The organism is Shewanella sp. MEBiC00475 (assembly GCF_005234075.1).
GTDB lineage: Bacteria > Pseudomonadota > Gammaproteobacteria > Enterobacterales > Shewanellaceae > Shewanella > Shewanella polaris.
The window spans coordinates 807,400-1,038,085 of sequence record NZ_CP039928.1 but is presented as its reverse complement, the minus strand read 5'-3'; the positions used below and the strand labels follow the sequence as shown (position 1 = coordinate 1,038,085).

The following is a 230,686-nucleotide window of genomic DNA, read 5'->3' as shown; positions in this document are numbered from 1 at the left end:
CTAAAAGTACGCATGGCACTGCCATCTAAACCATCTGAAATCGCATCATAAAGTCCCAATAGTGAACGGTTTAAGGCTCTCTCTTGGTCAGTAAAATTAGTCGGTTCAGGTGATAATGATTTAGCTAATGGCCCATTGCCTTGGCCTGAATCACCATGACAGGTCGAACAATTTTCTATAAACAGTTGCTTTACATGCTTTTTAGCCAGTAATTGTGATGGCAGTATTAAGGCGGGAGATTGACTTAATAGCTGTTCACGAATTTTTTGGCTAAAGCCTTGAATTACATTCAGTGATGCTTTATCTGCAATGGCTTGTTGTAATTGCAATGCATCTGCCATTAACGAATTTGGCTTATCGTTAGCGAGGAGGTTGGTTTTCTCTATGATGATGCCAGCGAATTGCTGCATTTCAGCAAATTCATCAGGATTCGATATGCTGCCTGCGGTAACGGCTTCTGAGTAATCCACACCAATATATTCAGCTAATTGGAGAATTTGTCGTGTTTGTTTGAGTTGCTCTTGCGATGTCTCTGGTGACGCGACTGTCGGGCTCTGTGCCCATAAAGAAGTTGAAAATACTGAGGTGATGACAATTAATAGGAATCTATTGAAGACCGAAGATGTGAGCTGTTGTCGCCATAACGTGAAGCTGCTTAAGAAAGTATTCAAGGTATTGCCTTAATAGAAATGAAGGAATTATTCTTTAAACTAAACAAATAAATGATAATGGTTATCATTCTACTTTCTTGCGTAAGGCTAATCAATCACTCTGAAGGCTTGTTAGATAATGCTATCAGTATCATAAACGGTTTAAGGTGCGATACCTGGCCATGTAGAATTTTTATGTAGTGTGCTAAAGTCGATATTTTATTTCTATAACAGTGAGTTATATTTATTTTTGGTGCTAAAGTAATGAGGTTTGTGTCATATTGATATATAATAGTCAGTATTAATTATCGCTGTTTGGTATAAGTAATCTGAACTCGAGATAACAAACGTCTCTCAAACAGCCCTTAGTACTGTTATCAGCGTTGTATGGAATTACAGTAGGTTCGCTATTGATGTGCTAATACGTGTTGTTAATAAAATACATGTTAAATTTACAATTACAGTTCGAAATGAGCTGGCTGCTAACGATTTTTCCATCGATTATTCAGGGTGAGGATAGATAGGATTAACACTACGCTAGTTACTCTCAAACCAAATCTGATATGTTAATATTATTGAGTGTTATTGGAGTTGATAGATTGATAGAAAAGAGGTCCATTATGATGAGTAACACGATGGCAAATAAACAATGACAACGCCAGCAAGTGCTTCGTTGTATGCTGACCTTCGCCTAATTGACATTGGTATGGAATTATTTGTTGAAATCAATTTTGCCAATGGTAAAACAGTTCAGTCACGTTCGAGTTTGATTGGTTATCAAGTTGGACGATTTATCTTGATTGAGTATCCCAATAAAGGTTTTTCTGAGGCATATCAACATATGCTAGCGAACGCTGAAATTGTGGTAAGGGCGATGACGAATAGTGGTTTTAAAGACATTATCGCCTTTAAATCGACCATATTTTCTGTAGTTAATCAACCGATTAGAATGCTGTGCCTTAGTGTGCCTAAAACCATCATCAAGAAAAAGATCAGAGAGCAGTTGCGGGTTAATATTGAGCAAGAAGTGTTTATTATGCACAATGACAATAAAATCAGTGCAAAAATGCTCGATTTTTCTTCTACTGGCTGTTTACTGACGGTAGATGGCAAAACGGCGAGTATAGAACAAGGTGAAGAAATACATGTTGCTATCTCGATTAACACTGATCTTTCTGGGATCTTAACGGGTAGCACGGTTAATGTTCAAAGCATTGATGGTGTATTGAATATTGGGGTGAAATTTTCAGATGAGCACCCACAATTAAAAGATAATATTTTCAGCTACTTTTTAGTGAGTTCAACCAAAAAATAGTAACTCAAGGTGAATTCTATTTGTGGACTATCATTGGCAATCATCGTTCATAAAAAGATACAAAAAGCGCATCCGAAGATGCGCTAATTCACAAGTAAAACTGTTTTGATACAACTGTTAATCAAGCGTACCGATTAATCAAAGTAGTTCAAAATGCCTAACGCTGCGTCTCGACCTTCTGCTATTGCAGTCACAACTAGGTCAGATCCTCGCACCATGTCACCACCGGCAAACACTTTTGGATTAGTGGTTTGGAAAGGGTTGTCAGCAGCTTTATTAGCCTTAACTAATCCCCATTCATTGGTTTCGATGCCAAAATCACTAAACCAAGCAGCAGGGCTAGCTTGGAAACCAAAGGCTATAATTAGCGCATCGGTTGCTAATACTTGCTCACTACCAGGAATGATTTCGGCACGTTGACGTCCACTGGCATCAGCTTCTCCCATTTGGGTTTCAACGCATTCAATACCGACCACTTGGCCATTTTCAGATTTAATCGCTACAGGTTGACGATTAAATAAGAAATTAACGCCTTCTTCTTTGGCATTTTGTACTTCACGACGCGAACCTGGCATGTTGGCTTCATCACGACGATAAGCACATGTCACGCTTTTAGCACCTTGACGTACCGCAGTGCGTAAACAATCCATCGCGGTATCTCCGCCGCCTAATACCACCACATCTTTACCTTCAAGGCTTAAATACGGTGTTGCATCGTCATGAGTGCCCATAATGTGATGAGTATTACCAATAAGATACGGCAACGCTTGAATAACGCCTTGAGCTTCTTCATTGGGTAGTTTTGCTTTCATGGCAGTGTAAGTGCCCATGCCAAGGAATACCGAATCATATTCATCTAACAGGCTCTGAAAACTAATATCTTTACCGACAGTGACACCCATTTTAAATTGAATGCCCATACCTTCAAGCACTGAGCGTCGGGTGGCCATGACCTCTTTATCCAGCTTAAATGAAGGAATACCATATGTAAGCAAACCACCAATCTGAGGATATTTATCAAACACGACTGCTTGAACGCCATTGCGAGCCAGAATATCAGCACAACCAAGACCCGCAGGTCCCGCGCCAATAATGGCTACACGTTCTTTACGCGGCGTCACTTGAGTCATGTTTGGGCGCCAACCTTGCGAAATAGCTGTGTCGGTAATGTATTTTTCAACATTACCAATGGTAACAGCACCAAAATCGTCGTTTAAGGTACAAGCGCCTTCGCATAAACGATCTTGTGGACACACTCGACCACAAATTTCTGGCAGAGTATTGGTTTCGTGTACCAAGTCTGCGGCTTCCATAATGCGGCCCTGCTCAGCCAACTTTAACCAGTTTGGAATATAGTTATGCAGTGGGCATTTCCATTCGCAATACGGGTTTCCACAGTCAAGGCAGCGGTCGGCTTGCTCTTTGACTTCAGGTTGTGTAAACAGCTGATAAATTTCAATAAATTGTGTGGCACGTTTTTTTGCTTTAAGTTTTATAGGGTCTACTCGACCGACTTCGATAAACTGAAAGTCATTGCTCATAATGATTACCCTGCCTTTACAACTAATTCCGGACTCTTCTGCTCAATTTTAAGCAGGTCAGCAACGGCAATATTCTTTGGTTTAATTAATACAAAACAATCCAACCAGTTTTCAAAATCACTTAAAATCATGTGGGCATGTTCACTGCCAGTTTCAGCATGATGCGTTTCAATTAATTCTTTTAAGTGTTGTTGGTGGATTTTTGATTCTACTTTATGAGTATCAACCATTTCGGTATTAACTCGACGATTAAAGCGACCAAATTGGTCAAACACATAAGCAAATCCGCCTGTCATGCCTGCACCGAAGTTGACTCCTGTTTTACCTAGGATTACCACGATACCGCTTGTCATGTATTCACAGCAATTATCGCCACTGCCTTCTACAACCGCGATGGCACCAGAGTTACGCACGGCGAAACGCTCGCCAGCTTGACCCGCTGCAAACAACTTGCCGCCAGTTGCACCGTATAAACAGGTGTTACCCATAATGGCACTGCGTTCACTTTGGAACGGGCTGCCAATAGGTGGGTGAATAACGATTTTACCGCCAGACATGCCTTTACCTACATAGTCATTGGCATCACCACATAGCTTAAGCTCAAGGCCCGGGCTGTTCCACACGCCAAAACTCTGACCTGCACTACCACTAAAGCCAAGGGTTAACGGCTGTTTTGCACCAGTCACACCCACTGTTGTGGCAATAAAACCTGACAATGTCGCGCCAACCGAACGATCGGTATTATTGATGTGATATTGATAGGAAAACGGTTCACCTGTTTCAACTGCTTCACGACAATCAGCTAATAGGGTTTGGTTTAACTGACCAACATCAGAGGGTGGATTAGTTTCTTTCCAAGTTAGTGACGAGTTTGGCTGAACTTTAGGTTGGTATAAAATTGGCGCTAAATCTAAACCACGTTGCTTGTCAGTTTTACCCTCAATAGCATATAGCCAATCACTTCGTCCGACTAAATCTTCAAACTGAGTTACGCCTAAGGCTGCCATCCATTCACGCACTTCTTGAGCAACAAACTCAAAGTAAGTCATTACTCGTTCAGGTAAGCCATGATAATGATTGTCACGTAAATTTTTGTCTTGGGTTGCGATACCAGTAGCACAGTTGTTTAGGTGGCAAATACGTAAGTATTTACATCCTAATGCAATCATTGGCACAGTACCAAAACCAAAACTTTCGGCGCCAAGCAGTGCTGCTTTAATGACATCAGTACCGGTTTTTAAGCCACCGTCCACTTGCAGACGAATTTTATGACGTAAGCCATTTTCTACTAGCGACTGATGCACTTCTGCTAAGCCAAGTTCCCATGGAGAACCTGCGTATTTTACTGAGGTTATCGGGCTAGCACCGGTGCCACCATCGTAACCAGAAATAGTGATCATATCGGCATAAGCTTTAGCCACACCCGTTGCAATGGTGCCGACTCCGGGTTCGGATACCAGTTTGACTGATACTAATGCTTTTGGATTGATTTGTTTTAAATCAAAAATAAGCTGAGCTAAATCTTCAATTGAATAAATATCATGGTGCGGTGGTGGTGAAATTAACGTAACACCAGGACGAGAATGGCGTAAACCGGCAATCTCAACACTGACTTTATGACCAGGTAATTGACCACCTTCGCCTGGTTTAGCACCTTGAGCCACTTTAATTTGTAGTACATCGGCGTTAACTAAATAGTGTGCTGTTACACCAAATCGGCCGGATGCAATTTGTTTAATAGCAGAATTACGCTCGCTATTGAAACGATTGGCATCTTCACCGCCTTCACCAGAGTTTGAGCGACCACCAAGACGATTCATTGCAACCGCTAAGGCTTCATGTGCTTCAGGGCTTAATGCGCCAATACTCATGGCTGCGCTGTCAAAGCGAGAGTAGAGCTTTTCAGCGGCTTCGACTGTGTCTAACTCAACTGCATCAAGATGACCTTTGACGCCAATTAAATCGCGTAACGTGGCCACTGGGCGATCATCTACTAAGTGAGTAAACTTTTTATACTCAACGTAGTTTTTATCTTTGAGTGATGCTTGAAGTGTGTTGACTACATCTGGATTAAAGGCGTGATATTCACCACCTTCAACATATTTCAATAATCCACCTTGAGGTAAGGGTAAATGAGCGCGATACGCAGCAGTATGAAGTGTTTTCTGATCTTCAGCGATATGCGTAAAGCTGGCGCCTTCAATACGACTTATCACGCCCTTAAAGCATAATTCAATCACATCACTGGCTAATCCTACCGCTTCAAATTGTTGGCTACAACGGTATGAACCGACAGTACTAATACCCATTTTTGACATGATTTTACGTAGACCTTTTTCAATGCCATAACGGAAGTTAAGCAATAATGAAGTCACATCTTCAACATGATGCAGTTTTGCCATCGCAGAAATAGATTCATAGGCAAGGTAAGGGTAGATAGCTGTCGCACCAAATCCGATTAACACCGCAAAATGATGGGGATCGCGTGCCGATGCAGTTTCAACAATAATGTTGGTGTCGCAGCGTAAGCTTTTATCCACTAAACGAGTTTGTACTGAGCCTACCGCCATCGCTGCGGGGATAACTTGAGCATTCTTCGCTACGGCTCGGTCTGACAATACTAACAATGTCGTGCCACTTCGCGCTAAGCGTTCCGCTTCATCGGTAATACGACGGATAGCCTGCTCTAAAGTTTCGTTGGCATCATAGTTTAAATCTACTGTGTTGGCGCGATAGTTAGTACTATCTAATCCTAGTAATTGGTTAAAATCACTGAATAATAAAATTGGCGAATTAAACATTACACGATAAGCGTTACCTGTGGTTTCGCTAAACAGATTTTGTTCGCGACCGACACAAGTGGCCAATGACATTACGTGTTTTTCACGTAATGGGTCAATTGGCGGGTTGGTCACCTGAGCAAATTTTTGACGGAAGTAGTCATACAATGAACGGGACTTTTTCGACAATACCGCCATAGGCGTGTCATCACCCATTGAACCGATAGCTTCTTCACCTTTGCTGGCCAGCACCCAAATAACTTGCTCTAACTCTTCTCGAGTAAACCCAAATTGTTTTTGATATTGCAGCAGTGTTTTGCTATCAAAGCCACTTGAACCCAGTTTAGCGGGGGCCATTTGCTCTGCAGGGATTAAGGTTTGGCTGTTTTTAGCCATCCATTCTTTATAAGGATGACGACGCTTTAAGTCGTTATCAATTTCAAATGAATGATACAAACGACCGTTTAGGGTGTCTAAGACTAATAGTTCGCCTGGGCCAACACGACCTTTTTCAATCACTTCATCGGCGGCGTAATCCCAAATACCAACCTCAGACGCTAAGGTGAGGATACGATCCTTGGTTATAACGTAACGAGAAGGGCGTAGGCCGTTGCGATCAACCGCACAGGCAGCGTGGCGACCATTAGTCATTACAATGCCAGCAGGGCCGTCCCACGGCTCCATGTGCATGGAGTTAAAGTCATAGAAGGCTTTTAACTCATCATCCATTTCTGGATTTGATTGCCAAGCTGGTGGAATAAGCAAACGCATCGCGCGATATAAATCCATTCCGCCAGATAACAGCATTTCGAGCATATTATCTAAAGAAGAGGAGTCTGAACCTGTTTCATTAACAAAAGGTGCCGCTTGTTGTAAATCCGGTAACAAAGGCGAATTAAACTTATAGGCACGCGCTCTTGCCCATTGACGGTTACCCGTTATGGTATTGATTTCACCGTTATGAGCGAGATAACGAAACGGTTGTGCTAATGGCCATTTTGGCGATGTGTTAGTTGAAAAGCGCTGATGAAATAAACAAATGGCACTTTTTAAACGTATGTCTGCTAAGTCGGTATAAAATGACGGCAGATCTGCTGGCATCATTAAGCCTTTATAGACAATGACTTGACCAGAAAGGCTGGCTACGTAAAAATCCTTGTCATCCGTTATTTGTTGCTCAAGACGTCGACGTGCCATATATAGGCGACGTTCAAGATCTTTTTCACGCCATCCCACTGGCGCGTTGATCAATACTTGATAAATTTGTGGCAAACTTTTTCGGCCAACCTCACCCAATACATCAGGATTAATTGGCACTTTACGCCAGCCAGCAACACTCAGTGTTTCTCGTTGTAGTTCTTTTTCTAAAATAAACTTCGCTTCATCTGCGCGTTGTTCATCTTGACTGAGAAACAGCATACCAACAGCAAATTTTCGGCTTAAATGCCAATCATTCTCTGCGGCAATAGCTTCAAAAAAATCTGTAGGCATTTGCATTAATAGACCACAGCCATCACCTGTGCGTCCGTCAGCTGCAATACCACCACGATGCTTCATTCGATCGAGACCATGAATCGCGGTACGCACGATGCGGTGACTAGCGTCACCATCCATTTGTGCAATTAAACCAAACCCGCAATTGTCACGCTCAAAACTGGGATGATACAAGCTCATACAAAAAACCCCCTAAACCTCTACTAGATACGACTCGGGGTAAATTTGAAGAATATCTATAGATATGCACCCGAACCATTCAAATTAAACCGAGAATGAACAAAGGTCAAACCAAAAAAATGCAACAAACTGAAATGTTAGTACTATTAAAACATAATAACCTAGTAGGTTTACGTTAACGTAAACTGCATAATTTAACCTATAACGTTATGAATAAAAAGAATTTTAGAAAACACGTAAGCGCTGGGTTACTTTTTTTTAACAACAATACGAAATTGTTGTTGAAATAAAAATAATGAATTTTTTTACAAATACAGTGTTTGGGTAAAAAATTATTCTAAGTGACTAAGTATTCATTTTAACCATATGACCGTTAGCCAAATTGTGTATAAGAATTTTTTGAGTTACTGCACAAGTTTATAGCCAAGTTGAATCGTTAGACTGTTTTATTGATTTAGCACCAAGACAGGTGCTTATCTGCTCATTACACTGGCAAACTTTTTTGTGATAATGGGAATAAATTTTGGGTTTAGACGATTACGTTAATACGTTTGGTGCGCATTGCAAACGTTTATATGGTCAACGGATTAAAAAATTAACCATAGATGCCCAATTTACCTGCCCTAATCGCGATGGCACGTTAGGAGTAGGCGGTTGTACTTTTTGTAATGTGGCCTCTTTTAGTGGACAACAAGACAGTATTCAACCTATTGCAAAGCAATTAGCCGAAGGAAAAGTTCGTGCGAATTCAGCTAAAAAACAAACCATACCCATAAGCGTGGTACCCACTCCAGTTGCAAAGTATATTGCTTATTTTCAAGCATATACCAGTACTTATGACGAATATAAAGTCCTTAAGCAAAAGTACGACCAAGCACTCGAAGATGCTGATATTGTTGGACTTCATATAGGCACTCGTCCTGACTGTGTGCCTAATGAAGTACTTGATTTACTGGTTGAATATCAACAAAGAGGCATTGAAGTGTGGCTAGAGCTTGGTTTGCAAACGGCCAATGATCACACGTTAAAGCGGATTAATCGTGGACACCAACTAGCAGAATATCGTCAGACAGTTAAAAATGCCCGTACGCGAGGAATTAAAGTGTGTACTCATTTGATATTAGGCCTTCCAGGTGAGACTTCTGTTGACTACTTTAATAGTTTACAAACGGTATTGGGCATAGGGGTAGATGGATTGAAACTACATCCTTTACATATTGTTGATGGCAGTATTATGGCAAAGCAATGGCGATATAACCCTATGCAATTGATGAGTCTAGAAGAGTATGCATCAGAGGCCGCTAAACTCATTCGCCATACCCCAAAAGAGATTATCTTTCATCGTGTGACCGCTTATGCCAAAAAGCCAATGTTACTTGCGCCTGATTGGTGTGCTTTTCGTTGGGATGGTCTTGTTGCTATTGTTAATGAGTTACGTGATTTTGGTGGCCAAGGCAGTGCGTTGGCATTAAGGCAAAGCAAAATTGCTTAATGCAGATTGAATCAAGTTATCGATAATTATTTTTCTGAGTATGTGTAAGGCTCAATTTTTATTGAGCACAACAATTGATAACACTAAATGAGCGTGATCATTATTGCCACTAATTGAGTAAAAGATTACCAGTTTGAAGTGTTTTTAAACATTGGTGATACCATTTGAGTAGCTATGTTAATCAAATGTAACTTTTTATCATTAAATCGCGCTTATATATTAGCAAGTCTTGCATAGGGGATTTTACTCGGTATTATATTCGCAATTTTATAGAGTTAGATATTTTATAGAGGCGCTATTATGGTCACATCGCAGTTAGACTCAATATTGGATCTCAATACGCTTGAGCAATATATCAGTGCCATAGGTGCTGGGACGTTATTAAAAAGCGTAGTGTTATTCGAGCAGCTAATGCCTGAATATATCAGTAGCTTAGTCAAAGCTGGTGATGCGAATGATAAAGAAACCTTATGTGCAGAAGCTCATAAATTTAAAGGTGCTGCAGGATCTGTGGGCCTAAAACGCATTCAGCAATTTTCACAGTTATTACAACACGGTGAAGAAGCTCGATGGGAAAACGAGCATAAAGTATGGCTTGCAGAAATTGTTGAGTATGCTGCACAGGATTTACAACAACTGAAAGTATACTTAGAAGCGAGAGTTTGAGCTTAAGTTGTGTGGATAGCACAATTGATATTTATTATTGTCTGTTAGTGTGTTGCGCTAGTAACTAAGACTATTTTTTGAAATGCCTCTGACTAAAGAGGCATTTTTTATGGGTGAAAGTTGTGCTTTATACATTAGCATCTTGTTATTTCGCCAAATTTAATTCATTATTTGGATTAACATAGATAAGGGCAATCGTTTATATGAAAAACCTTCCAAGCCTCAAAAACCTATATTATTTGGTTAACTTACATCAGGAGCAAAATTTCAATCGCGCCGCTAAGGTGTGCTTTGTTAGCCAATCAACACTTTCGAGCGGAATCCAAAATCTTGAAGAGCAATTAGGTTATCAGTTAATTGAACGTGATCATAAATCTTTTATGTTTACGGCAATTGGTGAAGAAGTTGTTGAGCGCGCTCGTAATATTCTGACGAACGTTGATGATTTAGTTGAATTGGTGAAAAACCAAGGCGAGCCGATGACAGGTGAAATTCGTTTAGGCTGTATTCCAACGATTGCGCCTTTTTTGCTTAGCCGTGTGGTCAAGTTATGCCAACAAGATTATCCCAAACTGAGTTTGTTATTAAAAGAAGATACGACTGAGCGGCTGTTGGATGCATTAGCGAAAGGTGAGTTAGACCTGTTGATCTTAGCATTACCGGTTGATACAAGCGGTTTTCACAGTATGAAAGTGGGTATTGATCCATTTAAAATGGTGATGCATAAAGAGTTATCAGAGAGTATTGTTCAACCCATTGATTATCAGAAAATGCCTGATGAAAGTATTTTTTTACTTCAAGCTGAACACTGTATTACTGGTCATGCAATTACTGCGTGTCAATTAGGTGATAGTGCCAAAGTGAACCCGTTTGCGGCTACAAGCTTACATACCTTAGTACAAATGGTAAACAGTAAACTGGGTACTACGTTTTTACCACAAATGGCAATTGACACGGGTATTTTACATGACACCGATTTGGTTGCGATAAATCCACCAGGCGAAGCGCCTTACCGCGATATTGGTTTAGTATGGCGACAAACTACCAGTCGTATTTCGACATTTAGAACGTTAGGAACAGCAATTCAGAAAAAGCTATTAACTCAAGAATTGCCTAAGTAGAAAGAATACATTAAAGAAAATCAGTGAGCTGGTTTGATTGGAGCAACACCATACACTTCCGTAGGGTGTTGCTTACCTTTAAGGATAATGGGGCCTAAATCTGTCAGCTCGTATTGACTGTTTTGCTGTTCTAATCGATGAACAACATCACCAGATAACAGCATTCTTTGTCCGAGGGGATTACATTGGTCTTGGAGCCTTGCCAACGTATTGATGACATCACTAAAGAAACTAATTTCTTGTTTATGAACTCCCACTACCGCAGCTACCACTCGACCACAATGTGCAGCCGCTTTAAATTTTGGCACAAAACCATATTGTTGTTCAAAATACTGTCTTTGCCACTGCAGTTGCTGACAAAACTCAAAATAAATATTTAAGCAACGATCGTGTTTAATACCTTGTTCTAATGGCCAGTGGATTAATACCGCATCGCCCATATACCGATAAATTTCAGCTTCGTTATCTGTCACCGTGTCCGCCAGCATACTAAAGCTATCTTGGATTAAACGGCTAAAGCGATAATCGCCTAAGGTTTCAGCATGTGCTGTTGATGACACCATATCAATAAACAAAAATAACTGTTGCTCGTAACGTGGTTTATGGTATTTACCAAGACCAATGTTGAGTAATACTTTAGGCCCTACTAATAGCGACATTTGTTCAATAAATGCCAAACTGACTCGAACCACAACGAGGTAAACCACTAATGCTTGGAATGATGGACTGTAAATAATTTCAACAGTGAGCATTTGTCGTAATGTGACCATGTGGTTATCAATGGCCCACATGTTTAAAAATTGCGTCACGTACGCCAATGTTGTTGCCCCGAGTAACAAGAACAACCCTTTAAACACTACGGAAAAAAGGTAGGGTAAGCGGCTGATGGCACTAAAATCAGCAATCAGATTTGACATCCAATGCAAGCTACCAAAAATGACTCCCATAAATACGGCTAGCATGGCTAAATCGCCATTACCAATTGCCCATTCTGGTAGTTGTGATGATTGTGAGTAGCGAAAAAAAACGAAAGAAGCCATTGCTACACACCAAGCAAAAATAGCGAACAATAATTTTTGTGTTTGACGGCGTGCTTTCACGGAGAAGGTGGTTGCCCAAATGATGGAGTGTATAAGGAGGGTAGTGTATAGAAGAATTGTTCAAATGTGATAGTTTATTTGTGATTTAGATCCATAGTAGAGTGTAAAAATGTGCACAAACGCAAATTTTTAATCTTGTTAACGTTGCGTGAACCCATAATTTCACCCTATTATGAAAATTCATTGGTTAAAATTTGCTGAGTAAAGTCAATTTTTAGGTAAAAACCACGTGGATTAGATAACTGTATGCTGCCATCTTCTGCAACACTTTCGGTTAGCACTTTACTATTTGCCGCCTTAGGACGTAATTGCAATACCTCACCTTGACGAGCGGTAATTTTATCAACCTGACCGAGGACAATAAGTTCCATTATTTCTTCCCAATCTTGTTGTAATTGCTTGGCTTGTTGCGCCGTGGGTTGCCATAAAATAGGGGTGCCAACGCGACGTTCTCCCACTGGTATACTCCGTTCTCCTTCAACTGGCACCCATAGTACACGCTGTAGTTTGTGGTAAACCACACTGTTTTCCCACGTCATACCTTGAATGTTTATCAGTGGTGCGACTGTGACATAAGTTGTTTCGAGTGGCTTGCCTTTGTGGTTAATAGGAATTGTTTTGAGCTCAACACCCAAATGTAGAAAGTCTTGCTCAGGTTTTGATCCTGCAAGTGCTCCTAATTCAGATTCGATCAATTGCCCGATCCAACCTTTATCACGCCGTAAGTCAGTAGGGACCATGATGTTATTATCGGAAGCAATGTCAGCTAAACGAATACCTGCCATATTGTGGGCTCGTTCCATTAACTCGTTGAGACTTAAGGGCGATGATTTTGCCATGAATGTGTATTTGCCTTTAAAAAAGATATGAGTGGTCGATCAAACTCGTCAAGCTATGCTATCAAGTAATATTCATCGATAACAAGTTTCGTTATTCATTTGGCGTTGGTTGAAAAAACACCGCATCCCTGCCGTTTAAAATTGCTTGATTGAATTTTTGTTTAATTACATGTTTTTAAATGGATTTTTACATTACTCCTGTTTTGTTTATATAGTTGTCCCAAGTTACACTCACTTTCCCCTACATTTTGCACATAGTTATCCACAGTTTTAATGGATAACTATAATAAAATTTGTCTTTAACTGATTAAAAACACCAAGTCAACGCAATAAAATGGCTTTTTGGTGGGTTTAATTTAAAAAAAGTCTTGTTATTTGTGTATAACTTAAATTGCTTAATCAATGATTTGTTATCTAAAATCGTATTGGTTGATTTTCAATCAATTCGATCGATCCGTTATTCATTATGTTTAAGTTCTCATTTAAATTATTGTTTATTATGGTTTATTTTAATTTTATTATTGCTTGTAGAAAAAAGTATCTTGTTAATTTTTGCCTTGTAATCAAGCTTTACCAAAGTTTCGAACAGAGATATCCACAGATTTTGTGGATAATCTATGATACAAAATTATTCACTTGTTGATAATTTTGATTTATTAACATTGTTATTCAATTATTCGTAGTAAATAGAGGTTTGCTGATAGGCATGCTTTGTGAAACAATCAGACGATATAAAATTTAGTAATTTTTGGAGTCCATGTGATTGATAGCGACGGCTTTCGCGCAAATGTGGGCATCATTATCTGTAATAAATTTGGGCAGGTTATGTGGGCCAGACGTTTTGGTCAACATTCATGGCAGTTTCCACAAGGTGGGTTAGATGATGGCGAATCTGCGGAAGAAGCTATGTATCGAGAACTCTACGAAGAAGTGGGGCTTAGACCTGAGCATGTTCAAATTTTAACGTCCACACGTTCTTGGTTACGTTATCGTTTACCTAAGCGTTTGGTTCGCCAAGAAAGCAAACCTGTTTGCATTGGCCAAAAACAGAAATGGTTTTTACTACAATTAAAAGGTCACGAAAATAGCATTAACCTCAATTCGTCCGGACATCCCGAGTTTGATGATTGGCGTTGGGTTAGTTATTGGTATCCTGTTCGTCAGGTAGTGTCTTTTAAACGCGATGTATATAGAAAGGTAATGAAAGAGTTCGCATCGACGACATTAGCGCTGCAAACGCGCGAGTTTAGTAAGAAACGAGGCAAACAACGGAGTTAACTGATTTCAAAGAGGATTGAAACAGTGTTAAATATGCTCAGGGATATCACTCAAGCTGTTGCGAGATCCAACAGCCTCGAGAGCGCATTAAATATTTTAGTCTCACAAACTCGATTAGCGATGGCTACCCATTGCTGTTCTATTTATATCCTTGAGCAGCAACATTTAGTATTGTCGGCCACAGAAGGGCTTAAAAAGTCTGCAGTTGGTCGTGTCAGTATGCCATTATCTCAAGGTTTGGTGGGCTTAGTGGCAGAACGGGAAGAAGCCATTAACCTTGCCGATGCTCGTCTTCATCCTCGTTTTAAATTATTCCCCGAAGCTGCAGAAGAAGAATATCGTGCATTTTTAGCTGTGCCGATCATTTTTCAAAAACAAGTCGTTGGTGTCATTGTTGTTCAACAGCCTGAATCCCGACAGTTCAGTGAAAATGAAGAAGCCTTCCTAATGACTCTAGCCGCTCAACTCGCAGTGGTTGTGCGCAGCTTGAAACACAAAGCGGCCGTTACAAATGTGCAACAGCAAGTGGTTTTCAGTGGTGTGAAAGCCTCCAGTGGTATTGCTATTGCTCATGGCCTGGTTTTAGGTGGTGTTATTTCACTGGAGCAAGCTGAGGTAATCTGTACTGATATAGATGTTGAAACTCAGCGCTTAAAATTGGCTGTGAATCGTTGTAAAGACATGTTGTCTTCAATCTCACAACGTTTTGAACGTGAAAAATCTGCAGATGTTGCCTCTATTTTTATCGCATTTCAATTATTGTTGGATGATTCTAGCCTTGGTGGTGAATACATCAGAGAAGTGGCTTTAGGTTGGCAGGCTGAGTCCGCGGTAAGCCGGGTGTCATTACGTTATATCGAACAGTTTTTGGCAATGGAAGACCCTTATCTAAAGGAGCGAGCTAGTGATATTCGCGAATTGGGGCAAAAGCTACTTCGCCAACTGATAGAACCTGGCCGGTTAGAGTTAGAGCCTGAAAAACCCATTATTTTAGTCGCAAAAGAAGTGGATGCCACTTTATTGGCTGAGTTTCCTCGGCAAAAGTTGGCTGGTATTGTCACTGAACGTGGAGGGGTTAATGCCCATGCGGCTATTTTAGCGCGCGCTTTGGGTGTGCCTGCAATTATTGGTGTTGATAATGTTCTATCAATAGACATCGATCAAAAACTTTTGGTGTTGAATGCGAATCGTGGCCAGTTGCTGGTGTCACCATCGCCAGCAGTAATTGAAGAATATCAATTATTGATTGATGCTGATGTTGAAAAACAAAAGCAATTTTCTGCAGAGTTGAGTTTACCCTCTATAACCACAGATGGTAAGCGGATACATTTATACCTTAATGCTGGACTGCTTAGTGGTATAGCCTCTGAAATTGCTGAAGGTGCTGATGGTATAGGTTTATATCGAACCGAAATTCCTTTTATGTTGCACCAACGTTTTCCGAGTGAAAGTGAGCAAATTGATGTATATCGACAAGTATTAAGTGCGGCAGGTGATAGGCCTGTTGTGATGCGTACTTTGGATGTAGGCGGTGATAAACCGCTGCCGTATTTTCCGATTAAAGAAGACAATCCGTTTTTAGGTTGGCGCGGCATACGTTTATCCCTGGACCATCCCGAATTATTTCTAGTGCAATTACGCGCGATGTTACAAGCTGCTGGTAATGGTAATCAATTGCAAATTTTACTGCCAATGGTGAGTAATCTTGATGAAATAGATCAAACATTAAAATATTTAGAACAAGCATTTTCAGAACTAAAAAAAGAATTAAATGTTATTTTGGTTAGGCCTAAAATTGGAGTAATGCTCGAAGTGCCGGCATTATTGTATCAGTTGCAAGATGTGGCTAAACGAGTCGATTTTGTATCGGTGGGGAGTAATGATTTAACCCAATATTTATTGGCTGTCGATCGAAATAACCCTAGTGTGAGTTCATTATTTGATAGCTATCACCCAGGTATTTTACGAGCGCTTAAACGAGCCGTTGACGAATGTAAACTGTATGACTTAGATGTCAGTGTTTGTGGTGAACTTGCTGGTGAGCCTTATGGTGCGTTACTACTTGTGGCAATGGGCTATAACAAACTCAGCATGAACCAAGGTAGTTTAGCTAGAATCAATTTTTTACTTAGACGAGTATCGAAGCAACAATTGACTGAGTTGTTGAGCTCTATTTTACAGCAGTCAAACGGTGACCAAGTTCGAGGATTATTAGCACACTTTTTACGGTCACATAATTTGTTAGAGTTAATTAATGTAGATTAACAATACAATTGAATCTTTGGTGATAACTCTTGGCGCTGTTTCACTATGGTTTATTTCAGTCAAATGCCATATAAGGATGTTATCGTGGATAGTTTGATACAAGTCTTTGTCATTTGTCTTTTATTAGGTTCAGTGGTGGGTTTTTTAGCTGGATTGTTGGGTATTGGCGGCGGTTTAATTATTGTACCGGCATTATTATACATTTTACCTTCAGTGGGCATTGGCTCGTCACAAATCACTCAGGTTGCAATTGCTACATCATTGGCGTCAATTATTTTAACTTCTATGTCTTCGGCAAGTGCTCATCATAAACGCGGCAATATTCCTTGGAAGTTGTTTAAGCCTATTTTCCCCGGGATTGTTATCGGTTCATTGGCATCGGCATTTGTGTCTGAACAAATCGCATCAGATGATTTACAACAGGCGTTTGCGATTTTTGTAGTGTTGATGGCTTTCCAAATGGCGTTTCCGTTTAAGGTTAAAACGGGTGGCAGCATGCCCAGTTTTGGCGTCTTGTTTCTCGTCTCTTCAGCCATAGCGTTAATAGCTGGCTTAATGGGGATTGGTGGTGGTGTATTACTGGTGCCATTCCTGTGCTATTGCGGATTACAAATGCGCCAAGCAGTGGGGTTTTCATCGGCAACGGGGATGCTTATCGCGGTCTCTGGTACGGTAGGCTATATTATTGCTGGTTATGATGTGCCGAATTTACCGGAGGGATCGGTTGGGTTTATTTACTTACCGGCCTTAATTGGAATTATTATTAGTTCAATGTTGTGCGCGCCAATCGGTGTAAAAGCTGCCAGTACTTGGCCTACACCGATATTGAAAAAAATCTTTGCAGGTTTACTTGTCGTAGTCGGGGTCAAATTACTATTGAGTTAATCCTTATCCGCTATAAAAACGCCTTTATCAATGTAAACAAAGGCGTTTTGGTTAATGAATTAAACAGCGAAAGGGTATTTGATCGCGTCGTGATGTTGATAATCTTCAACACTAAAATCTTCCAACGTTACCCAGGTTTCAATGTCTTTTAATGTTTTAATCTTGGGGTTAATAATCAACTTGGGGGATGCAAAGGGTTCCCGTTTTAGTTGAATATCGCGCATTGGTGCAAGTTGATCTTCATATATATGGCCATTAACAATTTTATGGTATGCCTTACCGGGTTTATGACCAGTAATTTGAGCCATTAGCGCGAGTAAGACATACACTTGTACCATGTTGAAATTTAATCCTAATGGAACATCACAACTGCGTTGTGTACTGTTTAGGTACAAGGTATCTCCAAGCAACGAAAAATGGTGTTCGTACATACAAGGACGTAAGCAACCTAGGTCAAATGCACCTGGGTGATAAAATGTTAAAATCTCACCGCGGTTATCAATACCGTTGCTGAGGTCATCTACAATTTGTTGCAGTAAATCGACATGGCCACCATCGGGTTTTGGAAATGCACGTCCTAATGCGCCATAAATAAGCCCCATATCGTCCGGCCCTTTGCGGTTTGGGTTATCTAGCCAGGCTTGGTTTTCATTGGCATTGGCATCCCACGTTTTAGTGCCTAATGCCCTAAAATCAGCAGCATTTTGATAGCCACGTAAATAACCCAGCACTTCTGCAATGGCAGATTTCCAAAAGCTTTTACGCGTGGTGACGAGTGGAAATCGATTATTGGCAACGTCATAAACTAAATCGGCATTAATGACAGTTAGGCACTTTTTGTTTGTTCGTGCATTATTAACCCATTCGCCTTCATCGACAATACGCTGGCACAAATCTAGATATTGTTTCATCTGTTTAATCCTTTTTACTTTTATAGATTATACCCAAACGATGATTAATTTACACCGACTAATCTGTAGGTTATGGCTTAATCTACGCTATGTTTAACAATGTCAGCATGACTGGAATAAAAATATAAAGAAGTCTTGTAGAAATTTGATACCTCGGAAATACCGAGTTAATATCAAGAAACAATCGATTATTATTGTTTCAATGATTCAGATAGACTTAGGTTACTGTTTTTTAGGAGTGTTATATGGAACGTGCAATTAAAAACTTCTTAAGCCAAGAGTCTGCGGGCGGTATTTTATTAATCGTTGCTGTCGCATTGGCGATGATTTTAGCCAATTCACCGTTAGCGGGTGTATATCAAGATTTCTTAAGCACAGAAGTGCAGGTTAGAGTAGGTGATCTTGATATCGATAAACCGCTTTTACTGTGGATCAATGATGGCTTGATGGCATTATTCTTTTTATTAATCGGTTTAGAAGTAAAGCGCGAATTACTTGAAGGTGCTCTGTCGAGCGTAGCTAAGGCATCATTGCCCAGTTTTGCTGCAATTGGTGGTATGGTATTTCCGGCATTATTCTACTTAGCATTTAATTACTCAAACCCAGAAACTCAGATCGGCTGGGCCATCCCTGCAGCTACTGATATCGCCTTTGCGCTAGGTATTATGGCACTGCTCGGTAGTCGTGTGCCCGTTGCGTTAAAAGTGTTTTTGTTAGCTCTGGCGATTATTGACGATCTAGGAGTCATTGTCATTATTGCTCTGTTTTACAGCACTGATTTATCTATGCTTAGTTTGGTTATTGCCGCGGTATCAATCGTGCTGATGGTCGCACTGAACAGGAAAGGAGTCAGTTCAATCTTGCCTTACGGTTTACTCGGTTTTGTTTTGTGGGTTGCAGTATTGAAGTCTGGAGTACATGCGACATTGGCCGGAGTGATTATCGCATTTTGTATTCCACTTAGAGCAAAAGATGGTTCTTCACCGTCGGAGCACTTAGAACATAAGCTACACCCGTGGAGTGCTTTTATGATCCTGCCGGTATTTGCGTTTGCGAATGCAGGTTTGTCATTAACCAATATGTCATTTGATACATTTGCTGAACCTATCACCCTGGGTATTATCATGGGTCTGTTGTTAGGTAAGCCTATTGGAGTGCTGCTATTTAGTTATTTAGCGGTAAAACTGAAGCTAGCTGAATTACCACCAGGCATTGGCTGGAGGCATATCATACCGGTTGCTGTTATGTGTGGTATTGGCTTTACCATGTCGGTGTTTATTGCTTCGTTAGCATTTGAAAACTCACCCGCTGCATTTGGTGATTATGCAAGACTAGGTATTTTAACAGGATCGTTATTTGCGGCTGTGATTGGTTACTTTTGGTTAGCCAAGGTACTGCCTGAAAATGGAGTAAAATCATGAAATTGAATAAATTAACCTTTGGAATACTACTGAGCAGTTTTGTTATTCCTGTATCGGCTGAATCATTTAATGTTTGTCTCGAATCATCTGATTCCCCGACTTGCCAAAGTTATCTAGAAGGTGTGGTAGATGGTGCATTAATGTATCGGGATGATTTGGCAAAGAAAAGAATTGATCCTAACGATTACGAGTCAAGAGCACTAAAATACCGAGCTGGAAAACGTTATCAAACGGCGAATTTGAATTATTGTTCTAGTCATATACCGGTGAAATCTGAAATTGTATCAGCACTCACAGAGCAGGTATCGTTAAACAATGTCAAGAACAGTGATGAGCTTGAGTCAGTGATCACTAGTTTAATGGATTGCCGCTTGAGTAGATAATCAGGTTATTTATTAACGCAGCCGTTTGGCTGCGTTTTTTATGGTTAATCTTGGCTAATCAATATAGTGAACTAACTATGCTGAGCTAATATTGTCGTTGATTGGTATAGATTAATGAGTAATAGAAGTAGCGGTTTATTTGCTATAGTAGTGTGAGTGAATTTTGTTAGGTTTATGATTGATATGCAGCATTTAAATTATAACCATTTATATTATTTTTGGATGGTACAAAAAAAAGGCTCAGTGACTAAAGCCTCTGAAGTATTATGCCTTGCTCCTCAGACTATTACTGGTCAGATTCGCTCATTGGAACAAAGATTGAAAGGAGCTGTTTTTAAGCGTGTCGGGCGTAACTTGGAAGCAACTGAACTAGGCGAATTAGTCTTTCGTTATGCCGATAAGATGTTCAGTCTTAGCTATGAAATGCTCGATTTACTCAATTATCAGAAAGAAAATTCGTTGTTATTTGAAGTTGGTATTGCTGACGCTTTGTCTAAGGCACTGGTTAGCCGGGTCTTATTAACTGTAATACCCGATGATGGTTCGGTGCACTTAGCGTGTTATGAATCAACTCATGAAAGTCTAATTGAACGTTTACGAGAGCATAAGCTCGATATGATTTTATCTGATTGTGCGGGTGGTTCGTTGAAGTATCCCGAGATATTATCGAAAAAGCTTGGCGAATGCGGTGTCAGTTTTTTCTCGGCAGAAACTATTCCACTTCCATTTCCCGCCTGTCTTGAGCAGCGTAAATTACTAATACCGGGTAAGCGGACGTCATTAGGACAGCAATTGCATGGTTGGTTTGCTGAAAAAAACCTTAATGTTAGTATTTTGGGAGAGTTTGACGATGCTGAAATGATGAAGGCATTCGGTTATTTTAATAGAGGTATTTTTGTGGCACCGTCTATTTATCGTCATGATATACTGTCGCAAGGGATGGTATTACTTGGTGAAACTACCGATATTAAAGAAGAATATCATGTAATGTTCGCCGAGCGAATGATCCAACATCCGGCGGTAAAATCTTTATTAGCGACTGATTTTGGAGATTTATTTGCTGGACGAGATCAGCAAGTACAAGATTTTGAAAACCGTATAAGTTAGCTTGTGATATAGACATCAGGAGATTTGTGTTGGAATTAATGAATATAGCTCGTGTACGTTGGGCATGCCGACGTGGAATGTTAGAACTCGATGTGTTGTTGCAACCTTTTATTGAAACTCAATACGAAGTCATGACAGATAATGATAAAAACACTTTTATTCGTTTATTAGAGTGTGAAGACCCTGAATTATTTGCTTGGTTTATGGGGCATGAGCAATGCCAAGATCAACTGTTAGCTGACATGATAGTTAAAATTCGTGGAAGAGCAGCTCCTTAGTCCTTCGATTGACTCTCTGCTCAATACCAGCACTCATATGCGACAATTTGCATTGAGTGCTTCGTTATTACAACGTGGTGCTTGGTTAATGTCACTGGCCATAGTATCAAGTAGTTTCTTGGCTTGGCCTCACTATCCTTCTTTTATATTCTACATTGTTCAAACAATATTATTTATTACCATGATCATCATATTTGTATTGGGATGGCGCAGGTTGTCTCATTGGCATTGTGTGTTTTCATTGGGTAATAACGGTGCTGGTACATTAGTATTGACGGGCAACAGTGAGCCTAATAAATTCAGATTAACTAAAAAGCCATTTATTAGCCCATTATTGTGTTTACTTTATTTGCAGTTGCAAACGGGTGAGAAACAGTTGTTGTTGGTATGGCGTGATATGTTAGACGACACAGCATATCGTAATCTGTGTCGTCTTTTATTAAGCCATTAATGGCATGGATTATTGTCCATGTGCTGGATAATGGTTAATTACTTGGCTGCAAAATGGTTGGTTTAGGATTGTCGATTTGTTCAGGATAATCAAGATTGTAATGCAAACCTCTACTTTCCTTACGTTTCATGGCACAGCGAATAATAAGTTCTGCTACTTGGACCAAATTTCGCAGTTCTAATAAATTATTACTGACCCGGAAGTTTGAATAATACTCTTCAATCTCTTGTTGTAGCATCAAGCATCGTCTCAATGCACGCTCTAGACGTTTGTCTGTGCGAACGATACCAACGTAATCCCACATAAATAGACGTAGTTCATGCCAATTATGGGCAATAACAACCTCTTCATCTGAATTGGTTACTTGGCTTTCATCCCATACCGGCAATGGATCTGGCATAGCGATTTTGTTCAGTTGGCTTTCGATATCATGTGATGCTGCACGGGCAAAGACTAAGCACTCTAATAGTGAATTACTCGCTAATCTATTTGCACCATGTAAACCAGTATAAGCCACTTCACCAATGGCATATAAGCCATTAATATCAGTTTGACCATGAAGATCTGCCATCACGCCGCCACAAGTGTAGTGAGCTGCTGGAACAGAAGGTATTGGCTCTTTAGTAATATCAATACCAAATTCTAGACAACGATGATAAATGGTCGGGAAGTGTTTAATGATAAAGTCTGCGGGTTTATGGCTAATGTCTAAATAGACACAGTCTACCCCTAAACGTTTCATTTCATAATCAATTGCGCGGGCGACAATATCCCGTGGAGCAAGTTCTGCACGTTCATCAAAATCAAGCATAAAACGACTACCGTCAGGGCGACGTAAATAAGCCCCTTCACCACGAAGTGCTTCAGAGAGTAAGAAATTTCGGGCATTAGGATGAAATAAGCACGTTGGATGAAATTGATTGAACTCCATATTGGCAACTCGACAACCTGCACGCCACGCCATAGCGATACCATCACCGCTGGCAATATCTGGATTTGAAGTATATTGGTATACTTTTGAACTTCCGCCAGTGGCAAGTGCAACAAATTTTGCTCTAATGGTTTCAACATGTTCTGCATCGCGATTCCATACATAAGCACCAATGACACGGTTACCCGGTCGATGCAATTTGCGCGTCGTAATTAAATCAATTGCGTTATAACGTTCTAATACTTGTATATTGGGGTGGGCGAGTGCACGTTCTTGTAATGTGGTTTGAACGGCTTTGCCCGTTGCATCTGCAGAGTGTAAAATGCGTCGGTGGCTGTGGCCTCCTTCACGAGTAAGGTGATAAGGTGCCTTGTTGTTATCATCTCCAGTTAATGTTTCTTCTTTATCAAATGCGACGCCGCAATTAATTAACCATTGCATTGCACTTTTGGCGTTTTCTGCGGTGTATGTCACAACAGATTTATCGCATAATCCAGCGCCAGCTATTAAGGTATCGTTGACATGTGACTCTATAGTGTCGCCTTCATCGAATACAGAGGCTATTCCACCTTGAGCATATAATGTCGACCCTTCGGATAATGGGCCTTTGGAAAGAAGAATTACTTTTGATTTTTCAGCAAGATGTAGTGCTAAAGTTAGTCCAGCAGCACCGCTGCCGATGACCAAAATGTCAGATTGGTGTTCAACTGCTTGTTTCATCAGGTATCATGGTGTGGCTTTGTGGTTTGATTATAGTAGATCAAATTACTTTGGTAGGATACTTTTACAACGATTTTTATTGTGATTTTGCTTAGATGGTTTGTATGTAGGTAAAATTAATTAACTTTTTTTAATTAAATATCGAACTTTTTTCATATCAGTAGGTCTACTTATATGAACAGGATTCGAGCGACTGAGAAATCAGTATTACAGATTTAGGAGTAGTCGGCTCGGATGAGTGGACAATATAGTGATCAACAATTAGTTGAGCGAGTACAGCAAGGCGATAAAAACGCATTTAACCTGTTAGTGCTGAAGTATCAAAATAAAGTGATGAGTTTGATTTCTCGATATGTGCGCAATCAAGCGGATGTGGCGGATGTTACACAAGAAGCCTTTATTAAAGCATATAGAGCGTTAGCTAATTTTCGTGGTGAAAGTGCATTTTATACTTGGTTGTACCGTATTGCAGTAAACACTGCAAAAAACCATCTTACATCACAAGGACGCAGGGCTCCTGCAAACGACGTTGATGTAGAAGATGCAGAATATTACGACGGCAGTGATGCACTAAAAGAGTTTGCATCACCAGAGCGGTTATTAATGAAAGATCAAATGAGTAAGGTGATCTTTGATACGCTCGATACTCTGCCTGAAGAGTTAAAAATGGCAATATCGCTCAGAGAGTTAGAAGGAATGAGTTATGAAGATATTGCCAATATAATGGATTGCCCAGTCGGCACAGTCAGATCGCGTATCTTTCGTGCTCGTGAAGCAATCGACAAACAGCTCCAGCCTTTGCTGGAAAAGTAACAGCCTTAACGTTAGACAGGTGAATAATGCTTAAATCAAGTCAAGAGTGGGTATCTGGTGCAGTTGATGGCGAAGTCGATGATAAAACATTGGCACAACTTTCTGCTGACGTTGATTCACATGATGAATGGCAACGCTATCATATGATAGGCGATGCAATGCGCGGTGAGTTGCCGGCAACCATTGACTTAGACCTTTTTGCAAGTATCTCAGCAGCGATTGAGCTTGAACCGACAATCATTGCACCTCAATCTAAGTCGAATCAAGTTGTAGAACAAGCGAGTCCACGTTCAAATGTGGTCCCATTTTTCAAGCAGTTAGGTCAATATGCTATTGCTGCAACTGTTGCTATGGTAGCCATTGTGGGAGTGCAAAACGTTAACCAAACCAATGATGCAGAATCTCCTTTACCTGTATTAATGACGCGTCCTTTGGTGGGCAGTGTGTCTCCGGTAAGTTATCAAACTGGTGCAGTGCAAAATCAGCAAAGCTATTCTAATGAACAAGTGATAGAGCAGCGTCGTCGTATTAATGCTTATATTCAAGATCATATGTTGCAACAACGCTTAAATCCAGGTGTTGCAGTTGATGGAAATAGTGTGCAAGATGCTGCGGTAAATCCATAATCCGTTGACAGAAATCTTGTCTTATCATGTTAGGAGTTAGCTTGCGTCTTATCCTGCTAGCAATGTTAGTGTTATCTTTTTCGACATACGCTGAAGATGATTTATCAGCAAAAGCTTGGCTTAACAATATGAGCCAAGCAATGCACGATAAACAATTTAAAACCTCCATTATTCAATTACAAGCCGATCATATTCGTCCGCTTGTTTATATTCATGGCATTGTCGACAATAAAGAAGTTGCTTTACTTGAATACCTTAATGGCCCTCCCAAAAATGCGGTACGAGTTGGAAATACTGTTACGTTTATAGAACATGACCAGCAGCCGTATAGTGTCATTGCACCTCGTATTCAAGGTGTTTGGCCTGCAGCTTTATCTGGTGATTTAAGTCAGCTTGAAAAAGGTTATCAATTTGTTATAGGTGGTCGAGCTCGTATTGCTGGACGTCCAGGCCAAATGATCCGTTTAATGGCAAATGATGACAATCGTTATGATGCTCAAGTGTGGATTGATATGGACACTTATTTGCCATTACGGTTTGATAGCCTCAACAAAGACAAACAATTACTTGAACAGACCATGGTCATCGAACTGATTGAATTAACTGAGCCCGCTTCTATTTTAGTTGAAGCTGCGAAGCAAGAATGGCCAGCCGTGATGAACCAAGCCGAACGTACAGATGGTAAAAACTGGCAATTTACTTGGTTGCCACAAGGTTTTGATGTTGTCGTTCGCGATCATCACCGTTTGATTGGAATTCATGAGCCTGTTGAATATGTGGCATTAACAGATGGATTAGCGAATATTTCTGTTTATGTTGGTCGGTCAGGTGAAAATCCAATGCCAAATGAATTACTGATCCGTAATGGTTTGTCTATGGTGGTAGTGCAAGTGGGTGCTCTTGAGGTGGTAGCCATTGGCAAGGTACCTTCTGAAACCTTGGATAAAATTGCCAATAATTTAGTCTTAAAATAAACAATCGCTGATTGATAGGTAAGCCGTGACGCAATGTGATTGTGCCACGGCTTACGTGTTTCTGGTGAAAGATATGAAGGTTAAGTGATATACCTTAGCGGTAAACTTACTTAGCCAATGTGGCGAATTATGCTAAAATAAGTCATTATTTATAGGTTGAGTTTATTAAATGAATAACCACATTCACGAGTCTTCTACTTCTTCAATGATGGAAGAAATTGCCCGAGTGGTTGATTATCAACAAGGCTGGGTAACTGTTGAAGTTGAATTGAAAAGTGCTTGTAATCACTGCGCCAGCAGTGAAAACTGTGGTACTTCAACTATTGCTAAAGCCTTTTCTGTTCATACTCAGCGTTTTTCATTACCGAGCGATAAACCTTGCCTTTCTGGTGACATGCTTAAGATAGGCTTACCAGAAAGTGTGATTATTAAAGCCGCGGCGTTAGTGTATCTGTTACCCTTGATAGGCTTGTTTTTATTTGCAATGGTTGGGCAAATGTTGGCAGCTGGATTAGGTTTTAATACCAATGGTTTTGCAATGTTTTTTGGTGCATTTGGGACATTGTTTGCGTGGTTTATTGGTAAACACTTTGCCACTCAACTTGAAGCAGATGCTACACCTGTGATCATTGCCCATCTAGGTCAAGAAATTGATATTATTCAAGCAAGAAATTAGTTATTGTTTTTAGTGCGGTCAGTGAGACACTCTTTTAAGCATTTCTATGATACTCATTGACGCAAAATAGTCCCTTGCATCAACCAAAAACTGCTGTAAACCTATTAAAATAGACTCAAAAATACCTCGTTAAGACCAATAATTGTAGCAAAATTGATACTATTGGTTAATCTGATTGGTATTACCCCCCTAATCAGGTACAATTTGCCACCTTAATTTTCATCAAATTTAGTAGTAGTCATTGCAGCATAATGAAACACATTAGAAACTTCTCGATTATTGCCCATATCGACCATGGTAAATCAACTTTATCCGATCGCCTGATTCAGGTATGTGGCGGCTTAACTGACCGTGAAATGGCTGCACAGGTTTTAGATTCAATGGATCTAGAACGTGAGCGTGGCATTACGATTAAAGCCCAAAGTGTCACCTTAGATTACCATGCAAAAGATGGTAATACTTATCTACTCAACTTCATTGATACACCAGGACACGTTGACTTCTCTTATGAAGTATCACGTTCTTTGGCTGCTTGTGAAGGTGCATTGTTAGTAGTTGATGCTGGTCAAGGCGTAGAAGCTCAGACATTAGCTAACTGCTATACCGCACTAGAAATGAATTTGGATGTCGTTCCTGTATTAAATAAAATTGACTTACCTCAGGCAGAGCCAGATCGTGTAGCAGCAGAGATTGAAGATATCGTTGGCATTGATGCCATGGATGCTGTGCGTTGTTCTGCAAAGACTGGAGTCGGTGTTGATTTAGTATTAGAAGAAATTATCGCAAAAATCCCTCCTCCAGTGGGTGATGAATCTGCGCCACTACAAGCATTAATTATCGACTCATGGTTTGATGCCTATCTTGGTGTGGTATCTTTGGTTCGCATTAAAAATGGTGTACTTAAGAAAGGTGAAAAATTTAAAGTGATGTCCACAGGACAAAACTATAACGCCGATCGAGTGGGTATTTTTACACCAAAAGAAAAAGACAAAGCAGAACTTCGTGCTGGCGAAGTGGGTTATGTAATTTCTGGTATTAAAGAAATTCATGGTGCGCCTGTAGGCGATACCTTGACCCATGCAAAAAATGGCGCAGACAAACCTCTTCCAGGTTTTAAACGCGTCAAGCCGCAGGTTTATGCCGGTGTATTCCCTATTTCTACCGATGAGTATGAAAGCTTCCGTGATGCATTGAATAAGTTAAGCTTGAATGATGCCTCTCTGTTTTTTGAACCTGAAACATCATCTGCGTTAGGTTTTGGTTTCCGTATTGGTTATCTCGGTCTACTCCACATGGAGATTGTTCAGGAGCGTTTAGAGCGCGAATACAATCTGGATTTGATCACCACGGCACCCACAGTGGTGTACGAAGTTATCATGAACAATGGTGATACTATTTATGTTGATAATCCATCTGGTTTACCTGCACTAAATAACATTGAAGAAATTCGTGAACCGATTGTTGAAGCCAATATATTAGTGCCTAAAGAATACTTAGGTAACGTGATTACGTTATGTATTGAAAAGCGTGGCACGCAAACCAATATGGTTTATCACGGTAATCAAGTGGCCTTAACTTATCACTTGCCGATGGCAGAAGTGGTAATGGATTTCTTTGATCGCCTTAAGTCAACGAGCCGTGGTTATGCATCATTAGAGTATAACTTTATTCGCTTCGACGCTGCAGATATGGTTCGGTTAGACATTTTAATTAATGGTGATCGTGTTGACGCTTTAGCGATGATTATTCACCGCAGTAATATTCGTCATCGTGGTTTGGCTTTAGTTGAAAAAATGAAAGAGCTAATTCCTCGTCAAATGTTTGATATTGCAATTCAGGCTGCCGTAGGCAGTCAGATTATTGCCCGTTCAAGTATTAAAGCGTTACGTAAAGATGTAACCGCTAAGTGTTATGGTGGTGACGTTTCGCGTAAGAAGAAACTGCTTAATAAGCAGAAAGAAGGTAAAAAGCGCATGAAGCAAGTCGGTAACGTTGAAGTGCCACAAGAGGCATTCTTAGCGGTATTGAAGTTAAACGATTAATAATAATTAATTGAATTAATGTGCTAAATAACGCCGCGTATTGCGGCGTTATCGTTATTTTTACTATATATTTTGTAACACTCAACTGGGTGAATGTTTATTCGTTAATCACCATACTGGATTGAGTTTTTTGAGCCTTTGCTCAAGCCATATGGATCCAACACACTCAGCAGGAGATAAATCAGTAATGGCAGCCTATTTTTCACTTATTTTAGTGCTCGTAACCGTTGTTAGCGGAATTATTTGGTTAATTGATGTGGTCTTTTTTGCGCCGAAACGCCGTGAAAATTTATTAGCCGCAGAAGCTAATTCAGCTCAATTGAGCGCAGATGCGATAGACAAAATAATCCGTGAGCCTGTATTAGTTGAAACTGCGCATGCCATTTTTCCGGTGATTGCGTTTGTAATGATTTTACGCTCGTTTATTTATGAACCATTTCAAATCCCTTCGGGTTCAATGATGCCGACCCTCTTAGTGGGTGACTTTATATTGGTTGAGAAGTTTAGTTACGGATTACGCGACCCTGTATGGCGTAGCAAACTGGTTGAAACTGGTGAGCCCGAGCGCGGAGATGTATTTGTATTCAAATATCCTGAAAATCCAAAGCTAGATTATATCAAGCGTGTAGTGGGTTTGCCTGGGGACAAAATTTTTTACCGTAATAAACAACTTATGATCCAAGAGGCATGTGATAGCCAAACAGATTGCCCTGGCGCTCATGTTATTGAGCATACCGAGATTAGCCGTGGCGAGTTTAGCCAAAATGGCACGCCATTAATTCGTTTAAGTGAGCAACTCGGCGATGTTCAGCATGATATTTTGCTTAATCCGTCGCGACCTGATTTCAGACAGCACTTTTATCCTCAAGCAGGCCTTCCTGCTGGTGAGTTCGTTGTCCCTCAGGGGATGTATTTTGCGATGGGTGATAACCGTGATAATAGTACCGATAGTCGTTTCTGGGGCTTTGTACCGGAAGAGAATCTTGTCGGTAAAGCGGTAGCCATATGGATTAGTTTTGAATTTGATCGTAAGCCGAGTGATATGTTACCAACATGGATACCAACAGGCGTACGTTTTGACAGAGTAGGTGGAATACATTGATGGAACCCATTAAAAATTTGCCGCGTTTGTGCCGTACTTTAGGTTATGAGTTTAATAATATTGAATTACTTATTCAGGCATTAACACATCGTAGCGCAGCAAATAAACATAATGAGCGTTTAGAGTTTTTAGGTGATTCGATTTTATCGATCATTATATCTGATGCCTTATATCATCAGTTTCCAAAAGCGACAGAAGGTGATTTAAGCCGAATGCGTGCCACCTTGGTTAAAGGTGATACCCTGACTTTAATCGCTATAGAGTTCAAATTAGGCGACTATTTATACTTAGGTCCTGGCGAGCTCAAAAGCGGTGGTTTTAGACGCGAATCTATTTTAGCCGATGCCGTGGAAGCCATTATTGGTGCTGTCTACCTTGATGCCGATCTTGAAGTTTGCCGCAAGTTATTATTATCATGGTATCAAGCACGCTTAGCTGAAATAAAACCAGGCATTAATCAAAAAGATCCAAAGACAATTTTACAAGAACATCTACAAGGGTTTAAGAAACCATTGCCTGATTATCAAGTTGTCGCTGTAGAGGGTGAAGCGCATGAGCAAACCTTTACTGTAGAATGCCGAATTAGTGAATTAGATAAAGTTGTCACCGGTGTGGCAAGTTCAAGAAGAAAAGCTGAACAGCTTGCTGCTGCTCAGGTATTGGAGCTACTGAATAAATGACCAAAAAAACAGACTTGCCAGCAGGTGATAGCCAAGAACCTAGCTTAGATGAACTGCTGGCAAGGATGAACCAAGCAGCACCAAACGCCAATGCAAAGTTTGATGTAACCTATTGTGGCATGGTGGCAATTGTCGGTCGCCCTAATGTGGGCAAGTCGACACTTTTGAACAAGCTACTTGGGCAAAAAGTCAGTATTACGTCAAAAAAACCACAAACAACGCGTCATCGAATTATGGGTATCCATACCGATGGCCCAAGCCAAATTGTATTTATTGATACACCAGGTCTGCACATCGAAGAAAAACGTGCCATTAATCGCTTAATGAATCGTGCTGCTGCCAGTTCGTTAGCTGATGTGGCAATGGTTATTTTTGTTGTTGATGGTATGACGTGGACTGCTGATGACGAGATGGTGTTGCAAAAGCTTCAGCATCGTAATGATGACCGCAAAATTATCTTAGCCATTAATAAAGTCGACAATATTAAAGATAAAGAATCGTTATTTCCTTATTTAACTGAATTGGCTCAAAAATTTGATTTCGACGAAATTTTGCCAATATCAGCGACTAAAGGCACTAACATACAACGTATTTTAGATATGGCCCGTGAATCGTTACCTGAAGCACCATTTTATTTTCCTGAAGACTATGTGACAGATCGCTCACAACGTTTTATGGCATCTGAAATTGTTCGTGAAAAATTAATGCGTTTTCTTGGGGATGAACTTCCCTATGACGCCACTGTAGAAATTGAACAGTTTAAAATGATGGATAATGGTGTTTACCAGATTAATGCGTTGATTTTGGTTGAACGTGAAGGCCAAAAACGCATGGTTATTGGCAATAAAGGTGAACGTATTCGCACGATTGCAACTCAAGCCCGTTTAGATATGGAAACATTATTTGATAACAAAGTGTTTCTTGAAGTGTGGGTAAAAGTGAAATCTGGTTGGGCTGATGATGAACGTGCATTAAGAAGTCTGGGCTATGGCGAAGACTAAATATTTTTTTGTATTATTGATTATTTGTGTTTAAGCATGGCCACTATGCAACGTGGCTATGTGCTTCATCATCGTCAATTTCGTGAATCGAGCGTAATTGTCAATTTGCTGATAGAAGGCGTTGGACGGGTCGATGCAATTACCCGAGTGGGCTCAGGTAAACGGTCTATAAAAAGCATCTTGCAACCATTTCAGCCTCTAATTATCCAATTCAGTGCTAAATCAGAAGCAAAAAATCTGGGTTTAAAAAACATTACTCATATTGAAGCCGCTGCGCCTGCTATGCCGTTAGGTGGTAATAGTCTCTATTCTGGTTTTTACCTTAATGAGTTATTGGTTCGCCTTTTATCAGTGGAACATCAAGCTGAAGGGTTGTTTTTAGACTATCACCGAGCGTTACTCGCACTAGCTAAGCAGTTTTGCTCAAGTCACCTTCGCTATTTTGAAATGGCACTGTTATTAGAGTTAGGTGCTTTGCCGTCTCTTGCCTATGATACCCAAGGTGATTTGCTTGATAAGCATTGTCAGTATCGATTTATTACCGAGAGTGGTTTCCTCCCAGTTGTAACCACTCAAGAATCAGATTTTTCTCATGGGAAAGGCTGTTTATCTGGGGCAATGTTGCTAGCATTAGCCGCGCAAGATCTACAACCCGACCAGTTCAATCAAGCCAAAGGGTTAATGCGTTATTTACTGACCCCATTACTAGGTAACAAGCCATTATTAAGTAGGCAATTATTCAGTAAGAAAGCGGATTAGCATATAATATTTATTCAACCAAACACATGAACCCAATACGATACTGTTTTATATCATCGTTGGTTTTGTGTGTTTTCTCAGTGTTATTTATTACGTTAAGGAGCTCGATGTGAGCGGAATATTATTAGGTATAAACATCGATCATATCGCGACACTTCGTCAAGCACGCGGTACTCTGTATCCTGATCCTGTCCATGCTGCAGCAGTAGCGGAACATGCAGGGGCTGATGGTATTACTATTCATTTACGTGAAGATCGCCGCCATATTCAAGACCGTGATGTATATCTATTGGCTAAGACCTTAAAAACAAGAATGAATTTTGAGTTCGCAGTGACTGAGGAAATGATTTCGATTGCCTGTGAAGTTAAACCTGCTTATGCGTGTTTAGTCCCCGAGAAGCGTGAGGAGCTGACTACAGAAGGCGGTCTTGATGTCGCTGGTCAATTAGACAAGATAAGTTCTGCAGTGACTCGTTTAGCTGCAAAAGGCATTAAAGTGTCATTATTTATCGATGCTAATAAAGCCCAAATAGATGCTTCTGTGGCTTGTGGTGCACCTTATATCGAAATCCACACAGGCTGTTATGCTGATGCTAGCACCGATGATGAACAGGCTATCGAGTTAGCTAGGATCACTGAAATGGCGCAATATGCCCATAGCAAAGGGTTAGTGGTTAACGCTGGTCACGGGTTGCATTATCACAATGTTAAAGCTATAGCGGCTATTCCCGAGATTTACGAGCTTAATATCGGTCATGCAGTCATTGCTAGAGCCGCTATTGATGGCTTAGATACTGCAGTCAGAGATATGAAAAAGCTTATGCTTGAAGGTCGTAGAGGCGAGTAATGGCAATTATAGGGATAGGTACCGATATTGTTGAGATAGCCCGAATAGCTGAGCAGCGAGAACGCCTAGGTGACAGATTAGCTAAACGGGTACTGACAGAGTCAGAACTAACAACTTACTTGCAATCAAAACAACCTGAGCGATTTTTGGCGAAACGGTTCGCCGCCAAAGAAGCGGCAGCAAAAGCCTTGGGTACCGGGATTGGCAGAGGGGTATCGTTCCAACATATTCATATCGATAATGATGACAATGGTGCACCGCTGATTAGTTTTACAGATGGCGCATTGGCAAGGCTTGAACTATTAACGGGCAATCGATGTTTTATCAGTATTGCCGATGAAAAATATTATGCTGTAGCCACCGTTGTGTTAGAAAGTTGATGTGAATAACATTAGGCTATTTATTAAAGGCGCATTAGCGCCTTTTTTGTAGGCTTTTAAAATCCACTGAAGTGGGGTAAGTTAACAAAATAATAACTATAACTAGAGAGACTCAAAATGAAATCTGCAGTTGAACAACTTTCAACCTATAAAAGCGTACACTTAAACCCGAAAAATATTAACACTCACTTTATTGGTGTGCCTATGATTATTTGGTCGGCATTTTTAATGCTGGGGACACTTCGATTTGTATGGCTGGACTATCAAGTTAGTGCCGCGATGATATTAACTGTTGTGGTATTAGGCTATTACATGGCACTTCACTTGCGCTTGGCACTTGGTTTAGTATTATTTATTTTGCCAGTTTTATATACCAGTGAACTAGTTGTTCATATCTCTCATCCATTTTATATCGCGATTAGCATTTTTATTATTGGTTGGGTGATACAGTTTGTTGGCCATCAATATGAAAAGGCTAAACCTGCTTTTATGGATGATTTGAATCAATTATTGATTGGACCATTTTTTTTGATGGCGGAATTGTATTTTATCTTCGGTTGGGAGAAAGAGTTAGCCGCTGAAATAACACCCATCGCAAGAGAGAAGCGCCGCGCATTGGAAAATAAACGTCGTAGTGCTGAATGATGATTCACCAGTAATAAAAAAGGCGCTATTAGCGCCTTTTTTATTAGCCTTAAGCTACTTATTCAGTATCATCGATTAGTTGTAAATTATCAGGCAAAACCCTAACGGTTTTAATTCTATTATCTGCAACATCAATAACTTCAATTCGGTAATCTGCAATACGCAAACTGGTACCCGCAGCCGGAATGTCTTCGATAAACTCAATGATTAAACCATTTAATGTTTTCGGCCCGTCAATTGGCAGATCCCATTTCATTTCTTTATTAAGGTCGCGAATGTTAATGGTAGCATCAATTAGAAAACTACCATCTTGCTGAACATTAATCTCTTCACTGGCAGTGGGGAGCATTGAAGTAGTAAAATCTCCGACAATTTCTTCAAGAATATCTGCTAGGGTTACTAAGCCCTGAATATCACCATATTCATCAACAACGAGTCCGATGCGTTCTTTATTTTGCTGGAAATTACTTAACTGAACGTTCAGCGGGGTACCTTCAGGAATAAAGTATAATTCTTTGACTGCACGGAGCAAAGACGACTTACTGAACTGCTCTTTTGATTGTAAACGCAATGCATCACGTAAATGAATAAACCCTACGGCATCATCAATATTATCTCTATAAACCAATACTCTAGTATGTGGACTGTGAGTCACTTGTTTATTAATCAATTTAAAATCGTCATTGACGTTTATGGCATAAATATCTGAGCGTGAAATCATTATGTCTTCAACGGTGACTTTTTCTAAATCTAAAATCGACAACAACATTTCTTGGTGACGTTGTGGAATGAGCGCTCCAGCTTCATGTACAACTGTGCGGAGTTCTTCTTGGCTTAAAGCATCATTTGTTTTGACGGTTTTGATACCCATCATACGAAGAAATACCGTGGTAATTAAGTTGATTGCCTTCACTAATGGCGAAAGCAAAATTAATAACCAGCCTAATAAAATGCTCGATGGAAATGCAATACGTTCAGGGTACAAAGCCGCAAACGTTTTGGGTGTGACTTCAGCAAACACTAACACCACTATGGTCAAAACACCTGTAGCAATAGCAACACCCATGTCACCAAACAAGCGCATACCGATAATCGTCGCAATGGCCGAGGCTAGAATATTAACCAGATTATTACCAATGAGTATTAACCCAATAAGTCTATCTGGGCGATCGAGTAACTTTAAGGCTCGAAGGGCACCTTTATGCTCATTGGAAGCGAGATGTCGTAAGCGGTAGCGGTTGAGGCTCATCATGGCGGTTTCTGAGCCAGAGAAATAAGCAGAAATCACAATTAAAACCAAAAGAAAAATAAGAAGTGCGCTGGTAGATATAGCGTCCAAAAAAGGGGCCCCATGAGGTGGTGTGAAATTGACCTAAAGGTCAAATAGTCATTAATTTAACGGCCATTATTTATTATTGGCCGTTAGAGTCAAGTTATCTTGTTTATTTTTAAATGAGGCAAAATGTTTTTTGAGTGAAACCGATATTAAAACTAGTTTAATATCAACTCTTTAACTATTCTAGCGCCAAAGTAAGCTAAAGACAGTAAGCCAGCGCCAGATAAACTGTAAATCACTGCCGTACGAATTCTACAGCCAACAGTATACTGTTGCCACAACATAACGGCATACACAATCCAAGCAATTATTGATAATACCGCTTTATGCCCTTGACCATCAGAAAACATATTCTCTAAAAAAACAAATCCGGTCACTAGTGACAAACTTAATAAAATAAAACCAATAATAATGAGATGGTATAGTTGTTTCTCTACCGTCATTAATGGCGGCATTGCTGGACTCATCATCATCTGTTTTTTCTTAAGCTTATTTTGAATAAACCATAGTTGAACAGCGTACATAGCAGCAATCAATAAAGCACTGTAGGCCATTAGTGATAACACGACATGTGCGAGAAGTTCTGGGTGCATGTCGAAGTGAGTAATATATTGTGGCGGCAGTAACCATAAAAGTGCCACAGATATTATTGCACAGGCATATACCACAGGAACAACAATGATCACTTTAAGTCGCGGCATTGTAATGGTAAAGGCTAATGCCATCATCCAGCTAACCAAGGAAATTACGTTGGTTAAACTAAAATTTTGTCCATCAGCTGTAAAAATAGCATCTGAAAGCGCAAATCCATGCATGATCACAGCAAGACCTGAAGCCACCATGACCGCTTTGCGATTTGGTCCTTCGATGTGAAAAAGTCGGCTTGTGACTAAAACCAACGCTAAGCAATAAAATAGCATGGCTGCCGCTGAAAAAATAACCATTAAAAATCAACCTATCAAAGTAGTTTATGCTGAAAAAATGCGTAGTGAGTGTTGAACAATACTATCAAAACATCACATTTTCATTATTTGTCTTAGATTAACATGATCAGGACCCAATAGGGCAGTGACCTAAGACTCAAAATTTAACAGTTTCCTGCCTTAAGCGGTAATTAATTTACGTTAAAGTGAGTTTGTGTTTGAGTTCTTCGTGTTGCAAGTATCGTAATTTGGAGTGGCTTGGGTATAATAGGTTCAATTATCGATATGCTTAAAAGAGCCGTTCAATGTTTGAAAATTTATCTGACAGACTGTCACGCACATTAAAAAACATTAGTGGCCGTGGTCGCTTAACAGAAGACAACGTTAAAGAAACCCTTCGTGAAGTGCGTATGGCACTGCTTGAAGCGGATGTCGCTTTACCTGTTGTTAGAGACTTCGTTAACAGCGTAAAAGAACGCGCTGTGGGTCAAGAAGTGTCAAAAAGCTTAAGCCCAGGGCAAGCTTTTATTAAAATTGTTCAAAGCGAACTTGAAAGAGCCATGGGTGAGGCGAATGAAGCCCTCGACTTAGCGGCTATTCCTCCTGCCGTTATTATGATGGCGGGTCTTCAAGGTGCGGGTAAAACAACCTCAGTAGCAAAATTAGGTAAATTTTTACGTACACGTCATAAAAAATCCGTTCTGGTGGTCAGCGCTGACGTTTATCGCCCTGCAGCGATTAAACAGCTTGAAACACTAGCAGAAGAAGTCGAAGTCGAGTTCTTTCCATCTGACGTGAGCCAAAAGCCGGTAGATATTGCTAAAGCAGCAATAAGCTATGCAAAATTAAAATTCATTGATGTGGTCATTGTTGATACAGCAGGTCGTCTGCATGTTGATGAAGCCATGATGGATGAAATCAAACAGCTGCATGCCACTGTTAATCCTGTTGAGACCTTGTTTGTTGTTGATGCGATGACAGGTCAAGATGCCGCTAATACAGCTAAAGCATTTAATGAAGCGTTACCATTAACGGGTGTTATTTTAACAAAAGTCGATGGTGATGCTCGTGGTGGTGCGGCGTTATCTATTCGTAGTATTACGGGTAAACCAATTAAATTCTTAGGTGTTGGTGAAAAAACCGATGCATTAGAACCGTTCCATCCAGACCGTATTGCGTCACGCATTTTAGGTATGGGTGACGTGTTATCATTAATTGAAGAAGTTGAACGTGGCGTCGATAAAGACAAAGCGATGAAACTGGCTTCAAAAGTTAAGTCAGGTGGCAGTTTCGACCTTGAAGATTTTCGTGAGCAATTACAGCAAATGAAAAACATGGGCGGGATGATGAACATGATTGAGAAACTTCCGGGTGTAGGACAATTACCACCAGAAGCATTAGCTCAAGTTCAAGATGGTAAAATGACTGGTCAGATGGAAGCCATTATTAATTCGATGACATCTAAAGAACGCAAAAATCCAGATGTCATTAAAGGTTCTCGTAAACGTCGAATCGCTGTCGGTTCTGGCACTCAAATTCAAGATGTTAACCGCTTATTGAAGCAATTCACCCAAATGCAGAAAATGATGAAAAAGATGTCTGGTAAGGGTGGAATGAAGAAAATGATGCGTGGAATGGGCGGAATGTTACCTCCAGGGATGAAGTTTCCTGGTAGATAATAACAACATCTTTCAAGTATTAAATCAGTTTACTTACATTCAATCAGTTGGTTAGGTTAAATGCTTGGCTTTATTACAACAAAACCGATGAGCTAAAAATCATCGGTTTAGGTTGCAATAGTTCAAAAGTCAGGTAAAATCTTCCGGCTTTCTTTCTGGGACTCTTTGCGAACACGGAGTTCCAGTTTTTATTTTTGCTTCTAGCAAATCATTAGAGGAATAAAACGCATGGTTACCATTCGTTTAGCTCGTGGCGGCGCAAAAAAGCGTCCATTTTACAATATCGTTGTTGCTGATAGCCGCAATGCTCGTGACGGTCGTTTCATCGAACGTGTTGGTTTTTTCAATCCATTGGCTCGTGGCCAAGAAGAAACTTTACGTTTAGATCTTGATCGTGTTGAGCATTGGGTTGCTACTGGCGCTGCAACATCTGAGCGTGTTGCAAAACTGATCAAAGACGCGCGTAAAGCTGTTGCTTAATTGCGTATAAGGTATAGATAGATGAGTAGTGACCAAGAACTAGTTGTACTGGGTAAGTTAGGCTCCAGTCATGGTATTAAAGGTTGGCTAAAAATCACTTCCTATACCGATTCTGTTGAAGGTATTTTCGATTATTCGCCTTGGCTTATAAAAGAACAAGGCGTTTGGCGTGAAGTTAAGGTTGCTCAGTGGCGTTTTCAAGGTAAAGCTGTTGTGGCTGAACTAGAAGGTGTTGCTACCAGAGAAGATGCGCAAATGCTCACAAATTGTGAAATTGCCATTAAGTCTGAGCAAATGAAAGAATTGGATGACAGTGAATTCTATCATCGTGATCTTATCGGCTGCGAAGTGACCAATATAAACGGCTATAACATGGGTACAGTCGATCAGATCGTGGCAACAGGATCGAACGACGTATTATTGATTAAAGCTAATGCCAAAGATGCCTTCGGCAAAGCGGAACGTATGATCCCCTTTGTCCCTGAGCAGTTCATCAAACAGGTGGATTTGCAAGGGAAACAGATTTTAGTGGATTGGGATCCTGACTTCTAAGTCGAGGTGCAACATATGTGGTTAGGGGTAATAACCCTGTTTCCAGAGATGTTTCGTGCTGTTACAGACTTTGGGGTTACGGGTCGAGCCGTGAAAAACGGCCTGCTAAAGGTGCAAACGTGGAATCCTCGGGATTTCACCCATGATAGACATAATACTGTGGACGACCGACCTTATGGTGGTGGACCTGGTATGTTGATGATGGTGCAACCTTTGCGTGATGCTATCCATGCAGCTAAAGCAGCTGCAGGTGATAGGGCAAAAGTGATTTATCTGTCTCCTCAGGGACGTAAGCTGGATCAGCAAGGCGTAACTGAGTTGGCTAAATCACATAGTTTGATTTTAGTGTGTGGTCGATACGAAGGTGTTGATGAACGCATTATTCAAACAGAAGTTGATGAAGAATGGTCTATCGGTGATTACGTACTTTCGGGTGGCGAATTACCAGCAATGACATTAATCGATTCAGTGGCTCGCTTAGTACCTGGTGTATTAGGTAAGCAAGCGTCAGCAGAGCAAGATTCTTTCTCTGATGGATTACTGGATTGTCCTCATTATACTCGCCCTGAACAATTGGATGGTCTTGACGTACCCGCAGTGCTGCTAAGCGGTGACCACGAAAAAATTAGACTCTGGCGTTTACAACAAAGTATCGGAAGAACTTTTTTGAGACGACCAGAATTATTTGAAAATCTAGCTCTGACTGACGAACAAACGACTTTATTAGCGCAGTTCGTGAATGAAACGGACAAGTCCGCATAGTCAACGCTCAGTTATTACTAGGATGGAGTAATTATGAACAACATCATTAAAATGCTCAACGATGAGCAAATGAAAACAGATGTGCCTGATTTTGGTGCTGGTGATACAGTAGTAGTTCAAGTGCGTGTTAAAGAAGGTGAAAAAGAGCGTCTTCAGGCTTTTGAAGGTGTGGTAATCGCTAAGCGTAACCGTGGTCTGCATTCAGCATTCACAGTACGTAAAATATCTAATGGTGAAGGTGTTGAGCGTGCTTTCCAGACGCATAGCCCATTAATTGCTAGCATCGAAGTTAAGCGTCGCGGTCGTGTTCGTCGCGCTAAACTGTACTATTTACGTGAGCGTTCAGGTAAGTCTGCACGTATCCGTGAAAAATTGGCAACTAAGTAATAGTTACCGATACAGAATAAAGATGCAGTGTTCGCACAACAACCCGCCGAAAGGCGGGTTTTTGTTTGTGGGGCTTTTAAAAATTGTGAGGCTTTTAATCACAACGAGAAAAGCGTTCACAGCGTGCAAACACAGAGCGTATGGTTGGCGTTGTTCTTGTGCACGAAATATCATCGATTAAGTAATTTTTTATGCTTTGTGTAAATAAGCCTTGCTCTCGGACCTTGGTACAGGCATAGTTGCTCTAATGTGTAATGGTGTAGCGTTACAAAAATACAGATTAGCTATCCAATACCAATAAAACAAACCTATTAGTGACCGCAGGTCAGTTGTCAAAAGAGAGTGTTAAGTATGCAACAAGATACCATTAATAATGTGTACATCAGTTCAGAGCAAGTGCTAGTGACTCCAGCAGAGTTAAAGCAAGAACTTCCATTATCAACTCATGCTTATCAATATATTCTTAATGCACGTAAACAAGTATCCGATATTGTCCACAAACGCGATAATCGCGTGCTTGTAGTGACGGGGCCTTGCTCCATCCATGATATTGCAGCGGCAAAAGAGTATGCATTAAAACTTAAAAAGTTACATGATGAGCTCAGTGACGACTTCTACATTTTAATGCGAGTGTACTTCGAGAAACCTCGCACAACCGTCGGTTGGAAAGGCTTGATTAATGATCCTGATATGGACGAATCATTTGATGTTGAAAAAGGACTAAGAATGGCTCGTGAACTCATGATTTGGCTTGCAGAGCTTGAATTACCTATCGCTACGGAAGCGCTGGATCCGATCAGCCCACAGTATATGTCTGAGTTAGTTACTTGGTCTGCAATTGGCGCAAGAACCACCGAGTCGCAAACTCATCGTGAAATGGCTTCAGGTCTATCTATGCCGGTAGGTTTTAAAAATGGTACCGATGGCAAGTTAGAGGTAGCAATCAATGCATTAAAGTCCGCTGCTAATAGTCATCGTTTTATGGGAATTAATCAAGAAGGCCAAGTTGCGTTGCTTAAAACGGCTGGGAATCCAGATGGGCACATTATTTTACGCGGAGGCATAGCGCCTAATTATGATGCGGCTAGTGTTGCAGAAAGTGAGGTACAGATCCATAAGGCAAAACTCAGTGCGCGTTTAGTCGTAGATTGCAGCCATGGTAATTCCTCAAAAGATCACCAGCGCCAAAAACAGGTTTGTGAAGATGTATTTAACCAAATTGAAGCAGGCAATAAATCTATCATTGGTGTTATGCTTGAAAGTAACCTCAATGAAGGTAATCAGAGTTCAGATAAACCCTTAGCAGAGCTAAAATATGGTGTATCTGTTACTGACGCATGCATTGATTGGGACGTCACTGAAACTATTTTAAGACAAGGCGCTAACCAGTTGTCTGCAGTATTACCGACTCGGTTCGATACACTACAGGTTGCCAACGGTTGATGAATAAACACATGAACGAAAAGACTACTGCTGATCTAGAAAATCTGCGAGATTTAATTGATGGCGTTGACCAACAATTGTTACATTTACTGCGGAAACGTCTTGATTTAGTTGCTCAAGTTGGCGCGGTTAAACATTCTGCAGGGGTGCCAATTTATGCACCTCAGCGTGAAGCATCAATGTTAGCCAAACGTAGAGCTGAAGCGCAAAAAATGAATATTTCACCTCAGTTGATTGAGGATATTTTACGTCGCTTAATGCGCGAGTCTTATCTGAATGAAAAAGATGTGGGCTTTAAGCAAGTTAAGCAAGATTTAGGTCATGTTGTGGTGGTTGGTGGCGAAGGTAAACTTGGACAATTATTTACCCAAATGCTCACTTTATCGGGTTATCAGGTAAAAAGTATTGATAAAAATGATTGGCAGGATGCTGAAGCAATATTTGATGGTGCTGGCTTAGTAATTGTTACAGTGCCGATTAATGTTACTTGTGATGTGATTGTAGAAAAGTTAACTCAATTACCAGAAACCTGTATTTTAGCCGATTTAACGTCGATTAAAGAAAAACCACTAGCAGCAATGCTTGAAGCCCATAAAGGCCCTGTAGTGGGTTTACACCCAATGTTTGGACCAGATGTAGGCAGCCTTGCAAAACAGGTTGTGGTGGTATGTCATGGTCGCCAAGCCGAAACTTACCAGTGGTTATTACAACAAATTGAAATTTGGGGCGCTCGCATCGTTGAAGCAGAAGCTGAACGGCATGATAAAGCAATGCAGTTAGTACAGGCTATGCGTCACTTTTCGACTTTCGTTTATGGTCTAAACCTGTGTAAAGAAGAAGCTGATATTGATAACTTGTTGCAGTTTAGCTCACCCATTTATCGTTTAGAGTTGGCAATGGTTGGGCGATTATTTGCTCAAGATCCCGAATTATATGCCGATATTATTTTTGCACAGCAAGGAAGTCAGCATGCCATTAGCGACTACCTCGATAACTACCGTGATGCTTTAGCCATGTTGAAATCGGGTAACCGCCAAGAATTTATTACGCAATTTCAACGAGTCGCCAAATGGTTTGGCGATTTTGCTCCGCAGTTCCAACAGGAAAGTCGAGCAATGTTGCAATCCGTTAACGATATGAAAGGGAGTTAACTTTAGTTAGCGTTAAATGAATGATTATTAATTGATGTTAACATTGCGAAATAATCATACAAGGCTTATGGTTAATTATACGCTAATTTAAATTCCGTGTTGATTTTGTAAGTGCGGTTGCTTTTGGAGGAACCCCATGTCGATGATGCCATCGCATATGTTACCCGTTCAACAGGTTGAAGATAATTCTTTAGGGCATTTCCTTTATGGTTTAATGAGTGCCTTTCCATTATTTTTTATACCGGTTTTGTTGAGTCTTTGGCTTAATCTTATCCAAAAAAATGTTAATCCCCATTCCGTATTAGGCAGTCACTTACGTTGGCAACGGATGAGCATTATTGGTTTATGTCCTTTTTTTATTGCTGGATATTTTCTCAGTCCACTTTGGTTAAGTTTACCTGTGTATATTCTTGGTATTAGTTGGTTTACTTATCGTATTTTTAAAGGTTGGATAAGCCTCAATGATGGTATTGCGGTGTAGAGTAAACACGATATAAATAAAAATGCCGAGATAATATCTCGGCATTTTTATTGGTTAATTAATCTAGCTATAGGGTTAATGTGCTTGGTATAAATCATGGATCAGTTCAGCATGAGATATCTGGTCTTGATGTAAAATGATAATACCATCACCTTTTAATTGGTTAACTGCGATAGCATGAGTATTAACAAGTGAAACGTTACCGCTAAAACTAGTATTAACAATAATGGGTAAATGACTGCGTGATTTCACCTCAACCAATCCGGCTAAATCGAGACTTAATTGCTCTGGGTGGGTAAAACTTCGCACACCAGATTCACATAATCCGAGTTGTTGATTACCGTAACTGAGCACTGTGTCGGCGGCATGTAACCAGTCATCGATACTGGCCATAGTGTTACGTTCTAATATTACGGGTAAATTAACTGAGCCAATTAACGTTAGCATGTCAGGGTTATACATTTGTTTGCCACTTAAAATCAACATGTCTGCTAATTGACTCGCAACAGCAAATTCTTGTTCTTGCTCTATTTGCATTACACATAATAATCCAGCTTGCTCTATGACTTGTGCATGTTGCTTTAATTGTTGTTCATTAAGTTGTTGTTTCAAATCATTTAGCACTATGGCTTGAAAGCCCGACTCTTTGATAATCTTAGCTTGGGCGGCTAGGTCTGTATTGTCTATCGGTAAGTTAACTTGTTGCAATGCGCTAAATTGTCCTGCACCTATTTGTAAGTGTTTACAGAATAATTGGGTATCTTGTGAATTGTAATCGCGCGAATGTTTAGCATGACTGATGGGTAATGGCTTGATTGGCTGTTGTTTCGAACTGTCAGGTTCAATCAATAACTGAGCTTGCGATAGTTGTGTTGGTTTCACTGTTTCACAAGGATAGCAGCCTAGGACTTTAATAAAACGGGTAAGTCGTTCGAGTTCTTTGATAGCTTGCTGGACTTCCGTGGTTGCTAAATTACCATCAATATCGAGATAAAACATCTCTTCCCATGGTGTACCAGGAATAGGGCGAGATTCTAGCTTACTCATATTTAAATTATGAGCTTTAAGAACCAATAGTGCTTCAACCAATGCGCCTGGTTTTTGTCCGGTCGCCATAATTAAAGTTGTTTTAGCCGGAAGCTGTGAAGGAACTGCAGAGGCTTTTCTGGCGACTACAATAAAGCGACTTTGGTTGATTTTTTGGTTTGCTAAACCTTGTTCAATTGCAATCAGATGATATAACGATCCGCCTTCAGCACTGCCAATTGCACCGACAGAGTTACAGTCAGCTTCAACGACTTTGGCCATAGCCTCTGCGCTACTGGAGCAATACTCGAGTTTAACATCAGGGTGCTGGCTTAAATAACGGCTACATTGACTGATTGGTTGTGGGTGAGCATAAATTGTTTTAATGTCTGCAAGTTTACTATCCGGTTTAGTCAGTAAACAATGTCCTACTTCAATAGTCGTTTCACCGACAATCGATAGCGTTGTATGTTGCAGCACATCATACACTTCGTTGATAGATCCTGATGAGGTATTCTCAATCGGCAAAAAGCCATAATCGGCATGACCTGATTCAACGGCATTAACGATGTCATCGAAACTTTTACAACCAAAATCCAGCATTTCGACTTGGCGACGTGAACAGTAACGGCTGGCTGCTAAATATGAGTAAGATCCTCTAGCACCTAAATATGCAACAGTATACTGCTGCTTTTGTGTGTCAGGGTTTGCTCTGCCATGCAAATAAGTTTGTTGAAATAAAACTGAATCTTCAATAATACTTTGATATAGAGAAATAACAAAGTGAGCATCGAGTCCTTGCTCACGCCCTTGTTGTACGAGTCTCTCTAGCAGTTCTTTTTCTCGTTGGGTGTCTCTAATCGGTCTAACATCAATTTCTTTACTACGTGCTACATTTAAGCTCAATTGGCGGCGTTTGGATAATAACGCTAACAAAGATTTATCCAGAGCAGTTATCTGTTCGCGAGTTTGATTTAACTCAGGTGGTTTTTGCATATTGACCTCAATGTAACGCTACATACTGTCTTACTGATATACAGCAGTGTTTATATGACAAAAAAGCCTCCCAGTTGGGAGGCTTTTGAATTTTCAGTTTCGTTTTTACACAGAAAATCCGCCTCCGAGGGTGGGCTGAATAAAAAAGAAAATAAAAAGGTTAAATAGTTTTTTGTTCATGACTTAAAACTAAAGCTCTGGCTGACGGCTGTCAATGTAATTTTACTCATCAAGGTGTTGTTTAGCTTATTATAGCTAAAAGAAAGCGCACCCTGAGGTGCGCTGGTTAGATATCAATAATTTCAAGCTGCTTTTTCCTCCTTATGCATACTCAAACTCGCTTTCCGAATCATCTGTTAATGATTCTCGGCGTTGAGCCTGGGGTTTATGGGTCAGGCGATTTAGCTGTTTCTCCAGCTTTTGTCCCATTGCAGTGATTGCTGCATATAGGTTTTCACTTTTTGCCTGGGCGAATAGCTCTCCACTAGGTAATCCAACTGAGGCCTCTATTTTAAACAACTGCTTTTCTTGAGTAATAATGATATGTGGGTTAATTAACTGTATATCATGTCGAGATAATTTTTCTAATCGTCCTTCAATACGTTCGCGAATAAGGGCAGTGACTTCAAGTTGTTTGCTAGTGATTTTCAGCATATTTGGAACCTTCTTGTTGTTTGCTTAAGTTCAGATTACCAAGGTTAACCATAAAAAGTGTGATCTAGATCATATTTTTTGTGGCTGTTGTTATCGAGTGCGGCTTATTTGATCGCTTAGACATTTTTCATCAAAAAGTGCCAAAATGTACTTGTATTACGGTTCAGATAGGCTCATATTTAGTTGGATAAGTCATTCCTAAATTAACTTTTTTACTGCTTGAATCCCCCATTTTACTACCCTTAAGTCCTGCTCTATAGGTGCAGCCTATTGAATATCTTCCTATGTCTATTAAATATTGCCTAAATTACCCACAAACTGATACTAGTGTGATTTAATTCATTTTTGTTTAGCTTATAATCTAACCATAGATAAAAAGATATGGGCTGATATTAATGAGTATAGATCAACAAAAAATAAAGGTGTGGGATATTCCTACCCGTTTATTTCATTGGGTAATGGTATGTCTGTTTGGTGGATTATGGTGGACTGCTGACATTGGAGAAATGCAATGGCATCAAGTATTGGCGTATCTATTAATGACGCTGATTGCTTTTAGATTAATTTGGGGTTTTGTTGGTAGTGAAACCGCCAAGTTTAGTGACTTTTTTGTTTCACCTAAAAAAGTGATTGCTTACGTAAAAGCTCAACCAAAACCAGTATCACTAGGCCATAATCCATTAGGTGGGTATATGGTGATAGCGTTGTTAAGCCTACTCGTGTTGCAGTTAATCACAGGGCTATTTGCCACTGATGATATTTTTACTGAAGGTCCATTAATGTATCTTGTATCGTCAGATACTGCAGGGTGGTTAACATGGCTGCATAAAACCAATTTTAACCTTATTCTCGGTTTGGCAGTGATCCATATTATTGCTGTAATAGCCTATGTCATAAAGGGCGACAATATCCTTAAGGCCATGTTTACTGGTTATAAATATGTTAGTGAGCAAGTGTCTTCTCCCAAGTTACGTTCACCTTGGATCGCGTTAGCAATAGGACTGGTCATTTTTGCGTTTATTTGGTGGTTGTTACTCGAACCTGTTGTCAGTTATTTATAATGTAAAGCTAATAAAAAAGCCCACATTTGTGGGCTTTAATCATTTTGCCACAGAACAGAGTAACCTCGAAATAGCCTGAAGCGGAAAACCAAACTAATTACTGCCCTATTCAAAAGCTTACCAAATTAGTCTTTTTTGTAAACGTCGTGACAACCTTTACAGCTTTTGCCCGTATTACCGAAAGCTTGTTTGATTTGGTTTTTATCGTTCGTTTTAGCTGCAACAACTAACGCAGCAGCATTAGTTTGAAATGTTGTCATTTTGCTATCAAAATCAGCTTTGTCTTGCCAAATTTTTGCTAAGGCTTCTGTGTCGCCTTTATCAGAACCGACAATAAAACCTTCATGTGGTATTTTTGATAATGCTGCAACATTTTCTGCACGAGTGCTGAATACTGCTGCATCAAAAGGTTTTTTACCTTTCATCATCGCAGCCATATCACCAAAGTTATAACCAATTAAGCTGAATGCAGCTTGGCGATATTCAATCGCATCAGCAGGTTCTTTAAAATTATTTGCAAACACAGCAGGGATAATCATTGTTGTTGCCGCAATGGCTAATAATATTTTTTTCATCGTCATCCTTCACTCTTTGTTGATGATACTGGTTCCATAAGCATTTTTAATCATGACACACATACTGTTATGAGAATAAATGTGTAATCAATCACACTTTATTCTACACAATTTTATTGCATATTTGCGATATGTTTTATCAGTTGCTTTCAATTTTACGGTTATATAATTCATTACAGCTTAAGTTAGGAGCATTTTTGCAAGTCGGGACAGTTCCTTGGTACACTTGTAATGTCTCGGCATTACTAAAAAGAGAAAAACAATGCGTGCCAACTGGAATCTAGTTGTAGAAAAAATATTAACTCATGCAAATGAAGATGATTTGTCTGTGTTGTTTCAATTGTTGCTGACAGAAGAAGAACGCAGTTCAGTTTCTGGGCGTTTACAGGTGTTTCAAACGTTATTGGCTGGGGAATTAAGTCAAAGACAAATTGCTGCAGATCATCAAGTCAGTATTGCAACTATTACACGATGTTCAAATTATTTAAAAAATATGCCTACCAATCAAAGAGAATTAGTTAAAAAATTAATCTTAGACTAGATAAGCGGTCATTGACATTGATCATGTCGATACAGAATGCTTTGATGTGCTTCCGAAAGTATGCTGAGTTTGCGTGTAGCAAGCCACAGTATTAGCTAATGCCCCGCGGTAGTCGGTGATGACGATAACTTAAACGCCTTAAGAACAGATATAAACCATAAGAGGTTAAACATAAAGCAAAGAGTGTGCTGGAATCTTTGGGGTAAAAACGATAAATACCCACAGCGGTTAAAACGTAAATAAAAGGTAATAAACCATAAAGCGTTTCAGGTATTAAACCTGACTTTCGTTTACGTTTTAGATCTGTTCGGCGGTTCCTAGATCGTAAGTTATAAATATGTGCACCATATAAGTACACCACAACAGAAGCAATAAGAGCATAATTGGGTTCTAGTAAAAAAATACTCACGCTGCCAACAATCATGTAAGTGAAAGGCAATAATTCGTATAGCGGTTTAATCAACATATGCACTCCGTCGCTATGTATTATTTATTCAATTGAAGGTCAATTAATGAGGATTATCACCCTTAGATCATCCTTAACTGTGATGACAATAAATCTGACTAATTGATGGAATTGGTATGATTAGCTTATGAACTATAACCTAAACAAAAAGGCACTGCCTAGTAACTAGACAGTGCCTTAAGATGTTTCAACCTTTTTACTGACAAACAGACATTTAAGAAATAACGAGTAACAGGTCTATTTATCGAATAAATAATGCGTTAACGCATTAACGGCAGCCACAACCGCCATTACCATCACAGCCAGGTTTTTCTGTGCCACATGATTCGTGATCATGGCCGTGTTCATGGCTACCACAACCGCCTTCGGCATGAATGTGACCATGAGACAGTTCTTCTGCTGTAGCTTCTCTTACCGCGATAACTTCAACACTGAAATGCAGTGTTTGACCTGCAAGAGGGTGGTTGCCATCAACAACAATGACATCGTCTTTCACTTCAGTTACTTGAACTGGGCGTTGACCCATTTCAGTTTCAGCAATAAAACGCATACCAGGAACGATGTCTTCTATATCGCCAAAGGCACTTACAGGCACTTCTTGCTTTAAATCAGGGTGATATTCGCCATAAGCCTGTTCAGCCGCGATCTTCGCCTCAATTTTTTCACCAGCAGTTTTACCTTCTAAAACTGATTCAAGTCCAGGAATTAAATTTTCAGTACCATGTAAGTAAACCATCGGTTCACTTTCAAATGAATTTTCAATAAGTACGCCTTGCTCATCAGATAAGCGGTAATGAATAGTGACCGCCGCATGTTTTGTAATTTTCATATCGCCTCCAATTGTGATGAAGATATGATAGCGTATTTTGCTATTGGACTGCGATGATAAACATCAGTTTTTGCTTATTCAATCACAGCTTTTTTTATTTTGTCTTATGCTGCAGGTTTTATCTAATCTCATGTTGAAAATAAATCATCAAAATGGTGGAGTAAATTGATAAAGCATTTATACCTTATCGATAAATTATTTATCGATAAGGTATTCATTATAATATTTTGCTTAATTTGTGACATCTACATGTATTTATTAATTTTTGTCGTTAGTTTTTATTAGGGTTACGTTAGCGTTAAAGTTAAATTCGGCTGTCAGTCTTGGCTGTTACAACATATTTTATGTTTTAATTATATTGAATATTTAAAAAATCAACTCAACATCTAAAATAACTAGAGAATAAACTGTAATGAGGGGTTGACAACCTTAGGTAAAAAAAGCAATTCTGTTAGCCAACGTGGAGTCAGCTATTTAATCTGATTAAATATTATCAGCAGTCAACATTTAATAAAACGAAGAGAATCATCAAATGTTTACCCTCTTGCTTGTTGTAATTACAACCATTACAACCACCACTATTACCATAGTGGGGGCGGGCTGATTACACCCTAAAAGATTTGCAAAAAAAGCCCGCTTCTAACAACTGAAGCGGGCTTTTTTGTTTTAATTCTGGTATTTGATTTTAATTTAATGTTGTCACTATATGAGTGGCAAGGAGAGCAACATGAAAGTAATGAAATTTGGTGGAACATCGTTGGCGAACTGGTCTCGTTTTTCGATGGCGGCAGACATTATTGCTGATACAGCTTCGACAGAATCTGTTGCTACGGTACTTTCTGCTCCTGCAACAGTAACCAATGCGCTGTTAGAGATGGTTGATATTGCTGTGAATCAACAGGACTATCAGCCAGTGTTAGACCACATCAATGGTGTATTTAATGGTTTATTTTCTGATGCTGCAACATCACTTATTACAGTCGCTCAACATACATTACTGGTTGATAAATTAGCTGCGCAAATGCAGGTTTGGAAAGATAAGCTTTATGGCATAAAGTTATTGGGCGAATGTCCTGATAGTGTTCGTGCTGAATTAGTGGTGACTGGCGAACGCTTATCAGCAGCATTAATGGAACAAGTTATGCTAGCAAAAGGCATAACATCAGCACAATTAGATCCAGTGGCCTTATTCTTAGCTCATGGACAGCCATTAGAGTCGGTAGTTGATATTGCCGTGAGCAAACCAAGGTTCGCTTTGTTGCCACTTGATCAGTTCCGAGTTTGGGTGATGCCTGGATTTACCGCTGCAGATGCGCATGGCAAAGTAGTGACATTAGGCCGTAACGGTTCTGACTATTCCGCTGCTGTTTTAGCGGCTTGTTTAGACGCTTCAAGTTGTGAAATTTGGACTGATGTTGATGGGGTTTACAATACCGATCCTCGTGTAGTAGCTGATGCTAAATTATTGTCGCAATTAAGCTATCAAGAAGCGATGGAGCTCTCTTACTTTGGCGCCAAAGTGTTGCACCCTAAAACGATTGCACCCATTGCCCAATATCAAATTCCTTGTTATATCAAAAACAGTTTTAATCCATCAGCTCCCGGCACATTGGTGTCTAATGATGATGATAAAACGGGTTTACAAGTTAAAGCAATTTCAAATCTAGACAATCAAACCATGTTTAACGTCTCTGGCCCAGGAATGAAAGGCATGGTCGGTATGGCAAGTCGGACTTTGGCGGTTATCTCTCGCAGTGGTATCTCGGTGTCGCTTATTACCCAAAGCTCATCTGAATACAGCATCAGTTTTTGTGTCTCAACCTCTCAAGCGAACAAAGCAAAATGGGCACTAGAGCAAGAATTTGAACTTGAGCTTAAAAGTGAATTACTTGAACCGATTGAATTGCGTCAAGATTTGGCGATCGTGTCTTTGATTGGCGATGGTATGAAAACTCACAAGGGAGTAGCGGCTAAATTTTTTACCGCACTAGCTAAGGCCAGCGTTAATATCATTGCTATTGCACAGGGATCATCAGAAAGATCAATTTCTACCGTTATTCAACAGAAAAAAACCAAGCATGCCATTGGTGCATGTCATCAAGCATTTTTCGATGTACAGCAATATCTAGATGTGTTTTTAGTCGGCAGTGGTAATGTCGGTGCTGGATTATTAGAGCAAATTAAACAACAAAGTGCGATGTTAAAAGAACAGCACATTAGTATTCGTGTATGTGGGATCGCTAATTCGAGTCAAATGTTATTAAACAGCGAAGGACTTGAACTGAATGAGTGGCAATCGTTATTGGCTGAAAAAGGTCAACCGTATGATTTAGCTCATTTACTGGAGTGGGGTCAAGAGCAACAATTGCTTAACCCTGTGTTAGTTGATTGTACTTCAAGTGAGTTGGTGTCAGATCGTTATCTTGATGTGATGAATGCCGGTTTCCATGTTGTCACACCTAACAAAAAATCAAACACTCGTGATTACGCTTACTATCAGGCATTGCGTCATACAGCATTAACTCAACGTCGCCAATTTTTGTATGAAACTACTGTTGGAGCGGGTTTGCCGGTTATCGACAACTTGAAAAAACTGATGTATGCCGGTGATAAACTCCATAAATTCAATGGTATTTTATCAGGTTCGCTATCGTATATTTTTGGAATGTTAGATGAAGGCATGAGCTTGTCGCAGGCGACGGCCATTGCTCGCGACAAGTGTTTTACCGAACCCGATCCTCGTGATGATCTTAGTGGTATGGATGTCGCACGTAAAGTCCTCATTTTAGCTCGTGAAGTTGGCCTGCCATTAGAGCTTGAAGACATTAATATTGAATCAGTATTGCCTGCTGACTTTGATGACTCTGGCGATGTAAACCAATTTATGGCAAATCTTCCTTCATTGGATGCTGAAATCTCAGCCCGAGTCGCAGCGGCCAAAGCCGAAGGCAAGGTATTGCGTTATGTAGGTCAAATTGAAGAGGGGCAATGTCATGTCAGAATTATTGAAGTGGATGCCTCCGACCCGTTATACAGTGTAAAAGGTGGCGAGAATGCCTTGGCATTTTATAGTCGTTATTATCAACCAATCCCTTTTGTGTTAAGAGGGTATGGTGCAGGTACTGATGTCACTGCTGCTGGAGCATTTGCTGACGTGTTAAGAACCCTAAACTGGACTCGTGAGGTTGGGTTATGAATCAAACATTAAAGATCAGTCAAGACATGCTTACAGTTTATGCCCCGGCATCGATGGGGAACGTTGGTGTTGGTTTTGACTTGTTGGGTGCTGCACTGGCGCCCGTTGATGGGTCTCTGTTGGGTGATAGAGTCATGATCGGCGCTGCGGCTAGCGGCATTGAATATAGTCAGACTGGCCCATGGGCACATAAATTACCGTCTGACGGAAAAGACAATATTGTCTATCAATGTGCAGAGTTCTTTTTAGATAAATTAAATAGACAAGATGGCGTAACAGTTTGTCTTGAAAAAAATCTTCCCGTAGGCAGTGGTTTAGGCTCAAGTGCTAGCTCGGTTGTTGCAGCGTTATATGCGTTGAATGAACATTTTGGTCAGCCATTTGACCAGCAAGCTTTATTAGCTTTAATGGGCGAGTTTGAAGGTAAAATATCGGGTAGTGTCCATTATGACAATGTGGCACCATGTTATCTAGGTGGCATGCAGTTAATGCTTAATGCCAGTAACAAAGCGTGTGCAACGATTCCTAGTTTTGATAATTGGTATTGGGTTATCGCTTATCCAGGTATTTCATTATCAACGGCTAAAATGCGTCAATTATTACCTGAACAGTATGACAAATCTGTTGCGATTGATTTTGGTCGTTATTTAAGTGCATTTGTACACGCGAGTTATCAGCAAGATGCTGCATTGGCAATTGAAATGCTGAAAGATGTTTTGGCCGAACCTTATCGGGCCTCTGCAATTCCGGGTTATACCGAAGCACGAACAGCATTAGCTGAATTAGGCATGTTGACTACCGGTATTTCTGGCAGTGGGCCAACATTGTTTAGTGTAACTGATGATTTAGCCACCGCAGAAAAAGCTAAAAACTGGCTAATGCAGCATTATATTTCTGAGCAAGGTGGTTTTTCCCATGTTTGTAAATTAGATAAACTTGGCACGCGCTGCGTGTAACGCTCATTTTTCGCATTATTTATATTGAAATTTAAAGGCAGTCGCAATGGAATTATATAATTTAAAACACCCATCGCAGGTGGTGAACTTCAGTCAAGCGGTTCAGCTTGGTTTAGGCAAAGACAGAGGATTGTTTTTTCCAAAATCCATTCCTGTAATAACTGATATTGATGCATTATTGGCATTGCCCTTTGCTGAGCGAAGTAAAAAAGTCCTAGGGGCTTGGTTAGCTGATGAATTAGGTCAGGAGAGTGTTGATAAGTTAGTTGATAAGGCGTTTACCTTTGATGTGCCGTTAGTTAAGGTTGATGACAAGCGTGCTTGCTTAGAACTTTTCCACGGACCGACTTTAGCGTTTAAAGATTTTGGTGCTCGGTTTATGGCGCAGTGTGTCAATTTACTTGCTGGCGATAGACAACTGACCATTTTGACCGCGACATCGGGTGACACTGGTGCTGCAGTCGCGGATGCATTTTATGGTTTGGATAACGTTAACGTGATGGTGTTATACCCAAAAGGTAAAATCAGCGAACTGCAAGAAAAGATGTTTACCACATTAGGTAAAAATATCCATACCGTAGCCGTTACATCTGACTTCGATGCTTGCCAGGAGCTAGTTAAACACGCTTTTGATGACAGTGATGTTCGCGATGGTTTAGCATTAAATTCAGCTAATTCAATTAATATAAGTCGTTTGTTAGCTCAGATTTGTTATTACTTTGAAGCGGTGGCGCAAGCTAAGCAAGCCGGACAAGATGAGATTGTTATGTCTGTACCCAGTGGTAATTTTGGTAACTTAACGGCGGGACTATTTGCTAAAGCGATGGGATTACCCATTAAACGCTTTATTGCAGCAACCAACAGTAATGATACCGTGCCGCGATATTTAATGGGGGGAGAATGGCAACCGCATAAAACAGTGGCAACCATGTCAAATGCCATGGATGTATCAGAGCCAAGTAATTGGCCTCGTGTTGAAGCCATTTGTACCCAAATGGGATGGCCTCTATCATTGGTGACAGGTGTTGCACTGTCTGAAGAAGATACTGCTAGATCATTAGCTTCACTTTATCAACAGGGCTACTTGTCAGAGCCTCATGCAGCGATTGCGGCTCATGCATTAACGCTTGGTCTAGTTGGTAATGAAACCGGAGTGTTTCTTGGTACAGCGCATCCTGCTAAGTTTAAGGATGTGGTTGACCGTGAGTTGGCGATTAATTTGCCATTGCCGCCTGAATTAGCTGCTGTTGAGCAAAAACAGATTTTGTCGGCACAGTTGCCAGCCGATTTTGAACAACTGAAAGCCCATATGTTTGCTGTATTAACATAATTAAGGCTACTAAACTACCTAACACCTTATGTCGCTTATCTTGATATAAGGTGTTTTTTTTAAATTCCAATATTATGATCTGGGTCATACCTCAAATTGTTTATACCAGTGTAGATTAGTAAATGGCATATTATTGGCTATTATTTAGACATAAATTCATTGGTAATGGGAGACGATTATGTTGCAACGTTTAATGCGCGATCATAAAAATATTGCCACTTTGTTAAATATTCTTTCAAATAAGTTGACTCGATTGGCTGAGGGGCAAGGAGTTGATTTCCATTTGGTTAGAGATATTGTTGAGTATATGCAGAGCTATGCTGAACATAGTCATCATCCATTAGAAGATATCATTTTTGATTACTACAGTAATAAAACGGGTCAGGCAAATTGTGGTCAATTGTATAACGAACATCATCGTTTAGCTGAAGCATCTGGCGCTTTAGTGTATAGCTTGAATATGATTCTATCTGATGTGGTGATTTCACGGGAAAAATTGATTAACGATCTGCAAGATTATATTAAACTACAGCTATCGCATATGCAGTATGAAGAGCGAGATGTTTTTCCAAATTTTGTTAAGGTATTCGATGATAGTGACTGGCAAAAAATCACTGTTTTATGCAAAAAACGGTTAATTGATGATCCGTTATTTAATGATAATGACAAAACGATTTTTGAAGATTTACGTGTTTATATTGAAAATGCGGACAAGAAATAATCCCATTGTTGTTTATGTTAATGGTTGTTGATTTTATTGCTAAGACTCAATAGTCTTGAACAAACAAAAAGAGCGCACTATGCGCTCTTTTACTGGATTTTATCGCTAAATGTTAACTGCGATGGAATTCAATTAAAGTATCAATGTATTGACGTCAAAATTGAATGAATCGTCAATATCTTGTAATTCCTTGAGTAAACGCTGCTTATCTTTGATGGCTTCAATTTCACGCCATTTGCGTTTTTTTGATGAGCTTTTTGAGCGGCTTGGTCTTTCAACAACTTCGTCTAGCGCACCACCATAGTCTAATCGATCCATGGTAACCTCCCTTGTTATTATGATGTCTCTGCATAAATAAGTATCATATTTCAACTATAGGTTGCAATACTTTAGTTTCATTTATGTTACTAATCGGTAACAGTTTGATGAATTTCTGCAGCGGTTTTAATATTCTATGATGCGTTTTTAAATGAATATTGAACATAAAAAAGCACCTTCAACAATTAATGCTAAAGGTGCTTTATCAACGGTTTTTCTCAAATGTGTTAACAGACCGCAGTTCGGGAGGGTAACAGTAATAAATTATCTGTTTATTCTGTATTGAGGTTAAGTATTAAAGCTGTCCCTTACGGTACAAATTGATCAGCGCATTACTTGATGAGTCTAACTGACTAGCCTCTTCTGGTGCCCCAATACGGTCTAATACGTCATTACCCAGCTGTTTACCTAGTTCAACGCCCCATTGATCAAATGAGTTAATTTGCCATATTGCACCTTGAACGAAGGTCCTATGTTCATATAACGCGATTAACGCACCTAATGTGCTCGGTGTCAGTTTGTCCATCAGTAGAGTATTACTCGGTTTATTACCTGGCATCGCTTTATGCTTGGCAATAAGTGCTATTTGAGCGGGTTCCAATGAACTATTATTTAGTTCAGCAAGTGCTTCATCATAAGTTCGACCCTGCATTAACGCTTGAGTTTGCCCAAAGCAGTTAGACGCAAGTTGATCATGATGTTTGCCCAGCGGATTATGGCTTTGCAATGGCATGATAAAATCAGCAGGAATCAGTGCTGTACCTTGATGTAATAATTGATGATAAGCATGTTGGCCATTGGTGCCTTCACCGCCCCAAATTACTGGGCCCGTGCTGTAATCAACGTCAGTACCATCTAAAGTCACTGACTTACCATTACTCTCCATGTCTAATTGCTGGAAATAAGCTGGTAGACCCCGCAAATAATGATCATAAGCTAAAATGACGTGTGCTTGAGAACCATGGAAATTGCTATATAACACCGATAGCATTGCCATGATCACGGGCATGTTTTGTTCAATAGGCGTGTTAGTAAAATGCTCATCCATTTGATGTGCACCATCTAACAAGTCTTTAAAGTTATCCATGCCAATAAGTAGCGCTATTGGTAGACCAATGGCTGACCACAACGAATAACGTCCACCAACCCAATCCCACATTGGGAATATGTTGTTAGCGTCCATACCAAACTCTGTTGCCTTAGCCACATTTGACGTTACTGCCACAAAATGTTTAGCAACATCTTGTTGGCTTGCTCCTTGGGCTAAAAACCAGTCTTTGGCACTGAGTGTATTTGTGAGCGTCTCTTGAGTGTTGAAGGATTTTGACGACATAATAAACAATGTTGTTTCAGCATTGAGATTTTTTAACTTTTCACAAAGAGAGGTTGCATCAACGTTAGCGACAAAATGGCAGTTAAGCCCACCTTGCCAATAGGGTTTTAGTGCTTGTGAAACAATTTTTGGTCCAAGAAACGAACCACCAATTCCAATACTCACTATGTCTGTGATCGCTTTACCGGTATAACCTTTCCAATTGCCAGATTGTACTGAATCAACAAATTTAGCCATTTTAGCCAATGTTTGTTGTATTTCAGGAACGATATTCACGCCTTCAGCAATAATTGTTTGAGTGGCTTTACTGCGTAATGCAGTATGCAATACAGCTCGCTGTTCAGTGTTGTTTATCATATCACCATTGAACATCGCGGTGATTTTTTCACTTAATTTGGCTTCTTTAGCCAGCGAAAATAGTAGCTTAAGTGTTTCATCGTTCACACGGTTTTTAGAATAATCTAAAAACAGACCACAAGCCGTAACACTCATTTGTTCAAAACGTTGTGGGTTTTGAGAAAATAATTCACGCATGTGAGGTAATTGACTTGTATGGGTTTGAAGCGCTTTCCAAGTCGTACTTTGAGTCAGTGTCGTCACGAGTAAAACCTCCAACTAGCTTAATTTTGCTGTTAACATTACTTCTAGTTTGCCTTGGTCGATGGCAAAATTACGAATACCTTCGGCTAATTTATCAACTGCCATTGGGTCTTCATTAAACGCCCAACGAAATTGTGATTCAGTCATTGGTGTTGGCGCACTATGTGTTGCTGTAGTAGCAATCAATTTCTGACTGATTTTGACATCAGTGTTAGCCAATTCTTCTAACAATGCAGGGCCAATGGTTAGACGATCACAACCCGCTAGCTCAATAATCTCTCCAATACTTCTGAAACTTGCGCCCATTACTACAGTGCTATAGCCATGCTGCTTATAATAGTTGTAGATTTCAGTAACTGATACCACCCCTGGATCGTTTTCTGCAGTATATTCTTGACCAGTATCTTTTTTATACCAATCTAAGATACGACCAACAAAAGGTGAAATCAGGTATACCCCCGCTTCAGCACAAGCTCTTGCTTGAGCGAAACTAAACAGTAAAGTTAGGTTACAGTTGATACCAGCTTGTTCAAGTTCTTTAGCCGCGCAAATACCTTCCCAAGTTGAAGCCAATTTAATCAGTATCCGTGATTTATCAATTCCAGCTTCTTGGTACAATTTGATTAGCTTGTGGGCCTTATCAATTGAGCGTTGTTTATCAAATGATAAGCGAGCATCGACTTCAGTTGAAATTCTGCCCGGTACGAGCTTTAAAATTTCTGCACCAATATTCACAGCAAGTTTGTCACCCGCATCTTCAATTTGTTGCTCAATATTGTTGCTTTGAGTTTTGGCCCATTCAACTGCATTCTCAATAAGGAAAGCATACTCAGGGATCTGAGAGGCTTTTAGAATAAGTGATGGATTAGTTGTAGCATCTTCTGGCTGGTAACGTTTAATCGCTTCTATGTCGCCAGTATCAGCAACTATGGTTGTGAATGATTTGAGTTGCGCGAGTGTGTTGGCCATGGGGATTTCCTCTCGATAAGCAGTGAATATAGATCAATATCTTTATTAGAAGCGATTTTAGGGATTATTCCAACTTTATTTGTAAAAAAATTACGAAAAAAGCGGTTATTTTTACTTATTTAACGCCATTATTGTTGCTAAAAAGACAGAATAGATTAATGAAGTAGAAAGTGACTTGCAATATTATGTCCGCAAGGTCAATGACAGTCGCATTTAGATTCAGTTTAGGTTGTTCTGAAAATAAAAAAGCCGCTGCAAGCAGCGACTTTTAAAGTGTAGCGTATTATTGTGACAATTAACGCATTACAGGACGTTTTTCAGTACCAGTAACAACTGCTTCAATACGACGGTTCACACGGTTAGCTTCAGCTGAGCTACCTTGCATAACTGGTTTAGTTATACCGTAACCAACAGAATTGATACGGCTCATGCTAATGCCATACTTTTTGTTTAGTGCATTTGCAACCGCTACCGCACGACGCTCAGAAAGCTTCATGTTGTATGCCGCTTTACCTACGTTAGACGCATGGCCTTGAATAGATACAGTGTGTTGCGGGTATTTATTTAAATGATCAGCAAGTTTTTCTAAATCAGCAAATGAACCAGAACGAATATCAGCTGAATCATTAGCAAATAAAATACCACCTAAGTCATACTTAGTTGTAACGTTTTCATAAACAGTACAACCAGTCGCATCAACTTTATGAGTTGATGGAGTGTCTAGACATTTGTCGATGTTGTTTGTTACGCCATCTTTATCATCATCACCAAGAGCAACAACAACTGGTGCAACAACTGGAGCGGCAACAGGAGCTGGAGTACTAGCACCAAAACGGTAGCTTAGTTCAAGACCCCAATAGTTGCTTTCCATTGAAAGTGTGTTCCACTTTTCTTCGTCAAGATTTTCATAACGACGATATTTAGCTTGTAACTTTAAATTGTCAGTAAAGTTATAGCCAACACCTGCACCAAGGTATGGTGCAATACCGCTATCACTGTAATATTCAGTGTTGTATTCTTTTTTGTTCGAGATTAGGTAGTTAAATGCACCAGCTTCAGCTGATAAACTCCACTTGTCTGCAAGAGGATAAAACCCTACAAAACCTAATGACATACCGCGAGCGCCAACATCATTGCGTTTGTCTGAATAATCAGTCCATTCAGCACGGCCAAGGTCACGATAACCTAATTCAATACCAACATATTCGTTAAATAAATAACCACCAAATACGTCCCAAGCATATGGATCATCTTCACCACATACTTTCATGGTTTTTTGGTCACAATTTGGTTCATAGTTATTGACGCCTAAACCTGCACCAACATACCAAGGCGTTAGTTCTTCTGCAGCAGAAGCAGCAAAAGGCAACATAGATGTGAGTAATACTACTTTTAATGTGTTCTTCATCATATTTAAGTCCATTGTTATTTTACTCCACCATTTATGCATGTAACGGAGTTGTTATAGTCATGCATTGCTGACACTTAATGTGGTGTTCCTTTGTATTTTAGCCAGCGGCGCAATTATGGTCGGTAATTAGATGTTTTTCCATAGTAAAAAGATTAATTTTTAGTAATGGTCAATAAAATGTCATCGTTAAAAAGTTGGCGTTAATTCAGAAAATCTAATTAAAACATGGCGTAAACATTTTTTTTTGAATTTAAAATAAATGGTCGGAAATTGCTAATATAATCGTTATATTTAACAAGTTAGTGAAATATAGACTAAATATGCAACATTTTGAGTGAATTAAAACAAAAAAATACGCCCTAAAGGCGTATTTTTGTTAACGGAAAGTATCTAATTAACGAGTCCATATCCAGTTTTCGATTTCTTCTGGATCCACACCGTGTGCTTTGATGTAGTTTTTATGGTCAACCAAGCGTTGCAGCATGTCGGTGGTGATAGTCACATGTTGTGATTCATCAATAACGCCTTGCTGGAATAACTTGTATGCCATATCGATAACGAGATGGTAGCGAGAAGTACCATTACGTACACCCATATCAAATGGTGTAGTCGTTGAACCTTCTTCTTCATAACCTTTAATACGGAAGCGACGGTTACCTTTATAATCAAATACCAGTTTTTTGATAGTATTTGGGTAACCATGGTAGTTAAATACAACACCTTTATCTTCAGTGAAGACTTCATCCATCATCCAAGGCTTGCTTTGGAATTTAATACTACCTAAGCCGTCACTATGAAGTTCTGATACGCTCACAAAACGAATACGTACTCTAGGTAAAATTTCACGAATAAGTACTAGTGAAGCCATACATTCTTGAGTGGCGTAATCACCACAACCTGCAAGTACAACATCTGGATTTTCGTCAGAAGCAAAATCCCATATCATTACACCATCTTTACTTTGCTTACGGGCTTCATCTAATGATAACCATTGTGGCAATGATTTTTTACCGGCAACGATGATATTAAGTTTATCTCGGTCAGCATAAGCTCGTTCAGTATAAACCAAGGTGCTGTTAGCATCTGCAGGTAAATAAGCTGAAATAATGTCTGGATGTTTTTCTAACATTGCGCCTAAGAAAGACGGATTCTGGTGAGAATAACCGTTGTGATCTTGACGCTCTAATAGTGATGACAACACAATGTTACATGCAGGAATTGGCTTACGGAAATGAATCCCTTGACTTGCATGAACGTATTTACAGTATTGATCAGCCATTGAGGACACTACCTGTGAGAACGATTCGTAGGTAGGGAACATGCCATGTCGGCCTGTTACTGTGTAGCCGTGTAACATACCAAATAACAAGTTTTCAGATAACAGTTCAATAACACGGCCATCACGAGACATATCTTGGTCCCAGCTTTCGATTGGCCATTGCCATGCGCGGTCAGTTTCTTCAAACACTGCTTGTAGCTGGTTAGAATAAGTTTCATCAGGGCTGAAAATACGTAGATTACGTTGATCACGGTTTAGTTTGAATGCATCACGCATCCATTCACCCATTTTCAACATCGAGAAACCACGTTGGCCGCGATGTATTTCAGAACCATAACCTAATTTACTTAAGTCAGGGTTTGCTAAAGCACGAACCACTTCTCCGCCGTAGCTTAGGCGTTGACGACCACAACATAAATCTTTTGGTGGCATTAATGATAAAATGTCTTTATCAAATACAAGTTCGCCACTTTCAGTTGTTTGTACTAGTTCATCGAATTTATAGCTTGCTAACCATTTATCAAGCGCTTCAAGGTGGCCCTTATCTTTAGCACAATTGCTCACTATAACCTGGTGAGACTCACAGTTACCGGCTAGTTTTTTTCCATCATATTCAGCGGTACCAGTCCAACCTTTGGCTGTTCTCATTAAGATAACTGGCCAGCGAGGCTTGACGACATCTTCGCCAGAACGAGCACGGCGTTGAATATCGTTAATCATGTCATATGACAAGTCCATTGCAGCGGTCATTTGTTCAAAAATATCGGTTTCCATTTCATCATCAACGATGATTGGGTGATAACCAAGACCACGGAACTCTAAATCCAGTTCTTCATGACTCATACGTCCCATACGGGTAGGGCCAGAAATTTTGTAACCGTTAATATGTACTATTGGTAACACAGCACCGTTGTTATTCGGTGAGACTAAACGGTTTGCATACCAAGATGCAGCTAATGGACCTGTTTCTGCTTCGCCGTCACCGATTAAGCAGGCAGCAATAAGATTTGGATTATCAAGTACAGAACCCCATGCTACAGACAGTGAATAACCAAGTTCACCACCTTCTAAGATTTGACCTGGCGCTTCTGGGTTTGCATGTGATGGATAACCATAAGCCGCTGAGAATTTTTTACAGATATCTTCGATACCAGTTTCTGTATAAGGAATCGTTTCTGGGTAAAAATGGCTTAACGAACCTTCAACAAATAAGTTAGCTTGCACGGCAGGGAAACCATGACCAGGGCCTACAAGGTAAATAAATTCACGCTTATGTTTAACGATTAGACGGTTAATGTTTGCGTAGACAAAGTTAATTCCAGGACAAGTCCCCCAATGACCTAGTAGGCGAGGCTTGATATCAGTATGTTGTAAAGGGCGCTTGTAAAGTACGTTTTGCTTGAGATAAATCTGCGATGTCGCAAGGAAATTCGTAGCTCTTACGTATTTTTTTAGCGCGATTATTTCATTTGAATTAGTCATTATGACCTCGGTTTAAAGTAAAAATAATAATTAATTAACTTTCTTTGAGAACACAGTATCTGTAATTTTGTTACAATAATGTGGCCTTTATCTAATTTTGATCAATGCTTTTTCATTGAAATAGCATTTCTGGTCCATTAATCAGTAATTGATTGAAACTTAATAACGATTTACAATGATTTAAAAATAGATTGTCAACATCAAATTGGTAAAGCGTGATTTGTGTCGCTTATGGTTTTCTGTTTAATTTGTGTTACTTCAAAGTATTATTTACTTTGATAATGTCTATCGTTGTTAATGTAACTTACGTATTCACTGTTATTACCCATCAATACCTATTAATCCACGGCCATTACCTTTTATAATGGCGACTTTACGCAAATACCTTTGTATTCGTATTACAGTTTGAAATATAGCAGCTTGCACATGAAGTGCTTGGTCTGTTACTTATGTGATTTATATTCAGCGCAATGGCTTAATAGCAGTGGCTTGATAAAAAATAATAACCTATTAATAGGGAAGATTAGTCAATATGGCGATGTTAGAAACGATTATTAATTTTATGAATAGCTTGCTTTGGGGCAAGTTATTAGTTTATGGGCTGGTAGGAGCAGGATTGTTTTTTACCATTCGTCTCGGCTTCATTCAAATCACCCATTTTGTTCATGGCATTAAAGTATTGGCAATTAGCCGTCGGCCAGGTAAACATGGGTTATCATCCTTTCAAGTTTTTTGTACCAGTATGGCAGCGCGTGTAGGTGCGGGTAACATGGCCGGTGTCGCTGTTGCTATTGGTGCAGCAGGACCTGGTGCAGTGTTTTGGATGTGGGCGATTGCGGTGCTTGGTATGGCTACCGCAATGATTGAGTCAACACTTGCCCAGGTTTATAAAGTCAAAGATGGTGATGGTCAGTATCGTGGTGGACCTGCATATTATATGGAGAAAGGCCTTGGTCAGCGTTGGATGGGGGTGGTTTTTTCCTTATTGTTAATTTTAGCATTTGGCCTAGTATTTAATGCTGTCCAAGCTAACACCATTACAGGTGCAATGACTCAAGTGTTTGGTTTTGAGCCTGTTTACGTTGGGATTGGTATTGTTATTTGCAGTGCATTTGTGATTGTTGGAGGCCTTAAGAAGGTTGCGAAAGTATCTGAGCTTATCGTGCCTATTATGGCAATTGCTTATATTGCTATTGCCTTTGTTGTAGTGGCAATGAATATTGAAAAATTACCCGATATCTTTATGTTGGTTATTAATAGTGCATTTGGCTGGCAAGAAGCTGCTGCTGGTGGTGTGGCCTATAGTGTTGCTCAAGCAATGCAAGCTGGTATTGCTAGAGGATTGTTTTCAAATGAAGCGGGCATGGGCAGTGCCGCTAACGTAGCCGCAAGTGCATCACCAAACCCTAATCATCCAGCCTCTCAAGGGTTTGTGCAGATGATGGGGGTGTTTGTTGATACTATTGTTATTTGTACTGCAACGGCAGCCATTATTTTATTATCTGGTGATGCGGCATCTAGCTCTGATGGTATTGCTAAAACCATTAGTGCACTGACTAGCCATGTTGGCGATTGGGGCGGGGCATTTATTGCTTTTGCTATTTTACTTTTCTGTTTTACTTCTATTATTGCCAATTATTCTTATGCAGAAACAAATGTAATGTTCTTAACGGGTAATAGTAAAAAAGCCCTACCGATATTTCGTGTGGTAGTTTTAGGTATGGTGATGTTTGGCTCTCTGGCTAAAATTAGTTTGGTATGGGATTTAGCCGATGTATCAATGGGGTTAATGGCCATCGTTAATATTGTTGCACTGTTGCTGTTGTCTAGTCTCGCGATTCGAGTCATTAATGACTATCGTGAACAAATTGATGCGGGGATCGATCCCGTTTTTGATACCAGTAAGTTTCCTGAACTAGCAGAACAATTAGAAGAAAAAATTTGGCCTAATTCTGAAGAGGTGGCCGAAAAATAATATTTACCTATTAAGGTAATCGAAAAAACCATGCTACTACAGCATGGTTTTTTTATATCAGTTCAGTATGATGACATTATGATTTTATCCGGAGCGTACTTATGCTGGTTTTAGTTTCACCTGCGAAAACATTAGATTTCGAAAATCCACCTATCACTAATACCCATACTCAACCGTGTTTACTTAAACAAAGCCAAACATTGATTGATGTATGCCGTGAATTAACACCAATGGATATTGCCAGTTTAATGAAAGTAAGCGATAAAATTGCCGGACTAAATGCTGCGCGTTTTGCTGACTGGCAACCACCGTTTACCCTTGATAATGCCAAACAGGCTATTTTCGCGTTTCGAGGCGATGTGTACACAGGATTTGATGCCGATCATTTATCTGAATCGCAAATGGCTTCTAGTCAAAAGCATCTGCGGATTTTATCTGGTTTGTACGGATTACTTAAACCGTTAGATTTGATTCAACCGTATCGGTTAGAAATGGGCACTAAGCTAGCAAACCCACAGGGAAGCAACTTATATGCTTTTTGGGGCGATACTATCACTGCTGAAGTGAATAAGGCATTGAAAGAGCAGGGCGACGATATTATTGTTAATTTAGCATCGAATGAATACTTTAAATCAGTCAAGGTTAAGCAGCTTGAAGGGCAGTTGATTACGCCAGTGTTTAAAGATTGTAAAAATGGCCAATTTAAAGTGATTAGCTTTTACGCTAAAAAAGCACGTGGATTGATGGCTCGTTATATCGTTGACACTAAACCTATGACAGTAGAACAATTAACTAAATTTGATCTCGACGGTTATTATTACAGCGAAGTGCAATCGACGCCTGCAGACCCCGTGTTTTTACGTGATGAACAAAAATAGCTTATTTTCAATCTAAACGAAAAAATAATGAGTTATCTCTGACCAATAAAAAAGCCCTTAAATAAGGGCTTTTTTAGTTTTTAAGTTTGAAATTTAATGAGTTAACACTGGTTAGTGTTGATCTTTTTTCTTAGTGACGGGTCTTAACTCAATTTCAGATTGCGCCATCATATAAGCAAATTGAACATAAGCAGCAGCACTTTGTGCCAACTTTTTAGGGTCAATTTTATCCAAAGTATCATTTGGGGTGTGGTGATAATCAAAGTAATCTGTACCATCTTGATTTAACGATGCAACAGGTACGCCCAATGCTGGCAGTATCGACACATCAGGTCCACCTGAGGCTTGATTGTTGCCTAATTCAACCCCGTTTAATGTCATAGCAGAGTGTTGTTGCTTAACTTGCTCAAAAGTGTCGGGATTAACATTAAAGTCAATTTTATAAACAGGTCCTGCGCCAAAGTCAGATTCCGCTGCAATATAATGTTTATCTAACTCATCAGCATGTTGTGCCGCGTAGGCTTTTCCACCCACTAATCCAACTTCTTCAGCCGCGTATAATACGACTCTGATGGTGCGTGCAGGCTTTTGTGGTAAATCTTGAATAAGTTTAGCTGCGGTGGTCACAATGGCGACACCTGCACCGTCGTCAATCGCACCAGTGCCTTCATCCCATGAATCAAGGTGAGCGCCTATAAGGACTACTTCATCAGGTTTGCTGCTTCCCGTGACTTCAGCAATAACATTATAAGAGGTGGCAATACCAAGGCTTTCTGAGGTCATATTTAATGATAAGGTAATATTGGGATCGCGTTTTAGCATTGCATTAATTAAATCGGCATCCGGATTTGACATAGCCGCCGCAGGAATTTTAGGCGTGCCTTCTTCATAACGCATCATGCCTGTGTGAGCCATTCGGTCATGATCGGTACCAATAGAACGGATAACAATAGCAACAGCACCTTTTTTAGCTGCGGCTATAGCGCCTCGAGAGCGGCCACTAACGGCTTCTCCATAACCTTTACCCGTAATGTGTCTCTCGGTCTTATGGTCGATAAAGACTATTTTTCCTTCAATACGGCCTGGGGATGCATTGGACAACTCTTCTAAACTATCAAAGCGAACAATAGGCGCTTGAATACCCTTAGCCGGTGTGCCAATGCTGCCACCTAGTGCGGTAATGACAAGTGGTTGTTCATAAGGTGACACGATACTTGCGTGAGCATGTCCTCTAGACCAAGCTGGAACTTGAACCGACTCTTTGTAGACTTTATCAAAACCGAGCAACCACAGTTTTTCCATGGCCCATTCAACGGCGATAATATCTTTATCTGTACCGGTTAAACGCGGACCGACTTCAACCGTAAGTGACTCAACAATGTCATAACTCAAACTTGATGATAAAGCCTGCTTGGCTAATTGTTGGCTAATTTTGGCATCATCTGAATGATTGATCTCTAAATTGGTTGTATTCGATTGGGTGGAACCTGTGGTTTGACAACCCATTAATGCGGCAAATATCGCTCCTACCAGCGTTACTCTTTGATATTTTTTCATGAGTTTCCTTTGATTATTTTAGCTATGTCTCATTTTTCACAACAATCTACCAAAAAGTGTGCTTTATGTCCCGACTCAATTTGTAAGGGAACGCTATATTAGGGCGGGGTTAGATGAGGAGAAAGAGCGCGTGATGAATATAGAAAAAATGCAACATCAAGCTGATCATGCGGTCGTGTTGCTAAAAGCCTTAGCAAATGAGCGTAGACTGTTTATTTTGTGTCACCTACTTAATGAAGGTGAAATGTGTGTTGGTGAAATGAATAAGAAGCTGGGATTAAGTCAATCTGCTTTATCTCAACACTTGGCGTGGCTTCGTAAAGACAATTTAGTCTGTACTAGGAAAGAAGCCCAAACTGTGTTTTATTCATTAAAAAGTCATGAGGTAAAAGAGTTAATCCAAGTATTAAATAATATGTATTGTTATTAACTTAACTCCGTAAACGTCTTAACTAATGCATCTGATTTATGATGTATTAAGTTAAGACGTTTAGTTTTAACTGATACATGGTGTGTGTCGTAGTAAACGCTAATCAATTACATATGTATGAAAGCATAATCATTCTGCACACTCAGTACTGTTAACCATCATTTAAGTGTTCAACTCATTATCGAAATAAATCCATTTCCATTCTGTACGAAATCCCACAATTTATTCATTAGTCTTATTGAACCTAAATCCCAATAGCTGTTTTATTTATTTTTTCATTGTTCTTCGTAATGCTTGACGGCCGTTTTCGGATAACTTCCAGTATGTTTTTCTTAGATGATTTATGTTCGGCAACATTGCGGCTGTGACTAATTATACCATTTACATTAAATATGTGATCTAATTGGTCGTCATTTCCTTATTTCAGTATCGATGAATAATCTCAATCTTGCAGCATTAGTTAAATCTGAGAAAAGCGCACGTAAACGTATGCGTTATCTCGCCTTACTTCATTTTACCGAAGGTCATTCTCGTACTGCTATAGCCAATATGTTGAAGGTCAGTAGAACCAGTGTAAATGCTTGGGTTACTCATTATTTAACTCATGGCATTAGCGGCCTAGATGATAAACATAATCCAGGTAGACCCGCTCAATTATCGGCGAAACAACGGGTAAATCTGAAAGAATTTGTACAACGTCAAAGCTTGTCTGAGAGTGGCGGAAGATTGATGGCAAGAGATGTCAGTCTTTTTATTCAGTCTGAATTTGGCGTGACCTTTAAACAGGCAAATATCTACAGATTACTGCATCAATTAGGATTGTCATGGATAACGACCCGTTCTCGTCACCCAAAACAATCTCAAGATATTCAGGACGCTTTTAAAAAACTTCCAGCTGTCAACGATCCTTAACACCCCTGGTCATGTGGCGTTAGATCGCATTGATGTTTGGTTTCAAGATGAAGCCAGATTTGGTCAGCAAAATACCACGACCCGCATTTGGGCGACGAAAGGAACCCGACCACGAGCGGTAAGGCAACAACAGTTCGAATCAGCGTATTTATATGGCGCGGTGTGTCCGGCAACGGGCGCGACAGAGGCTATTATTGCCCCGCATGCCAACAGTGAATATATGTGGGAGCATTTAAAATTAATTTCAGAGGCTACCGAATCGGGTCGCCATGCTTTGGTCATCATGGATGGCGCAGGTTGGCATCAACAAGATCTGACTGAGGACTTTGATAACCTTAGTATCCTTAAGCTTCCGCCCTATTCGCCAGAACTCAACCCTATAGAACAAGTGTGGCAATGGCTTCGTCAGAATGAACTCGCCAATCGTTGCTTTAGTGGATATGACGATATTGTTGAGCAGTGTTCCATTGCATGGAATCGATTTATTGCAGAGCCGGAAAGGGTGATTCAACTATGTTCTAGACGGTGGACAAAACTGACCAATTAATTAATGTAAATGGTATTAGTACAGAATTGATGACGTCAAAGGACGTAGATTTGAATGGTATTGTTTTTTAGCGGTGCAACATTGTGGCAGAGAAGTTATATTGCTAAGCGACAAGATGATTACATTTCTAGATGAATTATTGGTTGTTGGATGGGGTGGCTAAGGGGAGGCATAAGATAAGCTGGTAAAAAACAGGTATAAAAAAACCGGCCTAAGCCGGTTTTTTAAATCTTAAACAAAAAACTTAAGCTGCAATAGCTTTAATTTTTGCGTTTAAGCGAGCCTTCTGACGAGCGGCTTTATTCTTATGAATAAGACCTTTAGTCGCCATACGGTCAACAATTGGTTGTGCAGTAGCGAACGCTTCTGTAGCCGCTTTATGATCACCGCTTTTGATAGCCGCGATGACTCTTTTAACGTATGTACGTAACATAGAGCGACGACTAGCGTTATGCTGGCGACGCTTTTCAGACTGAAGCGCGCGCTTCTTTGCAGACTTGCTATTAGCCAAGGTGCAACTCCTAAAAACTGGATTTGATACTTTTAAGGCCGAGGAATATGCCTGCTTTTTATCGTTTTGTCAACGACTGCAATTAAATATTTATCATAAAGATAAATTAATCCAATCTAGCGTGCCTTTCTTCAACCCAACTCGTGTAATATGTGGCGCATTCTACCAGCTCTTGAGTCTGTGTGACAGAGTTATAATCGAATATTTGTTATAAAACCCATTAATTTTCTTACAAGTGATTGAGTGTCCGGGGGCTGTTTGAGCAAAAAATTATTTAAATCAGGTTTAGTCGTAAGTGTTATGACGCTGATTTCGCGAGTATTAGGTTTGGTTCGTGATGTGGTCATTGCCAATTTAATGGGCGCAGGTAGTAGTGCAGATGTATTTTTCTTTGCCAATAAAATTCCCAATTTTTTAAGGCGACTATTTGCCGAAGGTGCTTTTGCTCAAGCGTTTGTTCCCGTATTAACTGAATATCAAGAGAAAATGACGCCAGAAGATACCCGTGAACTGATTAGTAAAGTGGCAGGAACGTTAGGCGTGCTGGTGACGATAGTGACTTTAGTCGGTGTTGTTTGTTCACCCGTGCTGGCAGCTCTTTTTGGTGGTGGCTGGTTTGTGGACTGGTTAAATGATGGACCTAACGCCGAAAAGTTTGAACTTGCTTCCGTTATGTTAAAAATAACCTTTCCTTATTTATGGTTTATTACCTTCACGGCCTTAGCGGGTTCGATACTAAATACTCGTGGCCGCTTTGCTGTATCAGCCTTCACTCCGGTATTTTTAAATGTTTCTATTATTGTAGTAGCTATGTGGTATGCGCACACATTAGAAAATCCTGAAATCGGTTTGGCGTGGGGTGTTTTTGTTGGTGGTTTAATCCAGTTTTTATTCCAAATTCCATTTTTAATCCGTGAGAAAGCTCTGGTTAGGCCTTCTTGGGGATGGAATCATCCTGGTGTGGTAAAAATTAGAACATTAATGATCCCCGCTTTATTTGGGGTATCGGTTTCACAAATCAATTTATTGTTCGATACATTTATAGCAAGCTTTTTAATGACGGGGTCTATTAGCTGGCTTTATTACTCCGATCGTTTACTTGAGTTTCCTTTGGGCTTATTTGGCATTGCTATTGCGACAGTTATTTTGCCAGCATTATCGCAAAAACATGTTAATGCCCAAGGCAGTGGTTTTAATCAAACCATGGATTGGGGAGTTAAAGCCATTTTGTTATTAGGCACTCCGGCAATGTTAGGGCTAATCATTCTCGCAAAGCCAATGCTGATGGTGTTGTTTATGCGCGGTGCATTTAGCCTAAATGACGTTGAAATGGCATCATACAGCTTGGTTGCTTATGGCTGTGGTTTATTGAGCTTTATGATGATTAAAGTCTTAGCTCCGGGATACTATTCACGCCAAGACACTAAAACGCCAGTTAAATATGGCATCATTGCCATGGTCTGCAATATGGTGTTCAATCTTATTTTTGCGATTCCATTTGGCTATGTAGGTTTAGCTATTGCAACATCAATGTCTGCGCTTTTAAATGCGAGTTTGTTATATCGAGGTTTACATAAAGCGGGCGTTTATCAAATGAGCCGTCAAACGTTGTTTTTCTTATTTAAAGTGATCATTTCAACCGCCTTGATGAGCATTGCTATTTTGTATTTTATGCCACAGCTTACCGTATGGTTAGAATTGCATACTTTTGAGCGTATGCTTATGTTGATCGAGCTTATTGTCGGTGGGGCGGTTATTTATTTATTGAGTTTACTTCTCTTAGGTGTCCGCCCTTGGAAAATTAAGCATCAAGGTTAATTTATCCTATTTGAATGGCTGAGCGAATATCGGCGGATTATCCTAAATCCGGTGTAATAATCTGAGCTTGAAACTCGCATCTGACATCTGTTTGGGTATATAATCTGCCGATTTGCTATAGGCAGTATTGAGCGTAATGGAATTAATCCGCGGTATACACAATATTTTACCTTCCCATCATGGTTGCGTTTTGACCATCGGGAATTTTGATGGTGTTCATCGTGGCCATGCGCAGGTGATAAGCAGCTTGGTTAATAAAGCGCATCATTTTCAACTGCCTGCAAGGTTAATGACCTTTGAGCCTCAACCACAAGAACGTTTTCGTGGTACTGATGCGCCAGCTCGCCTCAGTCTTCTACGTGATAAAATTAGATTGTTAGATGAGCTTAAAGTTGATCAGTTACTTTGTATCAATTTTACAGCTGCTTTTGCCAGTCAACCTGCGGAAGCGTTTATTGAAGAGTTACTGGTTAAAAAGCTTGGGGTTAAATATCTTGTTGTGGGTGATGATTTTTGCTTTGGTAAAGGTCGTTTAGGTAATTTTGATATGCTGGTTGAAGCCGGCAAGAAGTTTGGCTTTACGGTTGTTAGTACCCAGAGCTTTGTTGTTGGGTCATCACGGGTAAGCTCTACTGCAGTGAGAGAGCAACTAGCATTAGGGCACTTAGAACAAGCAAGACGTTTATTGGGTCATCCTTTCATTTTAAGTGGTAAGGTTGCTCACGGACAAAAATTAGGCCGTACAATCGGTTTTCCAACCGCCAATATTGCACTAAAGCGACACGTTGTGCCTGTTCGAGGGGTGTTTGCTGTTCGTTTGTATTGGGATGGCAGTGATATTTACGAAGGTGTCGCCAATGTGGGCTTTAGGCCCACTGTTAATGGTCAAACCTGCAGATTAGAAGTCCATTTGTTTGATTTTGATAGTGATTTATATGGCAAACGAGTGGAAGTAGAATTAGTTGCAAAGATCCGTGATGAACACCCTTTTGATTCATTGGACGCGCTAAAAAAACAGATTTTAAATGATGCAAATGAAGCTCGCGCTTTATTTAGTAACGATGCTAGCTGAAACGAATCAGCGTTAAATAACGGTATGGGATCAATGAGCGACTATAAATTTACTTTGAATTTACCGGAAACAGAGTTTCCGATGCGCGGTAATTTGGCCAATCGCGAGCCAGAAATGTTAAATCGTTGGACGCAAGATGGACTGTATCAACAGATCCGTGAAAGTCGTGCTGGACGTAAATCTTTTATTCTGCATGATGGCCCTCCATACGCCAATGGCAGTATTCATATTGGTCATTCCGTAAACAAAATTCTTAAAGACATTATTATAAAGTCAAAAACCATGTCTGGTTTTGACGCACCTTATATTCCTGGTTGGGATTGTCATGGATTACCGATTGAGCTGAAAGTTGAGCAAAAAGTCGGCAAGCCAGGTGTTAAGATTTCTGCTGCTGAATTTCGTGAAGAATGTCGCAAATATGCCGCTATCCAAGTTAACGGTCAACGCGAAGACTTTATTCGTTTAGGTGTATTAGGTGATTGGCAAAATCCGTATTTGACCATGGATTTTTCAACTGAAGCGAATATTGTTCGTTCACTCGCAAAAGTGATTGAAAGCGGTCATTTGCACAAAGGTGTTAAACCTGTGCATTGGTGTACAGACTGTGGTTCAGCATTAGCAGAAGCCGAAGTTGAATATGAAGATAAAACATCACCAGCAATCGATGTGGCTTTTTTTGCCGTTGATAGTTCAGCTGTTGCCGCTAAGTTTGGCGTTGAGAATTATACTAAACCGCTCGCGATGGCTATTTGGACTACCACGCCGTGGACCATGCCTGCTAACCGCGCACTGTCACTGAGTCCTGAGCTAGATTATAGCTTGGTTGAATTTGTGAAAGAGGGTAAAACCACTACTTTGATTTTGGCTCAAGTACTGGTTGAGTCATGTCTTGAGCGTTATGGCGCGGAGTCGCACACTATTTTAGGTGAAGTGAAAGGCGCTGAGCTTGAGTTAATGCGCTTTAATCATCCATTTTATGCTTTTGATGTGCCAGCTATTTTAGGTGACCATGTTACGACTGATGCGGGTACCGGTATTGTACATACTGCACCAGGTCACGGTCAGGACGATTTTATTGTCGGTCAAAAATACGGTTTAGAAGTCGCTAACCCTGTTGGCGATAACGGCGTGTTTAAAGCTGACACTGAATTTTTTGCCGGTCAGCATGTCTTTAAAGCCAACGCTAATGTGATTGCGCTGTTAGAAGAAAAGGGGGCACTACTTCAGCATGTAGCTATCCGCCATAGCTATCCGCATTGCTGGCGCCACAAAACACCAATTATCTTCCGTGCGACACCACAGTGGTTTATTTCAATGGATAACCATGGCTTGCGTACACAAGCACTGGAAGAGATAAAGAAAACCAAGTGGATCCCTGATTGGGGCCAAAGCCGTATTGAAAAGATGGTCGAAAACCGTCCTGATTGGTGTATTTCACGTCAGCGTACATGGGGCGTGCCTATTACTTTGTTTGTAAATCGCGAAACGGAAGAATTGCACCCAGACAGCATTTCATTAATGGAACGTGTAGCGCATCGCATTGAACAACAAGGCATTCAAGCTTGGTGGGATTTAGATGCCAGTGAATTGTTAGGTGATGAAGCAGATCATTACCGTAAAGTCACAGACACATTAGACGTTTGGTTTGACTCAGGTTCATCATTCTCATCAGTTGTTGCTGCTCGTCCAGAGTTTCATGGACATGAAATTGATTTGTATTTAGAAGGTAGCGACCAGCATCGTGGTTGGTTTATGTCATCATTGATGATTTCAACCGCGATGAATGGTAAAGCACCTTACAAACAAGTCTTGACCCATGGTTTTACCGTTGATGGTAAAGGCCGCAAAATGTCAAAATCTGTTGGTAACGTTATTGCACCTTTACAAGTGATCAATAAACTCGGTGCCGATATTTTACGCTTATGGGTTGCTGCAACTGATTACAGCGGTGAAATGACCGTTTCTGATGAGATTTTAAATCGTAGTGCAGATGCGTATCGTCGTATCCGTAACACGGCCCGTTTCTTGTTGGCAAACTTGAATGGCTTTAACCCAGAAACCGATATGATTGCAACTGAAGACATGGTTGCGTTAGACCGTTGGGTGGTGCGTCGTGCTGCTGCATTACAACAAGAAATTATCGAAGCGTATGACCAATACAACTTCCATTTAGTCACTCAAAAACTGATGCAGTTCTGTTCTGTAGAGTTAGGCAGTTTCTATCTTGATATTATTAAAGATCGCCAATATACCGCTAAGCAGGAAGGTCATGCTCGTCGTAGCTGTCAATCTGCGCTTTATCTTATTGCTGAGGCTATGGTGCGCTGGATGGCGCCAATATTAAGCTTCACAGCCGATGAAGTATGGCAATTATTGCCAGGTAAGCGTGAAAAGTACGTCTTTACTCAAGAATGGTATCAAGGCTTAGAATCCATCACACTTGAGAGTGACTTGAGCGATGAATATTGGGCGAAACTGTTAACTGTCCGTAATGAAGTTAACAAAGTACTCGAACAAGCGCGTCGTGATAAACGTATTGGTGGTTCATTAGAAGCCGAAGTGACATTGTACGCTGATGCTGATTTAGCTGCCGAGTTAGCAAAAGTAGGTGATGAGTTACGTTTTATTCTTATTACCTCTAAAGCGGCTGTTGCGGATATATCTGAAGCTGGTGATGATGCCATTGAAACTGAGTTGAGTTCACTCAAATTAGTGGTTACCAAAAGTGCAGCAGAAAAATGTGAACGTTGCTGGCACTACCGCGAAGAAGTCGGCACTATCGAAGCTCACCCAACATTGTGTCAACGCTGTGTGACCAATATTGAAGGTGAAGGCGAACAACGCGAATTCGCTTAAGGAAGCATTGATAATGAGTACTGCGCCATTAACATGGAAAGACAGTGGCTTGCGTTGGTATTGGGTAGCTGCATTGGTGTTTTTAGCCGATCAGCTATCTAAACAATGGGTCCTGGCAAATTTCGATCTGTATGAATCGGTAAAGCTTCTGCCATTTTTTAATTTCACCTACGTGAGAAATTATGGCGCAGCCTTTAGCTTTTTAAGTGAAGCGGGTGGCTGGCAGCGATGGTTATTTACTATCATAGCGGTTGGTTTTAGTACTTTATTGACTATTTGGTTGCGTAAACAATCACACACACTGTGGCGTAGTAATTTAGCGTTTACCTTAGTTATTGGTGGCGCATTAGGTAATTTAGTTGATCGTTTAATGCATGGTTTTGTAATTGATTTTGTCGACTTTTACTGGAATACCAGCCATTATCCGGCATTTAATATTGCTGATGCAGGCATCTTTATTGGTGCGGTACTGATCATTTGGGAATCATTTAGACCCGATGCAAAATCATCGAAGGAGCAAGAGAAACTGTGACAGATTTAACTCAACAAGACACTCGTTCATTATTATGTCATATGAATATTGTACTGGAAGATGGTTCAACAGCAGACAGTACTAAAGCTTCTGGAAAACCAGCTCGTTTGAATATTGGTGACGGTAGTCTAAGCCCAGCATTTGAAGATGAGCTTAACGATCTGAATGAAGGTGATAAGCACACATTTACCCTAGCGGCACAAGATGCTTTTGGTGAATCAAATCCTGATGCGATTCATTATATGGACAGAAGCCGTTTTCCTGCTGATATGAAGCTTGAAGAAGGCGTTATTGTGAGTTTTGCAGGCCCAGGTGGCAGCGAAATACCGGGTATTGTTCGCGATACTGCTGGTGATTCTATTACCGTCGACTTAAACCACCCACTAGCAGGTCGCGTGATTACATTTGAACTTGAAGTGATCAGTGTCATAACTGAGTAAAAGGTATCACATGCTAAAAGTAGATCCGACGTCTCCTGAATTGAGTATTTTACTGGCTAACCCTCGCGGATTTTGCGCTGGAGTTGATCGTGCTATCAGTATTGTTGAGCGTGCTTTAGAGTTATTTGAACCGCCAATTTATGTACGTCATGAAGTAGTACATAATCGGTATGTGGTTGAAAATCTAAAACAGCGTGGTGCTCTTTTTATTGATGAACTTGATCAGGTACCAGACAACAGCATCGTTATCTTTAGCGCTCATGGTGTCTCACAAGCGGTAAGAAAAGAAGCTAAAGTGCGTGGTCTAAAAGTGTTTGATGCGACGTGTCCACTGGTGACAAAAGTGCATTTACAAGTGACTCGTGCAAGTCGTAAAGGTATCGAATGTATTTTGATTGGTCATGAAGGTCATCCAGAAGTGGAAGGCACCATGGGACAATATGATAACCCTAACGGTGGTGTTTATCTTATTGAATCACCTGAAGACGTAAATAATCTTCAGGTCAATAACCCAGAGAACTTATGTTTTGTTACCCAAACCACGCTTTCTGTTGATGACACCTTAGATATCATTAGTGCACTACAACAACGTTTTCCTTCAATTGAAGGACCGCGTAAAGATGATATTTGCTATGCGACACAAAATCGTCAAGATGCCGTGAGAAGTATGTCTGCTGAAGTCGATTTATTGATTGTTGTCGGCTCTAAAAATAGTTCTAATTCAAATCGTTTACGTGAACTAGCGGAAAAAACCGGTACCCAATCTTATTTAGTTGATACTGCCGCCGATGTTGAAGCGGTATGGTTTAATGATGTGAAAAAAGTGGCAGTAACAGCAGGAGCGTCGGCGCCAGAAGTGCTAGTGCAACAAGTTGTTAACGCTATAGCGACGCTTGCACCAAGTGTGATTACTGAAATAGAAGGGCGTAAAGAAGATACTGTTTTTGCCGTACCTGCCGAATTACGCTAATTAATTAAACTAAATGCGCTAAATTTGAACCCGCAACCGGCTTTAGGATGCGGGTTTTTTTGTACTTAAAAATAAACAGAGTATTATACTCATTAATCAATGCACCAATAATTAATGGTCAGTATACAATATTGATACTATCTGATTACATTTAAGTCGGCTATGATACGTTTATTATATAACCACGATAGTGTTGTTAATATTTACCTTTTCAGATGCTAATCTCAAAGGTAGAGATTATTTTGCGTTTATTTTTCTGGAGGTTTGACGCTCATGCTACCAAAAAGGAATGGATTTTCCTTAATTGAAGTAATGGTATCACTGGTTATTCTGGTGGTAGGACTTATTGGCATTTTCAATTTGCATTTAGTCGCCAAGAAAGGCAGTTTCGAATCTTTTCAACAAACTCAAGCCTCGTATTATGCTAACGACATCATTAATAGGATGCGTATAAACAGTAGTCAACTAGCGACTTATGCAGGCTCTTATACTGGCACAACCATTACATCCGCTAAAGCTTGTGACGTTGCTGTTGGCGCAAATGTTACCTGTACCAACATTGAAACCAGAAATTGGGATTTGTACCAATGGGAACGAGCATTTTTAGGTGAAAATGAAAAATCTTCTGATAATAAAAATGTCGGTGGATTAGATTCTCCGACGGCGTGTATTGATATTAATACTACAAATGTAACTGTTGTTATAACTTGGAAAGGTGTACGAGCTTCATCAGACGGAACTGCAGATAAAAGTGATTTTATTAAAGGGTGCGGTTCTAGTAGTGATAGGCGACGTGCACTTGTTGTTAATACGGCGATAATAAGATGATGAAAAAATTTATAAGCCAACGAGGAATGTCGTTAGTTGAATTGATGGTTGCCATGTTGATCAGTCTGTTTTTAACTGCCGGTCTTTTTACCATGTTTAATATGTCTTCCAGTAATGTAACAACAACGAGCCAATTCAATCAATTGCAGGAAAATGGTCGTATAGCATTGGCGATTATGGAACGGGATTTAAGTCAACTAGGCTTTATGGGAGATATTACAGGTACTGACTTTATTATAGGCACTAACACTACTATCTCATCTACCGCTGTTGCGGCAGATTGTGTGGGTGCGGGTCTTAATAACGCCAGCTTTCCTAATGCACAACCATCACATTTTCGTCGATTATGGGGTTATGAGCAGGGCGTCAGTGCAGAATCACTAGCGTGTGTGTCACCTAATAGCGCCACAGATGTTATTCAAATTAAACGTTTAATTGGCCCTCCCAGTACAGTATTAACAGCAACTCGCTATTATGCTGCATCTACATCAAGTGAAATCGTTTTTTTTAATGGCAGTGCTGCTGCTCCGGGGCTTGTTAATAGTAGATTGTGGGAGTATCAACACCATGTTTATTTTATTGGAGACGATGGCACGACTCCAGTTTTAAGGCGTCGGACGCTATCAATAAATAACGGCATGAATAATGAAGAACAGCTCGTTGAAGGCATAGAAAATATGCGTATTCTTTACGGCTTTGATAGCAATGGTGATGGTACTGCAAACAGTTATATGCCTGTTCAAAACGTGACGACCTTAATGTGGGACAATGCAGTATTTCAACGAGTCGTATCTTTAAAGGTATTTTTATTAGTGCGTTCTAGTGAAGAAGACAGAACCTATAAAAATGATAATACCTATAAGTTAGGTGATAAAACTATTGGACCACTCAATGATAAATATCGACGCAAAGTAGTTTCTAGTACGATAGTTTTAGAAAATCCAATACTAATAAATCTTTAAGTTTTTCGTCCGAATTTTGAGCTGTTTATGCATTAATTATAATAAGTATATTAGAAAAGGTGAGAGCATGATTAAATCGTATAACAAACAACGAGGAATAGTGTTGTTTTTCTCATTGATTATATTAGTCATTATGACATTGATAGGTGTCGCATTAGCGGTTAATTCAACTCAATCCCTTAGAATGTCGGGGGCTGGTGCTGAACGTATAGAGGCGATGGCATCCGCGCACGGTGCTCAAGACAAAACAATTTCTGCTAACTCGGGGACGACCATGTCGATGATGACCGCTGTCTCAACAACAGTAGATAATGATTTGGGTGTCACCAACACCATTACACCAATGAATGTTGTTGATGTGGATTGCCAACGAAGTCCAAAAGCGAACTCGGGAACGGCAATCAAGTGTCGTCGTTTTGAAGTTTCCAGTGTAGCAACATTTGGACGCAGCGATATGGGACGAGTTACTGTCGTCGTCGGTATTGAACAACAAGTGACAGCAGGGAGTTAGTCATGTTTGTAAAAAAATTATTATATACGTTACTTTTTGCCATATTGGCATACTCATCAATTAGCTTCGCCGATGACACCGAATTATACGTGCTTGAGTCAACAGCGAGAACTGGCTCTAAACCGCAAGTGCTAATTATTTTTGATACATCAGGGAGTATGGATACTAATTTTTATACAGATGTACCTTACGAGCGTGGTAATGAGAATGTCAATAATAGTGGACGTTTAAAGAAGAATACTAAATTATTTTTTACACGTAGCACTAGCAGTATACCATTGGCATCCAGTGAACAATATTTTTTGAATGAAAAAAATGGATGTGATGTAGGAGAAAAATATTTAGAAGATTATGGTATGTTTACTGGCTATATACGGGAACATAAATATATAGGTGACAACGGTGAGTGGTCCGAATTACCATTAACCGATGGAACTAGCATTCAATATACAGATTGTTATGAAGACATTGCAGAAAGAGATTATATTAACCGTGCTGTAGGCAACGGTTTTCCTGTTGACGGTTTAGGCACTTCAGCTGACCCTATAAGATATACATCTATAAATTCATCTTCAACCACGGAACAGATTGACGAGGCAATCGCTACAGCAAAGCTAACCAATTTTGGTATCGGCCAGCCCATTACACTGTTCACTGAGAAATATGTAAATTGGTATCATAGCACTAAAGAGCAGCATTCTTATTCGCGAACAGAAGTAGCAAAACGTGTTATAGAAGATACTATTGTTACAACTCCTGGTGTTGATTTTGGTTTGTCAGTGTTTAACTTTGATGATGGCGGCCGTATTGTTTATGGTATTACGCCCAATAATGAGACTAACAAGCCCAGTTTACTTTCAACAATTGGTTCACTTCCCGCTAACACTTGGACGCCATTATGTGAAAGTCTTTATGAGGCTTATCATTACTTTGCAGGGGGAAGTGTTTTTTATGGCAATGATGACCCCTCTAGAACGCCTTATAGAGATACCTCAGTAGAGGATAGTGGAAGTTATATCTCTCCATTTGTGGGTAAACAATGTCAAGACAAAGCTTATGTTATTTACATTACTGATGGGGCGCCCACGAGAGATAATGGCGCAGATAATTTAGTTAAAAATCTTTCTGGTATTTCTGATTCAGATAAATACTCTGGTAGTTTCTTGCCCGCGCTTGCTGGTTGGATAAATAACAATGATGTCAATACCAGCCTTGATGGCACTCAAACAGTATCTACCTACACCATCGGTTTTGGGTCTGATGCAAGTTCAGTCGCGGCTATTTTGCAAGAAACAGCGACTCGTGGTGGTGGGGCTACATACTCTGCTGCTAATGCTCAAAAATTACAAGAAGCATTACAATCCATTTTCTCAAATATATTAGAAACAAATTCTAGTTTTACTTCCCCTTCCATTGCGAGTAATAATTTTGATAGAACGCAGACACTCGAGTCCGTGTACTATGCTATGTTTTTACCCAATGAAGGCCCTCGCTGGGTGGGGAACCTTAAAAAGTTTACTGTTACAGGTTCTGGTGATGTTGTCGATAAGAATGGTGATAATGCCATAGATGATGATGGAAACTTAGCCTCTTCGGCATGTTCATATTGGACTGATAATTCAGTCTGTAGCGCAACTAGTGGCGGAGGTGATGGTAATAATGTCGAAATTGGTGGCACCTTAACCAAGCTTCAAAATACCCCCAATAGGACTCTATACGGTAACTTTGGTAGTGATGGTTCCTTAACAGCATTTACTAAATCAAATGCAGCAAGCAGTCCCGGCATTACTAGTGAAGCGTCATTGGCAACCTTTATGGGGGTAGATACAACCGAATTGACCAAATTATTCGATTGGGCTAAGGGCATCGATGTTGATGATGAGGACAAAGACGGTTCAACAACAGATAAACGCTTAGATATTATGGGGGACCCATTACATTCAAAACCCCTTGCCATTAATTATGGTACAGAAGGATCACCTGATGTAAGAGTTCTGCTTGGCACCAATGCTGGCTTTTTGCATATGTTTAAAGATAACGGCAGCACTGTTGAAGAGTCTTGGGCCTTTATGCCACAAGACTTGTTACCAAACTTACGAGAGCTTAGAGCCAACGTTCCTACTGGTGTTCATTCGGTTTATGGTATAGACAGTTCGCCAGTATCTTATATCAAGAGAAGTGCATCTGGAGCCGTGGAGAAAGCGTGGTTGTTTTTTGGGATGCGTCGAGGGGGGAAATCTTATTATGCACTCAATATTACTAATCCAGATTCTCCCTCGTTTATGTGGAAAGTTGATCCTGGTTCATCTGGAATGGCAGACATGGGACAATCTTGGGCTGAACCTGTCGTTGCGCTTATTCCAGGTGTGCCTGCTGGGAATACATCAGCAGATACTGCCTCACCAGTGATCATCATCGGAGGGGGTTATAATCCTTCCACTAAAGATGGTTCTAGCGTTGGTACAGATGATACGACTGGTCGAAGTGTTTATGTGTTAAATGCTGAAACAGGTGCTTTAGTGCATCAATTTGGAACATCCACTGGAAGCAACAAAACCACACTACCTAGTATTGTTGATAGTATCCCTAATAGTGTTGCAATTTTAGACAGTAATAATGATGGTCTAACCGATAGAATATATGCTACGGATACAGGCGCGAATATTTGGCGTATGGATATGCCCGGTGCTTCGCCTAGTGATTCCACTAATCCTTGGACAGCATTTAAATTTGCTAGCTTAGGTGGAACTTCACAGTCAACTGACCGACGTTTTTTTGCTGAACCAGCCGTGGCGCAAACTGTTTTTACCAATATTACACAAGTAAGTGTCACCGACTCGTCTGATAATACGACTACAAGTTTAACGTATCAGAACGTTCCCTATGATGCCGTGACGGTAGGTAGCGGGAATCGACCACATCCATTAGATACTTCTCGATCTGATAAGTTTTTTGTGCTTCAAGATCGTAATGTGACGACTAAGTCATTCACAGGTGGTACAGGGAAAGAAATCCCTACTGCGTTAGAACTAGCAAATTTATATAATGTATCTTCTACACCACCGACATCAGAAGATGACAATATTGAATTTGGTACTAAACGTGGTTGGTATTATAACTTTGCTTCATCAGGTGAAAAAAGTTTATCTGCCTCAACAATTATTCAAGGTAAGGTGTATTTTACTTCCTATGTTCCAGGAGATAACTCCTCAGCTAATCAATGCCTAGTAACTGGTCAAGGCCGCCTATATGGTTTTGATTTACATACTGGGACTCGTTCTTACACCCAAGAATATTTAGAAATGGGTGCTCGTGTACCAGATACGCCGCAATTGGTTATCCCGCCAAATGATGTTACGGATGACGACGATGACGACGATGATGACAATGATGACGGTAATTCCGGCAAGAGTTACATGTATTTAATTGGTATTGGTGCCGCTGGCGATGAAATGGAAAAAGTTGACGATACTGGTAGTGATGGGTGTGCCGAAGGTGATAATAAATGTATTGGTAGTGGACCTGGTGCCAATAAAATTTATTTTCATATTGATGAATAAAAAATGGATATTATGACTAAAATGGATGTTGCTAATAAAAAAAATATGAATAATCAAAATGGATTTACATTAATTGAAGTGATGATAACGGTTGTTATCGTTGGGATTTTAGCTTCAATTGCGTATCCAAGTTATACTCAATTTGTTGCCAAAGGTGCTCGTGGTGATGGTTTAGCTGGTGTTATGCGTGTTGCAAACTTGCAAGAACAATACTATCTAGATCATCGTAACTTTACTGCTGATATGACTAAACTTGGTTTAGCTACAGATCCTTGGATTGTTGAAAATACCTATTATAAGGTTGATACAACCTTGAGTGGAGATGATTACACCGTGACAGCTACTGCGGTTGGAGTACAAGCGACTCGTGATACGGCTTGTGCAACGATATCGTTAACCTCAACGGGTGCTAAGTCACCTACGGAGTGTTGGAAATGAAAATAACAATAATGTTAATTAGTGCTCTCTCCCTTTGCATTAGTTTAAGCGCTTTAGCAGTCGAAGAGGGTACTGTACTCACGCCTTACAAGTGCCATATTGAAACGGCTAATGGTTCAAATATTGCGTTATTTGTTTGGGATGCCACATTAAAAGTTGAGGAGCAAAGTTCATTGCTATCTAAGTATGTATCGACGATAACGGACGAACACCTCAAGGTTAGACGAGTTGTTGAATGTATTACTGAAGATGAAGAATTTAAAGATGTGACTATGCGTGAGTTGGATGAGCAACGAACTTATTAATGTTGCCCATTTATCGACGAAAAAAGGCTTACCTATGTAAGCCTTTTTACTAACTGCAAGTAACGGTGGTGTTAACTTTAGACATTCTACCTGACGAATTTATATTTATGGCCTCAGATGAACTACTGTCTGCGCTGCCAGGGCAATATCGAAAAGTACCACTGTCACCATTTGCCATCATGCCATCAGGGGTATAACTGTATCTTGATAAGTCAGATTTAATAATATCGTTACTATTAAATGCATCGACTTTTCGTAAGACCACATCAGCAATTCCATTCGTTGTATCCATTGTCCCGGTAACGCCATTATCGATAAAAATACTAAAACCTTGGGCCCAATTACTGCCACAAGTTGTAGATGTCATAGGGCAAATAGAAACTCTGCTACCGTAACTAACCGCTTGGCTCCTAGCAAATGTAAATGATGATTCGATGGTGCTAATTGTACTTCTTGATCTCATTCCCTCATAAAGAGAATTCATAGATGGTGCCGCAACAGCAATGAGTATCCCTGCTACTACAACTGTGACCATCAACTCTACTAAGGTAAAACCCGATTGTATTATTTTCATGCGCAAATCCTCTGCTATATAAAGCAGAGTAGCACTAAGCACAGCATAAATTACAGTATTTTATTAGCCATTTCTTAATAGTCCAGATGACTTACTCTATTTCAGATGTAGTTATATCATTCGCGTCTAATTACAGCTTACATTTTATATTTTTCTTTTTTGACATTCTTGCTCGTCCAGCTTGATTAACAATAACGGCTTTCGAATATTGGCTATCCACTTTCCCAGGGCAGTAAGTTAATGTTCCATTAGTACCAGATGCTAATCCGTCAGGTTGAAACCTAATGGCGGGGCGATTGTAATTAATGTGGTCATCTTCATGAAAAGAATCTGTCTGTTGAAGCAAATGGTCATTGCCATCAAGTTGGTTTTTCTGTCCATGGTCAATAAATACACTTAATCCAATGCTCCAGTCTGATGAACACAAATTGTTGGCTAATGGGCAAACGGTCACTCTTGAGCCGTAACTTATTGCCATATTTCTACCCAAGAGGATGGTTTGTTGAATAACTTTAATATTACTATTGGCCCTGATTTGTTCGTTTAAGTCCTTAAATGATGGTATTGCGATAAGATAAAGCAATGCGGCAATCATTGTGGTGATAATGACTTCGATAAGATTGAAGCCTTTGATATGAGTATAATGAGGCATACATGTTCATCCTTAAACGTGGTGGGCTGCGTCCTGCAGTAACATTAAAGGTAGTACAAAAAAACACCAAAAGCTTAGTTGAGAAATATCTTTTCATAAATAAGTAAAATAGCAGCGACAATTGTCTTCGCTTTCAAGTAAGATATTTGTACAAAATTTGATAGCAATAAACGTCAACGCCGACATATGTTTAACCAACAATTTAGCCGATGACAGGAGTATATAATGAAAAAAGTCGAAGCCATTATTAAACCGTTTAAACTTGATGATGTGCGTGAATCACTTGCTGAAATTGGTATTACGGGTATGACAGTATCTGAAGTAAAAGGTTTTGGACGTCAAAAAGGCCATACTGAACTGTATCGTGGTGCTGAATACATGGTTGATTTTTTACCTAAGGTAAAAATTGAGTTGGTTATTCAAGATGAACTTCTTGAACGTGCGATAGATGTGATAGTGGACATTGCCAGAACAGGAAAGATAGGTGACGGTAAAATTTTTGTTACCAATATTGAACGTGTTATTCGTATTCGTACCGGCGAAGAAAACGAAGAAGCAGTATAAGATTCATAAGGGCCCATAAGGGCCTTTTTTTATATTTGTACGTTCTGTTTTATTGACTTAGTTGTGGATGTTAGTTTGCTTCGAGGAATATATGGTGCAACGAATTGTTATCGTGGGTGGTGGGGCTGCTGGGTTAGCGTTGGCTTCTAAATTGGGACGAAAGTTTGGTAAAAATCCGTTAATCGATATTAGTTTGATTGATAAAAATACCGTTCACATTTGGAAACCTAAATTGCATGAGGTTGCCGTTGGTGTAATTGACCAATCAATTGAAGGTTTGCAATATCGAGACCATGGATTAAAGAATGGTTATCGCTATATTCGCGGTGCAATTGAACAGTGTGATCCGAGTACTAAACAAATTCAACTTGCTCCTGTGTATAACGATGAAGGTGAGATGATCATTGCTGCGCGTAATATTGAATACGATACTCTGGTTCTCGCTTTAGGAGGAGTATCAAATAGCTTTAATACACCCGGTGCAGAAAAACATTGTATTTTCTTAGACAGCCTAGACAGTGCCAATCTTTTTCATCATAAGCTTATGGATGCTCTGTTACAGCTTAATGAAACTCAAGACCAGTTAAGTATCGGTATTGTCGGTGCTGGTGCAACAGGCGTAGAGCTTTCCGCTGAGCTCCATCACGTTATTGAGTCAGTGAGAGAGTATGGCTATCAAAATATTTCTAAAGATCATTTAGACATAAACTTGATTGAAGCATCAAGCAAAATCTTGCCACAATTACCCGATCAAGTTAGCTCCAGAGCGCAAACTGTATTGTCAAAGTTAGGCGTAAAATTACATTTGGGTGTGCAAGTTAAAGAAGTGACCAAAGAAGGCTTTGTTACTGCCACGGGTGACACGATTAAAGCCAACATCAAAGTCTGGGCAGCAGGTGTTAAAGGTCCAAAAGTCTTTGAGAGCTTCACTCAACTTCCGATTACGCCACGTAATCAAATCGATGTTGATGAATGTATGCATGTTAAAGGTATAAATGATATTTATGCCTTAGGTGACTGTGCACAATTAATATTACCCTCAGGGAAACCAGTACCGCCACGAGCTCAAGCAGCAGCTCAAATGGCCGATCGCCTTTATGCGAATATCTGTTTAAAAATGAAGCAACAATCTGAAAAGCCTTTTGTTTATAAAGACTATGGTTCATTAGTATCATTGAGTCGTTTTTCTGCCGTTGGTAATCTAATGGGTAACCTCCGCTCGGGAGATTTTTTTGTTGAAGGGCATGTTGCTCGTTTGATGTACATTTCGCTCTATCAGCGTCATTTAGCCAGTTTATATGGCTGGTTTTCCGCCTCTGTATATCGTATTGCGCAAAAATTACTACGCTGGCAACGTCCTAAGCTTAAATTACATTAAATTATAAATTTTATTAGCTCGTTAATTAATAATCCGTACCGTTAATATAAAGTCCTTTTTGAGCAAGAAATCGCCATTTGGGGCTAATTGATGCAATTTAACTTAAATGTACTTGAATTTAAGATTTAACTTGGTAGTTTCAGTTATTAATTATTTGTTAACGTAGCGTATGACAATGATGTTGTACTTATATAATAGAAGATAATCAGTGCTTCAAGGAGCCAAGATGCCTAACCAAATTACATTATTAGAACAAACCAAACATGGTGATTTAAAACTGATCCCAAGTGATTACTCACACATAGCAGAACAACACATTGTGCCAGTAACATTACATGAAATTAATCGTGCTGCTACTGAGTATCCTATCGTATTTGTAAAAAACAGTGACACTAATGAGTTCCAATCAGTGGCTATGTTAGGCTTGAAGCCTGGTCAGAATCTAAGTGTAAAAGACGGTAAATGGCTAGGTTTGTACATTCCTGCTGTTGTTCGTGATTATCCTCTTGGTTTAATTGTAAACCCCGATGTTAAAGACAAAGTATGGATTGGTATTCGTGAGAAAGCTAAAGAAGTGAATAAAACTGAAGGGCAGGCATTGTTTGAAGACGGTAAAGAAACGCCATTTTTAGAAGCGCGTAAGAAAGCCTTAATTAGTCACTATGAACAAGATCAAGCTACACGCGGTATTTTAGGGTATTTAGCTGAAAAAGGATTATTAATAAATCAAACATTAACTGTCGATGTGGCGGGTGAGAAGCGCAATATTAATGGCTTATATCTAATAGATGAAGCTAAATTAAATGAGCTAAGCGATGAAGAATTCATTGAACTGAAAAAGCGTGGTTTACTCGGCCCTATTTATGGTCATTTAGGATCGTTAAACCAAGTTAATCGATTAGCACGTATCGAAGTTCTTGGTAGATAACCCAAATTTTAAATAAAACGGGCACTCATTGAGTGCCCGTTTTATTTTTAGCTTATTAAATTAAATATGTGTCTAATAAATTTTGGATACAAAAAAACCACTCATTGAGTGGTTTTTTTGTTTTTATGGTGCCGGCACCAAGAGTCGAACTCGGGACCTACTGATTACAAGTCAGTTGCTCTACCAACTGAGCTATGCCGGCTAAATTATGGTGCCCGAACCCGGAATCGAACCAGGGACACGAGGATTTTCAATCCTCTGCTCTACCGACTGAGCTATTCGGGCAACTAACTAAGCGTTAGTTATCTACTTCAGACTAGGTATTAACTTGGTAATCAATGCCTGTCTCGTCTGGAGTGCGCACATAATATAGTGATGGTTTTTATCGTGCAAGTGGTTTTTCAAATGTTTTTACTCATTCGCTTAGTTAATGCACAAATAGGTACTTTTTTATCGGTTTATGGTGTTTTTAACACCAAAAGCAACTTTTAGTCACTAATTGTAATTTAGTGAAATCATCGAAGTTAGGTAACCGATTGAATAAAATAGCAGAATAGTCACTAGATAGTTGATAATATTGTTTGTTTTTTGCTCGTAGCATCAATGGCTTTCATTATTGCTTGTGGTCTAGAAGTTCTATTTTTGATAATCAATTAGAGTTGTTGTGCTGATTAATGGTGAGGGTAAAGGATTATGCAGAAATTAGCGTACAAAAATGACTGGTAAACCACGTTAGCCTTAAAATATTTACTGTCTAAATTGATTTTGGTTTGGCTTTTGTTAGCGTTTAATTCAGATAAGTAAAGATAGGTGTTAAGTCATTATAACAATGAACGAACAAACCTTAGATAACACCAAGCCGCTTAGTTAAGCGGCTTGGTTTATAAGTTTAGTCATTAATTATATCAATGCATTATTCATCTTCAGCTGGTGGTACATAGCCTTCGATTTGAACATCTTTACCTTCAAATAAAAAGTGAGTCATTTGCTCTTCAAGAAACTTGCGATCATCAACATTCATCATATTGAGTTTTTTTTCATTAATGAGCATGGTTTGTTTCTTTTGCCATAAGCCCCAAGCTTCTTTACTAATATTATCAAAAATACGCTTACCCAATTCTCCTGGGTATAGCTGAAAATCTAAGCCGTCAGCTGATTTGTTAAGATGTAGACACTGAACTGTGCGAGCCATGATGATTCCTTACTAACGTTAATAACTAATGTGTGACGAAAAGTACGGCTAAATTAGCCAAAATACGTTCTGTGGCGGCTGCCAACCCGACTTTCGCTGGTTGTTCTATGTTATACCAGAGAGCTGAGGTTTGTTCCATGATGCCGCTAGTGAGATCTGGAGATAGTTCAACTAACACAGGTTTAATATCAAGATGAAAGTGACTAAATGTATGTCTAAACCCTGCAAGCCCTTGCTCAGACTCTGTTAAATTATGCAGTGTTAAATAATCATCTAATTCTACTTGTTGTTCAAATTGAGGAAAACACCATAATCCTCCCCATATACCTGCTGGTGGACGTTGAATAAGTTGAACTTTTACTGACTCTTCGCTGTTATCGACTAAAACTAACATAAAAGCCGATTTTTCTGGCGTGACTTTTTTAGGTTTTTTGCCGGGATACAGGCTTTGATTCCCTGTTCTCTGAGCCTCGCAATCAATCGCTACAGGGCAATCTGAACAGTTGGGTTTACTGCGGGTGCAAACACTTGAGCCAATATCCATCATCGCTTGGTTAAACTTTTCAATGTTTTTGCTTGGTGTTAACGAATCGGTTAATTGCCACAATTGTTGTTCAACGTTTTTTTGTCCTGGCCAACCTTCAATAGCACCATGTCGGGCTAATACTCGTTTAACATTACCGTCTAAAATAGGGTGGTGTTGCCCCAGTGATAACGATAATACTGCGCCAGCAGTAGATTTACCTATTCCAGATAAGGCGACGACATCATCAAAATGAGTAGGAAACTCGCCGTTAAAGGTATCGCGAATATGTTGGGCTGCTTTGTGTAAGTTGCGTGCTCTGGCGTAATAACCTAAGCCTGTCCACAAATGCAGCACCTCATCTTGATGAGCATTAGCAAGATCGACAACGCTAGGGAAACGAGCCATAAATTTTTCATAGTATGGAATAACCGTCGCAACTTGAGTTTGTTGGAGCATGATCTCCGATACCCAAACACGATATGGTGTTTTATTGATCTGCCAAGGCAGGGATTTACGACCATGTAGGTCATACCAAGCGATAATGCGCTCAGAAAATGGAGTCATATTTTTCATGGTCGCAGTGTATCCATAGCCATTTTATTACACAAGTAACCGCACTACTTTAAATTTATGTTTTGGCTAAATTAGCGTAAACATGTGCAATGAGTTTAGGTATAATGCGCCACTGAACTTTAATAAATGATCTATTACAGATAGCAATTGCGTATTGTGCTGATAAAGCTAGGTATCCTAGCGCTTAGATACATAAATATTTAGATTTAGTACCACAGCACAAGCAAATACGCAGACAATGAGGCAATAATGAGCGACGTTACCACAGCTGAATTTAACGAAGACGGTAAGTACATTCGTAAAATCAGAAGTTTTGTTCTACGCGAAGGTCGATTAACTAAAGGGCAATCTCAGGCTATTGAAGCTTATTGGCCAACAATGGGCCTTGATTACACTCCACAACCGTTGGATTTAGTCCAAGTGTTTGGTCGCGATGCTGATACCGTTTTGGAAATTGGTTTTGGTATGGGCGCATCATTAGTACAAATGGCCCAAGCAGCTCCAGAGCAAAACTTTATTGGCATCGAAGTTCATAAGCCTGGTATTGGTTCGTGTCTTGCGGATGCTGGTGAAGCTAACGTTACTAATCTACGAATATATCATCATGATGCAATGGAAGTGTTAGAACACAGTATTGCTGATGGCTCTCTTGCGCGAGTGCAATTGTTTTTCCCTGATCCATGGCACAAAAAACGTCATCATAAACGCCGGATTGTACAAGTTGAGTTTGTACAACTCATCCGTCGTAAGCTTAAGATCGGTGGCGTGTTTCACATGGCGACTGATTGGGAAAATTACAGTGAGCATATGTTAGACATAATGAATGCTGCAGAAGGTTATAAAAATCAATCTACAACTGGTACAGTTGTCGAACGTCCAGAGCATCGTCCGCTAACAAAGTTTGAAGCTAGAGGCCACCGACTTGGTCATGGCGTATGGGATATCATGTTTGAGCGTATCGCTTAATCACAACTACACTTTCAACAATTGGAGAATACACCATGGCGCAAAATCGCAGCCGTCGTTTACGTAAAAAATTACGAGTAGATGAGTTTCAAGAACTCGGTTTTGAAATAAACTGGACTTTTGATGAGTCAGTTTCTGAGCAAGATATTGATAATTTGGTTGATCAGTTCCTTATTGAAGTCATCGAACCTCGTGACTTAGGTTTCCACGGTGGTGGACATAAGCAATGGGAAGGCATTATTGCGACCCAAACTATTGGTAAATGTACTGAAGAAGATACAGCTGCAGTTAATGCATTCTGGAAAGACAAGCCAGTATCCGACCTAGAAGTCAGCGAGTTGTTTGATATTTGGTGGGGTTAAGCCAAATTGCCTGAGCAATTATTACTTCAACAAGCGGTCGATAAAGTAAGATCGTTATTGGGTAAAGGCAAGGTTGCAGGATATATTCCTGCTCTTGCCTGTGTTGACCCCAATAAAATTGGCATTGCAGTTACCACCATCGACGGAAACACAATTGGTGCTGGCGATTACCTAGAACCCTTTTCTATTCAAAGTATCTCTAAAGTTTTTAGCCTGACTCAGGCACTTAATTTATATACAGAAGATGAAATTTGGAGTCGTGTGGGTAAAGAACCCTCAGGGCATTCATTTAACTCGCTTGTACAGGTTGAATTAGAACGTGGTAAACCTCGTAACCCTTTTATTAATGCTGGCGCGCTGGTCATTGCCGACTTGTTGCAAGCCCGTTTAGGGGCTCCTAAGCATCGTATGCTTGAGGTGGTACGTCAATTGAGCCAGAACGCGACATTATCCTACGATAAAGTGGTGGCTGATTCTGAGTTCCAGTTCAGCGCACGCAATGCATCTATTGCCTATTTAATGAAATCATTTGGTAATTTTGACGGCGACGTTAATACCGTGCTTAAAAGTTACTTTCATTATTGTGCCTTAAGAATGAATTGCGCTGATTTGTCCCGTGCGATGTTCTATTTGGCCAATAGGGGTAAAACGCTGGATGGCGACAGCTTAGTTTCTCCGGTACAAACTAGGCAACTCAATGCATTACTAGCGACATCCGGTTTATATGATGGCGCCGGCGAGTTTGCATATCGAGTCGGTATGCCGGGTAAAAGTGGTGTTGGAGGCGGTATTATTGCCGTTATCCCTGGCGATATGTCTATTTGCGTCTGGTCTCCTGAACTCGATATTAATGGTAATTCATTGGCGGGCACAGCAATGCTAGAACACTTAAGCCAACAGTTAGGCCGTTCAATTTTTTGATTTCAACCCGCTAAATTAATTATTATTGAGATTCGTAAAATAGACTACTTTTTGGTTTGTTTTACGAATACACTTCCGCAATTGTCCATTCATCAGCTTAATAATCAACTTCATATTAACTTTATTTCATATAAATCATAATCTTACCATTGTTGGCATAACTTGTGCTTTATAACTTTCATATCTGACTTACTTAATTATTGATATTCGTATAGCAAAAGGATTTTTATCATGACCAAGCAAAAATTGATTTGTGGTTTAGCATTAACCAGCATGCTGTTTACCGCGGGAACGCTGACCCCAGCCATGGCAAAAATGTCAATTAATGATGAAAAGTGCAATGTTACATTGAACTATGACGTTACCGTTGAACCAACAAACTTACAGATTAGCGATAACGGAACTGAGAAATATCGCGTTGAATTGGGTCAGTTGTATGTCGATGGTAAAAAGGTCACATTAAATGATAAACAACAGTTGTTATTAACTCAGTATTCTGACGAACTGTCTCGCCAATTACCTGACGTAATTGATTTGGTGGCAGATGTGGTTTCTATGGCATCTCAAGCCGTTAATATGGCGTTAACACCCATATTTGGTGATGCTACAGGTAGCCAAATTGATAAGTTAACCAGCGGCATTCAAAAACGCATCGATACTATGGCTTATCAGCAAGGTGATAAATTTTATTTAGGTTCAACAGATTCTTCAATTGAACATGCATTTAATGAAGAGTTTGAGCAAGAGATAGAACAAATGGTGACGAGCTCAATGGGTTCATTAATGATGACATTAGGCAGCCAGATCATGTCTTCTGAAGGAGGTTCATTTGAAGAGAAAATGAATGCGTTTTCAGTAAAAATGGACAATGTCGGTAAAGATATCGAGCAACAACTAGAGTCACAATCACAAGGGCTGGAGCTACGTGCTAATAAGATTTGTGATAATTTTGAAGGATTATTAGTGTTAGAGAACCAAGTGCGTCAAGCCATCCCTGAACTTGCTCCTTACACTTTAGCTAAGCTAGGCGATTTAAAAGAGTAAGTGTATTTGTTGTGTAAAACAGTCCTTCCTGGACACCCACCTTTCCCCAGTGCTTTTTTAAAGACACTGGGGCTTTTTTTTAGACTTAATTTAGCCATTTTGCCGCTATAGCTAGTGTAGCTTTGTTCTGATAAAAAAATTGTCTATCATAAATATAGAACCATATAGGCTTTATTTGTTATACTCATAAAAACTATAACAATATTACTCCCTACTTTAGATGTGGTTATATTTCGGAATAGTCATTTGTTTGCACTAGTTTGTAAGATTGGTTGGTTTTGGTGTTTATTTCGCTTCAATCATCACAATCACTGAATGCTGATATTGATACTGATGTTTAGCAAGGTATAGTTATTAGCAGTGACAAACAGATATCTGAAATTTTTATTAATGTCGTAACCAGCTTAAGGCGACTTTCATGTTAGAACTGTTAGAACCTATCGCAATTTTTACCCATGTTGCTCGTGCCGGAAGTTTTAGTGCTGCTGCCAGACGTCTTGGCATTTCTAAATCTAAAGTGAGTACTCAAGTTGCAGATCTTGAACATAAACTTGGTGTTCAGCTTATTCAACGTACTACTCGGAGTTTAAGTCTTACTGAAGCCGGTAATTTATTGTACTTGCAAGGTGAAGAATTACTTCGAGATGCAGAACAAGCAGTATCGAGTGTTCACAACTTAAATGATGCTACCCGTGGTGTGTTAAAAGTCGGGATCTCGCAATCCTTTGGCACTATGCATATCATTCCCGCTTTACCGGCGTTTATGGCAAGACATCCAGATCTTGAACTACAAGTCAGTTTGCTTGATCACAAAGTCGATGTTGTTAGCGAAGGCTTAGATTTGTTGTTAACCATGTCAGAGCAATTGCCGCTTGGTATGGTGGCAAGACCGTTAATGAAATGCAATTTCTTACTAGTGGCATCGCCGGGTTATATTGCCCAACATGGTAACATTAGCCGCCCAGAGCAATTAGTTGAACACAATTGTTTGGTGTATCAAGGCGAGTGGCATGAGCACAGTATGTGGCAATTTAAGAAGGGTGAAGACTATTGCGAAATTGGTGTTTCAGGTAATTTCCGTGTCGATAATGCACCAGCGTTAAAATCGGCTGCTGTGAGCGGTTTAGGCATTGTATATTTAGCCAGTTATTTACTGGAAGATGAAATTGCCCAAGGGACATTGGTGCCAATGTTGCCCGATTGGCAGTTGACTCATAATCTTCCATTACAAGCCGTGTATCCTCGCCGCAAACATTTGGCTCCCAAAGTCAGTGCGTTTATTGATTTCATTAAAACGCATATTGGTAGCCCACCATATTGGGATGCAAAGTTCGAGCATTTGTATAAGCTTCGTAAGTAAAAGTGGAAACATTGTTCTTATTTTGAGATAAAGCCACAACCTAGGTTGTGGCTTTATTTTTAATTAATTTAAATCAAAGTCTTACCCTGATTGGGTATCGGTTAGGTGTGACGGTATTAATCAAGCAGTTAGTGATTTATATTTGTTAAATAGTTGAAGTTTGTTCTGATATCAATACAATAGTTAGGAGTTGATTCAAAATGATTTGACCATACGTTTGTTTGAGAAATGACCCCTTTTCAGACAAGCGTACAAATCTGCAAGGTAGCAATTTTTGGATCCGAGTTGGCTATGGTTTTCGAACTAAAATAATGCCAACCTTAAAACCATCACCCTAGTTTATTTGGTTTACCCCAGACTTTGTTCTGGGGTTATTTTTTTTGTGGGAGTTGATAACGTAAAACGGCAACCTAAGGTTGCCGTTTTACGTTAATGCAGATGCTAGTTTAGATCGACTGAACTTGTTTAATCCACTTGTTTACTTGTTCTTCAAGAACATCTAATGGCAATGGACCATTTTTAAGGATTATGGTGTGAAACTCGCGAATATCAAACTTGGCTCCTAGTGTCTTCTTAGCCTGTTCACGTAGCTGAAGTATTTTAATCATTCCTACTTTATACGCTGTTGCTTGTGATGGCATAACAATATGACGTTCGACCATTTTTATCGCATCAGACTCAGCGTTTGGAGTATTCTCAACGTAATAAGTGATTGCTTGTTCTCGTGTCCACTTTTTAGCATGTATCCCAGTATCAACAACTAAACGGCATGCGCGCCATAGTTCCATTGATAAACGGCCAAAGTCAGAGTAAGGATCGGCATACATGCCCATTTCCTTAGGGAAATATTCTGAGTAAAGTCCCCAACCTTCAATATACGCAGTATAACCGCCAAATTTACGGAATTTAGGGATGCCTTGTAGCTCTTGCGCAATGGCAATTTGCATGTGATGCCCAGGGATCCCCTCATGGTAAGCCAGCGCTTCCATTTGATACTTTGGCATTGCGTCCATTTTATACAAATTAGCATAATAGGTTCCCGGACGAGAGCCATCTGGTGCTGGTTGGTCGTAAAATGCTTTACCTGCTGACTTTTCTCTAAAAGCTTCTACTTTTCGTACCACTAATGCTGCTTTAGGCTTAATAGTAAACACTTCGTCTAAACGCGACTCCATGGTATCAATCAGCGACTTGGCTTGAGCTAGATATGCCGTTTTCCCTTCAATGGTGTCTGGATAGTAAAACTGTTTGTCATCACGCATGAAGACAAAAAACTCTTGTAAGGTGCCAGTAAAATGTACCTTTTTCATAATGACCCGCATTTCATCATGAATACGGTTAACTTCAGATAGGCCCAGTTTATGGATAGTCTCTGCGGTCATGTCTGTGGTGGTGGTGCGGGCGAGGGCATTATTGTAAAACGCTTCCCCGTCAGGTAGTTTCCATGCACCATCTTTCTTATCTGCACGCGCTTCAAGTGATTTTGCATAGGTGATTAATTGCTCATAAGCTGGCTTTACCTTAGTAAGCAGAGCTTGCTTCACTTCAGCTAATAAGGCTTGTTTGTTGTCATCACTTATATCAAGTTTTGTTATTTTACGTGTGGCATCAGCCCATAACGCGCTGTCTTTACCCGTATCTGAAAATGGCGCTCCGGAGATAATGTTTTGACTGTCAGAAATCACATAGGCAAATACAAATTTGGGCGCGATGATATGTTTTTTAGCACGAATTTCTAACGAAGTTTCTAATTGCGACATTAGTGTCGGTATTGCATTTAAGCGGCTGATATAAGCTTTTGCATCACTTTCATCGGTAACTTGATGTTGATTAATCAGAAATGAGGCCACTCTTGAATGGACACCGTACATTTGGTTAATCGGATAAGTATGATAACGCCATTTATCATCGCTAATACTGTGCTCCAATCCAGCCTTTAATAATTCAAAACTGAGGGCGGCTTGTTCATTCAACTTGGTGACATCAAGGAGAGTGAGTCTTGTTAGTTGATCTTTACTGCGGGCTAAATCGGCATCGGCAGCGGCATCGGATAAATCATTCCATTTGCCATAGTCTTGTTTGATACCAAGATAAGTTTGGTTAACTGGATTAACCATCACATTTTCCATAAAAATGGCTTCAAACAATGCATTGGCTTTTTCTGACTCAGTTTGTTGGCTGACAGCTGTTGTACTTTCTTGTGGGTTCAACTGCGGTAAATTATTCAAATTTGCAGTGGCTGACGTGCTTAATAAGCTTGATAACGCCAAAGCAACGAGAGTTGTTTTTGTATTTATAGACATTAATTTTTCCCAAAGTACTTAGGGCCTGCAGACCTTTCGATTGTGAAAGATAAACCCTCAGCTGATTATATGGGTATATCCTAATCAAGCTTTGCCTAAAAGTGTGAATATAAATGTTAGAAAGTGTGTTTTAAAAGTTACTTGGATGTGGGGTTTTTGAGATTTTTTATGAAGTTAATTCGCAGATATCTGTTTATCAAAATACCTGCGGATCATATTGTGCTATTCAATCAGTTAATCTCAATTTGGGCATGATGAGGGAGGCTAAAATCTGAATGTTTGAGCTACTTATCCCTTATCCCCTATTCTAAGCAACAACGAGTACTTAAATAAATTGAGACAAGAGATCATTTACAAACATGTGGCCTTTAGGTGTTAATTGCCAATGTGTTGTAGTTTCTGTTAATAACCCCCGTTCAATTGATTTTTGCATTCCCAATTTTACGACCTCTGCAGATTGGCCTGTACGTTGCTCAAATTCTGTTTTAGGGATTGGCGTCATTAATCTAAGACGGTTCATTAAATATTCTAATGGGCGATCTTCTTCAATGACATCAGTTGTTTCAAAAGTATATTTATCTGCAGCGAGATAGCCCTTAGGGTGCTTTATTTTTACGGTACGGACAATTTGATTTGAGTCGGGCAGGGTGATTTTTCCGTGCGCACCGCAACCTATGCCGAGGTAATCGCCAAATTGCCAATAATTTAAATTATGACGACATTGGTACCCTGGTTTGGCATAGGCCGATATTTCGTATTGCTCGTAACCTAATGCTGCTAAGCGCTGCTGACCTTGCTCGTAAATTTGCCACAGATTCTCATCGTCTGGTAATTGTGGCGGCTTTGAATGGAACAAGGTATTGGGTTCAATGGTGAGTTGATACCAAGAAAGGTGCGGCGGAGCTAAGGCTGTTGCTGTATCGATATCATGCATTGCCTCGTCAAAACTTTGGTTGGGTAAACCGTGCATTAAATCGAGATTAAAACTTAAATAATCAGCTTGCTTGGCTTTTTGAGCGGCTATTTTAGCTTCATCCTCGTTGTGGATACGCCCAAGCAGATTAAGTTTTTCTTTGGAAAAGCTTTGCACTCCAATCGATAACCGAGTGACACCTGCACCACGGTAAGCGCTAAAGTCGTCATGTTCTAATGTACCAGGATTGGCTTCCATGGTGATTTCAATATTATCTTCAAAAGGGATTAAGGCTTGCGCGCCTTCAAGCAGACGCTGAATTTGGCTGGCATCAAATAACGATGGCGTACCACCGCCGATAAAGATGGTATGCACCTTTCGGCCTTGAACATAAGCTAAGTCTTGTTTTAAATCGTCCAATAGCGCATCAACATATTGTTGTTGAGGTAACTCACCATTTTGACCGTGGGAGTTAAAATCACAATAAGGACATTTTTGTACGCACCAAGGAATATGGATATACAAGCTAAGCGGTGGTAATTGCAATGTCATTTATTGATGATCATCCGTTGTGTTATTTGGTGTATTAGTCGATGAGATAATCCCTTGTGCTTTCATTGCACTCACTAGCAATTCAAGTGCTTTACCTCTATGACTATGGGCATTTTTTTGATCACGCGTTAATTCTGCTGCAGTGCAATCAAAACCTTGCGGAATAAATACTGGATCATAGCCATGGCCTTGCTCACCTTGTGGAGCATGATTTATTGTTCCTTCCCATGATGCTTGGCAAATGATTGGCGTAGGATCTTTTGCATGACGCATGTACACAAGTACACATTGGAAACGGGCAGTGCGCAGCGTTTCACCTTGTAATGCCTCGAGTAACTTGAGGTAATTGCTGGTTTCAGTCGCATTTTCACCAGAGTAACGGGCAGAATATATCCCTGGTTGACCTTGTAGCGCATCAACTTCAATACCTGAGTCATCCGCAATAGCCGCTTTACCGGTTGTTTCAGCTGCGTGACGTGCCTTAATGATGGCATTTTCAACAAACGTCGTGCCTGTCTCTGCAACCTCTGTCACGTTAAATTGATTCTGTGGTAATACTTCAATATTAAATGCTGTCAGCATTTGATCAAATTCGGCAAGTTTGCCTTTGTTGCCACTGGCAAGAACAATTTGTTGTTTGACGAGAGTCTGCATAAGTCTTATTGAAATGAGGATAAATTTGCCGTCATTATACCCTAACTACCCCGCGATAGGCTACGGGGGGAGCTAGGCCGCTACGCGGAGAGTATGCTTCGCTTCTAGGACGGACTGCGTCCTGCTAGGGACTGCTTTGCTACTAAGATTGAGCCGTTGTGCGTAGGCTGTTGACTTTATAGCTTCTAGCCGCGCTCTAGGCTTTTTATCGCTTGTCATCGAGATTTTAGGCCTTAATCTACATAAAACTTATGCTTGAATTTCAAAGATGTATTTAATTGATTACCGTTTTTAATGGCAATCGTAAAGTTAACGTCTTGATCATCACGATAAGGTATTTCTGCAATGTAATAGATGGATTTTCCTTCACGGATCTCTTTAAAATCTAGGTTTATACGGGCATCAAGTAAGTTATTGGCGATACCCGAAATTTCAACGGGAACAGCAGGGTGTCCTTCTAGATTGGTATTTAACACCGTGATATTAACTAATCCCTTGTAACTGCTTCGCACTATCCCATATTTTTTTGCAATTTCGGGGGTAATAAAAGTGCTATTAAGTGCCATATAGTGAATATCAAAATTACCGACTTGGTGCTTTTGCTCTGCATTAGCGAAACCAATATTGGTTACTGTGATAAGGCATAACAACAGTATTTGTAGAACTGAGCGAGATAAACGCAATGATTGAAACATAATCTGGTCCTTAGCGGGCATGAGCAAAAATGCTGGTGTAAATTAATCGCTTGTAGTTGAGTCGGCTATGGTTGTAGTTAAGTCAGTTATAAAAGTGCGGCTATTTCCGCAGGGATTATTTTTGGATGACATATTTTAATTTGCTTATGTCGACCTTGTTCACCTTTGAGTATATGCACCTGACTTTTAGGGACTTTACAGGCTTTTGCAAGGTACTTAGATAAATAAGCATTTGCCTTGCCGTCAATAGGTGGCGCTGTGATGGCTATTTTTAATTCGTCACCGTGCAAGCCAATAATTTGATCCCGGCTTGCTTTAGGTTGCACATAGACAAAAAGCAGCAAGTCACCTTGCTGCTCATCGTTGATATAGCTTACCGCACTCATTATTTAATGACGTCCGTTAACTAAATAAATGACCAGAATGGAATGTATTGTGCGCACAGCATATTAATGAAGTTCATCGCAATAAATACCACTAATACTGATAAATCTAACCCACCTATTGCAGGTATTATTCTGCGTACAGGGGCTAAAATAGGTTCAGTTAATTGGGTCATTACCATGACTATTGGGTTATAACCTTGGTTGAACCAACTTAATACCGCGCGAATAAGTAGCATCCAAAAAAGTAATACACCAGCTTGTTTTACCACCGAGACAAGCGAGAATAATAACAAGGTAACAATATCAACTGCGGCACCTGCCATGAAAGTAAGCACTAACATTTTGACTAATACTACCAGTAATGCCAGTAATATTGATGAAGTATCAATACGTCCTACAGAGGGTAATATTCGACGCATTGGTGCGATAATCGGTTGTGTCGCTTTAACAACAAATTGACTAAATGGATTGTAAAAATCCGCTCTTGCAAGTTGTAACCAAAAACGAATAATGACGATCATTAGATATAAGTCAAACAGGGTGCTAACTAAAAAACTCATTGCATTCATGTATATTGCCTTACTGTAGGTAATTTAGGGCCTAAAATTAGTGCTCAAATTAGCTGAGTTCATATTTAACAGAGCTGCTCAATGAGCAGCCAGCATTACAACGATAACTCATATTTTTTTGTTCAAGCTTTAGCTAAGCTATTTTACACCAAAGACGTTAATCTTAAGTTAAATAATCATTCATCAGATAATGTTAAAAAGTTTTAGCCATTTCTTGGGCTCTAGCTACGCAGTTTGTCATCGCTTTATCTACCAATTCAACTAAACCGCCTTGTTGGAATGTTTCAACCGCTCTAGCGGTGGTACCGCCTTTTGACATTACATTCTGACGTAATTCTGTTACCGATAATTGCTGGTTTTGGATCACCATCTGTGAGGCGCCCAAAGCGGCTTGTTCTGCCAGCAGTCTTGCTTTGTCTTCTGGCATACCCATTTTGACCCCAGAAGCGATCATTGACTCGATAAACAAGAAGAAATATGCAGGAGAACTACCAGCAAGTGCAATAACTTGATCTAATTCAGATTCTTTATCAACCCAAACCACCTTGCCACCACTTTGCATTAATGTTTCGCAAATGGCTTTATGTTCGGCAGAAATACTGTCATCGGCATAAATGCCTGTCATACCATAACCAATTTGGGTCGGGGTATTAGGCATAGTGCGAATAAGTTTAATAGGCTGTTTAAAATAAACTTGATAACGAGATGCCGGAATACCTGCAGCGATAGTGATGATTAACTTATTGGTAAGATCCAGTGAGCTTAAGTCTTCACAAACGGATGCCATTAATTGAGGTTTTACGCTTAATACGATCACATCTGCAGCTTGCGCTGCTGCGTGGTTATCATTAGACACTTGAATAGCAAAATCTTGCTGCAACGCATCCAATTTACCTTGGCTTGGATTAGTTGCATGAATAAGCTCACTAGGATAGCCATGTTTAACTAAGCCACTAATAATGCTACGAGTCATATTACCCGCACCGATAAAACATACTTTTGCTTGAGTCATTAAGTCTGTATCCAATAAATAAGTGAATTTATGTTCAATTAATGTGTATGTTACCTAATTCAACCCTAGGACGCCATGCTTCTAGGTTCAAGGAACTCTCAAGCTCGCCAGATGGCGGACTAGGTCCTGCTAGGCCGCTACGTTGCTAAGGTTGAACCGCTGGTCGACTAGGCTGTTGATTTTATAGCATCTATTCGCGAAGCGTCCTAACAGCGCAGCGCTCTAGGCTCTTGCTATGGATTTTATCTTTGGCCAAAAATAGCACTGCCGATGCGTACCATGGTTGAACCGTTGGCAATGGCGATGTCCATGTCGCCGCTCATCCCCATAGAGAGTGTATCGACACTTGGATATTGCTGTTTGAGCTGGTCAAATAATTGCTTTAATTGACTAAATTCCTGCTGCTGAATATGAACGTCATTTGTAGCAGTTGGAATCGCCATTAATCCGCGCAACGTAAGATGAGGCAAGGAAGTGATAGTAAGTGCTAACGGAGCAACATCTGCAGCCTTAACCCCCGATTTAGATTCTTCTTGGCTGATATTAACCTGAATACACACGTTTAATGGTGGTTTGCTAATCGGACGTTGTTCATTCAAGCGTTGAGCAATTTTATCTCGGCTAAGGGTATGCATCCAATCAAAATGTTCAGCGATAATTTTGGTTTTATTGGATTGTAATGGGCCGATGAAATGCCATTCAATATCGGGATAATCTGCCTGCAAGGCATTAATCTTAGTTTCACCTTCTTGGACATAGTTTTCACCAAATTGACGTTGTCCAGCTTGATAAGCGGCAATGATGTCACTGATGGGTTTGGTTTTACTCACAGCGAGTAAGATGATCTCGTTCGGTGAACGTGAACAATTTTGCGCCGCTTGATTAATTCTACTCTGGGCGATTGATATTCTGTCTGCTATTGTTGTCATAATGTTGGCTAAATGGATGTCTCTACAATGGAAATCACTGAATTACTCGCCTTTAGTGTAAAACACAAAGCATCAGATCTACATCTTTCAGCGGGCGTGTCCCCGATGATCCGTGTTGATGGTGAGGTGAGAAAAATTAACTTACCTGCATTAGATCATCAAGGCGTTCATAGTCTTGTATATGACATCATGAATGATAAACAACGTAAAGACTATGAAGAACATCTTGAAATCGATTTTTCATTTGAAGTGCCTAACCTAGCACGTTTTCGTGTTAACGCATTCAATCAGTCTCGTGGTGCTGGCGCAGTATTTCGTACTATTCCGTCAGATATTTTGTCGCTTGAGCAGCTTGGCGCGCCAGACATTTTCAAGAAAATATCCAGTTTCCCTCGTGGCTTAGTCTTAGTTACAGGGCCGACGGGTTCAGGTAAGTCAACCACCTTAGCTGCAATGGTAGATTACGTTAATGAAAATCGACATGATCATATTTTAACCATTGAAGATCCAATCGAATTCGTTCATCAGAACAAACAATGCTTAATCAACCAGCGCGAAGTTCATAAGCATACCCATAGCTTTAACGCTGCACTGAGAAGTGCATTACGTGAAGACCCGGATGTTATTCTTGTGGGTGAAATGCGTGACCTTGAAACCATTCGTTTAGCTATGACAGCCGCTGAAACGGGCCATTTAGTGTTTGGTACCTTGCATACCACATCAGCCGCAAAAACCATTGACCGTGTGGTCGATGTATTTCCCGAAGGTGAAAAGAGTATGGTTCGCACCATGCTGTCTGAATCACTTCAAGCAGTTATTTCGCAAACACTGATCAAAAAAATTGGTGGTGGTCGAGTTGCCGCTCACGAAATTATGATGGGTACTCCAGCGATACGAAATCTGATCCGCGAAGATAAAGTCGCGCAAATGTATTCTGCCATTCAAACAGGTATGTCACACGGTATGCAAACCCTCGACCAATGCCTGCAAAACTTAGTCAATCGTGGTTTAATTACACGCGAAGATGCAATGCAAAAAAGTTCGAATAAACAAACTAATTTCTAAGGAACTGGGTCATGGATGTTCGTCCATTTTTAAATATCATGGTTGAGAAAAAGGCGTCTGATTTATTTGTCACGGCAGGTTTTCCACCCAGTGCTAAAATTGATGGTGAGTTACGTCAACTTTCTGAAAATCGATTAACACCAGAGCAATCGTTGGTGTTTGTTGAGTCCTTGATGAGCGATGTGCAAAAAAAAGAGTTTCACGAAACCAGTGAATGTAACTTTGCTTTTGCGGCAAAAGATTTAGGGCGCTTTCGTGTCAGTGCATTTTGGCAACGTGAATCAGCCGGCTGCGTGATGCGTCGTATTGAAACTCAAATTCCAGAAGTCGATGACTTAAAACTGCCTGCTATTCTAAAAGACCTGGTCATGAGTAAACGTGGTCTTATCATTATGGTTGGCGGAACGGGTACCGGTAAGTCAACATCGTTAGCTGCATTAGTGGGTTACCGAAACGCGCATGCCCGTGGACATATCCTCACCATCGAAGACCCAGTTGAATTTGTTCATAACCATCGTAAAAGTATTATTACTCAACGAGAAGTGGGTATTGATACTGAATCATTTGATGCCGCACTGAAAAGCTCGTTACGCCAGGCGCCAGATGTGATTCTGATTGGTGAAATCCGCACGCAAGAAACCATGGAGTTTGCATTGTCATTTGCTGAAACGGGTCATTTATGCATGGCGACCTTGCATGCTAACAATGCTAACCAAGCACTTGATCGCATTATGCATTTAGTGCCAGAAAGTAAGCATAATCAACTCTTATTCGATTTGTCATTGAACTTACGCGGCATTGTCGCGCAACAGCTTATACCTAAATCAGACGGAACCGGCCGTCGTGCAGCCATTGAAGTGTTAATTAATACTCCTCGCGTGGCCAGTTTGATTGCTAAAAATGAGTTGCATTTACTCAAAGAAACCATGGGCAAGTCACGCGAACAAGGCATGCAAACGTTCGACCAAGCTTTGCTAGATTTATATGTAGAGGGGGAAATTAGTTACGCCGATGCATTACATCATGCCGACTCACCTAATGATTTACGTTTAATGATTAAATTACAGAGTAACGAAACAACCTCTTCGGGGATAATGGAAGGCATTACTTTCGATAAGGATTAATGTGATTTAAATCAAGAAAAAATCACATTGTTAATCGAACAGCGTTTTATTAACGGCCGCAAGTCACATCTTGTGGCCTTTTTTTGTTAGTATGACTAATATTATTGTTAATAGTGTTGCCGTTGTTGTGGATGTTACGCTGATGGGAATACATTAAAATCTTTAGTTAGTAACTCTATACGTATAATTTCATTATACGTTACTCATTTTTATCACGCTTTATAACATTGTTCTTTCAAGGATGTTTCATGCAGTTATGGCAAAAAATCACCGTCTTTTCTTCGTTAATCTTACTTCCGCTTTCGGCATCGGCTGTACCAGTCACCGATGAAGTTGATATTGGTGGTGCAGTTCGGGTGAACTACGGCTGGAAAGACTACGACGACAACTCAAAGCTTGAGTTTGAATTGTTCCGCGCCGACGTCAACTACAAGAGCAAAGATGGCTTATTTGCCTCAGCTCAGTATCGTTGGTATGAAAACATGGACGTAGTACACCATGCCTACATGGGATATCAATTTGATGAAGCTCAATCAGTGCAAGTGGGTGTAACCCAAGTCCCATTTGGTTTATTGCCTTATGCTGCTCATTCATTTTGGTTCGGCGCAACCTATTATCTTGGTTTTGAAGATGATTACGATGCAGGTATCCATTACAAAAATGAACAAGATGGTTGGCGCTATGACTTAGCATATTTTGCTAATGACGAAATTGGCGACGGTTCTAATTATGATCGTTACTCATTTGACGTAGCGACTACAGGGACATCGCCATATGAAGAAGCGGGTCAAATCAACGCTCGAGTTGAGCGAGAATTTACTTCTGGTGAAGTCACTCATAAGTTAGGTGGTTCATTACAATACAGCCAATTAGATTTTATGGCTGATGCAGCTACCGTAGTGGGTGAAGACACCAATGGTCTTGCCGCTGCAGCGCATTGGCAACTTGACTGGAAACAATGGCAATTACAATTACAATATATTCATTATGACTATGATATAGATAACAGTGAACGTGTTGCGCTAAGTGCATTCCAATATCCATTTGAAATTGCTGCTGAAGCCGATGTTGCTACCGTTAACATTGCTAAAGCGTTTGACGTTGATTGGGGACCAATCACTAATGTCAATTTTTACAACGATTACAGCCAAGTAATGGCGTCTGGTCAAGGGCTTGATGACTCTATCCAGAATGTGACTGGTGTTGCCATAACTGCTGGTAAATTTTATTCTTATATAGATTGGATTGCCGGTAAAAATATGTGGTTTGTTGATGGTCCAGGCGTTGGTATCAACAATGGTGATACTGCATGGCATTCTCGCTTAAATATCAATATTGGTTTCTATTTCTAACCATTTTTGATCTGAATTAAAGTTACTTGCGTATAGGCATCGATGAATTAATTTATCGATGCCTATTTTTTATCGATAGCTATAAATGTTGATAAAAGGAAACATACAAATGATTAAATACCTCACGGCAATTAGCTTATTCACCTTCAGTGTTGGCGCCTTAGCGGCAAACTGTCCTGACTATCTCAATGTTGAAGCGCGCAAATTACACTCCAAAGAAAACATCAATTTATGTGAGCTCACCCAAGGCAAAGCCGTATTAATCGTTAATACTGCATCACATTGTGGCTTTACACCTCAATTTGAAGCGCTTGAAGCATTGCATAAGCAATATGCCGACAAAGGGTTAGTAGTGATTGGTTTTCCGTCAGATGATTTTTTCCAAGAAGAAAAAGACGAAGCCAAAACCGCTGATGTGTGTTTTATTAATTATGGTGTCACGTTTACCATGGTCGCAACATCACCCGTTAAAGGCCGTGAGGCTAACTCAGTCTTTAAATACTTAGCGGACAAAAGTGCTGCACCAAAATGGAACTTCTATAAGTATCTTGTCTCTGGTGATGGACAAACTGTCCAGCAATTTAACTCGCGGGTTAAACCTGATAGTGATGAGCTGAAAAAAGCGATTGAATCTATTTTATAATTGTTCAATAGAGCCGTTACTTTCTAAGTGACGTAACTGAAAGACTTAATTGAGCGACTTAACTTAGCAAATTATCAGCACTAGTTTTAATGAGTATTTACCGAGTGCGGGTTAAGTTAATCTGATTTGATGATAAAATCGATACCTAGCACTCTTTTTGTTTTAAATGAATGCGATACAATTTTCATTTAATCTCACAAGTGGCTTATAGTGAGTTTATTTTATGAATCCATACCAATAACGGAGAAGATACTTTGGCTAGATTTTCAGGGCTAGATAAAGAAACCGGCCACAAAGCTCGTGGCAAGACTGGCGTATTATTATTAAATCTAGGTACACCAGATGCGCCAACCACATCTGCTGTTCGCACCTATTTAGCTGAGTTTTTGGCAGATCCTCGAGTGGTAGAAATTCCAAAATTAGTGTGGATGATTATTCTTCACGGTATTATTTTACGTACTCGCCCTGCTAAATCAGCAGCGCTGTATAAAGAAGTATGGACCGACGAAGGTTCTCCTTTACTGGCTATCAGCAAACGTCAACAAACAAACCTCGCTATGCTGCTGCAAGCACAAGGGCAAGATGCCAGTGTACATTTAGCGATGCGCTATGGTTCACCATCAGTGTCTAGCACGTTGCAAGATATGCATAAACAAGGCATAGACAACTTAGTCGTTTTACCTTTGTATCCGCAGTATGCTGCGCCTACTACAGCGTCTGCATTTGATGCATTGGCCAAAGAACTAATGAAATGGCGTTATATTCCGGCTCTGCATTTTATCAATACTTATCATGACAACATTGACTATATTGATGCGCTTGTCGCGTCAATTCAAAAAGATTTTGACCAGCATGGTAAGCCACAAAAATTAGTGATCTCTTTTCATGGTATGCCAGAACGTAATTTACATTTAGGCGATCCTTATTACTGTTTCTGCATGAAAACGACTCGTTTAGTGGTAGAGAAATTAGGCTTTAATGAAGACGACTACGTAGCAACATTCCAGTCTCGCTTTGGTAAGGCCAAATGGTTACAACCCTATACTGACGTCACAATAGGCAGCTTGCCAGAAAAGGGCATTACCGACATTGCCGTTATCTGCCCAGCGTTTAGTGCAGATTGTCTCGAAACCTTAGAAGAAATTAAAGGAGAGAACCGCCTAGTGTTTGAACAAGCTGGTGGCAAAAACTTTAGATATATCGAATGTCTAAACGACAATGACGACCACATCAACATGATGGCGAATCTCGTCAAACCGTATCTTTAAGTAATCTAGGTCGCTTCGCTGCTAGGCCGCTTCGCTTCTAGAGCGGACTTTGTCCTGCTAGGGACAGCTTCGCTGATAAGATCCTAGGCTTCTACGCGGCTGGGCTGTTGATTTTATAGAGTCTAGCAGCGCTGCGTCCTCGAGGCCGCAGGCCGTTCTAGCCGCGTAGCGTTCTAGTCTCTGGGCTTTTAGCTTTATCCTCGCCTCTGCTTTTATGATTTGTTAAACTCAAACAATGTTTTATTGCTAAAGAAATAATATGAGAATAGATCCCAATATCGCATTAGTTTACAGCACTGATAAAGGCCGTATTGATCAACCTAAACCACAAACCGAAATACCCACTGGTGACGGAATCGTGCGGATCCACAAAGATAGTAAAGGTCGAAAAGGCAAGGGCGTGAGCGTCATTAAAGGCTTAGCATTAGATGAAAAAGCCTTAAAAGAACTCGCGCAGAAATTAAAGAAACAATGTGGTTGTGGTGGTACAGTGAAAGACTTCTGTATTGAAGTACAAACCGACAATCGCGAACAAATAAAATCCATATTAGAAAAGTTGAATTTCACAGTGAAATTAGCGGGTGGATAATACAAAACGCTAAAGCACTCTTGAGGAGAGCATATGGATAATTTCAAAGACCACTTTTTAATTGCGATGCCATCATTAGATGACACATTTTTTGAACGTGCAGTGATATATATTTGTGAGCATGATAAAAAAGGTGCCATGGGATTAATGGTTAACCGTCCAATCGGCGTAGAGGTTGAAGATCTGCTTGAACAAATGGAGCTATATTTATCGCCAGAATTTTTGTTCTCCTTAGATAGCCAAGTACTCATCGGTGGCCCAGTGGCACCCGAACGAGGCTTTGTGTTGCACACTCCACAACCGCATTGGCTCAATAGCACCGAAATTAGTGAACACACTATGCTAACGTCTTCACGAGATATATTGGCGGCTATAGGTTCGAAAAAATCCCCTGAACATTTTATTGTAGCGCTTGGTTACGCAGGATGGGGTAAAGATCAACTTGAGCAAGAAATTGCAGACAATACTTGGTTAACCATTAAAGCCACACCAGAGTTACTTTTCAGCGCTGATCACGAACAAATGTGGCAAGTGGCAACCCAACAACTCGGTTTTGATATATGGCAAATGTCCAGCCAAGTCGGTCATGCTTAAAAATAGGTTGTTTCGCTTCTAGGGCGGACTGCGTCCTGCTAAGATTTTATAGTATCTAGCCGCGAAGCGTCCTAGCAGCGCAGCGCTCTAGGCCGTTGCTTTTAAAGCGTCCTCTAAAGTTTAAACAAAGAGATAAACATGCAACACCAAACCGTTTTAGGATTCGACTACGGCACCAAAAGTATTGGCGTCGCGATAGGTCAAGCCATTACTGCTAGTGCGACACCATTATTATCAATTAAAGCGGTTGATGGGATCCCTAATTGGGATGATATCGATAAATTATTAAAAGAATGGCAGCCAGATCTTGTGGTGGTGGGCTTACCGTTAAATATGGACGGAACCGAACAAGAAATGACTCAACGAGCTCGTAAATTTGCTAATCGAATTAATGGCCGTTTTGGTATCAAAATTGCCACTCAAGACGAACGATTAACAACAGCAGACGCCAAAGCTCGCTTATTTGAATTGGGAGGTTTTAAAGCCTTAACTAAAGGTCAAATTGATGCAGTGTCTGCGGTATTAATTATCGAAAGTTATTTTGAAAATCAATTTTAACACTCTTCTCTGTCGTTACGAGGTTCCGTTTAGCTGCTCACTTGTTCTGCAGGTAAAAGGCTGAGTTTCTAAGATTAGCATTGTCATAAGCTTTTATATAATCTCGTCAAGTCGCTTTCTAGTATCAAGTTTTTGCTACTTCATCACTCTTTACTGTTTTTGTTTGTTTATCGCACCAATATGGTGCGATTATTTGTTATCGTTGCACAACCTTCCACCTTTCGTACTGAAGAACTTTTTACTTGACGACTCAACGCCATTAAAATACTTTATACATATCAGTGTCTAAAGACTATTTGTACCATTAAGGTGCAAAGATTTTATGCTTGGCACATATCCTGAATCTATAATTACAAATTTAAAGCGCATAATAAGTGTGAAGTGTTGATTTTACGCACTAACTGTAAGCGAAGCGTTTGTTCTTTCGCATTGTACGCTTTTACTCCGGGTTGATTAAAAGGGCCATGATATGACAACACGACCACTTATCTTCACTGACATAGATGGAACCTTACTTGATCATTTTGACTATAGCTTTAGTCATGCAATTGAAGTGATTGAAGCACTTAATGAGCGCCAGATACCGATTATTGCCAATACCAGTAAAACCTTTGCAGAAATGACAAAGTTACAACAGACCGTTGGCTTTAACTCACCGTTTATTTCAGAAAATGGCGCCGTAATTTATATTCCGATTGGCTACTTTGCGCAACAGCCAGAAGATACATTTACCCAAGGGTATTATTGGGTCAAAGAATTTAGCAAACCACGAGAATATTGGCTTGAACTGTTAAATGAACAAGCCCAATCATTCAAGAATGATTTTGTAGGTTTCTCATCTTTGTCGGTTGAAGAGTTATGTGAACTCACCGATTTATCCCCCGACAATGCCAAGCTTGCACTTGTTAGACATTATGCAGAACCATTGCTCTGGAAAGGAGATGAAACCAGTAAACAAGCTTTTATAAAGTTGATGACCAGTGTTGGTGCACATACTTTGCAGGGCGGACGTTTTTTACATGTCGGCGGTGATACAGACAAAGGCAAAGCGATGAAATGGCTAGCCGATGTGTATACCAAACAATATGGCGCTCCCGTAACCACTGTTGCTCTTGGAGACAGTGGTAATGATAATGCCATGCTCGAAGCCGCTGACATTGCCATACAAATTAAATCACCGACTCATGAATTCCCTACATTAACGACCAACAAAGAAACCATCAAAAGTACTGAATATGGCCCTAAAGGCTGGGCAGAATGTATTAGTAAAACGTTACTGTCGTCATCCGTAGAATCACAGAACAACCCACTATCATCAGAAGGGGCGTAACATGGCCGATTTTTATCAAAATGGCATTGTCACTACAATGCATAATTTAACCAGACGTACCCACGAAGAGCTTGAACAAGATTTAGTTAAGTTTTCAAAAACGCGGCCTTTAGGGTTAATCTTACCCTCGTTGTATTCCGAGTTAGAAGGCGACGCACTTAAAGATATAGTCAGCAAATTGAAAGAAGTGCCTTATTTAGACGAAATTGTCATCGGATTAGATAGAGCAGATCTTGAACAGTACAAACATGCGCTCAGTTTCTTTGGCGAATTACCGCAACATCATCGAATTTTGTGGAACGATGGCCCACGTTTACAAGCGTTGGATGCAAAACTCCAAGCGTTAGGCTTAGCCCCCAAAGAACTGGGTAAGGGACGAAACGTTTGGTATTGCATGGGTTATATATTGGCTTCTGGTAAAACTGAATCAGTAGCACTGCATGACTGCGATATCGTAACCTATGAAAAATCATTACTCGCCCGTTTACTGTATCCGGTAGCTAATCCACAGTTTAATTATGAATTCAGTAAAGGCTTTTACGCACGAATTTCTAATGGCAAAATTAATGGTCGAGTGTCACGTCTGTTAGTGACCCCCTTAATTAAAGCGCTTAAAAAAGTCGTTGGTTATAACGAATACTTAGAGTATATGGACAGTTTTCGTTATCCATTAGCAGGTGAGTTTTCATTCAGACGAGATGTTCTTAACGACTTACGTATCCCAAGTGACTGGGGATTAGAAATCGGTGTATTGTCAGAAATGCAGCGTAACTATGCCCATAATCGTATCTGTCAGGTGGATATTGCCGACAATTATGACCATAAACATCAAGACTTATCTTTAGATAACGAAGATGCTGGTTTATCTAAAATGTCGATTGATATTACTAAAGCATTCTTTCGCAAATTAGCGACTCAAGGTAATACCTTTAGTACCGAATCGTTCCGAACCCTCAAGGCGACTTATTACCGTATTGCCTTAGATTATGTTGAAACCTATCATAACGATGCATTAATGAACGGATTAACCACTGACATTCATTTAGAAGAAAAAGCGGTCGAAATGTTTGCACAAAATATAGTCACAGCAGGGCAACGCTTTTTAGATAATCCAATGGAAACCCCATTTATGCCAACTTGGAGCCGTGTGGTAAGCGCTATGCCTGACGTACTTGAACAACTAAAAGCTGCAGTTGAAGCTGATAATGCCGAGTTTAGTTAGCCTCAAAATCGATCTAAAGGACACCTTATGTCAGTAATGGACGGCTTGCAGCAAAAGCTGCAGCAACAACTTAGCAGTATTTACAATGATGTCGATCCTGACATAAGCACGACAGCATTAGCTGATCAACTCATCGAAATCATGCGGATCACTGAGTATTGCCAAGTACCAGAACCTTTTGCAAATCATTGGTCTGAGAAAGACATTGTTATGATCACTTATGGTGATAGCGTGATCCAACAAGGTGAGCGACCCCTTACCACGCTGGCACAATTTATCGACAGCTATTTAAGTTGCATCAATGCAGTGCATATTTTGCCCTTCTTCCCTTATAGTTCAGATGACGGATTTGCCGTGATCGACTACTCAAGCGTTAACGAAGGGCTTGGTTCATGGGCAGACATCAGTGCAATAGCGAGTAAAAAACGATTAATGTCCGATTTAGTGATTAATCATTGTTCCAGCCGGAGTTTATGGTTTCAGAATTTCTGTAAAGGTGAAGGGCTCGGTCATGACTACTTCTTTACGGCGGATCCTAATGATGACTTAAGTGCGGTTGTACGCCCCAGAACCTCAACACTTCTGCGGCCTACAGAAACACCTACCGGAACTCAATATGTATGGTGCACCTTTAGTCATGATCAAGTCGATTTTGATTTTCGTAATCCGCAGGTATTAATCGAAATTGTCCGCATTATTCGTCAATATTTAGATGCCGGCGTGAGTATTTTTCGTCTCGATGCAGTGGCTTTTTTATGGAAAATAGTGGGCACTAAGTCAATTAATTTACCACAAACCCATAGTGTCATTCGCTTGTTGCGCACACTCATCGAACATAGCCAGCAAGATGCCATTATCATTACCGAAACCAATATCCCCAATACCCAAAATTTAACCTATTTTGGTAATGCTAACGAAGCACACTGTATCTATAACTTTTCGCTGCCACCACTGTTGATTAACAGTCTCATTACCGGCAGTTGTTTGTATTTAAAGCGTTGGCTCATGAGTATGCCGCCTGCACAAGATGGCACCACCTACTTTAATTTTATTGCATCTCACGATGGCGTTGGCTTAAGACCAGTCGAAGGCTTATTAGACGAAGAGGAAATCATCACCCTAGTCGACACGATGAAACAATTTGGCGGTCAAATATCATCAAGAACCACAGAAGAGGGTGAACAAAAACCTTACGAAATGAACATCGCTTTATTTGATGCACTTCAAGGCACCACTAAAGGCAAAGACCAATGGGGTATGCAACGTTTTGTATGCGCACATACCATTATGTTAGCGCTTGAGGGCATCCCAGGTATTTATATTCATAGCTTACTGGGCACTCGCAACGACTATGAAAAGTTGGCAAACACATCACATAACCGTGCGATTAACCGCCATCGTTGGGAGTTAGAAGAATTAGCACTACAACTTAATGATACCAGCAGTGATCATCACCAAGTGTTAACCGCGCTCACTGGTTTAATTAATATTCGAACTCAGCAAATTGCGTTTCACCCCAATGCAACCCAGTTCACCTTACATTTAGGTTTACAGTTATTTGGCTTTTGGCGCCAAAGTCGCAACCGTAAACAAAGTATCTTTTGTATTAGTAACATATCAGATCATGTTACCGACTTACCCATTAACGAGCTTAACCTTATTATTGCAGAAAACTGGGTCGATCTATTAACTGGAGAACCCATTGAAGACACCACCCAAACCATGCAACTACAACCCTATCAAACTGTTTGGATTAGCAACGTAAAAGCGTGATGACAGGCGATGATAAAAAGATAACAAGCGATGACAAGTGGCTCTGGGTGTTTACTTGCCATCGCTATTGAAGCCTATTCCGTTCGTTATCGTTTTTTCATTTCACAGCGCGTTATCGATATTTCCATTTGTTATCGCTTTTATAAAATCTTGTTAACTTGACAATGTCTTTGCTCTCTATAAGCTAATAAATATTAATATATTGCTTTTGGGACCAATATGAAAAAATTATTTATTATCGCGACAGTATTATTCTTGAGCGCATGCAGTACCTTAAAATCATCTTCAGACTTCGATCCATCGGTATCATTTGACCAATATAAAACCTATTCATGGGTAGCGAACAAAAATGACGTTGCAGGCTATCATTTAGACGGACTGATGGACCAACGTGTACGCGCCGCAATTGAAAGTCAATTGAGTCAAAAAGGATTCACTAAAACAGATAAGAAAGATGCAGACTTATTGGTTAATTACATCACCAAAGTCGATAAAAAAATCAATATCGATACCTTTAACAGTCATTACGGCTATAACCCATATTACGGCCCACGCTGGGGATGGGGTGGTAGTCTTCAAACCGAAACCACGGTACGTGAATACGATGTCGGCACGTTAATGGTTGATCTCGTTGACAACAAAACCAGTAAGTTAGTCTGGCGTGGTACTGTGGCAGACACAGTGCGTGAACAAAATACTCCAGAAGAACGCATTCAAATAATCAATAATGCAATTAGCACCGTCATGATGGATTACCCACCAAAGCCAACTAAGTAGCCTTTAATGCAAATAAAAGCCTCGATTATCGAGGCTTTCTGATATCTGTTAGATTACCTAGGTGTCAAAATAAACTTTTCAGTTCTCATGTTTAATTGAGTGATCTATTTATTAAATCTAAAGAGCATTGCTCAATACAATCAGGTATCGCTAAGGTTGAAATATAGCTGAGCGCATAAAGGTATTAATGTCGGTAAGATGATAAATCAAATGAGTGACTAAATAAGTACTCGTTTATCGACTTTATATTGTGGCTGAGAATAGGTTGAACGCTGTATTTATGGGCATCCAGAGCTAAAAAGTCATTCAAATTAGTTGGTATTTTTGTTAATATCCCTAGCCGTGAATGGGATGTCACTTGCTCAGGCTGATGAGCAAATATAAACAAGCGAGTCATAATGAAATCTTGGTATTTACTGTATTGCAAACCACGTCATGAAGTTCGTGCCCAGCAAAACTTGGCTTTGCAAGACGTCGAGAGTTATTTACCGATGATCACCCAGCTAAAAACCGTGCGTAATAAAAAGCAAATGGTGACTTCACCTCTGTTTCCTAGTTACCTGTTTATCTATTTCGATCCTCAAATTATTAGCGTAAGCAAAATCCACAATACCCGTGGAGCGAACCGTATAGTGGGTTGTAGAGAAGAAATGACTCCCATCGATGACAGAATTATTTCAGCGCTTAAAATTCGTATCCAAGATTATGTGCCACAAGAAGAAAAATCGTTAACAAAAGGCGATAAAGTTAAATTTGTCGATGGTCCGTTTAAAGACCTAGAAGCCATATTCGATGAGAACAACCCAGACAAACGCTGCCATGTATTATTTAACATTATGGGGCAACAGAAACGGATTTTAGTCGATTTTACTAATTTACAAGCGATATCTAAAAATGACCAAGTAGTGTAAATAGCTAATGAAGCAGAGAATAGCGATATTCTTTGTAGGATATTGTCTGTTTATAAAATTAAAAGTGCTGATTTAATGAGCTATTTAAAAGTAAAAAGATTGAATATTAATCGTTTTAAGGATGTTTACGCTCTTTTACAATAACTTAAAAATGTTCCGGAATTATACTCAAACATCCAAGGTGTATTTTGAGTATAATTCTGCGCTTGATTGGCGATTGTTACAGTTTTAAGTTAATAAAAAAATTAAAAATTCGTACAGCGAAGGGCATATTGGAAGCCGTAATCTATGGGCGGTAGCGTGCCTGAAAATAATTGTCAGGAACAATTATTAACAGCTTTAGCTTGCCCGAAGGGGAAAATACAGGACGTATTTTATAAAGGCTTCGAATAAAAAGTTTTATTCGTTAAGTGAACGCCGAAAATAATTGTCAGGAACAATCACTAACAGCTTTAGCTGGCTCGAAGAGAGAAGTACAGGATGTACTGAATCAGGGCGACGCCACGCGGATCGGTAGCGTGCCTGAATGAAATAGGGCGCTTCGCTTCTAGAACCCTAAAACCTAGAAGGACGTAGTCCGCCCTCTGGCGAGCCTGCGAGTTCCTAGAATCTATAACCTTCTTATAAAAAAATAATATTGGAGATACCTGGTGCTACATAAAACCAAAAATACATTAATAGCGGGCTTATCTGCCTTTATTATTTTAACCACACAAGTGCACGCAATTACCCCAACCCCGCAAATGATAGAGCAGTTTAAACAATTGCCTCAAGCAGAACAGGAAAGACTTGCGCGTCAGTATGGTATAGACCCTTCAATGTTATCAGGCAGTGCCAATAGCTCTGTTAACGTAACAAACCCGAATCTTGTTGAACCTCGTCAAAATCAATTAAATGAACAATCAGAAACAGTTAAAAAGAACGAATTTGATTTTAAAGAAGACAGCGATAAAGACGAACTAAAACGTTTCGGATACGAAATGTTCGAAGGTGAGCCTACTACGTTTGCTCCAGTAACCGACGTTCCTGTACCAAGTGATTATATGGTTGGCCCTGGAGATGTGATTAAAGTTCAGTTATATGGCAAAGAAAGCAACGAATACAGTTTAACCATTAATCGTGATGGCACTATCCAAATACCCGATTTAGGTCCTGTTTCGGTTGTAGGATTAAGTTTTTCTGACTTACGTCAAGAATTGACTAAGCGTATAAAGCAGCAAATGATTGGTATTGAATCAAATATCAGTATGGGCGAATTACGTTCTATACGCATTTTTATCGCTGGAGATGCTTATAAGCCAGGGTCATATACTGTTTCAAGTTTATCTACCATCACTCAAGCACTCTTCGTGGCTGGAGGCGTCAATGAAATCGGTAGTTTACGAAATGTGCAAGTTAAGCGTAAGGGTAAGTTAGTTGGCTCATTTGATCTATACGACTTATTACTTCGAGGTGACGCCTCTGGCGACATTAACCTTCGTTCAGGTGATGTAGTATTCATCCCCTCTATCGGTGGGTTAGTCAGTGTGGCGGGTGAAGTTAGACGCCCAGCTATTTATGAATTGAAAAAAAATGAAACCATTGCCAACGTTATCAACATGGCAGCAGGCCTTAAACAAGGTGCTTATCCAAAAAATAGCAGTATCGAACGCTATAATGATAACGGTTTAAAAACCATTGTTAATGTCGATTTGACCACTAAAAATGGTAATAACACGTTAGCAAAAGCTGGGGATTATATTCGGGTTAAAAGTGCATCAAATCAATATGAAGATGCAATTACCGTCCTTGGTGCAGTTGTACGCCCAGGGAAATATCAATGGAAGCAACAACGAATTAGCGATTTATTACCGTCTATTTGGGGTGATTTATTACTTTCCGCGGATTTAGATTATGGTTTGATTATTCGTGAAATTAATAATCACGGTGACATTGAAACGTTACAGTTTGCGCCGGGTGAAGCCATTACGTCACCAAGTTCAATCCAGAATTTAGCATTGCAACCTCGTGATAAGGTAGTGATATTTAATTATAATGACGATACACAAAATCGTTTTGAGTTGAATGCATTAGTTAAAAAACGTGTTAGCAAAGTTGAATCACTTAAAGGTGACTCACTACTGGATGCCGATCTTTTTAAAGCGGGATTTGAAACCTTAGATAATACCGTCACTAAAAAATATACTAACCAAATTGCTGGCGTAGCTCTAGCGGGTGCTGCATTGAATAAAGACCAATTAGCAGAAGAAACTTTAGTCGGTGATGAAGTTGCTAAGATGTTGTCTAATTTGTTTGAAGACCGCGACTTAATCAAACTCAGTTATGTTATGTCGCGAAAAGAATTACTGTACCCAATTGTTTCAAAATTAACTCAACAAGGTAGTGCACAACAAGGCATTAAAATTGTCGCCATTGCAGGTAAAGTTCGTCACCCAGGTATCTACCCATTAACGAATTTTGCAAAAGTTACTGATTTGCTCAAAGCGGCTGGTGGGCTTTTAGAAGGTGCTTATACAGAGCGCGCTGAACTAACTCGCACACATACTACATCTGCAATATCCGATATCATCCATAAGCAAATTAATCTCCATGCTGTTATTAATGGCAATGAACAAGATGATATTGAATTAGAAGGTCGCGATATGGTGACGATTCTTACTACGCCAGAATGGCAGGAAAGAAAAGTCATCGAAATTAAAGGTGAAGTTAAATTCCCTGGCACCTATAACATCAGACGTGGTGAAAAATTATCTGATGTTGTTGCCAGAGCGGGTGGCTTTACTGAATTCGCTTATCCTTCGGCAGCTGTTTTTGTACGTGAATCAGTACGAATGCAAGAAGAGCTAGAAATTAAAAAGTTAGCAGACCAACTACGCCGAGACCTTGCTACACGGGGAGTGTCTAAAGATGGTGCAACCATTAATTATACTGAAGCACAGTTGATGCTTGCTGATTTAGAAAATATCAAAGCGGTTGGACGATTAGTGGTGGATCTTAATGCAATCAAATTAGGTATTGCAGAGGCAGATCTTCAGCTTGAAGACAATGATGTGCTCTATGTACCCACTATTAAACAAACTGTAGCGGTAATGGGCGAAGTTCAACATCCTTCAACGCAACGATTTAAGCAAGGATTAACATTAGACGAGTATTTAATAATGTCTGGTGGCCCGAGAGAGCGTGGTGATGAAGATAGAATGTATGTCATTAAGGCCAATGGTTCTGTCATGATGCCAACAACAAATCTTTGGTTCAGTTCAGACGCTCAAATAACGGCCGGTGACACAATCGTTATCCCTCTCGACACAGAGTACAAAGATAACTTAACCCTTTGGTCGCAAGTTACTCAGATTATTTATAACTCTGCCGTAGCATTCGCAGCAATATCTGGCATTTAATGGATTTGTTTAGCTTAAGCAAATGCTTAAGCTAAACAACAAATATTAGTTAAATAATTTAGTTAGAATGAATAATAAGACAAAAAATGAATAATCAAATACAGCCAAATTATCCAGATGTACAGTTCCCTAATCAAGCTAATGATGACGAAATTGACCTTCGAGAGTTATTTTCGGTGATCTGGCAAGGCAAATGGTTAATTGTTTCAATCACGCTTATTTTCGCTGTCGCTTCTGTTGTGTTTGCGATTAATCAGCCAAATATCTATAAATCAGAAGCTCTGTTAGCGCCTGCTGATACAGAGCAAGGTGGTGGCGGTTTAGCGGCACTTGCTGGACAATTTGGTGGTTTAGCAAGCATGGCTGGCATCAACTTAGGTGGCGGTGGTGGTGTAGATAAAACACAAATGGCAATAGAGGTGATGAAGTCACGTAAATTTACCAGTGACTTTATCCAAAAGCATGATGTTTTGCCTGACTTAATGGCTGCCAAAAAATGGAACATGGCTGATAACACAATTATCTACGATGAAGAGTTATATAACCAAGTGGACCAAAAATGGCTTCGAATAGTCGATGCCCCGTTTAAACCAAAACCCTCAATGCAAGAAGCGTATAAAGAATTCAGTGAAATTATTGCCATTAACGCAGCAAAAGATACTGGCATGGTAACCGTTTCTGTTGAACATCTTTCTCCAGTAATCGCTCATCAATGGGTTAATTGGCTCGTTGCTGACATCAATAAAGAAATGAAAGACCGAGATGTTGCAGAAGCAACTCGCAGTACAAAATTTTTGAAATCTCAAATTCAACAAACAAATGTCGCTGACATACGCTCCATTTTATACAAACTCATCGAAGAGCAAGCTAAAACAATTATGTTTGCCGAAGTTCGCGATGAATACGTTTTTAAAACAATCGATCCAGCGTTCATTCCAGAAGAAAAATCAAAACCAAAGCGAGCATTAATCTGTGTATTAGGCACAATGCTCGGTGGCATATTCGGTGTCATGTTTGTATTAATTAGATTTTTTATTAAAAAATAAAATCAAATATTCTATTTTGTTAATGTATTTTTTGCATCTTACATTTGTATGCTTATCTAATACATAGTCTCAAAATAGGTAAAGCTCGTACTGAGTGTTATTAAGTGAACTAGAGCATTACTTTTAAAGTAATGCTTATATTTTATCGTGAGATTAATTTATATTTATAAATTGAATTCGGTTTTAAGTAGTAGCTGGTTTTTGCAATTTAGTTAAATGGATTTTTGAAGCATTTTAAATAAATTTGTTCATGAGAGATTAAATGTTCTATAAAAATGATAAGTTAAAAACGATCAAAGTTAATCGACGTTTTAAATCAAGAAGTGAAGCATTAAAACAAAAAATTATTTATGTATATTGTCCCAGTGGAATGGAAAATCATATTGGTAATATTATAGATGATTACTCCTTTGATATGGTAGTTAATGATTATTCAATTACAGATTTGAATAAAAAAGTGATTTGTCATTACAATGCTAATGACCTAACCTATGAACAACGTCAATATTTAGTTGTAGCCACAGAACTTGGCGCATGGGTAGAACCATTAGTCAGTTATATCGATTCAAGATTGGGCTATACCGAAGTCAATTTATTGCAAAGTAGTTATTTTTTACATCAAAAAGCATTTTCAATTCTATCGACAAAACGTACACAGGTAACAAAACGGCTAGTAGATATTTTTTCTGCATTATTGTTATCAGTTGTTGCTTTACCTATTGGAATATTAACCGCTTTAGCCATTAAACTAGAATCACCTGGAAAAGTATTTTACAAACAAAAACGTACTGGTCAATATAACGAAGAATTTGAAGTCATAAAATTTAGATCAATGCGAAGCGATGCTGAAAAATCCGGTGCTCAGTGGGCCAGTAAAAATGATACTCGCGTAACAAAGGTGGGGAATTTTATTCGTAAAACACGAATAGATGAGCTACCACAAATAATCAATATTTTTAAAGGTGAAATGTCAATCGTTGGGCCAAGGCCTGAACGTGAGATATTTATTGTACAACTTGAAACAAAAATCCCCTACTATCGCTTTAGACACGCTGTTAAACCCGGCGTAACAGGCCTTGCTCAAGTGTCTTATCCATATGGTGCCTCTGTTGAAGATGCAACTTGGAAACACAAATATGATATCTATTACATAAAACACCATAGCACTTACTTAGATATAAAAATTCTATTTAAAACAGTTAAAGTCGTTTTGTTTGGTATGGGTCGTTAAATGGAGCCTTTAGTCTCTATAATCATGCCTAGCTATAATTCTGCAAGAACGATAGCTCAGAGTATAGATTCCGTTTTAGCGCAAAGCTATAGTAACTGGGAGCTGCTAATAACAGATGATAAGTCCAACGATGATACAGTAAGTCTTATTAATCAATATGTTGCTAAAGATGCACGTATTCATTTATTTCAAAATACTGAAAATCTTGGTGCAGGAGGCTCTCGAAATCGATCGATTGAAGAAGCTAACGGTAAGTATATAGCCTTTTTAGACTCAGATGACTTATGGCTTGCCAACAAGTTAGCTGTGCAAATCAATTACATGCTCCAACATCAAATTACACTGTCATATGCCTGGTATCAAAAATTTAGTGATGAAGGAGATGGTGGTTGCGTCGAGTCTAAATTAACCGTAACTTACCAGCAATTATTATATGGCAATGTTATTGGATGCTTAACCGCAGTATACGATGCAGAAATTCTTGGTAAACGCTATATGCCTTTAATCAGAAAGCGTCAAGATATGGGGTTATGGCTAGATATTTTAAAAGACATCGATATGGCTCATGCCATTCCAAAAGTACTTGCAAAATATCGAGTTGATTCGGGTATGACACAGAATAAATTAATGGTTTTGAAATGGCAGTGGCTGTTTTACAGACAAGTTCTGAACTTCGGAATAATAAAAAGCACAGTATGCTTTTTTGTGTATGCTATAAAAGGATTTGTGAAATATTTCACTTAGTCTATTAGTGAATTATCATGTGCAATTTTTAATTGATGTTCGCGAAATAAATTGTTGAATATACCCTTAAACATATTTTGAGAGAATACTTTGTATTTAATAGTTTTAATTTTTTCTACATTTTATCTTTATCTTTTAGATAAAAATAAGTTTACTAATTATTTAGCATTTAATGTTGCAATATTTCCAATGTGTGTTGTTTTTTTCTTTGTACCAGCAATGCAATATGATGTTGGGACTGATTATTTTTCATATGTTGAAATGTATAAGTATGGTTATAACGTAGACCTATATTACAAAAAAGGCGAATTTGTTTTTCATTATCTGCTGGTTTTTTTGAGAAGTTTTTCTTTAGGTGAACAATCAATATTTGTTACAGTCTCAATTGTTAATACATTTTCTTTTAGTGCAATATTATATTTATTAAAAAAGAATGGTTTTAAAATATGGTTAGTGTTTTTTTTGTTTTTTTGTGTGACAGGGATTTATCATAATCAAATGAATGGTCTTCGTCAATATATTGCTATATATTTGTTGCCATTATCAATACTTCTTTTTTATTCACATAAATATATTTTAGCAGTTTCAACTTCTTTATTTGCGGTTTTTTCTCACTTTTCATATGCAATTACATTTATCATTTATTTTTTAAAGGTGTTATTGCCAAAACCTGTAGTTATATTGGCTTTATTTATATTGTCGTTTGTTTTTTATTTGTTTGTCCTACCTATGTTTCTGCCAATGGTTGTAGGTAAATTGTTTCCTGTATATATTCCATATTTTGAAAGTGTACACGCGGCACAGGCAAATTTTGTGTCTGTAGCAACTAAGGTTTACTATATTCCTATATATATTATGTTTTTCTATTATTATTTTAAAGATACCAAAAACAATATATTATATACATTTTCAGGAAAGTCGTTCGGTTTTTTTATATTGATATGGAGTGCGACTTTTTGGATTTTTCTATCTGCAATTAAGTTTGGGTTTTTAGGTAGGGTAAATCAATATTTTATTTTTTTCTATATATTCCCCATGTATTATGTCTTGCACAGGGAAATGTTGAAACATAAATTTTATAATGTTTTTTTTCTGATTTGCTATATTGCAATACCTTATGTTTTAAAGGTGACTGTATTTTCGACAGCAGAATACAATTATAAAAGCATATTTTTTAATTATTAATAGAGGACCATTTTTTGAATGTAAGTGTGATTGTACCTATTTATGGCGTAGATAAATATTTGGAAAAATTTCTTGATTGTTTGTTGTCTCAAAACATCCAAAGTGCAGAGTTTATACTAATCAATGACGCTTCCGAAGATAATTGTTCTATTATAATTGAGCGGTATTTACATGATAAAAGAATCGTTTATTTGAATAAAAAAGTTAATGAGGGACTTTATAAAGCAAGGCAGGATGGATATGATATTTCAACTGGTGATTATGTAATAAATGTTGACCCTGATGATATTTTGAGTCCTAATTTTTTAGATGATTTATATCAAATGGCAAAACAAAACTCTTTAGATATAGTTGTGTCAAACATTCTGTTAATTGATGATAATGGTAATGATATACATTCTAAAAAATCAAACTATCATAAAGAAAATATCATTTTTGACGACAAAAATATTGCTGAAATTCTAGGTCTGCCTTATGCAACATGGTGTCGAATGTTCAAAAGAGAGCTTATAGATAAGTTCGGTTATAAGTATCGACAGGGAGAACTCTTCCTGTCTTCATTTCATTTTGTGAAAAATGTAAAAAGTGGTTTGAACTCAAAGGCTACCTATTACTATAGACAACGTACAGATTCTATGTCAGCAGTAAATAATTCATCAAAAAGGTTGAGTAACAGTATTAGTGAAGAGAGTTTGTTAACTACTTTAGAAAATGATTTAGCTTTTGAAGCGTTCATTGCTGACAAGGATGCTTTTAAACTTTACAAGTTTATTAACGTTGCAAAGTTAATCTTTGTATCCTGCATCAGTAATGGTGATTTAACTACTTATAAAAAACATATTTCAATAATAAAAAAAGGATATTCGATAAATAAGGTTAACCTTTTTTGTAAGATTAAGTATTTAAATTTCGAAACTAAAATTTTCACAGGTTTGATTATTTGCGGCCTTTCTAGTCTTTTTCTGGCAATAAGATATAGGATGTCAAAATGAAAGTGTGTATTGTTGCACCTGTACATGATTGGGATGACGTTAGAGTCTTTAAAAAACAAGCAATAAGTATTTCTGAGTTCGGGCATGCCGTAACTTTAATTGCGAATAAACCATCTGATATACAAGAGTATGTGCAAGGTATTAAAATTATTCGTTCGTTAAATGTTAGTAATTTCAGAGTGTTTAGGTTTTTATTACTTCCACTTGTTGCATGTCAGGCTATTATTCAGAATGCAGATGTTTATCATCTGCACAATCCAGATACTATACCAATTGCAATTATTTTAAAGCTATTAGGTAAATATGTAATTTATGATACCCATGAAGATTTCTCTAAAAGAATACTTGCGCGAGATTGGGTGCCTAGTTACTTAAGACCTATGTTAGCTAAATTTGTTTCTAAGTTAGAAAGTATTATTGGAAGTTTAGCAAACATATCTATTGGTACACAAGAAAGTGTTGTCTCAAGGTTGGGCGATAAAGCTGTCTTGATTGGAAATGCTCCTAGAGTGAGTGAAGATCTTATCAGTAAAGTAGAGGCTATTGAGATAGAAAAATCAAGTATTGAATGTACCAGATTGATATATGTGGGTAGTATCAGTGAAAATCGTGGAGTATTTTATATGATTGATGCATTGAATATTCTCAACAAATCCAAACCTTTTCGGCTATGGCTAATTGGACCTATTAGTGGAAAGTTGCTTAACATAATATCTAAAAGAAGCGGGTGGGAATATGTTGATTACCATCCAAAAATGGAACAGGAAACTGCATTTTCTTATATAAACAACTCTGACATTGGATTAATTTATATTAAGGATGTTGGTGACCATAAAAACTCAGATCCGAATAAGATATATGAATATATGACATTTGGTGTTCCTTTTATCGCTTCAAAATTCGATTCGTGGGTAGATAAACTTGAGTGTTTAGAGGCTGGATGGTTTATTGAAAATGATAATGTTCAACTGTTTGCTAAAACTATTATTAACTACTCTGCCAATGCCTCTGAATTAGAACGTAGAGGGGCAAATGGGAGGCGTTATGTCAGCAAATATAATTGGAATCAAGAAGTAAAGAAACTTCATGATATTTACAATAATTTATATTGAGGTTTAAGTGATTATTTCAGCGTTTAAAATTTTATCTACTTACATTGGAACCGTCTCTGGTTATATTGTCAAATCCATCGTATTTAAGCTAACTTTTCAGCCATACATAAGAGTGAACTATTTTAAAGGTAAGCCCAATTGGGGGGATGACCTTAATGAGTACTTAATCGAAAAGGTTTCAGGTCATAAAGTGGTTAGATACCCATTCAATAATAAAGACCACGTTTTAGGTATTGGAAGTATAATTGCTAGGTCAAAAACAAATAGTCATGTTTGGGGAGCTGGATTTATTAGTGAAAAGCAAGTAATGAAAGTAAACCCCAAGAATATTTATATTGTTCGAGGCCCATTGACTGCAGCAAAATTACATTTGGAAAATGTTGAATTTGGTGATCCTGGTTTATGTATCCGCAGGTACTATTTACCGAAAAATGTTAAGAAAAAGTATAAGCTTGGTATTGTTCCACATCACATTGATAAAAATAATAAACATGTCAAAAGATTAGCGAATGTTCAAGGTGTCAAGATAATCGATATACAAGATGATATAGAACCCTTTATAGATGATTTACTTACTTGCGAATACATCTTATCTTCCTCATTGCATGGGCTAATTGCCGCCGATTCGTATAGTATACCCAATTGTCATTTGAAATTTTCCGACGGTTTAATTGGTGGCGATTTTAAATTTAGAGATTATTATCTCGGAATAGGTGTTCAGCAATACAATTACTTGGAAGTAAATGATATTGAAAATCTTAATTTTAACATCGATTTATTATCCGAAAAGTGTATGGTAAATACCATATCTGACAAAAAAATAGACCGATTAATCAGTCTGTTCCCTCGGCTATAAATTTATGAGATTTTATTTTGGATAACTTTAATAAATGCAAGGGTAAAGCAAAAGATAGCAGACTGCTAAAAAATAGTATCATTGCATTTGTGATCAAAATTTTTTCTTCTATTATAGGCTTCGCTACTACAATAATCATTGCTAAAAGTTTTTCGGCTGTTGAATCTGGTTTTTATTTTGTCTCAATATCTATTATTTCTGTTTGTTTAGCTTTTTCTTCACTAGGACTAAATGATCTTGTTCTTAAGTTGATTGCAAATTTTTATAAAAATGATGAGCTTGAAAAGGCTAACGGTATATTTTACAAGAGTTCAGTTTGGGTATTAATTGCATCTTTAATTTTTACCTTAATACTGTATTTTTGTTCAAACTCTATTGCTTCTAAGATGTTTCACGATGAAACCTTGACCCCAACCTTGAAAGTTTTTTCTTTTGCTATACCCTTCATGGCTTTGTTAATTATTCAAAGCAATGCAATCCAAGGTTTAGGACGGGTTTGGCAATCAATGTGTCTCACTGGCCCAATTCAAAACATTTTTATAATTTTATGCTTAACTGTGTTCGGGGTTACAACATCGATTGGCGGCGCAATGGCCTATATAGCTGGTGCAATAGTTTCTTTTTTATTTGGTTTATTTGTATGGAGAAAACATCTAGGTGTAAGTCAACATATTAACCATGGAAACGATATCTTTCTTGTAAGTTGTTTTCCAATGCTAGCCGTTCAAGTTCTGATACAGGTTAATACACATGCAAGTTCCTTTCTTTTGGGCTTGTTTGGTTCAATAAATGAAGTAGGCTACTTTGCCGTAGGATTACGAGTTGCTACTCTTGTTGGTTTTGTATTATTGGCTGTTAATCGTGTGGTTGCGCCTCAATTTGCACAAATGTTCAATGTTAATAAGATAGATGAGCTTCAACGACTGGTCAGTAAAGCATCTCGGTTAATGATCGTTAGTTGTTTGCCTGGTGTGTGTCTAATGTTCTTCTTTCCTGTTTTTATTATGAGTTTGTTTGGAGAAGAATTTAAAGCGTTTAGTAATGTGCTCAGAATTTTAGCGTTTGGACAATTTGTTAATGTTTTAACTGGGAATGTAGGATTACTGTTATCAATGACTGGTCATGAAAAAATACAGCGAAATTGTATGTTCTTTACCGTAATTGGATCCCTCATTTTGGGGGTGTTACTAATACCTAGTTATAATGCCATAGGTGCTGCGATTATGGTTAGTTTCGGCGTGATAACTAATAATTTATTTGCTTGGTATTTTGTCTACAAAAAAGTTGGGGTAAATACGTTAAAGTTATTTTAATGACTTAATTGTTGTCCATCATTGTATTTAGTTTTATCTTGACCTACATACAATTCGATGTTGGTTTTTTATATAGGAACTTGTTACACCCTAGGTTTTCGTTTAAACATGAGGGTTGATTTTGCGTTGTGTTGACGGGGTACCGATTCTTTTTTGTATATTCCATTTGATACGAACATGAACTTATATAGTTTTTTGGTGGTGTTTTTTTTAACATTTCTTATCATCCGTAATCTTTAATTTTTTTGAAGGTCTTGAAATGAAAATTGCAATTGCAGGAACTGGCTACGTAGGTTTATCTAATGCAGTATTACTTGCACAACATAATACAGTTGTTGCTGTAGATATACTACCTCATAAAATTGAACTGATTAATAATAAATTATCACCTATTTCGGATCTAGAAATAGAGGATTATTTAAAAAATCAAGTGTTGAGTTTAACTGCCACATTAGATAAGAATCTAGCTTATAAAAATGCTGACTATGTCATTATTGCAACACCTACAGATTATGACCCCAATACTAACTATTTTAATACGCAATCTGTTGAAGCTGTCATTAGTGACGTATTAGCCGTCAATCCTAATGCCGTTATGGTGATTAAGTCTACTGTGCCAGTTGGGTTCACCAAAAGTGTAAAAGAAAAATTTGCTACTGATAATATTATTTTTTCGCCTGAATTTTTGCGAGAAGGCAAAGCACTGTATGATAATTTACATCCTTCGCGGATTATTGTCGGTGAATGCAGCGAACGCGCAAAAGTGTTTGCCAACTTGTTGGTCCAAGGCGCAATAAAACAAGATATTGAAGTGTTATTTACCGATTCAACCGAAGCTGAAGCGGTTAAGTTATTTTCAAATACTTACCTTGCCCTTCGTGTTGCTTATTTTAATGAGCTTGATACCTATGCGGAGTCTTTAGGCCTAGATGCTAGGCAGATTATCCAAGGCGTTAGCTTAGATCCTAGAATAGGTAATCACTATAACAATCCTTCATTTGGTTATGGTGGTTATTGTTTACCTAAAGATACTAAGCAGTTACGTGCAAACTATGCAAACGTACCAAACAGTATAATTGGTGCCATTGTTGATGCTAATTCTACGCGTAAAGACTTTATTGCTGATTCAATATTAAAGCGTAATCCTACACGTGTTGGCATATACCGACTGATTATGAAGGCCGGTTCTGATAATTTTAGAGCATCTAGCATTCAAGGCATTATGAAGCGAATTAAGGCCAAAGGTGTTGAAGTGGTTGTCTACGAACCCGTATTAGAAGATGACGACTTTTTCCATTCAAAAGTAATCAAAGATCTTGATCAGTTTAAAGCTATCTGTGATGTGATTGTGTCTAACCGCATGGTTGATGATATTAAAGACGTTGCTGATAAAGTGTATACCCGTGACCTATTTGGCTCAGATTAAGTATTTTGGGATAAATTATGAAATATTTGGTTACAGGTGCCGCTGGGTTTATTGGTAGCGCAGTAGTACAAAAACTCACTGGCGCAGGTCATCAGGTTGTTGCTATCGATAATATTAGTGATTACTATGATGTGAGTCCAAAACATGCTCGTTTAAGGCAAATTGAGCATGACAATTTTAAATTACAAATACTTTGATATTAGCGATCGCGAAGCGGTGAAAAGCCTATTCGCTCAAGAGCATTTTGAACGGGTGATTTATTTAGCGGCACAACCTGGGGTGCGTTATTCAATCGAAAATCCTCATGCACATGCCGACTCTAATTTGGTGGGCCATCTTAATATTTTAGAAGGTTGTCGTAACACTAAGGTTAAGCACCTTGTTTATGCGTCATCTAGTTCTGTATATGGACTAAATGCTAAAACACCATTTTCGACTAGCGATAGTGTTGATCATCCAGTGTCTTTGTATGCGGCAACGAAAAAGTCAAACGAGTTGATGGCACATAGCTATTCTCATCTTTATGATATTCCAACTACTGGTTTACGCTTTTTCACTGTTTACGGCAGTTGGGGAAGGCCTGATATGGCACCTTATATTTTCACCCAAAAGATTTTAAATGGTGAAACTATTGATATTAATAATAATGGTGAGATGTGGCGCGACTTCACTCATGTTGATGACATAGTTGAAGGTGTCGTCCGTGTTGCAGATGTTATACCAACAATAAACAAAGCTTGGACTGTTGAAAGCGGTTCACCGGCTTCTAGTTCAGCACCGTATGCCATTTATAACATAGGTCATGGCTCACCTATAAACCTTATGGCGTTTGTTAAAGCAATAGAAGATGAACTTGGTATTGAAGCCAAGAAAAACTTCCGAGAAATGCCACCAGGTGATGTTTACCAAACATTTGCAGATGTTGAAGATTTATTTGCTGCAACAGGCTATAAGCCGAAAGTTGGTGTAAAAGAGGGTGTCGCTGAGTTTGTTAAATGGTTTAAAGAATTTTACCATATTAATTAAACAGGTTTTGATATCACAGTCGTTATTCTCGCTGCCAAACTTGTCACTTGTATGTTACCTACTACAAAAGCCATACCTAAAGTGATGGTGCTTCAGTTGAATATACTGCGAGTAAAATACCGAAAAATTATCTTAGCTCGATGATGGCGCGCTACAAGTGACATTTGTTAGCCAGATTATGGGTTATCCAAATCTTGTTAGTTAACATTAATCCAGTTAATAGACGCTATTGATATGTTGTTTGAGCAATGTGCGGTATCAACGGTTAACATTATCGGGGGGAGCAGCGCCATTGTGTTGGCAAGTTAAGCTTCATTAATTTTTTGTTGAATGTGATGCGTCACTCGTTTAAGTGCTGACGTCAATAATGCCTCCAGAAGACCCTTCTTGAATAAAAAACCAACTCCTATGTAGTTGGTTTTTTTATTTTAAGACATCATCTGTTATTTTTCCTCTGGGAAAGTAAAGAGAGTGTTGCTAAAGTTGACAACCTAGAAGCTATACGAGCGTATAGAATTTATGCTAAATAGGTATCGTGAGTAAGATAATGTCTTATAACCTTGTAAGATATTGTCGATTTTGCATATAGTTGATGTTTTAGTTAGAATCATTGGTTATTGAAATTAAAGCTTTTTTTTTGGTTTTAAAAATATCAATGAGTTTAAAGTGTTTGAAAAACATGCAATTGTTTTTGTCGCTCGTTTTATAAACAGATAAATGCACCGTTTTTAGTTACAATAATCACATATTTATACAATTACATACTAACAGGGCAATTTGGAAGCCGTAATCCATGGGCGGTAGCGTGTCTTAAAAAAAGCAACCGCGGGATTAATGATGTTGATAAATACTAAAAGATAACAAACTGAACATGTATTAAATGATCTAACAATCAAGTTGTTGATATAATACACTTTACCATTCTTTTGATGCCGTTATTTTATCGTGTAGATAAATATCTTAAGGGATAGCTAATGGGTTTTTGGTTACCAGTTATAGTTACATTTTTAATATCATTTTTAATGTTAAAGCTAGTGATACCCTTGGCGGTAAAATCTGGTTTAGTAGACTACCCTTGCGAACGTAAAATACATAATGGCCATATACCACTAGTTGGAGGTATAGCCATTTATTTATCTGTCATGTTGGCATCCATGTTGTTTATTGATCACAGTCAAAACCTCAACATCTATCTTGTTGCTGCGGTGTTAGTTTTATTTCTTGGCGCGTTAGATGATAGATACCAACTATCCGTTAGAGTTCGCCTAGTGTCCCAAGTTATTGTTGCATCTTTAATGATTTTCGGAACAGAAACGTACCTTCACAGCTTTGGTTTTATTTTTGGCGTGTTTGAATTTAAGCTTGGTATTGCAGGAACCCTTGTCAGTGTTGTTGCCATTATTGCAGGTATCAATGCAATTAATATGATGGATGGCATCGATGGCTTAGCGGGTGCGTTAAGTTTGATAGCTTTTGGTGCGTTGGCGTTTCTATTGAGCCGATGTACTAATGATTGGTTCTTATTACCCATATTGTTTATTGCAGCTTTACTTGCATACCTAATGTTTAATCTAAATCTGCATCATTCGTTTGACAAAGTATTCATGGGTGATTCAGGTAACATGTTCATTGGCTTAACCATTATTTGGTTGATGATAGTGGGGGTAGACCTTGATTCACCAGCATTTAGACCTGTTACTGCATTGTATATAATCGCGATACCGTTAATTGATATGGTTGCAGTGATGATACGAAGAATAAGAGCGGGTGGCTCAGCATTTACCGCAGACAGGCAACACTTACACCATTTGTTTGAAGCCGCGGGCTATAGCCGTAAATTCGCCTTGTTGGTTATTTCTTCTGTTGCTTGTTTCATTGCATTTATTGGTTGTGTCGCAGAAATATACCTAATTCCAGAGTGGATTATGTTTACATTTTTTATCTCCTTATTTATTTGTTATGCAATATTTTCTCAGCATGTGTGGAATTCTGTAAACACAACTAGCAAATAACCCAACAACAAATTGCTTAATTTAGCAAAATCATTAGATTACAAAAATATGAAAAAACGTTATTTTATCTCATTAGCCGCACCAATTTTATTCCTATTAGGCTGCACTTCATCCCCTCCTGTTATTGAAGCATCAGTTCCATTGATTCAACAACCCGTTAAATCAAGTGGGCAAAATGCGATTCCATCCCAGCTCAACACTATAATGGCAGAACAACCACAGGGTTATTCTGGGGTGTACAATGACGTTCAATTTACCTTAGGTAAGCGATATTTTTCAGCCTTAGGTAAGCAATGCCGACTTATTTATCTAATCGCCGCTTCTACCGATAGCGTTAAGCAACAACGTGTCGTCTGCAAAGAAACTCAAGATAGCCAATGGTCAATTACCCCTCAAGTGATCGATAGTAAAAACAGCCAAATTGGTTTTGGAGCTTAATCGAACAATATGAAAACATTTAACCAATACCACAGCATATTATTAGCCGGCTTATTTATTGTTATAAGCCAATTTACTGCATTAATTTCCCTGGCTGCACAACCAAGTCAAATGTCTTTGAGTAACCTGCAAAATATGGGAACTACTCAAACGGCGTTGCCAAATGCATCACTAGAAAATGGTAGTTATAGCAAACAAAATCGTACTGGCATTATGTTGCCTGGAGAAATGACGGCGTCTGAATTATTACCAACATCGGAGATTGGTTTGCCGCCGCCTTTTGGCGCAAATTTGTTTGCTGGCGGTTATGAAAGTGAACGTATTGATGGCTTAAATGAAGATTATACCATTGCGCCAGGCGATAAAGTGTCAATTTGGTTATGGGGAGCGATTAATCAATCTGAAGTCATCACTGTCGATAATCAAGGTAATCTATTTATTACTAACGTAGGACCTGTTTATGTAGCCAACGTAAAAGCCAGCCAACTAAATAATTTTGTTAGCCAAAAAATTAAACAAGTTTATAAAAATAGTGTCGAAATATACGTAAACTTACTGACAACTACACCAGTAAGCGTTTATATCAGTGGCAGTATTATACGTCCTGGTCAATATGCAGGTATTGCATCAGACAGCATATTGTACTTTTTAAAACGAGCCGGTGGCATCGATCCAGAACGTGGTAGTTATCGTTCTATTAAAATATTACGTCAAAATGAAGTAGTACAAAAAATTGATTTATATGATTTTATTTTAAATGGTTACTTGCCAAAATTTAACTTTAAAGACAGCGACGTTATTCTTGTTGAAAGGCAAAAAGCCACTGTTGTAGTGTCAGGTAGTGTAAGAAATCCATTTAGGTTTGAATTTAATGGTAAACAATCAAATGGACAACAATTAGCTAAATTTGCATTGCCATTAGCCAAAGTGAGTCATGTTGGTATTGTTGGCGATCGCGATGATGGCCCATTTTCATTATACCTTCCATACAATGAATTTGAGAATTTTGAGCTACGAGATGGCGATAGAGTAATATTTAACGACGACATTCGTGCGCAAGTATTCGATATTCAAATAGCAGGTAGTTATTTAGGTCCTTCGTATTTTGCAGTAAAAAAAGAAACCCGTTTACACGATCTTCTGGCACAAATAGAAATTGATAAAGACTTAACCGATTATGAGTCCATTTACATTCAGCGTAAAAGTGTGGCGATAAAACAAAAAGAAATGATCGAACAATCGCTTGAAAGACTCGAACGCAGTGTGTTTACTGCACCAGCTTCGTCAGACGGCGAAGCAAAAATTCGTGCGGAAGAGGGAAAGATGATCCTCGAATTTACAGAGCGAGCACGTAAAATCAATCCGTTAGGTAAAGTGGTTATTTCAGACCAAGGCAAAGTTGCCAATATACAACTTGAACAAGGTGATATTGTTTTTATTCCAGCCAAAACTGACTTAATTCAAGTGGGCGGTGAGGTGCTAATGCCGCAAGCATTGGTGTTTAATAGCAATGCCAGTGTTGAAGACTATATTGCTTGGGCTGGAGGTTATAGCGAACGCGCTAATTATGAGCAGATAATGCTTATTCATCCAAATGGCATGATAGACCTAAATGCAAAAGGGCCACTTAAAGCCGGCGACCAAATTTTAGTCTTACCAAAAGTCGATGCAAAAATTATGCAGTCGATTAAAGATGTTACTCAAATTATTTATCAAATTGCCATCGCAGCAAATGTGGCAACTTAATCAATGACCACAATTATAAAACGTAATAATTGGGCAATATGGCGAGACGTCATATTTGCCCTTTTTGTGCGCGAAATTCGAACCAGTTTTAATGATCGCTTAGGTTTAGCCTGGGCTGTCGTTAATCCTCTTGTGTTTATATTCGCCCTTTCATATGCACGTGGGCTAATGAGTGGCGGAGATACTCATACCATGCCAACATTTGAGTTTATGATGTATGGCATGTTGTTTATTCAATTGTTTTTAGACGTTTTGATGAACAGTGCTAATGCAATTAAAAAAAATAAAGCCTTATTTGCTTTTAGGCAGGTTCAACCCATTAGTAGTTTTTTAGCAACAGGAGCATTTTATTTTTTAGTGAAATTAGCAGTTTATGTGTTAGTGCTAGCCATTATGTATTTTTTGGGAATGGATTTTCGTATAGACGACCCACTCTTTATTATTATTAATGCCATTGCACTGTGGCTCATTGCGATGTCGTTAGGAATGTTGATTGCCATTGTGCAATGTTATGTGCCTGAGGTCAGCAAAGTACAATCTGTATTAACACGACCATTATTTTTTATATCGGCGGTATTTTTTTCAATGCAAGATGTGCCTCCTGAATATTGGCACTATCTTGATTGGAACCCTATTTTGCATGCAATTGAGCTTTCGCGTCACGCAGCATATAGCACATACAGTAGCGAAGCTGTTAGCGAATTGTATTTATTCGGTTCAGCATTAATTGCTACATTTTTTGCTTTATCGGTTTACCACATTTCTTGGAAACAGGCCATCAGCCGATGATTAAGTTATACCGGAGTTGTCATTAATGATCCGACTCGAGAATGTGACTAAATATTATCCGTCGGCATTAGGTAAGCAGTACATTTTTAATAATGTGAGTTTTGATATTCCTTCAGGCCATAATATTGCTATTTTAGGCAGTAATGGTGCGGGTAAATCAACCTTATTTAGAATATTGGCGGGCAGCGAATATCCAAATAAAGGGCGAGTAGTGACCGACTTGCACCTATCGTGGCCAGTGGCATTAACCACCGGTATTCACGGTCAAATGTCTGGTGCTGAAAATGCTCGGTTTATTGGCATGATTAATGGCGTAGCTGATCTAGACGCCTATGTGCTCCGGGTTCGTCAATTTGCTGAGTTAGGGCCTAAATTTGATTTGCCCGTTGGTACTTATTCAAGTGGTATGAAACCACGCCTTGCCTTTGCCTGTTCAATAGGTATTGATTTTGATGTGTATCTTATTGATGAAGTAACATCAGTGGGTGATGCAAAATTTAGAAACAAAGCGCGAACCGCGCTAACTCAAAAAAGTAAAAATGCTAATGTGATTATGGTCAGCCATGAAATGGATGAACTTAGACATTTTTGCGACAGTGCCATTGTGCTGCATAAAGGCCAATTAACTTTTTACAACGATCTCGAGCAAGGTATTGCTCAGTATCAGGCATTATAATTATGAGTCAACAAGCCGTAGACAAAATTGAGCAGCGATTTAAAGCGTTAGCTGAAAAAACCAGTCCCGCTGTTTGGGGGGCGCCAAAACAATTAATAAAATTGTCGCAACAAATAGAACAAACAGATATTTATTTGGCTAGACGGGTATTACAACGTGTTCGTAATTTACAGCCCAACAACCCTAAAATTGTTCGTGAACTTACTAGATTATCTAACGAAATAGCCACTAAAGCTAAATTAACACAAACGAGTTCTTCTACAGAAACATCGACCCAATTAATCAGTGATAAAGTAATAAAAATAAACAGCGATACAAAGGCTGATAAACAGCAAGATCAATCCCAAGAAGAAACATCGATATTAAGTACACTTGCTGCTTTAAAGGACAACGTTGTTAATCATTCTCAAACTAAAAATATGAATAAACCATGGTTGTTGTTCTTAGTGATACCGTTTGTATTATTTGCGTTTTATCAATTAGTTTGGGCCGCTCCCCGTTATGAGAGTAGGGCACAACTGATTATCCAACAGCCTGATGGCATGTCCACTATGGACCCATCAATGGCGTTATTAAGTGGTTTAGGTGTTGGGGGAAATTCAACCGCAGACACACAGTTAGCTAAAGCCTATATTCATTCAGAAGATATGCTCAAATTTTTACAATCAAAATACAATATTCAGCAACATTACCATGATGGTGGTGATATTTTTTCACGGCTGAGCAATAACAGCACAATAGAAGATTTACTCCAATACTATATTGAGCATACCGCAGTTGAAATTGACGATAAATCGGGCGTAATTAAATTGTTAGTTCAAGGGTTTACCCCAGAATTTGCAAGTCAACTAACACAAGCCATTGTAGACCGTGCTGAATGGTACGTTAACTCTATAGGTCATCAACTTGCAGATGCTCAATTAGAGTTTATTCGTGGCGAACATAAACAAATAGAAATTCGTTTACGTGATGCACAAAAAAGTATTTTAGCCTTTCAACAAAAAAACAATTTACTTGACCCAGAAGCAGAAGGTGCGGCATTCCAACAAATTACCTATGGGTTAGAAAGCCAAATAGCAACGAAAAGTGCAGAGTTAACAGGCTTAAAATCTGTAATGACAGCTAAAGCACCACAAGTGGTTATTCTTGAATCAGAATTAAACGCACTTAAAAATCAATTAGAACTAGAGCGTGAGCGCCTTTCACTACAACGAAAAAGTAGTACATCTGCAGCTAATAGCAGTAATTTAAGCGCGACGCTGTCAAATGGTACGGCTGTGAGCGAAGTGTTGGCTCAATTTGCTGACTTAAAAATTGAATTAGAGCTTGCCTTAAAAGGTTATACTTCGTCAGAAATTTCATTAGATAAGGCAAGAATTGAAGCTTACCGTCAGCTAAAATACCTAGTGGTTGTTGAGTCACCCACGTTTCCTGAAAATAATCAATACCCTAAAACGTTGTACAATATCTTATTGTTTTTAGTATTACAGTTAATGCTTTATGCCATTGGCAAAATTATTATTGCGACAGCAAAAGAGCTCAGATAAGCACTTTTATTATGAACAGGCATTGTAAGTAACATTTAGCCTTAAATTTAGATTTATAGACAGGACTCTATATGAACATTGTTTCAGCACCTAAACAGAAAACATCACGTAAAGGTATTATTTTAGCCGGTGGTTCTGGCACGCGTTTGTACCCACTCACTAAGGTTGTCAGTAAGCAGCTAATGGCCGTTTATGATAAACCGATGATCTACTATCCAATATCAACGTTAATGGTTGCTGGTATTACCGAAATTTTGATTATTTCAACATCTGAAGAACTCCCGAGATTTAAAGAATTACTGGGTGATGGTAGTGATTGGGGAATTAGTTTCGAATACGTAGAGCAGCCAACACCAGACGGATTAGCGCAAGCCTTCTTGCTTGCCGAAGACTTTCTACAAGGCCATAGTGTTGCATTAGTATTAGGCGATAATTTATTTTATGGTCATGATTTGTCGGTATCGTTACAAAATGCAACTTACCGCGAAACCGGTGCAACGGTATTTGGTTATCATGTATCAAATCCCAAATCTTACGGTGTGGTTGAATTTGACGAGTCTGGTAAAGCTATTTCAATTGAAGAGAAGCCACAAAAACCTAAGTCAAATTATGCTGTGCCAGGCCTATACTTTTTCGATGAAAGAGTGGTTGAGTTTGCCAAAAATGTTAAACCATCTGTACGTGGTGAGTTAGAGATAACAGATGTTATTGAGCAGTATTTATTTAAAGAAGAACTCAATGTTGAAGTTATGGGACGCGGTACTGCATGGCTTGATACCGGTACATTAGACGACTTATTAGACGCTGCTAACTTCATCCGAGCTATCGAGAAACGCCAAGGCTTAAAAATTAATTGCCCTGAAGAAATAGCCTATCGTATGGGTTATATCAACGAGCAACAACTACGAGCTTTAGCCGCACCACTTAAAAAATCAGGTTACGGCCAGTATTTGCTCGATATTGTGAATCAAAAAATATTCAAATAGAAAGTAGTACGGGGCTTTAGTCATTACCGCAATGATTCTAGCTAATTCCGATAAGGCTTTATTTTACGTCATTCCGGTAGTGCTTCACTTACGTCATTCCGGTAATGTTTGTGAGCCGGAAGCCATAGGCTTTTATTGCACGTAAGAAACAGGCTGGATCCCCAATACAAGCACTTGAGGATGACGGCAGATAAGGTAATGATTACCGTTACGTCATTTCAGTAATGGGTTCTACTTAGGTCATTTCGGTAATGATTCATTTTACGTCATGCTCGTAATGCTTCTACTTGCGTCATTCCGGTAGTGCTTGTGAGCCGGAAGCCATAGGCTTTTATTATACGTAAGAAAAAGGCTGGATCCCCAATACAAGCACTTGAGGATGACATCTCTTTTAACATCACTAATTGGTTTTACACATTATGAAATTCATTGAAACATTCATTCCAGATGTAAAAATAATCGAGCCGCAAGTATTCGGTGACGAGCGTGGTTTTTTTATGGAAACCTTCCGCACCGAATTATTTAACCAACATTGTGGTGAACGTATTTTCGTGCAAGAAAACCACAGTAAATCGTCCCACGGCATATTACGAGGTCTTCATTACCAAACCGAAAACACCCAAGGTAAATTAGTCCGTGTGACTAGCGGTGAAGTTTTTGATGTTGCAGTTGATATGCGTAAAGACTCAAAAACCTTTGGTCAATGGGTCGGTGTGTTGTTGTCTGCTGAAAATAAGCGTCAATTATGGGTCCCAGAAGGCTTTGCTCATGGTTTTTACGTCATCACAGCCGAAGCTGAATTTGTTTATAAGTGCACTGATATATATAATCCATCAGTTGAAGTATCACTAAAATGGAACGACCCAACGGTTAATATTCAATGGCCATTAGTCGATGACAAACCGCCATTATTATCAGCTAAAGATGAATCGGGCTTAGCTTTTGCTGATGCGCCGACATTTTAGTTTTTCAAAATGATTTATCCTTTGTTACACAAACTATAAGCAAGCCAAAAACATGAAAGTATTGATAACAGGTAAAAATGGTCAACTAGGCTCTGAGCTACAGAATAGTTGCCCAGCAGATATTGAAGTTGAATTTTTTGACAGTCAATCTCTTGATATCACGGATATTGCTAAGGTTAATGAAGTGTTAATTGCTTTTTCGCCAGATATCGTCATCAACACTGCAGCGTATACTGCAGTTGATAAAGCTGAGTCAGACCAAGCTGCAGCGTATGCCGTTAATGAAACGGGTGCGGCAAATTTGGCTAATGTGTGTAAAGCAATTAATGCCAAACTTATTCATATTTCAACTGACTTTGTTTTCGATGGTACTAAAACCACGCCTTATATTGCCTCCGACACTACCAATCCACTAGGGGTTTATGGTGCCTCTAAGCTGGCTGGTGAGCAGGCAGTTGAACGTATTTTAGGCTCACAGGCAACAATAGTACGCACTGCCTGGGTGTACTCGCAGTTTGGTAATAACTTTGTCAAAACCATGCTGCGCTTAATGGCCGAAAAAACCGAATTAGGTATTGTTGGTGACCAAGTGGGTACGCCTACATGGGCTGCTGGGCTTGCTAATATGCTTTGGGCTTTAATTGTAAATACATCAAGCTGTAATAGCTCACAGGTAGTCACTAATGATGAGCTAAATAAAGCGACCATTCTGCATTGGACAGATGCAGGTGTTGCGTCTTGGTATGACTTTGCTGTAGCGATACAAGAGCTTGCCATCGACAAAGGGCTATTAACCAAAGCTATCCCTATAAAGCCAATTCCTGCCGCCAGTTACCACACTCCAGCGATTCGACCGGCGTTCAGTGTAATAGACAAATCGAAAGCAGAATTAGTCAGTGGTATAACAACGATTCATTGGCGAAAACAGCTTAATGCCATGCTAAACCAGCTTAAAAACGGTTAACTAATTTTGCTTTGAGTTAGATAAAGCTTAATTAAGCAGATTAAACATGTAAATGGAATAAAAAATGACCACCAAAAATCTATTAGTCACCGGCGGAGCCGGCTTTATTGGGGCAAACTTTGTCCACTATTGGTTAGCACTGCATCCGCAAGATAAAGTCGTGGTATTAGACGCTTTAACCTATGCGGGCAATAAAGCCAATCTTGATATTGTTGCAGATAATAGCAACATGACCTTTGTGCATGGCAATATTTGTGACACTCAATTAATTGAATCGCTTATCGATACTCATCAATTAGACACGATAGTGCATTTTGCGGCAGAATCGCATGTTGACCGATCGATTACTGGGCCAGACGCCTTTATCGAGACTAATATTCTAGGCACTTACAGCTTATTAAAAGCCGCCAAGAAAATGTGGATAGACGAGCCTAAAGCGCAAGGCAAAGCAGCCTTACCTCATAGGTTTCACCATGTGAGCACCGACGAAGTGTATGGCACATTAAGCGCTACAGACCCTGCATTTACCGAAGAAACAGCTTACGCACCTAATTCACCCTATTCAGCGTCAAAAGCCGCCAGTGATCATTTAGTGCGCGCTTATCACCATACTTATGGATTAGAGGTAACTACCTCAAACTGTTCAAACAACTATGGCCCGTTCCATTTTCCAGAAAAGCTGATTCCATTAATTATCACCAATATTCTTAACGATAAACCGTTACCTGTATATGGTGATGGTCAGCAAATTCGTGATTGGTTGTTTGTTGAAGATCACGCTCGCGGTATTGAGTTAGTGCTTAACAAAGGCCGAGTCGGTGAAAACTATAACATCGGCGGCAATAATGAATGGGCAAACATCGATATCGTTAAGCTTGTTTGTAAAGTGATGAACGATAAGTTTATCGCTGATGCAAGCTTGTCTAGTCGCTTCCCAAATGCGGCATCAGCAATTGCAGGTAAAACAGAAACACTCATTACCTATGTACAAGATCGTGCTGGGCATGACAAACGCTATGCTATTGATGCTGCAAAAACAAATAACGAATTAGGTTACGTGCCTGCAGAAAGCTTTGAAACAGGCTTTGCAAAAACGCTTGATTGGTATTTACAAAATGAATCTTGGTGGAAAGAGCTTCTTGTATAAATTTATTAATTTAGTTATAAAGAGAATATTATGTCGTCGTTGACTTTTGAAATATTAGAAGAAAAGCAAATAGCAGAATTGAAATCATTGTTTGACTATGATTTTTATACCTCCAATTATAAAGATGTTGTAGAGGCGGGGCTAGATCCATTTGAACATTATTTAACTTATGGTTGGAAGGAAGGAAGAGATTGCAAGCAAGAACCTCTTGAGTCGTTAGGCTCAAATACACCTTTGAATGAACATTGTTTACTTATCCATGAAGCAATTGAGTTATTATTACCTACGTTTTCGGAACGCTTTGGAACTGATTTAGGTGATTATAAATTTAAGCGAGATTTATATAATGTTCACATAGATTATCATTTTTATATTTCACAACTCGAATACTCATTACCTCGAGAACTTGTAGCTGATCACTATTTATTAATTGGTTCTAATGCAGGTATTAAGCCAAATAGATATTTTTCAGTAGAAGATTACTGTTCTATATATGAAGATATCTTGCAGTCGGGGGTAGAGCCTTTTTATCACTTTTGTGCAGTAGGGATGAATGAAGGTCGGTTACCTAATCGCTTTTCAACATTAGAAAACTATCAAACATTACCTGAATCATTTGTTAAAATATTAATTAGCAATATTTTTGATGAAGAGTCTTATCTAAATGAAAATAATGACGTTAAAGCATTAGGGATTGAAGGATTACATCATTATATTTCTAATGGATGGAAAGAAGGTAGAGCTCCAAACGTTGAGTATTTGAATAAATATTCATTCGAGATTATAAATAAATTTATTGAAAAAAATATCAATCCAGCTCTTATAAATTATGTATCTACTAAATATGGGTTATCAATTAATAACGAAGCCGATATAGAATTATTTCAATTAGCATTAGCTCAGGACCAACAATCTTCTGCAGATGTACAATACGAGATAGATATTCTATCAAGCTATGTAGATCAAGATTTCTATTTTACACTCTATCCTGATGTGTCTGATAGTAAATATACTGCGGTAGAGCATTATTGCAAATTTGGGTGGCGCGAATTAAAAGACCCATCTGCAGATTTCTCTACTAAGTTTTATTTAGATGATAATCCAGATGTTGTTGATGCTAATGTAAACCCTTTATTTCATTATGTTGCAGCAGGTCAATTTGAGAGACGGTATCAGCGACGCCCAGGTGGATTAAAATCGGATGTCATTTATGGTTTAGAAACACTGGCTGAAACATGTAAACATTGGCAAGTAAATAAATCACCTCAAACAATATCTGATAAAAAGCTAGCTGCTATAATAAAAAGTTTAGGTAAAAAGGTTGTAATATCAATTAGTCATGATGTTTATATTAAACATACAGGTGGTGTGCAAGGTTGTATTGGCATAGAAGAAAAGTCTTATTTAGAAGACGGAGTTGATTATTTGCATTTTGCCCCATTTCAACCGTTACCTATTTTGTCAGAATATAACGGTAGAACAAAAGATGAATTTTACCTTCATATTTCTTTAAATGGTGAATATGTAGGTGTCGCAGATGCACAGAAAATCAAAAAAGGCATAAAAAACTCAAACTCTACATTCAGGATTGTTTTACATGCGTTACATGGCCACTCACCTGAGTTCATTATTGAATTGGCTAAAGCCATTAAGGTCGAAAAATCTATATTGTGGATTCATGACTTCTTTACAATTTGTGAAGGTTATAATTTACTAAGAAACAAAATTGAATATTGTGGTGCGCCTGAAGTTAATTCTAAAGCTTGTGGTGTATGTGTCTATGGACAACAGCGTCAAAAGCATATTTCAAGAATTGATCAATTACTTACAATGTCTGAGTTTGTTGCTATTGCACCATCAAATTCTGCTGCGTTTGAGTGGAAAAAATCGATTTCTGGGCGTCCTTTTGAAAACCTGGTCGATATACAAGTAATTAATCATATTGAATTAGTCAATGATCTAAATTTAGACGCTCAACGCAACACTAAAAAGTTAAATATAGGCTTTGTTGGTTACCCATCTTTTCATAAAGGATGGGCAGATTTCGTTGAATTTAAACGTCAAAATGTTGCAAGTTCCAATTACAACTTTTTTCATATTGGATCGGAGCAAACGGATGAACTTTGCTTGAATTTTGTTCACTGTGCTGTAACGAAAGAAACCCCTGATGCAATGGTAGACGCAATAAAAGGTGCAAAGCTAGATTATGTCTACATTCCGGCCCCATGGCCTGAAACATTTAATATAGTTTGTTACGAAGCCATCGCTGCTGGAGCTAAAATTATTACTCATCCAGGATCGGGTAATGTCGCCGATTTTGTAGAGTCAAGTGGACATGGTTTAGTTATTGAATCATTGAATGAACTCATAAAGACAGATTTAAACGTTCTCACAGATACAACAACTAAAACAGTTTACGACATGAAGTATAGTAAAATGAGCGCAAGTTTAGAGGGAATTAAGTGATGAAAAGAGTTGCCGTATACACCAGTTTTACTTTCAGTTATTTAGCAAAGGCACGAGTACTTGCTGAAACGTTAAAAAGACATCACCCTGACTGGGATTTCCATGCATTAATGACTGATAAGACACCTGATGAAGTTGACTTTGATGTGGAACATGAACCATTTGATTATGTGCTATGGAGCAAAGACATCAATATTGAAAATTTTGATGAATGGATTTCAACACACAATATTATTGAAGCTTGCACAGCAGTAAAAGGCCCTGCTTTACAATACTTATGTGAACAAGATTATGATGTTGTAATGTATCTTGACCCAGATGTTGCCGTTTTTGATAGCTTAAGTCCTTTATTGGATTACCTAGATGAATCTGATATTTTACTAACCCCGCATCAACTCACTCCCGAAGATAAAAACGATCGTACAGCAATATGGGATAATGAATTATGTTCGTTAACGCATGGGGTTTATAACTTAGGTTTTGTTGCCGTTAATGCTAAAGGTGAAGGATATAGATTTGCTAAATGGTGGGGTGATCGTTTATACCAATATTGTAGAGAGGATATCCCTAATGGCATGTTTACTGACCAACGTTGGTGTGATCTTGTGCCAGCATTTTTTGATAATGTAAAGGTTTTGAGAGATCCGGGTTATAATGTTGCGAGTTGGAATATTTCGCAACGAACAATCACTATTGAAAAAGATGGTGATATACTCGTGAATGGATTTCCATTACGATTTTTTCATTTTACAAAACTTGGTCCTGTAGGACGTAAAATGACCGAGCGTTATGCAGGAGGGAACACCGAAGTGTTCGAACTCTGGCGCTGGTACCGTGAAAGAATTGAAGCGAATAAAGTAAATAACTTGCCTGATCGTTATTGGGCGTATGGTGTTATCTAATTGATAGGTAGTATAATGATAAATAATAAAGTCTTTGTACTTGGTGATTCTAGAACCGGCACATCATCCTTGAACGCATATTTAATGGCATTAGGCATAAACTCAAAGCATTATTATGTTAAAGAAAGTGAACAAACATCTCCTGATCATGAAAATAGAACTAGTAATTTAACAAAATTATTAAATTACATAGATTCTAGTGAATATAACGGCTTTACGGACTACCCCACAAGATTATACTATAAAGAGCTATATGAGAGTTATCCTGATTCATTTTTTATTCTTACCGTTCGAGAAAATACAGAACGCTGGTTAAATTCTATGCTTGGTTATTTCCCCAAGTTTGGGATGGAATTAAATAAAAAGCAAATCATACATAACTATGAAAAAATAAATAACGATATATCTGTTTTTTTTGGAAATAATAGTGCTAAATTTTTAGTCGTTAATATTGATGACTGTGATGATTTAAATAGTAATAAAATAAAATTATTTTTAGGTATAAAATCAAGCGCAGTAATCGGAAAGGAAAATACAACTGAGGATATTGATGTCGAAGATGTCAGCAAGAGAAAGATTTTGTATAGATATAGTGGAGATGATTGGGTTTCATATTTAGAAAGTGTGTGTCAGCCGTATAAAACTTTACTTTCAGAAAAAGGTTGGATTTATTTGATTAATGATAGTAACGACTTTTATCGTTGGGCTTATGGTATAAATGAATGGGATGAAAGTCATATAAGTAAAGTTAATGAAGTTTTTTCTTCAAGACTCAAATGCTTAGCTGACAAGGGGGGCGTTTACTTAAAATATATTACCCCGGAAAAAAATGTTATTTATAATGAGTTTCTACCGCATATTTTTAACGACAAAAGACTTTCAAATACTAGGCCGGCTAAATTATTAGGTGCTGTTGAGGGCGTTCACTATTTAGATAAATACTTAACTTCATTAAAGGGGTGGGGTAATTTATATTTTAGGGGCGATAGTCATGTTAATTGGCTTGGTGCATATTATATTTATCGTCATGTATTATCGGAATGTTCCAAGAAAGGTCTAAACGTTGGTGCTGCAATAGTTATAGACGATTTAAAGCCAATAATAGCTGATTATCGTGGTGATTTGTATGAGCAGGTATCAAATAATCAAAAGACTGATATAAGAGGTGTATGGGGAGATTTTAATAAGAAGGATTCATTGTCATATGAAATTGCTTATAAAGCACCTCAAAGGTTTGATGTATTGCAAGCGCCTGAAGATTATATAAATAAATATGGAGAAAGTAGAGAGGTCATTGTAACTGAAATATTAGATTCTAAGTTACCAACAGCTGTTGTTTTTCGAGACTCCACTTGTGATTTTATTCAACCTTTAATTAGCAATCACTTTAAACGAGTTGTTTATATTTGGCACAAAGGTAATGTTTACAGTGATGTTATTGAAAAAGAAAAACCAGATGTAGTGTTGCATTTTATGGCAGAAAGATTTGTTTCTAATTACTTCGCTAGAGAATCATTTAGTTAAGGTCTGTATTAATGAATTCACGCTACGGTTCGATTGATTTTTTAAAGGATGGTGACCTTATTTCTAAGTTTTTAAAGGAGTATGGTGAATGGGCATATTTAGAGTGTGAGTTTGTTTCTACTATTATTACAGCTGGCGCGAGTATTTTTGATTTAGGTGCATTTATTGGTACATTTTCATTGGGGTTGAATACATTTTCTAAGGATAATAGGTATTTGGCTGTAGAGCTTAACCCTGAATGTTGGACTGTTTTGGATAGAAATTTATCCTCAAATTTAAATAACTACTTTGTTTTTAAAGGTATTGTTACTGATAGCAACTCAAAATTAACAGAGGTAGACCTTAGTTGGGATTTATATAACCAAGGTTCTACAAATTTAAATGGCGAAGGTAGTTGTAATAAAAAGATTGTAGTTGAGACGAGTACTATTCGAAATTTAGCTGACCGATACTTCATACCTGATTTGATTAAATTGGACTTAGAGGGCGGCGAATTACAAGCCTTAAAATCTACTCAAAACTGGATTTCTCAACATAAACCCATACTTTGGATTGAGTGTAATGAAGGTCACGAATCATTAGATATCTATTCATGGTTAGATTGGATGGGTTATGAAGTTTATTATTTTGCTTTTCCCTCTCATAACCCTGATAATTTTTTTAGTAACCCAACGGCTCTATTTCCTTTTGCTTATGAGGCTGGCTTACTCGCTTTTGAAAAAGGCAAGGTAGAACCTGCTTTAAGTGAAAGCCTTTCCCAAAAAGGTTGTATTTTGCAACGGGTTGACTCAAAGCAATCACTGAAAAAAGCACTGTGGCAAACACCCAGATGGTGCCATAAAGATTGGTTGGGGTTAACGCATGCCCAGTTAATCGCATTGTTAACTCGAAACTTTAAAGAGGTAAGTTTTGAGTCTTTTTTACGCCGGTGACTAAAATAAATCAACAAGGATTAAAGTAGTTTAAATGAAAATTGCTATTGCTGGTATAGGTTATGTTGGCCTGTCAATGCTGTGCTACTTGCTCAACATAACACTGTTGTGGCGGTGGATAACGTCGCTAACAAAGTAGCTTAATCCACAATAATCGCTCGCCTATTGTGAATGTTGATATAGAACACTATTTACAACATCAATCGCTTAATTTGAATGCAACTTTAGATAAGCGACTAGCTTATCAAGATGCTAATTTTGTGATAATTACCACGCCAACTGATTATGACCCAGAAACAAATTACTTTAATACCAACTCTGTTGAAGCGGTGATTAAAGATGTGTTAACAATTAACCCTAATGCTGTAATGGTCATAAAATTAACCGTACCAGTAGGTTACACTAAAAGCGTGTGTGAGAAGTTTAATAGGAATAATATCCTGTTTTCGCCTGAGTTTTTGCGTGAAGGTAATGCGTTACACGATAAGTTATATTCGTCACGTATTATTGTGGGTGAGCGCTCAGAGCGTGCCCAGCAGTTTGCTGATTTGTTAGTGCAAGGTGCAAAAAAGACAATATTGAAGTATTATTTACTGACTCAACAGAAGCTGAAGCGATAAAGTTGTTTTCAAATGCCTACCTTGTCATGCGCGTTGCCTATTTTAATGAGCTAGACAGCTACGCAGAAAACCACGGTTTAAACAGTAAAAAAATTATTGAAGGGGTGAGTTTAGACCCTCGCATAGGTGTAATACTGATCAGTTAAGCGGTAAAGTGAGAAAAATTAACAGATCGGTTGACCGATCTTTTTAGTCATAAAAATCCGATAATCTTTATTATTGGATTTTTATGGAACTTTCAGAAGCCCTTGCTCGAACTTCAATTAATCGCCTTACTGAGTTTTCATCTCTCGCTGTGTTCTATAACCCGATATTATTCAATCTTGCCTTGAGTACGTAAGCGGTCAATTAGTAAGCGGTCAATTAACCCCACATACCAATAAAAATCAGTCTTTGGCATAGTGCTTCTTTACAAAGGAGATGCTATGAATCAATCGCAAAAACATGACCACTGGACTCAAATACTGACTGAGTTCAAACAAAGCCAGTTACCGATTAAACAATTTTGTACTGAGCGGTCAATCAACTATCAAACGCTTTACTATTGGGTCAAAAAACTCAATACCACAGAGGTTAAGCAACAAGTTCAGCCTATTGTCTTTGACCTGGGAAGCACTGATATCGTGGTGCTATTATTACCTAACGGTATTCGCGCTGAACTCCCTTCGATGCTCAGTCAAACACAAATCAAACATTAGGTTGCAGCATTCCAATGACTCCCACTGGTAACGTGTATTTAGTGTCGGGTGTCACCGACATGAGAAAGTCGATTGATGGACTATCTTAATCGTTGCAGATACGCTTGAGATGGACCCCTTTAGCCAGGCTTGGTTATCTTTTGTAATCGGCATCGTGATAAGCTCAAAATCTTATTCTGGGATACCAACGGATTTTGGCTTTATTATCCCCGCCTTGAAAAAGGCCACTTTAAGTGGCCTGTGCCTAAATGTGATGGCGCAGTGCATATCAGCAAGCAGCAGTTACATTTGCTATTATCGGGATTAACCTTAGATAATCCTAAGGCGCATCGACCCATATTTGGACTTGAAGTGTGACGGCAAATGTTGATCGCAAATTTCTACTTGAACGATCATTTTTCGCTGTCAGACTAAGGGTATTAAAAACCTTTTAAGACCTGAGCGACCTTGACTGACCTACCTGATGACGTAGCACTACTCAAAGCCATGTTGCTGCTACTGCAAGCAAAAGAGCGTGCACAAGCAGAATAAATTGCTGAGCTTAAAACGACAGTTCAACTACTGGTTGAACAACTCAATCTCAGCAAATAAAAACGCTTTTCATCGCAAAGTGAAAAAGTAGCCAAAGGCACGTTTAACGAAGCTGAGCAGCAACATGCGTTGCCAAAAGTAAACAAGACCAAGGCTAAAACAGGCAGAAAACCGTTACCTGAAGCGCTTGACCGTGAAGTTTATCAGCACGAACTCAGCGCCCCTTGTTGTGAATGTTGCCAAGCACCCCTTCATGAATGCGGTAAAGAAGTCAGCGAAACGCTCAAAATCATTCCACAGAAAGTCAGCGTTATCCGTCATGAGCGTACCAAATACACGTGTCGTCAATGTGAAAAAAAACACGTCAGCAATAAAGTCATTACCGCCCCTAAGCCTGCGAGTATGTTGCCTAAAAGCATGGGCACAGCTGAAACGTTTGCGGCAATCGTCACGGCTAAATACGTGGATGCATTACCACTGTATCGCCAGGTTGATATGTTAAATCGCTCAGGAATTGATATAAGCAGAGGCACACTCGCAAATTGGTGTGTACAGCTAGGTGATAAAGTCCAAGTCATTATCGATGCAATGAAGGATAAGCTCCTGAGCGAAAAGCTGATTTGTGCCGATGAGACAACGGTACAAGTCCTTCGAGAAGAAGACAGAAAAGCCGAAACTAAGTCGTACATGTGGGTTTACCGCAGTGGAGAATTTGCAGAAAACCCAGCGGTTATTTACGACTATCAACCGAGTCGTGCCGCTGCCTGTGTAAAGGATTTCCTAACGGGATACTCAGGCTACCTCCTGACTGATGGCTACAGTGCTTACAATACGCTTGAACAGGTTACTCAAGCCGCTTGTATGGCACACGCCAGACGTAAATTTACCGATGCTCAAAAAGCATCGCCATCCAAAAAAGCAGGTAAACCTGAAAAAGCACTGAGTTACATAGCCAAACTTTACGGGATAGAAAAACAGGCAAAAAACTTAACTTCCCAAGCGCGTCAACAGTTGAGAAAGCAACAGGCCGAACCTATCCTCAATGAATTTTATGCTTGGTTGAACAGCCAACATGTTTTACCTAAAGGGCATTGGACAAAGCCATTAGTTACACCTTAAATCAATGGCCCAAATTACTGACCTATCTTGAAGATGGGGATATCAGTATTGATAATAATGTCACAGAGCGGGATATCCGGCCGTTTACCACAGGGCGAAAAAATTGGATGTTCTCGACGTCGGTGGGTGGCGCTAAAGCCAGTGCGAACTTATACAGTCTGGTGATGACCTGCCGTGCCAATGATTTGAATCCCTACTACTATTTCCGTCATCTCTTTACGGAATTACCCAAGCGTGCACCATTAGATGATATGTCTGATTTGCTGCCGTAGAATGTTGATTTAGGTGAAGCAGAATAAGCTTCACCAGTTAATTGACCGCTTACTTATCTGCGCTAATTTCACCGTCTACTCGCCAACGCTGTATGGTTCTTGTTGATAATCCAATCACCTCACAGGCCTTATCTTGCCTCGAACCTGCCGCGACGGCGGTGCTGGCCAACTGTGCATGCTTATGCCTATCGGTCAGCGAAGTCAGCTTTCCTCTTTTTCCTTCCAATAGGCATCGAACTTTTTTCCTAGTACGAGTAAAGCAGCAGCTTCCGCTAAAGCTTTATCCTTTCTGCGTAACTCACGTTCGAGCTCGTTAATGCGTTTTTTGTCTGCCTTTTGCTCAGTGTTATCTTGGTTTTTTTTGCGGCTTTGTTGTTGAATTACCGGCAATGCAAGCTTGTTTCCATGCGTTGACTTGCTCAGGGTATAAGCCCTTAGCTCGGCAATATTCAGTTAACTCAACAGCCTACAGTGTGCGGTTTCCAATATAACTGAAAACTTTTCCTCACTTGACTACTTATCCGATGAACTTACTTTTGACACGTTTAACCCTGAGGTATTGAATTGCCTTTGCCAACTATACAGGATTGAGCGCTTAATGCCTTTTTGCTCTGTAATCTTGCGAACCGACAAATCACTTTGACTAAATTTGTCTAATATTGCTTCTTTAAATTGACTTGAATACCTTTCATAATTCACTTGCTTTAACTAACCGCGCGCTGTTTATTTGTAAATTAATTGAGGCGATAACTATCTTGACACAGGGGGCTAGCTTACAAACGGCAAACAAAATTATAAAAATTTTGTACAACCAGTCAATTTATTACTAACAGCAATAAATAAAAGTCTTGCTTAAAACAAACTAACACGCCAAAATAATACTGTTTTTACATAAGGGCTATCCATTTAGCGCCACCAGTGTCAATATGTAGTGATGAAAACTTCATCGTATTTATTAAAAGCGGGTGTAGATTACCCTACAAGTTGGGGCGAATTTGTTGATTGGTTTCATGATGAACAATCCTGCATTAGCTACCTTTACAAACTTCGTTGGCCAAACGGATTCATATGCCCAAGCTGTTCAAGCCATCAATCACCTTATCAGTTAAGTAATGGCAAGTTAAAATGTCATGCTTGCCGTTCTCAGTGTTCAGTAACATCAAGTACACTTTTTGACAAAACAAGAACCCCCATGAAAAGTTGGTTTGCTGCCGTCTGGTTTATTACAAATCAAAAAAATGGGGTCAGCGCTCTTGGAGTTCATAGGTTATTAGGTCTTGGGAGTTATCAAACCGCTTGGTCATTAATGCACAAGTTAAGGCATGCCATGGTTGATCCTGAAAGGGATAAACTGTCCGGCATCGTAGAGGTTGACGAAACACTAATAGGTGGCGTCGTTCCCCAATCATCTATTAAAAATCAACAGGGTAAGCGTAAGGCTGTAGTTTTGGTCGCTGTTGAGCTGCTATCACCCTCTGGATTTGGCCGGATACGTTTAAGGCTAGTGGAAAGTGCAACCAAAGAACATATCCATCAATTCATTCAAGATGTAATTGAACCTGGTAGTACAATTTGTAGTGATGGCTCTCAAGCATACAAACAAATAGACAAGAAAGGATATAAGCATAACCGAATAGTGCATTTAGGTTCATCTGTACCTGCACATGAAACAATGGCTGGGGTACATCGAGTCTCATCATTATGTAAAAGATGGCTTTTAGGTACATATCAAGGCGCGGTAAAGGCTAAGCAACTTGATTATTATTTAGATGAGTTTACATTTCGCTTCAATAGAAGAAAGTCAGATTCTCGGGGATTATTATTCTACAGGTTGCTTGAACAAGCAGTGCGTTCTAAGCCGATAACGTACCAATCAATTAAAAATCGATAACCACAACATATAGTGGTTGGTTGTGCTAAGTGGATAGCCCTTTTTTACATACAGTGCTATTTCGAAGGGATCACATGAGTAAACAAAATGCACTAGACACGGCTATTAATCTAATTGAAAAACAATTTGGTAAAGGGTCTATTATGCGCTTAGGTGCCAATCGCTCAATGGATGTTGAGACGATTTCGACTGGTTCGCTTGCTCTTGATATTGCACTTGGTGCAGGGGGTTACCTGTTGGCCGGATTATTGAGATATATGGCCAAGAGGCGTCAGGTAAAACGACTCTAACTTTAGAGATTATAGCCTCTGCTCAACGAGAAGGTAAAACTTGTGCATTTATTGATGCAGAGCATGCATTAGACCCTATATATGCACAAAAATTAGGCGTCAACATCAATTCGCTATATGTTTCACAGCCTGATAATGGTGAGCAAGCTTTAGAAATATGTGACAGTCTTGCTCTCTCCGGAGCTATAGATTTGATTGTTATTGACTCAGTTGCAGCATTGACTCCTCGAGCGGAAATTGAAGGAGAAATTGGCGATTCACATATGGGATTACAAGCCCGTATGATGTCACAAGCAATGCGTAAAATTGCAGGCCATTTAAAGCAGTCTAATTGTACATGTATTTTCATTAATCAAATTAGAATGAAAATTGGTGTTATTTTTGGTTCTCCAGAAACTACAACTGGTGGTAATGCACTTAAGTTTTATTCTTCTGTTCGCCTAGAGATGCGCGCCTATAGCTCTTCTTCTGGACAAATAAAAAGAGGTGACGTGGTCATTGGTAATGAAATTAAAATTAAAGTGGCTAAAAATAAAATTGCCGCGCCTTTTAAAGAAGCTAAAACTCAGATTATTTATGGGAAAGGATTCAATCGATATGGCGAACTCTTAGATTTAGCTGTTGAGGGGAGAATAATAGAAAAATCAGGCTCTTGGTATGCTTATGGTGATAATAAGATTGGACAAGGATATGATAATGCCAGCGAGTTTTTACGTTTAACACCTCATCTCTATGAGGAAATAAAGGACAAAATCCTTGAAATACATTTTCCTAAAAAACTTTAGCCCATTTTTTGTGATATTTTATTAGAAGAGAATGAAACGAATACTATGATAAAGCCTGAATTCAACTCTGAAGTGTGAGACTCTATTAATTAAGCTGTTAATAATAAACTGCGGATTGAGCATTTAAATTTCAAGCTTTTGTTTTGTCTAAATTTTGTTAGTTTGACTCTACAACGGTTTGTTGAAGTAAATGTTATTGCCCAACTTCGAGTAGATTTGGAGATGTTAACATAGGTAAGTGCACTTTCTGCGACCTTTAGTCGATTAGGCTATTATCATTCTTAGTAGTAAGCTCAGCCAAATAGCCTTGATCAATTCTTTAATCAGATGTTGCAGATGCGTCACAAATTTATTTTTGTTGTCTGACTTTCTCTCTATATAAATAGCCGCTCAATTTGTCAGCTGATACGATACAGTCTTAACGCACCTTCACAGTTAACCCACCCCTAGTTGCCAATTCGTCATCCATCAAGCGGAACATTTTCTTTTTCGTTCCAAAACAATACGATTGTCATGTCGTTCTCACTGAATGACAATTTCTACCAACTGTGTTTGCTCACCGCAACGCAAGTCACGTGGTCTAATTGTTCCGCCTCCCCAGTTAAGACATAATTGGCTAACTGGAGATTCAAATGACTAAACGTAAAACCTACTCAAAAGAATTCAAACTAGTTTCCATTGGGCTCTCGTTAGAGACCAAAATTCCTGTATCTCAGGTGCTGCTTGAAACTTAGAGTTCAACGCCCCAATCTCGGTCGCTGTTATGTATTCCCAGATGAATATCGAAGAACATATTCTCAGGTGAGCTAAGTGTCTACAAAACTGGGAGAAGATCAGTGGACCAAATAAGCTGAAATGACGATGATCATACTTTTAGAGACCATGGCAAACTGACGTCTGAGCAAAAAGAAAATCGCAAACTAAAATCTCAAGTAAAATGCTTCGAAATAGGGCGTGAAATATCAAAAAAAGTGATGATCTTACTTGCCAAAGAAACGATAGTTTATTACCCAAAATAAGAAAATCTGGCTTGTGATTCAGATGTGCTACGTGTTGTGTGTCAAAAGTAATAATTATTATCAAGTCAAAAAATATTATTAGAGGACTTTTTTATTGCCTAAAAGTTATACCCGCTTACTTGAAGATGTTATGGCTGTGCTAACACAAGAGCAAAGCCATGATACACCTCGTTTTTTACGAGCTGAATGACTGCTGCACCTTTTAGCTGAATACGACAAAACGGCTAATGTTAAATATTTGGATATTGTAAAATCACAAGTTGATAGTTTTTTAATCTGCCCTACTTATGATTTTATTGATGGTGGTATGCATCGTTACTCTGAAACGGGTGACTGGGAAACGCCTCATTTCGAAAAAATGCTTTATGATCAAGCCCAACTTATGCATGTTTTAGTTAAGCTTTATTTGATCACCGGCATGAGTCAATATAGTGATATTGCCAATCAAACGGTGAACTTTGTTGAATCAAAGATGAAATACAATGGTTACGCTGTTTCGTCGCTGTCTGCTCTCTCTAATGATATTGAAGGTGGGTATTACCAGACGACAATTAAAGATTTTCCACTTTTTTCTAATGAACAACATTCACTGTTTAAGCATTCACCTAAGAGTCAGTTATTTTCACTTCGCTCTATCGACTTACCGTCCACCCAAACGATTAACACATTAAGTCAACTGCGGAAAAAGCGATTTCCTTTGCCCATGGCTGATCTGAAAGGTATTTTATCGTGGAATGCTTTGTATGCTATCTCGTTAGCAGAAATGTATTCAGCAACGTTGGATGAGCGTATTCAACAAAAGATGTACCACCATATTGATCTGCTAACGAAACAGTTTTATCGCGATGGACAGCTTTATCGTATTGTTTATGATGGCAGAGCATCGGTTGATGCAAAACTAGATGATCATGCTCTCTTTATACAGGCATTGTTGTTGAAGTACGGTATTAGCGGTAACGCCAATGATTTGGCTTTAGCCGTTAAATTGAGCCATCAAATGGGCATATTAGTCGACAACATGGACCCATTATTACTTGCTGTAGATGATCAACTTCCCTCAATGGTGGCGATGGCGATAAACGCCTATAAACAATTGTATTTGGCCACAGGGGAGTCTGAAATGACGGATAGGATGGGGGAGTTAATGACAAGATCTGTTCAGTCGCCATTAACGATATCGCAACTGTCCTTATTGTCTGCGGCAAACAGAACCGTTCGGAATAATCTATCTCCTTATTTTTTTGGTAAAGGTAAAGGTGTTGTGAATTTTGTCAAAATAGATAATGACTTAATATTACAAATTAGTTTAGCAAATGGTTGGCACATTAATTCGAATAAGCCGTTGGATAAAAAACTGATCCCAACCACTATCCAGTTTATTAATGATGATCCCGTGAAAGCCGATTTTCCAGAAGCTAAACAAGTTAATCTGTCATTTAGTCAGGATAGGTTGAGTGTTTATGATTCGACAATTCAGATCGTATTGGACAACCAGCAATTTCAGCGTACTAGACGGCCCATTAAGCTCAACTTGCAAATGTGTTCGGATAAATTATGCTTGTTACCTGAAACTATCGTAATAGTGCCTCCTCTACTATTAATACGATAGATTAATACAAGAGTGTAATGAAGCCATTTAATCACCTAACATGCCAGTTTTGTATTTATCAATTGTAAATATCTCCAGTTGCTTTACAAAAAATTTAGTTTATTATTCTGGTACTTATAAATTTCAAGGATGAAACTAATGCGATCTCCGCTATCTTCTATTGCCTTTCTACTTGCTACAACCCTAAGTTTAATCTGTCCATCAGTTATAGCTGGTTTTGATCATGCAACGGATGGAATTAAACTCACAGCTGATGTGAATAACGATGGTGTACCTGACTTTGCATTGTATGGTGCGGATTCGACATTGGTTAAATACGATGTCATATCAGGTGCAGACGGTTCAAAACTGGCTTCATTTTCGTTTCCAGATCCGGATTCATTTGTTTATGCGAAGTTTCATTGGGTTGCTGACCGTGATAATGATGGTTTTCAAGACATTGGCTTGTTTGGTTTAAATATTGTAAATGATAAATATCAATTCATTTTAAAAAGCAGCAAGACAGGTGAAAGTTTAGGTACATGGACTTGGAATAACACCCTTTTTGTGCCTGAGTTTCATGAGATTGATGACATTACGCTTGATGGTATCCCCGAGTTTGGCTTGTTAGGAACACATAGTGTTAATTCTACTTTGCAGTTTCAAGTAAGGGATGGGAAATTAAGAAGTCCTGTTGCGACGTTCAAGTGGCCTAATATTTGGGATAATCCGCGTATTGTCACTATGTCTGATATTACCGGAGATAATATTCCTGAAGTTGCGCTATATGGCGTTAATAAGCGCCGTGGTAATGGGCAATTGTTTGTATATGATGGGGCATTATCAACCAATAAATTAGATGTTTATAACTGGGGAAAGCATTGGGAGGATATTTCTTTATTCCAATTAGAAGATATTGATGGTGATGGCACGGTGGAGTGGGGCCAATTTGGTAAACGCCATGATGATGGTCGTTATCAGATGCTGATTAAACGCGGCAACAGTAAAACAGGTATGTTGCGAACGTTAACGTGGAACACCAGTATGAATGTAGACAAGGTTGAGTTGTTAGATGACTTAACTAACGATGGTATTAAAGACGTTGCGCTCGCACAGTTTGATGTCGACTTGCGATTTAAAATGCTCATTAATGATGGGCGCCTACCAAACAAACGAATAAAAAATATTTCATGGCCGTTAAAATGGTCACCTTCATCTCGCCTTGTTCACTTACACGATATTGACGGGGATGGAGTGAGCGAGGTTGGTTTGTTAGGTCCTAATATAAGTACTGGTAATATTACATTAAGTATTAAAAGCTTGGTTACAGGTAAAGAGTTAGCTCAGTTTGAATGGGATAAACAGTGGACAATCGGTTTGCTGGGACTTGAGATCTTTGATGCTAATAATGATGGCGTGCTTGATTATGCGTTAACGGGTTATCAAGACCTCAGTTTTTATGAACGGATTTCTGTCATCAGTGGGACAAATGATCATGCTGTTATATTTGATAAAATAGTGGGTCAAGAACGCACTACTCTAAACTCTTTTTTAACTGCTCGATTTGATACTGACTATAGATATATCACCTCTTTTAATGATGCGTACCGTTCTGGCGACACTGTAGGACAACTTTTATTTGATGGTAATTATTTACTTAATGGCAGTGAGACGTTGGCCTATACCGTTAACAATAGTTTATTAACGCTTCACCATGATAATGGCGATGAAGAGCTAAACTTTATCTATGTCAGTGACTCGTTTGGAGTGTCATTATCTCCTGGTTCGGAATTGTCGGTATTTACCAAGTTGCCTTTTACTGCCGTAGTGGCGGATAAATTTGACCCGTCGATGTTAGTGGGTAAGCTATTTTCTTTTGTTATGGATGATGCTGGATCTTCATCAAAAAGGACTGAACCCTTAAGTTTTAATGTGACTTTTTTGACTAATGGTCAGGCTTTTGTTGGGGCTGAAGAGATGTTCTTTGTTCCTTGGTTTGTTGATGCACAAGGGCGTTTAGTCGTTCAGATATCTGAATATAACGGTGATGATGATATGGTTTTTACTCGATATTTAGATGATGGAAAACTGTTTGTTATTAAAGATGCAAACCGTAACAATAAGCCGCTGTTAATGTCTGAAGATTTAACCTTGATGACGACATTGCTAAACAGTTGGCTTATTGCTAATTAGAGTCTCTTGTTAACTTAGTTATTTGATTATTGTAGACGCCCATTATATGGGCGTTTTTATGCTTGTTATTGTATTTGGTTTTATTTGACATTTATTAGATTTTGCTACTTTTACTTTTACTTTTTATTTTTTATTTTTGTTTGTATCTCACTTTTAGCTTATTTTTGGTTAAATAGTTATTGTTTTTTTGTATGGTGTATTAAACTCAATAACGATTTTTTGGTGATAATCTACATATAGAATGAAAAGGACTTTTTATGAAATTCGCTCGCCTAACTATTGGGGCAATTATTGTTGCTTCAGTATTCCCTGCTATATCAGCTGAGAAAGTGCAGGCTCCCGTTTTAGATTTACAGAGCTTACACATCCCTCAAGACAATCCTATAAAAGCCCAACGTTTTTTTTCGTCTTTTAGCCAATTAAAACAAGCTGCACACGGTGCTGTATTTGCTGAGAGTACACTTAAAACAAACCAGAATGCTGTTGATGCAACGACTGACTTTACTGTAAACGAATTAAATAATTCACAGTTTTTATTGTTAGACGCATCTCATCCCGGTTTTTTACCCCGAGCAGGTGCTGCATTCAATTTTTTAGCTGACAATACAGGGGTAGCAGGGTTTGATGGTTATTATAGCTATGATGAAAACACGTTTTCATGGTCAGTTACAAATGGTCAACTACATCTTTCAAGTAACCCTAAACTTGAAACTGAATATTTTTATATTTTTGATGACGAAATCGCTGAAAGATATGGTCAAAATTTAGCAGATCATTTAAAGGCCAAGTATCAAGCTGGAGAGATTTCTAGTACTCAGATCGAAGTGCAAATTGAATACAGCTTTGATGTGACGGTGACGAAATTATTAGTTGATGGTGATAAAACTACAGTTAATCTAGTGGGTACTGATTACAGTAAGTTAATTGTTCCGGCTGAGTGGGATTGGAATGTAGAAGAGATTAATTCTGAAGAAGCTTTCGATTTTGAAAACACTTGGTATGCTTCGTCTTCGAGCCTTTTAGCTGATGAAACCATGCAAACTGTTGCAGGTACATGGCTAGTCGATTTATATATTGACTCTAATAATGGAGATTCAGTTGATACTATTCTTTCCGAACGTTTGACTTTAAATGCTAATGGTACAGTAACTAACCCGCATTTTGATAAAAGCTATACATGGTCATTTAATAATGGAGTAATTACACTCGTATCAGGTGACACAGAATTTAAGATTACGCCGGTTTTTCAACAAGATAAAGCGATGTTGGCGACGGTGAAGCAATATAAAAATAATCAACTAGTTAGAGTCTTTAACAGTCAAATGGCTAAGTTTGATGCTAGTTATTCGCAATTTACTGACAATGTAGTGACTAAATTTCCGATTGTTTGGTTGCCAGGCATTAACCTTGTAGAGCCTGAAAGTTGGGACGGTGACAAACCATTATTTGATTATGTTTGGGCTCATAAGTTTTTGGATGATGGCACCTTTTGGCGTGGTATAAATCCTGACTACGATGATAATGGTAACCCCACTTTCATTTTAGATGAAAAATGGAATTATTCTATTGATGGTAATGACGTTATTACTCACTTTACTTATGATTACGGTTACAAATTTTATAGAGAACGTCATTGGGAAGTTATTTCAGTGAACGATGATGGTTTAGCCTTAGTTTATGAGTATTCTATTGCTGGTTATGATGATAACAATGATGGTTTATTTTCAGCTGATGAATTAAATTCGTATATTCTTCCTCGCTTGAGCTCTGCGTATAAACTGGATTTAAGTTTATACACCGAAGCGTGGGAGTCATTACCTGATACTGACCGTGATGGACTAAATGACTACGAAGAAGCTGATTATGGTACATCACCTAATAATGCTGATACCGATAATGATGGTATCAATGATGCTGAAGAAGTAAGCCTTGGCTTAAATCCGTTATCACAGGACACTGATGGTGATGGCTTTACCGATGGTTTTGAGCGTGATCAAGGTACAGACCCAAAATCGGCAACCTCAAAACCAGGCTCTACTACCTTGTCATTTAGCACTACAGAATTGAACCATGCCAAGGTTGCTTTGCTTGGTGATGTAAAAGAGGGGCGTATTCAGCAAAGTGGTGTTGCACTGGTATTAAATGAAGGCGGAACAGGGATGTTGGGCCAAGGTTGGTTATCATATTTCTCTAGTTCTGCGATGACTTGGTCGGTGTTGGATGGACAATTAAAAGTCGATAGTAATAATGAGACAACGACTTATAATTACCAATTTTACCCCTTTGACGAGATTGCTATTAAATATGGCCAAGATGTTGCTAACTGGTTGGTCGAGCAAGTCGACAATAATATTGTGCCTTCAGATTTTCAATTGGAAGAAACAATTAAAACAGTAGATAAGAGTTATACTAAGAATGCTATAGAGGGGAATAACTTAGAGGTTATTGAGTCAATTACAAACGAAACTTCAATCGTTTTTCCTGCTGATTGGGGATGGAACCAATCTGCACCATCTTATGTTTCAATGTCTCAAGCTTTGCTTAGCTGGCAAACAGACATAAGTGGTCAATTTGCTTTGATGTCTGACAACGATTTGGTAGGTAAATGGAATCTGTCAGCGCCAACAGAGATTACGTATAGCCCGAGTAGAAGTGGCCAAACGGTAAACGGTCTGTTTGCAACAGATTTAATATTAGGAAATGATAATGCTGCAGTATTTGATTCTAATGTTTACAGCTGGTTACTTGAAGATAGTACGTTAGTGCTAACATCTGGTAACAACCTAATTAAGATCACTCCAATTAAACAAGTAGAAAAGCAATACCTTGCTTTTTATGAGTTATATAACGCGGGTAATTTGGTTTACACCTATGTCGCACCACTGGCTAAGTTTGATAACACTTATATTCAATTAACGGATAATCTATCAACTCAATTACCGTATATTTATTTTGCTGGTATCAATGCTCACTTTCCTGACCAATGGAATGGTGACCAACTAAAAATTGAATCTGTATTTGGCTATCAATTCCGACAAGATGGTACTGTGCGTAAAGGTATTAACGGTGCCATTGATTATGATACAGGCAAAGGTATCTTTTATATGGGGAACGAGTGGACCTATACGATTAATGGCAATCAAATCACTATGTCTTATATTTCAGCTGACACCCATCGCGTGAGAACATGGGAGGTGATTTCTGTTGATCAAACAGGGCGTGCATTAGTATATGAAAGTTCAGTATATGGATACGATTCCAACGATGATGGTGTTATTAGCCCTGATGAAGATGGTGTTTATATTGAACCGCGTATAAATACAGTTGAGCTATTTGATTTAAGCTCATACACAGAAACTTGGAATGCATTACCCGACAGCGACATTGATGGGTTAAATGATTATCAAGAATCTGATTACGGTACAGACATGTACAACAGCGATTCAGACTTTGATGGTATTTTAGATGGTGATGAAGTTAACGCTGGTTTAAATCCTTTGGATGCAAACGATGCGCTTGCCGATTATGATAACGACGGCTTAACCAATAGCCAAGAAGTGATGTACGGTACTGACATTAGTAATTCAGACACCGATGGTGATGGTGTATCTGATGGTGATGAAGTTAACTTTGGCTTAAATCCATTAGACGCAAGTGATGGTGGCAATGGCCCTTCTAGTTTACTTGAATTGAGTGATGTTAATGGCGATGGAACTCCGGACTGGTTGAAGTTCAAATTAACCGGAACTGAAGCCCAGTTTAGTGTGGTGAGTGGCAGTTCATTTAACGCATTAAGCAGTTTCTCTGCTTCGTATGAGTTAGCGTCAATTAAAGTGCAATTACTGGATGATCGCAATGCTGACGGCATTAGTGAGATCGGCCTATTTGGTTTCAGTGAAACGACTGGCCGTTATCAGCTCTATGTGTTTAATGGTGTTAATGGTCAAGCGATGGGTACTTGGAACTGGCCTGCTACGCTAGGTGAAGTTGAGTTTGTGGGTTTGAAAGACTTAACGCTTGATGGTATTCAAGAATATGCTATTACGGGTATTCATTTGGGCAATGGTACTAAGCAGTTAGTTGTTAAAAATGGTGCGACTAAAGCGACGTATAAGACTTTCAAATGGCCTAACTTATGGTTAGAAACACAAATAGTGGTACTGACGGATGTGACAGCAGATGGTGTGCCTGAGATTGGTTTATATGGTCGTCATCAGCGTTTAGATAAAGGCCAGTTGTTTGTTTATGATGGTGCAGATTCAAGTACAAAAATCGACGTATATAACTGGAATCGTTTATGGGAAAACATTCGTTTATTTGAAATGGATGATGTCGATGGTGAAGGTACGGTTGATTGGGGCCAATTTGGACAACGTAAAGATGATGGCCGTTATCAATGGGTGGTTAAAAAAGGGCATGACAAGCGAGGCGTTATTCGCACCTTTACATGGCCCAATGATTTGACGGATGTCAGCCCATTATTAGTGTCTGACAGAACCAATGACAGTGTTCGAGAAGTGGCTATTGTGGGTAAAGACAATACTGGTAAAGTATTTTTACGTATTAACGATGGTCGTTTAGCTAATACACGTATCGCTAACATTAGCTGGCCAGCCGTTTGGGAAAATACTCAAGTGGCCGAGTTAGGAGACCTAAACAATGATGGCTTTAATGAGTTTGCTTTGTTGGGTGTCAATGTTAATTCCGGTAGACATCAAGTTGTGATTAAAGATGGTCAAGATACCAGTGAATATGGACGTATAACACTTGATGGTACTTGGACTGATATGCAGTTAAGTTCATATGATGTAAATAATGATGGAAAAGATGATGTAATTTTCAGTGGCGTAGAAGAAAGTACATTAATCCGATTTATTAATACCTACAGTGGTGCTGACTTGTCATTGATATCGAGTTCTGTGCAATAACGTTAGTGAACTTGCAGTGCAGCTATTATTGTTCTGTAGGTTAACTTGAAATCTCTGATTTCTGTAGAAGCTATTGTACATGTAGTGGATAAATAGTACTCAAGAGCCGCATTTAATGTGGCTCTTTTTTATTTTCATTTTAGATGTGAAAATAATGTCTCATAAAGCTGGTATAAATTAACGGTTTGGATAAGATAGAAAACGCTTTAGTGTCACTTTACTTGCGTGTATACAGTTAATTATAATGTATTTACGTTGGTCAATGGATATGAAGTTGGCAAAGAAAGCATATTTGCTTTATTGCAATTTTTGAAAAATTTTAAAGCCTGAATATTAAAAGGATTTAGTATGATTAAACTATTTGTTGCAGTGTTTCTCTTTTTATTTCTGTTACCCGCCCATGCATCAACAGCACTGTGGCATGTTAGTCCTTCAAATCAAATGCAAACCGAATCTGCTAGGGTTAAGCAACAATCGCTGTCTCGAATTCAGCAACTTTATTACCAAGGCGAAGTTGTTACATTCAACAGGGCTAGTTTAGCTAACGTATCATCTGGCGATAAAATTTTGTTACCAATAGATAGCCAAAGTTATAGCGCGACATTATCCAAAGTAGAAATTCATCCAAATGGTAGTAAAACTTGGCATGCCATTATTGACGATGCGGGTGAACCTTTACCTGTAATCATTACATTCAGTGATAAAAGCTTTTTTGCTCGCGCAGTAACACCGTCTGGAACCTATGTTGCGTCTGGAAGTAAAATTTCTGGACGTTTGTTAAAAGAAGCTGTATTAGATGATGTAATAGACAAAGATAAAAAGGACTTTTTGCGCCCTCAAGACAGTGAAGAATTTAAACGTCAACAAGCAATAAAAAAACAGATTGAAGCTCAAGTTCAACAAAATAAAACATCTAATAGTAGTGAGATTAAGCCTGCTCTAAGTGAAGCTCACTTGCAACAGTTGGGTGATGTGGAGTTAAAACAAGTTTCGAAATCAACAATCATCCAATCTGATGATCAAACTATGGCTGAAATTGATGTATTAATCTTGTACACCCCTGGTGTTAACACGCTTTATTCTGATGACCCGCTAACCCGTATATATCACCTTATTTCAGTGACAAATCAAATTTATGTCGACAGTGGTGTATTTATTCATACTAATGCCGTTGCTATTGAAGAGGTTGATTATTCAGATAATGTTTATTCTGACATAGCGTTAAATGACATTAGCTTTCAAAACAATACAGTTTTTGATGATATCCCTTCTCGTCGGTATGAACTTGGTGCCGACATGGTTATATTGCTTCGCCCGTATGTAGATGGTGACTATGCATGTGGTATTGCTTGGGCAAATGGTTCGAATGGGAGTGTAAGTAACTCTCGTGACCTAATGTATAGCCACACAAGTATCGATTGTGGTGATTATGTCATGGCTCATGAACTTGGGCATAATATGGGGCTCATGCATTCTCGTCGTCAAGAGGGAGAGGGGGCTACGTTTCCATTTGGGTTGGGGTACGGTCTAGATGGAAACTTTACTACAGTTATGGCTTATGAAGGTGTATTTGCAGCAGGTAAAGTATATAAGTTTTCAAGTCCTAATTTAGATTGTAATGGATTACCTTGCGGTATCGATCGAGATGATCCATTGAATGGTGCTGATGCAGTTTATGCATTGAATGCAGTTAGGTTTGAACTTGAAGAATTTTTCCATTCAACCCCAGATTTAACGACTATTGATACAGCTTTAGAGTTGATTAGCGACAATCGATTAAAAAACTGCATAACTCAAAATTTGAATTATTATAATGGGATTCCTAAATATGCCGGAATGCTTGAAGAAGTTTATTGTGGTTATTGGGGGATTACTAGTTTATCGGGTTTAGAATATTTTTATAATGTATTTTTCTTAGATTTGTCTGGTAATTATATTACTAGAATTCGTGAATTAGAAGGAATGCAAGCGTTAAGAATATTAGATTTAAGTAACATTGGCTTTTCTGATTTATCTGGTATTGAATCGCTGGAGAAGTTAGAAAATGTTAATTTAAGTAATAATCAGATCAATAATATTTCAATGTTAGCAGCTAAACCATTCTTAGAGGTGCTAAGAATAAATAACAATCGTATTGCTGATATTGATGTGTTAAGTGGGTTGGGTGCACTTTCTTATTTAGATGCTAGTACAAATCTAATTAGTGATTTATCTGGGATTTCTCAGAATACATCTTTGACAGATCTTTATATCAATAATAATCAAATCAAGTCAGTGCCGGTTAACATTAACACGCTAGAGTTAGGTGTTTTTTCGGCGAGAAACAATCAAATAAGTGATATTAGTGGTCTTGCTAATTTACGCTCATTGGGAGTCATTTCTCTCGATTACAATAACCTTCTCGATATAACTCCTATTTTTACTATTCAAGACTCTGTTAATGGACTTAGTCTAATTGGTAACGAATTAATTCCTTGTTGGCAGGTTAATTATGCCGCACAGCGCTTTGGTGTTGCTTGGTTACCAACTTATTGCGATGAAAGCCATGAAAACGAAGATTATGATGGTGACGGATTAGCCAATGCGGTAGAGGTTGAATATGGATTAGATCCTTCAAACCCTTTAGATGCCGAGTTTGATAACGACAATGATGGGTTAAACAATGCAGTAGAGATAACCTTAGGTACCGAGGTTAACAATCCTGACTCAGACGGTGATGGCGTTGTTGATGGTACTGAAGTTGTTAACGGAAGTGATCCTTTTAATAAATATATTCAGGTTGGTTCATTAAGTACCTCAGCATTATTTAGTGATGTTAACCAAGATGGTGTGGCTGACTGGATTAAGTATACCACTCACTCAAATCGGGTTGAGGTTACCTTGCTCAGTGGTAATCGTTATAACGCTCTAGCAAATTATGTGATTGATAATTCATTTGAGAATCCCTCAACTATATTACTTGATGATCGTGATGCCGATGGGATCAATGAGGTTGGAGTGTTTGGTTTTGACGCCAGTGTAAATCGTTACCAATTACAAGTTCACTCGGGTTTAACTGGAACCAAGCTTGATGTATGGAATTGGCCTGCAACCCTGGGTGAGGTTAAGTTTCAAGCTTTAACTGATTTAACCGGTGACGGTATACAAGAATATGCCATTAGCGGTGTGCATTTAGTCAATGGTACCCAACAGTTAGTGGTTAAAGACGGCGTATCTAAATCGACCTATCAAACGTTTAAATGGCCTAATTTATGGGATAAGTCGCAGTTTGTGATCATGAGCGATGTGACGTTCGATGGTGTGCCAGAAGTTGCGCTTTATGGTCGCCATAGTCGGTTAGATAAAGGTCAGTTATTTGTCTATGACGGTGTAAATGCCAACAGTAAAATAGATGTATATAACTGGAACAAGTTATGGTCCGACATTCAATTACTTGAAATGGATGACATAGACGGCGACGGTACGATTGACTGGGGCCAATTTGGACAACGTAAAGATGATGGTCGATATCAGTGGGTGGTAAAAAAAGGCAGTGATAAGCGCGGTGTTATTCGGGTTTTCAGTTGGCCAAATGATGTCGTGGATGTAACCCCAATGTTGGTGGCAGACCGAACTGGCGATGGTATACGTGACGTTGCGGTATTAGGTACCAGTCCAGATAACGAAAAAGTGTTTGTGCGCATCAATGATGGTCGCTTAGCTAATCAGCGCATCGCTAACATTAGTTGGCCAGCAAGTTGGGAAGATATTCAGGTGAAAGAGCTTGGAGATTTGAATAACGATGGCTTTAGTGAATTTGGTTTGTTGGGTTATACCAAGACGAATCGTACGGTACAGTTGATTGTAAGAGATGGTCAAACGACTGCAGAATACGGACGTTATACCTTATCGGGCCAATGGGAGGGCTTGTCATTAGCGCATTATGATATTGATAATGATGGTTCTGATGATGTGGTTATTAGTGGTATTAATCAAACAACTAGAGCGAAAGTGTTAACTGGTTTAAGTGGTGGAGATCTAGCTGTTGTTGTTAGTCAATCATTAAACTAATAAATTACTATTAAGCAAGCCTCAGTAGATTATTTGCTGAGGCTTTTTTGTTGGATATTTGTTTGTTATTTGTTGCCGTACAGGAGCAGGTAGAGTAAAGTCTGGGCAATTTAAATTAATGTAGCACCTTCCTTAGGATGAGGTATCAAAATTGAATATACGACTTTTGTGTTTAATAACAACGCTATTAGCAACCACTTTTCCAGCAATTTCATCCTCACTTGAAAATAATATTGAATTTGATATAACAAATACAGGATTAGCTTTTACTATCGAAGATATTTCTGATGAATATATATCTGACTTTTATGGTGTTCTTGATGAGCCTAATATCATAACTGGGGCAGCAGACTCTTATTTTAAAATAGAAGCTAATGGAACCGCTTTTACATTGGATGAGACAGGGAAAATAGAATATCAATGGTCTATTGCTAATAGTGTGATGACGTTACTTCCTAAGAAGAATCCTATTACCCTTAGTTATCTTCAACTTGAAGAGTTACTTGCTTTAAATTTAGTCGATCAAGCTTCTATTGATTTTTTTAAGCAAAACTCTAATGAGCAATGGATTAGCGTTGAGATTAGACCAAGTTATCAGCAATGGCAATTAATTGAAAATAAAGATAAATCAGATACTTTTTATATTGAAGAGTATCAAGAATATTTCTTATCAGATGATGCAGAGCGTTCATTATTGTGGGGAAGTGTTGATGCTAGCCCAAAAGTAACACTTTCTGATGAACATCAATCAACATTCATTGATGTTAATTACCTTAAACAACAAAGTGCCGGATTCAGTTCAGCTATGTTATCTGGTCAATCTTTTACTTTAGGGTTAAGTTCTTCGGCGTTAACGAGTTTTGAAGATATTGTCTCTTTTGACCCAGATGGTCAGTTTTCAACATATTTTTCATCCATTTCAGGGCAATGGTCAGTGACGCCCGATAAGGCATTAACCCTGACGTATAAACAGCCGAATAGCGATGGTGTAGATGAAGACTACTTAGTCTCTTTCTTGTCACTCGATCAACAACAAGACAGCTTTAGTTATCTTGCGCTTGGTCAAGGCCCTAAAAGTGGTTATTTTGCGAATGTTTCTCTTGGTATTAATTGGGATCAAAATGCCAATTTTGATGATCTGCAAAATACCGTATTGGTTAACTCTTTTATTACCACAAAACATAATGATTTAACTGAAACCGGTGGATCGGGCTCTGATGAATTATTTGGGTTTAGATTATTAAATAATGGACTTGCTTATCGCGTCATAGACAGCTATGCAAGTCTGCTTAATAGAGGATTTAACGAGACTTATTGGGAACAGGATGAAGTCGGAAAAATAACTCTAAGTTCTCGTACTGATTTGTTTGAAGGTTACGACTTTTACCAATGTGACCCCATTGCGAATGAACTGACATGCTTAATTTTTCAAAAGCGTCATTGGTTACCCATAAAAAGAGTGGGTAAGCGTATTTACGTTCTAGAGTGGATTGAACGCTTAGATGAGTTTTGGTATGGCCCTTTACCTGAAGATCGTCATTTTAGTTTATTCCGTAAACCAAGAGTTAATTTCTATGAAGTGATTGAACATGATTGGGATGATGATGGCATAACAGACGAGGTTGAGATCAACTTAGGACTCGATCCTAACAATACTGAAGATGGTGAAGCTGACTTTGATGGTGATGGGCTAACAAATGCAAAAGAAATTAGTCTTGGTACCGATATTCATAATTCTGATTCTGATGGTGACGGCGTCGATGATAAACAAGAAGTTGCCGCAGGAACAGATCCATTAGATCCTAGCAGTAAACCAGATTCGAATTTTTCTGTTCAACTATTTAGTGATGTAAATGGAGATAATACAACTGATTGGATAGAAATCATTCGACTTAGCTCGAGTGTCGAAATCAAATTGTTAAGCGGTAGTAACCTAGCTGCTATTAATCAATATTCAATTATGCATTCATTTGATTTTGCAAAAATATTCTTATTAGACGACCGTGATAACGATGCTGTGAATGAAATTGGTATTTTCGGTTTTGATTCGTTGGCTAATCGATACCAGCTTATCGTTCATAATGGTAAAAGTGGTGAACGAATAGGTTTGTGGAATTGGCCTGCAACCTTGGGTGAAGTGAAATTTCAAGCATTAGCTGATTTAACCGTTGATGGTATACAAGAATATGCTATTAGCGGTGTGCATTTAGTCAATGGTACACGACAATTAGTGGTTAAAAACGGTGTAACTAAAGCAACTCATCAAACTTTTAAATGGCCTAATTTATGGGACAGTCCTCAGTTTGTGACCATGAGCGATGTAACGTTCGATGGTATACCTGAAGTTTCACTTTATGGTCGCCATAGTCGGTTAGATAAAGGTCAGTTATTTGTCTATGACGGTGCAAATGCGAACAGTAAAATAGATGTATATAACTGGAACAAGTTATGGTCTGATATTCAATTACTTGAAATGGATGACGTAGATGGTGATGGCACAATTGACTGGGGCCAATTTGGACAACGTAAAGACGATGGTCGTTATCAGTGGGTGGTTAAAAAGGGTCATGATAAACGCGGCGTTATTCGGGTTTTTAGTTGGCCAAATGATTTAGTTGAAGTTAAGCCATTACTTGTTGCTGATAGAACAGAAGATGGTATTCGTGAGGTGGCATTGTTTGGTGTTAACCCCGATAGCGGCAAAGTATTTGTGCGCATAAACGATGGGCGTTTAGCTAATGAACGTATCGTAAATATTAGCTGGCCAGCAAGTTGGGAAGATATTCAGGTGAAAGAGCTTGGAGATTTGAATAACGATGGCTTTAGTGAATTTGGTTTGTTGGGATATACCAAAACCAATCGTACGGTACAGTTGATTGTTAAAGATGGTCAAACAACAACCGAATACGGACGATATACACTGCCAGGAAACTGGAAAGGGTTATCACTTGAGCATTATGATATTGATAATGATGGTTCTGATGATGTGGTGATAAGTGGTACCAACCAAGATAGTGGAGGTATAGTGCTAACTAGCTTAAAAGGTGCTGATTTATCCTTGATCAATAGTCAGACGTTAAATTGATCATTGGTTGATATCAAACTTAAAAAAACCTCATGTATTTGAGGTTTTTTTATCTGTCGAGAAAACCCCGTGATCCGAGCGTAGCGAAAGTCGCGGGGATGAATCGATAAACTGACCTTGCTCTTGAATATATTGACGGATCGTATCAACGGAAGTGCTGCACAATGAGATGCTTACAGTGTGAATTAGTTTGGTATTCCACTTGACAACATCAGGCTGTACAGTAGTCTATACAGTATATGAAAAAGACGCTCAGATACAATTTTAGGATAAAACCAACGCCAGAGCAGGAAGCCAAACTTATTGAGTTTGGCTCGTATGCTCGTGGGTTGTGGAACTTATTATTGTCAGAAAATCTGCGTCGTTATAGGTACGACAAAACGTTTTTTTTCTATCCAGAAATGGCAAAATTAATTAAAGAGTTAAAGGTATTCGAAGAGTTCTCTTGGTTAAAATCTTTTGATTCTGCGGCTGCACAGCAAGTGGCAAGAGATCTGGATATGGCTTTGAAAAACTCTTTTTCTAAGAGTCGGTTGCAAAAATTCCCGACGTTTAAAGTCAGTTTTAAACAGAAAAAACTGCACAATGACAGCTTTAGGTGTGTGAATAACTCGAACTGTATCCGCATCGAAAATGGAGCGGTCAGCATTCCGAAAATTGGCAAAGTACCGATTGTTTTACACCGTAAATTAGTCAGTGAAATCAAGACGGTTACTGTCCAACTATCACATGGTAAATGGAATGTATCACTCACCCAAGAGGTTGACTGTAAGACCGCGAAGCGGGTCTTGCATTCAATTGTAGGCTACGACATCAACAGCCAACATACGGTAGTAGGTTCGAACGGTTGGTACGTTAAAAACCCAAAAGCTTTTAAATGTTCATCAACAAAGCTAAAGCAAATTCAAGTCCAGTTGAGTCGAAGGGAAAAGGGCTCAAATCGCTGGCATAAAACCAAATCTCGCTTAAATACACTTCACGGAAAAATCTCACGCCAACGCCTAGCGTTCGCTCACGAAGTATCATGTTCGATAGCCAAGGCCAGTGATATCATAGTGTTTGAGGATTTAAACGTGAAAGGTATGCAGCAATTTAACGGCCATATGGTGAACGATAATGTGATGGGTATGATCACTTCGCAGACTCAATACAAAGTTGAATTGAATGGCGGTATTTACCATGAAATAGGTCGTTATGTGAAATCGTCAGGCATTTGTTATGAATGCAAACACCCGCACAAGTTTGGCCTTAGCGTGCGAGAATTTGCCTGCGAAAGCTGCGGTTTAGTCCAGTGCAGAGATTTAGCGGCAGCTAAGTCTATTGAGAACACAGGCGAAAATGATTTAATGGCGACTGGGAGAGTCACCAGGGTAATCCCCAAATCTCAGAAGAAATCATCTACTAAAACGAAAGTCTTTGAGCTATCAAAGTTTGGTGTGGGAACTGAGAAAAAAGAAGCAGCTTAGTCGTTAAAAGCTAGATTGCAAAAGCCCCGTGATCAGAGCGAAGCTAAGTCGCGGGGTAATTCACCGTTACATGAAAAAAATTATCGATTGAGTTAGAATGCCCAATAGTTGGTATATGTATCAATGGAGCCTATTTCAGGAAGAAAATAATGAAAAAATCATTGAATATTTATACTTTCGCAGTTGCAATTTTTTTGCTGTTAGTTTCTCTCGGTGCATTGTCAGACACTCCAGCTTTAACTGTTTTTAACGAGCAATACCCCAAAGCGATTTACTTTCGTAATGCAGAAAACAGTGCCGCAAATCCTAATATAAGTTACCAGAAATGGGCGAAACGTTGGTCTAAGCTTGATGGTATGGTTGTCAAAGCATTAGATGAAGAAATTCCAGGCCGTTCTAAAGAAGCTCAGCGTAAATTTATTCAATATAAAAAAGATAATCCATCCAAATTGATGCTGCTCCACTTTAACGGTAATGCAAGAGATCCTAACTTTGATTTTGACGCATTTAAGGCCGAAGACTGGACTTATTTTGTAGGAACGCATTCAACCAGCCCCATAACCGCATCTGATACACGGTTTTCTGTGGTTGACAGTAATGTATTTAGAGATGCTGATGATCTTGCACTTGTCCCTTTAAAAGATAGTGGGGACTTGGACTGGCGAAATGCTGAGCAGGTAAAGCTTGTTAGCATTGATAAGAATAACATCATTAATGTAAAACGTGGATTGTTTGGTTCTAAGTCAACTAGCCATAAAATGGGAAAAGCTTATCTTGTTGCCCATGTTTCTCAACCGGCTATAGCGCCAGGCAGCCAGCAAGCGCTTTGGCGTTACAATTTTACTAATATTGCCAATGATGGTGGCATGCCTATTCGATTAACCAATAATTTACTGCAATACCTTGGTAAAGGTAAGTCGTTAAGTGTGTTTGATGGTGTCGAATTTGATGTGTTAGCGGATATTCGCGGGCTGAAACATCATTCTCGTCAAACACCAATTGATTACAATTTTGATGGAAAAGCATCCGATGAAGATCGTGTTTTTCAACAACAATACAGCCACGGCGTAGAACGTTTTTTGGCAAGTTTACGTAATAACCTTGGTGATGGTAAGTTGATTCTTGCCGATGGAAACGAACCCAATCAGCAACGTGCATTTGGCATTTTAAATGGTATAGAAAGTGAGACATGGCCAAGCCATTGGGATCCGGAAATAGAGACCTGGTCGAGCGGAATGAACCGCCATCTTTACTGGAATGAGCATAGTTACTCGCCAAGTTTTAGTTATATTAAAATAGGTGAGTTACCACAAAAAAATGGAGGTTCGAAAGCTCCAAGTGAAAATGCTCGACGCTTACGAGTCGCTGCTGCGTTATTCATGGACGCAACTATTGCTCCAGCATACCGTCCTCTGGGTAAAAAACTCGATAATTGGTCTGAGTTCACAGACGGTAAAAAACACTATCGCTCTTGGTTAGGCAAAGCCGTTTCAGATGTGAAATATTTCCCTGTAGGTTCAGCAACGAGCATTAAGGCCATTATTGTTAATCCTTTAGATACAGTGGTTAAGCAAACCGAGTCTACTATATTAAAGCAACATCATGGTCAAAGTTTTGGTCATATTCGCTTTACGCTTCCTGAAGCTTCTGATGTTGTAGTTACTATGAATGTTAAGTCAAATCCCAAATCTGACTTTAAGCCCAATCGAGTTAGTTATATGGCACTAACACCTAGTAAAAAACGAGCTCAAAAAAATATGACTTGGACAGGAGACGAAGATTTTAAAGCGCGTTTTTATTTCAAAAAGTTGGCAGCAGGAAGCAATACAATACACATTACCTCTGATGCTGAAACCTTGACCATGTCAAACTTAGACATCAAATCGAACGCAGAGCTTGTGTATAGAGAATTTGAATACGGACTCGTTATTGCTAATCCTTTTTCTCAGCGAGTTTCAGTTGCAATATCCGATATATCTTCGAGACGAATCCATACTATTAATGATAAGCTTTTCAAGCTTAAAGGTACTGTTGATATTAATCCCAAAGAAGCACTATTTGTCCGCTTTAAGCCATAGTTGAATGAAAATGATTAGCTTATATGTAAAGCATTGAAAGGATTTCGTGTGATTGAAAAGTTTGAACTGACTGTAATGACATACCCTAATGGCATAGTGGTGCCTACGGAGGTTGATCGTGTCAATAAAACATTTACTGGTGGCGTGTATGATGAAAGTGGTTGTTTAGTTGGCAATGCACTTCGTCAACACCCTGAACATAAAGGTGTGCAGGCATTCCCTCAATTGTCACCAGTCATGCTCAGCAATATTCAGGTGCAGAATTTTTTAAAGGGACGTTATTTGTATTTGGGGTTTTACACTGAACACTATGGCCATTTCTTGCTCGAAACATTAGCTCGCCTGTGGGCTTATACTGAAAATAAATATGATGGTGTAGTATTCAATGAGTTTGTCATACCAAGACAAACTCAGGGTGTTTCACCATTCTCACAATTTTTTTTTGCTCCTTTTGGGGTTAAAGCCCACAGTGTCTCAATCATTAATATAGCAACGCAATTTGAATGGCTTGATGTTCCTAACCCTCAGTTTTTTATATTAAATAAAGCCCATATAGACTATATTGATATCTACAGGAGAATCAGCGATTTTTATATACCGAGTAAACAAGATGAGTCATTGCGCATTTATGTGTCTCGTTCTAAATTATTAAAACGTAAGCGTAAAGTGCTCAACGAGGCTGCAATAGAAAAGGTATTTATTAGCCATGGCTTTATTGTTATCCATCCTCAAGAGCTTAGTTTTCCTGAGCAATTAGCGTTATTATCCCATACTCATGTTTTGGCCGGCATGGAAGGTTCTGGATTGCACAACTGTGTTTTTATGCCTCCAGGCGGAACAGTTATAAATTTATGTGGTGTACGTCAACCTAATAGCATTAAAAGTAATCAAAAAATATGTGATGCGTTAGCCCATTTAACCGGTTTAGTATTGCCATTTGTGGGTGAAGTTATCAACAAAGATAAATTAATTACTCGCTATGATATCCCGCACGTAAAAAAATGGTTAAGGCAAAATATAAGCCGCTAAGCCAGCATTTTACTCAACTCGATATTTGATGATGTAAATAAGTGTGGATAAAAATTGGGCCGTTTTTTCGCCATCCGTCGTCAATGAATAAGAAATTAAATAAAAGGAATGTTAAGTGTCAGAACAACTAACTACAGCACTCAATGACGTAATATTTCATGTGGATTTTGTTGCGCAAACAGGGCGCGTATGGAGCCTCTCTGGTTGGCTAGTCACTGCTAACGTGCAGCCTTTATTAGTTGTTAGTGATTCAACATCGGACATTACAGAGCAACAATGGCAAAGTATTCCTCGCCCAGATGTTATCGATGCACTCGGACTTGGTGCTGATAAAATTGCTATCGGCTTTGTACAATGTTTTGTTACTGATGAAAGTGATTTTCAAAACTTATCTATTTCTGTCGATGGTGTTGCCGTTGATATGAAGTCATTAACCCCTAAGCTTTTAAATAATTCAGATATTATTTTTGCAGCATTAGGTGATAATAAAGATGCTTTTGTTGAGAGTGTGGAAGCGTTTTATGTATCTGATAATAGTGATACAGCTGTAATGATTCCTCAATCCGATAATGGTAAACCACAAATTGACTTTTATTTTGATGATTGTCTCGTCACCGATGGTAATTTGCTTTATTTCAAGGGGTGGGCGCTTACCGAACAAGCCTTAAACAACATTGTTGTAACCGATCCACAAGGCCAGGCATTTTCTGTAACTGAGTGTTTTCGTTTTGTTCGTCATGATTTAAATGAAAAACTTAACTTGTCTATGGACATAGCTGCCGGTTTTGTCAGTGTTTGTCGATTACCTGACGGTTTTAATGCTACAACCTTATCGATTGATATTGATGGTTTTGAGAGTATTACAGCGTCTGTGTCATTACATTCAGTGCCTTTGTCTAAATCAGCGTTATTAAAAACCTATTTGGGTTTGGTTGATGTTCATCGTGATGATTTTTTTAGTGGTGGACAACCTGCAATATTGAGACATGTGTCCGATATTTGGCAAGCTGAAGCTATTATGGATGGATTAACTCCGCAAGTTTGTGAATATGGTGAGCAAACGAAACAACCTGTGGTTTCATTAATTATTCCAATATACGGTCGCTACGATTTTGTTCAACATCAGTTGTTGGCCTTCTCACAAGATCCTGATATGGCAAAGCATGAAATTATCTATGTGCTTGATGACCCTAAAATAGCGCGCGAATTTACCATAGCTTGCAGTGGTGTATTTAATACCTTTACTATGCCATTTAAAACAGTTTACGCCGGTAAAAACCTTGGTTTCGCTGGTGCAAATAATCTAGGTGCCAGCCAAGCTCAAGGTCGCTTTATACTTGCGTTAAACTCTGATGTATTACCCTCTAGCCATGGTTGGTTATCGCGATTAGTCAACAAATATGACAAATTGGAAGATGTAGGCATTTTAGGCACAAAACTTGTTTATGAAGACAATACACTTCAGCATATTGGTATGCACTTTCAGCAAGACGCATATTACCCCGGTATTTGGATGAATTATCATCCTCATAAGGGCATGCCTGCTAAGTTAGTAGCCAGTGATGACACAAAGGCTGTTGAATTAGTTACAGGTGCTTGCATGCTGATTGAACGGTCGCTTTATGAATCTGTCGGTGGGTTTGATACGCGTTATATTCTGGGTGATTTTGAGGACTCAGATTTGTGTTTAAAAGTATACGACCAACATAAAAAAATCTATTTAGATACCGAAGAGTCACTATTTCATTTAGAACGCTTATCGCAAAACTTAGTCGACAGTGGTGACTGGAAATATAAACTAACATTACTCAATGGGTTATATCAAAAAATCAAATGGGGCCAGGCAATCGATAAGGTTAAACAACATTATGCATAAAAAAGTATTAGTAATTGCCCATGGCCATCCTGAATTCAACAAAGGTGGGGGGGAGCAAGCTGCATATCAATTCTTTCAGCAATGCCTGTCACAAGGCGATGATGCCTATTTTTTAGCTCGTACAGCAATAACCCCCCATGGTGGAGCAGCATTTTCGACGATTAAAAATGAAAGAGAGATCTTATTTCACACCACTCATGACGATTTCTTTTTATTCTCGAACATTAAAACGCGCCACTTATGGGGTGATTTCGCTGATTTACTGACTCAGTTATCTCCTGAGGTAATTTATTGTCATCATTATTTCCTACTAGGCATAGAAATGATGAAAATAATCAAACAAATTTTACCTGATGTTAAGCTTGTTCTTACCCTTCATGAATACTATGCCATTTGTCATAACTCCGGCCTAATGGTCAAAAAAGGTAATGATAAAAAGTTATGTTTCGAATCTGGCACTCGAGAGTGTAATCAATGTTTTCCTGACAAATCACCGGGTGACTTTTTTCTGCGTAAGCAATACATACAGCAATGCTTTAATTGGGTTGACTGTTTTATTGCACCGTCTGCATTTCTGCGTGATCGCTATATTGATTGGGGAATTGACAGCACCAAAATCCACGTGGTTGAAAATGGTCAGCCGTCCATCGATATTATACCTAGTGTCAATGTGACCGATAAGCAAGTGCGTATTGCTTATATAGGTCAAATTAACCCGTTTAAAGGTATCGATGTTTTGCTTGATGCGTTAGAGCTATTACCAGACGAAGCTCAACAACAGCTTTATATTGATATACATGGCGCAAATTTTAGTACTCAAGAAAGCGATTTTCAAAAGAAGATATCAAAACAACTCAAAAAGCTTACCCATGTTGTTAGGATGCATGGCGCTTATGAACCTCATGAATTGGGCCGTATTTTAGGTGCTGTCAGTTGGGTGGTAGTGCCTTCTACGTGGTGGGAAAACTCACCTATGGTGATTCAAGAGGCATTGAGCCATGGTAAGCCTGTTATTGTGAGTGATATTGGCGGTATGGCGGAGAAAATACAACATAACGTGACAGGACTGCATTTTAGAGCTCGTAGCGCAGTATCTTTAGCTGATACTTTTATGGCTATTTTATCTGACAAAGCATTGCAACCTCAATTAGCGAGCAATATTACTAAGCCGTTGTCTTTGCCTGAAAGTTACATACAAATCAATAGTTTGATAAGCGTATAATATGTTTAGTTATTTTATTACTACATCCATAGACGATGTAGTTAGCATTGCCACTCCGAGTATTGGAATATTGGACAAGCCTGAGTTGGCTATCCAAGGGCGTGTTGTTGTTAAAGGTAATATTACTTCGATTTCCGCAATTAACTTGTTGGGCGAAGAGTTGACAGCTGCCATTGAGTACAAGCTTGCACCTAAACTTCACCAACAACTGACATTGACCCCACAACAGGGGGTATATCGATTTAATATCAATGTTGAACAAGCTGATTTAGTTGAAGATGCTCACTTTTCGATTGTTGCTGAAGTTGAAAGCCAGAACAGCAAACTAGATAAGGTCATCTTATTGGAAGGTGTTATTCAACCAGTTACTTTGCCTCAAAGGGTGGTTTTAGTTGTTGGGTCACCACGCTCAGGAACTTCTGCATTAGGCAAGGCATGCAGAAAGGCATTACGGTCAACAGCCCATGGTGAATCGCATGTCGTTGAAGGCGTGAATAGAATGCTAACGACTGCAGACGCTTTTTTTCAGCAGTCTAAAACCGCATCAATAGCAGGGAATCTTGTCAACGCCATTCCCAAAACCGTCATTATTGCCCAACAGTTAACATCACTAAGGCAAATTTACCGTCTTTACTATGGGGATGAGGTTCTTCTTGATAAGACTCCGGGGATCCCCATGCTTGACAGTTTACCTCTGGCGATGATGGCTTGGCCGCATGCAAAAGTGATTTTTTGTAAGCGACGAGCAATGGAGAATGTGCAATCAAGAATCATTAAGTTTCCTAAAGTCGCCTTTGAACAACACATCAAACAGTGGCGTCAGTCTTTTGTGGCGTGGCGCAATAGTAAACAAAAAATTAATAAACTATTAAAACATAACCAGTGGTTTATTGAGGTCGATCAATTTGACATGGCAACAGCACCATCAAGTGTTGTAGAGCGTGTCGCTAATTTGTTAGCGTTTATCCCACGAGAAAAAAAGGTGTTTTTAAAGCAACTTGCATCCGACGATAGACCCGAACAAACCTCAGCAATTCAAACAAAGACTAAATCCCTTGATGAATTTGGCTGGTCAGAAGCCCATATCGCATTATTTAAAGAGGTCTGCACAAAAGAAATGGCATTACAACATTACAGTTATGATCAAAGCTATTATCTAACCGTCACAGATGATGAAGTGGAGCAGTCTGTATGACTCGATTAGTGCTTCACATCGGTACTGAAAAAACAGGCACGACAAGCATTCAGCATTTTATGAGTCAAAATAGACAAGCATTATTGGCTCAGGGTGTCTTGTATCCTCATATCGGTCAGCGTAAAGATGCTCATTTCGATTTAGTGAATGCATTACACCCGCTTGATAATAATGGTAAATATATGGAGTTTCTTGCACCTGTTAACAATACTTCATTACATTTATGGGACAAGTTAGCTGAGTGTATTAAAGCGCATCCAAGTAAAACCATTGTGATTAGTGCGGAGCATTTTAGTTCTCGGTTAAGGACTAAGGCGCTGACTTTTATGAGCGACTTTTTTAAGCAGCATGATATTGAACCCGAAATAATTATTTATTTGCGACCTCAAGCGGATTACATTGAATCGTCATATTCAACAGAAATAAAAGCAGGTAGCCCGAAAGTATTTCCTAAAGTGATGGAGCAATATCAATCACAACCATTACGTTACGATTACAAAAAACTCATTGACTTATGGAGCGAATTTTTTGGCAAAAAAGCACTCAAAATCATTCCTTATGAAAAATCATCAATTGGCGATGATATTCGATTATCCTTTTTAGCGGTTTTAGGTGTAACAGACACATCATCATTTAATTTTTCACAAGAAAAATTAAACGAAAAGTGGAGCAACCCAATGCTTGAATTTGCTCGTTTAGCAAATGCACGCATGAAACATATCACTGGACAAGAACGTCTCGATTTTATGACCTTTGCGCAGCACCTAATTGACAGCGAGTTACAACCTCAACGCGCACGTTTAATGACACAAGCTCAGCATGACGAAGTGGTCGCATTTTATGCAGAGTCTAACCGTCAATTGTGTTTGGAATATGGGCTAGGTCGTGAGAGTTTATTTATTGATAAACCGAAAGAAACTCCATTTCGAGAGTCAATGACAACGCCCTATTTAACTCAAGTTGATTTTATGCAGCTTATTTATGCTTTTTTTAAGTATAAAAATTCTATTTAGAGTGTTGCAGAGATTTATTTTATGAAAATTCGAGTTAATAGCCATATTGAAAAAGTATTAAATGACAGTAAGATTCACTTCAACTATCTAGGCAACAAGCGTTTAAAATACGGTGATACTTTAGTTATCCACAACAATTGCAAGATTGAACCCTATACTGCTTTTAATGCAGGTTTCAATCTACACTCTATGGGATCATTCTCATACTGTAATAGTGTGCTTCCATTACCTTTTGTTGTTCAATTAACAATAGGTCGATATTGCAGTATCGCAGAAGGACTTAACATTCAGGGTATAAATCACCCTATAGATAGATTTACTACATCCTCTGTTTCATATGATGCTAATTCAATTATTGTCTCTCAAGCATTGACTGAACATAAGAACAGTGACTATAAGATCCGCTCCAATCATGTTAATGAATCTATTCGTAATGTCGTCATCGGTAATGACGTCTGGATTGGTGCTGATGTAACGCTTGCTAGAGGAATCACTATTGGTGATGGTGCTGTTGTAGGTTCTAATGCACTCGTAACGAAAGATATCCCTCCTTATGCCATCGTTGGTGGCGTACCAGCTAGAATTATTCGATATCGCTTCGATAAAGACATCATAGAAAAACTACTTGAATTAAAATGGTGGCAATTTGGTTTTTGGGATTTAGATAATTATAGTAACGATATTGACTTTTTTATTAGAACCCTTCAAACAAAAATTAAAGCAGACGCCATAACTCCCTTTGAGCCTGCGGTGTTCGATGTTTTTTTATTATCACTTTTTGAACAGAAAGTGAGTAATGAAGAGTATTTTTCGATTATATAGTCAGATCTTGTAAGCGAACATGAGGTGGGTATCTGTCGTGACTTAGCAATCTCTTTCGAGAGTACTGATATCAAACTTGCATATTATTTGATGTCTTTAGCTCATAATGCTCGACCTAAGGGCCCCTTAATAAAAAGAAAGCACCAAGAGTACAAATTGCGAATTGAAAACCTTTAATACCAAAACACCTGCGATAATCGATTGCGCATAAAAATTTTTGTAAGGCTGATTTTGGTGAAGTGCCTTTTACTGGTTTACTAAATGGCGTACGCCACTTAAACTAGCGGTTTAAATTCAGGGATTGAAGCCATTGTCTGCGTGATAGTTGTTATATTCTCGTCAGTATTTTTCATTATAAACATCATGGTATTAGTTAAAGAAATGGCAAATATAATCGAATCGGAAGTGCATGAAGCACGATTTTCGTCCTTTGGGACAACTTTTCTGGGGCCATTACTGAGTTATTTTTCGCAAAACTTAGTTAATCATGTGCCTGAAGATAAGCCACTATATTTTCTCGCCAGAGAAGGTTATTGGTTAGAAAAAGCATACCAGTCATACCTAAACGGTGCCAATTTACAGCGTGATAGCCACTACCTACTAGTGTCTAGAGCCTTCTTATTTAAAATTCTCTCGAGTGATAACCGCAGTTATGCTTATTCACTAAAAAGCACCTTTAGCGGCGCTTTTTATGACTTAATTCGGACTCGTTTTTTATTGTCCGACGCTCAGATAAAGCAAATTTTCGATGACGAAACTACTCAAGAATTAGTGTATTTACCTGACGATAAAAAGAAAATTATCGAGGTACTTAATCAACATTCGGCTCGAATTGAAGAAGTCATTACACCGAGTAAGCAAGCCTATCTTCGTTACTTAGATACATTAGGTGTTATGCAACAAGATACATTGCATTTAGTCGATGTAGGCTATTCTGGCACTATCCAATCTTTATTGGGTATTTTGTTAAACAAAAATACCCACGGACACTATTTAATTGCTTCGAACCCTGGTGAACATGTTATAGAAAATCAGCAAGCGGTAATGCACGGTTATTTAAAAGAAAACGTTAAATTAGGCGATGGCTACTTGCCGCTTGATCGCTCAATGTTTTTGGAATCACTTCTTACTGCTCCTTTTGGCCAGTTTAGAGGCATTCGATTAAACACTTTTGACGCTAATCAGTTTGATTTTTACTATGGTCGAAAAGTCGCTTCACAACGTTATTTTCATGAGCTTGAACAAGTCATGAAAGGGGTACTTCATTATTGTGAACATGCCGCCACTTATAATATTTGTTTCGAAGTAGAAGAGCTTGAAATGCTCTTTACCAGCTACTTAAGCAAGGCAAATATGGTGCCTCGTTCAGTGAGACATATTTTTGATATCGACGACGATGTCACCGGCAATGGCACTGTTAATGCCCTTCAATTTTTTGGTTTAGCATAATGATTAATAAACAGTTCGTTAAAACTAAAATGCCAGCATTATTTAACTTTGTTAAACAGCAGCCCTTTCTATTTCGTGTTGCAAAGAGCTTTGATAGACGACTTCGTGCGCGAGCTTACGCTAAACTCAATAGCGACAAAAAAGGTTATTCACAAGGCGATATTGAATATTTACTTAATCAAGCAAAAGCACAAGGGTTATTCGATTACGGCTGGTACAGCGCTAATCAGTGCCGAGTCTTTAGTTGTGAGCAAGAAGCCTTTGAAGATTATTTAACTAAAGGAGCATTTTCGTGTGTGAACCCAAGCTCCGCGTTTGATACAGAGTTGTATTACAAGTGCAACACGGACATATATTTACAGGGTGAGCAGGCGTTAGTTCATTATATTAGGCATGGTAAAGCTGAGGGGCGTATGTCGCCACCGGCAACGCCAAAATGGCACCCAAAAGCAATCGCAACCACAGCGGATGGTGAAGCAACACAACATAAAATAGCGATGTGTTTCCATGTTTTTTATGGCGAATTTATCGACTACTACTGCAAAGCATTAGAAAAATTCCCACAGTCTGTTGACGTGTTTGTGAGCGTGAGTAGTGACGACTTAGTCGAAAAGGCACAACAGCAATTTGCTGCATGTACTAAAGTAAACCAGGTTAAGGTTAAGGTTGTACCTAATCATGGTCGTAATTTCGGTCCTATGCTGGTTGAGTTTGCACAAGAGCTACAGACCTACGACTTGTTTTGCCATATGCACTCTAAAAAGTCGTTGTATTCTGGCCGAGCTCAAACTCAATGGGCAGATTACTTAGGTGAGTACCTACTTAATGATCAGCATGTGATTAAGCAAGTGTTAAATCATTTTCGAGATTCGCCTAAAACAGGGATTTATTACCCAACTTCATTCTGGATGATGCCAAACTGGGTTAACCATTGGCTTAAAAATAAACCCCATGCGCAAAAAATGGCAAAAGAATGGGGCATTGAACTCACAGAAGACTTTTTAGCATACCCTGCAGGCGGCATGTTTTGGGCAAGACCTGATGCACTAAAACAATTGTTAAATAAAAATCATCAATACGATGACTTTCCTGCAGAGCCTTTGCCTAATGATGGTTCTGAGTTACATGCTTTAGAGCGGATGTTAGGCTTGCTAGCTGAAAAAAATGGTTATCAACAGCTATTTTATTACCCAACAACAGGCCAATTTACCCACGACGACAGTTTTATTCTTGCTCAGTATGTTAATACTCAAGAAGGGATACGCAATCAATTAAGTGGTTTTGACCATATTAGTTTTGATGTATTCGATACTTTAGTGCGTAGACGTTACTTTGTACCAGATTATGCCAAGTTATTACTCGGTAAATCATTAGTTGCGCAAGGCTTAGTTAATGATGCTCACGAATTTGTACTTCAACGCAATAAAGCGGAGTTTGAGGTACGTAAAGCAAAAAGTTTTGTTGGCGATGTGAATATTTTTGAAACCTATACTCTATTGGGCAGCCAACTTGGTTGGTCTGAATCTCAATCAAGTCAGTTTGCCGACCAAGAGTTTGCTTACGATTTGGCAATGATTGAACCCAAAGATGAAATGGTAGACATATTTAATGAGCTACTGCTAAAAGGTAAGCGTATAACGGTAGCGTCTGACACTTATTATACGCTCGATCAAGTCTCTCTCATGCTTGCCAAAGTAGGCGCCAGTGTGGGCTATGAGTTACTTGTGTCGAGTGACTTAGGTAAACGTAAAGACAGTGGCACATTATGGCCACACATCAAAGACGGATTAACTAAAGGTAAAACCTTTATTCATGTGGGTGATAATGCGGTTGCAGATGCACAAATACCAGGTGATTTTGGTCTACAAAACATGCACATATTAAATCCGTTAGATAAATGGCATGCTGCAGGTTGGAAAAATCCGTTTGTTGGTGACCTAAGTTTAAATGAAAAACAGATCCTTAAATGGGGTCCGTTGGTCAGTGATTTTGGCCGTTTTCCGTTTTTAGGTGAGTAAGTATGGTTGATTTAGTATTACATCCAGGTCATTCAAAATGTGGTTCTACAACCATTCAAGATTTTTTGTATGCCAACCGAGAGTTATTTCGTAGTCGTGGTATTTTTCTGCCGGATTTAAACTTTAATTTTCCGTGTCACGACGAGTATCAATTTCAGTTAACTCATACTCCAAGAGATTATCTGGCTAGAGTTCAGTCTGGTGAAGTTGATATTAGTGAATTGTCAAAAAAGATAGATGATCTTATCAACAAAGCTGAAGAAATGGGTTGCAGAAGAGTTATTATTTCAGCTGAAAATCTGATTAATGCAATAACAAGTAAAATGACCAGTGCAATACATCAGTTATTTGCTGAAAAATTTAACAAAGTCCGAATAGTCTATTATGTGCGCCGCCAAGATACTCTGTTGCTTGCGGCATGGCAGCAATGGGGACATAAAGATGGATACAGCTTAAATGAGTATGTAAGTAAATTAGCGAAAACAAAATTTGCTGACTTTAACTTTATCGCCACAAAACTGAGACAATTTTACACCGATGGCGTGTTAAAAGTCTTTCCACTAGAGCGCAAGTATTTAACTGATGAAAATTTATTAACAGATTTTTGTACCAGAGCGGTTATTAATAAAGCAAAGCTTAACTTTGACATTCAATCTAGTAATGCCGGGATAAGTTCAGCGTTATGCGATACATTGTCTAAAATAAATAATGTTTATATTAATCAACATGATCAAAACATCAAAAACTCAATTATTTCATCAACACCTAATGCAAAAAACATCATAAGTAAAAAGTATTCACTTGAAATGAGTAATGAAACGCGGGAAATTCTTTTTACTCGTTTTCAAGAGTCTAATGAAGCTTTAGCTAAACGGTTTTTCCCTAATGTCCCTTTTGATAACACAATGTCTTTAACCTTAGCTAAAGGAAGTGTTGATAATGATATGCAGCGATTGATGAAAAAGATTGAAAAGCTTGAAGATATCAACGCCATTCAAATGGACATGATTTTACAGCTTATGGATAGAGTTAAATGACAACAAACACTGAATTTAAAGTAAAGCTAGTTGCCATCGCAAAAGATGAAGCTGCTTACCTACCAGAATGGATTTTTCATCACTTACATTTTGGCTTTGATGCGATTGATATTTACGTTAACAATACTATCGATAATACTAGTCAATTAGATGAGGCATTGTCAGAGCTTGATTCTGTGAGGTTTTTAAATGGTGATGTATTCTTTGATGGGTCTTTTGGAAGACCTCAAGCAGCAGCATATATTGATGCCTATGAAAAGGCTTTATCTGATGGTTATTCACATATCTTATTTTTAGATATCGATGAGTTTTGGACACCAAGAGACTTTAATTCGAATATCAAAGTTTGCATAAAAACAATTGATGCTGATGTGATTTCTTTTGAATGGTTAGTTCATATGGATGAGTATTCGCCATTTTCTGAAACATTTAAGTCTAACATAGTTTGTAAAAAGGGACGGTTTGTTAAATCAATGTCTAAAACAGACTTAAACCTTAGATTTTTACATTGTCATAATGTTAATGTAAAAGATGCAATTTATAAATTAGCAGATGCATCACTATTTAAATTCAAAATTGGTGAGAATAGTGCGGTTAACCCATCAGAGCTTACTAAGCCTATAAAACCTTATTTTATCTTACATAGAATGTTTCGTAGTCAAGTCGAATATGTCTCAATGTTAGGTAAGGGGATCGTAAAAAATAGTCATGAAAAAGTCCCTAAATTCAAAAATAATCGCAATGGCTACTATGTTGCTTCTGATTCGGATAGTGTGTTTTCGATAGATGAAATTGATCTTCTTAATTATCAAAATTTAAAATTTGAATTCTTCGTAAAATACAATATAAACTCAATTGTTAATGAAGCCCGAAAATTTGTTATCCAACGATTTGAATCTATATTAAATTTGTTTAAAGCATGTAAGCCGGAAGATGTAGAAATTGTTAATAAAATTAGTCGAAATATTAGATTGAGAGATTTTACAAATCGTTAATATATTTGTTTTTTATTAAAGTTTCACACGTAATTCCATATTTATCATAGGATTATCGATGAGTTTTAAAATCAAGCTGGTGGCCATTGCAAAAGATGAAGCTGCTTACATACCAGAGTGGATTCATCATCATTTGTTTGTTGGTTTTGATGAAATTGAAATCTTTATTAATCGAACCACGGACAACAGTGACGTAGTACTAAATAACATTAGCCAGCATTATCCTAATGTTAGCTGGCAGTATGCTGACTGGATTGATTGGTGTCCTGCAGATGCGAGCAAGCATATTCAGTACATTACCTACGCTAAGGCGATGTATGATTGCCAACAGGTTGGGGATTTTACCCATATTTTCTTTTTGGATATTGATGAGTTTTTGATTCTAGATGGTTTAACATCGTCTATTCATGATGTCATCGCGCGTTACCCTCAAGATACTCCGGTCGCTTTTGAATGGTTAAATGACTGTACTCCCACAGCGAAAGCATTTAGTCAGTTGTCACCGACCTTGACAGGTAATTTATCACCTCTTGTTAAAACATTATTGCCAATTCATATTGGCATAAAAGAATTCCGTCATCATTTGCCGTTATTCAAACAACAAGTTGCCACCTTGCTAGTTGATCAATCCGTATTTAAATCACAAGAAAAAATCAAGCAAGCACTAGATAAGTCTGTTAATTATTTAAAGTCGAGTTTTGTCTATCATAGAGCTCATCGCTCACAATATGAGTATGTCTCGTTACTATATCGTGGTCGTCCCGGTGATAATTTTGCATATAAAAGCAATCGACGAGGTTACCCTAAATTAACCGCTAAATCTTGTGCGGTAGACTTAAATAAACAGAAATACGCTGAGTATCAGTCTAGTTATATTCATTTCATCGACACTATCAATTCAGCTTCTTTAGTCGTAGAGGCTGAAAAATTTGTGTGTGATCGCTACCAGCGCTCAATTGATAATATAAGCAGCCACTTATCAATAGATTACACCTTGATGATGAGATTATTTTCAGGTGTGACAGATGAACAAGTATTAACGACATTTAAGCAACACAGGTTAAAGCTTATTGAGCCAGAACCGACTAATGTTGATTTGTTAATACGATTATCCAGTGATGCGCAACAGCAAGATATTGATGAAGCTATTAGTATTATAAAACTGGCCAAAAATATTAGACCCAATGGTCCCTTAATCAATAAAAAATTAGACCAGTTGATGCAGTTAAAGCTGTCTTTATCATCTACAAAGGAGCGTTAAAGGTGAAAGTTAATCCTATCATCATCTCATTAACCTCTTATGCGGAGCGTATTAATGTGGTTCATCTCGTGGTGGAGTCACTTAAAAAGCAAACGTATCAAGTCGATAAAATTGTGCTTTGGCTAGATGAAACTGAGTTAACTCGTCCGCAACTGCCACAGGCGCTTGTGGCATTAGAAGATGAGTTGTTTGAAGTTCGTTTTTGCCCTAACTATAAAAGTTATAAAAAATTAGTACCGTCTTTAGTTGCGTTTTCTGATGCTCATATTATTACATTTGATGATGATATTATTATCCCTACGAATGTTGTAGAGGCTTTTGTTGATGCGCATCAACGTCATTCCAACGCTGTTATTGCTTCTCGGGGACGGTTGATGATGACAGATGAGCATGGGGCTTTTGAAGGCTACGACAAATGGACCTTGTTAAATAATGACACAGAAGTCATGGCACCATTTAGTATTATTCCTATAGGCTATGGTGGGGTATTGTATCCAAATGGTGGTCTTGATTCTGAAGTGATAAATGTCGATCAATTTAGTGCATTAGCCAATAATGCTGATGATATCTGGTTTAAGTGTATGAGTTTGCTTAAACATACACCAACGGTTATTTTACCTCGAAGTGTATCTGATAAATTCAAGGTTATTGAGAATACTCAAGAAATCGCATTGTATTTAACAGTCAATACAGATGATAGAAATGGCAAGTGTTTACAGGCTATTGCTCAAGCTTACCCGGCATTATTTACATTGTTTAAATCTGATACATTTCAACATGTAACGATCGATAATCGGTTGCTTAGCCAATTATTGTCACGCCCAAACCTATTTGATAGCTCTGAAAAAGCAGTGTCGTTTTTTCGTGATGCAGCAATGAAGATAGAGCATTCTCATCTTAATCTTGCCTATCAGTTAATGCTTACTGCGCGAAAATATCGTCCTCAAGGTCCATTAATAAATAGGAAAATTCGCGAGTATCAGGCTAAAATGAAGCAATAATGGTAGAATCTAGATGCGCCCAGTATTGAATATAACTATGGTATTTTCAGGTGCGGTTTAGGTCTATTCCTTGGTTAGGTGTAATGACAGTTAATATTTTGATTCATATAGGCCCGCCTAAAACGGGTACGTCGGCGATTCAATTTTGTTTGAAAAATGACAGAAAAAGATTAGCAGAGGCAGGTATCTTTTATCCTGAACATACCACAGACATTAATGGGATCAGCTCAGGTAACCTAAATTCCATCTTTGACACTGTTGGTGATGACAGAGTATTAAATGAAGCAAAGATTACACAATTGCTCGAATTGTGTAACCGTTCTAATTTCCATACATTGTTATTAAGTTCAGAGTTTTTTTTCGAACGTTTGGCTGATATTGTCGAGTTATTACCTTCTGCACGATTTATCGCTTATGTGAGAAATCCTCTAGACAGTTTTGAGTCATTGTATAATCAATCTGTAAAGCGGCATCATCATACAAAGCCAATTAAAAATAGTGCTAAATTGCCTCGTTTTTACTTAGCTAAGCTTGATAAATTTATTGATCAATTTTCAGCCAAGCGTTTTATTTTACGCTCGTACAGTTCAAAAGCTTTTGTTGGTGGAAACATCATTGCTGATTTCTATAGTATTTTGGGAGTAACACCGCCTGATAATATTATTAACCAAATCAATCCTTCTTACTCCTTTGAGGCGCTTGAATTTAAACGATGGTTGAATCAGTTTTGTTCGCCACAAATAGCGTTAAAAGCAGATAAGCTATTACAAGCATTTAGTTCAGATACACAGCGTTTTACTTTGCTGAACGCAGAAACATTTGAGCGGTACAAAATTCAAGCCTATGACTATGTAAATGATTTCTGCGTTAAATATGATGTATATATGTCTGCTGCTTTATTAGAAGATATTTATTCTTGTGTGTCTAAACCCTATTTTGAACAAAAGTTATCATTAGATCAATTTAAGGTGGTTGCAAATTATTTACACGAGTGTAACCCATCGCTGTATCGAAGCATTTGCTATTCGCTTTATTTGGTCTCTTATCGTAGGTGTTTTCGAAGTGAGTTTGGCCAATATATTACCAGTAAGTATAAGTTGTCTGAGGTAGCAAATAAGAATATGTTTAAGTCTATAATCACCAAGTTTATTAATAAGTTAGCTGGTCGTCATATAGATGAACATACAGTAATATCAACTATCTCTTCTGATGATTTGGTTCGTTTAAGAGCAAAGTTACACATTGAGGACAGTATCAGCGATGCTGATTTACTTCGTGAGCTTGCCGTTTTAGCTGAGAAAAATGATGATATCGGTTTGGCTTATCGATTGATGTCTCGAGCTATGGTTCTAAGACCAAGTGGGCCATTGATTAAAAGTAAACTCAAATATTACGAACAAAGAATTGAAAATGAAAAGCGTCTTAACTCATAGGTTAAAAGATGTATTAATAAGGATATTGTAGTTGCAAATAGTCAGAAAGTTGTTGGTGACATTAACGAAGTCAGTTATGAGTCTTACCCCTAAAGCCTGGGTGTCGTGGGCAAAGAATAACCCTAAGTTAGTAGCGGCGTATAGTCGAAATTTACATAAAAGTGGTTTGCTTTATCAACTGCAAACGATGGAAGAACTTACCCGTTCTTATACTGCTTACCAAAAATATCAACAACAGAGTGTTGCTGAACTATTGGTTACTGCCAAGTTTAGTTCACAACCCGCTAACCCGTTAACTTTATTAATTTGTGTCCCTACGCATAATGCAGATTCATTACTAGCGACATTAATAAGTGTTGATGATCAACAGGCATTATTTTCTGAAGTGCTTGTGTGGTGTCATACTCAAGATGTTGCGTCGGTAAGAGCTGTGCTTAACGATCAACTAGATTCAACTTTCACCTTAATTACCAATTTAGGTGATGTATCTTGCAATACCACTAACACGCCTTGCTTTATGATTTTTGCAGGTGATGTTATCGAGTCTTATTTACGAGAATTACTGCCTAGCGTGCTTCCCCAGGCGACAAATATTGCCTATGTTGACACTGATGTTCGTGACGCCGCAGGTAACAGAAACTTTCCTGATTTTAAACCAGACTGGAACCCTGATTTGCAACTTACTGCCGGGTATGTGAGTTCTGGTGTGTGGATTGATAAATTAAGCCGTGTTGAAGCTGTGGTGAGAGGGCCGTTACCGTTAACGCCTTTCTTTATAAGTCAATTTTTGTGTCTTTGTTATGTAAATGGTCACGATGACCACATTGGCCATATTCCTTTGGTGTTGTTGTCTCGTCCAGAAGGTTTAGCTCCCTTTAGTCAAGCTGCGTCTTTGTTGACGGATACGTACCAATCTTTTGCTGACATTATTCCTTCTAGCTTACCCACGCTATCATTACGATGGAAGTTGCAAGCATCACCTTTAGTGTCAATTATCATCCCAACCCGAAATGGCATGGCGCTTGTTAAAGCCTGTATCGATTCGATTTTGCATAACACGACTTATTCGCATTATGAAATTTTGTTGATAAACAATAGTTCTGATGACATCAACTGTATAAACTATTTTGCTGAGCTGGATAAACACCCTAAGATCCGCGTTATTAACTATGATAAAGCGTTTAATTACTCAGCAATTAACAACTTTGCGGCTAAGCATGCAAAAGGTGATGTGTTAGCACTAGTGAATAACGATATTGAAGTTATTTCACCTAATTGGTTGCAGGATATGGTCAGTCATGTTTTGCGTGAAGATATTGGCTGTGTTGGCGCTAAGCTATTGTTTTCGGACGATAGAATTCAGCATGCCGGTGTGGTTATGGGTTATGGTGGCGGTGCAGGACATGCACATAAATATTTTCCTGCTGATCACTATGGTTACATGAATCGTTTAATTGCCACCCATAATTATAGTGCTGTGACAGCTGCCTGTTTATTGATTACCGCAAAAGATTTTTGGGATGTTGGTGGGTTGAACGAACAAGATTTGGCTATTGCATTTAATGATGTGGACTTATGCTTGAAAGTATTACAATTAGGTAGGCGAAATCTATATTGTGCCGAGTCGGTATTGTATCACCATGAGTCTGTTTCTCGTGGACATGAAGATACCCCTGAAAAAGTGTTAAGATTTAAAGGTGAGTTATCGTATTTACAGTCTAATTGGCAGCATGTAATTTGTGCCGATCCGGCTTACAATCCTAATTTAACCCTGAGACGTGAAAATTTTGGAATAAAAGATGTCAGTTTAGACGGTTGATTGTTGGCTATTTTTTATAATTTTTATCACAGTACAATCGATACTGCCACCTTATTAATGACCCGATTAGTTTGTCTAATGATGACTATTTTTAGGTTTTTTTACTTTATACCGAGATAATATGAGTTTGAACCTAACGTCAAATAGTCAGTTTATTCTGCAATCATCTTCCCCTTTGCCTAGCGCGGTCCAAAGCGTGTGTGGTATGTCTGTGTATATAAATGACAGGGTAGAATGGGTTAAGCAGGCTGTTGAAAGCGTACTGAATCAAACTATGCCCCCAGATTTATTGGTGGTCGTGTTAGATGGTAATGTGTCTGATGAAATCTCGCTTTATTTATCTAAAACCGAAAAATCACATGCCAATTTTGTATTGGTACATGGATTAAAAAATCGTGGTCTTAGTGTATGCATGAATTATATTATTGAGATGACACTGCCGTTACAACCCAAGTATTTTTTTAGAATGGATGCTGATGACATTTGTGTTCTGCATCGATTTGAAAAACAAATCACCTTGCTTGAAAAACATCCAGACGTTGATATCCTAGGCTCTGCGTTATGGGAAATTGATGAAAACGGCAAGCGTGCGGGTATCCGATGTTTGCCTTTAACACATTCAAAATTACTTAAATCATTTTCTCGCCGTTGCCCTATAAATCACCCTACAGTGGCGATTAGGTTTTCGGTTTTTGAGCAAGGGCATCGTTATTTGCCCGATATGTTGAATACACAAGATTATTTTCTATGGATTGCGTTGGCGGCAGACGGCAAAAAGTTTGCAAATGTGCGTGAACCTTTACTTTATTTTAGACGCATTAACGGTTTTTATAAGCGTCGTGGTAGAGGCAAGTCAGTTAACGAGTTTAAAGCCCGTTTATTGGCCATGGAGTTATTATCTCAACGGTCCATACAAAATTACTGTTATGCTTTACTGGTACTAACACTTAGAATGATGCCGGCTTGGGGAATAAAATTTGCGTACAAGTGTGACCGTTTTTTACTTAAACTTAAGAGACATCATTAACCGATGATCGGCACTATTCTTGTTGTTTACAATCCCGATTTGGCATTAACAGAACGTTTGTTAACTCGTCTTTATGGTCAAACCGAAGAGGTTATTATTGTAGATAATAGCCCTCAACCTCATAATTTTAAAAAAGTGATTGAATATTATACGTATCTTCATTTTCCTGAAAATATTGGCATTGCCGCCGCCCATAATGCAGGGTTAATTCATTTACTTAAGTTAGGTTGTGAATACGCAATTTTGCTGGACCAAGACAGTTTGATACCCACTGATATGGTGTTTAACTTGAGCAGTTTGCTTAAAGCATCTAAAAAAATGAAGCAAAATATTGTGGCTATTGGTCCAAGAATTCATTGCTCTTTTTCTGATGAAAATGTGCGATCTTTGGTGCAGCGTGAAGTTTTTGAATATGAACAATTAGTGGGTGTTACTCAAATTATTGCTTCTGGGATGATGATCGATTTAAGCGCGATTGACGAAGTGGGGTTAAAAGATGAATCACTCTTTATTGATGGTGTCGATCACGAATGGTGCTGGCGTGCTCGCAGCATGGGATTATCGATAGCTCGAGCTAAACAAGTTGAGATGATCCATCGGTTAGGCGATTCAAGAAGTAAGTTTATTGGGATGACTTATAAAGTAGGTGCCCCGATAAGACTGTATTATCAGTTTAGAAATATTTTATTGTTAAGTCGGCGCCCCTATGTGCCAAGTTATTGGAAAGCACGTTGTTTGTTTTTTATGCCCATTAGGTTCTTTTTAAACAGCGTTATGCAAACCAATAAACGTAAACGATTTACTTATATGGTTAGAGGTATTTGGGACGGAATATTAGGCCGCTCAGGTGCTTATAATAAACATTGGTAAAATTAATACGTTTTTGGACTAATTTAGTAAAAAATGATCGCTGCTATTGAAGCGTTTTTATGTTTTTTTCAGGAATAATTATTGTTGGTATGGTAAATTATTGCCATTAATACTTGTTAAGTACATTTTAGACTGTATTTTTTTTGTAAGATTGTGATTTAGTTAAGTCATTGACGTTAACTGTATGGATATTGATTAATTTAGGATATGAATAAACATCATGAATGAAGAAAGATTGACCCATTTAAAAGCACTAGAAGCCGAGTCTATTCATATTATGCGAGAAGTGGCTGCAGAATTTGATAATCCAGTAATGCTGTATTCAGTGGGTAAAGATTCTTCAGTATTATTACATCTTGCGCGAAAAGCATTTTATCCAGGTAAAATTCCTTTTCCGTTAATGCATGTGGACACAAACTGGAAGTTCAAAGAAATGATCCAGTTTAGAGACCAGATGGCTAAGAAGTATGGTTTTGAATTAATTGTTCATAAAAACCCTCGCGGTATAGAAATGGGTATTAGCCCTTTTGTTCATGGCAGTGCTAAGCACACTGACATTATGAAAACCGAGGGCTTAAAGCAGGCTCTTGATATGCACGGTTTTGATGCTGCTTTTGGTGGGGCTCGTCGTGATGAAGAGAAGTCTCGTGCCAAAGAACGTGTTTATTCTTTCCGTGATAATAAGCACCGTTGGGACCCTAAAAATCAACGTCCTGAGCTATGGAATATTTATAACGGTAAAGTCGATAAGGGTGAAAGCATTCGTGTATTCCCTTTGTCAAACTGGACTGAGTTAGATATTTGGCAATATATCTATTTAGAAGGCATTGAGATCCCGCAATTGTATTTTGCTAAAGAGCGTCCTGTTGTTGAGCGTGATGGTACTCTGATCATGGTTGATGATGAACGGATGGAGCTTAAAGAAGGCGAAGTTGTCGAAAATAAAATGGTGCGTTTTAGAACATTAGGTTGCTACCCATTAACGGGGGCAGTTGAATCGGTTGCGCAGACGCTACCAGAAATTATTCAAGAAATGTTGTTATGTACGACATCTGAGCGTCAAGGTCGTGTTATCGATAATGACTCTGCTGGCTCAATGGAAAAGAAAAAAATGGAAGGCTACTTCTAATATTTCTATTGGCGTAATTTTTGTTGTTTATTGGTTATTTACCAATTTTACAGATGATATTTATGACCCAGTGTTAGCTGGGAGTATGCAAGATTAAGGATATTCAGATGTCTACTAGTACGGCTCTAATTGCTTCGGATATTGAAGCTTATTTAAAAGTTCATGAAAACAAAGATATGCTACGCATTCTTACCTGTGGCAGTGTCGATGATGGTAAATCAACGTTAATTGGTCGTTTATTGTTTGATAGCAAAATGATTTTTGAAGACCAAATGGCGGCGATTGAAAAAGACTCTAAACGTTTTAATACAACAGACGGTGACTTTGACTTAGCATTGTTAGTTGATGGTTTGCAGTCTGAGCGTGAGCAAGGTATTACCATAGATGTGGCGTATCGTTACTTTGCGACGGAGCAGCGTAAATTTATTATTGCTGACACCCCAGGTCATGAGCAATACACACGTAATATGGCAACAGGTGCATCGACTTGTGATTTAGCGATTATTTTGATTGATGCTCGCCATGGTGTTCAAGTTCAAACTCGTCGTCATAGTTATATTTGTTCCCTTTTAGGGATTAAAAACGTTGTAGTGGCCATTAATAAAATGGATGCGGTAGATTACGAGCAATCGGTTTATCAAAACATCAAAAAAGACTACCGTGAATTTGCTGATGATTTGTCTTTTGATGATGTTCGTTTTGTGCCTATTTCGGCATTACGAGGTGATAACGTTGTTAATGAAAGCGAAAAGATGCCTTGGTATCCTGGCTCTACATTAATGAAGCTACTTAACACTGTTTCGATTACACGTGCCAAAAGCGATGCATTTAGACTGCAAGTACAATACGTTAATCGCCCTAATCTTGATTTTCGTGGTTTTTGCGGCACCATAGGCGCTGGCGATATTCGCGTTGGTGATACTATTGCATCATTACCGTCAGGTAAAGAGAGTAAAGTTAAGTCTATTGTGACCTTTGATGGCGACATTGAAAAAGCCAGTGCTGGCATGGCGATTACGCTAACGTTAGAAGACGAAATTGATGTCAGTCGTGGCGATATGTTAGTTCGCCCACATCAAAAACCGCATTCATCTAGTCATTTAGAAGCTGATGTTGTGTGGATGACTGAAGAAGCGCTTCACGTTGACCGCGAGTATGCAATTAAAGTCGGTAGCAAATCAGTTTTTGGACATGTTGAAACAGTTAATTATAAAGTGGATGTTAATACCTTAGAACAACAAGAAGCTTCTCAACTTAACTTAAACGAAATTGGTAATTGTCATTTTGTGTTAAGTGCACCAGTGCAGTTTGATGAATATGATGTGAATCGCAATACTGGCGCATTTATTATTATTGATCGTTTGACGAATGTTACTGTTGGCGCAGGTATGATCCGCAAAGCGTTAGTGGACAAATCGACAAAGTCTGATAGCAAACATTCAGCTTTTGAAGTTGAATTTAATGCGCTTGTTCGTAAGCATTATCCACATTGGGATGCCAAAGTCGTTCGTTAATGATTAGAATGATTTTTTACTAAAATATCAGGCTGTAAGGTAACTTACAGCCTATTTTTTACTGATTAGATTTGTTTAACTATGGAAGGTGAGTGATTTCATGTCATTAGATGCTTATCTGACGTTATTGATTTTTGCGTTAACCGTTATTGGCTTAATTGTTCTGCAAAGTAAACCTGTTGCGGTGTTTGGCGGTACCTTGATCGCCTTAATTGGTTGTAATCTAGTGACTAAAAGCCAACTGTTAACCAGTATTGCCAATCCTGGTTTGGTGACATTGATTTTACTGGTGCTGTGTTCATTAGCGTTAGAGAAAACACGATTACTGAGAATTGTTGCATCTAAAATTATTGTCGGTAATTACCATTCGACCTGGTTAAGGTTATTTGGTATTACGACACTATTTTCATCTATTTTAAATAACACCGCAGTAGTTGCAACGTTACTTTCACCGATCCGTAATAACCCTCACCATTTTGCCAGTAAGCTATTAATTCCGCTGTCTTATGCTTCTATTTTAGGTGGCACACTGACATTGATTGGTACATCAACCAATTTAATTGTTAACTCTATGTATATAGAAGCTTCTGGCCGTTCATTATCTTTTTTCTCATTCACTGCGGTTGGTGCTGTTTTAGTTGTAGCTTGTGGCATAGTGATGTTTTTTTGTGCTCGTTTTTTACCTGATTTAGAACAGGAAAACGCAAATTCCGCAGGCTATTTTATTGATGCGAAAGTGCTTGAAGGCTCTGAGTTAGTTGGGCGCTCCGTTGAAATTAATGGTTTGCGTCATTTAGAGTCATTATTTTTAGTTGAAGTGGTGCGTAACGGACACTTAATTAGCCCTGTTTCACCAACAGAAGTGATTCAAATCAATGATAGGCTTATTTTCTGTGGTGAAGTGACTAAATTGCTCCAGTTGGGACAGTTTTCTGGTTTAGAAATTTTCGCGGAAAAGAACGGTACATTAGACAGTAATTTAACCGAAGTGGTTGTAAGGCAAGAAAGTATTATTGTAGGAAGAACCTTAAAAACTACTGGTTTTAGGGCTTTGTTTGATGCCGCTGTGGTTGCAATTCGTCGAGATGGTGAGCAAGTGTCGGGTAAATTAGGTGAGGTTGTTATCCGCTCGGGTGATTTTTTAGTGTTAGCTGTGGGTGAAGATTATCGAACAAGAACTAATATTAGCAAAAACTTTATAGTGCTATCTGGTGTTGAACCTGAAACCAGAATTAATGGTTGGCGTGCATGGCTATCTATTGGTGGCTTTATTTCTATTATTGGTTTTGCGGCTATTGGCGCAGTTGATTTATTAGAAGGCTTGGTGTTATTACTTGGCAGCTTGATATTTACCAAAAGTTTAACTGCAAATGAGTTGGTTCGACGCTTTCCTATTGATATTTGGCTTGTTGTTTCATCTGCAATCTTACTATCAAATGCGTTAGTGAATTCTGGTGTTGTTGAGTTGTTAAGTGGTTATATTAATCAGTTTAATGATCCTACCTATGTGTTTATGGCTCTCGTGTTAGTGTATTTAGTGACTTGGTTTATGACTGAGTTAGTCACTAATAATGCCGCTGCCGCGTTAATGTTTCCTATTGGATATAGTGTGGCATTGGGGTTTGGTGTTGATGTATTGCCTTTTGTGATGACAGTGGCCTTTGCTGCCAGTGGTAGTTTTATTAGTCCGTATGGTTATCAAACCAACTTGATGGTGTTTAACGCGGGTAATTACCGATTAATTGATTTTATTAAAGTGGGTTTGCCTGTCAGTTTGGTTTATGGTGCGGTGGTATTGATTATGGTGCCAATCGTTTTTCCGTTTTAGGTAAATGTTTAAGTAGAAAAGGGATTACATATGTCTGATGTACCTTATAAAAATATTGATGTTGCTGGCGAAAAGTCTTCAGATGTAGTGTGGCATGAAGCAAGTGTGTTAACAGAACAACGTATTACCGCTAACGGACATCAACCTATTGTGCTTTGGTATACTGGGTTAAGTGGTTCGGGTAAGTCTACCGTGGCCAATGCGGTTGATAAAATGTTGTTTGATTTGGGTTGTAAAACGTATGTACTTGATGGCGATAATGTACGCCATGGTCTCAATGGCGATTTAAGTTTTACTGACGTTGACAGAATTGAAAATATTCGCCGAATTGGTGAAGTGGCTAAATTATTTGTTGATGCTGGATTGATAGTGTCTACTGCATTTATTTCACCTTTTTTGGCTGATAGGCAGATGGTGAGAGATTTACTGCCCAGTGGTGTATTTGTAGAAGTGTTTATTGATACACCGATTGAGGTGTGTGAAAGCCGCGATCCTAAAGGGCTTTACAAAAAAGCCCGTTCTGGTGAGATTAAGAACTTTACTGGTATTGATTCTGCTTATGATGTGCCTTTGTCTCCTGAGGTCCATGTAAAAACTGCATTGGCTTCAATTGAAGGATGCGCCTCACAGGTTGTCGACTATTTAGTTGAAAAAGGTATAGTTGCCCGTTAAGTTGGCAATATAAGCCAATAATTTTAGGTTTTTATGATGAATTATGATGTGTTTAATGGTGATGCTGATGGCATTATCTCTTTGTTACAGTTACGTTTGGCTTATCCTGCCGATCACGTATTAGTGACCGGTGTAAAGCGAGATATTGAATTACTTCAACAAGTGCCTAATGATGGTGTTAACAATGTTGTTGTGCTTGATATTTCAATGGAAAAAAATATTACGTCGTTACAACGATTACTCGATAGTGGCACTAGCGTATTTTATGCTGATCATCATCGTTCTGGCCTCATTCCGACGAGTGACAATCTTGATGCGCGAATTGATTTAGATGCCAATATTTGTACCGCATTAATTGTTGACCAATTTTTGGATGGTGCTTTCCATTTGTGGGCGATTACCGCAGCTTACGGTGATAATTTGATTGCCAAAGCTGACGGGCTTAGTTTGGCGGCTGGTCTTACAAAGACACAATCTGAACAACTTAAGCAGCTCGGTACCTTGATTAATTACAATGGTTATGGTGCTTCGGTTGCTGATTTGCATTTTCATCCCGCGGAATTATTTAAAGCGTTATTACAATATCCTTCACCTTTTGATTTATTTACCAATAAATCATCTCCATATTGGGTGTTGCATGATGCATATGAGGCGGATATGAGCCAAGCACTGGCCGTGGCGCCTCGCTATCAAAGCAAGATATTGGCTTTGTTTGAGTTGCCTGATTTGCCGTGGGCAAGGCGAGTCAGCGGTGTTTATGGTAATTATTTAGCAAATCAAACGCCTAATGTGGCAAATGGTGTGCTAACGTCAAATGCTGATGGGACATATACTTTATCTTTGCGCGCTCCTTTAAATAATAAGCAAGGCGCAGGTGATATATGCAGTCAGTTTGAAACGGGTGGTGGTAGAGCTGCCGCGGCAGGCATTAACGCATTAGCTGCCAATGATGTTAGCCAGTTTATATCAATCACTGAAGAATATTATTCAGGAAAAATATTATAAATGTTGATTCACTTCATTGACGATATTGCTCACTCTGTGACAAAACATTGTGCATTGGATGGTCAATTCAATTCTTGTGACTATGTATTTGATTATTGCTGCGAATTATTTACATGTGCTGAGGAATATCAGTTTCCTGTAATGAACTCTAATATTTCGCGTCGAGAGTTTTCGGGTTGGAGTGTGTATTGGGATATTGAAGTGCTACCGTGCTCTTTATCCATTTCTCTCATTGAAGTGCACACGGGCGATATAGTGAGTAAGACATACAGATTATAGTTTGGCACAACTGTGCTTGGTATTAAGTGAGTAGGTATGAAATTTTTAGTGACTGGAGCCGCGGGTTTTATTGGCTCTGGTGTGTGTAAGGCTTTATGTACTGCTGGTCATGAAGTTGTTGGTCTCGATAATCTTAATGAATATTACGATGTAGGATTAAAACATGCTCGTTTAGCAAGTGTAGGTCATGATGATAATTTCACTTTTGTGTCATTGAATTTATCTGAAAGTGAAAAGTTAGACAGGCTATTTAGTGCTCAACAGTTTAATCGTGTTATTCATCTTGCCGCTCAAGCAGGTGTTCGTTACTCTCATGATAAACCGATGGTATTTGCTGAGAGTAATTTGGTGGGTCATTTAGCCATATTGGAAGCTTGCAGGCATCATAAAATCGAGCATTTGGTTTATGCTTCTTCGAGTTCTGTTTATGGACTAAATGATAATATTCCTTTTTCAACGTCGCAGAGTGTCGATCATCCAATATCGCTTTATGCAGCAACGAAAAAAGCCAATGAATTAATGAGCCACAGTTATTCTCATTTATATGATTTACCGACTACGGGATTAAGGTTTTTTACGGTATACGGTCCTTGGGGACGTCCCGATATGGCTTTATTTAAGTTTACCAAAGCCATTTTTAACGGCGATCCAATTGATGTCTACAATTACGGAAATTTAAGCCGAGATTTTACCTTTATTGATGATATTATTGAAGGTATTGTTAGAGTACAAGATAAAATACCTCAAAGAAACGATAATTGGAAAATGAGTGAGAATGCTTTATCTGAAAGCAGTGCGCCATATCGAATTTATAATTTGGGTAATGGCAAACCAGTTAAATTGATGGATTTTATTAGTGCATTAGAGGATGCAATAGGTATAAAAGCCTGTATGAATTTGTTGCCTTTGCAGTCTGGTGATGTACATGATACTTGGGCTGATTCGAGTGATTTATTTAAATTAATTGATTACCAACCGGCAACGGATATTCGTGATGGTATACGTTGTTTTGTCTCTTGGTATAAAGAATACTATAACGTTTAAAAGGAATTGAAATGAAAGTTGTTATCCCTGTCGCTGGTTTAGGAACTCGCATGTTACCTGCAACGAAGGCTATCCCTAAAGAAATGTTACCTTTAGTGGATAAACCTCTGATTCAATATATTGTTAATGAATGCGTTGCCGCAGGTGTAAAGCAAATTGTATTAGTTACCCATGCTAGTAAAAATGCAATTGAAAACCATTTTGATAAGTCTTACGAACTTGAATCTACATTAGAGAAACGTGTTAAGCGCCAACTATTGGAAGAAGTACAAGCTATTTGTCCTAAAGATGTGACCATTATGCATGTGCGTCAAGGCGAAGCAAAAGGCTTAGGCCATGCGGTATTATGTGCTTATCCGTGTATTGGTAATAGTCCATTTGCAGTCGTGTTACCAGACGTTATTTTAGATGAATATACAGCGAATCAAAAAACGGAAAACTTGGCGGCAATGATTGCCCGTTATAAAGCCACATTTGCTAGTCAAATTATGGTGGCACCAGTGCCAGAAAGTGATGTCAGTAAATACGGGATTGCCGATTGTAATGGTGTTGATATAGCACCGGGTGATTCAGCTAAGATTAAAGCAATGGTTGAGAAGCCTGCTGTAGGTGAAGCGCCGTCTAATTTAGCGGTTGTTGGCCGTTATGTGTTATCTGAAAAAATTTGGCGATTGCTCGCCAAAACACCTGCAGGTGCTGGTGATGAAATTCAGTTAACTGATGCTATTGATATGTTGATTGAACAAGATACTGTTGAAGCTTTTAATATGACCGGAAAGTCACATGATTGTGGTGATAAGTTAGGTTATATGAATGCTTTTGTTGAATATGGCTTACGCGATTCAAAGTTAGGCGCCAATTTCAAAAAAAGCATTGAGAAAATTATGCTCGAGCAGTAAAGATTTATCTTTGTTAACACCAAAACCAACTCTTTTGTAGTTGGTTTTTTGCTTTTACTTTTGCCTAAAATCTTAGATGCTAGGATGCTTTACGGTTAAATGCTGTAACATCTAAGCCGCAAAGCTGTCCCTATTAGGAAGTGAGCCTAGCAGACTGATTCTGCATTATTGGCTTAGGCACTAGCCTTTTTATATATTTTTAGATTGGAGTTTTTGTGTCTCGTAAGTATTTTGGCACAGATGGTGTGCGTGGGAAGGTGGAGACTTTTCCTATTACTCCTGGCTTTGCTATGAATTTGAGTCCAGTATTCATGTTTTGCTATGGTCTCATCCCTCCTTTGTGAAGATGCACAATGCCAAAGCCTGATAGTTATTAGTGTTTGGTTAATTACCGCTTACCTACCGATATCCAAATGTTAAAAGTACAAGCAGAGGATATCGCTATAGCAGTTCGTGCCTAGCGCTTGAAAGAGCGGACTTCGTCCTGCTAGTGTCGCTTTGCGGCTAGGCCATTAAGTGGATAGATCCTATAAAGGCAAAAGCCTAGCAGATGAAGTTTTCAGATGTTAGCTTACTCACTTCATCTATTTAGTCGCGCGGAAGTTAATTTCTACCTCTGGTGTTATTAACCTAGTCCCTCGCTTTTCATCAATGAGTCAAATGCACTGCCGTCAAGGCATGACGCATTGGCGACATAGGGGGCATAGACATCAAACAGCAATCGCGTGTCGCTGTGACCGAGCATTTGTGAAATGTAGAGTGGGTTTTCGTGAGCCGCGATATGAAGCACTGCAGCGGTATGACGAGTTTCATAAGGTCTACGTAGTTTTAGACCCGCCGATTTTAAGGTGGGAAACCACAATTTACGACTAATAAAATGCGTTGAAGGCGGGAAACCTGTTGGCGAGATAAATACAAAGTTAGAACGCCCTGTTTTAACGGCTTGAATACGTTTAAAAGCATCAAAGACGGTATCGCACATTTTTAGTTCGCGGCGCGATTTTGGTGTTTTCACATCACACACTTCACCATTGACCCAATTTTGACGAATTCGGATTAATCGGTGGTCAAAATCAATATGCTCCCATTCCAAACCATGCACCTCACAACTGCGCATGCCTGTCCAAAATCGGATAATAAAATAATCCTTCCACTTTTGCGGTACTTTAGCCAAAAACTTGCGTACCTCATCAATGGTCATGGGATGTGACTCTGCCTTTTCTTCCTTGAGCGATTTATATCGTCTTAGTGGATATTCAAACTTACATTCTTCAGCGGCCAAACTCACCATGGCAACCAGAGGCCAGAGTAAAAAGTTAATTCGACGATTAGACAACAAGCGTGAACCGTCTTTTTTCTCGCCTTCTTTTAATGCCTGACGAAAGTAATCCAACTGTGACAAGGTGATTTCATTGACTAAGGTATTACCAAACTCTGGGATAAGGTATTTATCTAATGCCGCCCGTATAGTGGCTTGGTAACTGTTTTTCCAGGTCGCTTTTTTGCGTTCAAACCATTGGTTGGCAAAGTTATCAAAGAAAGGATATTGGCGGTCGGGGTGTGCTGCGCGCTGCAGTTGTTCAAACTTTGCCACTTTTTTACTGTTAGGGAAATAGTCGCGGTATTGAAAACTGCCTAAGTCGATTTCGGCACTCATTTTTTTGAGTGTGGCTTTGGCGTTAGCAAGGTTTTTGGGCGTGGCCATCAATTTGGTGCCTTCACGAAAGCGGCAGCCATAAAGATGTATGTCGAACTGAATACGCCCATTGGGGCGAATACGAATTTGAGCCATAAGAGGCCTCCATCAAATAGATCTATCCCTATCCGATGGAATTCGTTAGAATTTAGCCATCGGCTGGATGCGGATTAAAGGTCGTTGCAGCCGATACGGGGGAGAGTGGTTGCCGCCACTCTCTCCCAACTGCTATTTTTAGGGTAACTCAACTTACCAATCGCGCAAGTTAATCACCACATTGTGTTTCCCAATAGGCTGATGTTTTAGCTTATTAGTTAACCAGTTCCAGTTATATACCTAGTACTGTGTATTTGTAAGGGCTATCCACTTAGCACAACCAACCACTATATGTTGTGGTTATCGATTTTTAATTGATTGGTACGTTATCGGCTTAGAACGCACTGCTTGTTCAAGCAACCTGTAGAATAATAATCCCCGAGAATCTGACTTTCTTCTATTGAAGCGAAATGTAAACTCATCTAAATAATAATCAAGTTGCTTAGCCTTTACCGCGCCTTGATATGTACCTAAAAGCCATCTTTTACATAATGATGAGACTCGATGTACCCCAGCCATTGTTTCATGTGCAGGTACAGATGAACCTAAATGCACTATTCGGTTATGCTTATATCCTTTCTTGTCTATTTGTTTGTATGCTTGAGAGCCATCACTACAAATTGTACTACCAGGTTCAATTACATCTTGAATGAATTGATGGATATGTTCTTTGGTTGCACTTTCCACTAGCCTTAAACGTATCCGGCCAAATCCAGAGGGTGATAGCAGCTCAACAGCGACCAAAACTACAGCCTTACGCTTACCCTGTTGATTTTTAATAGATGATTGGGGAACGACGCCACCTATTAGTGTTTCGTCAACCTCTACGATGCCGGACAGTTTATCCCTTTCAGGATCAACCATGGCATGCCTTAACTTGTGCATTAATGACCAAGCGGTTTGATAACTCCCAAGACCTAATAACCTATGAACTCCAAGAGCGCTGACCCCATTTTTTTGATTTGTAATAAACCAGACGGCAGCAAACCAACTTTTCATGGGGGTTCTTGTTTTGTCAAAAAGTGTACTTGATGTTACTGAACACTGAGAACGGCAAGCATGACATTTTAACTTGCCATTACTTAACTGATAAGGTGATTGATGGCTTGAACAGCTTGGGCATATGAATCCGTTTGGCCAACGAAGTTTGTAAAGGTAGCTAATGCAGGATTGTTCATCATGAAACCAATCAACAAATTCGCCCCAACTTGTAGGGTAATCTACACCCGCTTTTAATAAATACGATGAAGTTTTCATCACTACATATTGACACTGGTGGCGCTAAATGGATAGCCCTTGTATTTGTCCAGTACTTTGTGGCCTTTCTTCAACCTACCCATCAACATAACGTGTCACTTGAGTATCTAATTGAAATCAAACATCATCAAAGGCGGTAAGCTCTAACTCTGATTGGCTTTGTCACAGCATTGGTTGATGACTGTCATCTTTAGCTCTTTCTAAATAATCTTGCTTCACCTCCATCGCTGCTTCAATGCTACCGTCTTCAGATTCTACGGGGATCTTGATATAAGATACGCTTTCTTGTGCACTAGAATAAAACTCCATATGACACTCACCCTTGCTGTTTTTAGTAATAACAAGTTTCACTTGTTTCAACGACAGCATATTGGCAATTTTAGCATCGATTACATCTTTGGGACGAAACCGATAAAGACGGGTTTCATCAATGCGAAGATCCTTAACAAACACCATTCTTGACAGGTTATTGCCTGTCATTCCATTGAATATCAGTAGCTGATTATTGTGGAACAACATGTAACACTCATTTTTTTTCTTTTCTTCACGGTATCTACGCTGCGCATCAATTTCAGCTTTTAAGCAAGTAATATCAACGATAAGCGTTGCCTCAGCAACCGTTTTTTCGGGTGTACGATTATAAAAATCGTTCAAACCGGCAATGGACTTAGTGACGGTCTGCTCAGGTGTGCTGATGGTAATAGACTCACCTTCCATGGCTAGAAAGATTTCTGCAGCGTTTGTATTACTTAGCAGCCGTTTTAGTGCATCTAATGTTGCAGGATTGAATGCCAGCTGGATGGGTAACTTAAGGTTGTCTGGTAACTTTTGAACTTTAAGTTCGCCAGCTTGCTGGATCTTTATGTCCCTTGTTTCAGCGTTCAATTGTAAATAATCAAAGGGCATGTGTGTGTCACTAAAATCACAGATCTGACTCATACCGGCGACTGACACACTATGACATGCCCGTTGCTCGTTTGCTTGAAGATAGTCAAGGTGCTCAGTAAATACTGAAAGTGTTTCAAATTTACGTAATGGAGGATACGTTTCATTTGTTGCATTCAATATCCTTGGCGTTTCTACATGTGTCACGCTTACATAATTGCCATTTTTATAGTCTAAAGTTAAGACTAATGGCTCGAAACTGTGTTTGCCTCCCTTTTTATCTTGGCGACTAACCGAATTAATTGCTTGGCAGAAAAAATCACCTGCCAATGCAAAGGTAGCTTGTTTTAATCCGTGCCCTTTTTCGAGTGGCTGCGTCATTCGATTGAGATTAGGTGCATTTCCTCCGATCCACGTAATGGATTTTTGTTCTAGAGATATAATCACCGTAACTCCATAGTCACGCTGCTTTTTATCCAAGATTGCGGCCATTGCTTGAAATGATTCAAGCTGTTCAGTTGGGATGATAAGTTTTGTCATCATTGCCTCTCTTTTTTTGTTGAACATCATTTAAAAAACACAGTAAACGTTCTGATAACCAGCCTTGCGGGTCACATTTTGGGGTAAACGAAATCTTCAACTGGCTATTGCCGTTTGATTGAGTAATGCACTTAATGCTTTCTTTTGCCCGGGAAAAGTGTGAATTTAACAGTGCTAGTTGTCGGGTTTTATTTGTTTTGCGATTGACGATTAACTCGAATGACAAGTCTAACCATTGCCACTGATCGGTTCGAAATATTGTATTGATAAGTTCAGCATTTTTGATGTTACAAGCCAAGACCACGTTCAGAGAGCCTTTGTTATCCTCATCGCGAACAATTATCGGTAAGCGTGAAAGAGCCGATACTTGTTTATTGGTTAATGCGTAATAGAGGTGTTTACCTGAATGCAACCATAAAGAACTGAGTAACGAAAAATCAATATTATTATCTTGGCTCATATCGAGCATGATCCGATCAAGGAAATGCAATGTTTGAGTTTTGTCGACTTTGCTGCACCAAGTTTTCACATAGTCAATCGATGGGGTTGCAGTTGTTGAAGATGGTTTGATTTTTTTTGCAGCAAACAACCAACTTTTTAATCTGTGTTCAGTTAGATAAATGGGGTCTTTTTGGCGTTGACTCACGATTTTGTCAGCGTACTCTGGACTGATATTTTTTAACAGTCTTGAGAAATCATTTGATGCGGGGCTCAACCCTAATAAGTAGCGCAACTCGGCGTGCGTAAATGCACGTTTTTGAAGTTCTCCATAGCCTTGACGATAAAATGGGTATAGCCATTCTATACCGTGAAGGTATGACCATCGGGTTGTTGCGTAGTATTCATGACCAATTTGACGGCAAATTTCATCAAGTAGTAGATTGTCATTATAACGAGAAAATGGTTTACCCTCTAACCAGTAGTCGAATCGTTGTGAAATGGCTTCTGAATTGAGTAAATTATGGATCTCTTTGTCGTGCGTGGTCTGCTCTGGTTCGAGCCCATATCCAAGGTGAAGCCCTTGTAAGAAAAATAATTTAATACCACTATGGCGTAAATGATGAAAACGAGTCTGTTGGCCCGTAATCGCCTTGATAGCTTTCGTTACCGGTAACAGATAGTGCAATTGCCGTTCATGAGGTTTTTCTGTGATATATCCAATAAGTGGTGTGTTAGCTGGAGCAGTTTTTTTATAAAACAGTAACAGCCTAACTATTTTTGCAAACTCTTCAGGTAATGTGACATAAAGAGATCGAGATTTACGACTTTTAGTCGTACCTTCTTCGGTTTTTCTTATAAATAGGTAAAAGCGCTGTTCATTTCCACTATTGTTATAAATATCCTGCATCCGTAAACGTAAAATTTCACCTCTTCTGAGCATGGCAAAGTAGGCTAATATGCAAGTCACTGCGCAACAGAGTCGTTGAAATAAGTGTCCCTGAGTTTGTGTGATCAATCCCTCGACAATTTCATGGAGTTCAAGCATAGAGATGCAAAATGGATCAACTGAAGGTAATGATGTTGGTGGTTCAAACTCAGACAGTTCAAGATGGTCAGTTAACCAGTGGCAACTCAAAAACTTTAAAAATCGGTAAAATTTTTCTAAGTTTGTTTTGTTGTTTATTGAGTCAAGCACTTTGTGTCCCCATTCGTGCAGTAACTCCTGATCAATAGCATGGGCAAATGGCAGTGGGTGTTCATTGAACAAGGATTCAATATTGCTGTACTTGTATATTGAGTTGTGCGCTAATACTTTTTTTATTGGTCCTCCATGCAGCACAAGCTCTTGTGTGAAATAAAACAGCATGGTTGGCAGTACATCATCTTGTGACCACGGCGGCGCTTTAGCGTCTAACGCGAGTTGTTTATTTTTAATCAACTGCTTATGTGGCCAACGTACGGTTTTATTTAGTCTGACTAACGGCTCAAACCATTTATCATCCCAATCTCGTTCATAGATTAATTTCATTTTTTTAACTTTTTCAGAAGTGAGGATATCAGGCTTTGTGAATGCAACATGTCTGTGTGGTGAGCTAATGTCTTTAAGAAATGATGGTGTAAGCGACTCTCTATTACTCCAGACACTTTGTAAAAGAAGATGCCATCCATTGACCGACACGCTGGTTAATGAAAATGGCACTTCACAGAGCAATTGATTTAATTGAACGTGTAGAGAGTGTTTTGTCACGTTGACTTGATACGCTTGATATTCTTTCAATATGCGATAAACAAACAACGGCAGATGATACCGAGTGAACCTTTTTTGCTCATTGCGTTCATTTTTGGACTCAATGAGCTCGACATTAAGATATATATCCGTCCCCGTTTGCTTTATGCAATGCTCATCATTGAGAATGCTCGTTAGGTAACTTATGGACAATGGAGCGATTTCCATTGCGATAACCAGCGCCGCAAATGCAGGGGTAATGTCAGTACGTGTTTTCAAGAAAGCATGTTTGTATTGTTCATATGCAGTGATTACCCCCAGGTTTCGTCAACGTTTGAGTTCAACCGCTTGTAAAAAAGTAACTCTCTGTCTATTAGGGTTTTGTTTATTTTTGGGGGAAGTGTCCAGTGAAGCACATCGCCTAAATAATACATAATGCAATCGAGTGCACGACTGTAATTCTTGCGCTTCCCAGTGGGGACAATGTTAATGATCTTGTTAATATGGCGTAAGTCTGATTGTGTGACTTCTCTTTTATGCTCAATGTGAGTGCTCTGTAACTGCTCTTGTTCGCTCCAATGATCAATTACCCATTTGATAGCAGATAGATCTGCATCAGGCATAACGTTCTGTTGACAATGGTTTGTAATCTTTGTTGCATTGAGTTGAGAGAAGATTTTAGACATAACAGATCTCCGATAATCCAAAGCGTTTTGACAAACTATTAAGATGTTTCTCTAAAGGGATTAAGTTTGCCGGAAAGAGATGATCGCTTCCTAAATGCTCCCCAAATTCAGAATGGCCCATCAATCGGTCTATTTGACTGACGGTGAGTTGTACGGGCTCAATACTGGTCAAAGCACATTGCGCGAAAACATGACGGAGCATGTAAGGGACTTTGCCGTGAAATCGAGCGTGCATAAACCGTCTTAAGTATTTTGCACTCAGTAGTTTAGGCAAGCCATTTTCATCGTATAAATGCCAAAGGTATTTGCTCAAGAGCATGGGAGGAAGTCGAATCGAGAGGGATTTTTGCAACTCAAGATAATGATTGAGCTGCAATGTTAGAAAATTCGACAAAATGATCTTTCTGAGTTTACCTTTGTCACTGACAAAAGCATGTTTCTGACCAAAACATTTTGCTCGTTCTATTGAAATAGCGTGGGTTGGCCGTGTTGACGTTAATAAAATAAACAATAAGGTTAGATGACAAGTACAGAGATTAAAATACGCAATATGGCGTTGTAAGGTTGCCGCATTGGTTGGTTTTTCCTTTAGCACTTCCGCTGCGAGGGCCTTAAAAAAAGAGCTGACCTCATGCTCGGCAATATTGCGATTGCTCCCAATATAGATTTTCTGATCAATTTTTGTGTCATTACCGCCTTCATGAAGGATCAGGCGAGATTGGCTGATCCTACCGCCTTCCTTAAACTCACGTGGTATTGATTTCCCTAACGTTTCGTTAATCAGGTTCGCTCTACTGGTGTTCTGACGATTTTTTTCCTGTTTATACGCAGACGTTGGAATGTGAATAGGGAACATTGTTTGAAGCTTGTCATGCCGTATTTGCTCAAATAGCCTTATAATATATCGTTCTTGTGCCCAAAATATTTTATAAGTAATGCGTTCACTATCTTCTTGTTGATAAGCCGCAGCACTACGGTGATGTAATTTATTTTTGGGTAATAATACACTTTTAGCAGACGTTGATAATTCGTTATCAACACGTACACAGTTGGTCATGTATCTGAAAAAAGAATCTTTTCTTAACGATGGTGCCCCTTCTAAATCTGATGGCAACGTCCACGTCTGATCTAATAACTCAATGAGTAGCCCTTTTTCTGTCTTACTTAGCCATTTAACGCCGTAATTTTGTTTGGATATAAATTGTTGAAACAGGGTGTTGAGGGTGGGTGGGATGGGCTGCCACCGATATGTGATGCCATTTAACGTTGGATAGGGGAATGCGTATTCAACCCAAGAAATATTGTCATGTTTTCGTGTTCTGAAACAATTTACGCAACAATCTGCACTACTACTGATCCTTATAAAATCAGGAATAATATCTTGATCGAATGCCTTATTCTTTGGATTAAAGACTTTATTATCCAATTGATGTGATAACCAGAGGCATAAGATAGTCACAATCCATTTTTGTTGGTCGACATGTTTAAATTTACGTTGTTCAAATTGATTGAACAATTTAGCTAAAGTGTTAACGCATAGAAAAGCATCGGGTTTTACTCCCCCGCATTTTTACGACGATTATCTTTGCCTATTGCTTGTTGTTGGCCCATTGCTAACTCCTTTTTTGGGGAGCACGAAGTGCTGAGGGCGTGACTTGGGCAAATGCACTTAACTCATTTTTTGTTGACTGCATTAAGCCCATTTGGACGGCTTGTTGATATCGATGAAACAAGAGCGCTGGTGTTCGGTGATAAGTAGGATATTCCAATGCCAATTTTGTGATATTTAATGAGGAGATAATACAACTGGCATCGTCAGCGTCGCAGATATTGAGCGACACTTTCAGTTTGTTTGATTGAGTGTGGTAGCGACAAATGTCCAGAATAGGACTTAATGCTAATAATTCAAAGGTATTAGAATGCGCCGTTTGGCATACTGATATTGGGCAATTGTCCAGAATGAACTGAAGTTCTCTTAGTTCAAGACGATTGATATCACCCTGTTTTTTTAGGGTGATATGATCAGCTTCAAGCATTTCTTGCAATAAGCGATGAAATGGAAAGTTGATGGTGTTAAGCGCTACTTTTCTATATTTAGCCATGTCATGTTCCACTTATTAATGACCAGTTCGGTCAATTCCCTGTGATGCATTGCTAACGAAGTCAATCCCGACAACGTGTAAACTAGTATTAATTATTCACTTAAATTTATAAAATACAAGCGTTAGATTGAATTTATTTAATTAAAAAATATTAATATTCATAGGTTTAACAACAAAAATGTTGTTACTGGTAGATAGTTGAGGGGGTTAGATTTAATGTCGTAACGTTGTTTAAATATACTTAAAACTTGTTTTAACAAAATATATAAATTGAGTCACTGCGATATTGAATTCATCATTAGGAAAGCAAAAGCGGTGAAGGGGATTAAGTCAAATACACTGACTTTAATTGGCGTCATGGTCTGACAGCAAGGTGTGGGAATCGTTGAAGTGACTGCATGTGTAAACACCACATCAAACCGATGCATTTCAGCAGGGAGGCAAATTATCCTGCAATTGTATTCAGTCATTTAACAACAAAAATATTGTTATTGATAGATGATTTAGGGGGTAGGCAGGGCTACCGCATGAGTGTTTGATTTTTAATCGACCTACTAAATCCAGCCTTTAATACTGCTTCAAGCATCAATGGATCCATCATGCATCGCTTTTGTTTTCCAACAATGCTTATCTTGATCGACTCTGCTCGTAACATATTCAAACTCATATGATGCAGACATGACATATTTTCCGCTCCGTGAGCGTTGTAGATCTGACATGCATCCTCACTCATACTGACATCAAGCACCCAATGCATTGATTCGATACCCCAGTGCTCTCGAACGACTATCGCTGCTTGTTCGGCACTTAGCTCCTTAGAGCTGATGTAATAACATTGCTGAGCTGAAATCTTTCCCGCCAGCAAAGTCCAGATCTTCGCTAAAACGATTGCCCCCATAACACAGTCGTAACGAAGTGCCACCTTGAAAGGTCAGTTTGTCTAGAAGCCCACCTTTCTCTATCACAGATCGCATGTGAGATACATGTTCAACCTGCATTGCTTTATTCACCAATTGTTCGAAATTTTCTTGATTAATTCTCATATAGTCCTTCCTTGCTTACTAAATGTGTATTTCGGCCAACTCGTTTTAAGTCTCTGTATGCAGTTTGTTTCGTCGCTAACCTAAGTGGTCTACCAACTAAACTGGTATTATCTAGAATGTCCATCGGGTCTCGTTTCGTATGCGTAAATTCAATTGTACCTAAAGGTGTTTTGAATTCACCGGAACGTCCCGTTGTCATAACAGTTAACCGATCTACTGGAATTTGCGAAATAACCCCAAAATCAGAAAGTGCAGATTCCAAGCTAATGTAGTTATATTCTCCACGTCGAATAGTTTTAGCAATTTGCTCCAACGTATTGATCCCTTTCGACTGCGCTAAATTGTATAAGTACACACCATTAATGATTCGAGTGAGTAAGCCATCGTCTTGCAAACGTTTAATTCCCGCCCGCAATGCTCGCTCATTATCTTGATGAAAGATTTTGGCCAGATCTGAATTAGTAAAAACACAGCGGCCACGCTTGTCATATTCTAAGAGTTTTTTAATTGCCTCAGCTTTTTTCACAATACACCTCAAGTCTACAATTATGACACTTAAAAGTGTCATAATTGTAGACTTGACTCTGGAGCTATTATTAAATGGACTTAGTCAGTTTATTGAAAATTTCGAGAAAAACCCACTGATCAACACGAAGTGGCGCACGGTGGGATGAATCGATAAACTAACCTTGCTCTTGAATATATTTTAGAATTGTATCAGCGGACGCATTGCCGACTGAGCAAGCAAAATATCCATCAGACCAAAAGTATTCTCCAACCAAAATTGCTTTTTAAGGTTCGGATATCTACTCCAAATTAATCTGTTGGTTTGCTGCTTAATTCTTCTAACATGCTGCCCAACAGCATATCTTAGCGATATCCTCAAAAGAATATGTATGTGATCCCTATCTATTTCGATCTCTTCAACTGAAAAGTCAGACTTCTGCGAAATATCTAGAACAACTCTCTTCATAAACTCGCCAACTTCACCATGCAGTAGTTGCTTTCGATATTAGACGTCAATTAAGTTGTTCTTTGAGTCGAAAAAACGATTGGTGAGTTGATGATGTATTTTAACATATCAATGTTGAGTCACTTCGCCTTTCTTGATGTGGTTTGATATATATTAGTTGATTTGTGATATATCAAGGCGTATCAAATATGAATGATGTAACTGAACAAATACAGAAAAGCTTATGAGAAGCGAGTGCGCGCAAAAGGGGTAGTTAAAGAGAGCTAAGTGCCAGATCTGGTGTCCTCACCTCTAGCTCAATAATTGCTCTTCATACTGGCAAACAATGTCAACTAAATTATCTAGCTCATTTCCCAGTTCTGTATCAGGTTTTGCATTCCATAATTGTTCAATTCGCTTCAAGGCGAGCTTATGCTCGGCAGCATTCGAGATCTGACATGCAGTCAAAATATCTCTGACACCAATACACAGATCTGAGCTTTCTTTCAAAGAAATCGCTTTATCTTTATCTACCACGTCAAAAATATTACTGAACATTAACCCCTCGCAAGCACCTAAGTCTGGAGCATTTGCTATGTTACTTTTTAACGTGTCCTTAGGTATCGGCTTTTTGCTCATGTTAGGTATACCCCATTTAAAATGTGTTTTTCGTCCCTTAGTGACATCGTCATTTTAAGCACTTACTAAAGTGATGTTAACCACTGTCCAGAAGTGGGTTTGATGGCGAACGAATCGTGACGATGACTCACCCCTCAGGGGTATTATTGACTTCTTTGTGACTTATCGCTTGTTTCGCTTTAAAGGAATTAAAAGTGACGATATGGTAGATCCCCATGAGTAAACCACCGATGATAACGATCCCGATGGAGATAAACGGCATCCAATAACTGAGCGTGGCGTTCATGAGTGAGATCCTCTTTTATGGCGCGATAAATGATGAGATAATGTTAGCACATTGTCGATTATGGTGTGATAACTGGTGTGAATAACGAGCAAAAAAGTACAGGGTTTAGCGCCAAAATCAGAAGGCAGATGGACTTGAAATGACTCGCGTAAAGCGAGTGATAGTGAATAGATTCCTCTTCGCACCTCAGACAATTGTGTCTCATTGGAGGACGTTTTGGCGGTTTTCAGTCTCAGTTATTGATTAATAATGAGAAAAAATTGATTAAAATCAGATAAATGGCGGGGATTCAATAAAGTTGGTAAAATAGGCCTAACCCATTTCCCACTCAGTGGAATTTCGGGGGCAGGCTATTTTCATCATCAAAAATGAAAAGAATAACGGTTAAAAACACCTACTGGCTAGATAAAAAATACAAAAATCGTACGATACTATTCAAGCCGATCACTCAATACCATTTTGACCGAAAAGTGATCGGCATCAATGGTATTGAGTGATCGCGATGGAGAGTATTAGGTGATTGGCTTAGATGGCATTAGCTGATGGAGTAATAACTCGCAAGCTCGCCTGAGGACGGGCTTAGAAGTGAAGCGCCCTGCTAGATCCCTACAAATCATCATCCCGGTATGCTTTTGCGCCAGAACCATCAGTTGCGCTTTTATAACTGATGATTTCACCCTGTAAAAACTTATCTCTTGGTAAGACTAATAACTCCAGTCCAACCCCCCTTAGGGCTTTACCTAAAACTAAAGCGCTAGCTTTCGATTTATCTCCCTCAATCTCAGATAATGCCTTCCTTGTAATGCCAACCATTTTGGCATATTGCTCTTGATTAGCGAATAGCATTTCAGTACGCAACCTCTGCAAAGCCTTACCTGTCGTGATCTGACTGGTAATAAGCTCAATGCAAATACTTTTCATAAGCTCATCTTTGACAGAGCTCGGCAATTTTTTACGCTTAGCAGCAAGTGGTAGTCGGCCATGACGATTATCTTGGGCTAACATTTTGGCCTTTTCTGTCATAGTAGTTTCCAGGTTTTGAATTTCTTCTCTAAATGTTCATACCCCATACTTGGGAAAGAGAGAATAGACTGGGGAACACCTCGGTTTCCCAGCCTTTGCTTGAGTTCAACTAATTCTATTGCTGTTTGAGCCAATGCATCTAAAAGCGCTTTTGGTTCAATAAGATCTGCAAGACTATTAGCGATTTTAACAAAGTCATATTGTCCACCTAATTCAAGGCCTGCCCCCCATATAAAAGTCCTTGATATCACTTCTGGATCGGCTTTCATGGGGGCAAAGTCGTAGATAGGCGCGAGGGATACGCGATTGTTCTGCTTGATGAATGACGTATTACGACCGTGATTATCGGAATTACCAAAAGCAATATTAAGCAAGTCCCTGCGAACCCACTCGATAACAAACGCTGCTATTCCATCCTCTACATCGAGAAACGTTGTTGTTTCACTGTTATCGCTTTTTAAAGTCAACACTTCTATCAAAGCGCGGATCACCTCGCCATGCTCCATCATAGTCGCTGGAGCAATATCTAAGACAGAGTAAACTGACTCCATACCAAGCAATTGCTGTTTATTGCCTATTGTTGCAACATCGAACCTTGGCAACCACAGTGATGGACCTCGCTCGCTCTCCATCAACCGCATTTCATCAGTGGGTATAGTATCGAAACCTAATGCGTTAAGTTCGTGATAGAAGTGAAACTCAGCCCTTAAAATATCGTGGTCGATACTTGCACTTCCTCTTGGAAATTTAACTAAGTATCGGGTGTCTAGATTACTTGGATTATCTTGAAAGGTATCTATCCACACTCTGTCATCTGGATCACAACGAAGAAGTAATTTAGGCGCCGCACCACCAGCACCAGACGCACCGCCGGCAGCGGCTCCATTTGCCTGCGCGTATTCGATAAAGTCGACTTCAAGCCTACAGACATCCTCAACGCTAAACGTTACTGGTATTGGGTTAATAATAATAGCAGGTACCGACTCTTTCACCCTGATATTGCCTATCGGTGCGATAGTACCTTGAGATAACAGGATAAAATTCCTGGTAAGCTTATCTTCATCGAGCAAGCGCAGTGTTCGTAGCCAATATTTACGACTTGAGCCTGCGGGAATAATGTCATCTAAAAAACGAAACCAGTTGGTATTATTTCGATAGGGGATGGTGTCGTTTGGCAAAGTGACGCTGGTTGCGGTTTCTGCAAAATCATTATAGTGTGTAAACACATGATCTGTTTCATAGTCCAGTCGACAAAAGCTTGAATCAAGGTGTTCTGCAAACTCGATAGTCGCAACATCATGCCACTCAAAAGCGTAGTTAATTTGAATTGTAATTGCTTTAGGCATAATGCATCCATTTCGGTTCAATAAAGAGTGTAAAACTAATTTATTGAAACAATATTAGCACATAAAATAGCTATTACACTATTTATTGACACGATTTATGCTCAAAAAGTCAAGCGCCATTTTGTGACCACAGAACGCCCTAAGTAAAAGAGCGTGATCCTAGGAACTCGTAAGCTCGCCAGAGGACAAACTTCATCTGCTAGGCTTTTTCCTTTGTATAATCTATCAGGCAGCTAAATGTTATAACGTGCTTGAGTAATACACTGCTGTGTGGTTCTCTCATTGTCAAAAACGGATAGTATATTTATGGGTTGCGATACCTAATCAACCTTAACTATCTGATTGACTGACCTTCCACAAGCGCTCTATTGGGTTTAAATTCGGACTGTAAGGCGGTAGATAATGAAGTTCGATATTGAGCTCTTTCGCTTTCTTTTTTACCCCCTCGGCTCGATGATAACCTGCACCATCTAATATTAGGTGAATGCGCTGGTCACTGCCGTTATATTGTCTTATCTCCTCGAAGAAATTCTGAATAGTATCGCCATTTACCTTATCGTAACACTTCACTTGAGCGGCGGCTAAGTTATTCAAAATGAGCAGAGAACGGGTAGGGGTGTATGCTGACTGGCATCCCAACGAAAAGCCGTTATTAATAGGTTAATTGGCCTATCGTGATCTAAGTCGAGGCGGTGTATTTAGCTTTGCCTATGACAAAGCCTTTTTAACATCACCTTATTGTTTGCAAATTGCCCCTTTGCTTACCCTGCATGCTGGTGAGTTATATAATGATGAAGCCAATAAAAACTTTCGCGCTTTTTTAGATCCATCGCCAGATCGTAGGGGACGTATTCTTATTCAGAGAAGGGCGGCTATCGAATATCGTAAAGGTATTAGGCCTAGTAATCGTGTAACGGAGCTTGATTATTTGCTTGGTGTACATGACGCCTACCGCATGGGAGGGATCCGTTTTAAAAAAGTGGGCTCTCATCATTTGTTGGATAACAACGACGATTTCGCAGCGCTTCCCATGGCATCGTTGCGTGAGTTAGAGCATGCTGCTATTCAAATTGAAAAAGACGACAATATAGACAGTGACGAATATTATCACTGGCTGAGAATACTAATTTCTCCGGGTTCCTCTTTGGGTGGTGCAAGGCCAAAAGCCTGTCTCACAGATGAGAAAACCCACCTGTGGATTGTTAAATTTCCAAATATTAATGACACCTTTGATGTTGGTGCGTGGGAGATGGTGTGCTACGAACTTGCATTAGCGGCCGGCATTGAGGTTTCTCCTAGTGAGATCCGAAAACTTTCAACGCAGCACCATACCTTTTTGACTAAACGTTTTGATCGGATTGGTGACAAACGTCTTCATTTTTCATCAGCAATGACTCAACTTCAGTATTATGATGGTGAACATTCACACGGAGCTAGCTATCTTGAAATAGCAGAGTTTCTTTCCAATCAGGGCTCGCAAACGAAAACAGATCTTGCCTAATTATGGCGACGAATAGTATTTAATATTGCGGTGTCTAATACAGATGATAGGTTGATTCAATCACCAAGGTATCTGCTCTATATGGACTTTTAGGGCTAGCCAGTAACGGCGCATAGGTTGCCCCTAAATCCTCCGAGAACACCACTCGATGGTGGTTTTTAGGGCCTGTTAAGTCTATTTCAACATACGCTGACCCGAGTATGTGCCCAGCAGGTTTAAATTTGAGTTTGGCTTCTCTAAACGTCTCTCCGTCGATGTCACTGTTTTTGGGGACAGGGTTTATCGGTAACAAACACCATTGATTATAGTCAATTGGCACAAGTAGTTTTTTAAGACGACTCAGACAGGCTTGAATTAATGTTTGATCGCGGGTCACTCCAGCCTTTAATGCATCTTCAATCACCAAAGGTAATAGCGAAGCCGTTGCTGTTGTTGCATAAATAGGTTGATTAAAACCTGCTACTAGCAGATAAGGTATTCGTCCCACATGATCGATATGACAATGAGTCACTATGAGCGCTTTGATGTTGTCGATAGGGAAGTCTATTTGCAGCTGTTCTGCTGAGCTTTTTTCGGCTGTTTCAGCGCCTCGAAACAGGCCTCAATCGATAAGATAACTGTTGATAGTATGGGTGTGATTATTCACATCCAGTTGATGACACGAACCTGTTACACCGTTTACCGCTCCATGGTGAATGATCTGCATGATTAGTCCTTTAATTGAATCAAGTGTTAATTGTATCGAGTACGGTTAGTTAATTTAGCAGCAGACATTAGATTATGTGAGAAAGTGGTAAATAACGGTGACAAAGGCTTGAAGGTAAAGAAGGCTGTATTGAGTTCTATTTTTTGCTTTTTATAGGGGCGAGTAATGCTCAAGTTCTTTCTATCGTTCCCTGTTATTAAGGTGATTTCAGCGTCTGTAAAATACTGCAGTCTTTAATCTGATGACTTTTACAGCAGCTAGCGAGCGCAGCTAATGATTGTTCTAGTAATGCCAATTCTCGTTGGGTTTGTTGGATACGGGCGAGTTGCTCGGCAATGATGTTGTCGACTAATTCGCACGACGATTTTGGGTCTTGTTGTGTATCAACCAAACGCTTGATGTCATCGAGTCTGATGTTTAATTCTCTGCACCGTCTTATAAATACCAATGTCTCGATGTCTTTTTCTTGATAATGACGATAGCCATTACTGGTACGGATTGGCGGTGAGAGTAGACCAATTTGCTCATAATATCGGATGGTTTTAACCGATACCTGGGCAATTGATGCCAATTCACTTATTTTCATATTGACCTTCCAGTGGCTGTAACCTTTAAGCTTAAGCATATCATTTTTCGATAATGTGTTGTTAAAAGGAAGTTATATGTTGAGTTATTCCGCGGTGTCATTAATTTTGTCGCTAGGTGTTATTGGGGTGAGTGAAGCCAGTGCGGTGGACGACTCACTTAATACGTCTGGGCAGAGTGCAAATCACAGTGAGAGTCATAGTGAAAATCATGAACATTCTGAGCATGATGACCCAAAAGCGGATGTTGATGAACACGATCATGAACACGAAGAAGAAATGGAAACCATTGTCATACAGGCCACTCGTTCTGGGCGGATTGCCGATGAACAGCCTATTCGAGTAGAGGTGATTAATCGCGAAGAGATTGAAGAAAAAGCGGCGATGAGACCGGGTAATATTTCTATGCTGGTGGCTGAAACGGGTGGGGTAAGATTACAAACTACCTCGCCGGCGTTAGGCAGTGCCAATATTCGCCTGCAAGGTTTATATGGTCGTTATACCCAATTACTGGCCGATGGTTTGCCGCTCTACGGTAACCAAGCAGGGTCGATTGGTTTGTTGCAAGTGCCTCCGACCGATTTGAGTCGAGTTGAAATTATTAAAGGCTCTGCGTCATCACTTTATGGTGGTTCAGCACTCGGTGGGGTAATTAATCTTGTGTCTCGTACTCCTGGTGATGAGCTAAGCGGTGAAGTGTTGTTAAATTCAACTACGCGAGATGGTCAGGATGTGACCACCTATTTTGAGTCGCCATTGAGCGAGAATATAAAAGGGTCGATGACGGCAGGGGCACATTATCAAGACAAGCAAGATATTGATGGTGATGGTTGGATTGATCTGGCAGGTTATGAGCGATACACAGTGCGTCCTCGATTATTTTGGGAAGGGCAAGAAGGACAAACACTGTATGTGACTAGCGGGTTTATGACTGAGCAGCGTACTGGTGGTACTTTAGGTGATAACACGGTGGCAGATGGCACTTCGTTTGAACAATCACAAGATTCCGATAGGCTTGATGGCGGCCTTGTGTTTAGTATGCCGCTATTGGAGACTCTGACGTTTAATACTCGTGCATCGGCTATGGTACAAAATCATGTGCATGTATATGGAGCCGATATAGAAGAAGATCAACACGAAAGTTATTTGCTTGAAAATAGCATAGCGGGTTATACCGATAACAGTGATTGGGTTGTTGGTTTAGCGTATCAGTCTGAAATTTTTGCCTCTGACACTTTCCCTGAGTTTGATTATTCATATGACGTGCCCGGAGCGTTTGCACAACTTGATTATGAGTTGACTGACCAAATTACAACCTCTTACAGTGCGCGCATTGATGAGCACAGCGAGTATGGTACTCAATTTAGCCCAAGAGTGTCGGTGCTTTATCGCCCTAGTGACTTAACCATAAGAGGATCTTATGGGCAGGGATACTTTGCCCCTACACCGTTTGTTGAAGAGATTGAGGCAGCAGGGTTATCAAGGCTAGCGCCAATTGACAGCTTACAAGAAGAGCGTGCTAAAACGGCATCGCTTGATTTTACCTATACCTTTGAAGATGCAGAAACGAGTTTGACCTTGTTTGGTTCGAATGTGGATAACGTGACAGGATTAGAGGCTTTCTCTGTCAATAACGATGGCACCTTAGACGCAGTTAGGTTAGTGAATGCATCTGGTGAAAGTCAGATCCGTGGTTCTGAAGTGTTGCTGCGTTATTATTTAGGCGATGTAAAGCTCACGGCAAGCTACTTATATTTAGATGCCAGTGAGGAATCTCCTGATGGACAAGGCCGAAGGGATATTGCATTGACGCCGCGTCATTCTGGTGGTTTTGTTGCCATGTGGGAGCAACATGGTAACTTTAGAGCTGGTTTTGAAGCCTATTATACTGGCACTCAACGTGTTAATGATAACCCTTATATTGAAGAAACCAATCCCTATTGGCATCTTGGCTTAATGGGGGAAATTACAGTTGGTAGAGCAAGTTGGTTTATTAATTTAGAAAACCTACTCGATGTGAAGCAAACTGACGAACACCCAATGTTACTGCCAAATAGATCTCCTAGTGGTCAATGGACCACTGATATTTGGTCGCGTAACGATGGGTTTATTGCTAACGCCGGCGTTAGAATTAAATTTGGTCATTAGGTTTTTATATCTACTGCTTGAGGCTAAATACTTTAATGGCCAATCATTCTTTACCAATTTCAATATCTGCCGTTGGTAATAGTGTGCGATATGCATTGGCTAACGCTTGTTTAGCCTCATCATCACCATGAACGATGCGAATGTGCTTAGGTTTATGGTGCATACGTTTAACAAAGTTGATGAGGTTGTGTTGGTCGGCATGGGCGGAGTAGCCGCTAATGGTATGGATAACCGCTTTAATGTCTATTTTTTGTTCATCAATATACACATAACCGCCTTGTGGGCCATATTGTTGTATGTCTCGGCCGGTGGTGCCTTGGGCTTGATAGCCGACAAATAATACGTCTGTGGTGGATTTAGGTAAAAATCGGGCGAGGTAATTGCTGATCCGTCCGCCAGTACACATGCCAGATGCGGCGATGATAATGGCGGGTTTATTCACGGAGTCTAAATAGTTGATCACGGCAAGATGTTCTTGATGGCTATCGATGGTGGTGAGCTGGTTAAAGTCCAGTGGATGACGTCCTTGAGCGAGTTTGTTTTTGGCTTCGTTGTCCCATAATGTTTTGAATTGACGATATTGTTGAGTGAAATTGGCCGCCATGGGCGAGTCGACAATAATATCGATGTTCTGCCACAAGGGGTTATTTTTATTGCGGTAAATGATGTGTTCAAATTCGTAGAGTAGTTCTTGAGTTCTGCCGATGCTAAATGCCGGGATCAGTACCACACCATTATCTTTTACGGCACTTTCGATGATATTTTTGAGCTGTTTACTGCGATCTTTTCGTCCTTGATGATTTTTATCACCATAGGTTGATTCAATCACCAAGGTATCTGCTCTATATGGGCTTTTGGGGCTAGCCAGTAACGGCGCATAGGTTGCCCCTAAATCTCCCGAAAACACCACTCGATGGTGGTTTTTAGGGCTTGTTAAGTCGATTTCAACATACGCTGACCCTAGTATATGCCCAGCAGGTTTAAATTTGAGTTTGGCTTTTGTAAACGTCTTACTGTCGATGTCACTGTTTTTGGGGACAGGGTTTATTGGCAACAAAAACCATTGATTATAGTCAATTGGCACCAGTAGTTTTTTAAGACGACTCAGACAGGCTTGAATTAATGTTTGATCGCGGGTGACTCCAACCTTTAATGCATCTTCAATCACCAAAGGTAATAGCGAAGCCGTTGCTGTTGTTGCATATATAGGTTGATTAAAACCTGCTGCTAGCAGGTAAGGAATTCGTCCCACATGGTCGATGTGACAATGGGTAACAATAAGCGCTTTGATGTTGTCGATAGGGAAGTCTATTTGCAGCTGTTCTGCTGAGCTTTTCCCGGCTGTTTCAGCGCCTTGAAACAGGCCGCAATCGATAAGATAACTGCTGATATAATTGGTGTGATTATTCACATCCAGTTGATGACATGAACCTGTTACACCGTTTACTGCTCCATGGTGAATGATCTGCATAATTAGTCCTTTAATTGGATCTCACATTAATAGTATCGAGTACGGTTAGTCATCCCTGGTTCACGTTAACTTAGCAGTGGATCTAATATTTGGCCAATAAAAGCTAACATCAGAGGTTAGAACAGATCCTAGTTGACTAGATTGTAGATGAATCGATTGCTGTTAGGGTTGATGGAAGCGTGATTATTCTTGATAATATGTTCCATAAATCAAAAACGTTTAATACGGTACTTTGTATGACATTAATGACTATTATCGACGATTCTGAACTCAATAACTCCAGTAAACAGCGGCAAAAGCTTGATAAATTGTGGCAAGACGTCGAGAAAAGGCAAACTCGTAACCAGCGCTATCAAGCTAAAGTTGATGACTTTTTTGAGTTGTTTAAACCGCTGATAGAGTCAAAAGAGCATGTTGTGTGTGCGGCAACAGAGCAGTGGGTCCGACATTTGCTGTCTTTTGTACCCCGAAAAACGATTAAGGGCGAGTATAGAATTACGCTTTACGAATGGATTGAAGAGGAGTTAAACATACTTGAAGCCAATCCATTTAATCCCGTGAGTACCGATGAGTTGCGCGATCTTTTTGCGTCTTCAATGATTGATTTTCAATCTAATATACCAAAGCAAGCTATCACTGCAGATGATCTCGATAATTTTCGAGAGGAGCTGTTTGACATGTTCGGTGAGGATATACCGTTAAGTAATGATGAACTCACTCATTTGATCCACAATCCTGAAGCGTTTCAAGCGTATATTCAAGAAATGCTCGATCAGCGACATAAGGCTGAAGAACAAGATGAACTGGAAGACGAATTTGAATGGGATGAGCCAGACTGGAATAATATGAATGATGAATTTTCATTCAATCAGCGGTCACCTGAACCGGCGATGAGCTTGGCGTTATTTGAAAATAAGGCAATGACTAAACTATACCGTCAACTTGCCAATCAATTTCATCCAGATAAAGAACTCGACCCTGCTAAAAAAGCCTTAAAAAAGGTGTTAATGCAACAACTCTCCCAAGCCAAAAAAGACAAAGACGCCCTAGCATTGATGATGATGGCTCAAGAGCATCTTCCTGAGTATAAGCTTATTGCTGATGGCGACATGATGAAGCGAATTGAGGCTGCATTACGTGGCAAGCTTGCATTGTTAAATGAAGAACATCAAATGTTGCAACATGGCGATGATATAAAAACTGAAATTTGGCGTCGCTTTGGTAATGGGAGTAAGGCATCGCGGGCTAAAACATTAGCTGAATATGGTGACTTGCTTTTGATTGAAGCGGAAGCCTTATTCGCTAAGGTAAGTCACGTCACTACGGTTAAAACCATGAAGGTTGAACTCGCTGAGAGGCTGGAACAGCAACAATTTAGTGGCATGATTGATTTTGACATGTTTGAAGGCTTTATGGATTAGATCAACGCTACTGGCTCACCGCTAAGCAGACTAGGGCCAGTATTCGACTTAATATTACCGATGGCTATTTGCAATTAATAGCAGATAGCTGTCTCATTCACATTTTTATGGGTGAGTGATTTTGATGATATTATTTATGCCACCGATGTTGTCTTTTTCGGTGCTGTCGTGCCAGGTTAACCCGGTGAATCGTTAGAAATACCCCCATCAAAACGGCAGGTAGATCCATTAAATTACAATAGTGATTTTGGGTAATATCCTCATCTTGCATCATGTCATCTATCAGCCCAGTAAAAACTGCCGTTGAGTAAAATGGACATGCAAAGGCATCGACATTAAGAATATTTTTTAGACAAGGATAATTGATAAACGCTTATATTTGAGCAATTGCTTTGCTTAATAGTTTTTTTATGAGCCGTTGGTTCACTCGCGGTAATATGATTAGACGCACTGGATTTCATCAACAACTAATAATAGGTTTGGCAAAATATGGAAAACATCCCTCAAAAAGTAACACTTGCTCTTAATCGAGTGAGTAGGAAAACGAATGCTAGTATTTAATTGCACCAAAGCAGCGGCTGATTTTTTTACTGTCATTCGTAAGGGAGAAACATATTGTTTTTTAGAACCAGCTCCCCATAAAACCATCGCAGAATCGATTGAGTGTCCTGTGTTTCCAAGCGATGTAGATGTCAATGACAATAGTGGGTTTCAGTGGCAATGGGTAGTGCATTGCGTGAAGATTAAGCGTAAAAAGTATTTATTGGTGATGGATTATCTTAGCCGATTTTGTTTGACTTTTCCGGCACCGAAGAAAGGCGAACAGTATGATTTTTTAAATACCTTCGAAGGCTATTTAAAGTCGACTTTTGAATGTTTAGGGAATGACACTGGCTTAGATAATATTGACATTGAGATAGCTATAGAAGGTTATGACCATAAGGTTAATACTTGTGCATTTCACTCAAGAAGCGATCGCAGTGTACAAGCGCATTTGAATGATGTTCATTGGCATTTAGAACGACATTGTTACGAAGATTATATGTTATCTGAGCCTGTGGACCTTATTGGGTTTAATTTAAAAATGGCTCATTTCATCCGTAACGCGAAAGGACATGAATCGCACTTTTTCCCATATAAAGAATTTATTCACTTTTGGCTGTATGCTTTCGTGCAATATGATACAGATACAAGCAATATTGTTTATCTCAGTGATTACAGAAAGTAGGGATATTGACTTAATCAACATAAACATCAACATCAACATAAAATCCGTAACAAAAACGACAACAAGGATCTTTCATGAAAGCTTTTACCCTGGTATTGTCCAGTTTAGCAATGGCTGTTTCTGGCATCGCTCACGGGGTTGAAATTGATCTCAACCACATTCAGCGCTTAGGCCCTGTGAATCAACTGGCAGCAGTACCTTTATCAAAAAGTGCTCATGCAGATGCGCTGCGAGCCAATTTGGTTGCCAACTTGATTGATCAATCAAGTGATAATAAACCTGAAACTGTTCAAGTGTTTAATCAACAACTGACTTGGCAATCTGCATCATCAAAAGCAAAAGGTGAGGGCTGGTTAGCGTATCAATTACCTGTTTCTACCCAGCGTTTTACCCAAGGTACGTTAACGGTAAAAGGGCTTGATAATCCGCAGGTGTATTTGAATGGCCAATTAGTGAAGTCAGCGAATGAAGTCTCGTTAGATTTGCTCAATGGTGACTACAACATTGTAATATTGGCCGATGGTCAGCAACAAGACACGCCATTTAGTCTTGATTGGCAGGGCAAAAGCGATGTCGACGAGCTCGATTTTTCTGAGCAAAAAACGCAACGAGTCTCTGCAGAGCAGTTATTTGATGCGCAAGTGATCAGCGACTTAACCTTATCACCTAATGGTAAGTACTTACTGCAATCGACCATTGAATATCAGCCAAGCCAAGGCGATACCCCCATTCAAGTAACTGAGTTACACAAGGTATCGGACAACAGTGTGGTGTATCGTTGGCAAGATAACCGCCCAGGCAGCGCTGTGTGGTCAAGTGATAGTAAACAATTGGCATTTGTGGCCAATAAACAAATTCAGTTACTCAATGTGGCAGACTTAGTTATTGAAGTCGTCGCAGCCGATATTGAGAATGTATCGGGTTTGCATTGGTATGGAGACAGCCTGTTATTTAATTGGCAAAAACCCTTTAAAGCTGATGAAAAAGCGACATCAAAGCGTTTTAGGGCATTAGAAGATCGCTGGAATTATTGGCGTGACAATAGCCAACTTTATCAATTAGATGTGGCTTCAGGCTTTATTCGTCAGTTAACTGATAACAAGATTAGCACTGATTTTGTCGACAGCAATGTCGATAGAAATACGCTGTTATTGACTCGCTCGCCGGTTGATTATGCTGAGCCTGCCCATGGACTAACTCAGTTAATTGAATTGAATCTAAAAGACTTAACCGAAACCATTATTGGTGAATATCGTAGCTTTAGCAGTGCGTTATACGCTGATGATGGTATGTACATCACCGCAGGTCCTCGCTTTATGGACGGTGTCGGTATCCAAGACAAATCCATTGAAGTGAATGATTATGATGGTCAATTATATTGGCGTGATGACAAGGGCAATGTGAGTGCATTAAGCAAAGACTTTGACCCTGCTATCGGCAGCATGACTAAACTTGAAAATGATGATGTGGTATTAACGGTAACCGAAGGCGACCGCTCACCGCTGTATTTATTTGATAAAAGTAAAAGTCGTTTTAGTAAAATAGACACCGGCATTGATATGGTGACTAACTTTAGTGTCGCCATTGAACAATCTACCCCAACCATAGTGTTTGCTGGTACGTCGGCCACCGTGCCACAAAAAGCGTATAAAATGGCATTGAATGCTAGTCGTAAAGAGTTGTTGTTCGACAGCCAAAAACTCAGTTATGCCAATACCCGTTTGGGTGAGATCCAAGATTTCGATTTTACTAATAAGCTTGGCCAAAATATCGATGGTCGGGTGTATTTACCGGCTGACTTTGATGCCAACAAAAAGTATCCGGCATTAGTGTATTACTATGGCGGTACTTCTCCTGTTGGGCGTCACTTTACTGGGCGTTGGCCATTTAACTTATGGGCTGCAGAGGGCTATGTGGTGTATGTGCTACAACCCAATGGAGCAACAGGTTATGGCCAAGCATTCAGTGGTCGTCATGTGAATGCATGGGGTAAATACAGTGCCGATGACATTATTGAAGGGACTAAAGCCTTCTTAAACGCACATAGTTTTGTTGACCCTAAACGAGTGGGCAACATGGGTGCGTCATACGGCGGCTTTATGACCATGTATTTAGCCACCAAAACCGATATTTTTGCTGCGTCAATGTCTCATGCTGGGATCAGTAATTTATCATCTTACTGGGGCCATGGCTGGTGGGGTTATGGTTATTCTGGTGTAGCGAGTCGTGGCAGTTTTCCGTGGAATAACCCTGAGCTCTACGTTGAGCAAAGTCCGTTATATCACGCGGATAAAATTACTACGCCGTTATTGCTGATACACGGTAATGCTGATACGAATGTGCCAGTGGGTGAAAGCCATTACATGTACACCGCATTAAAGCTGTTAGGCAAAGAGGTAGAATTGGTTGAGTTTAATGGCCAAAACCATCACATCAACAGCCGTCAAGCTCGCTTTGATTGGTGGAATACCACTATGGCCTGGTTTGACTTAAAATTAAAAGATCAGCCTGAATGGTGGAATAGTCTTTACCCTGAGACAAAAGAGCAACAGTAAATGACGACGTTAAACAGCCTCGCATAGCGGGGCTGTTGTGTATTAAGGGGATATGGTTAATTGAGTACGCTTTAAATACAAAATTTATAAGCAAATTGTTAGAATAATATGTATGCCTAGCGAATTGTTTTTTCTGTGGAACCTAATTAAGAACAGTTATTAGAAGTTTGATCGTCATAACATTTATTATAAAAATACTAAATTGAAAGACATTTTTGGTTAATTATCATTTCCCATTAATATAGTATGGTTATTATTATATTAACAATCAGTCACATATAGATGCTTATGCTGAAAAATGATTTTTTTACAAACTTAATGTAAAGATGTACTCTGATTTTTCTATTTAATTGCAATCAATATATTAATTAAAGTTTATTGACTTGCGTTTTAACCGAGTTTGTTTAAGCCTGCCTTATATGTGGTCCAAAATATAATAATGATGTTATATTTACAATTATGTAACATCATATCGCAAAGACGTTAGAACAAAGGTGTTGTCGTAAGTTGTTGTAGCAAGGTGTTTTTATCAACTTTGAGACGATACTGTTTATGTAATGCGGAGAATAAATGGATAGCTTTTTCGGTTTGATGAGTAATGCAGTATTGTTATTGGCTCTTGTCGTTATTTACGATGCGATTGCATTACAAAAAATAGCACCTAAAAAGTATGAAAAAGTGTTAAGTGGTATCTTTATCGGCTTGATTGCTATCAGTTTGATGAACACCCCCTGGGAATTACGCCCGGGGATCCACTTTGATACGCGCTGGGTATTACTTAGTTTAAGTGGTCTATTTTTTGGGGCTATTCCTACGTTGATAGCCGCAGTATTTGCCGCTTGTTTTCGTATTTTTCTCGGTGGAGTTGGTATATACGTTGGTATCTTGGTTATTTTTGTCAGTTCAGGCATCGGTCTTGGTTGGCGGTATTGGATACAGCGTTCAAATCAATCAATTAATTGGCAACATTTATTGGTTATGAGTATTGTTGTTGAATGGGTTGTTTTATTGAGTTTATTACTCATGCCTGTGGCAGATAAGTATGACATAGTCTTTAACATTAGTCCTACCTTACTTACCGTCTACATCTGTGGTTCCGTGTTGCTTGGATTACTGCTTAAACATCATCAAAAAAGACAACAACTTGCGCAAGAATTACAACAACATAAAAATCTTCTCGAAACGGAAAAAAACCTCTTACAAAGTATTATTGATGGCATTCCCGATCTG

The 230,686-nt window shown here is 39.1% G+C and carries 187 protein-coding genes, 2 tRNA genes, 10 pseudogenes and 2 other annotated features (2 of these 201 running past the window's edge); of the genes and pseudogenes, 143 read left to right on the top strand and 56 right to left on the bottom strand.

Annotation, left to right across the window (positions count from 1 at the left end; genetic code table 11):
* Nucleotides 1-590: the 5' end (the start) of a cytochrome c/FTR1 family iron permease gene (locus FCN25_RS04485; RefSeq protein ID WP_254693760.1), read on the bottom strand. 1,318 nt of this gene lie to the left of the window's left edge; only the first 590 of its 1,908 coding nucleotides appear in the window; it begins with the start codon at nucleotides 588-590; its stop codon lies beyond the left edge, outside the window.
* A gap of 709 nt (nucleotides 591-1,299) precedes the next feature.
* On the opposite strand from FCN25_RS04485, the gene FCN25_RS04480 reads away from it, so the two are divergent.
* Nucleotides 1,300-1,965: a flagellar brake protein gene (locus tag FCN25_RS04480; RefSeq protein ID WP_137222363.1), complete on the top strand. Its 666-nt coding sequence runs from the start codon at nucleotides 1,300-1,302 to the stop codon at nucleotides 1,963-1,965.
* A 134-nt stretch (nucleotides 1,966-2,099) separates the two neighbouring features.
* Here FCN25_RS04480 and FCN25_RS04475 read toward each other — a convergent pair whose 3' ends face one another.
* Both FCN25_RS04475 and gltB read right to left on the bottom strand, forming a co-directional pair.
* On the bottom strand, nucleotides 2,100-3,506 hold the full coding sequence (locus tag FCN25_RS04475) for an FAD-dependent oxidoreductase (protein ID WP_137222361.1): 1,407 nt from the start codon (nucleotides 3,504-3,506) through the stop codon (nucleotides 2,100-2,102).
* A 5-nt stretch (nucleotides 3,507-3,511) separates the two neighbouring features.
* Nucleotides 3,512-7,960 carry a glutamate synthase large subunit gene (gltB, locus tag FCN25_RS04470; RefSeq protein ID WP_137222359.1) on the bottom strand — a complete coding sequence of 1,483 codons (4,449 nt, stop codon included), beginning with the start codon at nucleotides 7,958-7,960 and terminating at the stop codon, nucleotides 3,512-3,514.
* Between the two features lie 523 nt (nucleotides 7,961-8,483).
* On the opposite strand from gltB, the gene FCN25_RS04465 reads away from it, so the two are divergent.
* The 3 genes from FCN25_RS04465 to oxyR all read left to right on the top strand — a co-directional run bounded on the left by FCN25_RS04465 (nucleotide 8,484) and on the right by oxyR (nucleotide 11,239).
* Nucleotides 8,484-9,452, top strand: a complete 969-nt coding sequence (locus tag FCN25_RS04465; RefSeq protein WP_137222357.1) for a TIGR01212 family radical SAM protein — start codon at nucleotides 8,484-8,486, stop codon at nucleotides 9,450-9,452.
* Between the two features lie 300 nt (nucleotides 9,453-9,752).
* The gene (locus FCN25_RS04460) at nucleotides 9,753-10,118 is read left to right on the top strand and encodes an Hpt domain-containing protein (RefSeq protein WP_137222355.1); all 366 of its coding nucleotides are present in this window, start codon (nucleotides 9,753-9,755) and stop codon (nucleotides 10,116-10,118) included.
* A 203-nt stretch (nucleotides 10,119-10,321) separates the two neighbouring features.
* Nucleotides 10,322-11,239 carry a hydrogen peroxide-inducible genes transcriptional activator OxyR gene (gene oxyR / locus FCN25_RS04455; RefSeq protein ID WP_137222353.1) on the top strand — a complete coding sequence of 306 codons (918 nt, stop codon included), beginning with the start codon at nucleotides 10,322-10,324 and terminating at the stop codon, nucleotides 11,237-11,239.
* 20 nt (nucleotides 11,240-11,259) lie between these two features.
* Here oxyR and FCN25_RS04450 read toward each other — a convergent pair whose 3' ends face one another.
* Both FCN25_RS04450 and mutH read right to left on the bottom strand, forming a co-directional pair.
* Nucleotides 11,260-12,279: an adenylate/guanylate cyclase domain-containing protein gene (locus FCN25_RS04450; protein ID WP_240778446.1), complete on the bottom strand. Its 1,020-nt coding sequence runs from the start codon at nucleotides 12,277-12,279 to the stop codon at nucleotides 11,260-11,262.
* A gap of 230 nt (nucleotides 12,280-12,509) precedes the next feature.
* Entirely contained in the window at nucleotides 12,510-13,178 is a 669-nt protein-coding gene (gene mutH / locus FCN25_RS04445) for a DNA mismatch repair endonuclease MutH (protein WP_137222349.1), read from the bottom strand.
* Between the two features lie 759 nt (nucleotides 13,179-13,937).
* On the opposite strand from mutH, the gene rppH reads away from it, so the two are divergent.
* The 3 genes from rppH (at nucleotide 13,938) to FCN25_RS04430 (ending at nucleotide 17,606) form a co-directional block, all read left to right on the top strand.
* Nucleotides 13,938-14,456: an RNA pyrophosphohydrolase gene (gene rppH / locus FCN25_RS04440; RefSeq protein WP_137222347.1), complete on the top strand. Its 519-nt coding sequence runs from the start codon at nucleotides 13,938-13,940 to the stop codon at nucleotides 14,454-14,456.
* 24 nt (nucleotides 14,457-14,480) lie between these two features.
* Nucleotides 14,481-16,721 (top strand): phosphoenolpyruvate--protein phosphotransferase, encoded by a 2,241-nt coding sequence (gene ptsP / locus FCN25_RS04435; RefSeq protein WP_137222345.1) that lies wholly within the window; start codon nucleotides 14,481-14,483, stop codon nucleotides 16,719-16,721.
* A gap of 84 nt (nucleotides 16,722-16,805) precedes the next feature.
* Nucleotides 16,806-17,606, top strand: coding sequence for a sulfite exporter TauE/SafE family protein (locus FCN25_RS04430; RefSeq protein WP_137222343.1), 801 nt, complete (start codon nucleotides 16,806-16,808; stop codon nucleotides 17,604-17,606).
* A gap of 59 nt (nucleotides 17,607-17,665) precedes the next feature.
* Here FCN25_RS04430 and FCN25_RS04425 read toward each other — a convergent pair whose 3' ends face one another.
* On the bottom strand, nucleotides 17,666-18,517 hold the full coding sequence (locus FCN25_RS04425; RefSeq protein WP_137222341.1) for a thymidylate synthase: 852 nt from the start codon (nucleotides 18,515-18,517) through the stop codon (nucleotides 17,666-17,668).
* A gap of 245 nt (nucleotides 18,518-18,762) precedes the next feature.
* On the opposite strand from FCN25_RS04425, the gene nhaA reads away from it, so the two are divergent.
* From nhaA to FCN25_RS04400, 5 genes are all read left to right on the top strand, one after another.
* Nucleotides 18,763-19,938, top strand: coding sequence for a Na+/H+ antiporter NhaA (gene nhaA, locus FCN25_RS04420; RefSeq protein WP_137222339.1), 1,176 nt, complete (start codon nucleotides 18,763-18,765; stop codon nucleotides 19,936-19,938).
* Nucleotides 19,935-20,321: a hypothetical protein gene (locus FCN25_RS04415; protein ID WP_137222337.1), complete on the top strand. Its 387-nt coding sequence runs from the start codon at nucleotides 19,935-19,937 to the stop codon at nucleotides 20,319-20,321. The genes nhaA and FCN25_RS04415 overlap by 4 nt, the downstream gene beginning before the upstream one ends.
* A gap of 183 nt (nucleotides 20,322-20,504) precedes the next feature.
* On the top strand, nucleotides 20,505-21,428 hold the full coding sequence (gene nhaR / locus FCN25_RS04410; RefSeq protein WP_137222335.1) for a transcriptional activator NhaR: 924 nt from the start codon (nucleotides 20,505-20,507) through the stop codon (nucleotides 21,426-21,428).
* 29 nt (nucleotides 21,429-21,457) lie between these two features.
* Nucleotides 21,458-21,706 (top strand): succinate dehydrogenase assembly factor 2, encoded by a 249-nt coding sequence (locus FCN25_RS04405; RefSeq protein ID WP_137222333.1) that lies wholly within the window; start codon nucleotides 21,458-21,460, stop codon nucleotides 21,704-21,706.
* Nucleotides 21,687-22,157, top strand: a complete 471-nt coding sequence (locus FCN25_RS04400) for a protein YgfX (protein WP_137222331.1) — start codon at nucleotides 21,687-21,689, stop codon at nucleotides 22,155-22,157. Before FCN25_RS04405 ends, FCN25_RS04400 begins: the two co-directional genes overlap by 20 nt.
* A 34-nt stretch (nucleotides 22,158-22,191) precedes the next feature.
* On the opposite strand, the gene nadB is transcribed toward FCN25_RS04400, so the two are convergent.
* On the bottom strand, nucleotides 22,192-23,808 hold the full coding sequence (gene nadB, locus FCN25_RS04395) for an L-aspartate oxidase (protein ID WP_137222329.1): 1,617 nt from the start codon (nucleotides 23,806-23,808) through the stop codon (nucleotides 22,192-22,194).
* Nucleotides 23,809-24,042: 234 nt separating this feature from the next.
* Here nadB and rpoE point away from each other — a divergent pair, with 234 nt between their 5' ends.
* The 12 genes from rpoE (at nucleotide 24,043) to FCN25_RS04335 (ending at nucleotide 34,353) form a co-directional block, all read left to right on the top strand.
* Entirely contained in the window at nucleotides 24,043-24,621 is a 579-nt protein-coding gene (gene rpoE / locus FCN25_RS04390) for an RNA polymerase sigma factor RpoE (RefSeq protein WP_137222327.1), read from the top strand.
* A 26-nt stretch (nucleotides 24,622-24,647) separates the two neighbouring features.
* Nucleotides 24,648-25,247: a sigma-E factor negative regulatory protein gene (locus tag FCN25_RS04385; RefSeq protein WP_137222325.1), complete on the top strand. Its 600-nt coding sequence runs from the start codon at nucleotides 24,648-24,650 to the stop codon at nucleotides 25,245-25,247.
* Between the two features lie 41 nt (nucleotides 25,248-25,288).
* A complete protein-coding gene (locus FCN25_RS04380; protein ID WP_137222323.1) occupies nucleotides 25,289-26,221 on the top strand; it encodes a MucB/RseB C-terminal domain-containing protein in 933 nt (310 codons plus the stop codon).
* Between the two features lie 205 nt (nucleotides 26,222-26,426).
* Nucleotides 26,427-26,897 (top strand): SoxR reducing system RseC family protein, encoded by a 471-nt coding sequence (locus FCN25_RS04375; protein WP_175405925.1) that lies wholly within the window; start codon nucleotides 26,427-26,429, stop codon nucleotides 26,895-26,897.
* Between the two features lie 251 nt (nucleotides 26,898-27,148).
* Nucleotides 27,149-28,939 (top strand): translation elongation factor 4, encoded by a 1,791-nt coding sequence (gene lepA / locus FCN25_RS04370; RefSeq protein WP_137222319.1) that lies wholly within the window; start codon nucleotides 27,149-27,151, stop codon nucleotides 28,937-28,939.
* Nucleotides 28,940-29,126: 187 nt separating this feature from the next.
* The gene (gene lepB / locus FCN25_RS04365; RefSeq protein WP_137222317.1) at nucleotides 29,127-30,041 is read left to right on the top strand and encodes a signal peptidase I; all 915 of its coding nucleotides are present in this window, start codon (nucleotides 29,127-29,129) and stop codon (nucleotides 30,039-30,041) included.
* Nucleotides 30,041-30,721: a ribonuclease III gene (gene rnc, locus FCN25_RS04360; protein WP_137222314.1), complete on the top strand. Its 681-nt coding sequence runs from the start codon at nucleotides 30,041-30,043 to the stop codon at nucleotides 30,719-30,721. Before lepB ends, rnc begins: the two co-directional genes overlap by 1 nt.
* On the top strand, nucleotides 30,718-31,722 hold the full coding sequence (gene era / locus FCN25_RS04355; RefSeq protein WP_137222312.1) for a GTPase Era: 1,005 nt from the start codon (nucleotides 30,718-30,720) through the stop codon (nucleotides 31,720-31,722). The genes rnc and era overlap by 4 nt, the downstream gene beginning before the upstream one ends.
* A 45-nt stretch (nucleotides 31,723-31,767) precedes the next feature.
* The gene (gene recO, locus FCN25_RS04350) at nucleotides 31,768-32,481 is read left to right on the top strand and encodes a DNA repair protein RecO (protein ID WP_175405924.1); all 714 of its coding nucleotides are present in this window, start codon (nucleotides 31,768-31,770) and stop codon (nucleotides 32,479-32,481) included.
* A gap of 109 nt (nucleotides 32,482-32,590) precedes the next feature.
* Complete coding sequence (gene pdxJ / locus FCN25_RS04345) at nucleotides 32,591-33,328, top strand: pyridoxine 5'-phosphate synthase (RefSeq protein WP_137222308.1); 738 nt, start codon at nucleotides 32,591-32,593, stop codon at nucleotides 33,326-33,328.
* Nucleotides 33,328-33,708 carry a holo-ACP synthase gene (gene acpS, locus FCN25_RS04340; protein WP_137222306.1) on the top strand — a complete coding sequence of 127 codons (381 nt, stop codon included), beginning with the start codon at nucleotides 33,328-33,330 and terminating at the stop codon, nucleotides 33,706-33,708. Before pdxJ ends, acpS begins: the two co-directional genes overlap by 1 nt.
* Before the next feature lie 117 nt (nucleotides 33,709-33,825).
* A complete protein-coding gene (locus FCN25_RS04335; RefSeq protein WP_137222304.1) occupies nucleotides 33,826-34,353 on the top strand; it encodes a DUF962 domain-containing protein in 528 nt (175 codons plus the stop codon).
* Between the two features lie 58 nt (nucleotides 34,354-34,411).
* Here the strand turns inward: FCN25_RS04335 and FCN25_RS04330 are convergent, their stop codons facing one another.
* Complete coding sequence (locus FCN25_RS04330; protein ID WP_137222302.1) at nucleotides 34,412-35,692, bottom strand: HlyC/CorC family transporter; 1,281 nt, start codon at nucleotides 35,690-35,692, stop codon at nucleotides 34,412-34,414.
* 152 nt (nucleotides 35,693-35,844) lie between these two features.
* On the bottom strand, nucleotides 35,845-36,633 hold the full coding sequence (ccsA, locus tag FCN25_RS04325; RefSeq protein ID WP_137222300.1) for an inner membrane protein YpjD: 789 nt from the start codon (nucleotides 36,631-36,633) through the stop codon (nucleotides 35,845-35,847).
* A gap of 284 nt (nucleotides 36,634-36,917) precedes the next feature.
* Between ccsA and ffh the strand changes: the two genes are divergently transcribed.
* The 8 genes from ffh to FCN25_RS04285 all read left to right on the top strand — a co-directional run bounded on the left by ffh (nucleotide 36,918) and on the right by FCN25_RS04285 (nucleotide 43,547).
* Complete coding sequence (ffh, locus tag FCN25_RS04320; protein WP_137222298.1) at nucleotides 36,918-38,291, top strand: signal recognition particle protein; 1,374 nt, start codon at nucleotides 36,918-36,920, stop codon at nucleotides 38,289-38,291.
* A 228-nt stretch (nucleotides 38,292-38,519) separates the two neighbouring features.
* Nucleotides 38,520-38,771: a 30S ribosomal protein S16 gene (rpsP, locus tag FCN25_RS04315; protein WP_011638368.1), complete on the top strand. Its 252-nt coding sequence runs from the start codon at nucleotides 38,520-38,522 to the stop codon at nucleotides 38,769-38,771.
* 21 nt (nucleotides 38,772-38,792) lie between these two features.
* Entirely contained in the window at nucleotides 38,793-39,323 is a 531-nt protein-coding gene (gene rimM / locus FCN25_RS04310) for a ribosome maturation factor RimM (RefSeq protein ID WP_137222296.1), read from the top strand.
* Nucleotides 39,324-39,338: 15 nt separating this feature from the next.
* A complete protein-coding gene (trmD, locus tag FCN25_RS04305) occupies nucleotides 39,339-40,085 on the top strand; it encodes a tRNA (guanosine(37)-N1)-methyltransferase TrmD (RefSeq protein ID WP_137222294.1) in 747 nt (248 codons plus the stop codon).
* A gap of 33 nt (nucleotides 40,086-40,118) precedes the next feature.
* Nucleotides 40,119-40,472: a 50S ribosomal protein L19 gene (gene rplS, locus FCN25_RS04300; RefSeq protein ID WP_137222291.1), complete on the top strand. Its 354-nt coding sequence runs from the start codon at nucleotides 40,119-40,121 to the stop codon at nucleotides 40,470-40,472.
* A gap of 351 nt (nucleotides 40,473-40,823) precedes the next feature.
* Nucleotides 40,824-41,915 (top strand): 3-deoxy-7-phosphoheptulonate synthase, encoded by a 1,092-nt coding sequence (locus FCN25_RS04295; RefSeq protein ID WP_137222289.1) that lies wholly within the window; start codon nucleotides 40,824-40,826, stop codon nucleotides 41,913-41,915.
* A gap of 11 nt (nucleotides 41,916-41,926) precedes the next feature.
* On the top strand, nucleotides 41,927-43,066 hold the full coding sequence (gene tyrA / locus FCN25_RS04290; protein ID WP_137222287.1) for a bifunctional chorismate mutase/prephenate dehydrogenase: 1,140 nt from the start codon (nucleotides 41,927-41,929) through the stop codon (nucleotides 43,064-43,066).
* A 136-nt stretch (nucleotides 43,067-43,202) separates the two neighbouring features.
* On the top strand, nucleotides 43,203-43,547 hold the full coding sequence (locus FCN25_RS04285) for a hypothetical protein (protein ID WP_137222285.1): 345 nt from the start codon (nucleotides 43,203-43,205) through the stop codon (nucleotides 43,545-43,547).
* A gap of 75 nt (nucleotides 43,548-43,622) precedes the next feature.
* Here the strand turns inward: FCN25_RS04285 and FCN25_RS04280 are convergent, their stop codons facing one another.
* On the bottom strand, nucleotides 43,623-45,569 hold the full coding sequence (locus FCN25_RS04280) for a chorismate mutase (RefSeq protein ID WP_137222283.1): 1,947 nt from the start codon (nucleotides 45,567-45,569) through the stop codon (nucleotides 43,623-43,625).
* A 56-nt stretch (nucleotides 45,570-45,625) separates the two neighbouring features.
* Nucleotides 45,626-45,747, bottom strand: a sequence feature (Phe leader region).
* 143 nt (nucleotides 45,748-45,890) lie between these two features.
* The gene (raiA, locus tag FCN25_RS04275) at nucleotides 45,891-46,223 is read right to left on the bottom strand and encodes a ribosome-associated translation inhibitor RaiA (protein ID WP_137222281.1); all 333 of its coding nucleotides are present in this window, start codon (nucleotides 46,221-46,223) and stop codon (nucleotides 45,891-45,893) included.
* Between the two features lie 395 nt (nucleotides 46,224-46,618).
* Here raiA and FCN25_RS04270 point away from each other — a divergent pair, with 395 nt between their 5' ends.
* Nucleotides 46,619-47,284, top strand: coding sequence for a cytochrome b/b6 domain-containing protein (locus FCN25_RS04270; RefSeq protein ID WP_137222279.1), 666 nt, complete (start codon nucleotides 46,619-46,621; stop codon nucleotides 47,282-47,284).
* Nucleotides 47,285-47,409: 125 nt separating this feature from the next.
* Here the strand turns inward: FCN25_RS04270 and FCN25_RS04265 are convergent, their stop codons facing one another.
* Complete coding sequence (locus FCN25_RS04265; protein ID WP_137222277.1) at nucleotides 47,410-47,859, bottom strand: cytochrome c; 450 nt, start codon at nucleotides 47,857-47,859, stop codon at nucleotides 47,410-47,412.
* Between the two features lie 262 nt (nucleotides 47,860-48,121).
* On the opposite strand from FCN25_RS04265, the gene trpR reads away from it, so the two are divergent.
* Nucleotides 48,122-48,400, top strand: a complete 279-nt coding sequence (gene trpR / locus FCN25_RS04260) for a trp operon repressor (protein WP_137222275.1) — start codon at nucleotides 48,122-48,124, stop codon at nucleotides 48,398-48,400.
* Between the two features lie 91 nt (nucleotides 48,401-48,491).
* Here the strand turns inward: trpR and FCN25_RS04255 are convergent, their stop codons facing one another.
* Both FCN25_RS04255 and slyD read right to left on the bottom strand, forming a co-directional pair.
* Nucleotides 48,492-48,866, bottom strand: a complete 375-nt coding sequence (locus FCN25_RS04255; protein WP_137222273.1) for a hypothetical protein — start codon at nucleotides 48,864-48,866, stop codon at nucleotides 48,492-48,494.
* Nucleotides 48,867-49,134: 268 nt separating this feature from the next.
* Entirely contained in the window at nucleotides 49,135-49,695 is a 561-nt protein-coding gene (gene slyD / locus FCN25_RS04250) for a peptidylprolyl isomerase (RefSeq protein ID WP_137222270.1), read from the bottom strand.
* A 548-nt stretch (nucleotides 49,696-50,243) separates the two neighbouring features.
* Nucleotides 50,244-50,361, top strand: a sequence feature (Thr leader region).
* Between the two features lie 61 nt (nucleotides 50,362-50,422).
* Here slyD and thrA point away from each other — a divergent pair.
* The 4 genes from thrA to FCN25_RS04230 all read left to right on the top strand — a co-directional run bounded on the left by thrA (nucleotide 50,423) and on the right by FCN25_RS04230 (nucleotide 55,898).
* The gene (gene thrA / locus FCN25_RS04245; RefSeq protein WP_137222268.1) at nucleotides 50,423-52,891 is read left to right on the top strand and encodes a bifunctional aspartate kinase/homoserine dehydrogenase I; all 2,469 of its coding nucleotides are present in this window, start codon (nucleotides 50,423-50,425) and stop codon (nucleotides 52,889-52,891) included.
* Nucleotides 52,888-53,847: a homoserine kinase gene (thrB, locus tag FCN25_RS04240; RefSeq protein ID WP_175405823.1), complete on the top strand. Its 960-nt coding sequence runs from the start codon at nucleotides 52,888-52,890 to the stop codon at nucleotides 53,845-53,847. Before thrA ends, thrB begins: the two co-directional genes overlap by 4 nt.
* 46 nt (nucleotides 53,848-53,893) lie before the next feature.
* Nucleotides 53,894-55,177: a threonine synthase gene (gene thrC / locus FCN25_RS04235; RefSeq protein ID WP_137222266.1), complete on the top strand. Its 1,284-nt coding sequence runs from the start codon at nucleotides 53,894-53,896 to the stop codon at nucleotides 55,175-55,177.
* A gap of 178 nt (nucleotides 55,178-55,355) precedes the next feature.
* Nucleotides 55,356-55,898: a hemerythrin domain-containing protein gene (locus tag FCN25_RS04230; RefSeq protein ID WP_137222264.1), complete on the top strand. Its 543-nt coding sequence runs from the start codon at nucleotides 55,356-55,358 to the stop codon at nucleotides 55,896-55,898.
* 132 nt (nucleotides 55,899-56,030) lie between these two features.
* On the opposite strand, the gene FCN25_RS04225 is transcribed toward FCN25_RS04230, so the two are convergent.
* The 5 genes from FCN25_RS04225 to FCN25_RS04205 all read right to left on the bottom strand — a co-directional run bounded on the left by FCN25_RS04225 (nucleotide 56,031) and on the right by FCN25_RS04205 (nucleotide 63,290).
* Nucleotides 56,031-56,216 (bottom strand): DUF3545 family protein, encoded by a 186-nt coding sequence (locus tag FCN25_RS04225; protein ID WP_137222261.1) that lies wholly within the window; start codon nucleotides 56,214-56,216, stop codon nucleotides 56,031-56,033.
* A gap of 295 nt (nucleotides 56,217-56,511) precedes the next feature.
* Complete coding sequence (pgi, locus tag FCN25_RS04220) at nucleotides 56,512-58,149, bottom strand: glucose-6-phosphate isomerase (RefSeq protein WP_137222259.1); 1,638 nt, start codon at nucleotides 58,147-58,149, stop codon at nucleotides 56,512-56,514.
* Between the two features lie 15 nt (nucleotides 58,150-58,164).
* Nucleotides 58,165-59,118 carry a transaldolase gene (tal, locus tag FCN25_RS04215; RefSeq protein WP_137222257.1) on the bottom strand — a complete coding sequence of 318 codons (954 nt, stop codon included), beginning with the start codon at nucleotides 59,116-59,118 and terminating at the stop codon, nucleotides 58,165-58,167.
* Between the two features lie 295 nt (nucleotides 59,119-59,413).
* Nucleotides 59,414-60,529, bottom strand: a complete 1,116-nt coding sequence (locus tag FCN25_RS04210) for an OmpA family protein (protein ID WP_137222255.1) — start codon at nucleotides 60,527-60,529, stop codon at nucleotides 59,414-59,416.
* Nucleotides 60,530-60,923: 394 nt separating this feature from the next.
* Nucleotides 60,924-63,290, bottom strand: coding sequence for a phosphoketolase family protein (locus FCN25_RS04205; protein WP_137222253.1), 2,367 nt, complete (start codon nucleotides 63,288-63,290; stop codon nucleotides 60,924-60,926).
* Nucleotides 63,291-63,828: 538 nt separating this feature from the next.
* Between FCN25_RS04205 and FCN25_RS04200 the strand changes: the two genes are divergently transcribed.
* Both FCN25_RS04200 and yaaA read left to right on the top strand, forming a co-directional pair.
* Nucleotides 63,829-65,265, top strand: a complete 1,437-nt coding sequence (locus FCN25_RS04200) for a sodium:alanine symporter family protein (protein ID WP_137227321.1) — start codon at nucleotides 63,829-63,831, stop codon at nucleotides 65,263-65,265.
* Between the two features lie 101 nt (nucleotides 65,266-65,366).
* The gene (gene yaaA / locus FCN25_RS04195) at nucleotides 65,367-66,143 is read left to right on the top strand and encodes a peroxide stress protein YaaA (protein WP_137222251.1); all 777 of its coding nucleotides are present in this window, start codon (nucleotides 65,367-65,369) and stop codon (nucleotides 66,141-66,143) included.
* Nucleotides 66,144-66,254: 111 nt separating this feature from the next.
* Here the strand turns inward: yaaA and FCN25_RS04190 are convergent, their stop codons facing one another.
* Nucleotides 66,255-67,700, bottom strand: coding sequence for a M20/M25/M40 family metallo-hydrolase (locus FCN25_RS04190; protein WP_137222249.1), 1,446 nt, complete (start codon nucleotides 67,698-67,700; stop codon nucleotides 66,255-66,257).
* Nucleotides 67,701-67,833: 133 nt separating this feature from the next.
* On the opposite strand from FCN25_RS04190, the gene FCN25_RS04185 reads away from it, so the two are divergent.
* Together FCN25_RS04185 and FCN25_RS04180 are read left to right on the top strand one after the other, a co-directional pair.
* A complete protein-coding gene (locus FCN25_RS04185; RefSeq protein ID WP_137222247.1) occupies nucleotides 67,834-68,130 on the top strand; it encodes a metalloregulator ArsR/SmtB family transcription factor in 297 nt (98 codons plus the stop codon).
* 432 nt (nucleotides 68,131-68,562) lie between these two features.
* A protein-coding gene (locus tag FCN25_RS04180) for an IS630-like element ISShfr2 family transposase (protein ID WP_137222245.1) occupies nucleotides 68,563-69,589 on the top strand; the annotation gives its coding sequence in 2 pieces (ribosomal slippage) (nucleotides 68,563-69,018 and nucleotides 69,020-69,589; 1,026 coding nt in all).
* A 244-nt stretch (nucleotides 69,590-69,833) separates the two neighbouring features.
* Here FCN25_RS04180 and rpsT read toward each other — a convergent pair.
* Nucleotides 69,834-70,100, bottom strand: a complete 267-nt coding sequence (rpsT, locus tag FCN25_RS04175; protein ID WP_137222243.1) for a 30S ribosomal protein S20 — start codon at nucleotides 70,098-70,100, stop codon at nucleotides 69,834-69,836.
* A gap of 258 nt (nucleotides 70,101-70,358) precedes the next feature.
* Here rpsT and murJ point away from each other — a divergent pair, with 258 nt between their 5' ends.
* The 12 genes from murJ to FCN25_RS04110 all read left to right on the top strand — a co-directional run bounded on the left by murJ (nucleotide 70,359) and on the right by FCN25_RS04110 (nucleotide 84,392).
* Nucleotides 70,359-71,918 (top strand): murein biosynthesis integral membrane protein MurJ, encoded by a 1,560-nt coding sequence (gene murJ, locus FCN25_RS04165; protein ID WP_137222239.1) that lies wholly within the window; start codon nucleotides 70,359-70,361, stop codon nucleotides 71,916-71,918.
* Nucleotides 71,919-72,054: 136 nt separating this feature from the next.
* Nucleotides 72,055-72,990 carry a bifunctional riboflavin kinase/FAD synthetase gene (ribF, locus tag FCN25_RS04160; RefSeq protein ID WP_137222237.1) on the top strand — a complete coding sequence of 312 codons (936 nt, stop codon included), beginning with the start codon at nucleotides 72,055-72,057 and terminating at the stop codon, nucleotides 72,988-72,990.
* A 33-nt stretch (nucleotides 72,991-73,023) separates the two neighbouring features.
* Nucleotides 73,024-75,846, top strand: a complete 2,823-nt coding sequence (gene ileS / locus FCN25_RS04155) for an isoleucine--tRNA ligase (protein ID WP_137222235.1) — start codon at nucleotides 73,024-73,026, stop codon at nucleotides 75,844-75,846.
* 13 nt (nucleotides 75,847-75,859) lie between these two features.
* Nucleotides 75,860-76,378, top strand: a complete 519-nt coding sequence (lspA, locus tag FCN25_RS04150; protein WP_137222233.1) for a signal peptidase II — start codon at nucleotides 75,860-75,862, stop codon at nucleotides 76,376-76,378.
* A 41-nt stretch (nucleotides 76,379-76,419) separates the two neighbouring features.
* Entirely contained in the window at nucleotides 76,420-76,818 is a 399-nt protein-coding gene (gene fkpB, locus FCN25_RS04145) for an FKBP-type peptidyl-prolyl cis-trans isomerase (RefSeq protein ID WP_254693759.1), read from the top strand.
* A 40-nt stretch (nucleotides 76,819-76,858) separates the two neighbouring features.
* A complete protein-coding gene (gene ispH / locus FCN25_RS04140; RefSeq protein ID WP_175405923.1) occupies nucleotides 76,859-77,788 on the top strand; it encodes a 4-hydroxy-3-methylbut-2-enyl diphosphate reductase in 930 nt (309 codons plus the stop codon).
* Between the two features lie 273 nt (nucleotides 77,789-78,061).
* Complete coding sequence (gene pilV, locus FCN25_RS04135) at nucleotides 78,062-78,616, top strand: type IV pilus modification protein PilV (RefSeq protein WP_137222226.1); 555 nt, start codon at nucleotides 78,062-78,064, stop codon at nucleotides 78,614-78,616.
* The gene (locus tag FCN25_RS04130; protein WP_137222224.1) at nucleotides 78,613-79,578 is read left to right on the top strand and encodes a PilW family protein; all 966 of its coding nucleotides are present in this window, start codon (nucleotides 78,613-78,615) and stop codon (nucleotides 79,576-79,578) included. Before pilV ends, FCN25_RS04130 begins: the two co-directional genes overlap by 4 nt.
* Nucleotides 79,579-79,645: 67 nt before the next feature.
* Nucleotides 79,646-80,089, top strand: coding sequence for a PilX N-terminal domain-containing pilus assembly protein (locus FCN25_RS04125; protein WP_137222221.1), 444 nt, complete (start codon nucleotides 79,646-79,648; stop codon nucleotides 80,087-80,089).
* 2 nt (nucleotides 80,090-80,091) lie between these two features.
* Nucleotides 80,092-83,649 carry a pilus assembly protein gene (locus tag FCN25_RS04120; protein ID WP_137222219.1) on the top strand — a complete coding sequence of 1,186 codons (3,558 nt, stop codon included), beginning with the start codon at nucleotides 80,092-80,094 and terminating at the stop codon, nucleotides 83,647-83,649.
* Between the two features lie 3 nt (nucleotides 83,650-83,652).
* Nucleotides 83,653-84,087: a type IV pilin protein gene (locus FCN25_RS04115; RefSeq protein ID WP_302629165.1), complete on the top strand. Its 435-nt coding sequence runs from the start codon at nucleotides 83,653-83,655 to the stop codon at nucleotides 84,085-84,087.
* The gene (locus FCN25_RS04110; protein ID WP_137222216.1) at nucleotides 84,084-84,392 is read left to right on the top strand and encodes a TapY2 family type IVa secretion system protein; all 309 of its coding nucleotides are present in this window, start codon (nucleotides 84,084-84,086) and stop codon (nucleotides 84,390-84,392) included. The genes FCN25_RS04115 and FCN25_RS04110 overlap by 4 nt, the downstream gene beginning before the upstream one ends.
* A 49-nt stretch (nucleotides 84,393-84,441) precedes the next feature.
* On the opposite strand, the gene FCN25_RS04105 is transcribed toward FCN25_RS04110, so the two are convergent.
* Nucleotides 84,442-84,966, bottom strand: coding sequence for a GspH/FimT family pseudopilin (locus FCN25_RS04105; protein WP_137222214.1), 525 nt, complete (start codon nucleotides 84,964-84,966; stop codon nucleotides 84,442-84,444).
* A 130-nt stretch (nucleotides 84,967-85,096) separates the two neighbouring features.
* Nucleotides 85,097-85,618 carry a GspH/FimT family protein gene (locus FCN25_RS04100; RefSeq protein WP_137222212.1) on the bottom strand — a complete coding sequence of 174 codons (522 nt, stop codon included), beginning with the start codon at nucleotides 85,616-85,618 and terminating at the stop codon, nucleotides 85,097-85,099.
* Between the two features lie 225 nt (nucleotides 85,619-85,843).
* Between FCN25_RS04100 and FCN25_RS04095 the strand changes: the two genes are divergently transcribed.
* The 3 genes from FCN25_RS04095 (at nucleotide 85,844) to FCN25_RS04085 (ending at nucleotide 88,488) form a co-directional block, all read left to right on the top strand.
* Nucleotides 85,844-86,182, top strand: a complete 339-nt coding sequence (locus tag FCN25_RS04095) for a P-II family nitrogen regulator (RefSeq protein ID WP_137222209.1) — start codon at nucleotides 85,844-85,846, stop codon at nucleotides 86,180-86,182.
* A gap of 91 nt (nucleotides 86,183-86,273) precedes the next feature.
* Nucleotides 86,274-87,560 (top strand): NAD(P)/FAD-dependent oxidoreductase, encoded by a 1,287-nt coding sequence (locus tag FCN25_RS04090; protein WP_137222207.1) that lies wholly within the window; start codon nucleotides 86,274-86,276, stop codon nucleotides 87,558-87,560.
* Between the two features lie 226 nt (nucleotides 87,561-87,786).
* Nucleotides 87,787-88,488, top strand: coding sequence for a SapC family protein (locus FCN25_RS04085; protein WP_137222205.1), 702 nt, complete (start codon nucleotides 87,787-87,789; stop codon nucleotides 88,486-88,488).
* Between the two features lie 126 nt (nucleotides 88,489-88,614).
* Here the strand turns inward: FCN25_RS04085 and FCN25_RS04080 are convergent.
* The 4 genes from FCN25_RS04080 to mutY all read right to left on the bottom strand — a co-directional run bounded on the left by FCN25_RS04080 (nucleotide 88,615) and on the right by mutY (nucleotide 90,779).
* A tRNA-Thr gene (locus tag FCN25_RS04080) sits at nucleotides 88,615-88,690 on the bottom strand.
* 7 nt (nucleotides 88,691-88,697) lie between these two features.
* A tRNA-Phe gene (locus FCN25_RS04075) sits at nucleotides 88,698-88,773 on the bottom strand.
* Nucleotides 88,774-89,401: 628 nt separating this feature from the next.
* Nucleotides 89,402-89,680: an oxidative damage protection protein gene (locus tag FCN25_RS04070; RefSeq protein ID WP_137222203.1), complete on the bottom strand. Its 279-nt coding sequence runs from the start codon at nucleotides 89,678-89,680 to the stop codon at nucleotides 89,402-89,404.
* A gap of 25 nt (nucleotides 89,681-89,705) precedes the next feature.
* The gene (gene mutY, locus FCN25_RS04065; RefSeq protein WP_137222202.1) at nucleotides 89,706-90,779 is read right to left on the bottom strand and encodes an A/G-specific adenine glycosylase; all 1,074 of its coding nucleotides are present in this window, start codon (nucleotides 90,777-90,779) and stop codon (nucleotides 89,706-89,708) included.
* Nucleotides 90,780-91,028: 249 nt separating this feature from the next.
* On the opposite strand from mutY, the gene trmB reads away from it, so the two are divergent.
* From trmB to FCN25_RS04040, 5 genes are all read left to right on the top strand, one after another.
* A complete protein-coding gene (gene trmB / locus FCN25_RS04060; protein WP_137222200.1) occupies nucleotides 91,029-91,745 on the top strand; it encodes a tRNA (guanosine(46)-N7)-methyltransferase TrmB in 717 nt (238 codons plus the stop codon).
* A gap of 35 nt (nucleotides 91,746-91,780) precedes the next feature.
* The gene (locus FCN25_RS04055; RefSeq protein WP_137222198.1) at nucleotides 91,781-92,107 is read left to right on the top strand and encodes a YggL family protein; all 327 of its coding nucleotides are present in this window, start codon (nucleotides 91,781-91,783) and stop codon (nucleotides 92,105-92,107) included.
* Between the two features lie 6 nt (nucleotides 92,108-92,113).
* Entirely contained in the window at nucleotides 92,114-93,028 is a 915-nt protein-coding gene (gene glsB, locus FCN25_RS04050) for a glutaminase B (protein WP_137222196.1), read from the top strand.
* Between the two features lie 231 nt (nucleotides 93,029-93,259).
* Entirely contained in the window at nucleotides 93,260-94,072 is an 813-nt protein-coding gene (locus FCN25_RS04045; RefSeq protein ID WP_137222194.1) for a YggN family protein, read from the top strand.
* Between the two features lie 418 nt (nucleotides 94,073-94,490).
* Complete coding sequence (locus tag FCN25_RS04040) at nucleotides 94,491-95,432, top strand: LysR family transcriptional regulator (protein ID WP_137222192.1); 942 nt, start codon at nucleotides 94,491-94,493, stop codon at nucleotides 95,430-95,432.
* 446 nt (nucleotides 95,433-95,878) lie between these two features.
* On the opposite strand, the gene FCN25_RS04035 is transcribed toward FCN25_RS04040, so the two are convergent.
* From FCN25_RS04035 to FCN25_RS04000, 8 genes are all read right to left on the bottom strand, one after another.
* Nucleotides 95,879-97,735 (bottom strand): DUF885 family protein, encoded by a 1,857-nt coding sequence (locus FCN25_RS04035; protein WP_137222190.1) that lies wholly within the window; start codon nucleotides 97,733-97,735, stop codon nucleotides 95,879-95,881.
* Between the two features lie 325 nt (nucleotides 97,736-98,060).
* The gene (gene hemW / locus FCN25_RS04030) at nucleotides 98,061-99,200 is read right to left on the bottom strand and encodes a radical SAM family heme chaperone HemW (protein ID WP_137222188.1); all 1,140 of its coding nucleotides are present in this window, start codon (nucleotides 99,198-99,200) and stop codon (nucleotides 98,061-98,063) included.
* On the bottom strand, nucleotides 99,201-99,854 hold the full coding sequence (gene rdgB / locus FCN25_RS04025; protein ID WP_137222186.1) for an RdgB/HAM1 family non-canonical purine NTP pyrophosphatase: 654 nt from the start codon (nucleotides 99,852-99,854) through the stop codon (nucleotides 99,201-99,203).
* Between the two features lie 233 nt (nucleotides 99,855-100,087).
* On the bottom strand, nucleotides 100,088-100,549 hold the full coding sequence (locus tag FCN25_RS04020; RefSeq protein WP_137222184.1) for a DUF4426 domain-containing protein: 462 nt from the start codon (nucleotides 100,547-100,549) through the stop codon (nucleotides 100,088-100,090).
* An 86-nt stretch (nucleotides 100,550-100,635) separates the two neighbouring features.
* Complete coding sequence (gene yggU / locus FCN25_RS04015; RefSeq protein ID WP_137222182.1) at nucleotides 100,636-100,935, bottom strand: DUF167 family protein YggU; 300 nt, start codon at nucleotides 100,933-100,935, stop codon at nucleotides 100,636-100,638.
* Between the two features lie 20 nt (nucleotides 100,936-100,955).
* Complete coding sequence (locus FCN25_RS04010) at nucleotides 100,956-101,504, bottom strand: YggT family protein (RefSeq protein WP_137222180.1); 549 nt, start codon at nucleotides 101,502-101,504, stop codon at nucleotides 100,956-100,958.
* A gap of 193 nt (nucleotides 101,505-101,697) precedes the next feature.
* Nucleotides 101,698-102,516 carry a pyrroline-5-carboxylate reductase gene (gene proC / locus FCN25_RS04005; RefSeq protein WP_137222178.1) on the bottom strand — a complete coding sequence of 273 codons (819 nt, stop codon included), beginning with the start codon at nucleotides 102,514-102,516 and terminating at the stop codon, nucleotides 101,698-101,700.
* A 242-nt stretch (nucleotides 102,517-102,758) separates the two neighbouring features.
* On the bottom strand, nucleotides 102,759-103,445 hold the full coding sequence (locus tag FCN25_RS04000) for a YggS family pyridoxal phosphate-dependent enzyme (protein WP_137222176.1): 687 nt from the start codon (nucleotides 103,443-103,445) through the stop codon (nucleotides 102,759-102,761).
* Nucleotides 103,446-103,472: 27 nt separating this feature from the next.
* Here FCN25_RS04000 and FCN25_RS03995 point away from each other — a divergent pair, with 27 nt between their 5' ends.
* The 42 genes and pseudogenes from FCN25_RS03995 to FCN25_RS03790 all read left to right on the top strand — a co-directional run bounded on the left by FCN25_RS03995 (nucleotide 103,473) and on the right by FCN25_RS03790 (nucleotide 151,314).
* Entirely contained in the window at nucleotides 103,473-104,510 is a 1,038-nt protein-coding gene (locus FCN25_RS03995; protein WP_137222174.1) for a type IV pilus twitching motility protein PilT, read from the top strand.
* An 11-nt stretch (nucleotides 104,511-104,521) separates the two neighbouring features.
* Nucleotides 104,522-105,634: a PilT/PilU family type 4a pilus ATPase gene (locus FCN25_RS03990; RefSeq protein ID WP_137222172.1), complete on the top strand. Its 1,113-nt coding sequence runs from the start codon at nucleotides 104,522-104,524 to the stop codon at nucleotides 105,632-105,634.
* A 248-nt stretch (nucleotides 105,635-105,882) separates the two neighbouring features.
* Nucleotides 105,883-106,986, top strand: coding sequence for a hypothetical protein (locus FCN25_RS03985; protein WP_137222170.1), 1,104 nt, complete (start codon nucleotides 105,883-105,885; stop codon nucleotides 106,984-106,986).
* Between the two features lie 109 nt (nucleotides 106,987-107,095).
* Nucleotides 107,096-107,629 (top strand): glutathione peroxidase, encoded by a 534-nt coding sequence (locus tag FCN25_RS03980; protein WP_137222168.1) that lies wholly within the window; start codon nucleotides 107,096-107,098, stop codon nucleotides 107,627-107,629.
* 254 nt (nucleotides 107,630-107,883) lie between these two features.
* The gene (hemH, locus tag FCN25_RS03975; protein ID WP_137222166.1) at nucleotides 107,884-108,897 is read left to right on the top strand and encodes a ferrochelatase; all 1,014 of its coding nucleotides are present in this window, start codon (nucleotides 107,884-107,886) and stop codon (nucleotides 108,895-108,897) included.
* Between the two features lie 259 nt (nucleotides 108,898-109,156).
* A complete protein-coding gene (gene yciH, locus FCN25_RS03970) occupies nucleotides 109,157-109,486 on the top strand; it encodes a stress response translation initiation inhibitor YciH (RefSeq protein WP_137222164.1) in 330 nt (109 codons plus the stop codon).
* Between the two features lie 33 nt (nucleotides 109,487-109,519).
* Nucleotides 109,520-110,080: a YqgE/AlgH family protein gene (locus tag FCN25_RS03965; protein WP_137222162.1), complete on the top strand. Its 561-nt coding sequence runs from the start codon at nucleotides 109,520-109,522 to the stop codon at nucleotides 110,078-110,080.
* A 138-nt stretch (nucleotides 110,081-110,218) separates the two neighbouring features.
* Nucleotides 110,219-110,638, top strand: coding sequence for a Holliday junction resolvase RuvX (gene ruvX, locus FCN25_RS03960; RefSeq protein WP_137222160.1), 420 nt, complete (start codon nucleotides 110,219-110,221; stop codon nucleotides 110,636-110,638).
* Between the two features lie 469 nt (nucleotides 110,639-111,107).
* The gene (locus FCN25_RS03955) at nucleotides 111,108-111,968 is read left to right on the top strand and encodes a mannosyl-3-phosphoglycerate phosphatase (RefSeq protein ID WP_137222158.1); all 861 of its coding nucleotides are present in this window, start codon (nucleotides 111,108-111,110) and stop codon (nucleotides 111,966-111,968) included.
* Nucleotide 111,969: 1 nt separating this feature from the next.
* Entirely contained in the window at nucleotides 111,970-113,190 is a 1,221-nt protein-coding gene (locus FCN25_RS03950; RefSeq protein WP_137222156.1) for a glycosyl transferase, read from the top strand.
* Between the two features lie 27 nt (nucleotides 113,191-113,217).
* Nucleotides 113,218-114,963 carry a sugar phosphorylase gene (locus FCN25_RS03945; RefSeq protein ID WP_137222154.1) on the top strand — a complete coding sequence of 582 codons (1,746 nt, stop codon included), beginning with the start codon at nucleotides 113,218-113,220 and terminating at the stop codon, nucleotides 114,961-114,963.
* A 219-nt stretch (nucleotides 114,964-115,182) separates the two neighbouring features.
* Entirely contained in the window at nucleotides 115,183-115,740 is a 558-nt protein-coding gene (locus tag FCN25_RS03940) for a DUF4136 domain-containing protein (protein ID WP_137222152.1), read from the top strand.
* A gap of 398 nt (nucleotides 115,741-116,138) precedes the next feature.
* Nucleotides 116,139-116,651, top strand: coding sequence for a transcription/translation regulatory transformer protein RfaH (rfaH, locus tag FCN25_RS03935; RefSeq protein ID WP_137222149.1), 513 nt, complete (start codon nucleotides 116,139-116,141; stop codon nucleotides 116,649-116,651).
* Between the two features lie 650 nt (nucleotides 116,652-117,301).
* On the top strand, nucleotides 117,302-120,049 hold the full coding sequence (locus FCN25_RS03930) for an SLBB domain-containing protein (protein ID WP_137222147.1): 2,748 nt from the start codon (nucleotides 117,302-117,304) through the stop codon (nucleotides 120,047-120,049).
* Between the two features lie 86 nt (nucleotides 120,050-120,135).
* The gene (locus FCN25_RS03925) at nucleotides 120,136-121,095 is read left to right on the top strand and encodes a Wzz/FepE/Etk N-terminal domain-containing protein (RefSeq protein ID WP_137222145.1); all 960 of its coding nucleotides are present in this window, start codon (nucleotides 120,136-120,138) and stop codon (nucleotides 121,093-121,095) included.
* A 262-nt stretch (nucleotides 121,096-121,357) separates the two neighbouring features.
* Nucleotides 121,358-122,326, top strand: a complete 969-nt coding sequence (locus FCN25_RS03920) for an exopolysaccharide biosynthesis polyprenyl glycosylphosphotransferase (RefSeq protein ID WP_137222143.1) — start codon at nucleotides 121,358-121,360, stop codon at nucleotides 122,324-122,326.
* The gene (locus FCN25_RS03915) at nucleotides 122,327-123,070 is read left to right on the top strand and encodes a glycosyltransferase family 2 protein (RefSeq protein ID WP_137222141.1); all 744 of its coding nucleotides are present in this window, start codon (nucleotides 122,327-122,329) and stop codon (nucleotides 123,068-123,070) included. It abuts the gene before it with no gap.
* Nucleotides 123,071-123,160: 90 nt separating this feature from the next.
* Nucleotides 123,161-124,255 carry an EpsG family protein gene (locus FCN25_RS03910; RefSeq protein WP_137222139.1) on the top strand — a complete coding sequence of 365 codons (1,095 nt, stop codon included), beginning with the start codon at nucleotides 123,161-123,163 and terminating at the stop codon, nucleotides 124,253-124,255.
* 14 nt (nucleotides 124,256-124,269) lie between these two features.
* Nucleotides 124,270-125,247: a glycosyltransferase family 2 protein gene (locus FCN25_RS03905; protein WP_175405822.1), complete on the top strand. Its 978-nt coding sequence runs from the start codon at nucleotides 124,270-124,272 to the stop codon at nucleotides 125,245-125,247.
* Complete coding sequence (locus FCN25_RS03900; RefSeq protein ID WP_137222135.1) at nucleotides 125,244-126,359, top strand: glycosyltransferase; 1,116 nt, start codon at nucleotides 125,244-125,246, stop codon at nucleotides 126,357-126,359. Before FCN25_RS03905 ends, FCN25_RS03900 begins: the two co-directional genes overlap by 4 nt.
* Before the next feature lie 7 nt (nucleotides 126,360-126,366).
* Complete coding sequence (locus FCN25_RS03895) at nucleotides 126,367-127,215, top strand: polysaccharide pyruvyl transferase family protein (protein WP_137222133.1); 849 nt, start codon at nucleotides 126,367-126,369, stop codon at nucleotides 127,213-127,215.
* 17 nt (nucleotides 127,216-127,232) lie between these two features.
* On the top strand, nucleotides 127,233-128,528 hold the full coding sequence (locus FCN25_RS03890; RefSeq protein ID WP_175405821.1) for a flippase: 1,296 nt from the start codon (nucleotides 127,233-127,235) through the stop codon (nucleotides 128,526-128,528).
* A gap of 259 nt (nucleotides 128,529-128,787) precedes the next feature.
* Nucleotides 128,788-129,954 (top strand): nucleotide sugar dehydrogenase, encoded by a 1,167-nt coding sequence (locus FCN25_RS03885; protein WP_137222129.1) that lies wholly within the window; start codon nucleotides 128,788-128,790, stop codon nucleotides 129,952-129,954.
* Nucleotides 129,955-129,971: 17 nt separating this feature from the next.
* Nucleotides 129,972-130,980, top strand: a pseudogene (locus FCN25_RS03880) (NAD-dependent epimerase/dehydratase family protein).
* A 974-nt stretch (nucleotides 130,981-131,954) separates the two neighbouring features.
* The gene (wecA, locus tag FCN25_RS03875) at nucleotides 131,955-132,992 is read left to right on the top strand and encodes a UDP-N-acetylglucosamine--undecaprenyl-phosphate N-acetylglucosaminephosphotransferase (RefSeq protein WP_137222127.1); all 1,038 of its coding nucleotides are present in this window, start codon (nucleotides 131,955-131,957) and stop codon (nucleotides 132,990-132,992) included.
* Between the two features lie 48 nt (nucleotides 132,993-133,040).
* Nucleotides 133,041-133,430: a hypothetical protein gene (locus FCN25_RS03870; RefSeq protein ID WP_137222125.1), complete on the top strand. Its 390-nt coding sequence runs from the start codon at nucleotides 133,041-133,043 to the stop codon at nucleotides 133,428-133,430.
* 9 nt (nucleotides 133,431-133,439) lie between these two features.
* Nucleotides 133,440-135,176 (top strand): polysaccharide biosynthesis/export family protein, encoded by a 1,737-nt coding sequence (locus FCN25_RS03865; protein ID WP_137222123.1) that lies wholly within the window; start codon nucleotides 133,440-133,442, stop codon nucleotides 135,174-135,176.
* A gap of 3 nt (nucleotides 135,177-135,179) precedes the next feature.
* Nucleotides 135,180-135,965, top strand: coding sequence for an ABC transporter permease (locus FCN25_RS03860; protein WP_137222121.1), 786 nt, complete (start codon nucleotides 135,180-135,182; stop codon nucleotides 135,963-135,965).
* 25 nt (nucleotides 135,966-135,990) lie between these two features.
* Entirely contained in the window at nucleotides 135,991-136,641 is a 651-nt protein-coding gene (locus tag FCN25_RS03855) for an ABC transporter ATP-binding protein (protein WP_137222119.1), read from the top strand.
* Nucleotides 136,642-136,643: 2 nt separating this feature from the next.
* Nucleotides 136,644-138,188, top strand: a complete 1,545-nt coding sequence (locus FCN25_RS03850) for a lipopolysaccharide biosynthesis protein (RefSeq protein ID WP_137222117.1) — start codon at nucleotides 136,644-136,646, stop codon at nucleotides 138,186-138,188.
* A gap of 71 nt (nucleotides 138,189-138,259) precedes the next feature.
* On the top strand, nucleotides 138,260-139,174 hold the full coding sequence (rfbA, locus tag FCN25_RS03845) for a glucose-1-phosphate thymidylyltransferase RfbA (protein ID WP_137222115.1): 915 nt from the start codon (nucleotides 138,260-138,262) through the stop codon (nucleotides 139,172-139,174).
* 419 nt (nucleotides 139,175-139,593) lie between these two features.
* Nucleotides 139,594-140,139 (top strand): dTDP-4-dehydrorhamnose 3,5-epimerase, encoded by a 546-nt coding sequence (gene rfbC, locus FCN25_RS03840; RefSeq protein WP_137222113.1) that lies wholly within the window; start codon nucleotides 139,594-139,596, stop codon nucleotides 140,137-140,139.
* Nucleotides 140,140-140,191: 52 nt separating this feature from the next.
* Nucleotides 140,192-141,103 (top strand): dTDP-4-dehydrorhamnose reductase, encoded by a 912-nt coding sequence (rfbD, locus tag FCN25_RS03835; RefSeq protein WP_137222111.1) that lies wholly within the window; start codon nucleotides 140,192-140,194, stop codon nucleotides 141,101-141,103.
* Between the two features lie 64 nt (nucleotides 141,104-141,167).
* Nucleotides 141,168-142,250, top strand: a complete 1,083-nt coding sequence (gene rfbB / locus FCN25_RS03830) for a dTDP-glucose 4,6-dehydratase (RefSeq protein ID WP_137222109.1) — start codon at nucleotides 141,168-141,170, stop codon at nucleotides 142,248-142,250.
* Between the two features lie 30 nt (nucleotides 142,251-142,280).
* Nucleotides 142,281-144,716: a hypothetical protein gene (locus tag FCN25_RS03825; RefSeq protein ID WP_137222107.1), complete on the top strand. Its 2,436-nt coding sequence runs from the start codon at nucleotides 142,281-142,283 to the stop codon at nucleotides 144,714-144,716.
* On the top strand, nucleotides 144,716-145,618 hold the full coding sequence (locus FCN25_RS03820; RefSeq protein WP_137222105.1) for a putative nucleotide-diphospho-sugar transferase: 903 nt from the start codon (nucleotides 144,716-144,718) through the stop codon (nucleotides 145,616-145,618). Before FCN25_RS03825 ends, FCN25_RS03820 begins: the two co-directional genes overlap by 1 nt.
* 15 nt (nucleotides 145,619-145,633) lie before the next feature.
* Nucleotides 145,634-147,142: a sulfotransferase gene (locus tag FCN25_RS03815; RefSeq protein ID WP_137222103.1), complete on the top strand. Its 1,509-nt coding sequence runs from the start codon at nucleotides 145,634-145,636 to the stop codon at nucleotides 147,140-147,142.
* Between the two features lie 11 nt (nucleotides 147,143-147,153).
* Nucleotides 147,154-148,074 (top strand): FkbM family methyltransferase, encoded by a 921-nt coding sequence (locus FCN25_RS03810; protein WP_137222101.1) that lies wholly within the window; start codon nucleotides 147,154-147,156, stop codon nucleotides 148,072-148,074.
* A 34-nt stretch (nucleotides 148,075-148,108) separates the two neighbouring features.
* Nucleotides 148,109-148,822 (top strand): annotated as a pseudogene (locus FCN25_RS03805) (nucleotide sugar dehydrogenase); the annotation flags it as partial.
* Between the two features lie 297 nt (nucleotides 148,823-149,119).
* Nucleotides 149,120-149,392, top strand: coding sequence for a helix-turn-helix domain-containing protein (locus tag FCN25_RS03800; RefSeq protein ID WP_137222099.1), 273 nt, complete (start codon nucleotides 149,120-149,122; stop codon nucleotides 149,390-149,392).
* Between the two features lie 129 nt (nucleotides 149,393-149,521).
* Nucleotides 149,522-149,749: an IS66 family insertion sequence element accessory protein TnpB gene (tnpB, locus tag FCN25_RS21310; RefSeq protein WP_137222097.1), complete on the top strand. Its 228-nt coding sequence runs from the start codon at nucleotides 149,522-149,524 to the stop codon at nucleotides 149,747-149,749.
* Between the two features lie 90 nt (nucleotides 149,750-149,839).
* A pseudogene (locus tag FCN25_RS03790) lies at nucleotides 149,840-151,314 on the top strand (IS66 family transposase).
* Nucleotides 151,315-151,366: 52 nt separating this feature from the next.
* On the opposite strand, the pseudogene FCN25_RS03785 reads toward FCN25_RS03790, so the two are convergent.
* A pseudogene (locus FCN25_RS03785) lies at nucleotides 151,367-152,013 on the bottom strand (transposase); the annotation flags it as partial.
* A 235-nt stretch (nucleotides 152,014-152,248) separates the two neighbouring features.
* Here FCN25_RS03785 and FCN25_RS03780 point away from each other — a divergent pair.
* The 33 genes and pseudogenes from FCN25_RS03780 (at nucleotide 152,249) to galU (ending at nucleotide 203,124) form a co-directional block, all read left to right on the top strand.
* Entirely contained in the window at nucleotides 152,249-153,205 is a 957-nt protein-coding gene (locus tag FCN25_RS03780; protein WP_137222035.1) for an IS1595 family transposase, read from the top strand.
* Nucleotides 153,206-153,279: 74 nt separating this feature from the next.
* Nucleotides 153,280-154,280, top strand: a pseudogene (gene recA, locus FCN25_RS03775) (recombinase RecA).
* 1,257 nt (nucleotides 154,281-155,537) lie between these two features.
* Nucleotides 155,538-156,908 carry a protein-disulfide reductase DsbD domain-containing protein gene (locus tag FCN25_RS03770; RefSeq protein ID WP_137222095.1) on the top strand — a complete coding sequence of 457 codons (1,371 nt, stop codon included), beginning with the start codon at nucleotides 155,538-155,540 and terminating at the stop codon, nucleotides 156,906-156,908.
* A 138-nt stretch (nucleotides 156,909-157,046) separates the two neighbouring features.
* Nucleotides 157,047-159,080 carry a hypothetical protein gene (locus tag FCN25_RS03765; protein WP_137222093.1) on the top strand — a complete coding sequence of 678 codons (2,034 nt, stop codon included), beginning with the start codon at nucleotides 157,047-157,049 and terminating at the stop codon, nucleotides 159,078-159,080.
* 257 nt (nucleotides 159,081-159,337) lie between these two features.
* Nucleotides 159,338-164,008, top strand: coding sequence for a VCBS repeat-containing protein (locus FCN25_RS03760; RefSeq protein ID WP_137222090.1), 4,671 nt, complete (start codon nucleotides 159,338-159,340; stop codon nucleotides 164,006-164,008).
* Between the two features lie 348 nt (nucleotides 164,009-164,356).
* A complete protein-coding gene (locus tag FCN25_RS03755; RefSeq protein ID WP_137222088.1) occupies nucleotides 164,357-168,058 on the top strand; it encodes a leucine-rich repeat domain-containing protein in 3,702 nt (1,233 codons plus the stop codon).
* 151 nt (nucleotides 168,059-168,209) lie between these two features.
* Nucleotides 168,210-171,143, top strand: coding sequence for a hypothetical protein (locus FCN25_RS03750; RefSeq protein ID WP_137222086.1), 2,934 nt, complete (start codon nucleotides 168,210-168,212; stop codon nucleotides 171,141-171,143).
* 239 nt (nucleotides 171,144-171,382) lie between these two features.
* Nucleotides 171,383-172,609, top strand: a complete 1,227-nt coding sequence (locus FCN25_RS03745) for an RNA-guided endonuclease TnpB family protein (protein ID WP_137222084.1) — start codon at nucleotides 171,383-171,385, stop codon at nucleotides 172,607-172,609.
* 149 nt (nucleotides 172,610-172,758) lie between these two features.
* Nucleotides 172,759-174,687 carry a hypothetical protein gene (locus FCN25_RS03740; protein WP_137222082.1) on the top strand — a complete coding sequence of 643 codons (1,929 nt, stop codon included), beginning with the start codon at nucleotides 172,759-172,761 and terminating at the stop codon, nucleotides 174,685-174,687.
* A gap of 48 nt (nucleotides 174,688-174,735) precedes the next feature.
* Nucleotides 174,736-175,716, top strand: coding sequence for a DUF563 domain-containing protein (locus FCN25_RS03735; protein ID WP_137222080.1), 981 nt, complete (start codon nucleotides 174,736-174,738; stop codon nucleotides 175,714-175,716).
* Between the two features lie 115 nt (nucleotides 175,717-175,831).
* Entirely contained in the window at nucleotides 175,832-177,592 is a 1,761-nt protein-coding gene (locus tag FCN25_RS03730) for a glycosyltransferase family 2 protein (RefSeq protein ID WP_137222078.1), read from the top strand.
* Nucleotides 177,585-178,814 (top strand): glycosyltransferase family 4 protein, encoded by a 1,230-nt coding sequence (locus tag FCN25_RS03725; RefSeq protein ID WP_137222076.1) that lies wholly within the window; start codon nucleotides 177,585-177,587, stop codon nucleotides 178,812-178,814. Before FCN25_RS03730 ends, FCN25_RS03725 begins: the two co-directional genes overlap by 8 nt.
* A gap of 1 nt (nucleotide 178,815) precedes the next feature.
* The gene (locus tag FCN25_RS03720; protein WP_137222074.1) at nucleotides 178,816-180,009 is read left to right on the top strand and encodes a sulfotransferase; all 1,194 of its coding nucleotides are present in this window, start codon (nucleotides 178,816-178,818) and stop codon (nucleotides 180,007-180,009) included.
* Complete coding sequence (locus FCN25_RS03715) at nucleotides 180,006-181,022, top strand: hypothetical protein (protein ID WP_137222072.1); 1,017 nt, start codon at nucleotides 180,006-180,008, stop codon at nucleotides 181,020-181,022. Before FCN25_RS03720 ends, FCN25_RS03715 begins: the two co-directional genes overlap by 4 nt.
* A gap of 21 nt (nucleotides 181,023-181,043) precedes the next feature.
* The gene (locus FCN25_RS21230) at nucleotides 181,044-181,844 is read left to right on the top strand and encodes a CatB-related O-acetyltransferase (protein WP_137222070.1); all 801 of its coding nucleotides are present in this window, start codon (nucleotides 181,044-181,046) and stop codon (nucleotides 181,842-181,844) included.
* A gap of 381 nt (nucleotides 181,845-182,225) precedes the next feature.
* The gene (locus FCN25_RS03705; RefSeq protein ID WP_254693720.1) at nucleotides 182,226-183,293 is read left to right on the top strand and encodes an HAD family hydrolase; all 1,068 of its coding nucleotides are present in this window, start codon (nucleotides 182,226-182,228) and stop codon (nucleotides 183,291-183,293) included.
* On the top strand, nucleotides 183,293-185,311 hold the full coding sequence (locus FCN25_RS03700; protein ID WP_137222068.1) for a rhamnan synthesis F family protein: 2,019 nt from the start codon (nucleotides 183,293-183,295) through the stop codon (nucleotides 185,309-185,311). Before FCN25_RS03705 ends, FCN25_RS03700 begins: the two co-directional genes overlap by 1 nt.
* 2 nt (nucleotides 185,312-185,313) lie before the next feature.
* Complete coding sequence (locus tag FCN25_RS03695; RefSeq protein WP_137222066.1) at nucleotides 185,314-186,348, top strand: hypothetical protein; 1,035 nt, start codon at nucleotides 185,314-185,316, stop codon at nucleotides 186,346-186,348.
* Nucleotides 186,345-187,343, top strand: a complete 999-nt coding sequence (locus FCN25_RS03690) for a glycosyltransferase family 2 protein (protein ID WP_137222064.1) — start codon at nucleotides 186,345-186,347, stop codon at nucleotides 187,341-187,343. The genes FCN25_RS03695 and FCN25_RS03690 overlap by 4 nt, the downstream gene beginning before the upstream one ends.
* Nucleotides 187,344-187,401: 58 nt before the next feature.
* Nucleotides 187,402-188,604: a glycosyltransferase family 2 protein gene (locus FCN25_RS03685; protein ID WP_137222062.1), complete on the top strand. Its 1,203-nt coding sequence runs from the start codon at nucleotides 187,402-187,404 to the stop codon at nucleotides 188,602-188,604.
* Between the two features lie 2 nt (nucleotides 188,605-188,606).
* Nucleotides 188,607-189,605 carry a hypothetical protein gene (locus FCN25_RS03680; RefSeq protein ID WP_137222060.1) on the top strand — a complete coding sequence of 333 codons (999 nt, stop codon included), beginning with the start codon at nucleotides 188,607-188,609 and terminating at the stop codon, nucleotides 189,603-189,605.
* 83 nt (nucleotides 189,606-189,688) lie between these two features.
* A complete protein-coding gene (locus FCN25_RS03675; RefSeq protein ID WP_137222058.1) occupies nucleotides 189,689-191,038 on the top strand; it encodes a hypothetical protein in 1,350 nt (449 codons plus the stop codon).
* 76 nt (nucleotides 191,039-191,114) lie between these two features.
* Nucleotides 191,115-192,857 carry a glycosyltransferase gene (locus tag FCN25_RS03670; protein ID WP_137222056.1) on the top strand — a complete coding sequence of 581 codons (1,743 nt, stop codon included), beginning with the start codon at nucleotides 191,115-191,117 and terminating at the stop codon, nucleotides 192,855-192,857.
* Between the two features lie 121 nt (nucleotides 192,858-192,978).
* A complete protein-coding gene (locus FCN25_RS03665; protein ID WP_137222054.1) occupies nucleotides 192,979-193,884 on the top strand; it encodes a glycosyltransferase in 906 nt (301 codons plus the stop codon).
* 3 nt (nucleotides 193,885-193,887) lie between these two features.
* Nucleotides 193,888-194,754, top strand: coding sequence for a glycosyltransferase family 2 protein (locus tag FCN25_RS03660; RefSeq protein ID WP_137222052.1), 867 nt, complete (start codon nucleotides 193,888-193,890; stop codon nucleotides 194,752-194,754).
* A gap of 220 nt (nucleotides 194,755-194,974) precedes the next feature.
* Nucleotides 194,975-195,883: a sulfate adenylyltransferase subunit CysD gene (gene cysD / locus FCN25_RS03655; RefSeq protein ID WP_137222050.1), complete on the top strand. Its 909-nt coding sequence runs from the start codon at nucleotides 194,975-194,977 to the stop codon at nucleotides 195,881-195,883.
* 107 nt (nucleotides 195,884-195,990) lie between these two features.
* On the top strand, nucleotides 195,991-197,397 hold the full coding sequence (cysN, locus tag FCN25_RS03650) for a sulfate adenylyltransferase subunit CysN (protein ID WP_137222049.1): 1,407 nt from the start codon (nucleotides 195,991-195,993) through the stop codon (nucleotides 197,395-197,397).
* A 100-nt stretch (nucleotides 197,398-197,497) separates the two neighbouring features.
* Complete coding sequence (locus FCN25_RS03645) at nucleotides 197,498-199,225, top strand: SLC13 family permease (RefSeq protein WP_137222047.1); 1,728 nt, start codon at nucleotides 197,498-197,500, stop codon at nucleotides 199,223-199,225.
* Nucleotides 199,226-199,255: 30 nt separating this feature from the next.
* The gene (cysC, locus tag FCN25_RS03640) at nucleotides 199,256-199,897 is read left to right on the top strand and encodes an adenylyl-sulfate kinase (protein ID WP_137222045.1); all 642 of its coding nucleotides are present in this window, start codon (nucleotides 199,256-199,258) and stop codon (nucleotides 199,895-199,897) included.
* 36 nt (nucleotides 199,898-199,933) lie between these two features.
* The gene (locus FCN25_RS03635) at nucleotides 199,934-200,902 is read left to right on the top strand and encodes a DHH family phosphoesterase (RefSeq protein WP_137227318.1); all 969 of its coding nucleotides are present in this window, start codon (nucleotides 199,934-199,936) and stop codon (nucleotides 200,900-200,902) included.
* Nucleotides 200,903-201,181, top strand: a complete 279-nt coding sequence (locus FCN25_RS03630) for a hypothetical protein (protein ID WP_137222043.1) — start codon at nucleotides 200,903-200,905, stop codon at nucleotides 201,179-201,181.
* Nucleotides 201,182-201,217: 36 nt separating this feature from the next.
* The gene (locus FCN25_RS03625; RefSeq protein ID WP_137222041.1) at nucleotides 201,218-202,225 is read left to right on the top strand and encodes an NAD-dependent epimerase; all 1,008 of its coding nucleotides are present in this window, start codon (nucleotides 201,218-201,220) and stop codon (nucleotides 202,223-202,225) included.
* Nucleotides 202,226-202,236: 11 nt separating this feature from the next.
* Entirely contained in the window at nucleotides 202,237-203,124 is an 888-nt protein-coding gene (gene galU / locus FCN25_RS03620) for a UTP--glucose-1-phosphate uridylyltransferase GalU (protein ID WP_137222039.1), read from the top strand.
* Between the two features lie 625 nt (nucleotides 203,125-203,749).
* On the opposite strand, the gene FCN25_RS03615 is transcribed toward galU, so the two are convergent.
* From FCN25_RS03615 to FCN25_RS03545, 17 genes and pseudogenes are all read right to left on the bottom strand, one after another.
* Nucleotides 203,750-204,916, bottom strand: a complete 1,167-nt coding sequence (locus tag FCN25_RS03615; RefSeq protein WP_137222037.1) for a DUF3596 domain-containing protein — start codon at nucleotides 204,914-204,916, stop codon at nucleotides 203,750-203,752.
* Nucleotides 204,917-205,216: 300 nt separating this feature from the next.
* The gene (locus FCN25_RS03610) at nucleotides 205,217-206,173 is read right to left on the bottom strand and encodes an IS1595 family transposase (protein WP_137222035.1); all 957 of its coding nucleotides are present in this window, start codon (nucleotides 206,171-206,173) and stop codon (nucleotides 205,217-205,219) included.
* A 162-nt stretch (nucleotides 206,174-206,335) separates the two neighbouring features.
* Complete coding sequence (locus tag FCN25_RS03605) at nucleotides 206,336-207,601, bottom strand: hypothetical protein (RefSeq protein WP_137222033.1); 1,266 nt, start codon at nucleotides 207,599-207,601, stop codon at nucleotides 206,336-206,338.
* The gene (locus tag FCN25_RS03600) at nucleotides 207,573-210,044 is read right to left on the bottom strand and encodes a site-specific integrase (protein ID WP_137222032.1); all 2,472 of its coding nucleotides are present in this window, start codon (nucleotides 210,042-210,044) and stop codon (nucleotides 207,573-207,575) included. Before FCN25_RS03600 ends, FCN25_RS03605 begins: the two co-directional genes overlap by 29 nt.
* A gap of 32 nt (nucleotides 210,045-210,076) precedes the next feature.
* Complete coding sequence (locus FCN25_RS03595) at nucleotides 210,077-210,451, bottom strand: hypothetical protein (protein ID WP_137222030.1); 375 nt, start codon at nucleotides 210,449-210,451, stop codon at nucleotides 210,077-210,079.
* Complete coding sequence (locus FCN25_RS03590; RefSeq protein WP_137222028.1) at nucleotides 210,444-211,877, bottom strand: hypothetical protein; 1,434 nt, start codon at nucleotides 211,875-211,877, stop codon at nucleotides 210,444-210,446. Before FCN25_RS03590 ends, FCN25_RS03595 begins: the two co-directional genes overlap by 8 nt.
* Before the next feature lie 187 nt (nucleotides 211,878-212,064).
* Nucleotides 212,065-212,553 (bottom strand): hypothetical protein, encoded by a 489-nt coding sequence (locus tag FCN25_RS03585; RefSeq protein ID WP_137222026.1) that lies wholly within the window; start codon nucleotides 212,551-212,553, stop codon nucleotides 212,065-212,067.
* A 520-nt stretch (nucleotides 212,554-213,073) separates the two neighbouring features.
* Nucleotides 213,074-213,385: pseudogene (locus FCN25_RS03580) on the bottom strand (ISAs1 family transposase); the annotation flags it as partial.
* Nucleotides 213,369-213,527 (bottom strand): nucleotidyl transferase AbiEii/AbiGii toxin family protein, encoded by a 159-nt coding sequence (locus FCN25_RS03575; RefSeq protein ID WP_254693758.1) that lies wholly within the window; start codon nucleotides 213,525-213,527, stop codon nucleotides 213,369-213,371. The gene FCN25_RS03575 and the pseudogene FCN25_RS03580, both read right to left, overlap by 17 nt.
* Nucleotides 213,528-213,585: 58 nt before the next feature.
* Nucleotides 213,586-214,122 (bottom strand): DUF6088 family protein, encoded by a 537-nt coding sequence (locus FCN25_RS03570; protein ID WP_137222024.1) that lies wholly within the window; start codon nucleotides 214,120-214,122, stop codon nucleotides 213,586-213,588.
* 157 nt (nucleotides 214,123-214,279) lie between these two features.
* Nucleotides 214,280-214,378 (bottom strand): transposase, encoded by a 99-nt coding sequence (locus tag FCN25_RS21305; protein WP_368074077.1) that lies wholly within the window; start codon nucleotides 214,376-214,378, stop codon nucleotides 214,280-214,282.
* A gap of 50 nt (nucleotides 214,379-214,428) precedes the next feature.
* Nucleotides 214,429-214,569, bottom strand: a pseudogene (locus FCN25_RS21300) (transposase); the annotation flags it as partial.
* A gap of 291 nt (nucleotides 214,570-214,860) precedes the next feature.
* On the bottom strand, nucleotides 214,861-215,187 hold the full coding sequence (locus tag FCN25_RS03560) for a hypothetical protein (protein WP_137222022.1): 327 nt from the start codon (nucleotides 215,185-215,187) through the stop codon (nucleotides 214,861-214,863).
* A 127-nt stretch (nucleotides 215,188-215,314) separates the two neighbouring features.
* On the bottom strand, nucleotides 215,315-215,473 hold the full coding sequence (locus tag FCN25_RS20880; RefSeq protein ID WP_165872315.1) for a hypothetical protein: 159 nt from the start codon (nucleotides 215,471-215,473) through the stop codon (nucleotides 215,315-215,317).
* 606 nt (nucleotides 215,474-216,079) lie between these two features.
* Complete coding sequence (locus tag FCN25_RS03555; protein ID WP_137222020.1) at nucleotides 216,080-216,496, bottom strand: helix-turn-helix transcriptional regulator; 417 nt, start codon at nucleotides 216,494-216,496, stop codon at nucleotides 216,080-216,082.
* The gene (locus tag FCN25_RS03550; RefSeq protein WP_137222018.1) at nucleotides 216,493-217,842 is read right to left on the bottom strand and encodes a type II toxin-antitoxin system HipA family toxin; all 1,350 of its coding nucleotides are present in this window, start codon (nucleotides 217,840-217,842) and stop codon (nucleotides 216,493-216,495) included. Before FCN25_RS03550 ends, FCN25_RS03555 begins: the two co-directional genes overlap by 4 nt.
* 348 nt (nucleotides 217,843-218,190) lie before the next feature.
* A pseudogene (locus tag FCN25_RS03545) lies at nucleotides 218,191-218,370 on the bottom strand (transposase); the annotation flags it as partial.
* A 67-nt stretch (nucleotides 218,371-218,437) separates the two neighbouring features.
* Between FCN25_RS03545 and FCN25_RS03540 the strand changes: the two are divergent.
* A pseudogene (locus FCN25_RS03540) lies at nucleotides 218,438-219,421 on the top strand (type II toxin-antitoxin system HipA family toxin); the annotation flags it as partial.
* Here the strand turns inward: FCN25_RS03540 and FCN25_RS03535 are convergent.
* Nucleotides 219,390-220,049, bottom strand: a pseudogene (locus FCN25_RS03535) (MBL fold metallo-hydrolase); the annotation flags it as partial. The pseudogenes FCN25_RS03540 and FCN25_RS03535 sit on opposite strands and share 32 nt — an antisense overlap.
* A 196-nt stretch (nucleotides 220,050-220,245) precedes the next feature.
* Nucleotides 220,246-220,635 (bottom strand): Cd(II)/Pb(II)-responsive transcriptional regulator, encoded by a 390-nt coding sequence (locus FCN25_RS03530; protein WP_137222011.1) that lies wholly within the window; start codon nucleotides 220,633-220,635, stop codon nucleotides 220,246-220,248.
* 76 nt (nucleotides 220,636-220,711) lie between these two features.
* Here FCN25_RS03530 and FCN25_RS03525 point away from each other — a divergent pair, with 76 nt between their 5' ends.
* The gene (locus FCN25_RS03525) at nucleotides 220,712-222,781 is read left to right on the top strand and encodes a TonB-dependent siderophore receptor (RefSeq protein WP_137222009.1); all 2,070 of its coding nucleotides are present in this window, start codon (nucleotides 220,712-220,714) and stop codon (nucleotides 222,779-222,781) included.
* Between the two features lie 43 nt (nucleotides 222,782-222,824).
* Here the strand turns inward: FCN25_RS03525 and FCN25_RS03520 are convergent, their stop codons facing one another.
* Nucleotides 222,825-224,252, bottom strand: coding sequence for an MBL fold metallo-hydrolase RNA specificity domain-containing protein (locus FCN25_RS03520; protein ID WP_137222007.1), 1,428 nt, complete (start codon nucleotides 224,250-224,252; stop codon nucleotides 222,825-222,827).
* A gap of 236 nt (nucleotides 224,253-224,488) precedes the next feature.
* Between FCN25_RS03520 and FCN25_RS03515 the strand changes: the two genes are divergently transcribed.
* The 4 genes from FCN25_RS03515 to FCN25_RS03500 all read left to right on the top strand — a co-directional run.
* Nucleotides 224,489-225,673 carry a J domain-containing protein gene (locus tag FCN25_RS03515; protein WP_254693718.1) on the top strand — a complete coding sequence of 395 codons (1,185 nt, stop codon included), beginning with the start codon at nucleotides 224,489-224,491 and terminating at the stop codon, nucleotides 225,671-225,673.
* A 547-nt stretch (nucleotides 225,674-226,220) separates the two neighbouring features.
* Complete coding sequence (locus FCN25_RS03510) at nucleotides 226,221-226,901, top strand: hypothetical protein (protein WP_137222005.1); 681 nt, start codon at nucleotides 226,221-226,223, stop codon at nucleotides 226,899-226,901.
* A 74-nt stretch (nucleotides 226,902-226,975) separates the two neighbouring features.
* Nucleotides 226,976-229,456 carry a S9 family peptidase gene (locus FCN25_RS03505; protein ID WP_137222003.1) on the top strand — a complete coding sequence of 827 codons (2,481 nt, stop codon included), beginning with the start codon at nucleotides 226,976-226,978 and terminating at the stop codon, nucleotides 229,454-229,456.
* 570 nt (nucleotides 229,457-230,026) lie between these two features.
* Nucleotides 230,027-230,686, top strand: partial view of an EAL domain-containing protein gene (locus FCN25_RS03500; RefSeq protein ID WP_137222001.1) — the beginning only. 2,742 nt of this gene lie beyond the right edge of the window; the window shows 660 of its 3,402 coding nt (coding positions 1-660); it begins with the start codon at nucleotides 230,027-230,029; its stop codon lies beyond the right edge, outside the window.

What these genes read in the sequence shown, in the direction of transcription:
- proC (WP_137222178.1), bottom strand. Translation starts at nt 102,516, where the DNA reads ATGACTCAAGCAAAAGTATGTTTTATCGGTGCGGGTAATATGACTCGT.
- FCN25_RS03870 (WP_137222125.1), top strand. Translation starts at nt 133,041, where the DNA reads ATGAAAAAACGTTATTTTATCTCATTAGCCGCACCAATTTTATTCCTA.
- FCN25_RS04385 (WP_137222325.1), top strand. Translation starts at nt 24,648, where the DNA reads ATGCTTAAATCAAGTCAAGAGTGGGTATCTGGTGCAGTTGATGGCGAA.
- fkpB (WP_254693759.1), top strand. Translation starts at nt 76,420, where the DNA reads ATGAATATTGTACTGGAAGATGGTTCAACAGCAGACAGTACTAAAGCT.
- FCN25_RS03720 (WP_137222074.1), top strand. Translation starts at nt 178,816, where the DNA reads ATGTTTAGTTATTTTATTACTACATCCATAGACGATGTAGTTAGCATT.
- FCN25_RS03605 (WP_137222033.1), bottom strand. Translation starts at nt 207,601, where the DNA reads ATGATGACAAAACTTATCATCCCAACTGAACAGCTTGAATCATTTCAA.
- FCN25_RS04200 (WP_137227321.1), top strand. Translation starts at nt 63,829, where the DNA reads ATGTTAGAAACGATTATTAATTTTATGAATAGCTTGCTTTGGGGCAAG.
- FCN25_RS03630 (WP_137222043.1), top strand. Translation starts at nt 200,903, where the DNA reads ATGTTGATTCACTTCATTGACGATATTGCTCACTCTGTGACAAAACAT.
- FCN25_RS04040 (WP_137222192.1), top strand. Translation starts at nt 94,491, where the DNA reads ATGTTAGAACTGTTAGAACCTATCGCAATTTTTACCCATGTTGCTCGT.
- lepB (WP_137222317.1), top strand. Translation starts at nt 29,127, where the DNA reads ATGGCAGCCTATTTTTCACTTATTTTAGTGCTCGTAACCGTTGTTAGC.
- galU (WP_137222039.1), top strand. Translation starts at nt 202,237, where the DNA reads ATGAAAGTTGTTATCCCTGTCGCTGGTTTAGGAACTCGCATGTTACCT.
- FCN25_RS03675 (WP_137222058.1), top strand. Translation starts at nt 189,689, where the DNA reads ATGACAGTTAATATTTTGATTCATATAGGCCCGCCTAAAACGGGTACG.
- FCN25_RS03800 (WP_137222099.1), top strand. Translation starts at nt 149,120, where the DNA reads ATGAATCAATCGCAAAAACATGACCACTGGACTCAAATACTGACTGAG.
- rfbD (WP_137222111.1), top strand. Translation starts at nt 140,192, where the DNA reads ATGAAAGTATTGATAACAGGTAAAAATGGTCAACTAGGCTCTGAGCTA.
- FCN25_RS21230 (WP_137222070.1), top strand. Translation starts at nt 181,044, where the DNA reads ATGAAAATTCGAGTTAATAGCCATATTGAAAAAGTATTAAATGACAGT.
- FCN25_RS04230 (WP_137222264.1), top strand. Translation starts at nt 55,356, where the DNA reads ATGTTGCAACGTTTAATGCGCGATCATAAAAATATTGCCACTTTGTTA.
- thrC (WP_137222266.1), top strand. Translation starts at nt 53,894, where the DNA reads ATGGAATTATATAATTTAAAACACCCATCGCAGGTGGTGAACTTCAGT.
- era (WP_137222312.1), top strand. Translation starts at nt 30,718, where the DNA reads ATGACCAAAAAAACAGACTTGCCAGCAGGTGATAGCCAAGAACCTAGC.
- FCN25_RS03995 (WP_137222174.1), top strand. Translation starts at nt 103,473, where the DNA reads ATGGAAATCACTGAATTACTCGCCTTTAGTGTAAAACACAAAGCATCA.
- yggU (WP_137222182.1), bottom strand. Translation starts at nt 100,935, where the DNA reads ATGAGTGCGGTAAGCTATATCAACGATGAGCAGCAAGGTGACTTGCTG.
- FCN25_RS03980 (WP_137222168.1), top strand. Translation starts at nt 107,096, where the DNA reads ATGATTAAATACCTCACGGCAATTAGCTTATTCACCTTCAGTGTTGGC.
- FCN25_RS03885 (WP_137222129.1), top strand. Translation starts at nt 128,788, where the DNA reads ATGAAAATTGCAATTGCAGGAACTGGCTACGTAGGTTTATCTAATGCA.
- FCN25_RS04125 (WP_137222221.1), top strand. Translation starts at nt 79,646, where the DNA reads ATGATTAAATCGTATAACAAACAACGAGGAATAGTGTTGTTTTTCTCA.
- tyrA (WP_137222287.1), top strand. Translation starts at nt 41,927, where the DNA reads ATGAACGAAAAGACTACTGCTGATCTAGAAAATCTGCGAGATTTAATT.
- FCN25_RS04415 (WP_137222337.1), top strand. Translation starts at nt 19,935, where the DNA reads ATGAAATTGAATAAATTAACCTTTGGAATACTACTGAGCAGTTTTGTT.
- FCN25_RS03965 (WP_137222162.1), top strand. Translation starts at nt 109,520, where the DNA reads ATGGATAATTTCAAAGACCACTTTTTAATTGCGATGCCATCATTAGAT.
- FCN25_RS03660 (WP_137222052.1), top strand. Translation starts at nt 193,888, where the DNA reads ATGATCGGCACTATTCTTGTTGTTTACAATCCCGATTTGGCATTAACA.
- FCN25_RS04010 (WP_137222180.1), bottom strand. Translation starts at nt 101,504, where the DNA reads ATGAATGCAATGAGTTTTTTAGTTAGCACCCTGTTTGACTTATATCTA.
- FCN25_RS04105 (WP_137222214.1), bottom strand. Translation starts at nt 84,966, where the DNA reads ATGAAAATAATACAATCGGGTTTTACCTTAGTAGAGTTGATGGTCACA.
- FCN25_RS04110 (WP_137222216.1), top strand. Translation starts at nt 84,084, where the DNA reads ATGAAAATAACAATAATGTTAATTAGTGCTCTCTCCCTTTGCATTAGT.
- FCN25_RS04190 (WP_137222249.1), bottom strand. Translation starts at nt 67,700, where the DNA reads ATGAAAAAATATCAAAGAGTAACGCTGGTAGGAGCGATATTTGCCGCA.
- yciH (WP_137222164.1), top strand. Translation starts at nt 109,157, where the DNA reads ATGAGAATAGATCCCAATATCGCATTAGTTTACAGCACTGATAAAGGC.
- FCN25_RS03575 (WP_254693758.1), bottom strand. Translation starts at nt 213,527, where the DNA reads ATGCGATCTGTGATAGAGAAAGGTGGGCTTCTAGACAAACTGACCTTT.
- FCN25_RS03555 (WP_137222020.1), bottom strand. Translation starts at nt 216,496, where the DNA reads ATGACAGAAAAGGCCAAAATGTTAGCCCAAGATAATCGTCATGGCCGA.
- FCN25_RS03705 (WP_254693720.1), top strand. Translation starts at nt 182,226, where the DNA reads ATGGCAAATATAATCGAATCGGAAGTGCATGAAGCACGATTTTCGTCC.
- FCN25_RS03515 (WP_254693718.1), top strand. Translation starts at nt 224,489, where the DNA reads ATGACATTAATGACTATTATCGACGATTCTGAACTCAATAACTCCAGT.
- FCN25_RS04020 (WP_137222184.1), bottom strand. Translation starts at nt 100,549, where the DNA reads ATGTTTCAATCATTGCGTTTATCTCGCTCAGTTCTACAAATACTGTTG.
- raiA (WP_137222281.1), bottom strand. Translation starts at nt 46,223, where the DNA reads ATGCTGAAAATCACTAGCAAACAACTTGAAGTCACTGCCCTTATTCGC.
- FCN25_RS03860 (WP_137222121.1), top strand. Translation starts at nt 135,180, where the DNA reads ATGACCACAATTATAAAACGTAATAATTGGGCAATATGGCGAGACGTC.
- trmD (WP_137222294.1), top strand. Translation starts at nt 39,339, where the DNA reads ATGTGGTTAGGGGTAATAACCCTGTTTCCAGAGATGTTTCGTGCTGTT.
- wecA (WP_137222127.1), top strand. Translation starts at nt 131,955, where the DNA reads ATGGGTTTTTGGTTACCAGTTATAGTTACATTTTTAATATCATTTTTA.
- lspA (WP_137222233.1), top strand. Translation starts at nt 75,860, where the DNA reads ATGAGTACTGCGCCATTAACATGGAAAGACAGTGGCTTGCGTTGGTAT.
- FCN25_RS03820 (WP_137222105.1), top strand. Translation starts at nt 144,716, where the DNA reads ATGAAAAGAGTTGCCGTATACACCAGTTTTACTTTCAGTTATTTAGCA.
- FCN25_RS03760 (WP_137222090.1), top strand. Translation starts at nt 159,338, where the DNA reads ATGAAATTCGCTCGCCTAACTATTGGGGCAATTATTGTTGCTTCAGTA.
- rfaH (WP_137222149.1), top strand. Translation starts at nt 116,139, where the DNA reads ATGAAATCTTGGTATTTACTGTATTGCAAACCACGTCATGAAGTTCGT.
- FCN25_RS03685 (WP_137222062.1), top strand. Translation starts at nt 187,402, where the DNA reads ATGAGTTTTAAAATCAAGCTGGTGGCCATTGCAAAAGATGAAGCTGCT.
- rdgB (WP_137222186.1), bottom strand. Translation starts at nt 99,854, where the DNA reads ATGCAGACTCTCGTCAAACAACAAATTGTTCTTGCCAGTGGCAACAAA.
- FCN25_RS03920 (WP_137222143.1), top strand. Translation starts at nt 121,358, where the DNA reads ATGTTCTATAAAAATGATAAGTTAAAAACGATCAAAGTTAATCGACGT.
- FCN25_RS04095 (WP_137222209.1), top strand. Translation starts at nt 85,844, where the DNA reads ATGAAAAAAGTCGAAGCCATTATTAAACCGTTTAAACTTGATGATGTG.
- ileS (WP_137222235.1), top strand. Translation starts at nt 73,024, where the DNA reads ATGAGCGACTATAAATTTACTTTGAATTTACCGGAAACAGAGTTTCCG.
- FCN25_RS04045 (WP_137222194.1), top strand. Translation starts at nt 93,260, where the DNA reads ATGACCAAGCAAAAATTGATTTGTGGTTTAGCATTAACCAGCATGCTG.
- thrB (WP_175405823.1), top strand. Translation starts at nt 52,888, where the DNA reads ATGAATCAAACATTAAAGATCAGTCAAGACATGCTTACAGTTTATGCC.
- FCN25_RS04070 (WP_137222203.1), bottom strand. Translation starts at nt 89,680, where the DNA reads ATGGCTCGCACAGTTCAGTGTCTACATCTTAACAAATCAGCTGACGGC.
- FCN25_RS04475 (WP_137222361.1), bottom strand. Translation starts at nt 3,506, where the DNA reads ATGAGCAATGACTTTCAGTTTATCGAAGTCGGTCGAGTAGACCCTATA.
- FCN25_RS03645 (WP_137222047.1), top strand. Translation starts at nt 197,498, where the DNA reads ATGTCATTAGATGCTTATCTGACGTTATTGATTTTTGCGTTAACCGTT.
- FCN25_RS04185 (WP_137222247.1), top strand. Translation starts at nt 67,834, where the DNA reads ATGAATATAGAAAAAATGCAACATCAAGCTGATCATGCGGTCGTGTTG.
- FCN25_RS03525 (WP_137222009.1), top strand. Translation starts at nt 220,712, where the DNA reads ATGTTGAGTTATTCCGCGGTGTCATTAATTTTGTCGCTAGGTGTTATT.
- FCN25_RS03715 (WP_137222072.1), top strand. Translation starts at nt 180,006, where the DNA reads ATGACTCGATTAGTGCTTCACATCGGTACTGAAAAAACAGGCACGACA.
- FCN25_RS03815 (WP_137222103.1), top strand. Translation starts at nt 145,634, where the DNA reads ATGATAAATAATAAAGTCTTTGTACTTGGTGATTCTAGAACCGGCACA.
- FCN25_RS04460 (WP_137222355.1), top strand. Translation starts at nt 9,753, where the DNA reads ATGGTCACATCGCAGTTAGACTCAATATTGGATCTCAATACGCTTGAG.
- FCN25_RS04295 (WP_137222289.1), top strand. Translation starts at nt 40,824, where the DNA reads ATGCAACAAGATACCATTAATAATGTGTACATCAGTTCAGAGCAAGTG.
- FCN25_RS03810 (WP_137222101.1), top strand. Translation starts at nt 147,154, where the DNA reads ATGAATTCACGCTACGGTTCGATTGATTTTTTAAAGGATGGTGACCTT.
- FCN25_RS04035 (WP_137222190.1), bottom strand. Translation starts at nt 97,735, where the DNA reads ATGTCTATAAATACAAAAACAACTCTCGTTGCTTTGGCGTTATCAAGC.
- FCN25_RS04450 (WP_240778446.1), bottom strand. Translation starts at nt 12,279, where the DNA reads ATGGCTTCTTTCGTTTTTTTTCGCTACTCACAATCATCACAACTACCA.
- FCN25_RS04280 (WP_137222283.1), bottom strand. Translation starts at nt 45,569, where the DNA reads ATGCAAAAACCACCTGAGTTAAATCAAACTCGCGAACAGATAACTGCT.
- FCN25_RS03695 (WP_137222066.1), top strand. Translation starts at nt 185,314, where the DNA reads ATGGTTGATTTAGTATTACATCCAGGTCATTCAAAATGTGGTTCTACA.
- FCN25_RS04000 (WP_137222176.1), bottom strand. Translation starts at nt 103,445, where the DNA reads ATGACAACAATAGCAGACAGAATATCAATCGCCCAGAGTAGAATTAAT.
- tal (WP_137222257.1), bottom strand. Translation starts at nt 59,118, where the DNA reads ATGGCCAACACACTCGCGCAACTCAAATCATTCACAACCATAGTTGCT.
- rfbB (WP_137222109.1), top strand. Translation starts at nt 141,168, where the DNA reads ATGACCACCAAAAATCTATTAGTCACCGGCGGAGCCGGCTTTATTGGG.
- rpsP (WP_011638368.1), top strand. Translation starts at nt 38,520, where the DNA reads ATGGTTACCATTCGTTTAGCTCGTGGCGGCGCAAAAAAGCGTCCATTT.
- FCN25_RS03670 (WP_137222056.1), top strand. Translation starts at nt 191,115, where the DNA reads ATGAGTCTTACCCCTAAAGCCTGGGTGTCGTGGGCAAAGAATAACCCT.
- FCN25_RS04130 (WP_137222224.1), top strand. Translation starts at nt 78,613, where the DNA reads ATGATGAAAAAATTTATAAGCCAACGAGGAATGTCGTTAGTTGAATTG.
- FCN25_RS03560 (WP_137222022.1), bottom strand. Translation starts at nt 215,187, where the DNA reads ATGAGCAAAAAGCCGATACCTAAGGACACGTTAAAAAGTAACATAGCA.
- rpoE (WP_137222327.1), top strand. Translation starts at nt 24,043, where the DNA reads ATGAGTGGACAATATAGTGATCAACAATTAGTTGAGCGAGTACAGCAA.
- FCN25_RS04285 (WP_137222285.1), top strand. Translation starts at nt 43,203, where the DNA reads ATGTCGATGATGCCATCGCATATGTTACCCGTTCAACAGGTTGAAGAT.
- thrA (WP_137222268.1), top strand. Translation starts at nt 50,423, where the DNA reads ATGAAAGTAATGAAATTTGGTGGAACATCGTTGGCGAACTGGTCTCGT.
- FCN25_RS04335 (WP_137222304.1), top strand. Translation starts at nt 33,826, where the DNA reads ATGAAATCTGCAGTTGAACAACTTTCAACCTATAAAAGCGTACACTTA.
- mutH (WP_137222349.1), bottom strand. Translation starts at nt 13,178, where the DNA reads ATGGCAAAATCATCGCCCTTAAGTCTCAACGAGTTAATGGAACGAGCC.
- FCN25_RS20880 (WP_165872315.1), bottom strand. Translation starts at nt 215,473, where the DNA reads ATGAACGCCACGCTCAGTTATTGGATGCCGTTTATCTCCATCGGGATC.
- ribF (WP_137222237.1), top strand. Translation starts at nt 72,055, where the DNA reads ATGGAATTAATCCGCGGTATACACAATATTTTACCTTCCCATCATGGT.
- FCN25_RS03955 (WP_137222158.1), top strand. Translation starts at nt 111,108, where the DNA reads ATGACAACACGACCACTTATCTTCACTGACATAGATGGAACCTTACTT.
- FCN25_RS04090 (WP_137222207.1), top strand. Translation starts at nt 86,274, where the DNA reads ATGGTGCAACGAATTGTTATCGTGGGTGGTGGGGCTGCTGGGTTAGCG.
- trmB (WP_137222200.1), top strand. Translation starts at nt 91,029, where the DNA reads ATGAGCGACGTTACCACAGCTGAATTTAACGAAGACGGTAAGTACATT.
- FCN25_RS04210 (WP_137222255.1), bottom strand. Translation starts at nt 60,529, where the DNA reads ATGATGAAGAACACATTAAAAGTAGTATTACTCACATCTATGTTGCCT.
- FCN25_RS03855 (WP_137222119.1), top strand. Translation starts at nt 135,991, where the DNA reads ATGATCCGACTCGAGAATGTGACTAAATATTATCCGTCGGCATTAGGT.
- rimM (WP_137222296.1), top strand. Translation starts at nt 38,793, where the DNA reads ATGAGTAGTGACCAAGAACTAGTTGTACTGGGTAAGTTAGGCTCCAGT.
- FCN25_RS03635 (WP_137227318.1), top strand. Translation starts at nt 199,934, where the DNA reads ATGAATTATGATGTGTTTAATGGTGATGCTGATGGCATTATCTCTTTG.
- FCN25_RS03510 (WP_137222005.1), top strand. Translation starts at nt 226,221, where the DNA reads ATGCTAGTATTTAATTGCACCAAAGCAGCGGCTGATTTTTTTACTGTC.
- cysN (WP_137222049.1), top strand. Translation starts at nt 195,991, where the DNA reads ATGTCTACTAGTACGGCTCTAATTGCTTCGGATATTGAAGCTTATTTA.
- FCN25_RS03985 (WP_137222170.1), top strand. Translation starts at nt 105,883, where the DNA reads ATGCAGTTATGGCAAAAAATCACCGTCTTTTCTTCGTTAATCTTACTT.
- FCN25_RS03950 (WP_137222156.1), top strand. Translation starts at nt 111,970, where the DNA reads ATGGCCGATTTTTATCAAAATGGCATTGTCACTACAATGCATAATTTA.
- oxyR (WP_137222353.1), top strand. Translation starts at nt 10,322, where the DNA reads ATGAAAAACCTTCCAAGCCTCAAAAACCTATATTATTTGGTTAACTTA.
- FCN25_RS03725 (WP_137222076.1), top strand. Translation starts at nt 177,585, where the DNA reads ATGCATAAAAAAGTATTAGTAATTGCCCATGGCCATCCTGAATTCAAC.
- nadB (WP_137222329.1), bottom strand. Translation starts at nt 23,808, where the DNA reads ATGAAACAAGCAGTTGAACACCAATCTGACATTTTGGTCATCGGCAGC.
- FCN25_RS04480 (WP_137222363.1), top strand. Translation starts at nt 1,300, where the DNA reads ATGACAACGCCAGCAAGTGCTTCGTTGTATGCTGACCTTCGCCTAATT.
- FCN25_RS04100 (WP_137222212.1), bottom strand. Translation starts at nt 85,618, where the DNA reads ATGCCTCATTATACTCATATCAAAGGCTTCAATCTTATCGAAGTCATT.
- FCN25_RS03700 (WP_137222068.1), top strand. Translation starts at nt 183,293, where the DNA reads ATGATTAATAAACAGTTCGTTAAAACTAAAATGCCAGCATTATTTAAC.
- FCN25_RS03615 (WP_137222037.1), bottom strand. Translation starts at nt 204,916, where the DNA reads ATGGCTCAAATTCGTATTCGCCCCAATGGGCGTATTCAGTTCGACATA.
- FCN25_RS03755 (WP_137222088.1), top strand. Translation starts at nt 164,357, where the DNA reads ATGATTAAACTATTTGTTGCAGTGTTTCTCTTTTTATTTCTGTTACCC.
- FCN25_RS03825 (WP_137222107.1), top strand. Translation starts at nt 142,281, where the DNA reads ATGTCGTCGTTGACTTTTGAAATATTAGAAGAAAAGCAAATAGCAGAA.
- FCN25_RS03915 (WP_137222141.1), top strand. Translation starts at nt 122,327, where the DNA reads ATGGAGCCTTTAGTCTCTATAATCATGCCTAGCTATAATTCTGCAAGA.
- slyD (WP_137222270.1), bottom strand. Translation starts at nt 49,695, where the DNA reads ATGAAAATTACAAAACATGCGGCGGTCACTATTCATTACCGCTTATCT.
- FCN25_RS03740 (WP_137222082.1), top strand. Translation starts at nt 172,759, where the DNA reads ATGAAAAAATCATTGAATATTTATACTTTCGCAGTTGCAATTTTTTTG.
- FCN25_RS03530 (WP_137222011.1), bottom strand. Translation starts at nt 220,635, where the DNA reads ATGAAAATAAGTGAATTGGCATCAATTGCCCAGGTATCGGTTAAAACC.
- nhaR (WP_137222335.1), top strand. Translation starts at nt 20,505, where the DNA reads ATGCAGCATTTAAATTATAACCATTTATATTATTTTTGGATGGTACAA.
- FCN25_RS04055 (WP_137222198.1), top strand. Translation starts at nt 91,781, where the DNA reads ATGGCGCAAAATCGCAGCCGTCGTTTACGTAAAAAATTACGAGTAGAT.
- cysC (WP_137222045.1), top strand. Translation starts at nt 199,256, where the DNA reads ATGTCTGATGTACCTTATAAAAATATTGATGTTGCTGGCGAAAAGTCT.
- FCN25_RS03610 (WP_137222035.1), bottom strand. Translation starts at nt 206,173, where the DNA reads ATGAAAACTTCATCGTATTTATTAAAAGCGGGTGTAGATTACCCTACA.
- yaaA (WP_137222251.1), top strand. Translation starts at nt 65,367, where the DNA reads ATGCTGGTTTTAGTTTCACCTGCGAAAACATTAGATTTCGAAAATCCA.
- FCN25_RS03520 (WP_137222007.1), bottom strand. Translation starts at nt 224,252, where the DNA reads ATGCAGATCATTCACCATGGAGCAGTAAACGGTGTAACAGGTTCATGT.
- ruvX (WP_137222160.1), top strand. Translation starts at nt 110,219, where the DNA reads ATGCAACACCAAACCGTTTTAGGATTCGACTACGGCACCAAAAGTATT.
- rfbA (WP_137222115.1), top strand. Translation starts at nt 138,260, where the DNA reads ATGAACATTGTTTCAGCACCTAAACAGAAAACATCACGTAAAGGTATT.
- acpS (WP_137222306.1), top strand. Translation starts at nt 33,328, where the DNA reads ATGGCAATTATAGGGATAGGTACCGATATTGTTGAGATAGCCCGAATA.
- FCN25_RS03745 (WP_137222084.1), top strand. Translation starts at nt 171,383, where the DNA reads ATGAAAAAGACGCTCAGATACAATTTTAGGATAAAACCAACGCCAGAG.
- FCN25_RS04085 (WP_137222205.1), top strand. Translation starts at nt 87,787, where the DNA reads ATGCCTAACCAAATTACATTATTAGAACAAACCAAACATGGTGATTTA.
- FCN25_RS04115 (WP_302629165.1), top strand. Translation starts at nt 83,653, where the DNA reads ATGGATATTATGACTAAAATGGATGTTGCTAATAAAAAAAATATGAAT.
- FCN25_RS03585 (WP_137222026.1), bottom strand. Translation starts at nt 212,553, where the DNA reads ATGGCTAAATATAGAAAAGTAGCGCTTAACACCATCAACTTTCCATTT.
- FCN25_RS03990 (WP_137222172.1), top strand. Translation starts at nt 104,522, where the DNA reads ATGGATGTTCGTCCATTTTTAAATATCATGGTTGAGAAAAAGGCGTCT.
- FCN25_RS04425 (WP_137222341.1), bottom strand. Translation starts at nt 18,517, where the DNA reads ATGAAACAATATCTAGATTTGTGCCAGCGTATTGTCGATGAAGGCGAA.
- FCN25_RS04255 (WP_137222273.1), bottom strand. Translation starts at nt 48,866, where the DNA reads ATGTTGATTAAACCGCTATACGAATTATTGCCTTTCACTTACATGATT.
- cysD (WP_137222050.1), top strand. Translation starts at nt 194,975, where the DNA reads ATGAATGAAGAAAGATTGACCCATTTAAAAGCACTAGAAGCCGAGTCT.
- FCN25_RS03850 (WP_137222117.1), top strand. Translation starts at nt 136,644, where the DNA reads ATGAGTCAACAAGCCGTAGACAAAATTGAGCAGCGATTTAAAGCGTTA.
- trpR (WP_137222275.1), top strand. Translation starts at nt 48,122, where the DNA reads ATGCGTGCCAACTGGAATCTAGTTGTAGAAAAAATATTAACTCATGCA.
- FCN25_RS04225 (WP_137222261.1), bottom strand. Translation starts at nt 56,216, where the DNA reads ATGGATCGATTAGACTATGGTGGTGCGCTAGACGAAGTTGTTGAAAGA.
- FCN25_RS04270 (WP_137222279.1), top strand. Translation starts at nt 46,619, where the DNA reads ATGAGTATAGATCAACAAAAAATAAAGGTGTGGGATATTCCTACCCGT.
- recO (WP_175405924.1), top strand. Translation starts at nt 31,768, where the DNA reads ATGCAACGTGGCTATGTGCTTCATCATCGTCAATTTCGTGAATCGAGC.
- FCN25_RS03665 (WP_137222054.1), top strand. Translation starts at nt 192,979, where the DNA reads ATGAGTTTGAACCTAACGTCAAATAGTCAGTTTATTCTGCAATCATCT.
- FCN25_RS04375 (WP_175405925.1), top strand. Translation starts at nt 26,427, where the DNA reads ATGATGGAAGAAATTGCCCGAGTGGTTGATTATCAACAAGGCTGGGTA.
- FCN25_RS03765 (WP_137222093.1), top strand. Translation starts at nt 157,047, where the DNA reads ATGCGATCTCCGCTATCTTCTATTGCCTTTCTACTTGCTACAACCCTA.
- FCN25_RS03865 (WP_137222123.1), top strand. Translation starts at nt 133,440, where the DNA reads ATGAAAACATTTAACCAATACCACAGCATATTATTAGCCGGCTTATTT.
- rfbC (WP_137222113.1), top strand. Translation starts at nt 139,594, where the DNA reads ATGAAATTCATTGAAACATTCATTCCAGATGTAAAAATAATCGAGCCG.
- FCN25_RS04205 (WP_137222253.1), bottom strand. Translation starts at nt 63,290, where the DNA reads ATGACTAATTCAAATGAAATAATCGCGCTAAAAAAATACGTAAGAGCT.
- rnc (WP_137222314.1), top strand. Translation starts at nt 30,041, where the DNA reads ATGGAACCCATTAAAAATTTGCCGCGTTTGTGCCGTACTTTAGGTTAT.
- nhaA (WP_137222339.1), top strand. Translation starts at nt 18,763, where the DNA reads ATGGAACGTGCAATTAAAAACTTCTTAAGCCAAGAGTCTGCGGGCGGT.
- FCN25_RS03780 (WP_137222035.1), top strand. Translation starts at nt 152,249, where the DNA reads ATGAAAACTTCATCGTATTTATTAAAAGCGGGTGTAGATTACCCTACA.
- FCN25_RS03550 (WP_137222018.1), bottom strand. Translation starts at nt 217,842, where the DNA reads ATGCCTAAAGCAATTACAATTCAAATTAACTACGCTTTTGAGTGGCAT.
- FCN25_RS04265 (WP_137222277.1), bottom strand. Translation starts at nt 47,859, where the DNA reads ATGAAAAAAATATTATTAGCCATTGCGGCAACAACAATGATTATCCCT.
- lepA (WP_137222319.1), top strand. Translation starts at nt 27,149, where the DNA reads ATGAAACACATTAGAAACTTCTCGATTATTGCCCATATCGACCATGGT.
- FCN25_RS04120 (WP_137222219.1), top strand. Translation starts at nt 80,092, where the DNA reads ATGTTTGTAAAAAAATTATTATATACGTTACTTTTTGCCATATTGGCA.
- mutY (WP_137222202.1), bottom strand. Translation starts at nt 90,779, where the DNA reads ATGAAAAATATGACTCCATTTTCTGAGCGCATTATCGCTTGGTATGAC.
- ccsA (WP_137222300.1), bottom strand. Translation starts at nt 36,633, where the DNA reads ATGGTTATTTTTTCAGCGGCAGCCATGCTATTTTATTGCTTAGCGTTG.
- FCN25_RS03690 (WP_137222064.1), top strand. Translation starts at nt 186,345, where the DNA reads ATGACAACAAACACTGAATTTAAAGTAAAGCTAGTTGCCATCGCAAAA.
- FCN25_RS03940 (WP_137222152.1), top strand. Translation starts at nt 115,183, where the DNA reads ATGAAAAAATTATTTATTATCGCGACAGTATTATTCTTGAGCGCATGC.
- FCN25_RS03595 (WP_137222030.1), bottom strand. Translation starts at nt 210,451, where the DNA reads ATGTCTAAAATCTTCTCTCAACTCAATGCAACAAAGATTACAAACCAT.
- hemW (WP_137222188.1), bottom strand. Translation starts at nt 99,200, where the DNA reads ATGACATTGCAATTACCACCGCTTAGCTTGTATATCCATATTCCTTGG.
- FCN25_RS03625 (WP_137222041.1), top strand. Translation starts at nt 201,218, where the DNA reads ATGAAATTTTTAGTGACTGGAGCCGCGGGTTTTATTGGCTCTGGTGTG.
- pilV (WP_137222226.1), top strand. Translation starts at nt 78,062, where the DNA reads ATGCTACCAAAAAGGAATGGATTTTCCTTAATTGAAGTAATGGTATCA.
- gltB (WP_137222359.1), bottom strand. Translation starts at nt 7,960, where the DNA reads ATGAGCTTGTATCATCCCAGTTTTGAGCGTGACAATTGCGGGTTTGGT.
- ffh (WP_137222298.1), top strand. Translation starts at nt 36,918, where the DNA reads ATGTTTGAAAATTTATCTGACAGACTGTCACGCACATTAAAAAACATT.
- rplS (WP_137222291.1), top strand. Translation starts at nt 40,119, where the DNA reads ATGAACAACATCATTAAAATGCTCAACGATGAGCAAATGAAAACAGAT.
- FCN25_RS03925 (WP_137222145.1), top strand. Translation starts at nt 120,136, where the DNA reads ATGAATAATCAAATACAGCCAAATTATCCAGATGTACAGTTCCCTAAT.
- FCN25_RS03505 (WP_137222003.1), top strand. Translation starts at nt 226,976, where the DNA reads ATGAAAGCTTTTACCCTGGTATTGTCCAGTTTAGCAATGGCTGTTTCT.
- FCN25_RS03945 (WP_137222154.1), top strand. Translation starts at nt 113,218, where the DNA reads ATGTCAGTAATGGACGGCTTGCAGCAAAAGCTGCAGCAACAACTTAGC.
- FCN25_RS03900 (WP_137222135.1), top strand. Translation starts at nt 125,244, where the DNA reads ATGAAAGTGTGTATTGTTGCACCTGTACATGATTGGGATGACGTTAGA.